This window comes from Pontibacter sp. SGAir0037, from assembly GCF_005491705.1.
Lineage (GTDB): Bacteria > Bacteroidota > Bacteroidia > Cytophagales > Hymenobacteraceae > Pontibacter.
In genome coordinates this window covers 4,207,177-4,437,862 of the sequence record NZ_CP028092.1, presented here as the reverse complement: position 1 = coordinate 4,437,862, position 230,686 = coordinate 4,207,177, and the positions used below count along the sequence as shown (strand labels likewise).

The 230,686-nt window shown below is 44.9% G+C and carries 199 protein-coding genes, 2 tRNA genes and 1 pseudogene (2 of these 202 running past the window's edge); 77 read left to right on the top strand and 125 right to left on the bottom strand.

The genetic code is table 11. The features are described from left to right. Both C1N53_RS18375 and C1N53_RS18370 read left to right on the top strand, forming a co-directional pair. Positions 1-1,782, top strand: partial view of a TonB-dependent receptor gene (locus C1N53_RS18375; protein WP_137760705.1) — the 3' portion only. 576 nt of this gene lie to the left of the window's left edge; only the last 1,782 of its 2,358 coding nucleotides appear in the window; its start codon lies beyond the left edge, outside the window; it ends in the stop codon at positions 1,780-1,782. A gap of 66 nt (positions 1,783-1,848) precedes the next feature. Then, entirely contained in the window at positions 1,849-2,427 is a 579-nt protein-coding gene (locus C1N53_RS18370; RefSeq protein ID WP_137760704.1) for a hypothetical protein, read from the top strand. Positions 2,428-2,482: 55 nt separating this feature from the next. On the opposite strand, the gene C1N53_RS18365 is transcribed toward C1N53_RS18370, so the two are convergent. Beyond that, positions 2,483-3,124, bottom strand: a complete 642-nt coding sequence (locus C1N53_RS18365; protein ID WP_137760703.1) for a YdeI/OmpD-associated family protein — start codon at positions 3,122-3,124, stop codon at positions 2,483-2,485. A gap of 62 nt (positions 3,125-3,186) precedes the next feature. Between C1N53_RS18365 and C1N53_RS18360 the strand changes: the two genes are divergently transcribed. From C1N53_RS18360 to C1N53_RS18350, 3 genes are all read left to right on the top strand, one after another. Further along, a complete protein-coding gene (locus tag C1N53_RS18360; RefSeq protein WP_137760702.1) occupies positions 3,187-4,428 on the top strand; it encodes an MFS transporter in 1,242 nt (413 codons plus the stop codon). 179 nt (positions 4,429-4,607) lie between these two features. Continuing rightward, the gene (locus C1N53_RS18355; RefSeq protein WP_137760701.1) at positions 4,608-5,174 is read left to right on the top strand and encodes a hypothetical protein; all 567 of its coding nucleotides are present in this window, start codon (positions 4,608-4,610) and stop codon (positions 5,172-5,174) included. A gap of 142 nt (positions 5,175-5,316) precedes the next feature. Beyond that, positions 5,317-5,640 carry a DUF4286 family protein gene (locus tag C1N53_RS18350; RefSeq protein WP_137760700.1) on the top strand — a complete coding sequence of 108 codons (324 nt, stop codon included), beginning with the start codon at positions 5,317-5,319 and terminating at the stop codon, positions 5,638-5,640. 75 nt (positions 5,641-5,715) lie between these two features. Here C1N53_RS18350 and C1N53_RS18345 read toward each other — a convergent pair whose 3' ends face one another. The 4 genes from C1N53_RS18345 to C1N53_RS18330 all read right to left on the bottom strand — a co-directional run bounded on the left by C1N53_RS18345 (position 5,716) and on the right by C1N53_RS18330 (position 9,963). Beyond that, the gene (locus C1N53_RS18345) at positions 5,716-6,192 is read right to left on the bottom strand and encodes a GNAT family N-acetyltransferase (protein WP_137760699.1); all 477 of its coding nucleotides are present in this window, start codon (positions 6,190-6,192) and stop codon (positions 5,716-5,718) included. An 88-nt stretch (positions 6,193-6,280) separates the two neighbouring features. Continuing rightward, positions 6,281-7,015, bottom strand: coding sequence for an acyl-[acyl-carrier-protein] thioesterase (locus C1N53_RS18340; protein WP_137760698.1), 735 nt, complete (start codon positions 7,013-7,015; stop codon positions 6,281-6,283). 120 nt (positions 7,016-7,135) lie between these two features. Then, positions 7,136-7,594 (bottom strand): hypothetical protein, encoded by a 459-nt coding sequence (locus tag C1N53_RS18335; protein WP_137760697.1) that lies wholly within the window; start codon positions 7,592-7,594, stop codon positions 7,136-7,138. Positions 7,595-7,770: 176 nt separating this feature from the next. Next, the gene (locus tag C1N53_RS18330; RefSeq protein WP_137760696.1) at positions 7,771-9,963 is read right to left on the bottom strand and encodes a prolyl oligopeptidase family protein; all 2,193 of its coding nucleotides are present in this window, start codon (positions 9,961-9,963) and stop codon (positions 7,771-7,773) included. 310 nt (positions 9,964-10,273) lie between these two features. Between C1N53_RS18330 and C1N53_RS18325 the strand changes: the two genes are divergently transcribed. After that, a complete protein-coding gene (locus tag C1N53_RS18325) occupies positions 10,274-10,921 on the top strand; it encodes a 2OG-Fe(II) oxygenase (RefSeq protein ID WP_137760695.1) in 648 nt (215 codons plus the stop codon). A gap of 186 nt (positions 10,922-11,107) precedes the next feature. Here C1N53_RS18325 and C1N53_RS18320 read toward each other — a convergent pair whose 3' ends face one another. Further along, a complete protein-coding gene (locus C1N53_RS18320; RefSeq protein WP_137760694.1) occupies positions 11,108-12,109 on the bottom strand; it encodes a sugar phosphate nucleotidyltransferase in 1,002 nt (333 codons plus the stop codon). A gap of 283 nt (positions 12,110-12,392) precedes the next feature. Here C1N53_RS18320 and C1N53_RS18315 point away from each other — a divergent pair, with 283 nt between their 5' ends. The 4 genes from C1N53_RS18315 to C1N53_RS18300 all read left to right on the top strand — a co-directional run bounded on the left by C1N53_RS18315 (position 12,393) and on the right by C1N53_RS18300 (position 17,150). After that, positions 12,393-12,971 (top strand): LemA family protein, encoded by a 579-nt coding sequence (locus C1N53_RS18315; protein WP_137760693.1) that lies wholly within the window; start codon positions 12,393-12,395, stop codon positions 12,969-12,971. Positions 12,972-13,059: 88 nt separating this feature from the next. Continuing rightward, entirely contained in the window at positions 13,060-13,497 is a 438-nt protein-coding gene (locus tag C1N53_RS18310; protein ID WP_137760692.1) for a TPM domain-containing protein, read from the top strand. A gap of 6 nt (positions 13,498-13,503) precedes the next feature. After that, the gene (locus C1N53_RS18305; RefSeq protein ID WP_137760691.1) at positions 13,504-14,283 is read left to right on the top strand and encodes a YgcG family protein; all 780 of its coding nucleotides are present in this window, start codon (positions 13,504-13,506) and stop codon (positions 14,281-14,283) included. A 257-nt stretch (positions 14,284-14,540) separates the two neighbouring features. Beyond that, positions 14,541-17,150: an ATP-binding protein gene (locus C1N53_RS18300; RefSeq protein WP_137760690.1), complete on the top strand. Its 2,610-nt coding sequence runs from the start codon at positions 14,541-14,543 to the stop codon at positions 17,148-17,150. A 16-nt stretch (positions 17,151-17,166) separates the two neighbouring features. Here C1N53_RS18300 and C1N53_RS18295 read toward each other — a convergent pair whose 3' ends face one another. The 3 genes from C1N53_RS18295 to C1N53_RS22705 form a co-directional block, all read right to left on the bottom strand. After that, positions 17,167-18,561: a sigma-54 dependent transcriptional regulator gene (locus tag C1N53_RS18295; RefSeq protein ID WP_137761556.1), complete on the bottom strand. Its 1,395-nt coding sequence runs from the start codon at positions 18,559-18,561 to the stop codon at positions 17,167-17,169. 194 nt (positions 18,562-18,755) lie between these two features. Then, entirely contained in the window at positions 18,756-19,103 is a 348-nt protein-coding gene (locus tag C1N53_RS18290) for a hypothetical protein (RefSeq protein ID WP_137760689.1), read from the bottom strand. 333 nt (positions 19,104-19,436) lie between these two features. Continuing rightward, positions 19,437-20,378, bottom strand: coding sequence for a hypothetical protein (locus C1N53_RS22705; RefSeq protein ID WP_206077584.1), 942 nt, complete (start codon positions 20,376-20,378; stop codon positions 19,437-19,439). A 364-nt stretch (positions 20,379-20,742) separates the two neighbouring features. Between C1N53_RS22705 and polA the strand changes: the two genes are divergently transcribed. Continuing rightward, positions 20,743-23,598: a DNA polymerase I gene (gene polA, locus C1N53_RS18280; protein ID WP_137760688.1), complete on the top strand. Its 2,856-nt coding sequence runs from the start codon at positions 20,743-20,745 to the stop codon at positions 23,596-23,598. 81 nt (positions 23,599-23,679) lie between these two features. Here polA and C1N53_RS18275 read toward each other — a convergent pair whose 3' ends face one another. Both C1N53_RS18275 and C1N53_RS18270 read right to left on the bottom strand, forming a co-directional pair. Then, positions 23,680-24,951 carry an SGNH/GDSL hydrolase family protein gene (locus C1N53_RS18275; RefSeq protein ID WP_137760687.1) on the bottom strand — a complete coding sequence of 424 codons (1,272 nt, stop codon included), beginning with the start codon at positions 24,949-24,951 and terminating at the stop codon, positions 23,680-23,682. A gap of 13 nt (positions 24,952-24,964) precedes the next feature. Continuing rightward, positions 24,965-26,194, bottom strand: coding sequence for an OmpP1/FadL family transporter (locus tag C1N53_RS18270; RefSeq protein WP_137760686.1), 1,230 nt, complete (start codon positions 26,192-26,194; stop codon positions 24,965-24,967). A 401-nt stretch (positions 26,195-26,595) separates the two neighbouring features. On the opposite strand from C1N53_RS18270, the gene C1N53_RS18265 reads away from it, so the two are divergent. Next, on the top strand, positions 26,596-27,489 hold the full coding sequence (locus tag C1N53_RS18265) for an NAD(P)/FAD-dependent oxidoreductase (RefSeq protein ID WP_137760685.1): 894 nt from the start codon (positions 26,596-26,598) through the stop codon (positions 27,487-27,489). Positions 27,490-27,510: 21 nt separating this feature from the next. Here the strand turns inward: C1N53_RS18265 and C1N53_RS18260 are convergent, their stop codons facing one another. The 3 genes from C1N53_RS18260 to C1N53_RS18250 all read right to left on the bottom strand — a co-directional run bounded on the left by C1N53_RS18260 (position 27,511) and on the right by C1N53_RS18250 (position 30,058). Continuing rightward, positions 27,511-28,359 (bottom strand): cyanophycinase, encoded by an 849-nt coding sequence (locus C1N53_RS18260; RefSeq protein WP_137760684.1) that lies wholly within the window; start codon positions 28,357-28,359, stop codon positions 27,511-27,513. Positions 28,360-28,421: 62 nt separating this feature from the next. After that, positions 28,422-29,291, bottom strand: coding sequence for a sterol desaturase family protein (locus C1N53_RS18255; protein WP_137760683.1), 870 nt, complete (start codon positions 29,289-29,291; stop codon positions 28,422-28,424). 392 nt (positions 29,292-29,683) lie between these two features. Continuing rightward, a complete protein-coding gene (locus C1N53_RS18250; RefSeq protein ID WP_137760682.1) occupies positions 29,684-30,058 on the bottom strand; it encodes a hypothetical protein in 375 nt (124 codons plus the stop codon). Between the two features lie 38 nt (positions 30,059-30,096). On the opposite strand from C1N53_RS18250, the gene C1N53_RS18245 reads away from it, so the two are divergent. Continuing rightward, complete coding sequence (locus tag C1N53_RS18245) at positions 30,097-31,125, top strand: zinc dependent phospholipase C family protein (protein WP_137761555.1); 1,029 nt, start codon at positions 30,097-30,099, stop codon at positions 31,123-31,125. A gap of 5 nt (positions 31,126-31,130) precedes the next feature. Here C1N53_RS18245 and C1N53_RS18240 read toward each other — a convergent pair whose 3' ends face one another. After that, positions 31,131-32,117, bottom strand: coding sequence for a GNAT family N-acetyltransferase (locus C1N53_RS18240; protein ID WP_137760681.1), 987 nt, complete (start codon positions 32,115-32,117; stop codon positions 31,131-31,133). Between the two features lie 178 nt (positions 32,118-32,295). Here C1N53_RS18240 and C1N53_RS18235 point away from each other — a divergent pair, with 178 nt between their 5' ends. Next, positions 32,296-33,864 (top strand): serine hydrolase, encoded by a 1,569-nt coding sequence (locus C1N53_RS18235; protein ID WP_240773268.1) that lies wholly within the window; start codon positions 32,296-32,298, stop codon positions 33,862-33,864. 172 nt (positions 33,865-34,036) lie between these two features. Here the strand turns inward: C1N53_RS18235 and ettA are convergent, their stop codons facing one another. Continuing rightward, the gene (gene ettA / locus C1N53_RS18230) at positions 34,037-35,707 is read right to left on the bottom strand and encodes an energy-dependent translational throttle protein EttA (RefSeq protein WP_137760680.1); all 1,671 of its coding nucleotides are present in this window, start codon (positions 35,705-35,707) and stop codon (positions 34,037-34,039) included. A 352-nt stretch (positions 35,708-36,059) separates the two neighbouring features. Between ettA and C1N53_RS18225 the strand changes: the two genes are divergently transcribed. The 3 genes from C1N53_RS18225 to C1N53_RS18215 all read left to right on the top strand — a co-directional run bounded on the left by C1N53_RS18225 (position 36,060) and on the right by C1N53_RS18215 (position 38,684). Continuing rightward, entirely contained in the window at positions 36,060-37,370 is a 1,311-nt protein-coding gene (locus C1N53_RS18225) for a DUF349 domain-containing protein (protein WP_137760679.1), read from the top strand. Positions 37,371-37,657: 287 nt separating this feature from the next. Continuing rightward, on the top strand, positions 37,658-37,879 hold the full coding sequence (locus C1N53_RS18220; RefSeq protein ID WP_007652164.1) for a DUF2795 domain-containing protein: 222 nt from the start codon (positions 37,658-37,660) through the stop codon (positions 37,877-37,879). A gap of 82 nt (positions 37,880-37,961) precedes the next feature. After that, positions 37,962-38,684 carry an ABC transporter ATP-binding protein gene (locus C1N53_RS18215; RefSeq protein ID WP_137760678.1) on the top strand — a complete coding sequence of 241 codons (723 nt, stop codon included), beginning with the start codon at positions 37,962-37,964 and terminating at the stop codon, positions 38,682-38,684. On the opposite strand, the gene C1N53_RS18210 is transcribed toward C1N53_RS18215, so the two are convergent. Next, a complete protein-coding gene (locus tag C1N53_RS18210) occupies positions 38,679-39,371 on the bottom strand; it encodes a 2-C-methyl-D-erythritol 4-phosphate cytidylyltransferase (protein ID WP_137760677.1) in 693 nt (230 codons plus the stop codon). The two genes, C1N53_RS18215 and C1N53_RS18210, sit on opposite strands and share 6 nt — an antisense overlap. 140 nt (positions 39,372-39,511) lie before the next feature. After that, the gene (queA, locus tag C1N53_RS18205; RefSeq protein WP_137760676.1) at positions 39,512-40,558 is read right to left on the bottom strand and encodes a tRNA preQ1(34) S-adenosylmethionine ribosyltransferase-isomerase QueA; all 1,047 of its coding nucleotides are present in this window, start codon (positions 40,556-40,558) and stop codon (positions 39,512-39,514) included. A gap of 169 nt (positions 40,559-40,727) precedes the next feature. On the opposite strand from queA, the gene C1N53_RS18200 reads away from it, so the two are divergent. The 4 genes from C1N53_RS18200 (at position 40,728) to uvrA (ending at position 46,613) form a co-directional block, all read left to right on the top strand. Continuing rightward, complete coding sequence (locus C1N53_RS18200) at positions 40,728-41,975, top strand: ABC transporter permease (RefSeq protein WP_137760675.1); 1,248 nt, start codon at positions 40,728-40,730, stop codon at positions 41,973-41,975. Positions 41,976-42,118: 143 nt separating this feature from the next. Continuing rightward, on the top strand, positions 42,119-42,982 hold the full coding sequence (locus C1N53_RS18195) for a TIGR00730 family Rossman fold protein (RefSeq protein WP_137760674.1): 864 nt from the start codon (positions 42,119-42,121) through the stop codon (positions 42,980-42,982). Positions 42,983-43,203: 221 nt separating this feature from the next. Further along, entirely contained in the window at positions 43,204-43,590 is a 387-nt protein-coding gene (locus C1N53_RS18190; RefSeq protein ID WP_137760673.1) for a DUF202 domain-containing protein, read from the top strand. Between the two features lie 116 nt (positions 43,591-43,706). Beyond that, the gene (uvrA, locus tag C1N53_RS18185) at positions 43,707-46,613 is read left to right on the top strand and encodes an excinuclease ABC subunit UvrA (protein ID WP_137760672.1); all 2,907 of its coding nucleotides are present in this window, start codon (positions 43,707-43,709) and stop codon (positions 46,611-46,613) included. 77 nt (positions 46,614-46,690) lie between these two features. Here uvrA and C1N53_RS18180 read toward each other — a convergent pair whose 3' ends face one another. From C1N53_RS18180 to rpoN, 6 genes are all read right to left on the bottom strand, one after another. Further along, the gene (locus C1N53_RS18180) at positions 46,691-47,260 is read right to left on the bottom strand and encodes a DUF4142 domain-containing protein (protein ID WP_137760671.1); all 570 of its coding nucleotides are present in this window, start codon (positions 47,258-47,260) and stop codon (positions 46,691-46,693) included. A gap of 110 nt (positions 47,261-47,370) precedes the next feature. Beyond that, positions 47,371-47,973, bottom strand: a complete 603-nt coding sequence (locus C1N53_RS18175; protein ID WP_137760670.1) for a DUF4142 domain-containing protein — start codon at positions 47,971-47,973, stop codon at positions 47,371-47,373. Positions 47,974-48,137: 164 nt separating this feature from the next. Beyond that, entirely contained in the window at positions 48,138-48,920 is a 783-nt protein-coding gene (locus C1N53_RS18170; protein ID WP_137760669.1) for an enoyl-CoA hydratase-related protein, read from the bottom strand. An 83-nt stretch (positions 48,921-49,003) separates the two neighbouring features. Next, positions 49,004-49,624: a hypothetical protein gene (locus tag C1N53_RS18165; protein WP_240773267.1), complete on the bottom strand. Its 621-nt coding sequence runs from the start codon at positions 49,622-49,624 to the stop codon at positions 49,004-49,006. A gap of 241 nt (positions 49,625-49,865) precedes the next feature. After that, entirely contained in the window at positions 49,866-50,849 is a 984-nt protein-coding gene (gene yiaK, locus C1N53_RS18160) for a 3-dehydro-L-gulonate 2-dehydrogenase (protein WP_137760668.1), read from the bottom strand. A 270-nt stretch (positions 50,850-51,119) separates the two neighbouring features. Next, positions 51,120-52,568: an RNA polymerase factor sigma-54 gene (rpoN, locus tag C1N53_RS18155; RefSeq protein ID WP_137760667.1), complete on the bottom strand. Its 1,449-nt coding sequence runs from the start codon at positions 52,566-52,568 to the stop codon at positions 51,120-51,122. 303 nt (positions 52,569-52,871) lie between these two features. Between rpoN and asnS the strand changes: the two genes are divergently transcribed. Both asnS and C1N53_RS18145 read left to right on the top strand, forming a co-directional pair. After that, on the top strand, positions 52,872-54,311 hold the full coding sequence (asnS, locus tag C1N53_RS18150) for an asparagine--tRNA ligase (protein ID WP_137760666.1): 1,440 nt from the start codon (positions 52,872-52,874) through the stop codon (positions 54,309-54,311). A gap of 249 nt (positions 54,312-54,560) precedes the next feature. After that, complete coding sequence (locus C1N53_RS18145) at positions 54,561-56,087, top strand: hypothetical protein (protein WP_137760665.1); 1,527 nt, start codon at positions 54,561-54,563, stop codon at positions 56,085-56,087. A gap of 76 nt (positions 56,088-56,163) precedes the next feature. Here the strand turns inward: C1N53_RS18145 and C1N53_RS18140 are convergent, their stop codons facing one another. Beyond that, positions 56,164-56,670: a DUF4168 domain-containing protein gene (locus C1N53_RS18140; RefSeq protein WP_137760664.1), complete on the bottom strand. Its 507-nt coding sequence runs from the start codon at positions 56,668-56,670 to the stop codon at positions 56,164-56,166. 291 nt (positions 56,671-56,961) lie between these two features. Here C1N53_RS18140 and C1N53_RS18135 point away from each other — a divergent pair, with 291 nt between their 5' ends. From C1N53_RS18135 to C1N53_RS18115, 5 genes are all read left to right on the top strand, one after another. Beyond that, entirely contained in the window at positions 56,962-59,124 is a 2,163-nt protein-coding gene (locus C1N53_RS18135; protein ID WP_137760663.1) for a TonB-dependent receptor, read from the top strand. Between the two features lie 90 nt (positions 59,125-59,214). Then, positions 59,215-59,856, top strand: a complete 642-nt coding sequence (locus C1N53_RS18130; protein WP_137760662.1) for a hypothetical protein — start codon at positions 59,215-59,217, stop codon at positions 59,854-59,856. 115 nt (positions 59,857-59,971) lie between these two features. Then, positions 59,972-60,673 carry a hypothetical protein gene (locus tag C1N53_RS18125; RefSeq protein ID WP_137760661.1) on the top strand — a complete coding sequence of 234 codons (702 nt, stop codon included), beginning with the start codon at positions 59,972-59,974 and terminating at the stop codon, positions 60,671-60,673. Positions 60,674-60,831: 158 nt separating this feature from the next. After that, a complete protein-coding gene (locus tag C1N53_RS18120; RefSeq protein WP_137760660.1) occupies positions 60,832-61,935 on the top strand; it encodes a sensor histidine kinase in 1,104 nt (367 codons plus the stop codon). Continuing rightward, positions 61,935-62,702, top strand: coding sequence for a LytTR family DNA-binding domain-containing protein (locus C1N53_RS18115; RefSeq protein ID WP_137760659.1), 768 nt, complete (start codon positions 61,935-61,937; stop codon positions 62,700-62,702). Before C1N53_RS18120 ends, C1N53_RS18115 begins: the two co-directional genes overlap by 1 nt. Positions 62,703-62,707: 5 nt before the next feature. On the opposite strand, the gene C1N53_RS18110 is transcribed toward C1N53_RS18115, so the two are convergent. The 4 genes from C1N53_RS18110 to C1N53_RS18095 all read right to left on the bottom strand — a co-directional run bounded on the left by C1N53_RS18110 (position 62,708) and on the right by C1N53_RS18095 (position 67,791). Continuing rightward, positions 62,708-64,084: an NAD(P)/FAD-dependent oxidoreductase gene (locus tag C1N53_RS18110; RefSeq protein ID WP_137760658.1), complete on the bottom strand. Its 1,377-nt coding sequence runs from the start codon at positions 64,082-64,084 to the stop codon at positions 62,708-62,710. 87 nt (positions 64,085-64,171) lie between these two features. After that, complete coding sequence (locus C1N53_RS18105; RefSeq protein ID WP_137760657.1) at positions 64,172-64,762, bottom strand: alpha-ketoglutarate-dependent dioxygenase AlkB; 591 nt, start codon at positions 64,760-64,762, stop codon at positions 64,172-64,174. A gap of 4 nt (positions 64,763-64,766) precedes the next feature. Then, a complete protein-coding gene (locus C1N53_RS18100) occupies positions 64,767-66,473 on the bottom strand; it encodes a cation:proton antiporter (RefSeq protein ID WP_137760656.1) in 1,707 nt (568 codons plus the stop codon). 43 nt (positions 66,474-66,516) lie between these two features. Next, the gene (locus C1N53_RS18095) at positions 66,517-67,791 is read right to left on the bottom strand and encodes a sodium:proton antiporter (RefSeq protein WP_137760655.1); all 1,275 of its coding nucleotides are present in this window, start codon (positions 67,789-67,791) and stop codon (positions 66,517-66,519) included. A gap of 207 nt (positions 67,792-67,998) precedes the next feature. Here C1N53_RS18095 and C1N53_RS18090 point away from each other — a divergent pair, with 207 nt between their 5' ends. Beyond that, complete coding sequence (locus C1N53_RS18090; protein WP_137760654.1) at positions 67,999-69,375, top strand: sodium:alanine symporter family protein; 1,377 nt, start codon at positions 67,999-68,001, stop codon at positions 69,373-69,375. A gap of 68 nt (positions 69,376-69,443) precedes the next feature. Next, positions 69,444-70,244 (top strand): polysaccharide deacetylase family protein, encoded by an 801-nt coding sequence (locus C1N53_RS18085; protein ID WP_137760653.1) that lies wholly within the window; start codon positions 69,444-69,446, stop codon positions 70,242-70,244. 31 nt (positions 70,245-70,275) lie between these two features. Here C1N53_RS18085 and C1N53_RS18080 read toward each other — a convergent pair whose 3' ends face one another. From C1N53_RS18080 to C1N53_RS18055, 6 genes are all read right to left on the bottom strand, one after another. Further along, positions 70,276-71,214 carry a mechanosensitive ion channel family protein gene (locus tag C1N53_RS18080; protein ID WP_137760652.1) on the bottom strand — a complete coding sequence of 313 codons (939 nt, stop codon included), beginning with the start codon at positions 71,212-71,214 and terminating at the stop codon, positions 70,276-70,278. 27 nt (positions 71,215-71,241) lie between these two features. Next, the gene (locus C1N53_RS18075; protein WP_137760651.1) at positions 71,242-73,482 is read right to left on the bottom strand and encodes a cation:proton antiporter; all 2,241 of its coding nucleotides are present in this window, start codon (positions 73,480-73,482) and stop codon (positions 71,242-71,244) included. A 454-nt stretch (positions 73,483-73,936) separates the two neighbouring features. Then, positions 73,937-74,323, bottom strand: a complete 387-nt coding sequence (locus tag C1N53_RS18070) for a hypothetical protein (RefSeq protein ID WP_137760650.1) — start codon at positions 74,321-74,323, stop codon at positions 73,937-73,939. A 51-nt stretch (positions 74,324-74,374) separates the two neighbouring features. Beyond that, positions 74,375-75,649: a kynureninase gene (gene kynU / locus C1N53_RS18065; protein ID WP_137760649.1), complete on the bottom strand. Its 1,275-nt coding sequence runs from the start codon at positions 75,647-75,649 to the stop codon at positions 74,375-74,377. Between the two features lie 43 nt (positions 75,650-75,692). Then, complete coding sequence (locus C1N53_RS18060; RefSeq protein WP_137760648.1) at positions 75,693-76,217, bottom strand: 3-hydroxyanthranilate 3,4-dioxygenase; 525 nt, start codon at positions 76,215-76,217, stop codon at positions 75,693-75,695. 229 nt (positions 76,218-76,446) lie between these two features. Further along, positions 76,447-76,833: a hypothetical protein gene (locus tag C1N53_RS18055; protein WP_137760647.1), complete on the bottom strand. Its 387-nt coding sequence runs from the start codon at positions 76,831-76,833 to the stop codon at positions 76,447-76,449. 349 nt (positions 76,834-77,182) lie between these two features. Here C1N53_RS18055 and C1N53_RS18050 point away from each other — a divergent pair, with 349 nt between their 5' ends. Further along, the gene (locus C1N53_RS18050) at positions 77,183-77,971 is read left to right on the top strand and encodes an SDR family oxidoreductase (RefSeq protein ID WP_137760646.1); all 789 of its coding nucleotides are present in this window, start codon (positions 77,183-77,185) and stop codon (positions 77,969-77,971) included. Positions 77,972-78,090: 119 nt separating this feature from the next. Here C1N53_RS18050 and C1N53_RS18045 read toward each other — a convergent pair whose 3' ends face one another. From C1N53_RS18045 to C1N53_RS18035, 3 genes are all read right to left on the bottom strand, one after another. Continuing rightward, positions 78,091-78,795 carry a ClpP family protease gene (locus C1N53_RS18045; RefSeq protein WP_137760645.1) on the bottom strand — a complete coding sequence of 235 codons (705 nt, stop codon included), beginning with the start codon at positions 78,793-78,795 and terminating at the stop codon, positions 78,091-78,093. 114 nt (positions 78,796-78,909) lie between these two features. Beyond that, complete coding sequence (locus tag C1N53_RS18040) at positions 78,910-79,128, bottom strand: hypothetical protein (RefSeq protein WP_137760644.1); 219 nt, start codon at positions 79,126-79,128, stop codon at positions 78,910-78,912. Positions 79,129-79,134: 6 nt separating this feature from the next. Beyond that, the gene (locus tag C1N53_RS18035) at positions 79,135-79,698 is read right to left on the bottom strand and encodes an RNA polymerase sigma factor (RefSeq protein WP_240773266.1); all 564 of its coding nucleotides are present in this window, start codon (positions 79,696-79,698) and stop codon (positions 79,135-79,137) included. 290 nt (positions 79,699-79,988) lie between these two features. On the opposite strand from C1N53_RS18035, the gene C1N53_RS18030 reads away from it, so the two are divergent. Together C1N53_RS18030 and C1N53_RS18025 are read left to right on the top strand one after the other, a co-directional pair. Then, positions 79,989-81,110, top strand: a complete 1,122-nt coding sequence (locus tag C1N53_RS18030; RefSeq protein ID WP_137760643.1) for an acyltransferase family protein — start codon at positions 79,989-79,991, stop codon at positions 81,108-81,110. 235 nt (positions 81,111-81,345) lie between these two features. Continuing rightward, positions 81,346-82,449: an acyloxyacyl hydrolase gene (locus tag C1N53_RS18025; RefSeq protein ID WP_137760642.1), complete on the top strand. Its 1,104-nt coding sequence runs from the start codon at positions 81,346-81,348 to the stop codon at positions 82,447-82,449. Between the two features lie 68 nt (positions 82,450-82,517). On the opposite strand, the gene C1N53_RS18020 is transcribed toward C1N53_RS18025, so the two are convergent. From C1N53_RS18020 to C1N53_RS18010, 3 genes are all read right to left on the bottom strand, one after another. After that, positions 82,518-84,755: a S9 family peptidase gene (locus tag C1N53_RS18020; protein ID WP_137760641.1), complete on the bottom strand. Its 2,238-nt coding sequence runs from the start codon at positions 84,753-84,755 to the stop codon at positions 82,518-82,520. Positions 84,756-84,929: 174 nt separating this feature from the next. Then, a complete protein-coding gene (locus tag C1N53_RS18015; RefSeq protein WP_137760640.1) occupies positions 84,930-86,498 on the bottom strand; it encodes an OmpP1/FadL family transporter in 1,569 nt (522 codons plus the stop codon). Between the two features lie 18 nt (positions 86,499-86,516). Beyond that, positions 86,517-87,749: a hypothetical protein gene (locus C1N53_RS18010; protein ID WP_137760639.1), complete on the bottom strand. Its 1,233-nt coding sequence runs from the start codon at positions 87,747-87,749 to the stop codon at positions 86,517-86,519. A gap of 184 nt (positions 87,750-87,933) precedes the next feature. Between C1N53_RS18010 and proS the strand changes: the two genes are divergently transcribed. From proS to floA, 3 genes are all read left to right on the top strand, one after another. Beyond that, positions 87,934-89,412, top strand: a complete 1,479-nt coding sequence (proS, locus tag C1N53_RS18005) for a proline--tRNA ligase (RefSeq protein WP_137760638.1) — start codon at positions 87,934-87,936, stop codon at positions 89,410-89,412. Between the two features lie 170 nt (positions 89,413-89,582). After that, complete coding sequence (locus tag C1N53_RS18000) at positions 89,583-90,056, top strand: NfeD family protein (RefSeq protein ID WP_137760637.1); 474 nt, start codon at positions 89,583-89,585, stop codon at positions 90,054-90,056. Positions 90,057-90,071: 15 nt separating this feature from the next. After that, the gene (gene floA, locus C1N53_RS17995) at positions 90,072-91,064 is read left to right on the top strand and encodes a flotillin-like protein FloA (RefSeq protein ID WP_137760636.1); all 993 of its coding nucleotides are present in this window, start codon (positions 90,072-90,074) and stop codon (positions 91,062-91,064) included. A gap of 97 nt (positions 91,065-91,161) precedes the next feature. Here floA and C1N53_RS17990 read toward each other — a convergent pair whose 3' ends face one another. After that, a complete protein-coding gene (locus C1N53_RS17990) occupies positions 91,162-91,992 on the bottom strand; it encodes a hypothetical protein (protein ID WP_137760635.1) in 831 nt (276 codons plus the stop codon). A gap of 102 nt (positions 91,993-92,094) precedes the next feature. Here C1N53_RS17990 and C1N53_RS17985 point away from each other — a divergent pair, with 102 nt between their 5' ends. Then, a complete protein-coding gene (locus C1N53_RS17985) occupies positions 92,095-93,078 on the top strand; it encodes an isopenicillin N synthase family oxygenase (protein WP_137760634.1) in 984 nt (327 codons plus the stop codon). A gap of 69 nt (positions 93,079-93,147) precedes the next feature. Next, positions 93,148-94,317 (top strand): chromate efflux transporter, encoded by a 1,170-nt coding sequence (gene chrA / locus C1N53_RS17980; RefSeq protein WP_137760633.1) that lies wholly within the window; start codon positions 93,148-93,150, stop codon positions 94,315-94,317. Between the two features lie 67 nt (positions 94,318-94,384). Here the strand turns inward: chrA and rfbA are convergent, their stop codons facing one another. The 4 genes from rfbA to prmC all read right to left on the bottom strand — a co-directional run bounded on the left by rfbA (position 94,385) and on the right by prmC (position 98,513). Next, the gene (gene rfbA, locus C1N53_RS17975; protein ID WP_137760632.1) at positions 94,385-95,245 is read right to left on the bottom strand and encodes a glucose-1-phosphate thymidylyltransferase RfbA; all 861 of its coding nucleotides are present in this window, start codon (positions 95,243-95,245) and stop codon (positions 94,385-94,387) included. Positions 95,246-95,343: 98 nt separating this feature from the next. Next, positions 95,344-96,393, bottom strand: coding sequence for a dTDP-glucose 4,6-dehydratase (gene rfbB, locus C1N53_RS17970; RefSeq protein WP_137760631.1), 1,050 nt, complete (start codon positions 96,391-96,393; stop codon positions 95,344-95,346). Position 96,394: 1 nt separating this feature from the next. Continuing rightward, positions 96,395-97,426, bottom strand: a complete 1,032-nt coding sequence (gene galE / locus C1N53_RS17965; RefSeq protein ID WP_137760630.1) for a UDP-glucose 4-epimerase GalE — start codon at positions 97,424-97,426, stop codon at positions 96,395-96,397. 229 nt (positions 97,427-97,655) lie between these two features. Continuing rightward, entirely contained in the window at positions 97,656-98,513 is an 858-nt protein-coding gene (prmC, locus tag C1N53_RS17960) for a peptide chain release factor N(5)-glutamine methyltransferase (protein WP_137760629.1), read from the bottom strand. A gap of 218 nt (positions 98,514-98,731) precedes the next feature. Here prmC and ribD point away from each other — a divergent pair, with 218 nt between their 5' ends. The 3 genes from ribD to C1N53_RS17945 all read left to right on the top strand — a co-directional run bounded on the left by ribD (position 98,732) and on the right by C1N53_RS17945 (position 100,992). Next, the gene (ribD, locus tag C1N53_RS17955; protein WP_137760628.1) at positions 98,732-99,781 is read left to right on the top strand and encodes a bifunctional diaminohydroxyphosphoribosylaminopyrimidine deaminase/5-amino-6-(5-phosphoribosylamino)uracil reductase RibD; all 1,050 of its coding nucleotides are present in this window, start codon (positions 98,732-98,734) and stop codon (positions 99,779-99,781) included. 202 nt (positions 99,782-99,983) lie between these two features. Beyond that, on the top strand, positions 99,984-100,466 hold the full coding sequence (locus C1N53_RS17950; protein WP_137760627.1) for a GAF domain-containing protein: 483 nt from the start codon (positions 99,984-99,986) through the stop codon (positions 100,464-100,466). A 106-nt stretch (positions 100,467-100,572) separates the two neighbouring features. Next, the gene (locus C1N53_RS17945) at positions 100,573-100,992 is read left to right on the top strand and encodes a hypothetical protein (protein WP_137760626.1); all 420 of its coding nucleotides are present in this window, start codon (positions 100,573-100,575) and stop codon (positions 100,990-100,992) included. A gap of 81 nt (positions 100,993-101,073) precedes the next feature. Here the strand turns inward: C1N53_RS17945 and C1N53_RS17940 are convergent, their stop codons facing one another. The 4 genes from C1N53_RS17940 to C1N53_RS17925 form a co-directional block, all read right to left on the bottom strand. Next, complete coding sequence (locus tag C1N53_RS17940) at positions 101,074-101,757, bottom strand: phosphatidylserine decarboxylase family protein (RefSeq protein ID WP_137760625.1); 684 nt, start codon at positions 101,755-101,757, stop codon at positions 101,074-101,076. Positions 101,758-101,877: 120 nt separating this feature from the next. After that, positions 101,878-103,152 carry a Glu/Leu/Phe/Val dehydrogenase gene (locus C1N53_RS17935; RefSeq protein WP_137761551.1) on the bottom strand — a complete coding sequence of 425 codons (1,275 nt, stop codon included), beginning with the start codon at positions 103,150-103,152 and terminating at the stop codon, positions 101,878-101,880. Positions 103,153-103,245: 93 nt separating this feature from the next. Beyond that, a complete protein-coding gene (locus C1N53_RS17930; RefSeq protein ID WP_137760624.1) occupies positions 103,246-104,076 on the bottom strand; it encodes a phosphatidate cytidylyltransferase in 831 nt (276 codons plus the stop codon). Positions 104,077-104,125: 49 nt separating this feature from the next. Beyond that, on the bottom strand, positions 104,126-105,109 hold the full coding sequence (locus C1N53_RS17925) for a CPBP family intramembrane glutamic endopeptidase (protein WP_137760623.1): 984 nt from the start codon (positions 105,107-105,109) through the stop codon (positions 104,126-104,128). A gap of 53 nt (positions 105,110-105,162) precedes the next feature. Here C1N53_RS17925 and dusB point away from each other — a divergent pair, with 53 nt between their 5' ends. The 3 genes from dusB to C1N53_RS17910 all read left to right on the top strand — a co-directional run bounded on the left by dusB (position 105,163) and on the right by C1N53_RS17910 (position 109,376). Further along, positions 105,163-106,146: a tRNA dihydrouridine synthase DusB gene (gene dusB / locus C1N53_RS17920; protein ID WP_137760622.1), complete on the top strand. Its 984-nt coding sequence runs from the start codon at positions 105,163-105,165 to the stop codon at positions 106,144-106,146. 202 nt (positions 106,147-106,348) lie between these two features. After that, complete coding sequence (locus C1N53_RS17915) at positions 106,349-107,203, top strand: DMT family transporter (RefSeq protein ID WP_240773479.1); 855 nt, start codon at positions 106,349-106,351, stop codon at positions 107,201-107,203. A 193-nt stretch (positions 107,204-107,396) separates the two neighbouring features. Beyond that, positions 107,397-109,376: a Na+/H+ antiporter NhaC family protein gene (locus C1N53_RS17910; protein WP_137760620.1), complete on the top strand. Its 1,980-nt coding sequence runs from the start codon at positions 107,397-107,399 to the stop codon at positions 109,374-109,376. A gap of 29 nt (positions 109,377-109,405) precedes the next feature. Here the strand turns inward: C1N53_RS17910 and C1N53_RS17905 are convergent, their stop codons facing one another. Together C1N53_RS17905 and C1N53_RS17900 are read right to left on the bottom strand one after the other, a co-directional pair. Continuing rightward, on the bottom strand, positions 109,406-110,344 hold the full coding sequence (locus tag C1N53_RS17905; RefSeq protein ID WP_137760619.1) for a GNAT family N-acetyltransferase: 939 nt from the start codon (positions 110,342-110,344) through the stop codon (positions 109,406-109,408). Between the two features lie 114 nt (positions 110,345-110,458). Continuing rightward, positions 110,459-111,634, bottom strand: coding sequence for a HAMP domain-containing sensor histidine kinase (locus tag C1N53_RS17900; RefSeq protein WP_137760618.1), 1,176 nt, complete (start codon positions 111,632-111,634; stop codon positions 110,459-110,461). A 115-nt stretch (positions 111,635-111,749) separates the two neighbouring features. Between C1N53_RS17900 and hemA the strand changes: the two genes are divergently transcribed. Then, positions 111,750-113,039 carry a glutamyl-tRNA reductase gene (gene hemA / locus C1N53_RS17895; protein WP_137760617.1) on the top strand — a complete coding sequence of 430 codons (1,290 nt, stop codon included), beginning with the start codon at positions 111,750-111,752 and terminating at the stop codon, positions 113,037-113,039. A gap of 257 nt (positions 113,040-113,296) precedes the next feature. Here the strand turns inward: hemA and C1N53_RS17890 are convergent, their stop codons facing one another. After that, the gene (locus C1N53_RS17890; RefSeq protein ID WP_137760616.1) at positions 113,297-113,605 is read right to left on the bottom strand and encodes a helix-turn-helix transcriptional regulator; all 309 of its coding nucleotides are present in this window, start codon (positions 113,603-113,605) and stop codon (positions 113,297-113,299) included. Positions 113,606-113,730: 125 nt separating this feature from the next. On the opposite strand from C1N53_RS17890, the gene C1N53_RS17885 reads away from it, so the two are divergent. From C1N53_RS17885 to C1N53_RS17875, 3 genes are all read left to right on the top strand, one after another. Next, positions 113,731-114,807 (top strand): anhydro-N-acetylmuramic acid kinase, encoded by a 1,077-nt coding sequence (locus C1N53_RS17885; RefSeq protein WP_137760615.1) that lies wholly within the window; start codon positions 113,731-113,733, stop codon positions 114,805-114,807. Between the two features lie 64 nt (positions 114,808-114,871). Further along, a complete protein-coding gene (locus tag C1N53_RS17880; protein ID WP_137760614.1) occupies positions 114,872-116,098 on the top strand; it encodes a Glu/Leu/Phe/Val dehydrogenase dimerization domain-containing protein in 1,227 nt (408 codons plus the stop codon). 84 nt (positions 116,099-116,182) lie between these two features. After that, on the top strand, positions 116,183-117,349 hold the full coding sequence (locus C1N53_RS17875; protein WP_137760613.1) for a mechanosensitive ion channel family protein: 1,167 nt from the start codon (positions 116,183-116,185) through the stop codon (positions 117,347-117,349). Positions 117,350-117,694: 345 nt separating this feature from the next. On the opposite strand, the gene C1N53_RS17870 is transcribed toward C1N53_RS17875, so the two are convergent. Then, positions 117,695-120,211 (bottom strand): DUF3971 domain-containing protein, encoded by a 2,517-nt coding sequence (locus C1N53_RS17870; RefSeq protein ID WP_240773265.1) that lies wholly within the window; start codon positions 120,209-120,211, stop codon positions 117,695-117,697. Positions 120,212-120,405: 194 nt separating this feature from the next. Here C1N53_RS17870 and C1N53_RS17865 point away from each other — a divergent pair. Further along, positions 120,406-120,480, top strand: a tRNA-Val gene (locus C1N53_RS17865). Between the two features lie 223 nt (positions 120,481-120,703). Here the strand turns inward: C1N53_RS17865 and C1N53_RS17860 are convergent. The 9 genes from C1N53_RS17860 to C1N53_RS17815 form a co-directional block, all read right to left on the bottom strand. Then, a complete protein-coding gene (locus C1N53_RS17860) occupies positions 120,704-122,650 on the bottom strand; it encodes a PAS domain-containing sensor histidine kinase (protein WP_240773264.1) in 1,947 nt (648 codons plus the stop codon). A 309-nt stretch (positions 122,651-122,959) separates the two neighbouring features. Continuing rightward, positions 122,960-123,559, bottom strand: coding sequence for a dephospho-CoA kinase (coaE, locus tag C1N53_RS17855; RefSeq protein WP_137760611.1), 600 nt, complete (start codon positions 123,557-123,559; stop codon positions 122,960-122,962). A 3-nt stretch (positions 123,560-123,562) separates the two neighbouring features. After that, entirely contained in the window at positions 123,563-124,546 is a 984-nt protein-coding gene (locus C1N53_RS17850; RefSeq protein WP_137760610.1) for a hypothetical protein, read from the bottom strand. Between the two features lie 4 nt (positions 124,547-124,550). Beyond that, a complete protein-coding gene (yajC, locus tag C1N53_RS17845; protein WP_137760609.1) occupies positions 124,551-124,862 on the bottom strand; it encodes a preprotein translocase subunit YajC in 312 nt (103 codons plus the stop codon). Between the two features lie 33 nt (positions 124,863-124,895). Further along, positions 124,896-125,450: a DUF1573 domain-containing protein gene (locus C1N53_RS17840; RefSeq protein WP_137760608.1), complete on the bottom strand. Its 555-nt coding sequence runs from the start codon at positions 125,448-125,450 to the stop codon at positions 124,896-124,898. A 25-nt stretch (positions 125,451-125,475) separates the two neighbouring features. Then, positions 125,476-126,474, bottom strand: a complete 999-nt coding sequence (locus tag C1N53_RS17835) for an isocitrate/isopropylmalate dehydrogenase family protein (protein ID WP_137760607.1) — start codon at positions 126,472-126,474, stop codon at positions 125,476-125,478. A 3-nt stretch (positions 126,475-126,477) separates the two neighbouring features. Further along, on the bottom strand, positions 126,478-126,795 hold the full coding sequence (locus tag C1N53_RS17830) for a YtxH domain-containing protein (protein WP_137760606.1): 318 nt from the start codon (positions 126,793-126,795) through the stop codon (positions 126,478-126,480). A 73-nt stretch (positions 126,796-126,868) separates the two neighbouring features. Further along, entirely contained in the window at positions 126,869-128,059 is a 1,191-nt protein-coding gene (gene nusB, locus C1N53_RS17825) for a transcription antitermination factor NusB (RefSeq protein ID WP_137760605.1), read from the bottom strand. A 188-nt stretch (positions 128,060-128,247) separates the two neighbouring features. Continuing rightward, positions 128,248-129,348, bottom strand: a complete 1,101-nt coding sequence (locus C1N53_RS17815; protein ID WP_137760604.1) for a Glu/Leu/Phe/Val dehydrogenase — start codon at positions 129,346-129,348, stop codon at positions 128,248-128,250. A 150-nt stretch (positions 129,349-129,498) separates the two neighbouring features. On the opposite strand from C1N53_RS17815, the gene C1N53_RS17810 reads away from it, so the two are divergent. Both C1N53_RS17810 and C1N53_RS17805 read left to right on the top strand, forming a co-directional pair. Continuing rightward, a complete protein-coding gene (locus C1N53_RS17810) occupies positions 129,499-131,283 on the top strand; it encodes an ABC transporter ATP-binding protein (RefSeq protein ID WP_137760603.1) in 1,785 nt (594 codons plus the stop codon). A 136-nt stretch (positions 131,284-131,419) separates the two neighbouring features. Further along, positions 131,420-131,836, top strand: coding sequence for a hypothetical protein (locus tag C1N53_RS17805; protein WP_137760602.1), 417 nt, complete (start codon positions 131,420-131,422; stop codon positions 131,834-131,836). 6 nt (positions 131,837-131,842) lie between these two features. Here C1N53_RS17805 and C1N53_RS17800 read toward each other — a convergent pair whose 3' ends face one another. The 6 genes from C1N53_RS17800 to C1N53_RS17775 all read right to left on the bottom strand — a co-directional run bounded on the left by C1N53_RS17800 (position 131,843) and on the right by C1N53_RS17775 (position 139,409). Further along, on the bottom strand, positions 131,843-132,457 hold the full coding sequence (locus C1N53_RS17800; RefSeq protein ID WP_137760601.1) for a TetR/AcrR family transcriptional regulator: 615 nt from the start codon (positions 132,455-132,457) through the stop codon (positions 131,843-131,845). 85 nt (positions 132,458-132,542) lie between these two features. Further along, the gene (locus C1N53_RS17795) at positions 132,543-133,067 is read right to left on the bottom strand and encodes a GyrI-like domain-containing protein (protein ID WP_137760600.1); all 525 of its coding nucleotides are present in this window, start codon (positions 133,065-133,067) and stop codon (positions 132,543-132,545) included. Further along, positions 133,064-134,833 (bottom strand): ABC transporter ATP-binding protein, encoded by a 1,770-nt coding sequence (locus C1N53_RS17790; RefSeq protein WP_137760599.1) that lies wholly within the window; start codon positions 134,831-134,833, stop codon positions 133,064-133,066. Before C1N53_RS17790 ends, C1N53_RS17795 begins: the two co-directional genes overlap by 4 nt. Positions 134,834-135,066: 233 nt before the next feature. Continuing rightward, complete coding sequence (locus C1N53_RS17785; protein ID WP_168194060.1) at positions 135,067-137,220, bottom strand: Ig-like domain-containing protein; 2,154 nt, start codon at positions 137,218-137,220, stop codon at positions 135,067-135,069. Positions 137,221-137,391: 171 nt separating this feature from the next. Continuing rightward, positions 137,392-138,147 (bottom strand): tRNA pseudouridine(38-40) synthase TruA, encoded by a 756-nt coding sequence (gene truA, locus C1N53_RS17780; RefSeq protein WP_137760597.1) that lies wholly within the window; start codon positions 138,145-138,147, stop codon positions 137,392-137,394. Between the two features lie 62 nt (positions 138,148-138,209). Beyond that, positions 138,210-139,409, bottom strand: a complete 1,200-nt coding sequence (locus C1N53_RS17775) for an acetyl-CoA C-acyltransferase (protein ID WP_137760596.1) — start codon at positions 139,407-139,409, stop codon at positions 138,210-138,212. Between the two features lie 63 nt (positions 139,410-139,472). On the opposite strand from C1N53_RS17775, the gene C1N53_RS17770 reads away from it, so the two are divergent. After that, the gene (locus tag C1N53_RS17770; RefSeq protein WP_137760595.1) at positions 139,473-139,973 is read left to right on the top strand and encodes a DUF4293 domain-containing protein; all 501 of its coding nucleotides are present in this window, start codon (positions 139,473-139,475) and stop codon (positions 139,971-139,973) included. A gap of 151 nt (positions 139,974-140,124) precedes the next feature. On the opposite strand, the gene C1N53_RS17765 is transcribed toward C1N53_RS17770, so the two are convergent. From C1N53_RS17765 to C1N53_RS17740, 6 genes are all read right to left on the bottom strand, one after another. Beyond that, positions 140,125-140,865 (bottom strand): DUF4476 domain-containing protein, encoded by a 741-nt coding sequence (locus tag C1N53_RS17765; RefSeq protein WP_137760594.1) that lies wholly within the window; start codon positions 140,863-140,865, stop codon positions 140,125-140,127. A 189-nt stretch (positions 140,866-141,054) separates the two neighbouring features. Further along, positions 141,055-142,224 carry an AIR synthase related protein gene (locus tag C1N53_RS17760; protein WP_137760593.1) on the bottom strand — a complete coding sequence of 390 codons (1,170 nt, stop codon included), beginning with the start codon at positions 142,222-142,224 and terminating at the stop codon, positions 141,055-141,057. A gap of 225 nt (positions 142,225-142,449) precedes the next feature. Further along, complete coding sequence (locus C1N53_RS17755) at positions 142,450-144,339, bottom strand: OmpA family protein (RefSeq protein ID WP_240773263.1); 1,890 nt, start codon at positions 144,337-144,339, stop codon at positions 142,450-142,452. A gap of 61 nt (positions 144,340-144,400) precedes the next feature. Next, positions 144,401-144,883, bottom strand: coding sequence for a hypothetical protein (locus C1N53_RS17750; RefSeq protein ID WP_137760591.1), 483 nt, complete (start codon positions 144,881-144,883; stop codon positions 144,401-144,403). 104 nt (positions 144,884-144,987) lie between these two features. Continuing rightward, positions 144,988-145,806: a (Fe-S)-binding protein gene (locus tag C1N53_RS17745; protein WP_240773262.1), complete on the bottom strand. Its 819-nt coding sequence runs from the start codon at positions 145,804-145,806 to the stop codon at positions 144,988-144,990. A gap of 83 nt (positions 145,807-145,889) precedes the next feature. Then, complete coding sequence (locus tag C1N53_RS17740) at positions 145,890-147,266, bottom strand: (Fe-S)-binding protein (protein ID WP_137760590.1); 1,377 nt, start codon at positions 147,264-147,266, stop codon at positions 145,890-145,892. Between the two features lie 167 nt (positions 147,267-147,433). On the opposite strand from C1N53_RS17740, the gene C1N53_RS17735 reads away from it, so the two are divergent. Next, a tRNA-Phe gene (locus C1N53_RS17735) sits at positions 147,434-147,506 on the top strand. A 245-nt stretch (positions 147,507-147,751) separates the two neighbouring features. Here C1N53_RS17735 and C1N53_RS17730 read toward each other — a convergent pair. Continuing rightward, the gene (locus C1N53_RS17730; protein ID WP_137760589.1) at positions 147,752-148,849 is read right to left on the bottom strand and encodes a DnaJ domain-containing protein; all 1,098 of its coding nucleotides are present in this window, start codon (positions 148,847-148,849) and stop codon (positions 147,752-147,754) included. A 152-nt stretch (positions 148,850-149,001) separates the two neighbouring features. Between C1N53_RS17730 and C1N53_RS17725 the strand changes: the two genes are divergently transcribed. From C1N53_RS17725 to C1N53_RS17715, 3 genes are read left to right on the top strand one after another with little or no spacing between them, the layout of a single operon-like run. Then, entirely contained in the window at positions 149,002-149,382 is a 381-nt protein-coding gene (locus tag C1N53_RS17725; RefSeq protein ID WP_137760588.1) for a phage holin family protein, read from the top strand. Next, entirely contained in the window at positions 149,379-149,963 is a 585-nt protein-coding gene (locus C1N53_RS17720; RefSeq protein WP_137760587.1) for a hypothetical protein, read from the top strand. The genes C1N53_RS17725 and C1N53_RS17720 overlap by 4 nt, the downstream gene beginning before the upstream one ends. Next, complete coding sequence (locus tag C1N53_RS17715; protein WP_137760586.1) at positions 149,953-150,717, top strand: geranylgeranylglyceryl/heptaprenylglyceryl phosphate synthase; 765 nt, start codon at positions 149,953-149,955, stop codon at positions 150,715-150,717. Before C1N53_RS17720 ends, C1N53_RS17715 begins: the two co-directional genes overlap by 11 nt. Here C1N53_RS17715 and C1N53_RS17710 read toward each other — a convergent pair. From C1N53_RS17710 to panC, 7 genes are all read right to left on the bottom strand, one after another. Beyond that, positions 150,700-151,623, bottom strand: a complete 924-nt coding sequence (locus tag C1N53_RS17710; protein ID WP_137760585.1) for a helix-turn-helix domain-containing protein — start codon at positions 151,621-151,623, stop codon at positions 150,700-150,702. The genes C1N53_RS17715 and C1N53_RS17710 overlap by 18 nt on opposite strands. 160 nt (positions 151,624-151,783) lie before the next feature. Then, positions 151,784-152,923 (bottom strand): acyl-CoA dehydrogenase, encoded by a 1,140-nt coding sequence (locus C1N53_RS17705; protein WP_137760584.1) that lies wholly within the window; start codon positions 152,921-152,923, stop codon positions 151,784-151,786. 232 nt (positions 152,924-153,155) lie between these two features. After that, positions 153,156-153,836, bottom strand: a complete 681-nt coding sequence (locus tag C1N53_RS17700) for a zinc metallopeptidase (RefSeq protein WP_137760583.1) — start codon at positions 153,834-153,836, stop codon at positions 153,156-153,158. A gap of 12 nt (positions 153,837-153,848) precedes the next feature. Beyond that, positions 153,849-154,340: a D-glycero-beta-D-manno-heptose 1-phosphate adenylyltransferase gene (gene rfaE2, locus C1N53_RS17695; RefSeq protein ID WP_137760582.1), complete on the bottom strand. Its 492-nt coding sequence runs from the start codon at positions 154,338-154,340 to the stop codon at positions 153,849-153,851. Next, complete coding sequence (locus tag C1N53_RS17690) at positions 154,324-155,370, bottom strand: lysylphosphatidylglycerol synthase transmembrane domain-containing protein (RefSeq protein ID WP_137760581.1); 1,047 nt, start codon at positions 155,368-155,370, stop codon at positions 154,324-154,326. The genes rfaE2 and C1N53_RS17690 overlap by 17 nt, the downstream gene beginning before the upstream one ends. An 8-nt stretch (positions 155,371-155,378) precedes the next feature. Then, positions 155,379-155,726 carry an aspartate 1-decarboxylase gene (gene panD / locus C1N53_RS17685; RefSeq protein ID WP_137760580.1) on the bottom strand — a complete coding sequence of 116 codons (348 nt, stop codon included), beginning with the start codon at positions 155,724-155,726 and terminating at the stop codon, positions 155,379-155,381. A gap of 121 nt (positions 155,727-155,847) precedes the next feature. Further along, a complete protein-coding gene (gene panC, locus C1N53_RS17680) occupies positions 155,848-156,699 on the bottom strand; it encodes a pantoate--beta-alanine ligase (RefSeq protein WP_137760579.1) in 852 nt (283 codons plus the stop codon). A 130-nt stretch (positions 156,700-156,829) separates the two neighbouring features. Between panC and C1N53_RS17675 the strand changes: the two genes are divergently transcribed. The 3 genes from C1N53_RS17675 to glmS all read left to right on the top strand — a co-directional run bounded on the left by C1N53_RS17675 (position 156,830) and on the right by glmS (position 160,937). Further along, complete coding sequence (locus tag C1N53_RS17675) at positions 156,830-157,639, top strand: glycogen/starch synthase (protein ID WP_137760578.1); 810 nt, start codon at positions 156,830-156,832, stop codon at positions 157,637-157,639. Continuing rightward, complete coding sequence (locus C1N53_RS17670; protein ID WP_137760577.1) at positions 157,623-159,008, top strand: DUF4270 family protein; 1,386 nt, start codon at positions 157,623-157,625, stop codon at positions 159,006-159,008. Before C1N53_RS17675 ends, C1N53_RS17670 begins: the two co-directional genes overlap by 17 nt. A gap of 93 nt (positions 159,009-159,101) precedes the next feature. After that, positions 159,102-160,937: a glutamine--fructose-6-phosphate transaminase (isomerizing) gene (glmS, locus tag C1N53_RS17665; protein ID WP_137760576.1), complete on the top strand. Its 1,836-nt coding sequence runs from the start codon at positions 159,102-159,104 to the stop codon at positions 160,935-160,937. Positions 160,938-160,993: 56 nt separating this feature from the next. On the opposite strand, the gene C1N53_RS17660 is transcribed toward glmS, so the two are convergent. Next, on the bottom strand, positions 160,994-161,680 hold the full coding sequence (locus C1N53_RS17660) for a 3-hydroxyacyl-CoA dehydrogenase family protein (RefSeq protein WP_137760575.1): 687 nt from the start codon (positions 161,678-161,680) through the stop codon (positions 160,994-160,996). A 165-nt stretch (positions 161,681-161,845) separates the two neighbouring features. Between C1N53_RS17660 and C1N53_RS17655 the strand changes: the two genes are divergently transcribed. Continuing rightward, positions 161,846-162,226 carry a RidA family protein gene (locus tag C1N53_RS17655; protein WP_137760574.1) on the top strand — a complete coding sequence of 127 codons (381 nt, stop codon included), beginning with the start codon at positions 161,846-161,848 and terminating at the stop codon, positions 162,224-162,226. Between the two features lie 52 nt (positions 162,227-162,278). Here the strand turns inward: C1N53_RS17655 and C1N53_RS17650 are convergent, their stop codons facing one another. Further along, on the bottom strand, positions 162,279-163,268 hold the full coding sequence (locus C1N53_RS17650) for a YihY/virulence factor BrkB family protein (protein ID WP_240773261.1): 990 nt from the start codon (positions 163,266-163,268) through the stop codon (positions 162,279-162,281). A 249-nt stretch (positions 163,269-163,517) separates the two neighbouring features. Between C1N53_RS17650 and gltX the strand changes: the two genes are divergently transcribed. The 3 genes from gltX to C1N53_RS17635 all read left to right on the top strand — a co-directional run bounded on the left by gltX (position 163,518) and on the right by C1N53_RS17635 (position 166,370). Next, on the top strand, positions 163,518-165,059 hold the full coding sequence (gltX, locus tag C1N53_RS17645; RefSeq protein ID WP_137760572.1) for a glutamate--tRNA ligase: 1,542 nt from the start codon (positions 163,518-163,520) through the stop codon (positions 165,057-165,059). 146 nt (positions 165,060-165,205) lie between these two features. Further along, positions 165,206-165,556, top strand: coding sequence for a hypothetical protein (locus C1N53_RS17640; protein WP_137760571.1), 351 nt, complete (start codon positions 165,206-165,208; stop codon positions 165,554-165,556). 46 nt (positions 165,557-165,602) lie between these two features. Then, positions 165,603-166,370 carry a TIGR00266 family protein gene (locus tag C1N53_RS17635; protein ID WP_137760570.1) on the top strand — a complete coding sequence of 256 codons (768 nt, stop codon included), beginning with the start codon at positions 165,603-165,605 and terminating at the stop codon, positions 166,368-166,370. Positions 166,371-166,746: 376 nt separating this feature from the next. On the opposite strand, the gene C1N53_RS17625 is transcribed toward C1N53_RS17635, so the two are convergent. Beyond that, a complete protein-coding gene (locus C1N53_RS17625; protein ID WP_206077670.1) occupies positions 166,747-168,231 on the bottom strand; it encodes a GH3 auxin-responsive promoter family protein in 1,485 nt (494 codons plus the stop codon). Between the two features lie 57 nt (positions 168,232-168,288). Further along, entirely contained in the window at positions 168,289-169,020 is a 732-nt protein-coding gene (gene lptB, locus C1N53_RS17620; RefSeq protein WP_137760567.1) for an LPS export ABC transporter ATP-binding protein, read from the bottom strand. 179 nt (positions 169,021-169,199) lie between these two features. Between lptB and C1N53_RS17615 the strand changes: the two genes are divergently transcribed. After that, positions 169,200-170,039, top strand: coding sequence for a glycoside hydrolase family 25 protein (locus C1N53_RS17615; RefSeq protein ID WP_240773260.1), 840 nt, complete (start codon positions 169,200-169,202; stop codon positions 170,037-170,039). A gap of 70 nt (positions 170,040-170,109) precedes the next feature. Here C1N53_RS17615 and recJ read toward each other — a convergent pair whose 3' ends face one another. The 11 genes from recJ to C1N53_RS17565 all read right to left on the bottom strand — a co-directional run bounded on the left by recJ (position 170,110) and on the right by C1N53_RS17565 (position 183,277). Then, positions 170,110-171,819 (bottom strand): single-stranded-DNA-specific exonuclease RecJ, encoded by a 1,710-nt coding sequence (gene recJ / locus C1N53_RS17610; protein WP_137760566.1) that lies wholly within the window; start codon positions 171,817-171,819, stop codon positions 170,110-170,112. A gap of 253 nt (positions 171,820-172,072) precedes the next feature. Then, complete coding sequence (locus tag C1N53_RS17605) at positions 172,073-173,881, bottom strand: tetratricopeptide repeat protein (protein WP_240773259.1); 1,809 nt, start codon at positions 173,879-173,881, stop codon at positions 172,073-172,075. A gap of 167 nt (positions 173,882-174,048) precedes the next feature. Continuing rightward, the gene (locus tag C1N53_RS17600; RefSeq protein ID WP_137760564.1) at positions 174,049-176,157 is read right to left on the bottom strand and encodes a peptidylprolyl isomerase; all 2,109 of its coding nucleotides are present in this window, start codon (positions 176,155-176,157) and stop codon (positions 174,049-174,051) included. A 74-nt stretch (positions 176,158-176,231) separates the two neighbouring features. Beyond that, complete coding sequence (locus C1N53_RS17595; RefSeq protein ID WP_137760563.1) at positions 176,232-177,527, bottom strand: hemolysin family protein; 1,296 nt, start codon at positions 177,525-177,527, stop codon at positions 176,232-176,234. A 139-nt stretch (positions 177,528-177,666) separates the two neighbouring features. Next, the gene (locus tag C1N53_RS22615) at positions 177,667-177,840 is read right to left on the bottom strand and encodes a hypothetical protein (RefSeq protein ID WP_168194059.1); all 174 of its coding nucleotides are present in this window, start codon (positions 177,838-177,840) and stop codon (positions 177,667-177,669) included. Further along, a complete protein-coding gene (gene lptC, locus C1N53_RS17590) occupies positions 177,837-178,376 on the bottom strand; it encodes an LPS export ABC transporter periplasmic protein LptC (protein ID WP_137760562.1) in 540 nt (179 codons plus the stop codon). Before lptC ends, C1N53_RS22615 begins: the two co-directional genes overlap by 4 nt. 177 nt (positions 178,377-178,553) lie before the next feature. Continuing rightward, positions 178,554-179,786: a hypothetical protein gene (locus C1N53_RS17585; protein ID WP_240773258.1), complete on the bottom strand. Its 1,233-nt coding sequence runs from the start codon at positions 179,784-179,786 to the stop codon at positions 178,554-178,556. Positions 179,787-179,838: 52 nt separating this feature from the next. Then, positions 179,839-180,555: a type III pantothenate kinase gene (locus C1N53_RS17580; RefSeq protein WP_137760560.1), complete on the bottom strand. Its 717-nt coding sequence runs from the start codon at positions 180,553-180,555 to the stop codon at positions 179,839-179,841. Positions 180,556-180,560: 5 nt separating this feature from the next. Next, positions 180,561-182,231 carry a pseudouridine synthase gene (locus C1N53_RS22935; RefSeq protein ID WP_137760559.1) on the bottom strand — a complete coding sequence of 557 codons (1,671 nt, stop codon included), beginning with the start codon at positions 182,229-182,231 and terminating at the stop codon, positions 180,561-180,563. An 82-nt stretch (positions 182,232-182,313) separates the two neighbouring features. Further along, positions 182,314-182,874 (bottom strand): SMC-Scp complex subunit ScpB, encoded by a 561-nt coding sequence (gene scpB / locus C1N53_RS17570; RefSeq protein ID WP_137760558.1) that lies wholly within the window; start codon positions 182,872-182,874, stop codon positions 182,314-182,316. 13 nt (positions 182,875-182,887) lie between these two features. Continuing rightward, entirely contained in the window at positions 182,888-183,277 is a 390-nt protein-coding gene (locus C1N53_RS17565) for a TraR/DksA C4-type zinc finger protein (protein WP_137760557.1), read from the bottom strand. A gap of 375 nt (positions 183,278-183,652) precedes the next feature. Here C1N53_RS17565 and C1N53_RS17560 point away from each other — a divergent pair, with 375 nt between their 5' ends. Then, positions 183,653-184,216 (top strand): DUF3575 domain-containing protein, encoded by a 564-nt coding sequence (locus C1N53_RS17560; protein WP_137760556.1) that lies wholly within the window; start codon positions 183,653-183,655, stop codon positions 184,214-184,216. 88 nt (positions 184,217-184,304) lie between these two features. Here C1N53_RS17560 and ribH read toward each other — a convergent pair whose 3' ends face one another. The 3 genes from ribH to pdhA form a co-directional block, all read right to left on the bottom strand. Continuing rightward, positions 184,305-184,781: a 6,7-dimethyl-8-ribityllumazine synthase gene (ribH, locus tag C1N53_RS17555; RefSeq protein WP_137760555.1), complete on the bottom strand. Its 477-nt coding sequence runs from the start codon at positions 184,779-184,781 to the stop codon at positions 184,305-184,307. 161 nt (positions 184,782-184,942) lie between these two features. Then, complete coding sequence (locus C1N53_RS17550; protein WP_137760554.1) at positions 184,943-185,656, bottom strand: tol-pal system YbgF family protein; 714 nt, start codon at positions 185,654-185,656, stop codon at positions 184,943-184,945. A 119-nt stretch (positions 185,657-185,775) separates the two neighbouring features. Next, positions 185,776-186,822: a pyruvate dehydrogenase (acetyl-transferring) E1 component subunit alpha gene (pdhA, locus tag C1N53_RS17545; protein ID WP_137760553.1), complete on the bottom strand. Its 1,047-nt coding sequence runs from the start codon at positions 186,820-186,822 to the stop codon at positions 185,776-185,778. 132 nt (positions 186,823-186,954) lie between these two features. On the opposite strand from pdhA, the gene recF reads away from it, so the two are divergent. The 5 genes from recF (at position 186,955) to bla (ending at position 191,481) form a co-directional block, all read left to right on the top strand. Next, on the top strand, positions 186,955-188,067 hold the full coding sequence (gene recF / locus C1N53_RS17540; protein WP_137760552.1) for a DNA replication/repair protein RecF: 1,113 nt from the start codon (positions 186,955-186,957) through the stop codon (positions 188,065-188,067). Between the two features lie 55 nt (positions 188,068-188,122). Beyond that, positions 188,123-188,446 (top strand): DUF721 domain-containing protein, encoded by a 324-nt coding sequence (locus C1N53_RS17535; RefSeq protein ID WP_137760551.1) that lies wholly within the window; start codon positions 188,123-188,125, stop codon positions 188,444-188,446. 71 nt (positions 188,447-188,517) lie between these two features. Next, positions 188,518-189,084: an acyl-CoA thioesterase gene (locus tag C1N53_RS17530; RefSeq protein WP_137760550.1), complete on the top strand. Its 567-nt coding sequence runs from the start codon at positions 188,518-188,520 to the stop codon at positions 189,082-189,084. Positions 189,085-189,367: 283 nt separating this feature from the next. Continuing rightward, the gene (locus tag C1N53_RS17525; RefSeq protein ID WP_137760549.1) at positions 189,368-190,747 is read left to right on the top strand and encodes a M20/M25/M40 family metallo-hydrolase; all 1,380 of its coding nucleotides are present in this window, start codon (positions 189,368-189,370) and stop codon (positions 190,745-190,747) included. A 14-nt stretch (positions 190,748-190,761) separates the two neighbouring features. Then, positions 190,762-191,481 carry a subclass B1 metallo-beta-lactamase gene (gene bla / locus C1N53_RS17520; RefSeq protein WP_137760548.1) on the top strand — a complete coding sequence of 240 codons (720 nt, stop codon included), beginning with the start codon at positions 190,762-190,764 and terminating at the stop codon, positions 191,479-191,481. A 43-nt stretch (positions 191,482-191,524) separates the two neighbouring features. On the opposite strand, the gene C1N53_RS17515 is transcribed toward bla, so the two are convergent. The 3 genes from C1N53_RS17515 to C1N53_RS17505 form a co-directional block, all read right to left on the bottom strand. Continuing rightward, the gene (locus C1N53_RS17515; RefSeq protein WP_137760547.1) at positions 191,525-191,791 is read right to left on the bottom strand and encodes a hypothetical protein; all 267 of its coding nucleotides are present in this window, start codon (positions 191,789-191,791) and stop codon (positions 191,525-191,527) included. Between the two features lie 156 nt (positions 191,792-191,947). After that, complete coding sequence (locus tag C1N53_RS17510) at positions 191,948-192,670, bottom strand: head GIN domain-containing protein (protein ID WP_137760546.1); 723 nt, start codon at positions 192,668-192,670, stop codon at positions 191,948-191,950. A 122-nt stretch (positions 192,671-192,792) separates the two neighbouring features. Next, positions 192,793-193,146, bottom strand: a complete 354-nt coding sequence (locus tag C1N53_RS17505) for a magnesium citrate secondary transporter (protein ID WP_137760545.1) — start codon at positions 193,144-193,146, stop codon at positions 192,793-192,795. A 440-nt stretch (positions 193,147-193,586) separates the two neighbouring features. Here C1N53_RS17505 and C1N53_RS17500 point away from each other — a divergent pair, with 440 nt between their 5' ends. The 4 genes and pseudogenes from C1N53_RS17500 to C1N53_RS17485 form a co-directional block, all read left to right on the top strand. After that, the gene (locus C1N53_RS17500) at positions 193,587-194,387 is read left to right on the top strand and encodes an N-formylglutamate amidohydrolase (protein ID WP_137760544.1); all 801 of its coding nucleotides are present in this window, start codon (positions 193,587-193,589) and stop codon (positions 194,385-194,387) included. Positions 194,388-194,391: 4 nt separating this feature from the next. Then, the gene (locus C1N53_RS17495; protein ID WP_137760543.1) at positions 194,392-196,236 is read left to right on the top strand and encodes a flavohemoglobin expression-modulating QEGLA motif protein; all 1,845 of its coding nucleotides are present in this window, start codon (positions 194,392-194,394) and stop codon (positions 196,234-196,236) included. Positions 196,237-196,275: 39 nt separating this feature from the next. Further along, positions 196,276-197,325, top strand: a complete 1,050-nt coding sequence (locus C1N53_RS17490; RefSeq protein ID WP_137760542.1) for a glutathione synthetase — start codon at positions 196,276-196,278, stop codon at positions 197,323-197,325. A 42-nt stretch (positions 197,326-197,367) separates the two neighbouring features. Further along, a pseudogene (locus tag C1N53_RS17485) lies at positions 197,368-197,601 on the top strand (histidine kinase); the annotation flags it as partial. Between the two features lie 579 nt (positions 197,602-198,180). On the opposite strand, the gene C1N53_RS17480 reads toward C1N53_RS17485, so the two are convergent. The 5 genes from C1N53_RS17480 to C1N53_RS17460 form a co-directional block, all read right to left on the bottom strand. After that, complete coding sequence (locus C1N53_RS17480) at positions 198,181-198,696, bottom strand: hypothetical protein (RefSeq protein ID WP_137760540.1); 516 nt, start codon at positions 198,694-198,696, stop codon at positions 198,181-198,183. Between the two features lie 23 nt (positions 198,697-198,719). After that, a complete protein-coding gene (locus C1N53_RS17475; protein WP_137760539.1) occupies positions 198,720-199,538 on the bottom strand; it encodes an energy transducer TonB in 819 nt (272 codons plus the stop codon). A gap of 164 nt (positions 199,539-199,702) precedes the next feature. After that, on the bottom strand, positions 199,703-200,686 hold the full coding sequence (locus tag C1N53_RS17470) for a hypothetical protein (RefSeq protein ID WP_137760538.1): 984 nt from the start codon (positions 200,684-200,686) through the stop codon (positions 199,703-199,705). A gap of 27 nt (positions 200,687-200,713) precedes the next feature. Further along, positions 200,714-202,198, bottom strand: a complete 1,485-nt coding sequence (locus tag C1N53_RS17465) for a DUF2569 family protein (protein ID WP_137760537.1) — start codon at positions 202,196-202,198, stop codon at positions 200,714-200,716. After that, the gene (locus tag C1N53_RS17460) at positions 202,125-203,300 is read right to left on the bottom strand and encodes a DUF3857 domain-containing transglutaminase family protein (protein ID WP_168194058.1); all 1,176 of its coding nucleotides are present in this window, start codon (positions 203,298-203,300) and stop codon (positions 202,125-202,127) included. Before C1N53_RS17460 ends, C1N53_RS17465 begins: the two co-directional genes overlap by 74 nt. Positions 203,301-203,558: 258 nt before the next feature. Between C1N53_RS17460 and C1N53_RS17455 the strand changes: the two genes are divergently transcribed. Continuing rightward, positions 203,559-205,415 carry an ABC transporter ATP-binding protein gene (locus C1N53_RS17455; protein ID WP_137760535.1) on the top strand — a complete coding sequence of 619 codons (1,857 nt, stop codon included), beginning with the start codon at positions 203,559-203,561 and terminating at the stop codon, positions 205,413-205,415. Between the two features lie 157 nt (positions 205,416-205,572). Here C1N53_RS17455 and C1N53_RS17450 read toward each other — a convergent pair whose 3' ends face one another. The 7 genes from C1N53_RS17450 to C1N53_RS17420 all read right to left on the bottom strand — a co-directional run bounded on the left by C1N53_RS17450 (position 205,573) and on the right by C1N53_RS17420 (position 215,280). Beyond that, positions 205,573-207,357 carry an SLC13 family permease gene (locus C1N53_RS17450; protein WP_137760534.1) on the bottom strand — a complete coding sequence of 595 codons (1,785 nt, stop codon included), beginning with the start codon at positions 207,355-207,357 and terminating at the stop codon, positions 205,573-205,575. A gap of 186 nt (positions 207,358-207,543) precedes the next feature. Continuing rightward, entirely contained in the window at positions 207,544-207,987 is a 444-nt protein-coding gene (locus C1N53_RS17445; RefSeq protein ID WP_137760533.1) for a hypothetical protein, read from the bottom strand. Between the two features lie 189 nt (positions 207,988-208,176). Then, complete coding sequence (locus tag C1N53_RS17440; RefSeq protein ID WP_168194057.1) at positions 208,177-208,506, bottom strand: fasciclin domain-containing protein; 330 nt, start codon at positions 208,504-208,506, stop codon at positions 208,177-208,179. A gap of 252 nt (positions 208,507-208,758) precedes the next feature. After that, positions 208,759-209,391: a rhomboid family intramembrane serine protease gene (locus tag C1N53_RS17435; protein WP_137760531.1), complete on the bottom strand. Its 633-nt coding sequence runs from the start codon at positions 209,389-209,391 to the stop codon at positions 208,759-208,761. Between the two features lie 91 nt (positions 209,392-209,482). Beyond that, positions 209,483-210,457: a polyprenyl synthetase family protein gene (locus C1N53_RS17430; protein WP_137760530.1), complete on the bottom strand. Its 975-nt coding sequence runs from the start codon at positions 210,455-210,457 to the stop codon at positions 209,483-209,485. 7 nt (positions 210,458-210,464) lie between these two features. Further along, positions 210,465-212,750, bottom strand: a complete 2,286-nt coding sequence (rnr, locus tag C1N53_RS17425) for a ribonuclease R (protein ID WP_137760529.1) — start codon at positions 212,748-212,750, stop codon at positions 210,465-210,467. A 715-nt stretch (positions 212,751-213,465) separates the two neighbouring features. Next, positions 213,466-215,280: an ABC transporter ATP-binding protein gene (locus C1N53_RS17420; RefSeq protein ID WP_137760528.1), complete on the bottom strand. Its 1,815-nt coding sequence runs from the start codon at positions 215,278-215,280 to the stop codon at positions 213,466-213,468. Between the two features lie 175 nt (positions 215,281-215,455). Between C1N53_RS17420 and C1N53_RS17415 the strand changes: the two genes are divergently transcribed. Beyond that, complete coding sequence (locus C1N53_RS17415) at positions 215,456-216,061, top strand: HAD family phosphatase (RefSeq protein WP_137760527.1); 606 nt, start codon at positions 215,456-215,458, stop codon at positions 216,059-216,061. A 134-nt stretch (positions 216,062-216,195) separates the two neighbouring features. Here the strand turns inward: C1N53_RS17415 and C1N53_RS17410 are convergent, their stop codons facing one another. The 6 genes from C1N53_RS17410 to C1N53_RS17390 form a co-directional block, all read right to left on the bottom strand. After that, a complete protein-coding gene (locus C1N53_RS17410; RefSeq protein ID WP_137760526.1) occupies positions 216,196-216,888 on the bottom strand; it encodes a lipoprotein signal peptidase in 693 nt (230 codons plus the stop codon). 71 nt (positions 216,889-216,959) lie between these two features. After that, on the bottom strand, positions 216,960-220,304 hold the full coding sequence (ileS, locus tag C1N53_RS17405) for an isoleucine--tRNA ligase (RefSeq protein ID WP_137760525.1): 3,345 nt from the start codon (positions 220,302-220,304) through the stop codon (positions 216,960-216,962). Further along, the gene (locus tag C1N53_RS17400; RefSeq protein WP_137760524.1) at positions 220,282-222,801 is read right to left on the bottom strand and encodes an RND family transporter; all 2,520 of its coding nucleotides are present in this window, start codon (positions 222,799-222,801) and stop codon (positions 220,282-220,284) included. Before C1N53_RS17400 ends, ileS begins: the two co-directional genes overlap by 23 nt. Before the next feature lie 281 nt (positions 222,802-223,082). After that, on the bottom strand, positions 223,083-223,244 hold the full coding sequence (locus C1N53_RS22610; protein WP_168194056.1) for a hypothetical protein: 162 nt from the start codon (positions 223,242-223,244) through the stop codon (positions 223,083-223,085). A gap of 451 nt (positions 223,245-223,695) precedes the next feature. Beyond that, positions 223,696-225,759, bottom strand: coding sequence for a cation:proton antiporter (locus C1N53_RS17395; protein WP_137760523.1), 2,064 nt, complete (start codon positions 225,757-225,759; stop codon positions 223,696-223,698). A gap of 168 nt (positions 225,760-225,927) precedes the next feature. Further along, complete coding sequence (locus tag C1N53_RS17390; protein WP_137760522.1) at positions 225,928-227,430, bottom strand: glycine--tRNA ligase; 1,503 nt, start codon at positions 227,428-227,430, stop codon at positions 225,928-225,930. Between the two features lie 225 nt (positions 227,431-227,655). Between C1N53_RS17390 and C1N53_RS17385 the strand changes: the two genes are divergently transcribed. Continuing rightward, positions 227,656-228,792, top strand: coding sequence for a hypothetical protein (locus tag C1N53_RS17385; protein WP_137760521.1), 1,137 nt, complete (start codon positions 227,656-227,658; stop codon positions 228,790-228,792). Positions 228,793-228,922: 130 nt separating this feature from the next. On the opposite strand, the gene C1N53_RS17380 is transcribed toward C1N53_RS17385, so the two are convergent. The 3 genes from C1N53_RS17380 to C1N53_RS17370 all read right to left on the bottom strand — a co-directional run. Continuing rightward, positions 228,923-229,381 carry a hypothetical protein gene (locus C1N53_RS17380; protein ID WP_137760520.1) on the bottom strand — a complete coding sequence of 153 codons (459 nt, stop codon included), beginning with the start codon at positions 229,379-229,381 and terminating at the stop codon, positions 228,923-228,925. A 65-nt stretch (positions 229,382-229,446) separates the two neighbouring features. Further along, entirely contained in the window at positions 229,447-229,983 is a 537-nt protein-coding gene (locus tag C1N53_RS17375) for a DUF4385 domain-containing protein (protein WP_137760519.1), read from the bottom strand. Continuing rightward, positions 229,955-230,686: the end of a cation:proton antiporter gene (locus C1N53_RS17370; RefSeq protein ID WP_137760518.1), read on the bottom strand. It continues 1,347 nt past the right edge of the window; 732 of the gene's 2,079 nt are visible here — the last part of the coding sequence; its start codon lies off the right edge, out of view; the stop codon is at positions 229,955-229,957. Before C1N53_RS17370 ends, C1N53_RS17375 begins: the two co-directional genes overlap by 29 nt.

The window sequence follows — 230,686 nt, the reverse complement described above, 5'->3', positions numbered from 1 at the left end:
GTGAGGCACGAGTCGCAGCAATGGGGCAACGAACATGCCCCGGAAATAGATCCGCTTAACGCACAGGAGATGACAGTAATAAAAGGAGCATCAGGCGTACGGTATGGCTCTGATGCTATAGGCGGCATTGTTCTGGTAAACCCTAAACCACTTCCCGACTCTGCCGGCACTCGTGCCGAACTGGGGCTTATTGGCAGTACCAATACCCGCATGGGAACCGTATCGGGCATGGCAGAAGGCCGGTTGCCGCAGGTACCGCTAAGCTGGCGGTTACACGCGTCGTTAAAGAAAGGTGGTAGTGCGCAGGCACCTCACTATAACCTGAACAACACAGCCTTTGAAGAACAGAACCTGGCAGCTACACTTGCTTATACTAAAGACAGGTACGGTGCAGAGGTTTATTACAGCTTCTTTCACTCTAAACTCGGCTTTCTTTCGTCGGCACATATTGGTAACCTAACCGATCTGGCTAATGCTATTGCAAGAAGCCAGCCTGAACAAACCGGCGATTTTACTTATGCCATTAACCGGCCTTACCAGGATGTGACGCACCACCTGTTCAAAGCGAAAGGCTTCTACAAAACAGGAGAGGCAGGCCAACTGCAGTTTACGTACGGTTTGCAGCAGAACATACGCCAGGAGTATGATAACCACCGCAACGCCAGCGGCAGGGCTCAACTGGACCTGGACCTGCAGACGCATACGACAGAACTGGTGTGGGAGCATCGGGCTGTTGCAAATATGACCGGCAGCATCGGGGCAAGCACGGTTTGGCAAAACAACTCTTTTGCCAGCGGCACCAGAGATCTTCTTCCTTTCTTTACAAACTTCACAGCAGGACTTTTCATAACAGAAAAGTGGCAGAAAGATAATCTGCAACTGGAAGCAGGACTACGCTACGACCATAAAGACCTGACCGTAAAGCGGCAAGAAAACAGGCTGCTCTTTAAACCTAGCTATGAGTTTCATAACTTATCTGGTAGCTTAGGAGCTATGTATGATCTTGGCTACCACCTTACCTTAAGCAGCCATATAGGATATGCCTCCAGGGCTCCGCATACCTATGAGCTTTTTGCAAAGGGCCTGCATAACAGCGCTGCCACTTATGAAGAAGGCGACCCGAACCTCTCCTCTGAGAATGCACTGAACACATCTGCCACAGTTTCGTATCACTCTAACCTGCGATTGAACGGGGAGGTGAGCTTTTACCTTAACACCATCAATAATTATATTTACCTGCAGCTACAGCCTGACTATGTATTAGGTGTGGGCGGTGCATATTTAAGCGGTAAGTATATGCAAGCCAACGCTTTATTTTGGGGAAGCGACATCAACTTACAGTATAACATCTCCAAAAATCTTATGCTGGAAAGTAAAACTTCGTTAGTTTATGCTAAAAACAGAGATACAAACCAGTACTTACCATTTATAACTCCTGGGCGCACCGACAATAATTTACGCTATTCTTTTAGAAATAGTGAAAACAGTATGTTTGCAGAATCGTATGTGGCTGTGGGCGGCACAAGTGTTAGTAAACAATATCGCTCAGATTGGCAGTCAGACCCGGTAGCTCCGGCGCCTGATGGTTATTTTCTATGGCATGCCGAGGCTGGTACTACTTTAAAAATAGGCCATCAGCACCTGGCAATTGGTATAACAGGTAACAATTTGTTAAACACAGCTTATAGAGATTATCAGAACAGGCTACGGTATTTTGCAGACGAAATAGGCCGCATCATCATGTTTAATATCAGAATTCCGCTGGAGTTTACAAAGGGATAATACATGCCCCGCGAACCAACCAGCATTTAGAATATTTTTGTTTAACTATATTACTTTCAACAAACCATGAAAAGATTACTTAAACCTTACCTGGCATTCTTACTTTTAGGGAGCTTAATATTAACTACTTCGTGTAAAGACGATGATCCGGATCCGGAAGCAGAGAGCGAGCAGGAGCTAATTACCACTGTAGAACTACGCCTGGAACCAGTAAACGATAAAAGTGCTCAAACTGTAACAGCTATCTGGAAAGATACAGATGGAGTTGGAGGAAATGCACCTGTCATACAGGGGCTGGTATTAAAAGCCGGAACCGTGTATAATGCAACTGTTTCGTTCATGGATGAAGCCAGTACTCCCGGCCAAACCAAAAACATTACAGAGGAAATCATAGAAGAAGGGCACGATCATGAAGTATTCTATACTGTAACCGGAGCCAACGTAACTTTCGCCAAAGATGTAGCGGAAGACTTGGATAAAAACAACCGCCCTATCGGTATTGAGACTACAGCCACAACAACAACAGCCAGCACAGGAACAGTGCGTGTGGTGTTAAAGCACCAGCCAGGCCTTAAAAACGCTAACAGCAATATGAATACTGGTGAAACGGACGTAGATGTAACGTTCCCTACTACTATTCAATAAGTAACTCAGACGTAACAAAACAGCCTCCCGTGCAAAAGTACGGGAGGCTGTTTTGTTACGTCTGGTCCTGTTTTAGCCCGGTTAATTTTTCTATCGTTTTCTGTATGCGGCTGGCTCTTGTTTCCGGTTTTCTGGCTTGCAGCACTGCCACCACATATTCTTTTTTGTGCGTAAAAGCTAACCCATCAAAAACTCCTGTTAGCCCTGCCTCTGCTAACGCCTCCTGTAAATCAGCTGGTGGAGTTACTGTGCGGGTTGTAGTGTCTATGCCCGGGTAGGTTGCTCCCATTTTAGAAGGTGCCGGCCTTTCGGAAGTATGCCTGAACCGTAACGACGACCAGGTATCGTCTATAGCAATCTGTCTTACTCCCTCATACCCTAATGCTGCTATTGCCTGCCAGCCGCTATCACGTGTTATATCTGATGCTATAGCAGAAGACTTCTTAGGATAAGCAATCCATAACAACCCTCCTGGCCGGATAGCTTTAGCTGCCACAGGAGCCAGGGCATCTACATCTGATGTATGCTGCACAAAAAGCTGCACCGCATCATAAATCTCACGAATATCTGTTCCTGCAACCGCCGTAGCATAAGAGTATCCCTCTTTCACCAGCCTCGCTTCAAATTCTTTTGGAGCATTTATAAGTAAGAGGCGCTGGTTAGGTTTAAGCTGTAGTTTTTGTATAATGTCTTGCATGGCTATTCCGCTTTTGTGATATAAAGCACAAATACTATATTGAGGCATATATAGCTAAAAATATGATAAGACCACAAAAAGCATCAGAAAAACATTACCTTCTGAATGTAGCCGTGATTGTAGCAGCACTAGGTTACTTTGTTGATATTTACGACCTGGTTCTTTTTAGTATCGTGCGTATTCCCAGTTTAATATCGCTGGGTATAACAGCACCTGAAGCACTACTGGAAGATGGCGTTCTTTTGCTCAACATGCAGATGGCCGGCATGTTGCTAGGCGGTATAGCCTGGGGCATTTTAGGAGATAAGCGGGGCAGAATATCAGTACTTTTCGGTTCTATTTTTCTGTATTCTGTGGCCAACATACTAAATGGCTTTGTTCAGGATATACCAACGTATGCCTTACTCCGCTTTATAGCAGGTGTTGGCCTGGCAGGAGAACTAGGGGCTGGCATAACACTGGTATCAGAAGTGTTGCCCAAAGAAAAACGCGGCTACGGCACCATGATTGTGGCTACCATTGGTATAACAGGAGCTTTGCTGGCCGGTATAGTAGGCGAATATTTTGGCTGGAGAACCGCTTATTTTATAGGTGGCGGTTTAGGCTTGCTGCTTTTACTCCTTCGAATTGGTGTGTATGAGTCGGGAATGTTTAATTCTCTGAAAGAAAGAAGTATAACACGTGGCAATTTTCTTACGCTTTTTACCAGCGCCCAACGTTTCTGGAAATACCTGAAATGTATTTTAACCGGTGTACCTATCTGGTTTGTGGTTGGGGTACTGATAACCTTTTCGCCGGAGTTTGGAATTGCTTTAGGTGTACCTGAGCCTGTTTCAGCAGCCAAAGCCGTTTCGTTCTGTTACCTGGGTTTGGTTTTTGGAGATTTTGCCAGTGGTGTATTAAGCCAAAGATTTAAAAGCAGAAAAAACATTGTTATAGCTTTTATACTGCTCACGGGCCTGGTAATGACGATCTATTTATTTGGCAGTAACTATAGCCTTACGCAATTTTATACCATATGCGTAGCACTTGGCTTTGCCAGTGGCTACTGGGCAGTGTTTGTTACTATTGCAGCAGAGCAATTCGGCACAAATATCAGGGCCACTGTAACCACCACTGTACCTAATTTTGTAAGAGGGGCCGTTGTACCTTTAACCATTGCTTTTAGCTCTTTAAAAGACAGTGTTGGCATTGTTCCGGGAGCCGCTATTCTGGCCGCTATTTCTTTATGCATTGCCCTGATCTCAATTGTAAGGCTACCCGAATCCTTTGGCAAAGATCTAAATTTCCTGGAGCCGGTTTAGGGTTCTGCCGAAGCATAACCTGGTAGCTATATTCTACAATATCCATGTTTGCTAACTATTTTACTATCAGCATACTTACACATCAGGCAAATTCAAAATAATTATATAAAATCACAACATATTCTTAAACAGGCAGTATAGTATAGTAAGCCATTCGTTACACTATAATTTTACTGCTTATGAATAGAACTTCTACTTCTGCAAAGTCCGATTTAACTTTAATTGCGCTGCTTTCTATGTTGCTGGCAGTTTTTATTTTAGCCTCCTGCTCCACAAGGGTAGAGCGGGAAACAAATAAAGAAGCAGACGTTAAAGATGTAATCGCTACAACCGAACAACCTGCCGTTACTGTTGCTTCTTTGGGAGAAGCTGCGGAGGAAACATACTTCGATTTAATTGCCAACACCTCCAACTGCCTCGGTGAAGACCTGTGGATAGGCGGTAAGATAGAAAGTGCCAAAAAGCTGGTGATGACGCAAACAGGCAGTACCAGTCTGCAAAAGGTGTACGAGGTAAAAGAACTCACTGCTACCGGGCTTCATTCCAACAACAGCTATACCTTGCTCAATGATGCCGGTACACTAAAAGCTGTATGCGATGAGAGTGGTGTACTTTACATAAAGCTGGCGGAAGGGCCGCTACAGCTTGTATCTGAAGAAAGCACAAAACCGTTAACGGTTGCTTATGAACCTGTACTAGCTGTTAACTCAGAAGACGGCAAAACAGGAATATGGAGCTGCAAATAGGCTCCTTTGCCAAAGCAGAAAAGGCTTTCTTAGCAATAAGGAAGCCTTTTTTATTGCTCTCCCTCAACTCTATAAAGCTAGTGCTAAAATAAAACTTTCCCTTTGGCTCTCTATTGGAAAGCTATTATTCGTAATTTTAAGCATGATTTTATATAATTTAACAATAAATATAGATAATAGTGTAGCTGAGGACTGGCTGGCATGGATGAAAGAAGTGCACATACCTGAGGTGATGGCTACAGGTTACTTTCTGAAGAACCAGATTGCCCGACTGCTAGACGAGGTAGATAATGGAGGTACCACTTATGCGGTGCAGTATACTTGCCGCAATCTGGAAGACCTGGAAGAATACCAGCGGGATCATGCCACAGCACTGCATAACAAGCATACAGAGCGCTACAAAGATAAATTTGTGCTGTTTATGTCTTTGCTCGAAATTGTTGGAACCGATGTAGAACGGCAGTAGCCTGATGTTAAAGTAAAAAGGCCGTGGCTACTTTCTTTTGTAGCCACGGCCTTTGCTTTTCTGCTGTGTTGCATTTTAAGCTGAATAAGCTTTTATCTGCTCTTCCGTCATGCGGCAGTTATACCATTCGCCATCCAGGCTGGCTCCAATCTTCTTATAGAATGCAATAGCAGGTTCGTTCCATTCCAGCACCTGCCAGGCAAAGCGCTTTGCGCCTACCTCTTTTGCCTCCTGGGCTACAGCATTAAACAATTGGCGCCCAATTCCGCTACGGCGCAGATGCTCTGTCACCACCAGATCCTCTAAATAAATGGTTTTGCCCTTCCAGGTGGAGTAGGCCGTGTAATAAAGCGATAACCCTACAATACCCTCTTCCTCCGATTCAGCTACAAAAAATTTAAAGATAGGCTCCTGTCCAAAGCCATCGCGGCGCATATCTTCCAACGTATTGGTTACCTCCTGTGGTGCGCGCTCAAAATCGGCTAGCTCCTGTACCAGCTTTAGCACCTGTGGCAAATCGTCTATTGTTCCTTTTCTTACTGTAATATTCATTAACTTTTTACTTATTGTTTCTTCACTAGTAGCTAATACCTACCGGAGGCGCTGCAGCTTATTTGCTTATAGTAACAGCACCAGTTCTTTATTTCCACTTTGTTTGGGCCTGCACCAGTTCTTTACCGGTTGCCTCATCTGCCAGCTTATGTAAGTATAGGCCAGGTTCGGTTGGCGCGGCCAAAGACACTATGGTATCACCTAAAGTGCTTTCGGAACGAAAAATGATGTCTGCCTCCCGGAGCTGCTGCTGCTCTAATACCTCTATTGGTAATGCTTCTAAAGCCCAGCGCAAATAGTGCGTATTATTCACATGCCTATTCAGGTCTATATCGTGCCATTTTACCTGCACATGCTGTTCAAACGCAGCTTCTGCCAGGGCAGGCAACTTGCCTTTAGCAAATGGCAGGGGCTCATAACCAGTGGCTATTTCTACAGCCGTTATAAAATCCGGAACTGAAGTCAGCTGCCGCTTTACGACATCCATTACCAGCCACACACTGGTAGCCTGCCCCAGTAGCTCCCGCTCTGCATTGTAAATTCTGAAATCGCGGTGCAGAAAAACTTTTTCTCTTCCTGATGCCCATGTCTCTACCATTACCTGATCGCGGTGTTTCGGATACCGGAACATTTCTATGCGCAACCGCGACAGCACCCAGGTAAGCCCTTTCTCCAGCAAATCATACATTGATATTCCCAAAGTAGTCGTATTATCCCAGGCTGCTTCCTGCAGGTAGCTTACCAAAACCGGCAAGGTTACCTGTCCCCGGAAATCAATCTCGCTCGACCTCACGATGAAAGTACTTTCTCCTCCTTTAGACATAGGCAATCGTTTTCAATTGTGCTGTAAACTTATAAAAGTTTGGGAGCTCTTGCTACCTGAAAAACAAAAGCATATTCCTTTAGCAGGAATATGCTCTGTTTAACTTTCATCTGTTGAAGTTTATCTCAGGCTATTATAAGCTGAAGCCGAGCCAAGAGCTGCAATTGCAACCACATAAAACAACAAAGTAACGAGTAGCAGAATGCCCATAAACTTGAAAAGCCGCCTAAGGTTTCGGAAAGAGGCATTGATTAATTCCTGGTCTTTTGCCTTTAAGCCCTGCATCATCTTATTTGAAAAATTAAGCAGGTAGAGCGAGGGAAAGAAATGAACAAAGGCCAGTAAGGCATAAAACCCTGTTGTGAAAGAAGATACGCGCACACTATTGATACTGGCATTGGCATAAAGCACCTGTATGTATTGCTGCATAAAAAAAGCCAGCAACAAGGTAAGGCCTATAAAAGTAAACCCTACTACAGCTAATACTCTGCCCCATCTTGCTGTGGCATACAAGCCGTCTATCAACCTGAAATCAAGCCTGATCTCTTTATCTGATACCTCCTGGTAAAGCTCTGCCATGGCTACTCCTTATTCTGAATTTAGTAATAAATATAGGTAATTAAAGCTGTTACAACACTATTGATATTTAACAATATCTTCAGCGCCAACAAACTACATTGGTTAACAACATAAAAAAAGCCTGCGCCACTACACAAAAGCTTGGCGCAGGCAAAATTATACTAAAAAAACTGGTTTTACTGGTTCAGATAAGGGTTAACACCCATGTTATGGTAAATGAAAGACCAGGTATCTGCCCATTCCTGTATTACCAGCGAAGTTGGCTTTCCGGCACCGTGTCCTGCCCGTACATCTATCCTGATCAGGTATGGGTTCCCGGGCGCTCCTTTATCCTGCAGTTCTGCTATGAATTTAAAAGAGTGTGCAGGTACTACCCGGTCGTCGTGATCGGCAGTTTTAACCAGGGTTGCCGGATATTTTACGCCTTCTTTAATATTATGCAGCGGCGAGAAAGCGTACAGGTTTTTAAACTGTGCTTCATTGTCTGATGAACCATATTCAGGCACCCAAGCCCAGCCAATTGTAAACTTATGGAAGCGCAGCATATCCATTACACCAACTGCAGGGATGGCCACTTTTGCCAGTTTGGGGCGTTGTGTCATAAAGGCTCCAACCAGTAATCCTCCGTTAGAACCACCTGAAACTGCTAACTTTTCGCTTGAGGTATATCCTTCTTTTATCAGGTACTCGGCAGCTGCTATAAAGTCGTCGAATACGTTCTGCTTGTTCGGTGTCATGCCTGCTTTGTGCCACTCTTCACCGTACTCACCACCGCCACGCAGGTTCGGCATAGCGTATACACCACCATTCTCCAGCCAAAGCATATTGGCAATGCTAAAGCCTGGCGTCATAGACACATTAAAGCCGCCGTAGGCATATAGGTAGGTCGGGTTATTGCCATTCAGTTGCAGCCCTTTTTTGTGCACAATAAACATAGGCACTTGGGTGCCATCTTTAGAGGTATAAAAAATCTGTTTGGTTTCGCATGCATCGGTATCCACATTTACTTCTGCTTTGCGGAACAGTGTTACTTTGTTATTCGGCACATCGTAACGGTAAATAGTGGCAGGATAGGTAAAGGAGGTAAAGGTGAAAAACACTTCCTTATCCTCTTTCTCCCCACTAAAGCCACCTACTGTACCTATAGCAGGCAGCTCTACCTTGCTTAGCTGCTTGCCTTTGGTATCAAACACCAACACTTCGCTGGCCGCATCTTTCATATAGGTGGTTATAATTCTGCCACTAACCAACGAGGCTCCCGTCATTACGTTTTCAGATTCAGGAATTACAACCTGCCAGTGCTGTTCCTGCGGCTTTTTAGGGTCTATGAGCACCAGGCGGTAACGTGGCGCATTTTTATTGGTATGCACCAGCAGCTTGTCGCCCACATTGTCTACCACACTATACTCCGACTCAAAATTGGTAACTATAGGTTTGATAGTTGATTTGGCATCTGCCAGATCTTTGTAGTATAAAGCATTGGCACCGCTGGCTCCTTCCGAAGCATATAACACCAGAAAACGCTCATCGTCTGTAGTGCCACCGTAAAAATTGCGTAGCGCATGCTCTTTATCCTCGTATACCAGCTGGTCCTGGCTTTGCGGTGTCCCTATTTTGTGGTAGTATACCTTATGAAATTCATTTTTATTTGCCAGCTTGTTTCCTTCGGTGGGCGCATCGTAACGGCTGTAGAAGAAGCCGTTCTTATACCAGGAAGCACCTGAAAACTTTACCCAGTCCACCTGGTCGTCGAGTTTCTTTCCTGTGGCTACATCCAGAACATAAAATGTGTTCCAGTCGGAGCCCCCGCTGGAGGTACCATATACTGCATAAGTTGCGTCTTTCGAGAAAGCCAGCGACGTAAGTGCTACAGTGCCGTCTTCGGAAAACTTATTCGGGTCCAGAAAAACCTTTGGCTCTGCCTCCAGCGATTCCTGCACATAAAGTACGCTTTGGTTTTGCAGTCCGTCATTTTTATAGAAGTAATACTTTCCGCCCTTCTTAAAAGGAGCACCATATTTAGGGTAATTCCAGATTTGGGTCAGGCGATCTTTAATTTTATCGCGGAAAGGAATACTGCTGAAGTATGTCTGCGTTACTTTATTTTCTTCTGCTATCCACTGGTCCAGTTCGTCGTCGTGGGTTTCCTGCCAGCGATACGGGTCGGCTACCTTCGTACCGAAATAATCATCTGTGTGATTTACTTTTTTTGTATCAGGATAAGTTAGTGCTGGTGTGCCTGGTGTCGATGCCTGTGTTTGTAATGTTTCTGTATTCATGCCTGTGGCGGTAGAGTCTGTTTGTGTTGATTTACATGCCGATGCAACTAGCAGGCTGCCGGCAAGCAAAATTGTAGTTGTCTTTTTCATAAGGCTACGCCTCCTCTAGGGTTTACGTTTTAGAATAGAACTTTCCAAGATAGCAAAATTTTAAACGTAGTGGTTGCCACGCCGCCAGGAGATAGTTGTAACACCATTTTAAAGATGCAGTTATAGATTCTTCACGTGTGTTTTCCGGAGAAAGAACAGGCTTGCTTTGAGGGGCTGCTTCTAAACATTTAAATCAGCAAAATATTTTTATCCGGCCGCCTCGTATACCACTTGCAGGTTAAGGTATAGTTTGTACATTTAGCGGCTTTTTTGGAAGGTGAAAGAGAAGCGTTTTTAGAGGAAAACTACGATGGAGGAGTTAGAAGAACATCTGCAACAATTTGAGCTATTAGCCGACAAGTTGTCGGAAGACGGATATGCTATAATAGACAATTTTATAAGTAAACAGCAGATCAGGGACCTTCTGGCGGTTCTGAACCACCACCAGGAGCAGGGTACATTCAAGAAAGCCGGCATAGGTGCTTCTGATCAGTACCAGGTAGACAAGCAGGTGCGTGGCGATTATATCCGCTGGATTGAGCCGTCGCAGGCATTACCACCCACGCGTGTGTTCCTGAATCGTATGGATGAGTTGATGCGCTACATTAACCGCACCTGCTACCTGGGCTTAAAAGATTACGAATTCCATTTCACGGTTTACCCGCCAGGCACTGTATACAAGCGCCACATAGATCAGTTTCAGACAAATGATCACCGCCAGTTGTCGTGCATCCTGTACCTGAACGAGGACTGGCTGCCTGAGCATGGCGGCAACCTGCGCCTGTACCTTCCGAAGGTAGACGGCTCGGAGGAGGAAATTGATGTACTGCCTGTAGCAGGTCGCCTGGCCTGCTTCAGAAGCAATCTACTACCACACGAGGTACTGCCAGCTACCCGCCACCGCTATAGCCTTACAGGTTGGCTGAAAGACCAGCTGAATGAACTGCCGTTTTTGTAAGGGACACAAGATGTCAGACACAGGACATAAGACTTTCTCTTCTCCCCCAATTTTAAGTGGCGCGGGAATTATCATGTGCCACAGAGAGTGTTCGTAAATTTCCTGATTCACGTGAAACTGTGCAGGCAGAAGGTCTGCTGCTACCTTATCCTGCGTCCTGTGTCTTGAATCCTGTGTCCTAAACTGCTACTGCCCGAAGTTTATCTCGGTGCTGTCGCCGATGTTTAGGCTATGGCTAAGGCCTTTAAAAGAAGCATCGCTGCCTATAATGGAGTCGTGCATCAGGGCATAGCGCAGTTCGGAGTAGGTGCCTATAATGGAATTGCTTAAGGTAGAGCGATAAATAGAAGTATTATCTCCTATAGCTACATTAGGTCCTATAATGGAATTCGTGATGGTGCAGTTATCGCCTATACTTACCGGAGGTATAATAATATTGCCGGGATACTGTTGGCTGTAGTCGCGCTCCCTGAACTGCGGCCTGCTTAACAGTGTGGCATTGGCCTCCAGCAAGGTTTCCTTTTTCCCACAGTCAAACCAATGGTCCACAGCCCAGGTTGTCATTTTTTCACCGTTCCGGATCATGTGCATCAGCGCGTCAGTCAGGTGGTACTCCTGCTGCGTTCGGATATCTTCTTTGATAATATAATCCAGAGACTCCACCAGTTTGCGGGGCTGTATGATCTTATAAAGTCCCACAAGGGCAAAGTTGGATTTGGGAATAATCGGCTTTTCCACCAGCCTGACAATAAACTCGTCTGTGCCTACTTCTGAAACACCAAACAGCGAAGGCTTGGATACTTTCTTTACACCCAGAACAGAATGCGGAGCCTCAATAATTGCCTGCAGGTCTACGTCTACAATAGCATCGCCCAGCATAATCAGGATGCTGTCTTCGTCTTTATATGTATCGCGTGCCACCCACAAAGCATGGCCTAAGCCCTCACGCGGTTCCTGCACGACAAACTCTACTTTCAGCTGCGGATATTTGGTGCGGATGTAGCGCTCTATCTTCTCCCCCATATACCCGATTATAAAAACAAAATCTTCTATACCAGCTTGTATCAGCTTCTCTACTATATGCCCCAGTATAGTATTATCAGCCACAGGCACCAGCGACTTCGGCTGCGTGTGCGTGTGCGGGCGAAGCTTTGAGCCTACTCCTGCAACGGGTATAACTGCTTTCATATACTATACTTTTGTTACAATAAATTGAATATGGATTCTAAATTACTTAAAAAATAATATCACGAAGCAAATTTACTTATAGTAATTCTAATAGCTTGCCTCTGCAGTTACCGAAACCCAGGCCTAAAGATTTCACCTTTCACAGCAGAACGCTATACGCAGCCAGGGCAAAGCACTGATGTTTATATGCTATTTTTTTCATGTATTCGTTAGCATTAAAACGAAGGACCAGTAATTTCGTACTCAAATCACTTTATATTATCTACTTAATAGCGTCAAGAAAATGAAAAAAGCACTTTTATATCTCATCGGTTTTGTAATTCTGGCTTCCCAATCTTCCTGCGGGTATAATACCATGGTTCAGAAAGACGAAACAGTGGAGGCGGCATGGGCAAACGTGCAGAATGCTTACCAGCGCCGAGCCGACCTGGTTCCAAACTTGGTAAATACAGTAAAAGGTGCTGCTAATTTTGAGCAGGAAACCTTAACACGTGTAATTGAAGCAAGATCGAAAGCTACCAGTGTACAGTTAAGCGGAGATGATCTTACGCCTGAAAATATACAGCGTTTCCAGCAGGCTCAGAACGAGCTTGGCAGCTCCCTCAGCAGGTTGCTGGTAAGTGTAGAGCAGTACCCGGAGCTGAAGGCAAACCAGAACTTCCTGGAGCTACAGGCTCAGCTGGAAGGTACCGAAAACCGCATTGCCGTAGAGCGGCGAAACTTCAATAATGCCGTGCAGGATTATAATACCACGGTGCGCTCTTTCCCCAACAATATTATGGCCGGTATCTACGGCTTCGAGCGTAAAGGGCACTTTCAGGCAGACGCAGACGCACAGAGAGCTCCTACGGTACAGTTTTAATTGCTGATTGTTTACGTTTGAGGCAGCATCTGTGCCTGCCTTAACTTTGTTTTAGGGCAATCATCAAAAAATTAAAAACACAACATTTATGCCTAAAGACACCATTTCGGAAGCCGATGAACGGCTCATCATAAAGGCCATACAAGAGGCAGAGACAAAAACATCGGGAGAAATACGTGTGCACATCGAAAGCAACTGCAAAGGTGATGTACTTGACAGGGCTACCGAAGTCTTTGCAGAACTACACATGCACCTGACCAGTCAGCGAAACGGAGTGCTGTTTTATGTTGCTATAGAAGATCACCAGTTTGCTGTTTTAGGCGATGCGGGCATTAATGCCATTGTTCCCGATCACTTCTGGGAAGACATCACCGAAGTGGTTATCAACCATTTTAAGCGACGGCATTATGGAGAAGGGCTCTCAAAAGGCATCCTGATGGCAGGCGAACAACTTAAGTCGCATTTCCCTTACGATGATAAAGGAGACCAGAACGAATTAAGTGACGAAATCTCTTTTGGAGACTAAATAAATATGAAGCAGCATATCCTATTCCTATACTTTATACTAGCCGGCATAGTAGCATATGCTCAGAATAACAATGATTTTCCGCCCAGGCCCAACCCTCCGAAGCTGGTTAACGACTTTGCCGGCATCTTAAGCGCCAACGAAAGAAGTGCACTGGAGCAAAAGCTGGTTAACTACAACGACACCACCTCTACGCAAATAACAGTGGTTACCATGAAATCAATCGGCGGCTATGACGTGAATCAGTATGCGGCAGAGCTGGGGCAGCGTTGGGGAGTAGGTGGCAAGGCAAACAACAACGGCATTGTTATACTTGTTGCCATGGCTGAACGCAAAGTATCTATCCAGACAGGCTATGGGATGGAGCATATCGTGCCCGATGCCATAGCAAAACGCATTACGGAGCGTACCTTAAAGCCAAATTTTCAGCAGGAGGCATACTATAAAGGCTTAGACGAGGCGACCAGTTTTATAATTAGTGTAGCCAGCGGAGAATACCAGGCAGATCCGAATCAGCAGCAAGGAGAGGGCGAAGGCGAAGGCCCTTCTATCTTCTTTATCATTATTATCATCATGCTGATTGTGTTTATCATATCGCGCAGGGGCGGTGGCGGCGGTCGTGGCGGCAGGCGCTATGCCCGTACTTTTGGCGGCCCTGTTATTGTACCCGGCGGCTTTGGCACCTTCAGAAGTGGCGGGGGCATGTTTGGGGGCGGCGGAGGCGGCGGCTTCGGCGGCTTTGGAGGAGGCTCCTTTGGTGGAGGTGGTGCCAGCAGCAGCTGGTAAAAAACTACTTAACCTGCTTTAACTATAGAAGTAAGGTGTGCTGTATTACAACCGATATAGCCTGCCTTACTTCTTCGCTTTTAAGAAGCCTATGGCCAAATTGCAATCATTTAGCAAGGCACAACGTTATGTACCAAAAGCTTTTATATGTTAACAGGAAGCATAAAGCTTATACGAATATGAATTAATGAGACAACATTGATTGTATACGCTCATTTGTGACCCGGTACCTGGTGCCTTAAAACCCACTACTCCGCATGCCTGCTTTAAAAGTAACAACAAAAACAAAGGTAATTACCGGCTTCAGCTTAGCCCTGTCTGTAATTGTTGTTGCCCTTCACCTTACTTACAGCAGCTTTACGCAGCTGCTTCACTCAGTTAGCATACTTTCACAGCCTAATGTAAAGCTGGTAAAGCTGCAGCATACCCTTGCCGATATGGCAACTGCAGAAAGTTCGATCAGGGCCTATACGCTCACCACCAATAATAAGCACCTCGATGCTTACCTGAGCAACATGGAGACTGTAGACTGCCAGATTGATTCGCTGCGCCTGTTTTTTGCGCGCACCCAGGCAGAGCGCCTGCAAGTAGACTCTGTTTCAGCATTGTTACAAGCAAAGAAACAGCGCCTTGAGCAATACATTGCTTTAAAAAAGCAACACCGAGACTACAACTACTCAGGTGAAGTAATGCAGCAAATTGCCTCCTCTGCTGTTAACCCGCCTAAGGCTACTACTATTAAACGGAGTACTACCACTACAATATCTGAAAGAGCAGCCACAGAAGACACGAAGCCACAGGCAGAAGAAAAAAACAGGCGCAGCCTGCTAAGCAGGATATTTTCTAAAAAACCGGAAGAACCCAAGCCGGAAGAAGCTCCAGCTTTAAAAAGCATTCCCCAGGTTACTGTACGGCAGAATACTTCTGTCGATTCCAGCAAAGCCAGCACAACAGAAGTAGCCGAGTTAGGCCAGGTAAGGCGCATCTTAAACGATGTACAGCGCAAAGCTAACAGAAATGAAAGTATGCTGCTTAAACAGGAACTGGCCTTGCTGCAACAGGATAAGCAGATCATGGACAAGATCAGGGCCATGATTTATAAGCTGGAGCAACACGAGCTCAAACAAGCAGCAGTTAATTCTGCCCACGCTAAAAAGGTTGCTCATAATACCTCACTAACACTTCTCCTCATTGGTGTGTTTGGGCTGGTGATCGGAATAGCTTTTATCCTGCTTATCCTGCGCGACATCACGCGAAGTAATTTATATAAGAAACAACTTATCAGAGCACGCAAAGAAGCTGTACAGCTTGCCCGTACAAAAGAGGCTTTTCTGGCAAACATGAGCCACGAAATCAGAACACCGCTTCATACAGTGCTGGGTTATGCAGAGCAGCTAAAAAATTCTCCTTTGCAACTACAGCAGCAGGAACAGCTGCAAGCCATTCATAACGCTGGTGAGCACCTGCTCCATATAGCCAACGATGTGCTGGATCTTTCCAAGCTTGAGGCAGGTAAGGTTCAGGTTCAGATAACAGAATTCAGCCTGCCCACACTTTTACAGGAAGTGGAGCAAGCTTTTGTGCTTAAAGCAAAGGGTAAAGGCATAGGCTTTCGTATAGAGCTGAGCGAGCAGCTACAGCAGCCACTTCAGGGCGATCCGGTATGCCTGAAGCAGGTACTTTTTAATCTCGCTGATAATGCCATTAAGTTTACCCACCAAGGGGAAGTATGCATACAGGCGCACCTGAAATCTGAGCGCCGAGGCATTATGGTCGTAGAAATAGTGGTTTCAGATACAGGTATAGGTATTCCGCCGGAGAAAGTTGAGCATATATTCGGAGAGTTTAACCAGGCAGACAGCTCCATCATCCGGCAATATGGTGGCACAGGCTTAGGCCTTGCCATTAGTAAGCGCTTGGCTGAAATGCAAAACGGTGGTTTATACCTGCAAAGTACTCCGGGCAAAGGCTCTGCTTTTTCCTTGATCCTCTCAATGAGAAAAGGAAACAGGATAGCTGCTTCAGCCTCTAAGGCACCTGTACGCCAAGCCCAGGAGACGCTAAAAAGCAAACAGGTCTTAGTGATAGACGACGACGCCTATAGCCGTAACCTCTGCGAAATGGTACTGCAACGCTGGGGAGCAATTGTTACCTTGGCAGAAGATGGCTATGCGGCACTGGAAGCTGTGAGCAGACAAGCCTTCGACCTGGTGCTTACCGACATTCAGTTGCCGGGCATGAGCGGCAAAGCGTTGGCAAGGGCAATTCGCAAAAAGAACCCGCATATACCTATTGTTGCTCTTACGGCCAATATCATGAGCAATAGCAGCAATTTCTTTGCTAAAACCGGCATATCTGATTATCTCCTGAAACCTTTTTCTGAGCAGGCGCTGCTGCATACACTCACAAAGGCAATCAGCCAGGCAAGCACTGAACCGATGAAACAGCATGCACAAAAGCCGCAGCATAATAAGCAGACGGAAACTCCTGCAGCCCCTCCTTTATATGACCTGACAGAAATGCGGCTTTTCGCGGGAAACGATCAGGAGGCCTTACTCGCTATATTAGAAGTACTGGTCACAGATCATCACCAGAACCTGAAGAAGCTTGCACAGGCGTTTGATGAGGGTAACTGGCAAGGCCTTGGCATAGTGGCTCATAAAATGCTGACTGCCTTTAAGCACCTGAAAGCACACCATATTGCCGATCCGCTCCTTAAACTGGAACAGTTGCTGCACCAGGAAAATACTCCTGATAAAGCACAGCTGGAAAAATTGGTGAAGCACTTGCAGCTAAGTATAACCCTTGTGCTGGATAACCTGAGGCAGGAGATAAAGCAGCTAAGTGCCCGGGAGTTGGAAGTATAGACCAGGTTTTTAGCACTCACACTTCAATATTATAAAGCTTTAGCTTGTTGTAAAGCGTTTTCCTGTCTATGTTCAGAAGCCGGGCGGCCTTTGCTTTATTATACTTTACTTTTTCGAGCATCTGAAGGATTAGCTCTTTCTCGCTACGTTCAGCGGCACTTTTTAAATCTGTTCCGGCAATTGGTTCCGGCTTATCTTCTATACTTGCACCTGGTGCAGTTACAGCCAAAGGCTGTGGCTGCTCTGGTATAAAGCAGGCTATTTCAGACGGCAAGCCATCTAACGTTACCACGTCTGACTTAGCTAGTAGCACCGCCCTTCTGACCACATTGCGCAACTCGCGTAAATTACCAGGCCAGTTGTATTGTTCCAGCGCCTTCATCACGGCTGCATCGAACCCGATGATGGTACGCTCCAGCTCATGGTTAGCCTGCTGCAAAAAATGATCAGCAAACAAGAGAATATCGAACTGCCGATCCCGCAATGGCGAAATGTTGATCTTGAATTCGTTTAAGCGGTGATAAAGATCCTCCCGAAAATCACCACGGCTTACAGCCTGCACCAGGTCTTCGTTGGTAGCGGCAATTATCCGCACATCTACCTCTATATCGGTTGTACCTCCTATTTTCCTGATTACCCGCTCCTGCAGGGCACGTAGCAGCTTTACCTGAATCTCATAGGGCAGATTACCTATTTCATCCAGAAACAGAGTTCCGCCGTTTGCTACCTCAAACTGTCCCTGCTTATCGGCCAGGGCTCCTGTAAAGGCACCCTTCACATACCCAAACAATTCACTTCCTGCCAGTTCCTTCGACAGAGCACCACAGTCTATGGCTACAAAAGGCTTATCTTTCCGTTTGCTGTGCTGGTGTATACTCTGGGATACATACTCCTTACCTGTACCACTCTCTCCTTCTACAATAACCGACATATTGGTAGGAGCAATCAAAGAAATATACTCATCCAGTTGAGCAGCCTGTGTACTCCTGCCATGCACAAACCCGAAACTTTCAGCAGTTGCACTACCTGCTGCTTCATGCACATTAGCAGTTCTATGCTTTAAAGCTTTATGGATAGTGAGTAATGTTTCGTCCGGATTGATAGGTTTGGTGATATACTCAAACGCACCCATCTTAATAGCTTTTACAGCCGTCCGGATATCAGCGTAGTGTGTCATCAGGATAACAGGCATTTCTGCTGAAACAATTTTAAGCTGGCTCAGGAGCTCCAGCCCGTTTTTATCCGGTAATCTGAAATCTGTTAAAACAAGGTCGAAAGAGGTTGATTTTGCTAATTTTAACCCTTCGCCCGCCGATTGTGCCGTCTGCACCACAAACTGCTGCCTTTTCAGAAATGTGCTCAACATCAGGCAAAAGGTTGGATCATCGTCAATTACAAGAATCTGGGGCATCATAAGGGTAATATTTCATATCCGGAATATAAACTACTGTATAAAGCAATAGTTTAATCTCCCGACTTAAACGCCCAAATTTACAAACAGGGTATCGCTTTTCACATATTTTTCTGAGAGCCCTTTCTACAAGCTGAAAACAAAAAAGGCTCTCCTTATGAGGAGAGCCTTCCATTCAGATAGGTTATATCTTATTATTCACCTGTTATAACAGTTCCATCTTCGTTAAAACGGGCAAATGCCTGCTGATCTTCAGAATTGGTAAACTGTATTTCGTAAGTTGCCTTGGCGGTTTCAGCGCTTCCTTCCGCAGGTTTTACTTTGTATACATCTTTTACTTCCCAGGCCTGATAAGCTTCTGCTTTTAGAGTTTCCTGTACAGCAGCCGGCAATTGGTCTTTAGAGATTTTTTCTCTGTTGCTATCCTGCGACTGAGCAGTTTGAGTTTGTTGGGTGTTAGCTTGTGTACTTTGTGCATTGGCGCTGAAAGATGTTACACCAAAGAATGCGATAGCGGCGGCAAGAACAGTTACTTTTTTCATAATTATCATTTTTTACAAGTTTCGTTTATAAATTTAATTACCAGCTTATATGAGATAACTGTGCCATAAACACAAAGTCCTTAAAATTATCTGGCTATCAATAACTTATAAAATAAACAAATTCAAGAGGGTGTAGAACTATGCGCTTAAGGTGTAGCGATTTTTCTACACATTGTAGAAAATATACCCGCATTCACACTTTAAGAGTAAGGCAGCTTTGGGCAAGTAAGCTTTTATGCTGATCAGTTCCTGTAGCCATACTACCAGGTATATAAAAAAAGAGGGCACCACATCGGCGCCCTCTTTTCCAGGTATGTCGGATAATACCTTTTATTAGTTAGAAGCGTCTGGCCTTACCATTGTACCGTCTTCGTTAAAACGGGCAACAGCACGCTTACCTTCTGCATTGCTGAAGAACACTTCATAAACAGTACCTTCCATATCTGCATCTCCTACAGTAGAGCTGCTGGTTTGGCCTCCTGTTGTTGTTCCGGAAGTACTTGTTCCTCCTGTGGTAGTACCAGAGGTAGTTCCTGCTGTAGTGCCACTCGTAGTGCCTGTTGTAGTTGTACCACTTGTGGTGCCGGAGGTAGTTCCTGTTGTGGTACCAGAAGTCGTACCACTTGTAGTTCCGGTAGTGGTGCCAGTTGTGGTACCGCTTGTAGTTCTACCCGTCGTAGTTCCGGAGGTAGTGCCGCTCGTAGTTCTGCCAGTAGTTGTTCCGGCTGTAGTGCCACTTGTTGTTCTACCCGTAGTTGTTCCAGCTGTGGTGCCACTTGTTGTTCTTCCCGTAGTTGTTCCGGCTGTGGTCGTACCTGTTGTTGTTCCGGCAGTAGTACCAGAAGTGGTACCGGCTGTAGTTCCGGAAGTGGTACCTGTTGTTGTTGTACCTGAGGTTGTGCCGCTTGTAGTGCCTGAGGTCGTGCCAGTAGTAGCACCTCCAGTTGTAGTTCCGCTTGTTGTAGTTCCGGTAGTAGTTCCACCTGTTGTTGATGCACCGCCAGTAGTTGTTCCGGCATGTGCCATTGGGCTTACCTTATAAACTTCACTTACTTCCCAATCCTGAAAAGCATCAGCCTGCAATGTTTGCTTTACTGCCTGAGGAAGCTCATCTTCAGAAATCTTTTCTCTGTTACCATCCTGCTCCTGACCTGACTGGCTTTGTTGTGTAGCCTGGCTTCTCTGTGTAGTTTGTTTTGTACCTTGCGCGCTTGCGTCGAAAGATGCTGCACCTAAAATTGCAAATGCTGCTGCTAAAACAGTTACTTTTTTCATAAGTATCGCTTTTTAAGTTTGTTTCTATTATCTAAAATATTTAATGTCTATCTAAGCCATTCCTTTGCTTAGTCTGAGCTACCTATTACGCACCATCTTTGTAGAAACGGTTTAATTCAATTAACTATTTGTAAATCAATAATATAAAAATTTAAATAGTGTAATTATATAATATTGATCTCTTTTTAACCGAAAGCTACCATATGCCGCTCCTTAACTTTTACATCTGCAATGGCTTAGCTTAAAAAATAATCATTCGGAAAGGTTGCTGCTGTAACTATTTCGTCTGTATCTGCTATAGTTACTATACATTCCACTGCCTTTATTAAAAACAAGAGTTCTGATTATTGATTAAATTAGCCGCATGAGCGAACCACGTAAGAAACTTTTTTTGCTAGATGCCCTAGCACTTATATACCGCGCCCATTTTGCATTCAGCAAAAATCCGCGTGTCAACTCCAAAGGCATGAACACAGGTGCGGCACTTGGCTTTACCAACACCTTGGTGGAGGTGCTACAGAAGGAGAAACCTACCCATATTGGTGTAGCCTTCGATTCTGCTGCCAAAACTTTCCGCCACGATAGTTTTGCAGATTATAAAGCTAACCGGCAAGCGCAACCGGAAGACATTTCCATTGCCATCCCATATTGTAAGAAGATAGTAGAGGCTTTTAATATACCTGTGCTGATTATGGATGGCTACGAAGCAGACGACATTATTGGAACATTGGCCTGTAAAGCAGAAAAAGAAGGCTTTGATGTATACATGATGACGCCTGATAAAGACTACTGCCAAATGGTAACGGAGCACATATTCCTATATAAACCTGCTTTTTTAGGCAATGCCGTAGAAGTACTGGATGTGCAGAAAGTACTGGAGAAATGGGAAATCGAGCGTGTGGAGCAGGTAATAGATATTCTTGGTTTACAAGGTGATGCCGTCGATAATATTCCGGGTATACCAGGTATAGGCGAAAAAACGGCAAAATCGCTTATACAACGGTTCGGTTCTGTAGAGAATCTTATTGCCAATGCCGATCAGCTGAAAGGAAAACAAAAAGAAAACGTACTTAATTTTGCTGAACAAGGTTTGTTGTCCAAAGAACTGGCCACTATCCATCGTGATGTTCCGATTGCCTTTAACGAGAACGAGCTTCATTACGATGGACCGAATGAAGAGCAACTTGCCGAGTTATTTGCTGAGCTTGAATTCAGGCAACTGATGCAGCGCGTACTCGGAATAAATATGGCCGATGCGACTCCTGCCGCCAAACCTGCTGCCCGTAGAGCAAAAGGAAGCGATGCCGGCCAGACCTCCTTGTTCGGCGCAACAGAAGACCCTGCTGAAAGTTTAACGGGCGAAACTGCTGCTGCTGCTGCTGCTGCTGCAAAGCCACTGCTTACTATTGCCAATACACTGCACAACTACCACCTGGTTGATACACCTGAACTACGCCAGAGCCTGGTTAAGTACCTGCTAAAGCAGGACGAAATATCCTTTGATACCGAAACCACCAGCATCGATCCGATCACAGCTAAGCTTGTTGGCATGTCTTTCTGTTACAGGCCGGGCGAAGCTTACTATATACCTGTTCCACACGATAACGAAGAGGAGGCTTTTCGAATAACAGCTGAGTTTAAGGAGGTGCTGGAAAACGCTACCATAGCCAAAATCGGTCAGAATATTAAGTATGACATCCTGGTGCTGAAGAACTATAACATCGAAGTACAAGGACCGATTTTCGATACCATGCTGGCACACTACCTGCTGGAGCCTGAAATGCGCCACAACATGGATGTGCTCGCAGAAACGTACCTGAACTATAGTCCGGTACCTATTACAGACCTGATCGGCCCAAAAGGCAAAAGCCAGAAAACAATGGCCGACCTGAAGCCGGAGGAAGTAAAGGATTATGCCTGTGAAGATGCCGATGTTACTCTTCGCCTGAAACTGTACTTTGAGCCGCTGCTGAAAGAACAGGGGCTTCTGAAACTGTTCAACGAAGTAGAAAACCCGCTGGTACAGGTATTAGCTGACATTGAAAAAGAAGGGATTAGCATAGATGCTGATGCCCTAGCCGATATTTCCACGCAACTCGAAAGCGAGATTAATAACATTGAGAGGCGCATATTCGAACTAGCTGGCGAACAGTTTAATATAGGCTCTCCCAAACAGCTGGGTGAGATCCTGTTTGATAAACTACAGCTACACGGCAAAGCGAAGATCAAGAAAACCAAAACCGGGCAATATGCTACCGGGGAAGAAATTTTGTCTAAACTGGCAGGCGAGCACGAAATCGTGAACCTGATACTGGACCACCGAGAGCTCACTAAACTTAAATCTACGTATGTAGACGCGCTTCCCCAGTTGGTTTGTGCTACAGATAACCGGGTGCATACTTCCTTTAACCAGGCTGTGGCTGCAACCGGCCGTTTGAGTTCTACTAACCCGAACCTGCAGAACATTCCGATACGCACTGAGCGTGGCCGTGAGATCCGCAAGGCTTTTGTGGCACGAAACAATAAGCACCTGCTTATTTCTGCCGATTATTCTCAGATTGAGCTGCGCATTATGGCTGACTTTAGCGGTGATCCAACCATGAAAGAAGCTTTTAAAAATGGCATCGATATACATGCTTCTACAGCCAGCAAGGTATTTCATGTACCGCTGGAACAGGTAGACAGTGATATGCGCCGCAAAGCTAAAACCGTAAACTTTGGTATTATCTATGGCATTTCTGCCTTTGGCCTGGCTGAGCGTTTAAACATTCCAAGACGTGAGGCCGCCGACATTATAGAGGCTTACTTTGCTGAATTTCCGGCTGTAAAAGAGTATATGGACACTACCATCCAAAAAGCCCGGGAGCAGGAGTATGCGGAAACGCTGCTGGGCCGCCGCCGCTACCTGCGCGACATTAACTCGCGCAATGCTACGCTCAGAGGATTTACAGAACGCAACGCTATTAATGCACCTATACAGGGCACGGCAGCAGATATCATTAAAATTGCCATGATCAATATAAGAGACTACCTGAAACAGGAGAAACTGCAAACTCGCATGATTCTGCAGGTGCACGACGAACTTTTATTTGATGCCCCGAAAGAAGAGGTGGAAATTGTTACTCCTAAAATTGTAGAGCTGATGACGAACGCACTGCAGTTAAGCGTGCCGATGGAAGTAGGTTTAGGTGTAGGAGAAAACTGGCTCGAAGCGCATTGATAATTGTGATAATTAAGTTGTAAAAACGAAAAGCCCCTCTTGCGAGGGGCTTTTCGTTTTTACAACTTAATTATAGATAGGTTACGGGAAAAGCACAGCACGGTAATTTGTTTCGTCAACTGTTGGTATAGTTGAATTATATTGTCTATTTATATTCTTTATAATTTCATTGGCGACAATAGCATACCCACGAGGCGTTAAGTGAACTCCATCTAGAGAAAAAAGATTACCAGATATAAAAGCAGGACTATAGGCTATTCCATTTAATGAAAACCCACCTTTAATGGAAGTAAAGAACGTATTCATATCAACTAATGCAAGCCCTTTGGCCTGTGCAGCTGCAGCAAGTTTAGCATTAAAATCGGTAGTGGCTGTTCTAACTGCAGCGACTTCTGCATTATCCAGCACTTCATTATTTCGCAGAGGATTGAACTGAGAAAAGCCATGGGGCACTGGGTTTCCTCCTACATTTTCTGGTGTACCTACTGTAGAGGTTAGAAGAACATAATCAGATGCGGTTGCTTCTCTTACTTGGCCAGTACCTGTTGTTACATATAGTTTAGCACCTGCAGCTGCAGCTAGCTGCATAAGCTGTGCTGTTGGTTTAGCCGTAAAGAAAGGCACAGCAGTTACATCAGGAATATTAATGATAGCTCCTTTGGTGTTATTATCGCTGGTAAGAGCTGAAATCATCGCATCCAAACTTGTTTGAAACGTAGCAGATTGTGTAATTTGAGCACCCGCACCACCAGAGGTAGCATAACCAAGCACATCGTTGTTACCAAGCCACATCGTAAAGAAAGTAGGATCGCTGGCAGCTACTCTGTCTCTATAAGTCTGCAGTGGCGTGGCATCGGGTGTTATGCGTTCGAAATATTGGTTTCCTACAAGACTACCATACCCTGGTGTGGTTACATCAGACATGCGTATACCAGGAACTCCCAGGTTTTGAACTGGCTCTAGGTACTTGGTTAGATGATTGTTATTATCACGATACGCCAGGTTTGTAGTAACAGGCGTTATAATAGGAGTACCATCCGGATTAAACCCGGTTAACCTTACATAGCCAGAGCCGTTTGCCTGCGCTTCTGTAAAAAGAGGTTGTGTAAAATCTCCACCACCCACTACTTTAAATTGCTGCGCTAAAATATTCGGATACGAGTTTATCTGCCCTTCTCGGTATAAACCATTATCGGCAAAACCAGCAGTAAGTGAATTTCCGACAGCTACATATTTAGAAAAATCTGCCTGTCCTGCAGAAGAGGCTGGCGTATCTATCTCAGGATCACAACTAGATAAAAAGGCACCTAGTACAAGTGCCAGTAAACTTGATTTATAGAAATACTTTTTCATATTATCCGTAAAATTAGAAATTGTAGGTAACCCCGATACCAGGTATGTAAGCAACTGATTTGTAAGTACCAGCTATACCTCCAGACAGGTTTGCCTCGTCTGTTCTTTCTTTTTTATTAATGTAAAGGAATGATGCATCTATAGATAGATTACCTGTAACCTTATAACCTAAACCTGCAGAAAGCCCGCGTGCATCAGCGTCTGGAGTTTCAGGTGTTAAATAACCTGCTTCAACCGGTGTTTTATCCAAGTAAGCACCCGCACGTAAAGCAAGAACGTCTGTAACATTGTATTCAGCACCTATGCGATAAATATAGGCATCTTTATAGTTCCGCGCATTTTCTGAAAAGCTTGCACCATTTACGTCAGCGTCATAATCGAAGCGCAGGCTTTTATAAGCACTCCAGCCAACACGGCTTATATCAACAGCAAGTGTTAATTTTTCTGTAGGCATTATGCCAATACCCAATGTTAAAGTAGATGGCAAAGGTAGTGTTGCTGAAAATTTAGTATCCTGAAAACGGGACTGAACGCCAGTTGCAACAGTAAAATCAGCATCTCCGTCTTTCACTTCCATGTCTACCTTCGAGCGATAGTTTAGACCTAAAGAGAACTTTTCGGATGGTTTAAAGTAAATACCTGCATTGAAACCTATACCGCTGGCACTCCCGTCTAACTCAGCCATTCCATAATTCCCCTGCTGATCTTGCACCGGAATAGCACGCTGCAGGTTTACTCCACCAAAGGAATACACAAAACCAACACCTATACCTAACTGCTCTGTAATCTGATAACTAACTGTAGGCTGCACAAAAATAGCCTGTAACGATAGTTCTGTTAAACCAAAGCGACCGTTCCAGTCGTTGCCCCAGTTCACAGTGCTGCCAAAAGGAGTGTAAACGCCAAGTCCTGCACTAAATTTATCGTTTATTGCATAGGTTCCATAAACTTGAAAAGGAGTACCTAGAGGATTATCGGTCATAGCGGTATAGCCACTTGGCTCTACCCCACGATACGCAATTTTAGAAATAATGCCGCTTGCTCCAATCGTTACGCCATTCTCCCGCAGATGGCTCATAGCTCCCGGGTTGAAAAATATACTGGCATTATCTAGTGCTAAACCTGTACCAGTATGGCCCATACCTATCTGCCGTTGGCCTGCCAAATTAACTTGGTAACCTCCGGCCATAGCCATGCCCGAGAGAAGAGTGCCACCTAATAAGGCTAATATCTTGCGCTTCATAAAATGAGACATTTAATTTTAAGAGTGTATTATAACGACAAATATAAAGATTATTTAATACGACTTCGTGGGGGAGTACTCACTTTTTCAAATAATTTTTCAAATGAGTCGAAAAAATTAATCATCAGGACATAATCCATTTTGTATCAATGAATTACCAAATAATTAAAACCCCTATTCATAACCAGATCTCTTTGAAAGGCCAGCTTATGCTCCCGAAAAGAAATCCTTATACGCCAAAGCACAAATTTGTTTCCGCTATAGAACTCTACACCTTACTTAGCCTGCTTTTGTTATCGCTATTGCTGCAGCAAGTAACCTCTACATAAAAATTCACTATTTAGCTCTACCCTATTTAGCGCCCATACGTTAAGTACTTCGAAATTAATGAAGACACAGTCATGTACGATGTAATAATAATTGGTGGAGGCCCCGCAGGTTTAAATGCTGCTATGGTACTGGGGAGATGCAGAAGAAATATAGTTGTTTTTGATACAGCCAAGCCTCGTAACCGCTGGTCTAAAAATATGAACGGCTTCCTGACGAGCGATGGCATGAACCCCAAGGACTTTATAGAGAAAGGCAGAGCAGAATTAGCTAAATACAAGGTAGAAATCAAGTTTAAGAAGATAGAAACAGCCACGTACAGCAAAGGCCAGTTTGTGGTGAACGATGAAGATGGAACTGTTTACCATTCTAAAAAACTATTGCTGGCTACAGGCCTCAAAGACATATTGCCTGAAATAGAGGGTGTGGAAAGCCTCTATGGAACCAGTGTACACCACTGCCCCTATTGCGATGGCTGGGAGTCGCAGGATAAAGCCATTGCCGTTTACGGAAAAGAGCGCAAGGGAGTAGGACAAGCTTTGGGCATGAAAACCTGGAGCGAAAGTGTAACCCTCTATACCGACGGAACGGACGGCCTTACCCGATCAGACCGGGAACTGCTAAAAAGAAATGAGGTGCATGTTATTACAGAGCCGATTGCCCGCCTGGAAGGCGAAGATGGCAAGCTACAGTATATTGTGCTTGAGAATGGGGAGCGGCACGAACAACAGGCCATGTTCTTTTCGACAGGCTCTACACAACAATCTGACTTAGGTAACCAGTTAGGCTGTGAGTTTACCAGCAAAGGCGTTATAAAAACCCGCAGGTTACAGCAGTCAAATATACCAGGCCTTTTTGTAGCTGGCGATGCGGCCCGCGATGTGCAGATGGTTATTGTGGCCGCTGCCGAAGGAGCCAAAGCAGGTGTAGCCATCAACAAAGACTTACAACTGGAAAGCAGGAAGTAAGTTTCCTGCTTTTAAGCTAGCCTAAACCGCTTCTGATAAATTATTCTCCTCGCTCTGCTCATCCAGAACAGGCTGAAATAGATGTTCTTTCAGGCAATAGCGGTAGCCTTGCACCAGCAAATGCATAACCAGGTGCTCTACCGCTATTGGCTCATTCTCCTCTACTTTCCTGGTATTGGAAAACTTGATGTTACTGGCATCTATAATGGTTACCACGCCAGGGCCGAATACCTCTACCTGGTCCCCCTCTTTTATGATAATTCCGGTTTCCTCGCTCAGTCCAATGCCAATATAGTTACAGTCGTGCGCAACAGCGTGTGCTAATCTTCCGAAACGCCCACGTTCTGCAAAATGGGTATCTATATATACATTGCTGATAAAGCCAAAGCCATAGGTAGTTTTCATTTCGCCTTTGATAAGAGAGTAGTGCCCATAGCCATCATAGATCATTTTATCAGACATAACCGCGGCTCCGGCACTTGTACCTGAAATAATGATGTCTTCTTCTATAAAACGTCTTTTCATGATCTCCAGCAACCTGCTGTCTTCCAGAAATTCAGCTAAACGCACCTGGTCACCACCTGTGAAGAAAATTACATTGGCTTTACTGATACGCATTATGTTATCGGGTGTGTCGGCCTCATGTTCTTCGTCAATGCGCATAAACCGAACATTGCTACAGCCCAGCTCTTCGAATGCATCTTTATAGGCATTGCCCGAATCTACAGCATCAGAGGCAGATGGGGTTGCCGTGGCTATAACTTCTATGTGAGATTCCAGACTACATAGCTGCGACTTGATCAGCTTGATAAGTCCGTCGTCGTCGCCCCCTCCCAGAGCTATCAGTTTACCTTTGATTGTAATATTCATTGTGCAGCTTTTAAAAGACGTACTGTATACTCATGCTACTCCTATAGGGTTAGCTTACTGAGCTACCTGCTTAGTTTGCCTTCGTCCCCTGCTGAGGTTTCCCGTTCAGGTACAGAGCCATCCGGCAGTTGCCAGCCATGCTGCTTCCCGAATGGCAAAGCAAGTAACTTTAGCAACGTTTGCTCCTGCGGATTACGGTAAGCTGGCACACCAATGGTAACAGCATCCTGAGGCACATTCAGGCGCAGTGTGTTGTGCAGCTTGTCCCAGCAAGAAAGCACAACGGAAAAATTACTGTTTGTTTCCTGCGCTACAATGGAGTGATGTATACCATGCATACGTGGTGTTACTAGTAGCCGGCACAAGTAGCGCTCGAACCCGAAAGGCAGGCGCATATTGCTATGGTGAAAAGCTGTACATGCTTCGAACAACACCTCATACCCTACCACCAGTTTTGCCGGCACTCCCAATAAAGCCACCATACCGCCGCGAATAGGAACAGAGGCTATATTTTCACCTACATGAAATCGCCAGGCGGTAGATAAATCCAGGTCCAGATCAATATGATGTACGTTGTGGAAACGCCACAGCAGGTCAGACTTATGCAGGAGCACATGCCAGAGGTAACTACTATAATCTATCAGGAAGAATCCGAAGCTATACCTTAACCAATCCGGAAGCCGAAACCAGTGTAGCAGGCCTGCTTTATGCCTGCCCGACCAATGCGCTGCTGCATACATACCTGGCAAGAGCAAAAGCCTGAGAGCTGGCAATGCCGTAGCTGCAATGCCTCCATTACGCAGCAGTCGCTCTCCCTCCGGGCGAACCCGCTTCCGAAGCTGCCACTTTCTTTCCAGCACAAACAAGGCTACTGCACTTGCAAACAGTAGCGGCGCCCCCAGCTTATCAAATTTAGAAAATGTAAACCTCATCAGGAGTACCTACACCTGCTTTTTTATTTTAGTTACAGCACCTGTACCTGCTTATTAAATTCAGTTGGTGGTAGCTAAAGGATCAGGTATGTCCGCTAGCGAACAGATAGGTGTACGGTGCCGGACAGCTTCTCATATCACCAGACCTTAAAATTTGAGTCAATTTACTAATTATCAATAACTTACAACATTGGCATACAAAATGTAATAAGCTAATCAGAAGTAAAAATAATTATAGTGGCCTAAGCAACCTTTCGCTTTTTGAGTCCATCTATAAGATATAGAAACAAAAATTTATAACACCTAAACCCCTAAAACTATGAAAGTTATTGTTTTATTGCTCGCATTTGTAATCTGCCTTGGCGCTGCCTTCAAAAACACAGCAGACTCTGTTAAAGCAGTAAGCCATCGGTTTGAACTAGCTTCTTACCAGGATTACCCGAATCTGCTTCCCGTGGTAGAAATTTCTGCATCCAGGTTTTAGTAACCTTAAACCACCTTATCTCTACAACACCATTAGTCCAAAATAAAACCATGAAAATCCTTGTTCTTTTATTTGCCATGTTATGCTGCTTCGGCTTTGCTTTCACAAACACAGTTAGCTCCCCGAACACAGGCAACGCTTCTATGAGCGTACACCCTACTACTGCTCCTTCACCAGTACATGCAAACCCTCCCCAGACTATAGCATCTTTATAGTCTGGGGCTACTCCCGGATCAATGCTATACCAGAGCCTGTTTAAGCTCAGGTTGTATAGGAACAGCAAGGCAGCCAATTACTCCCAGATACGTATGCCCTACTATGATGCATACGGCCCGCTTTACAGTATACCTGATGCTCTTGCTGCTACTTTACCCTCAACAGGGCTTTAGCTGGGGTTTCTTCGCACACCAGCGCATTAATCGCCTGGCAGTTTTCAGCCTGCCACCCGAAATGGTAGGACTTTACAAGAAACACATCCGCTACATTACAGAAAATGCCGTGAACCCTGACCGCAGGCGTTATGCCGTGGCCGGTGAGGCTCCCAGGCACTACATCGACATAGACCGGTACGGCGACAGTGCTATATACAAAATGCCCCGGTTCTGGCAACAGGCAGTAGCGCGTTATTCTGAAGACACCCTTCAGGCTTTTGGGATTGTTCCCTGGCACATAAACACTATGAAATACCAGCTTACGCAGGCCTTTAAAGAAAAAAACCTGGATCGTATACTGCGTTTATCGGCCGACATGGGGCATTATGTAGCCGATGCCTGTGTGCCACTCCATACTACCCATAACTATAACGGACAGCTAACAGGGCAACGGGGCATTCATGCATTCTGGGAAACAAGGTTGCCGGAGATGCTTTCTGATAACTACGACTTTTTTGTCGGGCAGGCATACTATATCGAACACCCGCAGCTCAAAGCATGGGAGCTGGTAACGTCTGCACACCTTGCCCTGGATTCTGTGCTTACTTTCGAGCGGGAGCTAACGGCACAGTTCCCTGAAGATCAGAAATACAGCTTTGAGGTCCGCAACAATATTACCACCAGAGTCTACTCACGCGCCTTTACACTTGCTTATCATAATAGGTTAAACGGGCAGGTAGAGCGGCAAATGCGATTAGCTATACATACCATTGCCAGCTTCTGGTACACGGCCTGGGTAGATGCCGGCCAGCCTGATTTACGCGCTCTTGCAAAAGGTGATATTTCAGAGGCAGAAAGACAACGATTAAAAATGGAAGAAAAAGAGTATGAAACAGGTCCACATGTTCCACGTGAAGAAGGAGAAACCTCTGCTGCTCCACTATTTCCGGCTTGGCTGAGAGCCATTCGTTCTGAATAAAGCCGCTATAAAAGAAACCGTCTGACCAGCCGCATCCGCAGCTCCCTCACGAGCTTTATAACAGGAGGCAGGCGATTATAATGCACAACGGCAAACCCTGCCTTGGTTGCTCCAAACCCGGCATACACCCGCACAATAGCCCTTTCTTCCTCTGCAGGGCTTTCAAAATCCAGAAGGTAGTCTTGCCCGGCATATTGCTGAATGATATAATCCAACATGAAGGTGCGGCCATTATACTTTCTCCCGTCTTTTGAAGCAGCATTGAAAATATAAATAATCCGCTTCTGGAAGATTACAAAAAGACAGCCTGCATTGGTGTTTCCAGCGGCATCAACTGTGTAAAGCAGCCTTGCCAGTCCCCGCTGCTTTAACTCCCGGTATAAGTTCCGCAGCGTAGTATACGCCCATTCTCCTACACCTCCGTATATTCTGCCAGCCACTTCCTCTTTAAAAAAGGAGATCAAAGGCTCTATGTCTTCACTTTCGGCAATGGAAAGCTTCACTCGTTGTGCCCGCTTCAGATTCAGCTTACGATCGCGGCTATAATTGGCATAAAGTTTCGGGTATCTTTCTGACAGCGACAAGTAAAGTGTTGCCATATTTTGCAGAGACACCTGTTGGTGCAGCAGCTTCTCCGGAAAAGAATTTGCTGTATTTAAAGGCAAGGAAACTACATAGCTATATCTCTGATACAGCACCTCCAGCATTTGTGCTACTATAGCCTGGTTGCCAATCCCGCTACGACTGTAAAACCCCAGCTGCTGGCAATACAAAGGTTGCTGCACATAGCGCATACGTAGCTTTTGCCGCACCGGCACCGGCAGCACTACTTCATACCGGCCTGCTGTATCTACAGCCACAATGGCCTCCCACCCCGGCGACACCACATCCAGGTACCACGAGAGCGCATACACCTGCTGCTCCGGGGCTACCGTTATCAGGTCATCCCACTGCTGTTTATCGATCAGGTTATGTGGCAGGTAATAAATCAAGTGCTATAACTGTGGTTTCAGGTAATTTCTCAAATGTAGCCAATAGTACCGATAGGAAGATAAACCAGGACAAGAATTGAGCTGAAGCCTCACAAGCTTATCCAGGCAATTGCTGCTGCACCCTACCTTACTTTAACTTCAGTGTAAAAATAATTAACTTGCTACACTTAATAGACTGATGATGATACAAAAACACCCTCTTCTACGATTATGGTTGTTCCTGTTTCTGCTTGTTACCGCATTGCAGGTTCAGGCACAAGCACAAAAAACCAAAACTGATTTAGCAAAACTGGATGCCTATTACCAGAAAGCACTGAAAGACTGGAACGTGCCCGGCATGGCCATTGCCATTGTAAAAGATGACTCGGTTATATTTGCCAAAGGCTACGGCGTACGCGATTTGAAAAAAGGCGGACAAGTAGATGCGAATACTGTTTTTGGCATTGCTTCTAATACGAAAGCCTATACAGCAGCTGCCTTGGGTATTTTAGTAGATGAAGGAAAAATAAGCTGGAACGATCCGGTGACCAAATATCTCCCTTACCTGCAACTTTACGACCCGTATGTAACGCAGCAGTTAAACATTAAAGACCTGTTGAGCCACCGCGTCGGCTATCAGACCTATAGCGGCGACTTGTTGTGGTATAACACGACCTACAGCCGCCGTGAAATTCTGGAGCGTGCGCATTACCTGAAGCCAGTTTACGGGTTCAGAGACGGCTATGGCTACTCTAACCTCATGTTTATAGCAGCAGGCGAAGTAATTGAGGCTGTTACCGGGAAAACCTGGGAGGCCTTTATAAAAGAACGCTTCTTTACTCCACTGGGTATGACCCGCTCTTATACATCTGTAAACGAGCTGGCAGGCAAAGACAACATTACTACGCCACATGGTTTTGATAAAAACGGCACCCCCTACCCTACTATGCTCACCGCCTGGGATAACTGGAATCCGGCTGCTGGTATTTTTACCAGCGTGGCGCAGGATGCACAATGGTTACGCCTGCAGTTAAGCCGTGGCACCTACAAAGGCAAAAAGGTCTTTAGCGAAGAGGCCAGCCGCATGATGTGGACAGCACACAATCCTTTTCCGATTTCCAAACAGGCAGAAGCTATTACACCATCCACTCATTTTTCAGCCGCAGGTTTAGGCTGGATGCTGTCCGATTATGAAGGCCGTAAAGTAGTGGTGCATGGTGGCGGGCACGAAGGCATGAACAGCCGCACCGTGCTGGTACCAGAAGAGAACCTGGGCATTGTTATTCTGACCAACAGCATGAGCAGCATTATGGCTCCTATTGCCAACTATACTTTAGATCAGCTTTTTGGCGTGCAAAATGGCCGCGACTGGAGTCAGTTTAGCTTAGATAACATTGCCGCAGCTAAAAAGGCACAGCAAGAGGCGCAGGCAAGCGTTCCACATGAAAAGAAGCGTAAGAGCAAGCCAAACCTGGATATACAAGCATACGCAGGAACTTACACCAGCACGTTATATGGCGACGCCACCATTACTGTTCAAAACGGTGCACTTGTACTGCAACTGGTACCTGCACCAAATCTAGGCGGAAAGCTAACCCACTGGCAGCATGATATTTTTGACTTGGAGTGGAAAAACAAGTATGCTCTGCTTACACCTACCCGTGTCCGCTTCCTAATAGGAGAAGACGGCAAAGTAGCCGAAATGCGCCTGGATGCCAACAACCCTGATTTTCATTTTGATGAGCTGGAGTTTAGCAAGGTGAAATAACTATAGTAAGCCTAACAATCCCCTCAATAATATGCCAAACAAAAAGTTCCCTGGAGCTGCTGCTTCGGGGAACTTTTTGTTTTCTATCAAAAGCTTTACACAAGTGAACTACAGGAACTGAAGTAAATGACCTAAAAAATCTTGTGTCCTGAGTCTAATATCTTGCCTCTATTTATACCAGTTTCTTATAACGGATACGTTTTGGTTCGGCATCACCCATACGTTTCTTCTTATTCTCTTCGTATTCTGAGTAATTCCCCTCGAACCAGTACACCTGCGAATCGCCCTCAAAAGCGAGGATGTGCGTACAGATACGATCCAGGAACCAGCGATCGTGAGAGATAATTACGGCACAGCCCGCAAAATTCTCCAATGCATCCTCCAGGGCCCGGATGGCGTTAACGTCCAGGTCGTTGGTAGGTTCATCGAGCAGCAACAGGTTACCGCCTTCTTTCAGCGTCATGGCCAGGTGCACACGGTTACGCTCACCTCCCGATAGCTTCTCTACTTTCTTTTCCTGGTCTCCGCCCGAGAAGTTGAATTTGCTTACGTAGGCACGGGAAACAATCTGGCGGCCAGCCATGATCATGTGTTCTGTACCGCCGGAAATAACCTCGAATACAGATTTATTGCCATCCAATTGTGCGTGCTCCTGGTCTACATAAGAAATCTGCACTGTAGAACCCACTGTAAAATCGCCGGCATCTGGTTTCTCCTGGCCAGTTATCAGCTTAAACAGCGTAGTTTTACCGGCACCGTTCGGCCCGATAATACCTACAATACCACCTTGTGGCAAAGCAAAGCTCAGGTTCTCGAACAACAGTTTATCGCCATAGGCTTTGCTTACGCTGTTTACTTCTATTACCTGCGCACCTAAACGAGGTCCGTCAGGAATAAACAGCTCCAGCTTCTCTTCTTTGTTCTTAGCCTCTTCGCCAGCCAGCTTATCGTATTGGCTGATACGGGCTTTTGACTTTGCCTGACGGGCTTTGGGAGCCATGCGCACCCACTCCAGCTCACGCTGCAACGTTTTCTGGCGCTTGCTTTCACTTTTCTCCTCCTGGGCAAGGCGGCTTGCTTTCTGCTCCAGCCAGCTGCTATAGTTCCCTTTCCACGGAATACCTTCGCCACGATCCAGCTCCAGAATCCAGCCAGCTACATTGTCGAGGAAGTAACGGTCGTGGGTAACGGCAATTACGGTACCCTTATACTGCTGCAAGTGCTGCTCCAGCCAGTCTACCGACTCTGCATCCAGGTGGTTGGTAGGTTCGTCGAGCAGCAATACATCCGGCTCCTGCAACAGCAGGCGGCAAAGGGCTACCCGGCGCTTCTCTCCACCCGATAGGTTACCGATAAGGGCATCTTCTGGCGGTGTACGCAGCGCATCCATGGCACGCTCCAGGCGGTTGTCCAGTTCCCAGGCATTCAGCTGGTCCAGGCGTTCCTGTACCTCGCCCTGGCGCTCGATAAGCTTATTCATCTCATCATCAGTCATTTCCTCGCCGAACTTCATGTTAATTTCGTCGAACTCACGCAGCAGGCCCACTACCTCCGCTACACCTTCTTCCACCACCTCGCGCACTGTTTTGGAGGGGTCAAGCTGCGGCTCCTGCTCCAGGTAGCCAACCGAGTAACCTGGCGACCATACCACTTCACCCTGAATTTCTTTGTCTACACCAGCAATAATTTTTAACAAGCTGGACTTACCGGAACCGTTAAGACCCAGCACGCCTATTTTGGCACCGTAGAAAAAGGAGAGGTAAATGTTTTTAAGTACTTGTTTCTTTGGCGGGTAAATCTTGCTTACCCCAGCCATGGAGAAAATAATTGTTTCGTTGCTCATATTGTATTTATCTGTTACAGCAATTACTCTTAAACCCGATTTGCCAATTTAGTATGCCCCCGCTGTTTAAGTTTTAGCTTTTATTTCAACTTCGGAAAAGAATTACAAATATCGGAAAAATTCATGCATTTAACCTTTATAATATTGCGATGAAATACTTAAACTTGTAAAATCTATTTAAGTAAGGCAAACGGCCACTTACCTCTGCACCAACTTATATTAGCTGTTTTACCACCTTTGTTTTTCTGAAAGCAGGAGAGGCGGCAAACGCAGCCACATATATTGCGTATGTTTAGGTTAGTATATTTCGCTGCCTTATTTATATATTTTCCAAGTATAACCCTATCCTTAAATGGAAAACAACGACCTATTGAAAGAAGCTAAACAATACGGCTTTATTCAGGACCAGCAGGTGTGGCTAAAAGCGTTCATGAACTACCCGGCCCGCAAGGTTGGCGAAGTGAAAGAATCAGAAGATGACTCACTGCTGTATTTTGCCAAGCGATACGAAATGTTTCAGGAGAAAGTAAATGGCCTTCTGGAACGCATTTCAAGCTCCGAAAACAAAGGCTCTTTTCTGATGAAGGTGCTTCACATGAAAGAACAGGTGGGCAACTATGATGCATTGGGCAATTTTGAAGAAATATACCACACCCTAAGTAAGGCTGAAGAAGACATAAACGATACTATTAAGCAGAACAGGGAAAAAAATCTTTCTATTAAGATAGGTCTTATACAAGAAGCTGAGGCGCTGCAGGAAAGCATTGAGTGGAAAGAAACATCAGATAAGATGAAAGAACTCCGCGCCACCTGGATCAAAACAGGTCCTGTAGAAAAAGAGCTGACCGATGAGATTGAGGAGCGCTTTAAAAATGCGCTGGAAGGGTTCTTCGAACGCAAGAAAAACTTCTTCGAAGACAAAAAACAGATGCAGAACCGTACCTATGAAAGGTACAGAGACCTCATCAACAAATCTATCGGCTTACAAAACTCTGAGGATTGGGAAAATACAACTGCTAAGCTAAAAGAGCTGCAGAACCAATGGAAAGATATAGGAGGCACTCTTCCGCGTGCCACAACCAACAAGCTCTGGACAGAATTCCGCAAAGCACATAACCACTTTTTTGAACGCCTGAAGCAAAAAATTAACAGGGAGAAAACGCAGTCGCGGGAATCCTTCTACGAAGTTAACCTTCAGAAAAAGACGCAGCTGGTGGATGAAGCAGAAAAGCTGCTGCAGCAAAAAGGACTGGGAGAGGCCGTAAAACGCGCCAAAGAGCTACAGGCTGAGTGGAAGAAAGTAGGGCCGGTACATCCTTCCGTTTCTGATACGGTTTGGGAACGCTTTATAAAAGCATGCGATAAAGTATTTGAAATGAGCAGCCTGGAGCACTACATCCGTAAGCGCCAGATGAACAGCGCTGAAAAGCCAAGTGCCACAGACAACCTGAATGCCCGCATCAATGCCCTGAAAGAATTTATTAAATCAGACAGGCAGGAACTGGAAGTACTGGAAACCAACCTGGGTAAGTTGAGCGACTCTCCGGGCAACGATTCGTTCCGTAACATGTTGCAGGGGAAAATCAGGAACTATAACAGGAAGATTAACACCAAGAACCAGTTAATTGAAATGTTCCAAAGCCAGTTAAGCACTGTAAAATAACTAAAACCGAAACCATAATTTACAAAAAAGAGGCTCCAGCTAATGCTGGAGCCTCTTTTTTGTGTTTTCCCGTTGCCTGATTTCCTTTGCAGCTATAGCCGATTCTGCCTTTAAAACTTTGCCAAAAAACTTGTTTCCTTTTTGAACATTTGTGCTTTATTTGCGTTGTGTGGTAAAAACGGATAAAAAAAGCAATTCTTTTTAGATAAAAATTTTTGTTCTTGTTTTTATTTATACTTTTGCAAACTATTTTTTAAAAGCATTAAATTTTTAAGGAGAAACATACTATGTATTGGACATTGGAATTAGCTTCGTACCTGGAGGATGCACCCTGGCCAGCTACTAAAGATGAACTTATTGATTACTCCATCCGCTCTGGAGCGCCAATGGAAGTAGTAGAGAACCTGCAAGCACTTGAAGACGATGGTCAGCCGTACGAAAACATCGAAGAGATTTGGCCTGATTATCCTACTAAGGAAGATTTCATGTTTAACGAAGACGAGTACTAATGCTAATTATGAATAATGAATTATGAATGGTCTTTGGTAACCACTTATAATTCATAATTTGTAATTCATAATTAATTAGAACTTGATTGTTGAAGTAAATAATTTGGTTGCGGGTTATGAGCAGCGCGTTCTTATCCGCAACCTTTCATTTTCTATAGCAGCTCCTGCCTTTGTAGCTATTATAGGGCATAATGGGGCAGGCAAAACCACTTTTTTTAAGGCATTTCAGCAGCAGGTGCCTTACCAGGGGAATATCTGTGCGCAGCAACAGGATTTAAAAACCATTCCCAATCCTGCTATACAAGGCCTCCTCTCCTACCTGCCTCAAAAGAATTCAGTCTCATTCCCGATCAAAGTTCATGACCTGGTGGTAATGGGGCTTTTCAGGAAAAAGCGTTTTTTTGAAAATTATACTTCAGAAGATTATGCTGTAGCGGCCCAGGTGCTGGAAAAGCTGGAGCTCCTGCATCTGATTGAGCACGATTTTACCACCTTATCCGGTGGCGAGCAGCAACTCATCTGGCTGGCTCAGCTTACACTACAGGATGCATCGATTTGTTTATTGGATGAGCCAACGCAACAACTGGATGTGTATTATAAGAAGCGGGTGTTTAACCTTTTACAGGATTGGGTGCAGCAAAACGGTAAGACTATTCTCTGCATAACACATGACCTCCTGAACCTGCTGCCGCTGAAAGGATACCTGCTAAATCTATCGGCACCCGCTCCGGCCCTGGAGCCTATTACACCTGAAAACGTCATGAAACACCAGGTATTCCTGGAGTCTCACCGGCAACCTCTATAATATTGCCTTCGCAAATACTTCTGCCAATAAAAGATCTTCGGGCGTTGTAATCTTAATATTCTGATAGCTCCCTTCAACTAAAACAATCTTCTCACCTATACTCTCTACCACAGAGGCATCATCGGTAAAAGCAGCCTGATAATCCTGCTCATAGGCTTTACGGAGTATACTTGCTTTGAAGCATTGCGGCGTTTGCACCAGTTTATAGTTCACACGTGGAACAGCTTTGCTTGCCTGCTCCTCATCAGCGAGCAGCTCCCGGATGGAATCTTTGGGCGATACCGCCACAATCGCATTTCCATACACTGCAGCTGTAGAAAAGGCTTCTGCAATAACAGTTTTGCTCACAAATGGTCTTACACCATCGTGCACCGCCACAATAGCCTCTCCGCTTACCAGGTCGAGGCCGTTCTTTACGGAATCAAACCGGGTAGCACCTCCCTTTACTACTATATGGAACAGCTTAAACCGATGCTTCTGGCATAGGCCCCGCCAAACCTCCTGCTGGTCTTCCGGCAGCACCAGAATTAACCGAATGTCGGGGTTATAGCTATAAAATCGTTCCAGCGTGTGCATCAGAATGGGTTTACCGGCAACCTCGATAAACTGCTTTGGTATATCGCGCTGCATACGCGTGCCTGTCCCCCCGGCAACTATAATGGCATATTGCTGTAGATTTTCTTTCATGCAAAAGCTTTATTAAGCGGCACAGTATAGTTAATTATCCTGTACCGTAATTCCAGATTCTGGTGTCTTTAAACAGGCATTACATAAAAATGCCCCAACCGGAAAAGAAGGGGCATTTTTAATTTATAGTAATTGAACTGTTAGATGATCAACATGACATCGCCGTAGCTAAAGAAACGATACTTTTCTTTTAAAGCCAGTTCATACGCTTCCATAATCAGCTCATATCCTCCAAAAGCAGCTGTCATCATCAGCAGCGTAGACTCAGGCATGTGAAAATTCGTGATCAGACTGTTTGCGATTTTGAAGTCGTAAGGAGGAAAGATAAAACGGTCGGTCCATCCTTCGTTTGGCTTCAGGCGGCTGTTCGCTGAAACAGACGATTCCAGTGCACGCATGGTAGTAGTACCTACAGAGCAAACACGCTTCTTGTTATCAAGTGCTTTGTTTACCATATCAGCTGTGGCAGAAGGTACCATAAAGTTTTCTGAATCCATTTTGTGTTTGGTCAGATCTTCTACGTCTACCGGGCGGAAAGTACCTAAGCCCACGTGCAGTGTAAGAGGTGCAACCTCAACGCCCTGTAACTCCAGGCGCTTTAAAACCTCTTTTGTGAAGTGCAAACCAGCAGTCGGAGCAGCTACAGCACCAATATTTTTGGCATATACTGTCTGATAACGCTCTCTGTCTTCTGGTTCTGCTTCGCGCTTGATGTATTTTGGAAGCGGTGTTTCGCCCAGGTCATTAATTGTTTTATAGAACTCTTCATCCGGGCCGTCAAATAAAAACTTAATGGTACGGCCACGGGAGGTTGTGTTGTCTATTACTTCGGCTACCAGGTCGCTCTCACCAAAATAAAGCTTGTTACCAACACGAATCTTACGGGCAGGATCTACTAAAACATCCCACAGGTGAATATCCTTGTTCAGCTCACGCAGCAGGAACACTTCTATCTTGGCACCAGTCTTTTCTTTATTACCGTAAAGGCGGGCTGGAAATACTTTAGTATCATTCACTACCATAATGTCACCATCATCGAAGTACTCCAGAATATCTTTAAAAATCCTGTGCTCAATTTTACCAGTTGCACGGTTTACCACCATCATACGTGACTCGTCACGATTTTCTGTGGGGTGCGTGGCTAGTAAATCGGCCGGAAGATCGAATTTAAATTCAGATAATTTCATATATTTAATATTACGGTATTAAACGTTTTGCTACTCCGTTTGATAAGAACAGGCTTTTTTGTAATTTAAACCGGTGCTATATTTTCAAAATAAAAAATAGAACCGCAAATTTACTTAGTTTGCCCGAAAAATCTTACTTTTAAACAAATTACTTTATAAAATCTGTATCATGATCTACTTCCGCCTGATAATAGAAAGTTTCCGTTTTGCATGGCAGGCCCTCCGGGCTAACCTGCTCCGTACGATTCTGTCTTTGTTAGGAGTTACCATTGGTATTTTTGCCATTATCTCTGTTTTTACTCTAGTAGATTCGTTGGAACGTAATGTGCGCGACAGCATGAGTTTTATAGGTGAAAACGTACTCTATGTGCAGAAGTGGCCCTGGGGATTTGGTGGCGAGTATGCCTGGTGGAAATATTTTCAGCGGCCCGAACCTACCATGCATGAATTCAGAATGCTGGACCGCAACCTGACCATGGATGCGGGTGTAGCCATTTTTGCAGATCGCGGAAACAACACCTTTAAAAACGGGAACAGCAGTTTTACCGGAGCAGATCTGATGGGTGTTTCGTATGACTTTAACAAGGCCATGGAAGTACCTGTAGACCGCGGCAGGTATTTTGTAACGCAGGAGGTAGATGCAGGGCGAAACGTGATCATCATTGGTAACGACGTGGCCGAAACACTGTTCCCTCGCCAGGACCCCATAGGTCAGAACCTGAAAATAGCAGGCCAACGCTTTACTGTAATCGGTTTAATGGAAAAGCAGGGAGAAAGTATGTTTGGCGGACCTGACTTTGACAAAATGGGTATTGTGCCTTATATCGCCTTTAGTAAAATGTTTGCTACAGGCCCCAGAGGTGTTTCTTCGGCCATTGTAGTAAAGGGCCGCGAAAACGACCCTGGGTTGCTGGAACTGGAATATGAAATTAAGGGCCTGATGCGCACGACCCGCGGGCTTAAACCCCGTGATGATGATAGCTTTGCCATAAACCGGCCTGAAATGGCAGCAGAGGCGGTATCGGGTTTCTTTGCCGTAGTTGGCCTGGCAGGCTGGGTAATAGGTGGATTTGCTATTCTGGTTGGTGGTTTCGGAATTGCCAACATTATGTTCGTATCGGTAAAAGAACGAACCAACATTATCGGTATACAAAAATCTTTGGGTGCTAAAAATTATTTTATCCTGTTCCAGTTCCTGTTCGAGTCGGTGTTTCTCAGCCTGATAGGTGGCGGTATAGGCATTTTCCTGGTGTTTCTACTCACACTCATTCCGCAGGATATGATGAAGGTAGGGCTCTCCCTAGGCAACATTACCTTAGGTCTTGGCGTATCGGCGGTGATAGGTATGCTATCCGGTATTATTCCGGCCTTTATTGCTTCTAACTTAGACCCGGTAATAGCCATCCGTTCGAAATAGGAAACCATACAACGTGGCGCTTGCGGCAACACCCTCACTCTACCGCAAGCTATTTACCACACATTTAATATTTTAATGATGTAAGGTGCTGCAACTGCAGTGCCTAAAGGGAGTATCTCCCTAAAGATGATGACGAAATAATTATGACGAAGCTTAGAAAGACAAGCAAAACCAAGTTAAACGATGAGTCGCTTAACTCTGGTAGCGGGAAAACCATTGTTCAGCCCGATGTAAACGAAAATAAAGCAAAATCTATAACTGATCTGCGCGAAAGCGGCGAAACAACAGCTCCCCCAGCTTCTGAAGAAGACAAACGCATTCGCGAAGCGTTTGTAGACAAGAACTGGAATGAAATTAAAATAGCAGACTCCTGGCAGATATTTAAAGTAATGTCGGAGTTTGTGGAAGGATTTGAAAAACTGGGTAAAATTGGCCCCTGCGTTTCTATATTTGGCTCTGCCCGTACTAAAAACACCCACAAATATTATGTAATGGCCGAAGAGATTGCGGCTAAGTTAGTACGCCATGGTTATGGTGTTATTACAGGCGGCGGGCCTGGTATTATGGAGGCTGGTAATAAAGGGGCGCACTCCGAAGGCGGTAAATCTGTTGGTTTGAACATCCAGCTGCCTTTTGAGCAATTCAACAACATTTACATTGACTCTGATAAGCTCATTAACTTCGATTATTTCTTTGTGCGCAAAGTAATGTTTGTAAAGTATGCACAGGGTTTTATTGTAATGCCTGGCGGCTTTGGCACACTGGATGAGCTGTTCGAAGCGATTACACTTATTCAGACGAAGAAAATCGGTGCCTTCCCAATTGTGCTGGTTGGCCGTTCTTACTGGGAAGGCTTGTTTAAATGGGTAGAAGATGTGATGCTGAAAATGGAAAGCAACATCAGCCCGGAAGACCTGGACCTGGTACACATTGTAGACGATGCCACAGAAGCCGTTAAAATAATTGACGACTTCTACAGCAAGTATCTGCTGTCTCCGAACTTCTAATCCTCATGGTTATCCCATTATACAAAGCAGGCCTCAAAAGCCTGCTTTTTCTTTTCAGAGTACGATTTTAGGCACAAGTCTTACCAGGAGCTGCTCAAGTGAATGCCTGATGAACATCCTCTCTGATTTAGTACTATCATGCTATACTTAGCGCTATACGCTTATGCCAGCTATATCTTATTTAACCTATACCATTAGCTGCCACTACCGTATAAAATGCCATGGGCATTAGAGAGATATTAAGAAAAAGAGCAAGACGAAAAATAAGAAAAAATTTAAAGGTACAGGATAAGCTTAACCTCGAAATCCGGGATACCCTGGCTATGGAGCGTACTAAACTTTCAAACGAACGCACGTTCCTTTCTTATACCAGAACCGCTATTGCTGTAGTACTGGGCGGACTCACATTCATAAAGTTGTTTAACGACCCCATTTACATCGGATTAGGTATTCTTGCTATTCCATCAGGTATAGCCTTTGGCTTTTACGGCTACTACCGCTTCACTAAAAAGAGACACGAGATCTCTTTTCATACCCGCTCTTACCAACCAACCAGCCCTATACTTGCCGAGGTAGAGGCAGAGGAAAAAGAAGACATGAAAGCCTAAGTAAATCCGGCTTACTTAAACCAATTACCCCTAATTTATGTTAAGATTGGTTAGGCTTCTGCTGCTGCAGAAAGCTGGTAATTTTTTACCTTTGCTATTTAAACGACACAGCATTAATGGCTTTTAACCAAGAGCAAAACATACAAACAGGCACTGCGCCTGCTACAACAGCCTCCTTAGCCCATGAAAATGGAGAGGCACAGCAAATAGAGGTGTATGGTGCCCGCGAGCATAACCTTAAAAATATTTCTATAAAACTACCCCGCTACAAGCTGGTGGTGTTTACAGGCATAAGCGGCAGCGGCAAGTCTTCTCTGGCTTTTGACACCATCTATGCCGAAGGGCAGCGCCGCTACATGGAAACCTTCTCGGCCTATGCTCGCAGCTTTATGGGCGGTCTTGAGCGACCTGATGTGGATAAGATAGAAGGCCTTTCGCCTGTAATTTCTATTGAGCAGAAAACCACCAGCCGCAACCCTCGTTCCACTGTAGGCACTATAACCGAAATCTACGACTTCATGCGACTGCTCTGGGCTCGTACGGCCGATGCCTACAGCTATGAGACCGGCGAAAAAATGGTGCGCCAGAGCGATGAGCAGATTGTTAACCATATACTTGAGCACTTCGGGAATAAACGCATAGTGGTGCTGGCCCCTGTGGTAAAAGGCCGTAAAGGACATTACCGGGAGCTCTTCCAGCAGATCCGTAAAATGGGCTTTATACGTGCCCGTGTAGATGGTGAGTTGGTAGAGGTTGCTCCTAAAATGCAGGTAGACCGCTATAAAATTCACGATATCGAAATTGTAATCGATAAAATTGTGGTGAAGGAGGAGGATCGCTTTAGGCTTTCCAGCTCTATTCAGAATGCATTAATGCATGGCAAAGGCACCACGCTTATTCTGGATGCGGACACGAATGAGACGCACTTCTTCTCTCGTCACCTCATGGATCCTGCCACAGGTATTGCCTACGACGATCCTGCTCCAAATTCATTTTCTTTTAATTCCCCTTATGGCGCCTGCCCTGTTTGCAACGGCTTGGGTGAGATACAGGAAATCTCTGAGGAAAACATTATACCCGACAAAAGCCTGAGTATCCGCCGGGGGGGCATAGCTCCTTTAGGTGAATACCGTGATATCTGGATCTTTAAACAGATTGAGGCACTGTTTAAGCACTTTAAAGCTTCTGTTGCCACACCCATAAAAGATTTGCCCGAAGACCTGATGAAGGTGCTGCTGTACGGCCTGGAGGAAGACCTGGAAGTAAACACCAAGAAAGGCAACTATATTATTGAATTTGAAGGTATTGTTAACTTCCTGAAAGGGCAGATGGAATCGGAGTCGGATAATATCCGGGCCTGGATAGAAGATTATACCCAGATTACAACCTGCCCGGAATGTAACGGCTACCGCTTAAAGAAAGAATCGCTGCACTTTAAGATTGATGGCAAAAACATTGGTGAGCTATCTGTTCTGGATATTAATAAACTGGCTGGCTGGTTCGACAACCTGGAAGAACGCCTGTCAGAGCGTCAAAATGTGATTGCACGGGAATTGCTGAAGGAGATTCGAAAGCGTATTGGTTTTCTGCTGGATGTTGGCCTGGATTACCTGAGCCTGCACCGCCCGGTGCGTACCCTATCCGGTGGCGAAAGCCAACGTATCCGCCTGGCAACGCAGATAGGTACACAGCTGGTTGGGGTTCTTTATATTATGGATGAGCCTAGCATTGGCCTGCACCAGCGCGACAACGAACGCCTGATTAATGCGCTGAAAGACCTTCGCGATCTGGGTAACTCTATTATTGTGGTGGAGCACGATAAAGATATGATCCTGCAGGCCGACTATGTAGTAGACATTGGTCCTGGGGCAGGTATACACGGAGGACAGGTGGTTACAGCAGGAACTCCGGAAGAAATGATCAAGGAAAGCACCACCACAGCTAACTTCCTGAGCAACCGGCGCGGCATTCTGGTGCCTCGTGTAAAACGGGCTGGCACAGGCGAGACATTACGCTTGATCGGCGCAACAGGGCACAACCTGAAAAATGTAACGCTGGAGCTGCCTTTAGGTAAAATGGTATGTGTAACGGGTGTTTCCGGAAGTGGCAAATCTTCGCTGATACATGATACACTGTACCCAATCCTGAACACCCACTTCTTCAGAGCCAAGCGTGAGCCACTGCCTTACAAAACTATAGAAGGACTAGCGCATATTGATAAAGTAATTGAGGTGGATCAGTCACCGATTGGCCGCACGCCGCGCTCTAACCCTGCTACTTATACCGGTGTGTTTACCGATATCCGTACTTTGTTTGCACAGCTTCCGGAAGCGAAAATACGAGGCTACTCCCCTGGCCGTTTCTCCTTTAACGTAAAGGGCGGCCGCTGTGAGGCTTGCGAAGGTGCCGGTATGCGTACCATCGAAATGAATTTCCTGCCCGATGTTTACGTGCCGTGCGAAGTGTGCAAAGGCAAACGCTACAACCGCGAAACACTGGAGGTGCGCTACAAAGGCAAGAGTGTAACCGATGTGCTGGACATGACGGTAGAAAAGGCGGTAGAGTTTTTTGAAAACCAGCCACGCATTCTACGCAAAATTCAGACGCTGCATGAGGTTGGCTTAGGTTATATTACACTGGGGCAACAGGCAACCACTCTCTCTGGTGGCGAGGCACAACGTGTAAAGCTGGCAGCAGAGTTATCGAAAAAAGATACAGGCAAAACGCTTTACATTCTGGATGAGCCTACCACAGGTCTGCACTTCCAGGACATTGAGCACCTGACGGATGTGCTGCATAAGCTAACGGATAAAGGTAACTCTGTACTTATTATTGAACACAACCTCGACCTGATTAAAGTAGCTGACCACATTATTGACATCGGCCCCGAAGGTGGCGAAGGTGGTGGTACCATTGTAGCTGCCGGCACTCCAGAAGAAGTAGCCGCTTCGGGCAAAGGTTATACTGCCCGCTTCCTGAAAGAGGAGTTAAAAACAAGCCTCTATCGCGAAAACGGCGAGTAAGCTTTTGTACCTGAAACAAGAAGGCCTGTGCTATAACAGCACAGGCCTTCTTGTTTCAGGTGTGATTGTTCTGGAGGTTAAACGCTATCAATGGCATCCTCAATCAGTTCTGCCATCATCAGGTGGTTGCGCAATAGCGGCAATTGCCGGGATGCATACATCTTCAGCTCCATGTTCACACCGTTTTTGGCAATATCTTCGTAGCGTTTTATCAGATTTTTCTGCTGGCTCACTACTTCCTTTACATAGGCAATGTCAAAAGCTATACCTGAATGAGAAGTTACGCTCTCCTGGCTTTTACCATGAGCGGCGCCTAACTGCGTAGGTAAAACAAAATTAGCCTGCGTGGCTACTGTTTCCAGTTCGCCTTGTATCTGTTCATGGTTCTGCACCATCTGCTGGGCCAATCCCTTTACCTCGGCACTTGCCCCTTTCTCTAGTGCTACTTCTCCTAAGCGCAGCTGTAGCATATTGGCACTGGCAGCCTCTGCCGCAAATAAAGCGTCGTTGCGCATATTCTGTATACCGGCTTCTTCAAACTGCTCTACACTTTGATCGGCAGCCTGATCTATGCTATCACTGCCACAACTCATCATGCCAAACGACAGGAGGCCAAAAAGCAAGGCAAAAGTAAACTTGTGTTTCATATAGTATCTTCTAAATTAGAAGCAACTGCAAGTAAATTACCTGCAGTTGCTAAATATGTTTTCATCAGATGATGATATATCAAAATATATCCTGGTAAAGAACTTAGGGCTTATCGTTGCGCTGTACCTGAGTTATTACCCAGGGCATCTTTTATCTGCTGCGCCTGCTCACGGTGCTGACGTAAAGTAGGCAGTTTAGCAGAAGCCATACTTTTTACATCCGGGTCTTCCAGGTTTTCCGCAGCATCTTCAAACAAGCTGATGGTTTCATCATGAGAAGACACCATCATGTCCATATAATCTCTGTCGAATTCAGCACCAGTTTTATCACGTAACGATTGCAGTTTATCCTGATGCTCACTGCTCATGCTATCCGGTAACATAATGTTTTTGCTGGTGGCGGCAGAGCGCATTTCTTCGCTTGCTTTTGTATGGTCGCTCACCATCATTTGCGCATATTGCTTTACTTGCGCATTCTGTGCTTTTTGCTGTGCCAGCTTACCTGCCTCAACTTCCAGCATATTGCTGCTGGCCGCCTTCGTCATAAAATCAGACTGATTGGTTTTCTGATCTTCCATTTCAGAGCCGGAAAACTGCTCTTCGTTTCGTTCCTGTGCCTGATCTACACTATCGTTGGTTTGGTTACCCCCACAAGAGGCTAATCCAAATACAAATGCACATGCTATTATTCCTGTTGATGCAATCTTTTTCATAGTTTTCATAGTTGGTTTATAAACACTTATAACTTTTCCACTATACGCCACCAATCTACTTCAAGTTATATAGAATGCTGTAAATGGCTTTTACAGCCGTTTACAGCCACTTATAGCTACACTGCATAACTACCTGTTACTAACAGCAACTATGATATTTTCTATTAAAGTCCTTTAAAAGCAGGCTTTCTCTTTTCATTAAAAGCTGTTACACCTTCTTTATAGTCTTCTGAGTTACCGGCTATTTTCTGGCAGTATGCCTCATAATCCAGCATTTCATCCAAGGTAGCGCTAAAAGATTTGTTCAGCATTTTCTTTATAAGGCCAATGGCTTTGGTAGGTGCAGCAGCATAACGAGCGGCCAGCTCAGCAACGGCTGCATCCAAAGCTTCGGGAGCTACCACCTTGTTCACCATACCTAATTGCAAAGCCTCTTCGGCACTTACCTTAGAGCCAAGCGTACTTAGCTCAAAAGCCTTTAAAGAGCCAACTATACGTGGTAAAAAGAAAGAAGAACCGGAATCGAGCACAAGGCCAATATTTACAAAAACCTCTATTAAACTGGCAGCTGAAGAGGCAATAATCAGATCACAGGCCAGCGCAAGAGAACAGCCCGCCCCGGCAGCAACTCCGTTTAATTTACAGATAATTGGTTTAGGCAGGTTGCGCATCGCCCTGATGATGGGGTTATACCTTTTCTCCAGCGAGTCAGACAGATCGCGCTTATCGGCGTTGGCAATGGCTTTCAGATCCTGGCCCGAACAAAAGGCTTTTCCGGCACCTGTCAGCACCACTGCGCGCACCTGTTCATCCCGTGCAACCTGCTTCAGGGCATCCTGTAAGTCATAGCTTTGCCGATCGTTAAAGGCATTGAAAACATCGGGCCGGTTCAGAGTGATGGTTGCCACCCCCTCCTTTACTTCATATAGCAGGCATTCGTAAGTCATACATAGCTGTTTTAGGTGATATTCAAAGATAGGAAAAGCTGGCACTAAACAAAGCAGCAGAAAGGCTATAGCCTGCAGAAGTTTTAGAGGCTGATTAATCCTCCTATAAAGGCCAGCAACAGGCCGCTACTGAAGCCTGCATATACCTGTGCAGGAGTATGCGCATTTAAGGCTAACCGAGCCGACATAACGGCTCCGGCCAGTAAAATAAAAAACATGATCGGCCCCAGCAGCATGGCTTCGGGGGCCATTCTGTTGAGCAGCAGTAATAAGCCTAAACTGCCTCCCATACCCACACTATGAGCACTAATTTTCCAGTAAAGCGATATAATGTATGTCAGAAAAACCGACGCTGCTATTAAGCCTATAGCTACATAAAAAACACGATCGAATACAGGCTCTCTGTAAAAAAGGTAAGACGTAACAGCATAGCAGGTTCCTGTAAAAAGCAAAGGCAGGCTGCGTTGCTCCCGCTTCTCCATCTCCAGCGAATCGATGTACCCGGTTCGCTGCATAAAGTATGCACCTATGCCTGGAATCAGAAATGTGGTAAAGAAAGCAAGCCCTAGTATGTACCAGCGGTGCTGCACCGGGAAAGAAACAAAGGGGGCTGGTAAATAATAAAGAATAAAAGCAAACAGGTAAGTCGGCATCAGCAATGGGTGAAACAAAACTGACAATGCTTTGGCTAACGAACGATTCACTTGAGGGAGATAAGTGTTATGAATTGAAAATTCTGAATTAAAATTGCCTTAAAGGTAAAAGTTCTTCTGCTCTTTTTAAACGCCCGGAACAAAATTGCTCCAAATGATGGCCTCTTCAAAATTGTCCGGCTAATTTTTGCAGGTGCCACTATTTCATCGCTTATGATTCGTTCTTCTTAGCACAGTCGCTTGTTTTGCTGTTTAATGAGGTCTAATACTTTCTAATTCTAACAAATAAAAATTAAAGTTCCTGCACCTGCTGCCATATCTCCTCGTTTACAGGTATACCTTCCTGTTCGTGCTGGTGCCGCTTGGCTAAACTACTTTCTCCGGGATACCGGATTTCGCCATCTTTATCTGTCAGAGCGCTGCTCTTTGTATATGCAATAATAGCATCAGCAACAGCGTCATCTAACTTAGAAGCATCTATACATAAAAAGAACTGCGATACTCCGGCCTCTGCCCCTGCCTGTGTTATCTGTTCCACTGAGCGCCCTCCGCTAAGCGAAGCCACCAGCACATCCAGCACCAGCGACAGCCCTGAACCTTTCCAGTAGCCAATGGGCAGCGGCCTTTCAGAAGCCCTGATCTGAGCCGGATCTTTTGTTAGATTTCCGTGTTCGTCGTAGCCGCCTTCGAAAGGCAGTTCTTTACCCTGCAGGTCATACTCCTGCAATTTGCCATAGGAAAATTGTGAGATGGCCATATCCAGCACAACAGAGCCTTTTTGGCGGGGAATTGCGATCACCAGAGGGTTATTACCCAGGCGTGCTTCTGTTCCACCCCAGGGAGGCATGTTGGCAATAGAATTAGTTGCACAAATACCTATACAACCTGCAGCGGCTGCTTGCCAGCCATAGGTTCCTCCCCGCATCCAATGGTTGGTATTTTTTACCGCCACGCACCCCATGCCATTTTCCTTTGCCAGTGCTATAGCTCTCTCCATAGCGCGGGTTGCTGTATACATGCCCGGTGCTAAATGGCCATCCCAGGTTTCTACTACGCCATTCCTGCTCACTGCTGCAGGCTCGGCATCTATGGCAATAAGGCCATCTTTAACAGCCTGCACAAACACCGGAAAGCGATTTAACCCATGCGAATACACTCCGTCTCTGCTGTTTTCTGCAAATATGCGGGCACAAAGTGCTGCTCTTTCTTCGCTGAAGTTAAGCTTTAAAAGGACTCTTTTAAATTCGGATGTCAGCTGTTCGAAAGATATTTTCATAGGGCACAAGGTTATACTGCTACTCTTACAGCCGTATAAACAGCATAAGCTCTTTTTATGTTACGCAGCCTGAGCCTCCTCTTAAAAAGAGCATATAATAAAGAATTAGTAAACAGGCACAAGCATCTCGATTTTAGATACGTGGCTTAATGTTCAGAATTGTTTTGAAATTTGATGGCTTAACCCTTAACAGATACTAATAGAGAATCCTAGCTTCACGCCGCTACTGAATTTACAATTCAGCATTTATGATTCATAATTGCGAATCAGCTACAGCTCCTTTCTTAGCCTAGCGACAGGTATATTGAGTTGTTCGCGATATTTGGCAACGGTGCGACGTGCAATATTATAGCCCTTCTCGTTGAGCATTTTTTCAATTTTATCATCGGATAGCGGCTTGCGCTTGTTCTCTTTGTCGATGATCTCTTTTAAAATATGCTTTACTTCACGGCTGCTGGCATCTTCACCGGAATCGGTGGCAATACCTTCGGAGAAGAAGTATTTGAGCGGGTAAATGCCGAACTCGGTTTGTACGGCTTTGCTGTTGGCCACACGGCTAACCGTAGAGATATCCATACCAATCTCCTCTGCAATATCTTTCAGGATCATAGGCCGCAGCTTGCTCTCATCTCCTTCCAGAAAGAACTCATGCTGGTATTTTATAATGGCCTCCATGGTACGCAGCAGCGTGTTCTGGCGCTGGCGGATGGCATCTATAAACCATTTGGCGGCATCCAGCTTCTGCTTTACAAACGTTACTGTTTCTTTTAGCTTCTTATCCTTTTTGTCTGACTTTTCATAGGCATCAAACATATCGGAATAAGAGCGGCTGATGCGCAGATCAGGTGCATTACGGGAATTAAGCGACAGCTGCAACTGCCCGTTTTCGTTGGTAAGAATAAAATCAGGTATAATATACTGCACCCGCGTCATACCGGCACCTGAGCCGCCTGGTTTTGGGTTCAGCTTTACAATCAGGTCAACAGCTCTTTTCAGGGTATCTTCCGATACATTAAACTTCGACTGGATTTTCTGGTAGTGCTTTTTGGTAAACTCATCAAAAGCAGAAGTAATAATGCGCTCCGCCAAAACCGTTATTTCGTCCTGTTCCCGTCGCTGCAATTGCAGCAACAAACATTCAGGCAAATCGCGGGCTGCTATACCCGCTGGATCGAATGTCTGGATCATGTGCAGGACCTGCTCTATCTCCTCTTCCGTGGTTTCTATATTTTGGGAAAAGGCAAGATCGTTGGCAATGGCACTCAGATCGCGGCGAATGTACCCGTCGTTATCAATGCTGCCAATAAGCTGCATGCCTATATTGTACTGCTTGTCGTCCAGGGCCAGAAAGCCCAGCTGGTCGAACAGCGAATCAATCAGAGAAGTTGAAACGGCAATAGGCATCTCACGGTCTTCATCGTCGTCGCCACCTTTATCGCCCTGCATTTTATAGCCGCTTATTTCATCGTCATGCAGATAGTCGTTCAGATCTATTTCGTCGTTGCCATAGTCGTCATCGCTATCATACTCATCGGTGTTATCCGACTCGTACTCTGTGTCGGCATCTTCCCGTCCTTCTTCCAAGGCCGGATTTATTTCCATTTCTTCTTTTATGCGCGCTTCCAGCTCAACAGTAGGTATCTGCAGCAGCTTGATAAATTGTATCTGCTGCGGCGATAACTTCTGGGATAAGAGTTGCCTTAAATCGAGTCGCTGCATAATCTGAAAAAAAATTTAAATGCCTGTTTCAGCACCTCCAAATTTAGGATATTTTTACTCGCAATATCAAAAAAAGGTTAAAATATCGTTTCTTTGAAGGATTGTTTCGAAACGAATAATTAGTCTATCTTATAAAACAGCAAGGGTAAAGCCTACACCAGGAAAAGCCTCAGTACATAGCTGTATAAAAGGCGATAAGATACTTCTTCTTAAAAGTTTATGTTTAAGGTAAGTTTATAGTTTATAAATTTACATTTTCAATTCGGAGACTAATCTAATTAAGATTTTTACAATATACTATACATGCAACGTACGAAAGTTAAAGATTTGCTAACAGGTGCCGAGGCAGGAAAAGAGATTCTGCTGAAAGGCTGGGTGCGCACAAAACGCGGGAACAAATATGTAACCTTTATTGCCGTGAACGACGGCTCTACCATCCATAGTTTACAGGTAGTGGCCGATGCTGAAAAGTTTAGCGAAGAAGCTTTAAAAGATGTAACTACCGGAGCCAGTGTAGCAGTTACAGGTGAGCTTGTGGCCTCGCAGGGCAAAGGACAGGCTTATGAGGTTTTAGCCAATACGATTGAGGTTCTGGGTAAAGCAGATCCGGAAACATATCCGCTGCAAAAAAAAGCACACTCGCTGGAGTTCCTGCGTGAGATCGCTCACCTGCGCTTCCGTACCAACACTTTTGGTGCTGTGTTCAGGCTGCGCAACTCGCTGGCTTTTGCCGTGCATAAATTTTTTAACGAGCGTGGCTTCGTGTATATGCATACGCCTATCGTAACGGCTTCCGATGCCGAGGGTGCCGGAGAAATGTTCCGGGTAACTACTCTAGACCTGGACAACCTGCCACGTAACGAAGAAGGCAAAATCAATTTTGAAGAAGACTTCTTTGGCCGCTCTACAAACCTGACTGTATCTGGTCAGTTGGAAGGAGAGCTGGCAGCTATGGCTTTTAGCGATATTTACACATTCGGCCCTACTTTCCGTGCCGAAAACTCTAACACTGCCCGCCACCTGGCCGAGTTCTGGATGATTGAGCCGGAAATGGCTTTCTACGACCTGCAGGACAATGCTAACCTGGCAGAAGAGTTTATCAAGTATGTCATTCGCTATGCCATCGAAAATAACAGCGCCGACATTGAGTTCCTGGGCCAGCGCCTGGCAGAAGAGGAAAAACAGAAGCCACAAAACGAGCGCAACGAAATGAGCCTGCTGGAGAAACTGGAGTTTGTGGCAAACAATAGCTTTGAGCGCATCACCTATACAGAGGCCATCGATATTCTGCTAAACTCTCCTGCTTACAAGAAGAAGAAATTCCAGTATGAGGTATCGTGGGGTGTAGACCTGCAGAGTGAGCATGAGCGCTACCTGGTAGAGAAGCACTTTAAGAAGCCGGTAATTGTTACCAACTACCCGAAAGATATTAAATCGTTCTACATGCGCCTGAACGACGATGGCAAAACAGTAGCTGCCATGGATATTCTGGCTCCGGGTATAGGCGAAATAGTGGGTGGTTCGCAACGCGAGGAACGCCTCGACAAATTAACAGAGCGTATGGAAGAAATGGGCGTACCTACAGAAGAGCTTTGGTGGTATTTAGACACCCGCCGCTTCGGCAGCTGCCCACACGCTGGTTTCGGCCTGGGCTTTGAGCGACTGGTGCAGTTTGTTACAGGTATGGGCAATATACGTGATGTGATCCCATTCCCGCGCACACCTAAAAATGCTGAATTCTAAACTAAAATAGCTGATTACAAAAGCTCAACTATGCCTCCTAGTTGAGCTTTTATTTTTTATATTAGATGTAAAATAAAGCTCAAGCTATGGCTTTTAAATTTTTGCACTATATATAGTACAATGCTATATACTAGTGATGGATCCCAACAAGATAAAAAAGCTTATAAATTAGCATTTAAAGTGATTTTATTGTATACTTTGGCTAGAAATTTGCTCGTTAAAATAGTATAATTTATAATCTTTTCCTTTATGATAAGATCATTTTTGACCATACTTTTCCTGGGTATATTTTCTGTAGCGGCCACTGCTCAGCATGAGTTTGCTTCTATAGAAATGCCCACAACACGTGTGCAGGATCTGGTAACGGTGGCTGATGAAGAGGGAAACGTTTGTGTGTACTACTACCAGGGAGGTAAAATATACTTTAATTTACTTTCACCTTCAGGAGAACAGTTAGCCTCACAAATTATTCCTTTCCGCATGAACCAGGACCCACAGATTCTGGGTACCCGCGTTGTGGATGATACTTTTATATTTTACAGCCGCCATGTAAACGGCCGCCGCCACTACCTGCGCCCGTTTGGTATAGATAAAAGGCAGGGCACTTTCAGAAGCTTTCAGGATATTGAGCTGAAAGTAGGCAGAGGTGAACAGTACATTGGTTCTTTTGCAGATCAGCAGCACTTTTATATGGTATATACTGATAAGCATAACAACATTCACCTTTACCGCGATGCAGAGGATGCCGTGCAGATGGAGAAAAAAATATTTGCTTCTAAAATGCCTCGCACCAATATCCGTCAGCAGCGCGAAAACGAGCTGATTTATGTAAACCAGGATCTGGAGCGTACTGTATTTACCGGGCACCATCGCAGCAAAATCTATTCACGCGGAGATAGGGTACACATGGTATTCGATGGATACCAGACCAAAGGCAACGGCAGAAAAGTGACAACCGAAATCCTGACCCTGGACTGGAACAGCGGGCAAGCCAATTATCGTACGCTGCCTTACATTGAACAGAAGAACGAGCCAAAATTTAATTCGTTTCTGCATGAGAATACGCTCTTCCGGCTGCAGCTTGATAAAGACAGCCTGAAACTGGTTGCTTACGATTTCAATACTTTAGCGGCCTTAAAAGAGTATAGCTTTGGCAGCAACGAGGAAATCACACTAAAAGCCACTCCTGTATTTCAGCGTGGCAGACAGGCGCTGTTTTCTTCTAAAGTAAAAGAAATTGAAGGCGGTAAAGAGCTTCGGAACCTGGCAGACGGTGTGCCGGCCATCACAGTAGATGCGTTTAACGACAGCACCATACAGTTGACAATCGGCTCTTATGCACCACCAGCCTCTAACCGTAACAATAACTTTAACGACTCCCGCATGGTTCGTACGCCTGATCAGTATGTCAGAACTGCACGAGGAGTGGTGATGGTACCAGGCCGTTGGACGCCGGCTTATACCATACCGAGTTATTACCTGAATTCGCCATTTTACAGCCGGTACTTTTACGACCCGTACAGAAACATTGATGCCAATGGTTCTGATCCTGGTGTGAGCACCTATTTCAGGGCTGTGTTGGATAAAAACTCTTTAGCAGCCAGAGACACTTCGGCAGCTCCCTCCATACCACAGTATAAACTGGAGAAATTTGAGCAGGAGCTTAAGCCATCGCCAGACTTTGCAACCTTATACCGCTATGGCAATAAGCTGCACTATGGCTACTTCGACAGAAAGTCCAGAACATTTAAAATTGTAGAATTTGCCCAGCAGTAACAGGCTGGCACGCCAACAAAAAAGGCTTTGCTGAACAGCAAAGCCTTTTTTGTTGGGAAACATACTTTCTCAGTTTCTATTCCATCATTTTATGCACCTTCGCCTGCAGAACCGGGCTTTGCTGATAAGCCAGCATAATCTGCTCATATTTTTCTAAAGACATACCGTCTTTTACAATAGCCTGCTCCACATCGCGCTGAATGGTAGGCTGCATTTCCATAATTCTTTGAGCGGCCTTGTTAAAAGCAGCCATTTCTTCTGGTGTTGCGCTTACCTCTTCCAGTTTTTGCTCCTGGTAAGCTTTGGCAAGCTCATTAAACTTTTCCACTTCTACTTTTTCTTCCTGCAGGATGTTCAGCATTACTTTTTCGCCTTCCTGCTGTACTGCCATTAGGCGGTTGTTGGCATCAGCAAACTGTTTGATTTCAGCATCAGAAAAATCGGTTTTGGCAGCGGCACCTTGTTGTGCAGGGGGTGCCTGCGAAGTAGACGATTGAGCATAAACATTGTTTGCAAATACAGCTGCTCCAAGCATAAGAGTTGCTGCTACCACTCCTCTTACTTTTTTATATAGCAAATTCATAATAGTCTAATTTAGATTAAGGAATAAATAAAATTTAAGTTTGCGAGGTAAATAAAATCCAATTTATGATTTTATCTTATACCTCTTTTAAGGCTAAATAGTTGTTGATGATTTCTACCTGACAGGATTAAAATCAGTGGTTACAGCAGCTACAGCTTTCTTAAACGGTGTCATTTCGGCATATCATTAAGGTTCTACACTCCATCCTGCTTATTCTACGGTTCGTCTTGTTTAAGTTTTAAACAGTACTTTGCCTGTCCATCTTTGATCCGAAGTTTAACGACAACTACTATGATACAAAGATTTACAAGCCTCCTGATCTTACTTTGCCTGGCCCCGCTGATGGTGCTGGCACAACAAGCTACAACGGTAAGCGGTATAGTGCTGGACTCCAAAGGAGAAGCTGTACCAGGAGCCAATGTGTTTATAAAGGGCAGCTACGATGGCACCTCCTCCCGCACCGACGGCAGCTTTGCCTTTGAGACAGACGAATCGGGTACAAAAACAGTAGTAGCCTCTTTTCTAGGGTATGAGCAGCAGGAACTACCTGTTACACTTAGCGGGAAAGAAGTAATTGTCAGCTTTAAATTAAAAGAAAAGCTTAGCCAGCTGAATACAGTTGTTATTACAGCCGGTGCTTTCGAAGCAGGCGACGAAAAGCGCAGCACCATTCTCAGTTCGCTGGATGTAGCTACTACCGCCGGTGCCACTGCCGATATCTATGCTGCCCTGCAGTCTCTGCCAGGTACGCAACGTGTAGGCGATGAGGGCAAGTTATTTGTGCGCGGCGGCGACAGCTATGAAGCTAAAAGCTTCATAGACGGCCTGCTGGTACAGAAGCCCTACAATTCTTCTGTGCCCGATTTGCCTGCACGTGGTCGTTTTTCGCCTTTTATGTTTAGCGGCATCAGCTTTAGCTCAGGCGGCTACTCCGCAGAATACGGGCAGGCGCTGTCATCAGCTTTAATTCTGAAAAGCAACGGACTGGCCGAGACAACTGAGAGTGGCATTTCCATTATGTCGATTGGTTTAGGCGCTTCTCACACGCAACGCTGGGATAACACCTCCCTCTCCCTCACCGCCGACTATACCAACATGCAACCTTATGTAGGGCTGGTAAAGCAGAACATTGCCTGGCAGCAGGCACCTGAAAGTAAAGGCGGCTCTTTTGTGCTGCGACACAAAACCGACAAAGGTATGCTGAAAGCGTACAGCAGCTACTCCAACTCATATTTAGAGCTGGACCAGCTCACCGCTGACGGGCAACGCCATGTAGCTATACAGAACAGCAACTTCTTTAACAACCTTACTTATCAGGGGCTACTGAACGATAAATGGACACTTTATGCAGGGGCAGGTTACACTTCTAATCAGGATGTGCTACAGGTAGAGCAAGAGCATATGACAGAACAGGACCAGGCGATACAGGGAAAAGTAATGCTGGAGCACCAACTGGCAACGCCGCTTTGGCTGAAGTTCGGCAGCGAACTGGTAGTACGCGGCTACGAGCAGCAGTATACCCAAAGCCCTGCCCACTCAACCTTAACTCCCGGCTTCACCGATTACCTGGCTGCCGCCTTTACCGAAGCAGACTGGTATATCAGCAAGCGCTTAGTAACCCGCATAGGCATCCGGACAGAGAATTCTACGGTATTAGAAAAGGGCAATGTAGCACCCCGGATATCTATTGCCTATAAAACAGACGAACATAGTCAACTATCGGCTGCTTACGGGCAGTTTTACCAGCTCCCCGAAGCTGAATTCCTGAAAATTAACCGCCACCTTAGCTACGAGAGCGCCACACATTATATCCTGAACTACCAACACCAGCAAGATAACCGCACCTTTCGGGTAGAGGGATACTACAAGCAGTACAACGACCTGGTAAAGTATAATGAGAGCCTCCGCTACACGCCCAGCAGCTACAACAATAACGGCACCGGCTATGCCAGAGGAATAGACTTCTTCTGGCGTGATAAAAAGAGCATCAGGAACGGCGATTACTGGATCTCTTACTCCCTGCTGGACACCAAACGCGACTACCGCAACTATACCCGGGAAGCCGTACCCACTTTCGCCTCTACACATAACCTGTCGGTGGTTTACAAACACTTTCTGCCGAAGCTCAGCACTCAACTTAGCGCCACATACGCTTTTGGCAGCGGCCGCCCTTACCACAACCCGACGCTGGATGGTTACAACCAAAGTCGCACTCCCAACTACAACGACCTGAGCCTGAACGCCAGCTACCTGACCAGTTTGTGGGGCAACTTTACCGTGATTTACCTTTCTGCCACCAATGTACTTGGTAACAGCCAGGTATTCGGCTACCGCTACGCCAGCACTCCAGACGAGTCGGGCGCTATTAACCGCTCAGCAGTTACCCCTGCAGCCAAACGATTCCTGTTTGCAGGTGTCTTTATCAACTTCGGTGGCAAAAGCATCCACCACTAATATTTCATCAAATCAGAAGTTAAAAACTTATGAGTTAAGAATAACCAACCGGCATAAAATCAAACAGAAACTATAAAACCATTAGAAATCATGAAAAAGCAATTATTACTTATCGCAACCGCTGTGTTATTCGCACTTAACGCCATAGCTCAAAACACTGGCTACGAAGCCGCTATCGGTAAAAACTTAGGAGCTATGGGCAGAGCCGCTACTGTAGAAGACATGCAGCAGGTGGCCAACAACTTTGAGCGTATTGCCAATGCCGAGCAGCAGGCATGGCTGCCGCTTTACTACGCTACCATGAGCTATATCAGCATGAGCAACAAAGAAAAGAACGAAGCTAAAAAAGACCAGTACCTGGACAAGGGGCAGCAGCACCTGGATAAGGCTCTTAAGCTCGCTCCAAAAGAATCGGAATTGTATGTGCTCCAGGGATGGCTGCACCAGACGCGCCTGCAGGTTTCGCCCACTACACGCGGCATGAAATATAGCAGCCTCACTATAGCAGCCTTAGAAAAAGCAAAGCAACTTAATCCGGATAACCCACGCGCATACTACCTGTTAGGAGCCACCCTCTTCTATACGCCTAAAATGTTTGGAGGCGGTGCTACCGCTGCAAAGCCACTGCTGGAGGAGGCCATGGCGAAGTTTGCAGCCGAAACCACTACATCGGCCATAGCTCCTACATGGGGGAAACCTCAGGCAGAAGCACTGTTGGCGCAGTGTGAATAGCAGCCATAAACTACAATTCATCTTCCTGATTCTACAGTTCGTCCACTTATAGTTTAGAACAAGAGGCTCCTTTTGCACCTTTGGTCTGGATCAGAAACGGAAACAACAATCAAGTATGGAAACTTTATTTACAACGCTACTTATCTTTCATATTGCAGCAGGTACAGCAGGTTTAATCTCAGGCCCTGTTTCGATGTTAAACAGGAAAGGAGGCAAGCAGCATCGCCTAACAGGAAAAGTATTTTTTTATGCGATGATGCTGGTGGCGGCTACTGCTATTATAATGTCGATTCTGCCTCACCACCACAGCCCGTTTCTGCTGATTATTGGTGTATTCAGTGCCTACCTTGTTAGCACTGGCTACCGGGTACTTTACCTGAAAGGCCTGGCAACAGGTCAGAAACCGAAACGCTTGGATTGGGCTATTTCCATCACAATGGCCGTGTTTGCCGCCTATTTTATTTTCTCTGGTTTAGCAGGCACCATGAGCAGTAGCTTTGGCAACAGCAGCAATATAGTATCTATCGTTTTTGGAAGCATTGCCTTGCTTTTAGTAGCAAAAGATGTGCGTAAGTACACCAAGGCGCCAGCTGATAAAAGCTTTTGGCTTTACGACCATATCACACGCATGATAGCAGGCAATATAGCAGCCTATACCGCTTTTCTGGTTGTAAATAACACCGTACTCCCACCTGTTGTCGCATGGTTAGGGCCAACCGTTATCGGTTCTGCTGTTATTAGCTTCTTTATTACCAAATACAAGCTAAAAGCCAGGAAAGGAAAAGCTGCCGCAGAGATTTTAACGGCAACAATTTAAACTTTAAATGCTGAAAAATAGCAGCTACAGGTACGCAATTCAACTCCTAGCTAAATTTTGTGAAGAGCATGTGATAATCTTTTAAAATCCAGAACCTAAAGTCTGTTATCTACTATTTAGCATCTATTTTTTTACTTACATTCGCTTTCGCACTTTAGATGATTTTACTAGAACAACAACCTGTAGCAACGCAACCAATGCCAATTTCTGCATCAGTGGCTCCGCCTGCTAAAAGCCCCAGCAAACTAAAGGCAGTAGTACGAGAAATATTGGGCTGGATTCTTTCAGCGTTCGGGGCCTTTGCTTTAGGCTGCCAGCATTGTTTCCAGCTACCGCTAAGCGAGGCCATCTTTAATTTCCTTTTCTCTTATACCATATTTGTTCTGCTCTGGAAGGGTAACGGCCTGCTTACAAATACATTAAGTTTATTTTATCCGTGGGTAAGAAACCCATCGAAGCGGTTTATTATCAGCCTGATAGCTACACTACTACTCACTGTTGTAGTTGTTATATTAGTAAATATCGTTTTCCTGACCTATAAAGGGTACACGCTACAAGACCTGTCGCAGCGCAACTGGGCAAGTTCTGTTGGAGTGCCTGTTATCATTACCTTTATTATATCGCTGTTTTTTCATAGCTGGCATTTCTTGCAGGGCTGGCGGCAAACGGCCATCAATGCGGAAAGACTGGAGAAGGAAAATATTGCCTCACAGTACGAGTCGCTGAAGGCACAGGTAAATCCGCATTTCTTGTTCAACAGCCTGAACGTGCTAACCAGCTTGGTTGAAACAGACCAAAAACAGGCGGTACGGTTTATCCGGAAATTATCGGAAGTATACCGCTATGTGCTCGATAGCCGGCAGAAAGAAATTGTGCCGTTACTGGAAGAGCTGCATTTTCTGGAGTCGTACATTTACCTGCAAAAGATCAGGCACGGTGAAGCGCTGCAGGTGCAAAACGATATTCCTTTAGATGCAAGCCTGATGGTGGTACCACTGGCATTACAGATGCTAATAGAGAATGCCATTAAGCACAACATGGCGCTGGAAGAGGAACCGCTGCAAGTTCATTTATATATAGAAAACGACTACCTGGTGGTGCAGAATAACCTGCAGGAGCGGCGTATCCGGGAAGAGTCTACGGGCATGGGGCTTCCGAATATAGAATCCCGCTATAGTTACCTCACCAACAATAAAGTACAGATCATAGCTACCTCACAGGAGTTCACAGTTAAACTGCCTCTATTATACTTTAAAGGATAATGCGGATATTTATTGTAGAAGACGAAAAGCTGGCGGCAGACCGCCTGGCAAAAATGCTGCTTAAGCTCGATGCATCAGTAGATATAATAGCCACAGCGCCTTCGGTGCGCAAAGCGGTGGAGGTACTGAAGTTTAAACCCCAGCTAGACCTTATTTTTATGGATATACAGCTGGCCGACGGGCTAAGTTTTGAGATCTTTGAGCAGGTACCTGTGGAAGTGCCCGTTATCTTTACAACTGCCTACGATGCGTATGCTATTAAAGCTTTTAAAGTAAACAGTATAGATTATCTGCTCAAACCCATTGATGAGGAAGAGCTGGAGGGCGCCCTGGAGAAGTTCAGAAAGCTGAGCAGGCACCAGATTCCGGTTGCGCCGCAGCTGGGTACCCTGGAGCAGGCCATACAACTGCTAAATGGCAACAAAAGCTATAAAAACCGCTTTGTAGTAAAAGTAGGAGAACACCTGCACATGGTAGCTGTAGAAGATATAGCATACTTTTACAGCTTCGAGAAGGCTACTTTTCTGCAATGCACCTCCGGCAAACGCTACGCCATCGACTATACCATGGAACAGGTAGAGCAACTCATAGACCCAAACCGCTTCTTCCGCGTAAACAGAGGCTATTTTATCAGTTTAAAAGCTGTAAAAGACATTGTAGCCTGGTCGAACAGCCGCCTGAAGCTGGAGCTGCATCATCCTGCCCCCAGCGAGGTAGTAGTTAGCCGGGAAAAGGTACAGCAGTTTAAGAACTGGTTAGACAGCTAGCACTTTTAGCCTTTGTACGGCTTCAGCTTTTCCTTCTTTACCAGTTGCTTTTGCAGCAGCTTCTGCACTTCAGGCTTCTCGTAATCTTCTGCAGATTCTATGTGCTTCATCACCTTTTTCATGATCTTCTCCTGCATCATGCCTGCCTCCATTGCATATGAATAAGGCAGATCGGTAAAGGTAACCATGGTATAAAGCGGAATCCATTTATCAGGATACTGCTCACTTATTTTGCTTTCTATCTTTTTACGGAGCAGGAAACGCGGATCGGCTACTTTATCGCGCATTTCTTCGAAGTTGAGAACTGCTAAGTCGGCTATCGCATCGGCATCGGGCTTACGCTTTCTTTCAAAAGTTTTAAACAGGCTGTGCCAATCTCCATCAAAGGTTTCCAGCATCTGATCCAGTACAGTTATGTCTTCGAAGCCTGCATTCATGCCCTGCCCGTAGAAAGGCACCACGGCGTGGCAGGCATCGCCAATCAGCATCAGGCGGCCATCGTAGCTCCACGGAAAGCACTTTATCGTTACCAGCGAGCCAATTGGATTAGCGAAATACTCCTGCGCCAGATCAGGCATCAAGGGTACAGCATCAGGAAAAACCTCTACAAAAAAGTTAAGCAGATCGTTGTCATTTTTGATGGTCGCAAAAGAGCGTGTACCCTCGTAAGGGAAAAACAGAGTGCAGGTAAAGCTGCCATCGATGTTCGGCAGGGCAATCATCATGTAATTACCCCGAGGCCAGATGTGCAGGGCATTTTTCTCTAACAGCCAGCCTCCGTCTTCAGCCGGAGGAATAGTTAATTCTTTATATCCATACTCCAGGTACTTCTGCTCATAGTCGAACAGCTCCGTCTTTTGCATGGCACCCCGCACCATCGAGTAGGCTCCGTCGGCACCGAAAATCAGGTCAGGCTTAATTCTTTCCTGCTCATGGGTTGTATGGTTCTGTAACAGCACCTCGCTCGTCCGCACATTTACATCCATTACCTGCCTGTTAAAGTGGTAACTGATGTTTGGGTTCGGCTCCGATATATTCATTAAGGCTACATTCAGGCCGCCTCTGGATACCGAATAGATAGCTTGCCCTTCTTTGCCATAAGGCTGGTAAGTGAGGTTGCCCTTCTCATCGTGCATCACACGCCTGTACATCGGAACGGCTACTTTACGCACTTCCTCTTCTATACCTATTCCACGGAGGGCACGCCAGCCTCGGTCGCTGAGGGCAAGGTTAATAGACCGGCCACCATCAATGGAATTGATGCGCATATCAGGTCTACGCTCATACAGGTTTATGGTATAGCCACGCTTTGCCAGGTACAGCGACAGTAAGGAACCTACCAATCCGGCTCCCATGATGGCTATGTTTTTCTTTTGGGTCATGTTAGTTTATGGGCGATGCCTCATAATTTCTGTAAAATAACATCTTCAAACTGGCTTTCACAATGACTTTTCTTCCCTACATGCTGCTTAGCTTTTTATGTTCCTAAAGGTAAGGTTGATACGTATTCCGACGGCTTTACCTGTCTTAGGAAGTGCGTGCTGCCAGTAATGCTGTGTAGCTCCTTTCATTAAAAGCAGGCTGCCGTGCTCCAACACCAGGTATACGTTCTTCAGCTCTTTTCTAAACCTGTGCCGAAAGCCAAATTTTCGAGGTATACCAAAACTTACCGACGCTATATCAGGCTCCTGCCCCAGTTCCTTCTCATCGTCGGCATGCCAGCCCATGCTGTCTTGGCCTGTGCGGTAAAGGTTCAGCAAAACACTGTTATACTGCGCCCCGCTTACCTGTTCTACCCGCTCTTTCAGTTGCAGCAACACAGGTAACCAGGGCTGCGGTGCGTTTTGCAGGCCCGAATAAGTATACCCCTTGTCGCCGTACCAGGCCGTGAGGCGCGGCATAGGCTGCTCCTTCCCAAACAATTTTATGTTTTCCTGCTTCCAGTTCACCTGCTGCTGCAACTCCTGCAGGTAATTGTCGCTCTCTTCCCGGCTAAAGAAATGAGGGCTATAGTATACTTCTGCATCAGGCAAGGGCTGTAACGCTAACTCAGGCATCATCTTTTTAATGCTCAGCGGCCTCTTGGTTTTCCGGTTTCTGTTCTCCACCCTCTCTGCCACGGGCATCTTTTCTGGCTTTTCCTTTAAACATATCGGCCACACCATCTGCTGAGTCTTTGTATGGCTCCAACAGGTATTTTACACCTGCTTCACGAAGCAATGCAGCACTGGTATCGTCTTTTGCCGTCAGTGCTATCCGCCCTTTAAAATCATTGTGCTTTAGTAAATTGTACAGCCTGATATTTACAGTCACATCTGCCAGCGTGCTTACTACATTATCTGCTTTGTGCAGTGGCAATACTTCGTCCAGGTCAGGATCTTCGGCATCACAGTAAATGGCTTCAAACCCTCTGCCCTGCCAGTCATTTACGATGGCAGGGTCTACGTCTGCACCCAAATAGGTCAGATTGTTCTTCTTTAAAGCAGCTGCCACACGTTCCCCATACCTGCCTAACCCGAAAATAAGTACATCCAGTTTTTTATTGTCATCTTCCAGTTCCTCCGGTTTGGAAGGCTTTTCCCGTTCGAATACGCTCAGCATAGGAGACAGCATGTCAAAAAGCTGATCGGAGAACATAATCATGTAGGTAGATAAAGTTATGGTAATCAGCCCTACCAGTGTCACCAAACCCAGCGTATCATCATCTATGTGCCCTACGTCCAGGCCCATGTTAATCAGGATCAGGGAGAATTCACTGATCTGGGCTACAGTAAGTCCTGCTTTAAAAGAGGTGCGCTTATGATAACCCATCACCCCCATAATGATAAGCACGATAACAGGATTTCCTACAAGCACGAATACAGAAAAGATAAGAGCTGGCAATATCTGCTCGCCCATCAGGCCTAGGTCGAGCTGGGAACCTAGGTCCAGGAAAAAGAACAACAGCAGGAAATCGCGCACGCTGGTGAGGCGGCCACTGATTACCTCCCTGTACTGTGTAGAAGCCAGCGATATACCCGCCAGAAAGGCTCCTACCTCTTTACTGAACCCCAGATAATCGCCGAGTGCAGCCAGTAAAATGGCCCAACCTATAGAAAATAAAATAAGTAACTCCTGAGAAGAGGCCAGCATGTGTGTGAACTTCGGGACAACATACTTCATCAGTACCGCCACCACTGCAAACATGGCCAACCCTTTCCCAAACACCAGCAATAAATCCATGCCCACCGAGCGCTCCGACTCCACTCCCAGAGCCGACAGCACGATCATGACGATTACCACCACAATATCCTGCACAATCAGGAAGCCCAGGGCAATTTGCCCATGCAGCATATCTACCTCCTTTTTATCGGAAAGTAGTTTCACAATAATAATGGTGCTGGAAAAAGTAAGTGCCACCGCAATATAAATGGCTTCCATCCACTCAAAGCCCAGTAGCAAACCTATGCCAAAGCCGAAGAGAGAAGTGAAAGCTACCTGCCCCAGCCCCGTTAACAAGGCAATTTTACCCGTTGATTTTATCAGGTTGATATCGAGCTTAAGACCCACTACAAATAATAGAATGGCTATCCCCATTTCGGCCAGCAGCCCTATCTCCCGCTCCGAATTCAGGAGGTTAAGCACAGAGGGTCCGACAATGATGCCAACCGCTATAAAAGAAACGATGAGAGGCTGGCGCAGCATCCTGCCAATGGCTCCGACAGCTGTGGCCAAAAAGATGATAAGGGCAAATTCGTAAAACTGATTATCTATAAGTTCAGAAAGGTTCATGTTATCATGTTGGTTAACAGTTTAATTAAGCACTTGCTACTTTTTATACTTCATCCGGTACCTGATCTGGTGCTAAGGGCTGAATAATACCTTTTTCCCGATCCACATCCAGGCGTCTCATGGCCCGGGCAGCAGTAATACCATGCAGAATAATGGATATCATAACAATAAATCCTACAACAGACCAAAGCTCATCCGCCTCTTCAAAATCGTGTTCACTTAAAGCAAAGGACAGGTAGTAGAACGAACCAATCCCCCTGATACCGAAAAAGCTTATAGCTACCTTTTCCCTTAAAGTCGATTTTACGCCAATCAGGCTGGGTAATGTGCTTAGAGGGCGGATGATAAACAGAAATCCCAGTCCGATCAAAGCTCCTTTCCAGGTCAGGTGGTCCAACAAACCAGATACAATACTGCCTCCGAACAGCATAAGCAGGATCACCATCAGAATACGCTCTATCTGGTTAACAAAATCATGCATCTCGAGATGATACTCATCGTCTTTTTCGAAGCTGCTCATAGTAAGGGCTGTTACAAACACTGCAATAAAGCCATACCCGTGCAGGAATTCTGTAAAGCCGTACGATACCAGTGTGGCAGAAAGAGCTAAAAAGCCATCGGATGCTTTCGGGAAGTTTGATTTTTGGGGTAAGGTAAAGATGAGGTAAGCCAAAGCTCTGCCAATAACATAACCCATTGTTGCACCTACAGCAATACGATATACCAAGTCCCGTATTACCCACTCGGCAAACCAGTCGCTGTTGCTGCCAGCCGAAACAGCCAGCACCACTGCCAGCCATGTAAACGGGAAAGCGGAACCATCGTTTAAACCGGCCTCGGCTGTTAAAGAGAACCGTACCACATCTTCCTCTTCCTCGTTAGGCGGCCCTACCTGCACCTGTTCAGCCAGCACAGGGTCGGTAGGAGCCAGTACAGCGCCCAGCAATATGGCTGCTGCCACCGAAAAGCCCAGCACACCCCAGCCCAGCAAAGCAAGAGCAGCTATACTCAGCAACATGGTGATGCTTACCAGGCGGAACGGGATGCGCCAATGCGTTAAACTGAATTTCCGCCTTATCTTCAGGCCTGTGCCCATCAGCGATACAATAACGCTTAACTCAGTCAGGTGCACGGCATACTTTTCTCCCCTGATCGGGTTAGGCGAAGGCAGGTCGAAGGGCACCCAGTAAACGAACATGCCAATCAACAGGAACAGGATGGGGTAAGAGAGAAAGGTGCGCGCTGTAAGGCGTGGAATCCAGGCCATAGAGAGAGCAGCTACCCCTACCACCGTAGTGGCTATGATATATTTATCCATGTTGTTAAGCTATTATTCAAAGGCTTGTTAGGCTTTCTCGTCACTTTTATGTAACCTAGCTGTTTAGATCTTGTTTAAAAGATACCTTTTTGTGCTGCAAAACAGAACATAAAAGGCTCTTGTTGCACCTCCAGGTGCAATAGCATACACCTTCACGGAGTCCTTTGTTGCGAAAGCACCGAATGGCCGGAAATTAATAGACCAATATTGGAAGCAATAGAACAATTCTTAGTTGATTTCAGCAACCTGGCCTGGGGTATGCCTTTGCTGGTGCTGCTGATGGGCGGCGGCTTTTACTTTATGATTTACTCAGGTTTCCTGCCATTCAGGCACCTGAAACATGCCATTGATGTACTACGCGGCAAGTACGACGACCCTGATGATCCGGGAGACATTAACCACTTTGAAGCTTTATCGAGTGCGCTGGCCGCTACTGTAGGCATGGGCAACATAAGTGGTGTAGCCGTAGCAATTGCCATGGGCGGACCCGGCGTATTGTTCTGGATGTGGGTAAGTGCCTTTGTGGGTATGGCAACTAAATTCTTTACCTGCTCCCTGTCGGTTATGTACCGTGGCAGAGACAGCAACGGGCATTTAGAGGGAGGCCCGATGTATGTGGTGGTAGAAGGCTTAGGCAGCAAGTGGAAGCCTCTGGCTGTTTTCTTTGCCGTAGCAGGTTTGTTTGGTACGCTTCCTATTTTTCAGGCAAACCAGCTCACGCAGGTAATCCGGGAAGTAGTGCTTGTTCCGAACGGCTTTTCTTCAGGAGATGCTTTTTACTCGAACCTTGGGATTGGCCTTACGCTGGTGCTGATCGTTTCTATGGTAATTTTTGGAGGAATACAGCGCATTGGCAATGTTGCCTCTAAAATGGTACCCGGCATGGTGGTTTTGTACATGCTGGCAGTATTTTATATTATGGCTGTAAACTATACGGCTATACCCGATGCTTTCGCCTTGATACTGACAGATGCGTTTACAGCAGAATCTGTGTTGGGAGGAGCTGTAGGAGCCATTATTATAGCAGGAGCCCGCAGAGCTGCATTTTCGAACGAAGCCGGCATTGGTACTGCCTCTATGATGCATGGTGCGGCCAAAACCGACGAGCCGATACGGGAGGGTTTGGTAGCCATGCTGGGGCCATTAATCGATACCATTATTGTTTGTACCCTTACGGGGCTGGCCATTATTATGACGGGGGTGTGGCAAAGCTCCGACGGCAATGGCGTTACCATGACGGCCGCTGCTTTTAATGAAGCCATGCCTGGCTTTGGCAGCTATGTGCTGGTGCTGTGCGTGCTCATTTTTGCATTCACTTCGCTTTTCTCTTACTCCTACTATGGCACCAAATGTTTCGGTTTTCTTTTCGGGGCCAGATACAAACACTACTACAATTACTTTTACGTAGCTACAATTGTATTTGGGGCTACAGCCACCATGTCGGCTATTATTAGCCTGATTGATGGCATGTATGCCATGATGGCTATTCCAACCATGGTTTCGGCTCTTCTGCTATCGCCCAAAGTAATGGCAGCAGCACGTAACTATTTCAGGAGGATGAAGAATGTTAAAAGGCCGATTTAACTCCAGCGGTGTTATCAAGGATTTTTTATCTTCGCCTATACTGAGCAAGCTATTTAGATAATTGTAATATGAGGCTGAAAAGAATTTTTACGCTGCTGCTGTGCATCTGTAGCTTATCTGCTTTCGCACAAAACTGGAATAAAAAACAGGCTGCTGTCGTACTTACTTACGACGATGCCCTGCATGTGCACCTGGACAATGCTATTCCTGCTTTAGATGCCCTGGGCCTGAGAGGAACCTTCTTTCTGATTGCTTCTTCTACAGCTTTTACCCAACGGATGGAAGAGTGGAGAAAAGCATCTCAAAAACACGAGCTGGCTAACCATACCCTCTTTCACCCATGCGATGGAAGCCTGCCGGGCAGAGGCTTCGTTACTGCCGACTACAACCTTGCCACCTATTCTGTTCGCCGCATGCAGGACGATATTAAAATGACCAATGCTGTACTACAGGCTGTTGACGGCAAGAAGCAGCACACTTTTGCCTACCCATGCGGCGATACCATGATTGGCGGCATTCCATACCTGGAAGGCATAAAAGGTGATATAGCTGCCGCACGAGGAGTACACCATGAAATGATACAGCCTAACACAACTGATCTGTATAATATGGGCTCTTATGTCGTTAATGGCCAGTCTGGCGAAGAACTGATAGCACTTGTTAAAAAAGCAATGGAAACAAACAGCCTGATTGTATTTCTTTTCCATGGCGTAGGCGGAGAGCATGGATTGAATGTATCGCTGGACGCACACAGCAAGCTTCTAAAGTTCATCAAAGAGAATGAAAAAAAGATCTGGAACCCTACTTTTATAGAGGCAGCAGACTATATAAAAGCAGGTGGCGCTGCGAAGAAGGCAAGTGCTAAGTAACTGTTAAAAATCAAGACCAGGAATACAGGACCTAAGGCAGCAGAAGCCCGGAGGAACCTTCTCGCTGCTCTTGCTCCTGGTCTCCCGGAGACTGGTAAAAGCGTGTGGTCGGGTAGGCAAAACGTATGTCTGGCGAGGCCATAAACTGCGTTAAAACATCTTGCCAGATTTTATTTTCACTTTCCCGACGGCCACTTACATTGGAAAGGTAACGAATAGTGAGCTGTATTCCGTTTTCTCGCACCTTGGTATATACCCTGGCATTGTAATTATTGTAAAAGATTAAATGCCGTTGCGCCTCCACCCTTATCCGTTGCTGCGCCGCCTCACTCAGCTCAACAGAATATTTCGCACCAATTTCCTCTAATATAGATTTCGCTTTTTGCCAGTTACTTTCGAAGGTAATACGCACCTGCACTTCATGCCAGAGAAACGGAAACCCATAGTTGTAGTTGATTAACGCTCTTGTAAACACGTGGCTGTTCGGGATATGCACAATCCGGCCTGTTGCCTGCTCCGAATCCACCCACACCCCCAGCTCATTCAGGGTAAACTGGAAAAGCTTAATATCAATGACATCGCCTGTGTGTTCGTTCACCTTAATTCTGTCGCCTACTTTAAAAGGCCGCTTCCAGATCAGAAACACCCAGCCGAACATGTTCATAATCGGGTCCCGCAGCGCCACCACCAGGCCCGCTGACAGCAGCCCCAGGAAAGTGGCAATAGGTTGAAAGCCGTTGAACCAGATGTTGATCAGGAGCAGGATACCCAGCCCGGTTACCACATAGTTAGTGGTTTTCTTCCACTGATAAAGCTTACGCGAATCCTGCTCCCGCCGCGACACCACCCGCAGCAGGATTCTGCTGAGCAGCCAAAGCCCCAGAAGCACCAGTAGAGAAGACAATATGTTCTCCTGCGTGATGGCCGTCAGACCTACTGCTTCTTCAATCCAATGTTCTATTTCCCGCATGTAGCTAGCTTATTTCTTATAATTGGTTCATGAATGGCTGCTGGTAGCTTCCAGCTGTCTGATTCGCCAGGGGCTTCCCACGATCCAGACGACATCTCCCTCTTCAAAAACCAGTTCAGAATCCGGGTTCAGGATTCGTTCGCCTTTTTTTTCAATACCTACAATCAAACCTTTTGTTGTCTCTCTTACCCCTGCTTCACGAATTGTTTTATGTAATAGCATAGAGTTGGCCGATACCACCAGCTTCTGTAGTTTCACGTCTTCTTTTACAGCGTTAGCTTTTGCGGTAACCTCTGTCTCAGACTCTACAAACTGCCTGAAATGCTCCATTTGCTCATCCGATCCGAATACGTAAATTTTGTCTCCGGGGAAAATCCGCTCATTGCGGGTAGGCGCCATAATCGTATAGTCGCCACGTTCTATTACCGCCACATTTACACCGTACTTTTCTCTTACCTGCAGCTCTACTAAAGACTTACCAACCACAGCCGACGTAGCTTCAATATCAAAGCTAATCAGGTGGGCATCCCAAGGAGCAATTGTATAGTGCATTTTTTTTGCGGCACTTTTCTCCCGCTCGTTCAGGTTTGCCATAAAACGGTTCTCTATACGAATATAAAAGTTCTGAATTTTACGTGAAAAGACTGCCAGTAGCGCAACAATGATCAACCCTATGATAAGAGAGGTTTCTATGGCAAAAAACTGGTGCAGCAGGAAACCGATAAACAGAATGGCAATACCTATCCTGGCAAATTCCAGCACAATAATCATGCTCCGGAAGTTCCTGTTGGCCCAGATGCGCCCCTGTGCCTCCTGTTGCGGATGGTGCACCGCCAGCGCCCAGAGAAACGGGGCCATAAACACAAGTGTAATAGCTGTGGTAACAATATCGCCCCAGAGCCCGCGAATAAAATTCTCTATAATAAAAGGGTTCAGGTACTGGGCCGACAGCAGCACAATAGAAATGATCAGCACAGAATAAACCACCAGGTTAATGGCATAAGAGCGCAACAGTTTATTCCAGTCGCTGGTTGTGCTTATAACCTGTGTGCCCGAACTATACTCGTTTAAAGATGTTTTCCAGGTAGCAGGCAGTATCGCCTCCACCGACCGATAGAGTGGCTCTGACAGCCGGATCATGTAAGGTGTAGTAAAAGTGGTTATTGCCGAAACTGCCACTGCTACAGGATACAGAAAGTCGCTGGTTACATTTAGCGTAAGGCCCAGCGTAGCAATAATAAAAGAAAACTCTCCTATCTGCGATACACTCATTCCGGATTGTATAGAGGTCTTCAGCCCCTGCCCCGCCATCAGGCCACCACTTGTAATGCTGAATACTTTTCCCAGCAGCGTGACCACCGTAATAATGGCTATAGGGCCTGCATATTCTACGATTACCTGCGGGTTGATCAGGATGCCCACCGATACGAAGAAAATGGCACCAAACAAATCCCTAACCGAGGCTACCAGGTGCTCAATTTTCTCTGCCTTGGTGGTTTCTGCCAGTATAGAACCCATAATAAAGGCACCTAAAGCAGGCGAAAAGCCAACTTGGGCTGCCAGAATAACCATGAGCAGGCAAAGCGCAATGGAAACGATCAGTAAGGTTTCGTCGTTCATGAGCTTACTTGCTTTTTTCAGGAAAGTCGGGATCAGGAAGATACCTGCCAGAAACCACAGCACCAGGAAAAAGGCCAGCTTTAGTACGGCTGCCAGCATTTCGGCACCTGCAAACTGCTGGCTCACCGCTACTGTAGAAAGCAGCACCAGCAAGAGGATAGCCACCAGGTCTTCTACAATCAGTACACCAAATACCAACCCGGCGAAGCGCTGCGACTTTACCCCCAGCTCATCAAAGGCCCTGATGATAATAGTGGTGGATGAAATGGATAAAATACCTCCCAGAAAGATACTATCCATTGTAGACCAGCCCAAAAGCTTACCTGTCAGGTAGCCGAGCAGCAGCATGACCACTACTTCTACCAGCGCCATAACAGACGAAGAGCCTCCTACTTTTACTAATTTTTTAAAGCTGAACTCAAGTCCCAGGCTGAAAAGCAGGAAAATAACGCCAATCTCAGCCCAGATGTTGATATTTTCTATTTCGATGATAGTAGGAAATAACGCAATGTTAGGCCCTACCAGTAGGCCTGCAATAATGTACCCGAGCACCAGTGGCTGCTTTAGCTTCTTAAAAAGCAGTGTTGTGATACCGGCTGCGCCCAGTATTAACCCTAGGTCTGTAACTAAATGCGGTAAATGTGTCATTTAAGGTTATAATTCAGTTAAATGAATGGCTATAAAATATTGAACAGGATCAGGCACCGCGCTCTGTCAATACGAACAATAAAAATGAAAGAATGAGCAAAAAGCTATAGATAAGTATAGCATGCAGCCTGCTTCTCTTGCCTGTATACCAGAAGAGGCTTTTTTTAGGTGAAAATATACCAGTTATTATTCCTGCCATTGAAAGCAGCGACAGGATTACTGAAAAATCTGCCATAGCGCGACTTTTTCTTAATGATGAAGTAAGCAAAGCGGGGCTACAGGGCTGGCGTTTAGTGCGTACAAAGCAGCAAGCCTTCAGCACCTGCTTCACTTCTGAATGAAATGCGATAAAATGGAGAAGATGGCCAGCTTAGCCTGAACACGCCTATCTTACAGAAGAGGTTCAGCCATCTGTTTTCTGGCACCTTGTAGTATAAGAAGTGAGAACCGGTAGCTAAGGCGCGTTCGGTAAAATAGAGATAGGGAATATTTGCGCCAGTTGCACCACCCAGGCATAGTTAGCCGCATAAGTACTTAAACTATCGTCGGAAGGGGGAGCAAAGGTAAAAACTTGCAGGAGGCAGTTAATAACCTGCTGCGGAGCAAGATGTAAAGAGGAAGAGGTGTTTGCATCCAGAAAAGCCTGCACTCCTTCTGCCTTTACAGAAGAAGTGCTTTTATGCATTTGCGCTGTATCTGCAACAGATGTAGCAACAGGCCCTTTCATTAAAAAACGATAGACTTCAACCTCCTGCCCCGGCAAAGTAAGCGCCCAGAGCAACATGACCCACATAAGCGGGTACTTCAGGTAGCTATCTATTATTTTTCTGAATTCTGGCATCTCTCACACCAAATATAAGCAATTTTGAACTAAAAAGGCAGCACGAGTGGCCTATTTAACCGGCAGGCACTCGTGCAGAATTTCGGAGAACTTATACACTTCTTCAAAAGTATTGTAAAGAGGCGTGGGAGCTACACGAATCACATTAGGCTCGCGGAAATCTACAATAATATTTGCCTCCATCAGCTTATTAAAAAGTGCGCGTGCCTCCTGCTTCACTAATAAAGACAATTGGCAACCCCTGGCTTTAGGATCGCGTGGTGTAATCATTTCCAGCACACTTTTGTCTGCTTTCAGATCATCTATGAGATATTCCAGGTAACCTGTCAGTTTCTCGCTTTTCTGGCGAAGGTTTTCCATACCTGCCTCATCAAAAATTTCGAGTGAGGCACGATGCACGGCCAATGGTAAAATCTGACCATTACTCAGCTGCCATCCTTCTGCACCCTCCATAGGTATGAAGCCCTTTTTCATCTGGAAACGCTCCTGGGCGTTATGCCCCCACCAGCCTGCAAAACGCGGAATATCCGAGTTGTTGCTATGGCGCTCGTGCACAAATACACCCGATGTACCTCCAGGACCGGAATTCATATACTTATACGTGCACCACACGGCAAAATCCACGTCCCATTCGTGCAGTTGAAGCACTACATTACCAGCGGCATGCGCCAGATCAAAGCCAACTACCGCACCTGCTTCGTGGCCTGCTCTGGTAATAGCCTCCATATCGAACACCTGCCCGGTATAGTAATTAATGCCACCCATCATCACCAGCGCTAGCTCGTCGGCATTATCCCGGATGGTTTGCAGGATGTCTTCGGTTCGCAGGGTATGCTCGCCTTCGCGTGGAAAGACCTCGATGATCGCGTCATCCGGTTGGTAGCCATGGAACTTTGTCTGCGTTTCCAAAGCATACTGATCTGAAGGGAACGCGCCACCCTCCACCAGAATTTTAAAGCGCTTCCCCTGAGGCCTGTAAAACGAAACCAGCATCAGGTGCAGGTTTACAGTAAGCTGGTTCATGACCACCACCTCTACAGGCTTGGCGCCCACTACTCGGGCCTCTGCAGCTGTTAGCAGCTCATGGTAGTTAAACCAGGGCTCATCACCTGTAAAATGTCCTTCAACAGCGTAATTGGCCCATTTATACATTTCATCATCAATAAACCGCTGCACTGATTTTGGCTGCAGGCCAAGAGAATTGCCACAGAAGTAAATGGCATCCTGCTTATTTACCTGCGGGATGTAAAAGCGGTTCCTAAAGTGGTTTAACGGGTCTTGTTGGTCCTGCTCCTGTGCGAAAGAAAGGTTATTCTGATAATTCATTCGTTTGTATATAACTGCCGCAGCAGTAATTTTTAAATCCCGCTTAAAGTTTAGCCGGTGGCTCCATTATTTCGCCACAGTTGTTACAAGTGCGGTGTTCTTCATTTTCCCAGAAGTTATTCATGATAACAGGTAGCTGGCCCACGATGTCGGTAACATCGGCATACTCCTCGTATAGTTTATGCCCGCAGTTTTCGCAGAACCATAAAAAGCCGTCTTTCTCCCCTGGCTTGCGGTAGCGCTCCACCACCAGCCCTACTGTATTAGCGGGTCTGCGGGGTGAGTGGGGCACCCTTGGCGGTAACAGGAATATTTCGCCTTCTTTAATAGGAATATCCACAGGTTTACCGTCTTCAATTATTTTCAGAACAATATCTCCTTCCAGTTGAAAGAAAAACTCTTCGCCCTCATCGTAATGGTAATCTTTGCGGGCATTGGGCCCGCCTACCACCATCACTATAAAGTCGTCGTTTGCTTTAAATACCTGCTGGTTTCCTACAGGTGGCTTCAGCAGGTGACGGTGCTCCTCTATCCACTGCTTAAAGTTGAAAGGTCGTTGTATCGCCATAAATCTGGTTCTTGCTTTAACTTGAACGAAGATAGAAAGAATCCTGCTGTTTTGCCAGCAGGACATGCAGCCTCAGGCATATCAGGCTCACACAGGTTTAGATACGCTGCATGGTATCTGTTTTGCCTACAACTGATTACGGCTTTATAATTACCAACTAAACCAGAAGGGCCCGCCATAAAACTATGGCAGGCCCTTCCGGCAATGTATGTAGAGAGGTTATTAATTTTTACTTGGTCACCTGGGTGAGCTGCACGGTCTGGTTGGTGATGAAGGCGTTCAGCTGCTTTTCGGTGAGGATGTCGGTAACGGCCTGGGCGTAGGTGTTCACCAGTTCCTGGGCCTTGGCGTCCAGTTCAGCCGACGCCAGCAGGAGCTGGGAAGACTGGGTGTCGCGCTTGAACTTGCGGTTGAGCTCCTTGAGCTTGATGTACTGCATCTCGTTGAGCTCCAGCTCCAGGATCAGGTCGCGGTTGATCTCTTTCTGCAGCAGCGTCGTCACAACCCTCTTCTCGGTAGAGGAGAGCGTAGACACCGAACCGCTGGCAAAAGCAGAGGACACGTTCACGAATGCTGCCAGGGCTACTATTGCTAGAAAGGTCAGGTACTTCTTCATGGGATCGGTTGTTAAAAACTTGTACTACTTTAGGCTTGCCTCCCTATATTCAACTCTGATGCCAGAAAACAAAAAATCTACTACTCGTTATAAATCAAATGCTTACAATAAAGCATTATCAGACTTTTTTCCTAATCTGGGAAACACGGAATCATTCAGAAACAAAAAAAGGAAAGGCCAGGCAATTTGCTTTAGAGCATTAGTTCTCCGAATATCCTGTTTAAAAGCTTGTTTTGAAGCTTGTGCTTTAAAACAATAAATAATCAGAACTATGCATTAAACTTTAGGCGAGATCAGATGTCCATAAAAAACAGCACCCTTCATTAATTAACTTGTATATCTTTAGAATATGGATTTAAGCCTGACAGGAAAAAGAGCCATTGTATGCGGCAGCACCCAGGGCATTGGTAAAGCCGTTGCCATTGAACTCGCTTTGTTAGGGGCCAGCGTAACATTGGTAGCCCGCAACGAAGCCAAACTAATAGAGATTGCGCAGGAGCTTGATGCAAGCCAGGGACAGCAGCACGATTACCTGATAGCTGATTTTGCACAGCCAAGTGATCTGGAACTCGTTATGAAGGCGTATTTACAGCAGCAGCACCAAATACATATTCTGGTAAATAATACAGGAGGCCCTCCGGGTGGTGCTATTGCCGATGCCAAACCAGAAGAGTTTCTAACTGCCTTTAACATGCACCTGATCAATAACCATCAGTTGGTGCAGGCGGTGGTTCCTTTTATGAAAGAAGCCCGCTATGGCAGGATCATCAACATTATCAGCACATCGGTGAAACAGCCGTTGCCTGGTTTGGGTGTATCGAATACTATTCGGGGAGCTGTGGCAAGCTGGGCCAAAACAATGGCTAATGAGCTGGGGGAATTCGGTATTACTGTAAACAATGTACTGCCCGGGTCGACGAAAACAGGGCGTATTTATTCCCTGATTGAAAGCAGGGCCGGCAAAACAGGAAAAAGCAAAGAAGAGATACAGGCAGAGATGGAGGCAGAAATACCTGCCAAACGTTTTGCTGAACCAGAGGAAGTTGCTGCAGCTGCTGCCTTTCTGGCCTCTCCTGCAGCAGCATACATCAACGGTGTAAGTATAGCTGTGGATGGCGGCAGAACAGGGTGCCTCTAATCAAGATCTGACCGCACTTCAGGCGGCAACGCCATCAGAGAAAACCCTTCGCCTGCACTGCCGGGCTGTGTTTATACCTGTATCTGATGGCGTTGCTCTGCCTGCTTTAGCGGTATCGGTTATCTTACCAGCACCTCATCAATAATACCATATGCTTTTGCCTCCTCTGCGCGCATCCAGTAATCACGGTCAGCGTTGTCATGAATCTCTTCGTAGCTTTTGCCGCTGTGTAAGGCAATAATTTCGTATAGTTCTTTCTTCAGCTTTAGCACTTCACGGGCAGTAATTTCTATATCGGAGGCCTGCCCCTGCACGCCTCCCAGCGGCTGGTGAATCATAATGCGGGCATGAGGCAGGGCAGAGCGTTTACCAGCTGCACCACCAGCCAGCAGTACAGCGCCAAAGGAGGCAGCCAAGCCTGTACAGATTGTAGCTACATCGGGACTTACATACTGCATGGTATCATAAATACCTAAGCCGGCATATACAGAACCACCAGGGCTGTTGATGTAAAGCAGGATATCTTTCTTAGCATCAGCCGATTCCAGGAAAAGAAGCTGTGCTGTAATGATGTTGGCAATGTTCTCCTCTACCTGTGTTCCCAGGAAGATGATCCGGTCCATCATGAGCCGCGAGAACACATCGATTTCACGAAAGTTAGTGGGGCGTTCTTCAATAACAGAGCGGGTCATGTTCTGTACCTGGTGTTGCCTTGCTATACTTTCTACGTGGTTCATATACCTGTCTACGGTTAAGCCATTCAAGCCCTGGCCATACACGGCAAACTTGCGGAATTCATTTTTATAGTTTGCTGAAATACTCATAGTTGTTTTGCTTTAATAGATGAAAATTATGGGCACACGTGTGCCTACACTCCCTTTTGGTGTGTGTTCACTTTGGTAACATAAGTAATTTGAATTTACAGGAAGGGTAAGCCTTTACCTAAACAACCTCTTGTGAATTGCCTGTAGTTCCTGCCGGAGATGTTTTCTGCCTGCCTCTCGTATGGCACTATAGGAAAGCTGCTGCTGCGCCACCTGCTGTTTCCACTCCTGGTCCCACAGCAGGCGTATCTCTATCTCCAGCTCCTCCTCCGCAGAGAGGTGGCCCTGCAGGTAATTCTCCAGGTCCTTTATTTCTTCCAGCTCAGGACGCATACTTCATTATCTGAAATGGTTGATAGTATAAGCTGCCAAAGATTTGCGCAAACGCTCCAGGCACTTGAACTTCTGAACAGTGGCAGAACGCACCGAACTATACTGCAGCTGCGCTGCGATCTCCTCCAGGCGCTGCCCCAGGTAGTAAAAAGAAACCAGCATTTTGCTGCACTTCTCCCCCAGTTGCTCGACAAACATGTGGAGCTGGTGTTCAGGGTGCTCTTCCTGTCCGGTAACATCTTTCAGCAGTTCATAATGCTCCGGCGAAAGCTCCTGCCGGCGGTTCCGCTTTTCCAGCTCACGCCTCCACATATTCTTACAGATAGCCATTATGTAAGTGGTAGCCGAGGCTGTAAGCTGCAGCTTCTCATGCACTACCTTTTCATAAAAAATGATAATAGCCTCCTGCACCAGGTCCTGTGCATCATCAGCTGTGCCAGCATGTTGCCTTACATAATGAAGCACCATCGGGTATACCTTGCCATATATTTTCTCCAGCGTCTTCTCCCGATCCTGGACCAGGGCCTCACGCATATCTACAGCCATTACAGGGCTTGCCATTGTCTGCATAAGATTTTTTACTGTTAATCTGATTGTATAACGAATTATCACCCTGTTGCCGGAAAAAATCTTTTATAATTTTTTCCTAGCTACCTTCTGCTGCTTTTCTTACCTGTTTTTAGAAGCGCTTTTACTACTGAACAGCTATATTTTATAGCTTCACAAATCACGCTACTAAATTTTAAATACTGTTCACCCTTCATTAGATGCTTTTCACTTACAAATTATACCTGCTGGTGCAGCATATTTTTCTAAAATAGTATAAAAGGACAGCATCCAACTTTTCCTTTGAAAATTTCATGAACCAAGCTTCAAGCATCTGCCAAACAAGCAAGCCTATTTCAGCATCCGACAAAAACCAACGCTTACATTACCTTGATGTATGCAGAGCTGTGGTAATTGCACTTGTGGTTATTTTTCATGCTCACCCCACAAGTGCAGGTATAATCGGATGGTTTGCCTGGTTTCGTATGCCATCGTTCTTTATTCTCAGCGGCTTGCTTTACAAGCAGCCACAGCAACAAGACCTCTGGAGGTTTGTAAAGAAAAGAACGTCTAACCTGCTTGTTCCTTACTTTGCTTATGGCTTCCTGTTTATCATAGTCTTGTCTAATTTTAACCTGCTGGACAAAATATTTATTACATATCCGCAGTTAAAAGCCACATTCTTGCTTTTCTATGGCGGCAGAGCCATGAAGGGAGATCCCTTTTTAGTGTTCTGGTTTATCAACTGCCTGTACCTGTCGCTTATGCTTTTTACCCTGATCAGAATGAGAGCTAAAAACGAGCTGCAGGTAATTGGTACTATAGCTGCCTTTTACGTTGCCGGCATGGCTATGAATCACTTCATCAGGTTTTCGCTGCCCTGGAACATAAATGTAGCCTTTATTGCCTTAACTTATTTTGCCATCGGGTTTTATAGCCAGAGATTCATCAACAGCATTAATCAGGATTTCCGGAAGTACCTGCCTTTGCTGGGTATACTGCTGGCTTTTTGCTGTACGCTGTTCTATTTGAGCGACATAGGCCTGTTCCAGCTTCAGGTTGACATGCGGGCTTCTAAAATTTCAGATCCGTTGCTGAATATTCTGGTACCGCCCATCTTTACATTAACCATACTCATGCTGGCCATGTTGCTAAGTAGAACAGCCCTGCAGCCATTCCTCTCTTACGTCGGGCAAAACACGTTGCCAATCCTGTACCTGCACATCATGATCAACACCCTGGTGTACCTGGTTACAGGGCAGCGGGTTCCTTTTCTGCCTTATATTGCGCTGGGGATTATCGGGCCGCTGCTATGTGCTTATCTGCTGAATAAAACAGAACTTACCCGGCAACTTTTCCTGGGCCGAAACAGCAGCAGACTTTTAGGCCATGCGCGCCGGGCCTATAACAGTATTGCCCGGCCCGGAGCACTATAGCACCTTTACTCCGCCTATATACTTCTGCACTACAGCCTACTGGCTGTGTGCTTCCACGCAGTTATTGACTGTCAGCAATTTATGTATTACCTATCAGCTCTTATAAAAGGTGCTATGTTTTAGCAAGTTCTATACTCTGAAACTTTTAATCCTGACTGGTTGGTTCTATTTTTGTGCAAAACAAGCTGTAAACACAGCAAAATCCATTTAATTCTTACCAAGGAGTTATACAGGCATGTTTTCCAGATCAATAGCCATCCTTTTTACCTTACTTTGCTTTACCCCTTTCGCCAGCCTTGGGCAAAGCTCTAAGCCTTTTGTAATTGGCGCCAGCTCCCAGCACGCCGCTCTTCTGATTCATTCTCCGCGTATGGAGAATTTAAGAGGTACGCAGCCGCAGGGAGTAGAAATTAACATCCAGCTACAGACTACCGGCTCCAGTGAGTGGCACCAGGACTATAATTACCCCCGGCTTGGCGTTTCGCTGCTTTGGTTTGACTACAATAACCCTTCGCTGGGGCATTCTTTTGCCATTAGCCCCTATGTCAGCAAACCTTTTCACAGGTCCGAGCATCACGAGCTTCATCTTAGAGTAGGCACGGGCTTAGCCTACTTCACGAACAGGTATGATGCTGAACGCAACCCGGAAAATGAAACCATTAGCAACAGGCTAAATGCTACGATGCAGGCAAGGCTGGATTATGACTATAAGATCAGGCATAACCTTTCTTTAAATGCCGGGCTTGGTTTCCATCATTATTCAAACGGAGCACGACGAAAGCCTAACCTGGGGCTAAACCTTCCTACTTTGTCGGTTGGCGTAAATTATTACACGCTGCCTCTTTTCACAACCACGCAGGTAGAGCGGGAGCCTTTCCGAGCACATACTTTTATAGATATAAGCGGAAGTATAGGTGTTAAACGCCTGTCTCCGGAACACCTCGAAAAGTATTCAGCACGCTCTTTTTCTATTGCCTTTGGCAAACAACTGAACCGTAAAAGCAATCTGATTACAGGTATAGAAGGATTTCACGATCAATCTCTTTATACCGTACGCAACCAGGACCCTACGCTTGATCCGGAGAGTAGCCTGCCCGATGTCCGTCGTGTAGGAGGTATGATCGGGCATGAGCTTGTGATGGGCAAGCTGATACTGGAAACCCATTTAGGGCTTTACCTGTACCGCCCGTACAAGGTGGAAACCTTTTATTATGAGCGCCTGGGAGTAAAATACCTTATTACAAACAATATTTTTACCGCCATAGATTTAAAAGCACATGGCGGCTCTGCAAACGTAGTAGAGTTTCGCTTAGGCTCCAGGCTTCCGTTTACAAAATAACTTTTCACAAATCAAAAGGCCCGCCAGGTAAGTGGCGGGCCTTTTGATTTGTGAAAGCACATTCCCTCTTATAACTGGCTTTGCCCGGCAGTTGGGTTAATCAGCTTACGCTCTAAAAAGTCTGTCATCATTTTAAAGCGGTGCAAGCTGGTGATACCACCACCAACACCGTGGTTACGGTTTGGATAATAAAAGCTTTCGAACTGTTTGTTGGCACTGATCAAGGCATCCTGCATTGCTACGGCATTTTGGAAATGCACATTATCGTCGCCTGTGCCATGAATCAACAGCAGATCGCCTTGCAGCTTGTCAGCAAACATCAGCGGAGAGTTATCATCATACCCTGAAGCGTTTTCCTGAGGTGTTTTCAGATAGCGCTCGGTGTAGATGCTATCGTAGAAGCGCCAGTTTGTTACCGGAGCTACCGATATACCGGCTCTGAACACACCGTTACCCTTGGTAAGGCCCAGCAGTGTCATGTACCCCCCGAAGCTGTGCCCCCAGATGCCAATGCGGCTCTTGTCTACATAAGCCTGGTTGCCCAGCCACTTAGCCGCTTCAACCTGATCTTCTATTTCATATTTACCCAGATCGGCATAAGTCACTTTTTTAAAGTCTGCGCCTCTTGCACCAGTACCACGGTTATCTACGCTTACCACAATGGCTCCCTTGCTTGCCAATACCTGGTACCACAGGTAGTTAGCGCCACCCCAGCTGTTGGTAACAGTTTGCGAACCAGGCCCGCCATACACGAACATCAGCACAGGGTATTTTTTGTTAGGATCGAAATCTGTAGGTTTAATCATCCAGCCGTTCAGCTTTGTTCCATCAGAAGTATTCATGGTAAAGAACTCCTGCCTGGCAATATTATACTGCGCCAGTGTACTCTTTAGCTTCTGGTTATCTTCCAGCACCTTTACAAGTTTGCCATCTTTTGCAGTATGTAAACTAACAGTGGAAGGCACATTGGCAGCAGAATAGTAGTTGAGGTAGTACTTATAGTCGTGGCTCATATTAATGCTATGTGTACCAGCCTCGGTAGTCAGGCGCTTTTTGTTTTTGCCTTTGCTGCTGATACTGTACAGGTGCCGTTCCAGCGGCGATACCTCCGTAGACATGTAGTAGAGCACATCACTTTTTTCATCAAACCCGATGAAGTTGCTTACCTCCCAGTTACCTTTCGTAATCTGGCGCACCAGCTTACCGTTTATATTGTACAGGTACAGGTGGTTAAAGCCGTCTTTTTCAGAAGAATGAATAAAGTTCTTCCCGTCTTTCAGGTAAATCAGATCGTCGGTGATATCGATGTAGGCTTTATCTGTTTCTTTGAGCACTACGTTTGCCTTACCTGTTGTGGCATTGGCGTGCAGAATTTCCAATGTGTTCTGCAAACGGTTCATCCGCTGGACAGACAGCAGGTTGCTATCGTTTGTCCACTTGATGCGCGGTATATACATGTCTGTTTCGCTGCCGGTTTCCATTTTCACGGTTTGCCCGTTGCCCAGGTTATAAACCGAAACAGTTACGACAGAATTGGCCTCACCTGCTTTAGGATACTTAAATTTATAGTCCTGCGGATAGAGTTCCCCCCACATCTGCATGTTAAATTCCGGCACACGGCTTTCGTTGAAGGTATAAAAAGCGATTTTGGAGCCGTCTGGCGACCAGTGGAAGCCTTGGGCAAAGCTGAACTCTTCTTCATATACCCAATCCGCATAACCGTTAATAATCTCGTTAAACTTGCCATTGGTTGTAATTTGCGTTTCCTGCATACTGGCAAGATCTACAAAGAACATGTTATTTTCGCGGGCAAAAGCAACGCGCCTGGCATCCGGCGAAAAAGTAGCATACATTTGCTTGCCACCGTTGCTCAGCTTGGTTAGCTTTTTAGAGGCGATATCGTACACGTAATATTCGGCTTTAGAAGAGCGGCGATAGATCTGCTCCTGCTCTGTGGCAAAAAGCACCTTCTGCTCATCAGAGCTAAAGGTATAGCTATTAAACCGGATAGGTGTATTGCTTCCGGCCGGTTTCAGGTCTTCGCCTTCTATGATTGTATTAACAGGCTGGCCCGTTGTTACATCGTAGCGCACAATGTCTGTTACACGGTTTTGCTCGTCGGCTACCTGTGAGCTGTAGTAGCGTCCGTCGTTCATCCAGTTTACACCATAAACCGACTTCGCCGAAAAAGTACCTTTGCGGTAAATATCTTCCAGCGTTACTTCTTTTTTCTGCTGTGCCTTTCCCACAAAGGCAAAACATACAAGCGCAGCCACCAAAAGACTAGCTTTAAGTTTAATATGCATTAGATTGGTTTTTTAGTTTAGTATCCTAAAGATATCAGTTTCTTGCGGTTTCGCCATAAGCTATTGCTAAAACTATAGCTATGGCGCTTTGTGTCAGGTAAAAATTTAAACAAAAGCAAAGGCGGCAACCCTGGTGAGACTGCCGCCTTTACTTTTGAAAACAGAATGTAAAATTTAGAAATTGTACCCTACTGTAAAGACTACATTATTCATTCTTTCCTGGTTTTCTACTACAGGTCCTGTTCCATCGCTAAACACGTAAGGAGAGTAGAAGTTTGTAGTACTGCTGTTGAGGTAAGCCGCATCAATATAGAAATTCTGCAGCCTTATACCTGTGCCCAAAGTATAGGTGCTAATTCTTGACTCGTTAGACGTATTAGCAGTATAAGGATCAGCAGAAGAATTATAACCTGCTCTGAATCGGAACACTTGATATCTGGCTTCAGCTCCAAGCTTATAATTTACACCTGATTTGAAGTTGCGCTGTATATTACTGTTAGTTGCCGCAAAAACAGAGGCAGATTCTCCACTTGTTGAATTAAAACGTGCGTTCGCATAGTTTACATACTCAATATCAGCGGTAACGAAGCCAACCTTATTAAAAAAGAAAGCAATACCACCTGTAGCCCTGAATGGAGTTGTCAGAGCATAATTATACTCTCCAGGGGTTGTTGCTTCTTCCTCTACACCGCCATCATAATGCGTTGCTGATAAAGAAGACCAATAACTATCAATAAAGGTATAGGCTGTTGGAGTTTGAATGGTAGCCCCTAACCGAACTGCATCCACAGGTCTGAAAATTGCCCCTACCTTCAGGTTTATACCTGTCCCCTGCGTTGTAAATTCGTCGTTAAGCGTTAAACTATAATTACCTTGCCCAAGCGGTTGCCCGTTCTCATCATAACTCTCAACGTAATATCCGGTTTCATAAAACCTTCGGTTCTGAGAAAAATTAACAGTTACAATGCCGATAGAGGCTCCTAAATATAATTTGTCTTTATAACTTGTACCAACTCCTATATCAAACTGGCTCTGAGAACCTCTGCTGATAATTTCTTCCCGCTGCTTCACATCCACATCTTTAGAGATCATAAGAGGGGCAGCATATTCACCCAGTTCATCCTCGAAAACATCAATCAGATATGTTCTATATGCCAGACCTTCGTACGACTGGTTTGAGTTTTCATACAGGCTTTCATCCAAGGTTTCACCACCAAATAAGGTCCTGTTATTGGCCAGTTCCGCAAAATAATCTACAATAGTGTTATGATAATTTGCATTCGGATCTGCAGGCGGCCGAACAGTATTTCTGTAATTGATCTGATTGTTGTAATTGTTCAGCCTGGATATACTCAACCCAAAGCTTGCACCTCGCCAGTCTCCTTCTTCGTTATCACCTTTCCGACTTGAAAAGACAATACCCGCATGAGGGATGCTTACTGTATTTTTCTCATCCGATGTTGTAAAGCGATTTGCGATAGAAGTGGTGCCAATAGATCCAAAACCTGGTGTTATACTTACTTCGGAGCGGCGGAACATACCCAAACCGGCAGGGTTCGCAGATAGTGTTGAAATATCGGCCCCTAATGCTGTTTGAGCTCCTCCGATACCCTGAATACGTGCAGAACCTGTTATACCTAAGCGGGAGTAACGCAAAGCATCCATCTCGGTTTGGGCAAAAGCGGTTCCGCTCCAGCCTAGCACAAGGGCTAAGCTGGCAGAAACAATATGTCTTACTTTCATGAAATTTTAACTTAACTATTAATTTCCTCTTCCTCCTCTTGCTGGTCGGCCACCGCCGCCGCTGTTACTTGGTGGAGGAGTACTTCTTTGTGGTGTACTTGGTACACTTCTCTGCTCATAGCTTCTGCTAGGAGTAGGAGTGCTGCGTTGTTCGTAGGTTCTGGTTGGAGTACTGCGCTCGTATGTCCTGGTAGGGGTACTTTGCTGCTGTACGCCAGAAGAACGTTGTGGCCGGGCTTGTCTTTGTGGCTGTGGTGCAGCCTGCTGGCGCTGCTCTATCTGTTGTGGCTGTGCCTGGTTTACAGATGTTTCAGTACCGCCTCTTATCACCCTGTTAGGCCTGTTGGAAATAGACTCTTTCGGAGCAGCCTGTGGCTGTGTTTCAACAGTTCCCTGGTTTCCTAAGGCATTACGTTGCGAACGGCTTGGCCTTATAGTATTTCCATCAGGACCAATTACAACACGCTGCTCACGCTCTGTAGTAGCCTGGGTACGTTGAGGCCTTACATTGCCTTGGTTTCTTGAAGCAGGTGCTGCCATTCCTCCTCTGGCAGTACGAGGGCCGTACTGCACTCTTCTCGGACTTTCGAAAAGGCCTCCATTAGCATAATAGCCTTGGTAGAAGCCTTGGTAATAACCATTATAGAAGTTGTTGTATCCCCAGCGGCCTGCGCCATAGTAAGGTCTGTAAGGGTTGTAGCCGTAGCCTCCCCAGCCACCTCCCCAGCCCCAGCCCATGCCAATGCTGATGGAAATGCCAGATCTGTAAGGCCCATAGAACGGTCTGTAAAACGGATCATAGAAAAATGGATCGTAGAACGGGTCGTAGAACGGATCGTAAAAGCCCATTCTGCTATAGTATGGATTAAAGGCACTAAAAGACGTACCCCAGTAGGAATCTATAAAAGAGTAATTAGGCCTGTAAAAACTGTTGCTGCGGGACGCATAATAAGATCGTCCGTCATAATAGTCTTCGTCTCCATAGTAGTTTTCGGTTCCTAGGTTATAGTTATCAGAATATTCCGGGTTCAGTACCTCCGAATCAGACAATGCCTGCGAATCATTATCTGAAGCATACGTGTCATAGCTTTGGTTAGACGCCTGTGCCTCCGGCTGTACAAATTCAGTTCTGTCGGAAGAACTATAGTACATATCGTCGTACTCACTTGTCTGCATGTTAATAGGACTTGAACATCCTACGGCCAGCAGTGCAAGTACAGGCGCTATAGTGAGTTTAGTTATATTTTTCATGATAATCGGGAAGTTAAATTCATATCTATAAAGATAAAGACACAATCGCGCAAAACCTTATAGATAGTATAATTTAATAACGTATTTTTGGCGCAGATTGATATGCTTTTTCTAAAATTAGAGCAGCAAAATTCATTCCAATAATATCATTGATTGACAATATAATATAAAATTTCTCAAAATCATGAGCAAAGGCTTACCAAAAAGAAGTGAAGACTATTCCTTATGGTATAACGAACTGGTTAAGAAAGCAGGTTTAGCTGAGAATTCTGCAGTTCGGGGCTGTATGGTAATTAAACCATACGGGTATGCCATCTGGGAAAAAATGCAGCGTGTGTTAGACGACATGTTTAAGGCAACCGGACATGAAAATGCGTACTTCCCTTTGTTCGTGCCCAAGAGCTTGTTCGAAGCCGAAGAGCAGAATGCGGAAGGCTTTGCAAAAGAATGTGCTGTTGTAACACACTATCGTTTACAGACCGACCCGGATAATAAGGGCAAACTACGTGTGGATCCGGCAGCCCGGCTAGAGGAAGAGCTTATTGTACGCCCTACTTCTGAAGCCATTATCTGGAACACTTATAAAAACTGGATCCAGAGCTACCGCGACCTGCCCTTGCTGGTAAACCAGTGGGCAAACGTAGTGCGCTGGGAAATGCGTACCCGCCTGTTTTTGCGCACAGCTGAATTCCTGTGGCAGGAAGGCCATACAGCGCATGCCACTGCAGATGAAGCTATTGCCGAAACAAGGCAGATGCTGGAGGTATACGCCACTTTTGCCGAGCAATACATTGCTTTGCCAGTGGTAAGAGGTGTAAAAACGCCTAACGAACGCTTTGCAGGCGCATTAGACACGTATTGTATCGAAGGCCTGATGCAGGACGGCAAAGCCTTACAAGCCGGTACTTCTCACTTCCTGGGCCAGAACTTTGCCAAAGCATTCGATGTGAAGTTTGCCACCAAAGAAGGAGGCCTGGAGCATGTTTGGGGAACATCATGGGGAGTAAGCACCCGTTTGATGGGAGCTCTGATTATGGCGCACTCCGACGACGAGGGGTTGGTGCTGCCTCCAAAGCTGGCTCCTATCCAGGTAGTAATTGTGCCCATTTACAAAGGGGAAGAACAATTAGGCCAGATCAGCGAAAAGGTGCTGCAGCTGAAGAAAGAACTGGAAGCAAAAGGTATCAGCGTGAAATACGACAACCGCGATACCGAGCGCCCCGGCTTTAAGTTTGCCGAGTGGGAGCTGAAAGGGGTGCCTGTGCGCATTGCCATAGGAGCCCGCGATCTTGAAAACGGTACTGCCGAAGTGGCCCGCCGCGATACAAAAGAAAAGAGCTCTCAGCAGTTCGATTCGCTAACAGCGTACATACCTGAGCTACTGGAGGAGATTCAGCAAAATATTTACAGCAAAGCCCTGGCTTACAGAGAAGCACATACAACTAAAGTAGACAGCTACGAAGAGTTTAAGCAGGTGCTGGAAGGCAAAGGCGGTTTTGTACTGGCTCATTGGGATGGCACTCCGGAAACAGAAGAGCGCATTAAAGAAGAAACCAAAGCCACTATTCGCTGTATCGCCCTGGATACGCCCGAAGAAGAAGGTACAGATATGCTGACAGGCAAACCTTCCAACAAGCGTGTTTATTTTGCCAAGGCTTATTAATAACACAGCACTTTAACTGCTCACCAAGAGCTAAAAACCATTTAAACAGTGAGCGCCACTTCCTTAAACCGGAAGTGGCGCTTTTATTTGCAGTGAGTATAAAAATATGATGAATATGGTTTATTTAAGACTAAATTCATTATATTTACTCTTACTAGCATTTCCAAGCCATGCTTATAGATTGGGTTACAGTAATATTGTTGATTTGCATCGGTCTGCTTCTGATTATAGTAGAGCTGATATTTGTGCCTGGTACTACCGTAGTGGGTATCCTGGGTTTTGCCCTTACAGGTATAGGCATCTGGATTGGATATGCTGCACTTGGCACCACCACCGGACATATCATACTGGGAGCCTCATCGCTTGTGGCTGTTGTTACCTTCTTCTATAGTTTCAGATCTGATGCCTGGACCCGCTTTGCCTTAAACGAAAGCAACAGAAGCCGTGTGAACGAAGACAATATGCACGTGTTAGAAGTTGGCGAAGAAGGCAAAACTGTGTCTGCTTTACGCCCTCAGGGCACTGCCACTTTTAATGAGAAGCTTCATGAGGTACAGACAAGAGGTGAATTTATATCCCCTAATACCACCATTCGCATTATTAATTTATCTCAGAATAAGATCATTGTCGAAGAAGTAAGCTAATTCTTAACCAACCAGATGGAAAATTTCTCATTACTGTTTCTGATTGCAGGTGCTATCATCCTGCTCATGATATTTTTATACTTCGTTCCGATCAGCCTTTGGATCACGGCCTTGTTCTCGGGGGTGCGGGTAGGCCTGCTGGAACTGGTATTTATGCGTATCCGTAAGGTGCCGCCAAGCCTTATTGTAAACTCTATGATCAACGCGACGAAAGCAGGCATAGATGTTACTACCACAGAGCTGGAGACACACTACCTGGCTGGTGGCAATGTGCCGAATGTGATAAAAGCTCTGATCTCAGCCGACAAAGCCAATATTCCACTCTCGTTTAAACAAGCCACAGCCATCGATCTTGCTGGCCGCAACGTGTTCGAAGCGGTAACAACATCTGTAAACCCTAAAGTAATCAACACTCCTAATGTGGCTGCCGTTGCTCAGGATGGTATACAATTAATTGCCAAAGCCCGTGTAACCGTGCGCGCCAACATTATGCAGCTGGTAGGCGGTGCAGGCGAAGAGACTATCCTGGCCCGTGTTGGCGAAGGCATTGTTACCTCTATCGGCTCATCTGCTTCACACAAGAGCGTGCTGGAGAATCCGGATATTATTTCTAAACTGGTACTACAAAAAGGACTGGATGCCGGTACAGCTTACGAAATACTCTCCATTGATATTGCCGATATTGATGTGGGTGAAAACATTGGCGCAAAGCTACAGATAGACCAGGCTGGAGCCGATTTAAAAGTAGCAGAGGCAAAAGCAGAAGAACGTCGTGCCATGGCTGTTGCCGTAGAACAGGAAATGAAAGCGAAAGCCCAGGAGGCACGCGCCTCTGTAATTGCGGCTGAAGTAGAAATTCCGCAGGCTATCTCAGCTGCTTTCAGAAGCGGTAACCTGGGCATTATGGATTACTATAAAATGCAGAATATCCAGTCCGATACCGATATGCGCAATTCGATTGCGAGCCCTTCAAACCAAAACGCAAACAGATCCAAAGACGACAAGTAGTTGCCTTTTAGCCCCTGAAATTGGCAAGTCCCGCTACTCTTTATTGAATAGCGGGACTTGCCAATTTCAGGGACTTTGCATGCCATAAAGAGCAGTACTATTCTGCGCGTAACGTTATAGTGCGCTCAACGCTGTTATAAGGCCCTGGCATAACTTTTCCATTCTTGTCAAGCAGTTCCAGTTTAATGGTATTCTCACCCATAGGAAGACCTTCTATAATGTGGGGCATCCATTTATCCAGCATAAATTCCGTTCCGTTGATAGTAGCCCTTACTTTGTTTCCGTTTGATGCAAGCGTTGTATTTACCAGGTAAAAATCGAGCATAATATGCTCTGCATCTGCCCCTATATATTCTCCTTTGGGCCTGCTATAGAACATGTGCGGTGCGTTAACGTCAAAATTGATCCTCTGCTTCGGGTTGCCTACGGTAACCACACGCAGGTCATAGGCATTCTGGTGCTTCAGACTTTCGTGGTAAGACCTGGAGAGGAAAGAGAGTATCACATGGTCTCCTTCCGAAATCTCTTTTGTAAAAGTAGTTTCGTAATGAGCGGTATAAGGCTCGTTGTCTACAATGTTATGAATATGCTGCCCTTCCTGTGAATTTGCCAGGTGCTCTGCATTGGAGTGGGGCGTCATGCGGGAGAGCTGGAAATTAGAAACATCGTAGACAAACTCTACGGCACCTGCCTCTGCCCTGCCTCCTGCAGCCGGCACAATCAGGCGTAGCTGCGACTCCGGGTAAGGCTGCGAATCGTTAAATGCGTATACCCGCAGTCCATTGCTATTCATTACATCCCCGGCTGGCGAAGGCGCTGTTCTTACTACTGTTGCCCTAGTATCAGCTTCTTGTGCCGGTCTTGTAGTATCGCAGGCTGACATCCCCACTAAAAAAGCAGCAGCAACTAAAAAATATGTTTTTTTCATGAGCTAGATATCTGGTTTAGCTATAGCTATGGAATAGCGATTTGAATTTTATGTATATTGCGGCTACGTTTATAATACATAAAAGTATACAGCTATTTTAATATGAGCGAAATATTATTTGATGAGGTTCCTTCTCTGGACCTTGCCGATTTTACATCAGGCGATGCCGAACAAAGAGCGCAATTTGTGAAGAAGCTGGGCGACGCCTACCAGAACATCGGTTTTATTGCTTTGCGCAACCATGGCCTAAGCGATGACCTTACCGAAAGACTGTATGCTACTGTTAAGAAATTCTTTGCCCTGCCAGACGAGATTAAGCAAAAGTATGAAGTACTGGAGCTTGCCGGCCAGCGTGGCTACGTAGGCAAGGGAAGAGAAAAAGCAAAAGGTTTTAACACCGGCGATTTAAAGGAGTTCTACCATGTAGGCCAGGATTTGGAAGGTATTCCAGACTCAGATCCTATCAAAGAAGAATATCCTGCCAATATCTGGCCTGAAGAAGTTCCGGAGCTGAAAGAAGTTACATTAGAAGCTTACAGTAAACTAGAGGCTGCGGGCAAGCAGGTACTGCGCGCAATTGCTTTGCACCTGGAGCTGCCGGAAAATTATTTCGATGAGAAAGTGAAGTATGGCAACAGCATTCTGCGCCCTATCCACTACTTCCCGATAGAAGACCCGGATAGCGTGCCTGCCGATGCAGTACGCGCTGCAGAGCATGGCGATATTAACCTGATTACCCTGCTGATGGGTGCCAGTGCAGATGGCCTGCAAGTACTGCGCCGCGATGGCAAATGGATTCCGATTACAGCGCTGCCAGAGCAGGTAGTGGTAAACGTTGGCGATATGCTGGCCCGCCACACCAATAACAAGCTGAAGTCTACTATTCACCGGGTGGTAAACCCGCCACGTGAGCTGATGCATACTTCGCGCTATTCTATTCCGTTCTTTATGCACCCACGCTCCGAAATGGACCTTACCTGCCTTGAGAGCTGCATAAACGAGCAGAACCCTAAGGCTTACCCGGATGCTACGGCAGGCGAGTTCCTGAACGAACGCCTGATTGAGCTTGGGCTGAAAAAGGCTTAATTTCGGTATTTGCATAAAACAATTAAGAGAGATGGCAGCAAGGTCGTCTCTCTTTTTTATATTTAAGGTATGAGTTTGCGCTACTATATTTTCCTGAAAGATGTTCTGGTTCTGGCCTTAACGGCTTTCGGAGGTCCGCAGGCTCACATTGCCATGATGTTTAAGCTACTGGTAGATAAGCGCCGCTACCTTACAGAGCAGGAGCTGATAGAGCTTAATGCCCTCTGCCAGATTCTTCCCGGCCCTACTTCTACCCAGACTGTTACGGCTATAGGCTTTAAAATAGGTGGCCCAAACCTGGCTTATCTGACCCTGATCGTTTGGTTACTGCCAGCCACTATTGTAATGACGGCCGCAGCCGTTACCATCAATTACCTGCAGGAGCAAAACATATCGCTTCACTTTTTACGGATCATACAACCCATGGCCGTTGGCTTTGTCTGCTATGCCGCCTACATGATCGGTTTAAAAGTTATTCATACCAAAACAGCTACTGTTATCATGGTAATATCAGCCATTATAGCCTATTTCTTTAACTCTCCCTGGATTTTCCCGGTGCTGCTGCTTGCCGGTGGGGCAGTCACGGCTTTCCGGTTTAAAAGGCATCCGCTGGAACCTAAAAACAAGATACATATACAGTGGGCAAATTTTATCTTGTTTGGCGCCGTACTGATAACTGCCGCCGTGGTAGGCAAGGCTACAAACAGTTTGCCTGTTCGTTTGTTCGAGAACTTTTACCGGAATGGCAGCCTGATCTTTGGTGGCGGGCAAGTGCTTATCCCGCTGATGTATACCGAGTTCGTTGATTTTAAGCATTACCTCAGCGGCCAGGAATTTCTTTCAGGTTATGCTATTATGCAGGCGCTCCCCGGTCCAGTGTTCTCTTTCTGCTCTTATATTGGTGCACTGTCTATGCGCAGCCACGGTATTGGAGGGCAACTGCTAGGTTCTATTGTTGCAACGGTGGGCATCTTCCTGCCAGGCACTTTCCTTATCTTCTTTGTAATTCGTTTTTGGGATGAGCTAAAAAAATACCGTGTTATACGGGCTTCGCTGGAAGGCATCAGTGCTGTAAGCACGGGGATGGTAATGGCTGCAGCAATTCTGCTGTTTCGCCCCCTCGACCCCAGCTACTTGAACATATTTGTTGTAGCCGCCACCTTTGCCCTGCTCATGTTTACAAAGGTACCAGCCCCACTTCTGATTCTCGGCGGGCTGGTGCTGGGGTTTGTGGTATAAGGGAGCGCGGTGCTATAAAAAAGGCTGCTCAAACCTGAACAGCCTCTTCTTTGCCTATTACTGGCCTTTATTTTAAAATACTCAGCAGATATTCGCCATAACCGCTTTTGCGCAAAGGTTCTGCTATACGCTGCAGCTGCTCGGCATCAATAAAACCCATGCGATAGGCTACTTCTTCGATACTACCGATCTTAAGCCCCTGCCGCTCCTCTACTACCTGCACAAAAGTAGCAGCCTGCATCAGCGACTGAATCGTACCTGTATCGAGCCAGGCTGTACCACGATCCAGTATACCTACCTTCAGCTTTCCCCGGCGCAGATACTCTTTATTTACATCCGTAATCTCGTACTCTCCACGAGGGCTTGGTTCCAGGTTCTTTGCAATATCAATTACATCGTTGTCGTAGAAATACAAGCCGGGAACAGCATAATGAGACTTCGGCTGCTTTGGCTTCTCCTCTATAGAAATGGCCACATTACTTGCATCAAATTCTACCACCCCGTAACGCTCCGGATCGTGCACATGGTAGGCATACACCACACCGCCGTCCGGGTTGTTGTTGCTCTGCAGCAGTTTACTCATACCGGAACCATAGAAAATATTATCGCCCAATATTAATGCTGCTTTATCGCTGCCTACAAACTCTTCACCGATTACAAATGCCTGCGCCAGGCCGTTTGGCTCCTCCTGCACCGCATAGCTAAAGCTGCAGCCTAAGTGGCTACCATCGCCTAACAAGCGCTCAAACAAAGGCAGATCGTGCGGTGTCGAAATAATCAGGATATCTTTTATACCGGCCAGCATCAGCGTAGACAGCGGATAATAGATCATAGGTTTGTCGTAAACAGGCATTAGTTGTTTACTAACAGCCAAGGTAAGCGGGTGAAGCCTGGTACCAGAGCCTCCGGCAAGTATGATTCCCTTCATGGTTTTGATTGGTTCTTATTTAATTGCTGCTCTACCTCTCCGCTTGCCAACCTCTACAACAATTTCTGATTCAGGATTTTTGAGTTTAAATTACCGCCTTAGCGATTTACATACTGCTGCTCGTAGTAAGACTGGTAATTGCCCGAAGTAACATTATCCAGCCACTCCGAATTTTGCAGGTACCAGTCTACGGTTTTGGCAAGGCCTTCTTCAAACGTTACAGAAGGCTTCCAGCCCAGCTCGTTTACCAGTTTCGAAGAATCAATGGCATAGCGCAAATCATGTCCGGCACGGTCTTTTACAAAAGTGATCAGCTGGCGGGACTGTCCTTTCTCTCTGCCCAGCTTTTCGTCCATTACATCACACAGCAGCTCTATCAGGTCGATATTACGCCATTCATTTATACCCCCAATATTGTAGGTGTCGCCCACTTTACCTTCGTGGAAGATAACATCGATGGCACGGGCATGATCGAGCACATACAACCAGTCGCGGATATTTTCGCCTTTGCCGTACACCGGCACAGGCTTTTCATTTTTAATGTTATGGATAGCCAATGGGATCAGCTTCTCGGGAAAGTGATTTGGGCCATAGTTGTTAGAGCAGTTCGATACCTTTACATGCAGGCCGTAGGTATGGTAGTAGGCTCTTACAAAATGATCAGAACTGGCTTTAGAAGCAGAATAAGGTGAGCGTGGATCATAAGCGGTTTCCTCTGTAAAGAGGCCATCCTCTCCTAGCGAACCATATACCTCATCGGTAGAAATATGGTAAAATAGGTGGTCCTGCAGATTTTCTTTCCAGTGCTTACGGGCCGTATTGAGCAGGTTCACCGTACCAATAACGTTTGTCTGCACAAAGGCAAGCGGGTCTGTAATAGAACGATCTACATGCGACTCAGCAGCCAGGTGTACAACAGCATCAAATTTATAGGTTGTAAATATCTCGTCCAGCCAGTCAGCATCTACAATATCGCCCTTCAGAAACTGGTAGTTTTCTTTTTCCTCAATATCCGCCAGGTTTGCCAGATTACCGGCATAGGTAAGTTTATCCAGATTAAATATTTGGTAGTCAGGGTACTTATTTACAAATAGCCTTACTACATGAGAGCCGATAAAGCCCGCTCCACCTGTGATTAAAATTTTCATATTAAGCTTCTGTTGTAGATTCTTTAAGTGATACCTGCCATTTCCAGGCGCTTGCCATGGCCTCTTCGAGCGTACTGGTTGTTTTAAAGCCAAGCACTTCTGTTGCTTTGGTTACATCGGCATATATTTTAGGCACGTCACCTGCGCGGCGCGGTCCTATTTTATAATTCAGCTTCACGCCTGTTGCCAGCTCAAATGCCTGGATGGCTTCCAGCACAGTATTACCGTTACCGGTACCTACATTATAGAATTCCAGCTTATCTACCTTTCCCTCCAGCAGTCTGTCTATTGCTACCACATGCGCCTTTGCCAGGTCTACCACGTGCACATAATCCCGGATACAGGTGCCGTCGGGGGTATCGTAGTCGCTACCGAAAACGGTTACTTGCTCCCGTATGCCAATGGCTGTTTGTGTAATAAAAGGCACCAGGTTGCTTGGAACGCCTAGTGGCAATTCCCCTATACGGGCAGAAGGATGTGCGCCAATCGGGTTAAAGTAACGCAGCGCGATAGAATTCATTTCCGCTCCACTGGCAGCAAGGTCTGAGAGAATTTCCTCACAAATCTTTTTCGTGTTGCCGTACGGAGAGTTCGCTTTCTGTACCGGCGTTTGTTCCGTAACAGGAAGTTTATCAGGTATACCATACACCGTACAGGAAGAAGAGAACACGAGGTTATATACGTTAAACTCACTCATTACCTGCAACAGGGCAACCAGCGAGCCCACATTGTTGTGGTAGTACTTCAGCGGTTCTGCTACCGACTCTCCTACAGCTTTGTAAGCCGCAAAATGAATAACTCCCTGTATATCCTGCTCCTGCTCAAACACTTGTCTCATAGCCACAGCGTCGGTGCAATCTACTCTGTAGCAAGGTATCTCTTTCCCCAGAATAGCTGCAATACCTTCCAAAGCACTTTCCTCTGAATTAGAAAAGTTATCTATAATAATAGGCGCATAACCCGCCTCCTGCAGTTCTACCACTGTATGAGAACCTATATAACCAGCTCCACCTGTTACTAAAATTTTCTTCATTATGTGTCTGTTAAACCTGTGCCTTTATAGTTATTGAATGAGCTTTGTTTTTAGATCAGTTGCTCTGCTTTTACCGCTTCAAAATCATAGCAATATACTATTAAAACTTCTTGTAGTAAAAAAAGCCTGCCACATCTTTGAATTAAAGATAGGAATTTAAATATATTTATTACTATAATTTGCTAAAAAAACTAAGCTAATGATGACATTAAAAGTCTAAAGATGAATGCTATAGGGTAGCCACTACTATTCTGTCTTTCTGAAACAGGTCCTGCTTCACTTCAGCCTGTGTATATCCTTCCTGCAGCAGAAAGGCACAGGTTTCCGCACCATAGCGTTCATTAATTTCAAAGTACAAATGTCCGCCTTTATGTAGTAGTTCTTTGGCTACTTGTGTTATTCTTTTGTAAAACTTAAGCGGATCCGTATCGGGTACGAAAAGCGCCAGATGTGGTTCAAAATCCAGCACATTTGTTCGCATCAACTGCTTTTCCTCCTCCAGCACATAGGGCGGATTACTCGTAATAATATCCAAAGACCCTGGCGCTATAATAGCTGGCAAAGGCTCGAAGATATCCTGGTGCAACCATTCTACCTGCAGGTTATACTTAGCAGCATTTGCCTTTGCCACTTCCAGTGCTCCCCCAGATACTTCCAGACCATAGATAGTGGAGCCTTCTATATTGGCAGCCAGCGCTAAGGGGATACAGCCACTGCCCGTGCAGATATCCATTATTTTTAGATTTTCCTGCCCCTGATGGTCTTTTATCACCAGATGCACCAGCTCTTCTGTTTCCGGCCTTGGTATCAGTACACGCTCGTCTACCTGCAGTTCCATATCATAGAAATGCGCTACGCCTAATATATACTGCACCGGCTCGTGCTGCTGCAGGCGGTGTATGATACTATCAACTTCTGAAGCATTGGCACTGCTTACCTCCTCCTGCTGGCCCAGGCTGAGCTGCAACCGCGATTTTTGCAACACATGCTCCAGCACCAGCTGTGCAATGGCACCGTTTTCGGGCGATGCATATACCTCTTCTATACTTTCCTTTATATGCTGCTGGATTTGCTGGACGGTTGGCACGGCTTGTACTTTATATGCTAATTTGGGTACCTTTACAAAAGTAAGACTTTTGCTTAGAAAGTTAGATAGTTAAAAAGTTAGAATGTTGTTGTACCGGAGGGTTAGAAATTGAATTTGGACAAGGCTAAAGTGAAAACTTCATCTCTCTTAACAATTATCACTCTCCCACTTAGGCAACTTTTTAACCTCATAACTTTTTAAAGTTCTAACTAAAAAATATGTCAGACAAACTATACATGCAGCGCGCCCTGGACTTGGCCAGGATTGGTAGTGGCTACACCAGTCCGAACCCTATGGTAGGCTGTGTAATTGTGCATGAAGGGCAGATAATTGGCGAAGGCTGGCACAGACAGTATGGTGCGCCACATGCAGAAGTAAATGCTGTTGCTTCTGTGGAAGATAAAAGCCTTTTACCAAAGAGCCGGGTATATGTAACACTGGAACCCTGCTCCCACTATGGCAAAACGCCGCCTTGTGCCGATCTGCTCATCAGCCACGGTATAAAGGATGTCGTGATTTGCAATACGGATCCTAACCCGGTGGTAGCGGGCAGAGGTATAAAGAAACTGTTCGAGGCAGGTGCACAGGTAAAAGTAGGTATACTGGAAGAAGAGGGGCTGGAATTAAATAAGCGCTTCTTTACCTTTCATGCCCAAAAGCGACCTTACATTATACTAAAATGGGCTGAAACGGCCGATGGATTTGTAGCAGGCCCTAATTGCGAGCAAGTACAGATAAGCGGAAAGCTGGCGCAGCGGCTTGTGCATAAGTGGCGGTCGGAAGAGCAGGCTATTATGGTAGGCACACGCACTGCTATTTTTGATAACCCGCGCCTGAACACCCGGCTCTGGAGTGGCAAAAATCCCTTACGGATTGTTATAGACAGACAGCTGCAACTGCCGGAGCAGGCGCACTTATTCGATAAAAGCCAGCCTACAGTAGTTTACAACTATAAAAAGCAGGACCAGGAGCACGAGAACCTTCGTTATGTATTAATGAACGAACAGGAGCCACTGCTCCGGCAAATGATGCAGGACCTGTACCAGCACCAAATTCTGTCTGTTATGGTAGAGGGCGGCACTTACCTGCTTAACAGCTTGTTGGAAGAGAGCCTGTGGGATGAGGCCAATGTATTTAAGAGTGCCGAGAAAATGCTTGGAGAAGGAATTAAAGCGCCAATAATGGCCCACCAGTTCCTGCACACCTCTCAAACTTTAGGCTCGGATGTATTGTTTCATTATAAAAAGATAGTAAGTAGTAGTATATAAGCAAATTATGAATGAATATCGATGGATTGTCTTTAGAGTATGCTTAAGATGGTTCGTTATTTAAAAATGAGATTAACTGGCTATTATGTATTAAAAATATTATTAGTTAGTGAGAGGGCAGCCGCCTTCATGCGTTACAGACAACATTTTTTAACTTCGTTTTCTAATTTCCCAATCTTCAAATTCTCAAATTAAAATTCCTGTGGCAGAATCACTTATAGTAGACCAAACCCTCACAAAAGAGGAAAAATACAAAGCTCTTTTACCTCAGATAGAAGCATTGGTAACAGGCGAAACAGATTTAATTGCCAATATTTCCAATCTTGTAGCTGCTTTAAAACAAGGTTTCGACTTCTTCTGGGTTGGAGTGTATTTTAATAAAGAAGACCAGCTGGTTCTGGGGCCGTTTCAGGGGCCTATTGCCTGCACCCGGATTCCTTATCATAAAGGAGTGTGCGGAGCCTGCTATACCCGCCGGCAGACTATAGTTGTACCCGATGTGGAAGCTTTTCCGGGCCATATTGCCTGTAGCAGCGATTCTAAATCGGAGATTGTAGTACCTGTTATAAAAGACGGCGAGGTAAAACTGGTACTGGATGTCGACAGCGATAAATTAAACGATTTTGACGAGGTAGATCAGCAATACCTGGAGCAACTTATGCAACTGGTTGCAAGCTGGTACTAATCCGCTTGCTGCATTACAGTAATTTGTACATTAATAGAATTTCAGATTTGTAAACAGCAATGGCTTCGGTTTTTATAGTTGTAGCCATTGCTTAGCTAGCTCTCAAATGAAAAAAGCTCTTTTGCCTTTTATAGTTCTTACAGCTCTTCTGACCACCGCATCCTGCTCCAGAAACAGACTGGAAGTAGTGTCGGTTGAAGTGCCCGCTGGTAGTGACTTCAGCTTTTGCCTGAACCAGCCTGTGCAGCCGGATGCCCGTAACCAGTTCTATTACTCTATTTACCTTGTTACGAAAGATAACTTCCGCTATACCCGGGATGGCATTCTGGCTGATTCCAGCAGTTGCTATAGCCAAAGCAAGTTTCAGTACAGCGATGCAGCCTATACAGAAGGCAGTATGGGGGCTATCCGAAATATCAGCACCAGCAACCTCGACACCTGCCTGATTCAGATTTATAAAGACAGTGGCTTAGCAGAAGAGGATGTAATTACCAGAAAACTGTTTACAGCGGAAGATTTTAAATAAAAAATTAAGCTATAAATCAGAAAGAGCCTTTGTAGTACTACAAAGGCTCTTTCTGATTTAGCTGATGGCTATACCTTTTGTTTATCCGAACAATGTTGGTGTTTCTGTTTTTAACTGGGCGATTACAGTCTGTCCGCCTTTTGTTTTCTGGCCCAGCTGCACTTTTACTTCGGTATCCAGCGGCAGAAAGATGTCTACACGCGATCCGAACTTGATAAAGCCGAATTCCTCGCCCTGGCTTACCTCATCCTGCTCTTTTACATACCACACAATACGGCGCGCCATAGCTCCGGCAATCTGGCGGAAAAGAACCTCCGGACCGGCAGTAGATTCTACCACAACTGTTGTACGCTCGTTTTGAGTACTTGATTTTGGATGCCACGCCACAAAGTAATTACCAGGATGATACTTAAAATATTTCACAATACCTGAAACAGGATTCCGGGTAACGTGTACGTTTATAGGCGACATAAAAATGGATATTTGCTTACGCTTATCCTTGAAGTATTCGGTTTCCTCTGTTTCTTCTATAACTACTACTTTACCGTCTGCAGGCGCTACAATCAGGTCTTCGTGCAGCAACAGGTTACGGTAAGGGCTTCTGAAAAATTGCAGAATCAGCAGGAATACTACAACAGAGATACCGGTGAAAATTTTGTTAAAGGTGCTGTTACCTGCATTAAAATTGTAAAGCAAGAGGTTCAGGACGATCAGGATGAGTAAAGTAAACAGTAGTATCCTTCTTCCTTCTTTATGAATTTTCATTATTGTAATAAATTAACTGCAGGTTCTTGTATTTTTTAATAATAGCTCATCCATATACATGAATGAGCTATTATCAGAGCTTAAAATTATGCAATCTTTAAATTAAACCAATAAAAAATTTTAGAATCCGCCACGATACTTGTAAGTCATAGCCACTTTATCGATGGCAACAATGTAGGCAGCAATGCGCATTGGCACATTATATTTCTGAGAAGCAGCATATACCCGCTCAAAAGATTCGTTCATGATACGTGCCGCACGTTCGTTTACGCGGTCTAACGTCCACTTAAAGCCCATGCGGTTTTGCACCCACTCAAAGTAAGATACTGTTACCCCACCTGAGTTAGCCAGAATATCCGGCACCACCATAATACCTTTTTCGTTGATGATGTTATCTGCTTTGTACGAGGTTGGCCCGTTAGCTCCCTCCACTATCAGCTTGGCTTGTATCTTGTCTACATTCCGGATAGTGATAACATCTTCTACCGCAGCAGGCACCAATACATCTACTTTAGAAGTCAGCAGCTCGTCCGGGTCCATCTTTTCGGCACCTTTAAATCCTTCGAGGCGGCCACCGTGAGCGTTTTTGAAGTCGATTGCCTCTTCTATATTAATACCTTTATCGTTCCAATAGGCACCGCTTACATCGCTTATACCTAAAATTTTCACCCCTCGCTCTGCCATTAGTTTAGCCGCCCAGGTGCCTACGTTTCCGAAGCCCTGCACTACAGCCGTAGATTTTTCAGGATTCATTCCCAGTTTACCCATAGCAGCCATCGCCGATACCATTACGCCACGTCCTGTGGCCTCTACTCTGCCTAAAGAACCACCCAATACCAGCGGTTTACCTGTGACTACTCCTTGCACGGTAGACCCTTTGGTTTTAGAGTATTCGTCCATCAGCCAGGCCATTTCACGTGGTCCTGTACCCATATCCGGAGCAGGAATATCCTGGTCTGGTCCGAAAATATCGATCAGAGAAGCTGTATACCCTCTTGTTAAGCGCTCGATTTCACCAGCCGACATGGCATAGGGATCGCAAACGATGCCTCCTTTTGCACCACCATACGGAATATCCACCACGGCACATTTCCAGGTCATCCAGGCGGCCAGGGCTTTCACCTCATCCAGAAACACATCCGGCGCATAACGGATACCTCCTTTAGAGGGGCCCAGAATATTAGAGTGCATCACCCGGAAGCCTTCAAACACGCGCACCTTCCCATCATCCATGGTAACAGGTATATTTACAATCACCTGACGAGTAGGCGATTTCAAGACATTGTATGTCTCATCATCCAGTCCTAGAATTTCTGCCGCAATATTAAAACGCGACATCATCGATTCGAAAGGGTTTTCCCTATCTTTTATGGGTGCAGGTTCTTTGTATAACATCATATAACCTTACAATTAATCTGTGATTAAGAAATTAGGCGGCAAAGTTATGGAAATAAAATGGACTTAAGCCTAACAAACGTTAGTAAGCACTCACAAAATTTTCAGAAAGGCTACAATAAAAGGGATGGCCATAATCAGGCTATCGAAGCGGTCGAGAATACCGCCGTGGCCGGGCAGCAGTGTGCCTGAGTCTTTTACGCCTAAACTACGCTTCAGCAACGACTCCACCAAATCGCCTAAAACGCCAAAAACAGCTACCAGCACCGCTATGATCAGCCACTGATATAAAACCAGATCGTTAAAATAAAGGGAAAGTATATATCCTACCACTACGGCCAATACAGTACCACCTGCCCATCCTTCCCAGGTTTTACCAGGCGATACCCGCTCCAACAGCTTATGTTTTCCAAAACTCTTACCTGCTATGTAGGCTCCTGTGTCTGCAGTCCAGATAAGCAGCATCAGGCCCAGGATAGGCTGCCAGCTATATTCTCCTACCAGGAAGCCGAGCAAATGCAGCAACCCAAAAGGGACAGCTACATATACAACTCCTAATAAGGTGAATGCGATGTTGGTAAAGGGCTGTGGGTGCTTGCGGTAAAGCTCCCATATAAACAGCAGCATCAACAGCGGTAACGCCAGGTACAGATAATTTGCGGGAAACAGCTCGGTTTCCACACCAAAAACGGCAATGTAGATAAAGCCTCCGGCTATAAGACCGGCTGTTTTGTTAGGCTGAATTTGTTTCGCATAACCTACCAGCCTGTAAAACTCCAGCATCCCCAGCAGGGTAAGTCCCAGAAAAAGCAGAAAGTATGTCCACTGGTTATATAAAATGCCTCCTATAAAAAGGGCTGCGCCTAATATGCCTACGATAACGCGTTGCTGAAAATTACTTAAGGAGGATATATTTTTGCTCATGAAATGGTGTGGGTGTCAATTTAACAGGGAGGTTTAGAGATGTTACGGTTCAGTATACATCCGGGTCCTCCGGATCTGGCTCTTTTGCATTTACAGGAGCCAATGCCTCCTGCCGGGGCGGTACTGCCGAAAACTGCTTGTACAGGTAATAGATAACGCCAGCGCTCAGCACCACAGATATCAAGACACTATACCAGGGCATTGACTCGGTAGACTCCAGATCCATATCTACCTGCCCAGCCTGGTACAGGTACAGCATCAGCACCTGAAAACCATTATTCACAAAGTGAGCTATAATGGGTACGCTTATTCTGCCCGACCACATATACAAGTAGCCAAACAAAGCTCCTAAAATCATTCTGGGAAAGAAGCCAAAAAACTGGTTGTGTATGGCGCTAAAGGCAAAAGCTGCAATCCAGATAGCGATATGCCCGTTGCCTGTCCAGCGGTGAAACTGCCGTTGTGCCACGCCTCTGAACACCAGCTCTTCGCCTATAGCCGGAATAACAGCAATCACCAGCAGCCCTACCAACAGTTCCGGCACCGAAGAGAGCTTCGCCAGCAGTTTGGTTAATTCGGCAGCAAAACTTTCTTTTTCCCTTGCCCATTCTTCAAATCCCTTCATCGACTCCGGAAAGTTTACATTGGCATTCCAGTCTATGATAAGCGAATTGGCTGGCATAATCAGGATAATCAGCAGGCCGCTTAGCAGCACCAGTCCTATCGTAGGTGCCGTTTTCCAGTTCAGATACCTGTCTACATTATATTTTAAAGAGCTAATCAGTAAAAGCGGCGCTACTATAAACATAAAGAAAGACACAATGCCTTGGTAAAACATAAGGGCATTCCGGGTATTAGGATAGGCAGCAGGTTCATCAAGTGCCTTCGCCAGGTCAAATATACCAATACCGAACAGGGCATCTCCGAGTATAGAATAAAAGAAAGTAGCCACAAAAGCTCCTCCAAACACAAAGGCAATGAGCAGCAATAACACAAAAAATGGATGCACTTCTTTGGAGATGAAACCTTTCATAGAGAAATTTAGGTTTAATTGACGTAAATTTACGCGAAAAATTAGACTTTGCTTTGGTAAAAATAGCGAACATAGAACTAGGTGAGTTTCCTCTGCTGCTGGCCCCCATGGAAGACGTGAGCGATCCGCCTTTCCGGAAGGTTTGTAAAGCCAACGGAGCTGACCTGATGTACACCGAGTTTATATCTTCTGAGGGTTTGATACGTGATGCAGCCAAAAGTGTGCAGAAACTGGATATTTTCGATTACGAACGTCCGATTGGCATCCAGATTTTTGGTTCCGAGATAGACTCGATGCGTGAGGCAGCTATTGTCTCGTCGCAGGCTGGCCCCGACCTGATTGATATTAACTATGGCTGCCCTGTAAAAAATGTGGCCTGTAAAGGTGCCGGTGCTGCTTTGCTGCGCGATATTCCGAAAATGGTGCAGATGACTTCTGAAATAGTGAAGGCCACTAACCTGCCGGTGACGGTTAAAACCCGACTTGGCTGGGACGAGAACACCAAAAACATAGTAGAAACAGCCGAACGCCTACAAGATATCGGCATACAGGCGCTGAGCATACATGGCCGCACCCGCGTACAGATGTATAAGGGCGAGGCCGACTGGAGCCTGATTGCAGAGGTAAAGAACAACCCACGCATGAAGATCCCTATCTTCGGCAACGGCGATATCGATTCGCCCGAGAAAGCGCTGGAGTACCGCAACAGGTATGGAGTAGACGGCATTATGATTGGTCGTGCTTCTATCGGACATCCGTGGATATTTAATGAGATAAAGCACTACATGAAAACAGGCGAAGTGCTACCTGGCCCTACGCTGGAAGAGCGTGTAGCTGTTTGCCGCCAGCACTTTACCCATTCGCTGGAATGGAAAGGCGAGAAGCTGGGCATTTTTGAGATGCGCCGCCACTATACCAACTACTTCCGTGGTTTATCTCATTTTAAGCCGCTGCGTATGCGCCTGGTGCAGTCTGAAGATATCCAGGAAATCTATGATATCTTGGACGAGATTGCCCAGACCATGAGCTACGTCTGAAAATTTTAAGATTTGAAAATTGAGAGATTTGAAGATGTTAGTAATCTGCAATTGCAAAAATGGTTATGGCTAAAGGTAATGTAAGGTTCTTCTGTTTTTACTTCTCCTAATCTTCATTTCCAGATTTTCAAATCTTATAATCTACTAGCTCATCAAAACTATTACGCCTTCCGCGCAAGAAAAAACAGCTACCTCTCCCTTGGTGTGGCTGCTGGTAGTGGTGCTTACCTTTATCTGGGGCACCTCCTTTATCCTGATCAAGAAAGGGCTTGTTGTTTTTAGTTCGGACGAGCTTGGCGCCTTGCGCATTGTGATTGCCTGCCTTGCTTTGCTGCCTTTTGCGCTCAGAAACCTGCGCAAGGTAGAGCCAGCTCGTTGGAAATTTATTTTTGCCAGTGGCTTGCTAGGCAATCTATTCCCGGCCTTTTTGTTCGCCTATGCCGAGACACGCCTGGCCAGCGGACTGGCAGGTGTGTTAAACTCGCTTACAGCTCTCTTTACATTACTGATAGGAGCTTTTTTCTTTCAGCAGTCTATCACCTGGATGCGCCTGCTCGGCATTATGGTGGGTATGGCAGGCACAGCTATGCTCATTTTGTCCGGAAACGGCAGTGCCGATCTCGACAATAAGTTCTATGGCCTGTATATTGTAGTTGCAACGATCTGCTACGGTGGCAGTGCCAATATTATTAAATTCCGCCTGAAAGGCATTAGCCCAATGGTTATGTCGAGCCTGGCTCTGCTGACAGTAGGACCACTTGCTGCTGCTTATCTTTTTACCACCGATGCGGTAAATAAGCTGCAGTATACTTCAGGCGCATGGGAGGCACTATTCTATATTGCTACGCTGGCCGTATTCAGCACGGCCATTGGCCTCATCCTGCTTAACAAGCTGATACATTTCTCTACTCCCCTGTTTGCCAGCTCCACTAATTACCTGATCCCAATCGTGGCGCTTATGTGGGGCGTGCTGGACGGAGAAACTATCCACTTCTGGCACTACATCGGCATGTTGGTTATTCTGGCGGGTGTGTTTATTGTGAACAGGGCAAAATGACCATTGCTTTAACAGCACCGGCGCTGCTTGCTTCTCTGCGTACGGGATGATGGCAGCTTCAGCATTACCGGTTACCTGTACTATAATATTATCTTGCAAGCGGGTATTCAAAGCCTCTTCTACAGCCTGTATTTCCTAATTTCACATTTATTTAGTTATTTTAAGGGATTCACAATTTTTGAAACCGGATTAAATGACGCTATACAGAACCCTGTTGGGCTTTGTTTTTCTGTTGCTGCTATCGGTGCAGTCGATGGCTCAGGGAGATAACAGCAAGCAAGCTATTGAAGAACTTAAACTACAAGCCATAAACGACACGGCTTTTACCCTACGCACAACAACCGAAACCGGTAACCTTGTAAAGTACAGCGGCGCGCTGCCTCTCCGCATCAACGGTGAAGTACAGGAATTGAGTCTGACCGACGGAGAAACGCGTTTTTCGCTGCGAGCACCGGCTAATCTTGTACAAGTAAGCGCTAACCTCGGCACACATACCATTGCCCGCTTATACCGCCTCGATGCAGAAGCCGAACGCGGTGTGCGCGAATTTCCCATGTGGCTTTCTATTCTGCCTCCGCTGCTGGCTATAGTTCTTGCTCTCATATTCAGAGAAGTTCTGCTCGCGCTTTTTGCCGGCATCTGGATAGGAGGATTTGTCATCTATGGTTTGTCGTTTAAATCTCTTTTTACTGGTTTACTAGCTGTTGCGGATACCTATCTGGTGGGAGCCCTGACCGATGCCGACCACGTATCGGTTATACTTTTCTCTATGCTGATTGGAGGCATGGTGGCCATTATTTCGAAAAACGGAGGAATGGCAGGCATTGTGAATGTTTTATCGAGATATGCCCGGTCTGCCAAAAGCTCACAGGTAGTAACCTGGTTTTTAGGTATCGCTATATTTTTCGACGACTATGCCAATACCCTTATAGTGGGCAACACCATGCGCCCAGTTACAGACAAGCACCTTATTTCCAGGGAAAAACTTGCTTACTTAGTTGATAGTACCGCTGCGCCTGTAGCGGCCATTGCTTTTGTTACCACCTGGGTAGGTGCAGAACTTGGGTATATCAAAGATGCAGCCAGCACGCTGGGTATAGAAGAAGGGGCTTACTCGCTGTTCTTTCATTCTCTGGAATATGCCTATTACCCAGTACTGACCCTGGTATTCATGCTCATGCTGATCCTGATGAACCGCGATTTCAGCTCTATGCATAAGGCAGAAACAAGAGCCCGTTCTACCGGCGCTGTAAGTGCTGTACGCATTAGCCGAAGTGGTGAAGAAAAGCAGCAACAGGAAATGGCAGAGTTCGAAGCCATAGATCCTACCCGTACCCGCGCCATTAATGCCTTGTTGCCTGTGCTGGTAGTTATATTTGGAACCGTAGCAGGCTTATTGTATACCGGTTATAACGAGGCAACCTGGAGCGATGCCAGTCTGGGCTTTTTCCGGAAGCTTTCAATTACCATTGGTGATTCCAATTCTTACATTTCACTGATCTGGGCCTCTTTATGTGGTGTGCTGGTGGCAGTTGCTTTAACCACGAGTCAGCGGATCATGAGCTTGTATGAAACAATGGAGTCTTTGGTAACAGGCTTTAAAACAATGCTTCCGGCAGTGCTGATACTGGTGCTGGCATGGTCGCTGGCATCTGTTACGAAAGAACTGTACACGGCAGAGTACCTTACCTCGCTTTTTTCTGGAAATGTTTCGCCACACTTCCTGCCTGAAATCACTTTTTTCTTAGCAGCCATTATTGCCTTCTCTACTGGTTCCAGCTGGGGCACTATGGCTATCCTATACCCGCTCATGCTGCCGGCAGCCTGGTATGTCTGCCAGACGCAGGGCATGTCGTTAGAAGAAACCATGCCGGTTGTCTACAACGTGATTTCAGTGGTACTGGCTGGTTCTGTTTTCGGGGATCACTGCTCTCCGATATCTGACACCACCATCTTAAGCTCTCTTGCTTCGGGTTGTAGCCACATAGACCATGTAAAAACACAGCTGCCTTATGCCATTACCGTAGCTTTGGTGGCAAACCTTGTCTGCACCAACCTCTCGAGCTGGGGAGTGCATTGGCTCCTGGTATACCTGATCGGAGCTGGTGTGTTGTGGGGCGTTATCAGGTTAATCGGCAAAAAAGTAGCTGTTGACAACCTGGCCACTGCGTAAACTATAACGGCTGCCGAAGGAGGCAGCCGTTATAGTTTAAGCTCATAAAAATCGTGTACCAGCGCACGTGCTCCGTAACTTTCTTTGTTCTGTATCAGCCCCTTGTTGAGGTAATGCCCCTGCTGCTCTGTTGAAATGCCGAAGCTAAAATATTTTTTGTGAGGGTATACCTGCTTCAGCAGATAGTCTACCAGAGCATCCATTGCCGAAACTACTCTTCCTCTTGTAGTAGCGGCCATATACTGGCAATGCGCTACGGTTGCGGTTTCGTATATAACAATACCTGCCAGCATCTCCTCCTGCTCATAAGCCGCAAACAGCTTGATATTCTCCGGAAACATGGAAGCCAGATAAACCATTTCATCAGCAGTATGCACAGGTTTTATCTGGTACTTCGCCTCCAAAACCTTCTGCTCTATGCCCATAAACCTTCTAAAGTTGTCAGACTGTACCAGCAACAGGTTTTTTCTGTTTGCTTTCAAGATGTGCCATTTCCTTTTCCGGCCATAAGCTGTTTTAGCAGCACCAGGCTCTATAACGGAAGTGATATCCCGCCGGTAAAGCAGCGCCTTATTCCGAAATAAGGCATACAGATCTTCTTCGGCAGGCAGCTGATGATACAGGTGCGGTATTGCTTTGTAGAAAATGCTGTAGAAGCCTAAAGCTTTGTAATAGGCAATGAGTTCGGTAAAAAGAGCCAGCATAACATCGGCTTTCATACGGCTATCGCTGATCACGCCCCCATAGCTAAGACCACTATGCGAATGCACCTCCTGCTCCTGTTCATTGGCAGGAAATAAGGCTACCAGCTTGCCTTTCCGGTAAAACAGCAGCGAGTGGTCTGCAAAGCGATCTGCATGATACTCCATATAATCACGCAGCAGCAGAAAAGTGCCGTTCTTGGATTCCCGTACAAAGCCATCCCAAGCCAGTTTATGCTCCGCGCTATACCGTACGATTTCTACCATGCTTTCTCTGGACAAAAGATCTTCAGACAAAAGACAAAGGACTTTTAACGAGCTCTTGCGCCTGCTGTCGCTTTCTACTCATAACTCTTAACTCTAAACTTTTACCTAAAGGAATTACCTGTTCAACAAGATTCTGAAAGTGGTTCCTTTGCCCAGTTCCGATGATTTTACATACAGCCTGCCTCTGTGGTAGTTATCTATAATACGCTTGGCCAGTGCCAGCCCAAGTCCCCAGCCCCGCTTTTTAGTGGTATAGCCAGGCAGGAAAACAGAATCGATTTTACGCTTCGGTATACCTTTACCTGTATCAGTTATATCTATCGCTACACTGCTCTTCCCAACCAGGCTTAACTGAAGCGTAATGCTTCCTTTGCCCTCCATGGCATCAACTGCATTTTTGCAGATGTTCTCTATTACCCAATCGAAAAGTGGCACATTTACTTTAGCCGTAATATCAGGAGAGAAATCAGCCTGCACACTAAAGACTACCTTCTTTGAAATGCGGTTCTGCAGGTAGTTGATCGCATTTTTTGTAACCTGCAGAATATCTTCGTCGCGCAGTAGTGGCACAGAACCGATATTAGAGAAGCGTTCTGTAATTATCTCCAGCCTCCGGATGTCTTTTGCCAGCTCTTCTGTGATTGGCTCATGCTCGAACTTCGGACTGGCTTTCATGTATTCGTACCAGGCCATCAGCGACGAAAGCGGTGTGCCGAGCTGGTGCGCTGTTTCTTTAGCCAAACCAACCCATACCCTGTTCTGCTCTGCTTTGCGAGAGTAGCTAAAGGCAAAATAAGCCATCAGGGCAAAGCAGGCTATTACCATCAGCTGCACATAAGGGTAGTAGCGCAGCTGCGAGAGCAGAGCCGAATCTTTATAGAACACATAGTTTTCAGAGCCCTCTGCCCAAGGCACTACAATGGGGTCGTGCTGGGCCTTCATCCGTTGGATTTCACGCTGCAAAAGCTGATTTCTTCGCTCTTCTGAAATGTTTTTGGGCAGATCTATGTTCTTAGAATCAAGTATGTTCTCATATTCGTCGGTAAGAATAACAGGTACAGTTGTGTTGGAAGAAAGTATCTCTTCTTCTATAAAAACAATGTTGTCGTCGCTTGGGGCACTAATCATGTAGCGAAGGCCTTTGGCGTAAAGTTGCACCAGCTCCTGTTCCCGCTCCGATAACTTGCTTACTAAAATGTTAGTATAGGTAATGGTAGCTGCGCCTATTATAAGGGCCACAATAACAACAATAAACTTAATTCTGTTCTTCTGAGAGTAGATAAGGATCATGAAACGTACACGAAAATTATCTGAAATTAGTATAAATTAATTAATAAGGGCAAGGGAAGTTTCATTTTAAATAATCTAACTGTAAATTTGCACTTTAGTATTCCGAACGAAAATTATGCTTCAGAACTTTAAAGCAATCAGCCTGTCTTATAAGAAAGCGCCGCTGGATATCAGGGAACTGATTGCCTTAGATGAGAATTCGTGCAGGCAATTTCTTCAGACGCTGAAAGGGTTCATACAGGCATCTGACATTCTGGTGCTCTCTACCTGTAACCGCACCGAGGTATACTACAATGCCGATGCCGATGCCGATTACAGCACTGAAATTGTAAAACTGCTTGGCATCACCAAAGGCATCGATAATATCTCCCAGTACCTCGATTATTTTACTATCCTGAACCAGCACAGCAATGCGGTGCAGCACCTGTTTGAGGTGGCTATGGGATTAGAGTCGCAGGTGGTAGGCGATATGCAGATCACAAACCAGGTAAAACAATCTTACCAATGGGCAGCAGATAACGATACGGCAGGTCCTTTCCTGCATCGCCTGCTTCACACCATTTTCTTCACCAATAAAAGAGTAGTACAGGAAACGGCTTTTCGCGATGGAGCCGCCTCTACTTCTTATGCAGCCATAGAGCTGATAGAAGAGCTTACTGCCGATGTAGTAGCCGATCCGAAGATTCTGGTGGTTGGGCTGGGTGAGATTGGAGCAGATGTGTGCCGTAACCTAGCCGATAAAGGCTTCCGGAACGTGAAGATAACCAATCGTACGCTTGCCAAAGCCAAACTGCTGGCAGAGGAGTGTAACCTGGAGGTGCTTCCATTTGAAGATATCGTACAAGGCTTAAAAGAAGCGGATGTGGTTATTTCTTCCGTAGCACGTGAAACACCGTTCTTTACCAAAGAAATGATCAAGCGCCTGAACGTGCTTTCCTACAAGTTCTTTATAGACCTTTCGGTACCTCGCAGTATCGAAGCTGATGTAGAAAGTATACCAGGCGTGTTAGTATACAACATTGATACTATTCAGAATAAAGCGTCTGAAGCATTACAGCAGCGCATTAACTCTATTCCGAAGGTAAAGCAGATTGTAGAAGAGTCTATTGAGCAGTTCAACGACTGGTCTAAAGAGATGGTGGTTTCTCCTACCATAAACAAGCTGAAGAATGCCCTGGAAACTATTCGGCAGGAAGAAATGGCGCGTTATATGAAAAAGCTTGGTCCGAATGAAACAAAGCTTATCGATAACATTACCAAATCGATGATGCAGAAAGTAATAAAGCTGCCGGTGCTGCAGCTGAAAGCAGCCTGCAAACGAGGCGAAGCCGAAACATTGATTGATGTGCTGAATGACCTCTTTGACTTGGAAAAGCAATCATCAGAAGCAGATATACAGCATTAGGATTTTTTCTGACAACAGATAGCAGTAAAGCAGAAGGTCCGCTGGTGGTTGCACCAGCGGACCTTCTGCTTTTAGCTGTTCCCGCAGAGTATTTTTAATCAGCTATGTTTAGCTATAAGAATAAGTGAATGTACCTTTTTTTTTAGTGAAAATCAAAAGCCAAAGGTCCCTGTTAGTGCTTTTTACAACTAATCAGAGACCTTTGGCTTTTGATTTTCAAACTCGAAAAGATAAAGATTATCCTTCAAGTAGCAGGCTTAAATATCAATGCAACATTCTTCCAGGCAATCGATCACATCGATCAGCTTTGGAATGGCAAGGGAATAATAGATTTTAGTACCAACTTTAAAAGAGGATAAAACACCCTTGTCTTTTAAAGTAATCAGATGCTGAGATGCTATAGCCTGGGGCAGATCCAGGTACTTATATATCTCAGTAACAGTCATTTTCTCCTCTTTACCTAAGAGATCCACAATAGCTAGCCTTTTCGGATGGGCCAGCACTTTAAGCATTGCGGCTGCTTTATCTATTTTCTTAGATTCGATTCTAGATAACAAACTTTTCATAATTTAAATTAATAACCTATCAGTTTCTACATTCATTTACAATCTCGTTCACAATAAGGATTATACGACTCTCACAATATTTGGCTATCTTACTATTAGAAGCATTTTGCTTATTTTCGTCTCATATGAATACTTATCATGTTATCGGACTAATGTCTGGCACATCATTAGATGGCTTGGACATAGCTTATTGTAGATTTACGTATGAAAATGAAAATTGGATATATAATATACTAAATGCTAATACATTGATATATGAGGATAAGTGGATTGACTCGCTCCGGGAAGCTGAAAATATGGGCGCAAGAGAGCTTATTGCACTCGATCATGCATTTGGTAAATTTATTGGAGAGCAAGTACAATTATTTGTTCAGAACAACCAGCTGCAGCCCGATTTCATAGCCTCCCACGGGCATACGGTCTTTCATCAGCCAGAGCAGCATATTTCGTTGCAAGTCGGAAATGGAGCGTATATAGCTGCTCATGCCCAATTACCTGTCGTATGCGATTTCAGAACTTTAGACATCGCGCTAGGCGGGCAGGGAGCACCCTTAGTACCTGTTGGAGACGCTTTGCTTTTCAGCGAGTATGATTTCTGCGTTAACCTGGGGGGCATTGCCAATATTTCTTTTCCCGCTCCTGAACAGAAGCGGCTTGCCTACGATGTGTGCGCCTGCAATATGCTGCTAAACCAACTGGCCTCTGCAGCTGGCATGCCTTACGATGCAGGTGGCAGCCTTGCCCGCAGCGGCAGCCTGCTCCCCGATTTACTGGAACAACTAAATGCTCCTGCCTTTTTTAAAGCTCCATACCCCAAGTCGCTGGGCAAGGAATGGGTGCTGGTGCATAGCTTAGCCACCCTGGCCGCCTGCAAGGCCTCTCCTGCTGATAAATTGCATACCACCTGCCACCACATAGCACAGCAGCTTAAAAGCGCTTTAAAACCCTTGCATAAGGGTATACACAAGGTGCTGTTAACGGGTGGCGGTGCTTTTAACACTTTCCTGGCAGAGCTGATACAGAAATACCTGGGACCAGATTATAAAGTAGAAGTACCTGCACCCGAAGTTGTTTCCTTTAAAGAGGCCTTAATATTTGCTTTTCTGGGTGTATTGCGCTGGCGCAACCAAGCAAACAGCCTCAGCAGTGTTACAGGCGCTTCAACAGACAATGTAGGTGGTGCCATATACTGGGCCAAATAGCTGCCGCTTTACCAGGCAACAGGTAATTTCGTACCTTTGCTCAATTCTAAATAAAAACCGCTGCATGAAAGCTTTACTTGAGAAATTCGAGAAAAAACGTCCTGAAATAGTTTTTGAATGGAAAGATGCCGAAACTGAAGCCGAGGGCTGGGTGGTAATTAACTCGCTCCGTGGCGGCGCAGCAGGCGGTGGAACACGTATGCGAAAAGGTCTTGACCGACATGAGGTGGAATCTCTGGCGAAGACTATGGAGGTAAAATTTACGGTATCCGGCCCTGCCATTGGTGGTGCGAAATCAGGTATAAATTTCGATCCCGCTGATCCGCGCAAGCTGGGTGTGCTGGAGCGTTGGTATAAAGCTGTTATTCCGCTTCTGAAAAGCTATTACGGCACGGGAGGCGACCTGAATGTAGACGAAATACACGAAGTAATTCCGATTACAGAGGATTACGGGCTGTGGCATCCGCAGGAAGGTATTGTAAACGGACATTTTAATGCGACTGAGCCACAAAAAATAAATAAGATCGGCCAGCTGCGCCAGGGTGTAAGCAAAGTAATAGAAGACCCTCATTTTACGCCTTCTGCTCAACGCAAATACATGGTAGCAGATATGATAACCGGTTATGGTGTAGCCGAAGCCGTTCGCCACTTCTACGATATTTGGGGAGGCGCATTTGAAGGCAAGCGGGCTATTGTACAGGGCTGGGGTAACGTAGGTGCCGCCGCTGCTTATTATCTGGCGGCAAAGGGAGTTAAAATAGTGGGCATCATAGACAGGGCAGGCGGATTGATAAACTCCGAAGGCTTTACGTTTGAAGAGATAAGCGAGCAGTTTTTCAAGCGGCAGGGCAATGCGCTGTATCCCGAAGGACTACTCTCGTTTGAAGAAGTTAACAGCCGCATCTGGTCTTTAGGAGCAGAGATTTTTATACCTGCAGCAGCTTCCAGGCTGGTTTCGAAACCTCAGCTGGAGCAAATGATTCAGAACGGGCTCGAAGTTATTTCCTGCGGGGCCAACGTTCCGTTCCAGGACCCGGAGATATTCTTTGGCGCAACAGGTGAGTTTGCAGATCGGAATGTAGCTGTTATACCTGATTTCATTGCCAACTGCGGTATGGCCCGTGTATTTGCTTATTTAATGGAAAGCGAGGTAGAAATTACAGATGAGGCGATCTTCTCAGATGTTTCCAACACCATACGACAGGCATTAGAAAAGACACACACACAGCATGGCCAGAAAACAGAAATCGCTAAAACTTCTTTTGAAATTGCACTGAGCCAACTGCTGTAACAGGCAAGGTTTTCGTAGTAGCCAATCTTACCGGTTACCCGTACCAGGCAAGAAATGTACAGTTGAATAACATTTACCACAACTATGGATTTCTCCATTTATAAGGATTTTTTAAACTACTACTTCTTAGGCAACACAGTAAGCAATTATCTGTGGTTTGCCGGTATCCTGTTGGTAGGATACATCTTTAAAACGCTGCTCTCCAGGTTCATCACCAGTGTGATGTTTAAGCTTGTAAAGCGTTTTTCAGAAGAAGATAACCAGGCCGCTTTCCGCCGCATGCTTATACAGCCACTGGAAATGCTGCTATTCCTGGTGTTTTTATACTTTGCTTTCAAAGTTCTTAACTACCCGCTCGATCCAACTGAAGCGGCCAGGGCAAACGAGCCTTTTCTGAAGAGGCTTGCTTTCCGGGTTTACCAGATATTCGTTATTGTTGCCATCACCTGGATTATCGCACGTTTCATTGATTTTATAGGGCTGATCTTCAGAAACCGCACAGCTAAAACAGCTTCGAAACTCGATGATCAGCTGGTGCCCTTCTTTGTAGACTTCACCAAAGTGCTGGTGTACATTTTCTCCTTTATGGTGATATTAGGATCTGTGTTTGGCGTGAACGTGGCAGGCCTGGTAGCTGGTCTGGGGGTAGGTGGTTTGGCTATTGCCTTTGCGGCCAAAGAAAGCCTGGAGAACCTCCTTGCTTCTTTCACCATCTTTCTGGATCATCCTTTTGTAGTAGGCGATTTGGTAGAGGTAAACGGCATTACAGGTGTTATAGAGAAGATAGGCTTTAGAAGTACCCGCATCCGAACCTTGGAGAAAACGTTTGTGACTGTGCCAAACAAGAACATGATTGATAAGCCACTGAACAACTTATCGCTGCGCACATTCAGAAGAGTAAGCTTCGACATTAACCTTACCTACAGCACTACATCCGCTCAGATAAAAGCTATTACAGCAGAATTGCAACAGTTTATAGATGAACACCCTCGTACCAACCAGGACGGCCGCATCAGGTTCCATAGCTTAGGCAACAGTTCCAAAGACGTAATGGTGCTTTACTTTGTAGACACTATGGACTGGAATGAGTTTGTGGACATACGAGAAGAGATCGCTTATAAAATCGTGGATATTGTAGAGAAGCATGGAGCAGATTTTGCTTTCCCCAGCACAACAGTTTACCTGCATCAGCCAGGTGATCAGGAAGTGCAGGCAAAGCTTATAAATCCTGCTGCTTCGGATCAGGTGTAAAGCTTCAGTTTATACAAATAAAAAAGCTGGAGAAGCTCCAGCTTTTTTTCACCCTTATATCTTATTACTTTCTTTCTCTCTTAATCCTTATTTTTTAAAACCACATTACAATATAAGATAACCAAGAATTACACTTTATATCTTATCTCTTTCTATTCTAGCTTATGATGTTAAAACTTTGTTGTTTTGATATCTTTAACGGGCTGCCTTCAATTGAGTTATAGCAAAAGGCTAAATTTCCTATTATTTGTTATATTTTTTATGGTAAACAAGGCTTAACAACAGGTGAAGCAAAAATATAATTTTTATTATGCTTTCTATTTAAACATTATCAATCTGCAAAGCTTAGTCAAAATCAAAGTATTCTCCTTGCTGCAGCTCCACCTCCTTCTCTTTTTTTGTAGCAGGCTTTTTCCCTTTCAGCAAGTCCTTTAGTTCTCTGCCTTCCTTTTTCAGGTCTGTTTTTATTTTCTCCCGCACACGCTCCTGGTCATAAGCAATTTTAAAATTTTTCTCGTTGCCTTTTAATGTCAGGAACAGCATGCTATCTCCAGCATCAAGGTCATCGGCCACAACACCGTATTTTGAGTCTTTATCCGGCTTGCGCCTGGCTGGCAGAGGCATTTTTATCTTATAATCCATTAACTGGTCGAAGGTGTGCATGCCTGACACAGAAACAACCGGTATAGAAGACAAATTAGAACGTATATCCATTTCAGGAATATAGATGGTGCGTTTCTGAATCCAGAAGCTGTTTTGCAGCTCAGAGAACTGCATGTTAGCCAACTCCGCTCTTTTTACAAAAGCCGACATCTTTTGCATAGGTGCAAAGTTAAGCAGCTGGCCGTCTCTTACTGAGGCCACTATTTCTGCCTGCAGCAGATCTGTTTTAGGGTTTAGCAGGTTATCAAAATAAACATCAGAAACTATGTTGGCAGTGAGCTTTCCTTTTAAGTGGCGGTCTATGATAAAGTCCTGGTTAAAATTTTCGAACACGTAGAAAAGGCTGTCAACATTCATGTTGCTCAGTTTAGCAGCCGTGCTTACTTTAATATGGTTCCGCTGGCGGGCATCTAGGCTGCCTCTTACGGCAAAGCTACCTCCGATAGCGTTAAAGGAGATATTAGAAGACGTTATTACCTGGTTCCGGAGTCTTATAGCTCCTCTTAACTTTTTTCCCTTAAATCGCCTGAAATTAGCTCTATCGATAGCGGCAGTTAAATCGAAGGCAATATAGGGCGATACCTCCAGCCGATAGTCAGAAGTTCCTTTTCCCTGTCTGGAGCCCGCAGAAGTATTCAGTTCCTCGCTAAGCAGCTGATCAAAGTTAAGGTGGTGACTTTTGAAATCTGCTTCCACCAACAGCCGCTGCTTATCCAGCAGCAGCCAGGCCATCACATTCCGAAACATACCGTTAATGGTAAAGTCAGAGTCGCCAAGCCTGCCTTTGAACTCTGAAACCGCCACATCGTTTCGCTTGAACATAAAGTTGCCATTCAGGTTGCGGAGCGGCAACGGCAACTTCTGCAGCGATAAGCCTACATTATGCAGTGTAATATCACCTGATGTATTTACAGTGCTGTTCCCCGGCTGGTTCTTAAACTTGTTCAGATTACCCGAGAAAGAAATCCGTACATCGGCCAGGCCACTGCCACTTTTTATTTCGTCCAGCTTTACCAGGCCCAGCACATACCCAACGTCTATCATGCCTTTCGCATCGAAGGCAATAGTGGGGTTATCGAAGCTCTTATAACTTAAATTGCCTGAGAACGGCCGCTTGTTCAGCACACCGGCTACATTCTTCAGCTCCAGCACAGAAGTGCTTGCATTATGTTTGCTACCGTTGGTGAAACTGCCTTCAAAACTCAGTTTTTCGATGCGCTGCTTTACATCGGGCTGGTAAAAAGAAGCATCGCGGCAACCAAACCGGACACTAATTTCAGGATTAAGCTTACCTGATACTTTTCCTTTTACTGTACCCGAAAAATAGATATCGCCCTCGCTACGGTACTGGCTGTACCCTTTAGATATATCCTGAGGGAGCAAAGACAGGAGCGACTGTATGTTGGTGTTGCGGCCCTTTAGCTCCAGATTGAGCTCGGTTGTGGCAGTATAATCTATAGTACCAGCCACCTCATAGGCTGCCTGTTCTACTTTTACGACCGAGGGCTGTAGTTGTACGGTTTGCTCGGCTCTGTTAACTGTAAGCGCTGCATGTATGTCTACAGCCTTGCCCTTAAAATATTCTCCGGTGCCTATGGAAATTGTATCAACAGTGGCCTGGCCTTCCACGCCTATGTCTACCAACTCAGCAGAAATCCCCAGCGTTGCCGTCAGCCGATGTGCATCCACCACATATCGCTGCTTCAGCCGCTGGTCTTCGTACTGCACGGCAACATTGCTTAGCACGATTCTTTCCAGGTTAAAGGAAAACTCCTCGTTAGCGGCAGCTGTAGTGTCTGTGGCTATTATATCGTAGTTTACCTTACCATTTGGCAACACCTTTACATGAGCATTCCCATTCTCAAGGTAAAGCTCTTTTACATTGTACCTGCCAAGCACTATATCAAACAAACTAAAGGTAAAATAAAGCTTCTCCGCACGTCCTAACGATTCCTCACTCTCAGGCAGCGTTTCGATGATGTTTACTTTATCCAGCGAAACCGCCACCTGCGGGAACTTATCGAAGAGCGACACCGAAATTTTCTCTACCTCTACCTTCGTAACAATATATTTATTGGCTTCTGTAACAAAGATGTTTATTATTTTATCCTGATACAGGTACACTACCCCCGCTGCTATTCCTAAAATTATTACCACGCCGGCAACTAAATAAAATAGCACTTTTTTAACAACACGCATGTACTTCAATGGAAAGCTCAGATTTTAAGCATCTTATAAAACCTAAAGGTACTACTACAAACACAGGCTACCAATAGGATGAACAAAGCTGAAATTTTTTTATCAATTTTTTTTAGAAATGTTTTGCAGTCTCAAAAAAAGCCCCCATATTTGCATCATCAAACGGGGACAAAAGGTCACTAAAACAAAAAAACGGGGTGTTAGCTCAGCTGGTTCAGAGCACCTGCCTTACAAGCAGGGGGTCACTGGTTCGAATCCAGTACGCCCCACAAAGGACAACTTAAAAGTTGTCCTTTTTTTATGTCTATACTTTTTTGAACTCACTGTTAACTACCCTTTTACCTTACAGATAGAATTGTTTTTTGCAGTACCACCTCCCCTATTCCAACGCACACATGTGCAGGCTAGTATAATCCGGCTTCTGCAAAGTTCTAACGTTTAAGGAGGTGTGGGTTTTATTGAGCAATAAGCAAACGTAAGAGGAGAAGCGATTCAGAGCAGCGGTCTTAGCTGCCTGAAATAAACGTTGAAAACCGATCCTTTTCCCTCCTCGCTTTCAACCACTATCCTGTCGCCGGAATTATCAAGAATTTTTTTCACCAGGTATAGCCCAATGCCCGAACCCTCCACATGATCGTGCGCCCGTTTAAACATCGAAAATATTTTTCCTATCTGAGAATGAGCAATACCCAAGCCGTTGTCGGAAACAGACAGCGTATGCTCTCCTGTCTCTGATAGAGCAGTCTTTATAATTACCTGGGGCGTTCGTTGCGGAGCTGCATATTTTATAGCATTGGCAACCAGGTTAAACAGGATGCTACGCAGGTTCTTGCGGGAGTAGATGAGCGTTTCAAACTCCAGGCTCTCAACATGTATTTCTGCTTTATTTGAGTTTATTAAAGGCCGTAAGCTTTCCTTTACCTCCTCCAGCAGTTCCGGGATGCTTACATTTTCAGGCCTTTCCTTCTCCTGTAAGAGTTTGGTCACATCTGCCAGATCTGCAATAACGCTTTTCAGTGTAGAAATAGAGCCACTCATTCTTTTTAATAGCTCTTCATGCTTCTCTTTTTCAGAGCCCAGGTCTTCTTCTAAAGCCATCAACAATCCCTCCAGGTTTGTGATAGGCGACTTGAGATCGTGGGAGGCCGTGTAAACAAAGTTATCCAGGTCGTTGTTGATACGAACCAGCTCCTTGTTCTTCCGCATTAACTCCTCGTTGCGAAGGTGCTCTGTTAAATCGCGGGTAATTTTAGCAAAGCCCAGTAATCTGTTCTCAGTATTGTAGATAGGTGAGATCACAATGTTAGCCCAGAAAGCGGTACCGTCTTTTCGTAACCGCCACCCTTCATCTTCAAAATGGCCATGCTCCAGGGCTTTATTCAACTCAAACTGAGGAAAACCGGTTTCAATGGATTCACGGGAGTAAAAGGTGGAAAAATGCTTCCCGACTATCTCGGCTGCCTTGTATCCTTTGATGCGCTCAGCACCTCCATTCCAGCTTACAATAAGCCCTTCAGGGTTCAGCATGATAATGGCATAGTCTTTTACACTATTTACAAGCAAGCGGCTTTTCTCTTCGCTTTCTTTTAGCTCTTCGTTTGTGCGGTAAAGCTGTTCTTCTAGCTTTTTGCGTTCTGTAAGGTCACGGGTTATTTTCGAGAAGCCGATAAGCTCGCGTTTACTGTTATAAATAGTAGTGATAACTACATTGGCCCAGAAGGCAGATCCATCTTTCCGATATCGCCAGCCTTCGTCCTCGAAGCGCCCTACTTGCTTTGCCATCTTGAGTTCATAGGCCGGAAAGCCGGTTTCATTCGCCTCACGGCTATAGAACTTGCCGAAATATTTTCCTATGATTTCTTGGGCCTCATACCCTTTTATTCTTTTCGCGCCTTCGTTCCAGGTGGCTACATGGCCAGCCGGATCAAGCATAAAAATAGCGTAATCTGTTACTTCTTCTACCAGCAGCCTGTATCGCTCCTCATTGCCCTTCAGCTCTTCATACGCCTTATAAAGGTCATCCTCCCCTTTTTTTCTTTCGGACAGATCGCGTGTTACTTTAGAAAAGCCTATGAGCTTTTTCTCATCGTCATATACCGGAGTAATAATAACATTGGCCCAGAAAGCTGAACCGTCTTTCCGAATGCGCCATCCTTCATCTTCGAAACGCCCACGGGCTTTGGCCTCTTTCAGCTCATAAGCCGGGTAATCGCTGGCTTTAGCTTCGGACGTATAAAATATAGAAAAATGTTTCCCTATGATATCATCAGCAGTATACTGTTTTATGCGCTGCGCACCAGGGCTCCAGCTTACTACATAACCGGCAGGATCTAACAAAAAAACAGCATAGTCTTTTAAGCTCTCAATGATTAACCGATAACGCATATCCGTTAGCCCCTGAGTATAAAAATTTGAAACAGTTTTAGATTCTGACTTCATAGTAAGGATCAAACCCCGTTAAGTTCTGGTAAAATATACGCTTTAATATCCTGAAGGTGAAAAATAGGCCCCGATTTTAATAGATGCTTGCACCGCTTCTTTATATCCCCCCAATAACTGCCAAGCCTTTTCAGTACGGCACTATACAAAATTAGTTTGTACGTATTTTTTCAGCCTTCTGAAAGGTTACATTATGCCTGTTACAGCCATGCTAAAACCTTAAATTTATTAAAGAAATGAGTAAGAAGCTTATTAATTAAGCCCTTGAAGTTAAAATAAAAGCAAAGGAAAAAAACTTGTTGGTATTGCTTAAGATAGGCTTTGTTCGAGCAGTTGCTCATGGAGCTTTAATACCTGCGGAATCAGGAGCTGGTGATCATCGTTGTAAATAATGTAATCTGCACGAGCCATCTTCTCTTCTTCTCTCAGTTGCTTATCCATTATGGCCTGTATATCGGCTTCTGTACGGTGTGTATCACGTATCAAAAGACGCTTGATGCGCACATCTTTAGGAGCAAAAACAGCAATCATTTTATCGATTTGCCGCCAGGCCTCCGACTCATACATAAGCGCCGCTTCTTTTATAATATAAGGAGCATTTTGGTTTGCAGCTACCCACATGCTAAAGTCATTCCGTACACGTGGATGCACTAAACTGTTAAGCTGCGCCAGGCGTTCCGGATTCTTAAAAACAATTCCGGAGATATAAGAACGATTCAGCTCACCTGCTTCATTATAAGCCTCTGCTCCAAAAGCCTGCACTAATTCATGCTTTAGCGGTTCATCGTGCAGCATTACCCATTTTGCTCGTGTATCGGCATCATAAACAGGTATACCTAAATGCTCAAACATACGGCAAACAATAGATTTACCTACGCCTATTCCTCCTGTTATACCAACTTTTAGCATGCCTTATCTTTCTCTTTCTAAGACAGCTTTTAAACGATTGGGCCATAGCGTTACATTACGCACGCCAGCAGGCTGCTGTATCAGCTCCGGTGCGATAGTTGAGTCCTGCCTGTTGAATTTGGCATAGTCTATCACTGCTTTAAAAGAGTCTCTGTTCAACAGTACAACCGAATCTTCCAGGAGCTGGTACCGCACCAGTAAATAAGACGGACTTAAGTTAAGCGTTGCACCTTCGGGCACATTCACGAGCTCTGGCTGTATCTGCCTTTCCTCCTGCAATAAGCCGCGCACATTTATAATAACAGAAACGGTATTTACACTGGCTTTTACCAGCGATTTGTTATCGTAGGCAACCGGAAGCTCTAATCTGGCAGGAGCCGATAAGCGCAGGTCTGGCAAAGAAATTAAAAATGGACTGGCGATACTATCAACCATAGAAGAAGGCCCGGCAAAGGTAATACTGTCTGGCTCAGTTCGGATAGGGCCCACCACAGCAAAGCGGGCCTCTGTAATTGGCTGCCTCCGCTCTACCTGCAGAGGAACGGTGCGCCTTATTCTTTCATCAAAATTAAAAAATAAGGTATCCGTTACCACAAAGTTCAGCTGCAGGCCATCCAGCACATTTACCAGGCTCGGTCGTAAAGCCGCCCCCAGCAGATAATTGTTTCTCGGAAGGCTGCGGATATGGATTTCGGCAGGCTGCACCTCAAAGCGAAGCGACTTTCGCAGCAGCTTCCAGCCTTTACCTGTTACGTTTATAGAAATTTCTTCGGGCAAAGGTGTAACCGGCACCATGTTACGGCTATTGTAAACAAACCTGATAGGATAAGTAGTTTGCGTGGAATAGCTTTTATTAAGTGCATTTAAAAGCCAGAAAGTAGCGGCCGCCACAAAACAAAGCAATACTATTCTCCAGTATTGCTTTGTCTGCGGCCTGAATGGCCTCACAAACCATGTGATTATATTTCTGGCTTTCTCAAAAGGCAATGCTTCAGCTGTTGGTTGGTTGCACTTTAGAAGTAGCCTCTAAAGAGATAGCAGATTTATCAAATGTAAGGCGCACTCCTTTGTCTACTTCCACTACTACAGTATCAGCCTCAATAGCTACCAGCCTGCCATGCAAACCGCCTATTGTAACTACCTGCATGCCTTTAGTAAGTTCCTCACGAAACTTCTTCTGATCCCGCACCTTTTTCTGCTGCGGCCTGATCATGAAGAAATAGAAAATAATGCCTATAGCACCAATAAGAATCAGGTTCTGAATACCTGGACCGCCTGATGCTTGTAAGAGTATGGTTTGCATGGGTTAGGGTTATGCTCTTTTTAAAGAGTAGGTTTAGTTTCTTCTAACAGGACCATCTGCACCAGCAGTTGGAATATTGTTGGCTTCTACAGTACCACGCATGTATACCTGTGTAATGTTTGGCTCTGTATTAGCGCGCACTGTTACAATAGGAGATTGCTGGCCCATTTTGCCTGAGCTGTTGAAACGAACTTTTACTTTGCCTGTTTGACCTGGCGCAATAGGCTCTTCGGTATGTTCTGGCACAGTACAGCCACATGGCGCAGAAGTACTCTCTATAATAAGAGGGCTCTTGCCAGTGTTTGTAAACTCAAACGTGTGCTCTACTACTTCACCTTGTTTAATAGTACCAAAATCATACTCGGTCTCTTTAAACTCGATTACCGGTGCGTTAGCCGATGCTACTGCGTTAGCAGGGGCAGCGTTAGAGGCAGAAACTACGTTAGGGTTTTCAATCTGCTGCGGCTGGCTCTGAGTTGATGCAGTTTCCTCTGTTTCAACTGTGTCGCTTGCCGTATTAGACTGGTCGCAACTGATTACTGTAAACACAGCACCCAATGCTAATGCAAATAACAGGTTCTTTTTCATGAATCAAGAACAGATAAAATGTGAATTAAAGTTTCGCAATAATGTTTTGTGCGAACTCCATTGTGCTGGCACGACCTCCCAGGTCGCCTGTACATTCTTCTTTATTTAATAAAGTTGCTTCCAGAGCTGCCTCTATACGGTTAGCATCTTCTTTCAAATCTACATGGTGCAGCATCATGATGGCAGAGCGCAGTAAAGCAGTTGGGTTTGCCAGACCTTTTCCGGCAATATCCGGAGCTGTGCCATGCACGGCTTCAAATATTGCCATATCGTCGCCTATATTAGCACCTGCTACCACTCCCAGGCCGCCAACTAACCCTGCACATAAATCTGAGAGAATATCGCCAAACAGGTTGGTCGTCACTACTACATCAAACTGCTCCGGCTTAGCCACCAGCTGCATACACATGTTGTCGATAATTTTATCGTCCAGCTGCACCTGCGGATATTCCTTGGCAATCTGATTGGCTACTTCCAGGAATAGCGCACCAGCGTTTTTAAGGATATTGGCTTTATGTACCGCCGTTACTTTTTTGCAGCCATGCTTGGCAGCATATTCAAAGGCAGCACGTACAATTTTCTCGCAACCCACACGCGTTACACGGCTGATCGAGTCAACTATTTGCAGACGCTCATCATAAATTTCCAGCCCGGAGTATAAGCCTTCAGTGTTCTCTCGGAACAACACCATGTTTACATTTTCAAACCTGGTGTTTACGCCCGGAGTAGTTTTAGCCGGTCTAACATTTGAGTACAGGTCAAACATTTGTCTGAGCTGCACATTTATGCTTTTAAAGCCTTTGCCTACCGGTGTGGTAATAGGCCCTTTAAGGGCTACTTTATTTTTCTTAAGAGATTCTATCAGCGTTGCCGGAATCAGCTCACCAATGGCATCAAATGTTGTTTGTCCGGCATTTTCTTCTTCCCAGCTTACAGGTACATTTGCTGCACTGAAAATAGCTTTAACAGCTTCCGTAATTTCAGGACCTATCCCGTCGCCAGGTATAAGTGTGATTTGTCTCATGTCTTATATTTCTTTCCTGCTATTAATTTCGTTTATAAGAGAATCTACATCTCCCAGCAGTTTTTCTGCTTTGTCTTTAGCATCCTGAATAACGCGTTGCCCTTCTGACTTAGCTGTAGAAGGAACCAGATTGCGGTCTTCTACCAGTTGCTCCAGTAGATCAGAAATAGTATCACGGTATTTCTCTAAACGATAGCTCAGCCAGTTACGCGTTTCTCTGCCTTTTTCAGGAGCAAACAGAATACCAGCGGCGGCACCAACAGCAGCGCCAACAGCGGCTCCGGATGCAAAAGCGAGTACTGTTTTTGTTTTCTTACCCATAGTTCTAAATAAATAGTAAGTTCGGTTTATATCTAGTACGATGAATTTTCGCTCATCGTATAGTTATGTCAGCCTATTTGTTGTCGATCAAGCCTCGGCCGGATTTACGGATTTCACCTTTGTTGGTCAGATCCTGTGCCATTTTATCCAGCACACCGTTTATAAACTGCTTGCTTTTTGGGGTGCTGTATAGCTTTGATATCTCGATGTATTCGTTAATGGTTACCTTAACAGGTATGCTGCGGAAGATATGCATTTCGCAAAGCGCCATTTTGAGTATGATCTTATCCAGCAAGGCTACACGCTCTACATCCCAGTTTTTTACACTTGTAGCCACCATAGTTTCATACTTCTCGTCATCCTGCAAGGTCTGGTAATAAAGCTCTTCAAAGAATGCTCTGTCATCTTCCCAGTTAGCCGAAAGATCAAGTAAAGCTATGTCGTTGCTGCCTGCTTCGGAATCCTGTGGTTCCTCTCCAAACATCTTGATCGTTTTGTTTACAAGGCTTTTTACAATGGCTTTGTTTTCTACCCAATTCAGGTCTTGCTCTTCAAACAAAGATTGTAAGTTTTTTTCTTTAAAGATAATGTTTTTGAAAATATGTTTCACTACTTCAAAGTCCTGTTCCAGGGTAGGAACAGGTATGGACAGGTAACTTAAAAACTCCGGGTCCTGCTTCAGAATGTTTTTATACGCCTGCCTGATAGCGCTGATATCGGAACCCCAGCTTATATTCCTGCGGATAATGTTTTCCTGGTACGATTTGTTACCCAACAGCTTTTGAACAACTCTGTTATTCAGGAACTGCTTCACATCCGGTCCTGAAGCAGCTGTAAAACGCTTCTCTTTTTTTACCTCCTCGTCTTCTATCAGGCTTACCAATACTTCCAGAATCTGCAGTGAAGCCAGGTAATGATCGTAGATACGGTCTACAGCCCCCAGCATCTGGTTACCATAGTATTTGTAATCTTTTTTAACCTGGTTCTGGTAAGTAACAATGGCTCTGTTTACAGCATTCAGAATCTCTTTATCTGCTTCTTCTGTTTCAAATTGCTTTGTCTCATACCACTCTTTAAAGAGTAACTGAGAAATTTGTTTTTTCCCTTCAAGCAATTTTCTGTCCTGCACCTCCATCGACATTAAGTCTGGTGCAAAATCTTCCCCGATCTGGTCTAGTGCCAGCAGATAATCTGAACCTTCGGCCTGCTTATAGGCATAAATAGCTTGCATTGCCTTGATTCGTAGTGTTCTGCGGTTGAGCATAAAATATTATTATAAAGAACGTTTTTGTTTCATTTCGTTAAAAAGCGATAGAGCATCCTCAGGCTGCTTTCCCACCTATGCTGCACCATTTAAGGCTGATGCAAATCCTACCTTGTTTAAGCCCGCTCCAAGCACCTTTATTTCCCGTTGTGTGTATCTTAAACAAGATGCTTTCTGAGTGCTCAAGATTAGTAAGTCGATCTTACTTTACTGATGCTTTGAATACGCTTTTCTGCCATTCGGGTAGCTGCCGCCTGTGTATTTATACTTTCCTGCTCTGCTAAATCGAATATGTCCAGCGTATAGCTGTATATTTTTTCTGTTTGCGCATAAGCTCTTTCCCGGTTATAGCCTATTAGCTCTGAGTAAACATTTATCAGGCCTCCGGCATTAATCAGGAAATCGGGGGCATATAAAATATTTCGTTCAGCAAGAGCAGCGCCGTGCTCATGATCGTTTCGGAGCTGATTATTGGCACTTCCCGCCACTATATCGCACTTTAGCCTGCCCACCGTATGGTCGTTGATAGTGCCTCCAAGGCCACATGGTGCATAAATGTTTACATCCAGGTCGTACACCTCCTCCATGCCCACCACCTTGGCTTTGTATTTTGAAGCCACCTCACGTAAGCGGTCTTCATATATATCGGTAACGTATACCTGTGCGTTTTCCTTTGCCAGGAGCTCTACTAAAAAGCCTCCGGCCTGGCCAACGCCCTGCACAGCTACCTTCTTTCCCTGCAACGAATCTGATCCATAGGCTTTTTTGGCAGCGGCTTTCATACCCATATAGGTACCGTATGCCGCCACTGGAGAAGGATCGCCTCCGCCCCCCATGGCTTCGGGCAAACCAACCACATGTTCTGTTTCCATACGGATATATTCCATGTCTTTGGTTGTCATGCCCACATCTTCTGCCGTAATGTAGGCCCCGTTCAGGTTTTTAACAAAACGGCCGAATTTGCGGAGCAGGGCTTCGTTTTTGTCTTTCTGGGCATCACCTATAATGACAGCCTTGCCACCGCCCAGGTTCAGACCCGAGATTGCTGCTTTATATGTCATGCCTCTCGAAAGGCGTAAAACGTCTTCAAGTGCTTCGGCCTCAGAAGCATAAGACCACATACGTGCCCCACCTATGGCCGGCCCAAGCACCGTATTGTGTATGGCTATAATAGCCTTTAAACCTGTATCCTGATCATGGCAAAAGACCAGCTTTTCATGATTGTATTCCGCTATCTGCCCGAAAACTGATTTGTCTTGCTCCGCTTCCATTTCATTTAATCCGGCCATATATGAAATTGATTACAGGTTATCTTATATTTGTAGAAATGAAGGTGAGACACCCTTCATTTCAGGCTGCAAAATTAATTCTTTTTTCGGTTATTTCAATTTGTACTTTGTATCTCCACGTAAAAGCCACAGAGCTTTATAATTTTTACTGTGAAATCGTTACAATATCTAAATAAATACCTCCTTAAGTATAAGGCGCGCCTTATATGGGGTCTTATATTTGTTATCATATCAAACTACTTCCAGATTCTGCCTGCCCAGATAGTGCGCTATGCCTTTAACCTGATAAAAGAAGGTATAGACCTGCACAACCTATATACCGGGCTGGAGCAACAGGAACTCGTGTATGGCATATTTGCCCAAAGTATACTTGTGTACGGGGTAGTTATCCTGGTGATGGCTCTGCTGCGGGGTTTGTTCCTGTTTTTTGTGCGGCAAACTATTATTGTTATGAGCCGTCTCATTGAAAACGACCTCAAGAATGAGATTTATGAACACTACCAGAGCCTGCCGCTGAGTTTCTACAGAAGGAACAACACCGGAGATTTGATGGCACGCATCTCTGAAGATGTAAGCCGGGTGCGGATGTACCTGGGCCCTGCCATTATGTATGGTCTTAACCTGGTGGTGCTGTTTGTGATGGTGATACCGTACATGCTCTCTGTAAACGTAAAGCTTACCCTATATACTCTCATCCCGCTTCCTATACTGGCTGTGAGCATTTTTTATGTGAACAATATTATCCAGCGGAAATCAGATGAAATACAGCGAAGCCTCTCCGGCATTACCACTTTTGTGCAGGAGGCTTTTTCGGGCATTCGTGTACTGAAATCTTTTGTGCGCGAAGACGACTCTCACAATAATTTTACAACTGCCAGCAACAAGTACAAAGACAAGTCGCTGGAACTGAATTTTGTAAACTCTCTTTTCTTTCCGCTGGTGCTGTTTCTGGTAGGCCTGAGCACTATTATTACAGTATACATTGGCGGACAGGAAGTAATGAACGGCACCATTACCACAGGTAACATTGCCGAATTTATTATTTACGTGAACATGCTTACCTGGCCTGTTACCTCCCTCGGCTGGACAGCCAGCCTGGTGCAAAGGGCAGCTGCCTCACAGGAACGCATCAACGAGTTCCTCCGAACCAAAACCGACATTATCTCCCGCAAGAACATCAGCAGAAAGATTGAGGGTGACATTGTTTTTGAGGATGTCAACTTTATTTACCCTGACACCAATATCCATGCCCTGAAGAGTATTTCTTTCCGCATCCAGCATGGCGAAACCCTGGCTGTAATAGGCAACACAGGTTCCGGGAAAAGCTCTATTGCCACGTTGCTTCCTCGCATGTACGACACCAGCAGTGGCCGCATTCTGATCGATGGCATCGACATACGTGACTATAACCTGGAAAGCCTGAGAAGCCAGATTGGTTATGTACCGCAGGATGTTTTCCTGTTTTCCGATACTATCCGCAACAACATTGGCTTTGGGCTACCAAGCATTACAGAGGAACAAATGGTGCAGGCAGCCAAAGATGCCGATGTATACGAAAACATCATGAATTTTCCGGAGCAGTTTGATACTAAACTAGGTGAGCGGGGCATTACCTTATCTGGCGGGCAAAAGCAGCGGGTATCTATTGCGCGTGCCCTGGTACGGGAGCCCAGCATCCTGATATTGGACGACTCTCTTTCGGCTGTCGATACCAAAACCGAAAATGCCATCCTGAACAGCATGCGCCGCATCATGCAGAACAGAACATCCATTATTATCTCGCACCGTGTATCTTCCGTTAAACTGGCTGATCGCATACTGGTTATGGATGATGGCATAATTGTACAACACGGTACGCATGAGGAACTAATCAGGGATGAAGGCTTGTACAAAGTGCTTTATAACCGACAGCTGCAGGCCGAGGATTCTGAATAGTTTACCCTTACCTTGAGGTATTTTACCCCGGAAAATATTAGCCTTTGCCTGCTAATAGCATTTTACTGGAATTTTTTAGTACAGATTCTGTTATACCTACGTATAGGTTATCAATTCACCAAAAAAATTCTTGTGTATGGCTATTGACTTACAGCAAATTGGAAAAAGGTTTAGGTTTTATACTAACCTGAAAGAATTAGAGATGCCTGCTTTGCAGGAAATGACGGGTAGCAGCTCTGAGCTACTTACAAATATTATCTGCGGCAAAAACTATTTGCTTGATGATCTGGTAGCCATTTTAAAAAACTTTCATGATCTTAACCCACAGTGGATCATCTATGGCGAAGGCAGCATGTTTAAACCGCTCAACGAAGACGGCACCTGCCAGGATGGCCAGAAAGGCTGCCTGAAAAAAGACAAGGCAGCCTACCTGCAACAGATGAAAAACATGCTCATAGAGCTGGATGCTGCCGAAGTAGCCAAAGGCCATCAGGCTGATGTAGAAGCCTTGAAAGCAAAGCTGGAGCAATACAAAGCCACACATCAGGAATAAAACCAGCTATTCCACCTGCTTCCGAATGCCTTGCAGAATAAGGTTTACGGTAAACAACACCTCCTGCTCTATCTTCTGAAAATCAATAGCAGGTAAATGATGAAAACTGGTTCGCTGAAATTCGTCAAACTGAATCAGGTCTTTTACAACCATAATGGAATAGCCAACACGCTCTGCCTCACAGAAAGCAAAGGTGCTGTTGGCTATTCCTTCTTTTATAATGGCTGCATAGTAGTTTGCCTCTTTGGCCCGCGATTCTTTAAAAAGCTCCTGAAAAAAGCTGCGGGTTTCTATCAGTACCTGGATCGAGATCGTGTGCTGTGTTACAATCTCCTGGTAATACTGTAGCGAAGAACGGATATACCGCAGCAGGCGCTTATGCGGGTCACGTTCTTCTTCGGCAACCAAGCGGAGCCGGTGCAGGCTTTCCCGCCATTCCTGCGAAAAGGCTTCTACAAATAAGACTTCTTTGCTCTTGTAGTAATAGTATAAGGTAGGCTTTTTTAAGCCAATGGCCTGGGCAATATCATCCAAGGTGGCCTTGCTATAGCCCAACTTACCAAACACAGATTTGGCTGCCTCGAGTATGAGTTCTTTTTTAGCCTCTGCTTTTTTTCCCACTATACTTTTTCTGTTAAAACGGCAGTTAGATTTACTACCGCTTCTCCCAAAGATAGAGGTTATTTCTGTACTGGCAACAAGCCGGCTACTGCTTTATAGGCACCTCCAGTATCGCTTTATGGCTTTCGGGGAACCACTCCAGAAAAAAATTCTGCAGCTGTATATTCTTCTCTTTGGCATGCTCGAATATGCCATCGTAAAGTTTGCCAGGCGCTACCATATAATGTGCGTTTATTTCGCCGCGTAACACCTGCCTGCCACCAGGCACCATGCGCAACTCATAGTCGGCAGGTAGTTGTATGGTAGTATCTGCTACTACTACACCAATAAAGGCATTTATGCTATCGCTGGTTTCATCGGGATTGTTGTAGTAGATGCTTCCCAACACACCGTCCAGCTCCTGCTTATCCAGCACTTCGGCAGCTCTGCGGAACACGTTGCCCATCTGCTCATCTTTTATAGTGCCTTTGTAAGCTTTGCCGGCTACATATACAGGTTCAGAAGTGGTAACGGTATACGCAGGAGAACTAAACCCTCCCAGGTAGGCATAGAAAGAAATAATAGTGATAGCCAGTACTGCTATCACTATCATTACAATTCTTTTGTTCATAAATCGATCATGTTTTTATACTGCATCTGGTGTAACTGGGCGTAATAGCCGTTTTGCTGCAGCAGTTCTTCGTGGTTTCCTGTTTCTTTTATCTCGCCTCTGTCTAATACTATTATCTTGTCAGCTTTTTGAATGGTAGACAAACGGTGTGCAATTACAATGGAAGTACGGCCATGCATTAGCTGGTCTATGGCATACTGAATAAGCTCTTCTGTCTCAGAATCGACACTGGATGTTGCTTCGTCCAGGATGATAACTTCAGGGTTATACACCATTGCACGGACAAAGGAGATTAGCTGCCGCTGCCCTACTGATAAAGTAGCTCCCCGCTCCATTACCTGGTAATTAAGCTTGCCCGGCAAGCGCTCAATGAATTTTTTTGCTCCTACCAGTTCAGCTGCACGCCACATCTGCTCCTCTGTAATGGCTTTATTTCCGAGCGTAATATTGTCGGCTATAGTACCCGAAAATAAAAACACATCCTGCAGCACCACCCCGATATGATGCCTTAGCACACTCAGGTCATACTCTTTCAGGTCGTGTCCGTCTATCATAATGCGGCCCCCGTTAATTTCGTAAAAGCGGTTTAACAGGTTGATAACAGAAGTTTTTCCGGCTCCCGTTGCCCCCACAAAAGCTACTGTCTCGCCGGCCTTCACCTCAAAAGAAATATCGCGCAGCACCCACTCTTCGTCTTTATAGGCAAACCACACGTTCTGGAAGCTCACGCTGCCCTTTATCTTTTCAGGTGCATAAGTACCGTTATCGTCAATCATTTCGTTGCTATCCAGCAAGCGCATCAGACGCTCCGTACTTACCACCCCCAGCTGCAACGTGTTAAACCGGTCAGCTATCATGCGAATGGGCCTGAAAAACATCTGTATGTACAGGATAAAGGCCATAAGCGTACCCAGCGAAGTAGTATCCCGGATAACTCCATGCGCCCCATACCATACCAGCAAACCTAAACCTGCTGCACCAATAATCTCAGCTACAGGAAAATATACCGAATAATACAGCACCGAACGAATATTGGCCCGGGTATGCTCTTTATTAATTTCGACAAACTTATCCATCTCGCGCTTCTCGTTATTAAAGATCTGCACGATGCTCATGCCTGAAATATGCTCCTGCACAAAGGAATTAAGCTGAGCCACAGCTGTACGCACTTCCTGAAATGTGTCTTTTATTTTTTCTTTAAATACATACGTACTAAAGATCATGATAGGGAAAGTAGAAAGGCTTATCAGCGTAAGCTCCCAATCAATATAGAACATGAACCCCAGTATAAAGACTAACTGCAGAATATCTCCGATCATGGCTGCCAAACCCTCGCTGAAAACATCGGAAAGCGTCTCTACATCAGACACATTTCGGGTAACAAGGGTGCCTATAGGCGTTCGGTCGAAGAATTTGAGGCGGAGGTTAAGGATGTGCCGGTAAAGCTTCACACGAATATCCCGCACGACATGCTGCCCCAGCCAACCAGCAAAATAGGTATGCAGGTATTGCACAATGGCATGTCCGACTAACAGCACACTTAAAATTACGAACATCTGGTTTAAGCCGTTCCAGTCGTTCTGCAGAATGTGATGGTCTACGGTGTACTGTATCAGAAAAGGGCGCACTGCCGCTAGTATGGCAGAGGCAAAGGTTAAGAAAACGATGAAGTAGAAAGTCTTAATATACGGCTTTACAAAAGTGAACAGCCGCCTCAACACATCCGAATCAAATACTTTTCCTGTTGTTTTAGGTTTATTTTCCAAGCTTAGTAATCGTCAAGTTCAATTCAGCTAAAAAAGCTTTTGGCCTTCAGGCTTCTTTTTCAACTAAGTTTTTTACTGCAAATTGCTCTCAAAGTTAATATTTTAACTGTTATAGTTACGCAAATGCACCGGCACAATACATAGATTTACGGCTAACTTACTCAAAGCAGACTTGCAGCAAAGATTATCTACAGTACGATGATAGCTTGATGTACTCCTTGATTTTTACTGTCTTATTTCTTTAAAGCAATTTTTAAGTTTCTGGTGCCTTTCGATGTCACAAGTCGTGCTATATACAAGCCTTCTGCAAGGCCATACTTCTCACCATCGAGCATATGCGTTATGTAAGCAGCTCTTTCATTTGTTCCTTCTGCAATTATGCCTATCACAATTCCTCTCATATCTAACAGTTCCAGACGATAAGTGCCGGCTTCTGCCAATGTAAAATCGATGCTTGTGTTAGGGTTAAAAGGATTAGGGTAAGCCACCAGCATATCGCCAGCCACTGTTACTGTAGTTGTAGCCTGCGATACGTTTCCATGTACGTCTGTTGCGGTAACGGTTATATAGTTTGTTCCTAAGTCTGAACAGCTAAATTCTGTTTTACTAAGCTGTATACGTTCTATACCACAGTTATCAGCCGTACCGTAATCAATACCTTCAAAAGAAAGGGAGCCTGTACAGTTAAAGTTCAAATTTAAGGTAAAAGGTTTTACCAATATGACAGGCTTAACATGATCTGTAACTGTTACATAAAAGCTTTCTGTGGAAGACTTCCCCGCCGCATCTGTTGCTCTTATCTTAACCTCCGTTGTGCCTACCGGAAATATAGCTCCGCTTTCAAAACCACTTAAAAGCTCTGTTTTTACGACGGAGCAACGGGTAACGACATCATAACTGATAAATGCGCCGCATATATTATCGCCTGCGACAGTCGAAATAACAGGTGGCAAGGCAAGCATGGGTCCGTCTGCTTCCTCTACAACTACTTTTTGAGTAGCTGTGGCTTTATTACCAGCCCGGTCTGTGGCTGTCCAGGTTACAACAGTAGTTCCAGGGGCAAAAGAGGAAGGAGCATCGTTCGTAACAGTGGGTTCAGAGCAGTTGTCAGATTTAACTGGTACGCCCAAGTTAAGATTTGTAACGGTGCATTTACCTGGATAAACCTTTTCTTTTATATCTTTTGGAGCAGCAATAACAGGGGCCTCTGTATCGGGGCTGGTTCTGACTGTTACCCGTAGCGTAGATTCGCAGCCATTACTGGCTGCCCTGGCACTAATGGTATAGGTTCCTGCTGCGAGTCCTGAAAAAGTTAAGCCTGATGTAGCGTAGCTTCCGCCATTAAAAGAATAGGAAGTGGAAGGGGCTGCAATAATTTCTATACTCCCGTCCTGCTGCCCTGCACACGATACGTCTGTTACCCTTTGCTGTATGACAGGCGCAGGTAGTACCTCAACAGAAACAGTTGCAGTAGCTGTCAGAACAGGCGGGTAAAGCTCAAGCCCGCCATACTCCACCATATATCCCTCTATATTTGGGTTATCGTTTGCATAGTCGTTCCAAGTACCGGCATTTTCGCCGTAAGGGTAAAAGTGCCCGTAGTGCTCTCCGCCTTGCCAGTTATTAGGCTCATTCGGAGCCCAGTTACTATACATTCCGTTAACAGCCTGTCCCTGCCTTGAGAACTGTGTTCCTGCCTCTGGTCCTGTCATCCATTTCCAGACACCCTCCTGTTCTTCATCACTGGCTCCGATCCATCCTTCACCACGAAGTTTTGCCTTTACAAAATCATTTTCATCTTTTGAAGACATGGTGGCCAGATACCCTTGCAGCCCCTTATAAGTTCTTTTTTCTGCTTCCACCCTTGCCTGCTTCCAGGTTATCCCGCGGACCATTACATACTCAAAATAGTGTCCGTTTCCACTAAAGGCAACTGTGTTATCTTCTTCTTTGATGATATAGGTAAAGGTGTCATTTCCGCTAAACCCAGGGTTTGGGGTATAGGAGTATGTACCATTTCCATTATCTGTAAGTTTTCCATTACGAGGCTGTGTAAATTCCTGTATCTTCAGTGGTTTGCCATTAGGCTCGCTATCGTTTTGTAAAAGGATAGCTGCGCTAATTGTTTTAGTGGCCCCATTACACACACTACCAGCTATGTCGTTACCTGCAGTTGGGGTAACATTGTTATTCTGGAGTAACACAGGCAGACTATTCTGCTGCTCTGGACTCTTTTTAAGAAAATGAAGCGCAATGCCAGGTTGTTTAAAGTGCGATGGACTTTCTAAAGCACTTGCTCCATAAAAGACAAAAAGAAGCCCGACTACACATCTGCTCCAATATGGTTGCCCGGCTACATACTTCAGGAAATTAACTTTAGTGGTCATATGCATTAAGTAAAGCCTTTAACTGATTACTCACTTCCGCACCACATAAAAGCAGGCTCTTCCCGATATCAGGATATTCTATGCTTAAGATGCAGCCCCTCCCTTTGTTATTAAAAGGTTTAAGTTAAGTTTTTCTTACCGCAAGAACTAAATAAAATAACTTTATCCCTGTTAAACAGAAGCATTTACAAATATTTGTTCCTCGTACTCTACCTTTGCCAGGTAAAGCCCTTCGGCTGGTGCGGCACCACTGGCTCTGCTTCTGTTCTTGCTGGTTATAATTTCTTCGAACTGATTAACTGAAAGTTTGCCTCTTCCTACGTCCAGCAAAGTGCCCACTACCAAGCGTACCATGCCTCTTAAAAAACGATTGGCCCTAATAGTAAACTGCAGGTTTTCTCCCTCCTGCTCCCAAAAGGCTTCATAAACAGAGCACCTGTAATGTTTGGTGTCTCCTTTCACCTTGCTAAAAGTGGTAAAGTCGTCGTACCGGAGCAGCAAGGCTGCTGCCTCATTCATTTTAGTCACATCAGGCTTGCGACTCAGGTAGTATGCGTAGTAGCGCTTAAAAGGATTTTTTGCTAATGTGACGTGATAGTGATAAGTACGGGCAAAGGCATCGAAACGTGCATGGGCCTCATCTGTAACAGGCCATAGGTGTATAGCCGCTACATCCTGTGGCAGCAAACGATTGACGCGGTACAACACCTGTTCTTTATCCAGCGGCGCTGCCACATCAAAATGCACAAACTGCTGGCTGGCATGCACGCCTGTATCGGTGCGGCCACTTCCGGTGGAACTGATCGGCTGCCTTAGTACTTTTGTTAAGCAATCGTCGAGCACTTCCTGTACCGAAAGAGCATTGGGTTGTATTTGCCAGCCATGGAAGCGGGTACCATCGTAAGCTATTTCTAAAAAATAACGCATGCAGCAAAGATAAAACAAAAAACCCGCTGCATGTGTTTTGCAGGTTTATTTGGCTGTAGGGCTTATAGTTTCTCATAAATAATGGCTGCTCCCTGCCCTACGCCTACGCACATAGTTGCTAAACCATACTGCACGTTGCTGCGCCGTTTCATTTCATGCAGTAATGTGGCCGATATACGGGTGCCACTGGCGCCCAGGGGATGCCCAATGGCAATGGAGCCTCCATTTACATTTACCAGTGCAGGATCTATATCTAACTGCTGCATACACGGAATAGCCTGTGCTGCAAAAGCTTCATTAATTTCAGCTAAGCCTATATCATTTATAGTTAAACCAGCTCGTTTTAAAGCTTTCATAGTGGCCGGAACAGGCCCCATGCCCATATGCGCCGGATCTACTCCAGCTACAGCTGTGGCAACTACACGAGCCATGGGCTGCAGGTTAAGCCGCTTCACCATCTCTTCGCTTACCACTAAACACGCAGCCGCTCCATCGTTTATGCCTGAAGCATTGCCTGCGGTTACTGTACCTCCTTTTTTAAAGGCAGGCGATAAGGCATTTAATTTCTCTATCGAAGAAAGCCTCGGATGCTCATCTGTATCGAAAATAACGGGTTCTGCTTTGCGCTGCGGAACAGGCACAGGCACTATTTCATCTTTAAATTTACCGGCATCGGCAGCTGCCTGGTACTTCGTTTGCGAACTATGGGCAAACTCATCCTGCAGAGCGCGCGAGATATTATAGCGCTCTGCTACATTCTCAGCTGTTTCGCCCATGGCAAACGGGTAATGCAAGGCAGAGAGTTTTTCATTTACAAACCGCCAGCCTATAGTGGTATCGTATATTTCAGCTGTTCGGGCAAAGGCTGTTTCAGCTTTCGCCATCACAAATGGTGCACGGGTCATGCTTTCTACACCGCCTGCTATATATACCTCCCCATCACCGGAAGTAATGGCACGGGAGGCATCCATAATAGCCTGTAAGCCTGAGGCGCAGAGGCGATTTACGGTAACACCCCCTATTTCCTGCGGTAGCCCCGCCAGCAGTAAAGCCATGCGTGCTACATTCCTGTTATCTTCCCCTGCCTGGTTTGCCGCACCCAACACCACATCCTCCACCAGCTCCGGGCTTATACCTGGATTACGCTTCATCAGCTCGTTAAGTACATGCGCCGCCAGGTCGTCCGGGCGCACAGAACTTAAAGCTCCGGTATACTTCCCGATGGGTGTTCTGATAATATCTACAATATAAGCTGTGTGCATCTTTTTAGTTTTACAGGTCTTTGGCTACTTTTGCATTGCTTTGCAAGTTAAATTAACCCTTATATGATACAAAGGATTCAAACCGTATTTCTATTTCTGGTGGTTGTAGCGATGGTTTCTATGCTGTTTCTGCCTTTATGGTCTAAAACAGATGCTACTACAAACGAAACAGTCGTATTAACTGCCTGGAATTTAAAATCTCACTTTTTAAACGCACAAGGTGAAAGTGCCAGCGCAGGCGACATCCCCTCCAGAGGTACTATAGCAATTGGTCTGCTAGCCATTGCAGCAGCTGTCATTGCGCTTTATGAGATTTTTCAGTTCAAGAGCCGTCTTAACCAGATGAAGCTTGGTCTTCTTAATTCGCTACTTCTGGCTGCTACTTTAGGTACAACTTTTTACTATGCTACCTATGTAGGTAATGATATGGTACAGGCTAACAACAGCGGTGACTATCATGCAGGGTTCTTTATGCCTGTGCTTGGCTTACTGCTGAATGCCTTAGCTAACCGCTTTATCAAGCGCGACGAAGATCTGGTGAGGTCGGTAGACAGACTACGATAAGTTAATATGCTAATGTGTTAATTTTCGAATGCGCTACTAATATTCCCATAAAGAGCGAGGGCTACTGTTCATCACAGTAGCCCTCGCTCTTTATGGGAATATACTCATATGCCGCAGCATATTACATCATTAAAAAATTAGCAAAATAAGATTACCTTCTGCTGGTATACTCTTCCAGCTCTCTTACATAACTATCGAACTTAAACGCGTCATACACATAATAGAAGCGTTCCTGGTCGCAAACGTAATCGTAAGCGAATTTGGCAAACTCTGCACGGGTGCTTTCGTGGTCGAATTGCAGCAATACCAGCTTCAGGTCTTCAGACAAGATGCTTCCGCTGCGTATAGCTTCTCGTGCTATCGTTTGTTTGGTGCTCTCAAAGCTTCTGCCTCGCATAGACTCCAGGAGCCTGTCAATGTCGTATCGGCTCAGCAGGTTACGGCACTGGTCGTTCCGTCCGTAGTCTGGTAAAGGCCGGGTAGGCTCGTATGGTTCGTATTCGGGGTAGCGAGGCACTGGGGCAGGCTGTGGCACAGGAACTACTATTCTCGGACGCTCCAGCGGCACCATGCTTACTCTGCGCAGCTGCACATTACCGCTTCTGCCTGTCGTGCGCAACGCATAGTTCGTTTCATAACCTTCTTCTGCTGCTACTTTGGCGCCCATACGGTACATTCCAAAACGGCCCATTATTTTAAAATCAACTGTATGTATTCCCGGGCGCAGATTAGCCACCCGCACAAAGGTAGCCGCTTTGTGGTTAACCACTCTGCCGTTAACCATTACCTGAAATGGCTCTCCTTTCTGTGTAGTAAATGTTAAAACGGAAGCTTGTGCAAGTACCGGCAATACCAGCAGCATAAGCAGGATCGGAAGTAAAGACTTTTTCATGTTTGTATAGATTATTGCCTATACTTCTTCTAATCCAAGTTTTGTGCCAAATTAGAATGTTAAATATAGATGGTCCAGCCTATATTTATTTCTACACTACTTGCTGTCGCTTTTCTTTCCGCATCTCCGCTAATTTAAAAACACAGAAGCCACAGGAACATGCCTGTGGCTTCTGTAAGCTGTGAGAAGCTACCCCTGGTAATAAAACTCTCCGTGGTTGCTTCTGATGGTAAGCTCATTTCCTTTACTAGCCTTTACCTTTCCTATGATCTGCGCCTCTACCCCGAATGAATTTGAAATGGCGATAAGGTTGTTGGCATACTGCTCCGGCAGATAAATCTCCAGGCGATGCCCCATATTAAACACCTTGTACATTTCTTTCCAGTCAGTGCCACTTTCCTGCTGAATAATGCGGAACAGCGATGGTGTCGGGAACAGGTTATCTTTGATAATATGCACCTGATCTGTAAAGTGCAGCACTTTGGTTTGAGCCCCGCCACTGCAATGCACCATGCCATGTATATGCTGCCGGTGCTCTTTCAGTATTTCTTTTACAATTGGCGCATAGGTGCGCGTTGGCGACAGCACTAACTTGCCAATCTCTAAGCCAGTCTCAGAATCAACATCTGTTAATCTTTTACTACCGGAATACACCAGGTCTGTCGGCACCTCCGGATCGTAACTTTCCGGATAAGAGTTAGACAGGTACTTATGAAATACATCGTGGCGTGCAGAGGTAAGTCCATTGCTACCCATGCCGCCATTGTATTCTTCTTCGTATGTTGCCTGACCAAAAGAAGCAAAACCTACAATTACATCGCCTGGCTGTATATTATGGTTTGAGATCACATCTTCGCGGCGCATACGAGCCGTTACTGTACTGTCTACAATAATGGTACGCACCAGGTCACCCACATCGGCTGTTTCCCCGCCTGTACTATAAATACCGATACCGCTATCGCGGAGCATCTGCAGCACTTCCTCTGTGCCATTTATAATGGCTGCTATTACCTCACCAGGAATATGGTGTTTGTTGCGACCAATGGTGGATGACAGCAGTATGTTATCGGTAGCCCCCACACACAACAGGTCGTCTGTGTTCATGACTACTGCATCCTGGGCGATGCCTTTCCAGACACTTAAGTCGCCTGTTTCTTTCCAGTACATGTACGCCAGAGAAGATTTTGTGCCTGCTCCGTCGGCATGCATTATGGCACAGTAATCAGGATCGCCAGTAAGTATATCCGGTATAATTTTGCAAAACGCTTTCGGGAAGAGGCCTTTGTCAATGTTTTTGATGGCATTATGTACATCTTCTTTCGAAGCAGATACACCGCGTTGTAAATATCTATTTTCCATAGCTCAAGTTGCTGTCCCTACAAATTTAAGAAAAGCAGGTGGAGTTAGAGACTTAAAAATTTAGAAAGTTAAAAGTTAGAGAGGGAAATTCAGAGCTTAGTATACTTAAAACACGCTGGGGCTATAGTTGCACTTGCTCCTATAGCCCCAGCGTGTTTCAAAAATTTTTTATTTTCCCGACTACAAAAATAAAATGTCCTTTGTCATGGAGTCCTTCATTAAGAACTACTCCTGTATGCGAACTACTTTAAATTCTGTACGTCGGTTTCGTTGGTGCTGCTCCTCCGTTGTGGCATTTTTTACAACAAGCCGTGTTTCGCCGTATCCTCTGGCTGTTAATCGTGCTGGATCTATACCCTGCGAAATAATATACTGCACAGCCGACTCAGCCCGGCGCTGCGATAAATCCAGGTTATACGCATCGGAGCCTCTAACGTCGGTATGTGAGCTGAGCTCAATAGAAATGCGCGGATTATCCACTAAGATCTGTACCAGTTTATCCAGTTCAGCGGCAGCATCAGGTCGGATGTCGGCTTTATCTAAATCGTAATAGATATTTTCCAGCACTATTGGTTTTTCTTTTACGATTTGGTTCAGTACAAGAGTAGCCGTTAAACGAATTTCTGTTAAAGGTTCAGTTAGTTCTTCCTGTGCAGGCATTTTGCCTACCGTGGTAATACGCTGACGTGCTGTAAAGAACCCTTCTTTTTCAGCTACTAAAAAGTAGGTAGAAGCCGAATCAAGCGCAAAGGTAAATTTGCCTGCCGCATCAGAAGTTGTGTCGCTGATTACCTGGTTCCGCTCACTCTGTAATACTACTCTTGTATTAGGGACTACTGATTGTTGCTGTGAGCCGTCTCTACGCTGAAAAATGGTACCATCCACAAAGAAAATGACTTGTTTGCGATCTGTTTTATTGAAGGCATAGATATCGTCGCCTCCTTTACCGCCCTCCCGGTTAGAAGAGAAGTAACCAGAAACACCATCTTTAAAAAAGATACCAAAGTCGTCGCCGCTGGAGTTCATGGTTGAGCCCAGGTTAACAGGCTTGCCTTCTTCGATACGGAAGAGATCTAAACCTCCGAGGCCGGGCAATCCATCTGAAGCAATGTAGAGGGTGCCATCAGGTGAAACATAAACAAAACTTTCGTTTCCTGGAGTGTTGATGCCTGGCCCTAAGTTCACAGGTGTTGAGAACCGCCCGCTGGCATCTATAGCTGCGCTATAAATATCGTGGCCGCCCAGGCTCCCTCTGCGGTTAGAGGCAAAATAGAGTGTTTTACCGTCAGGCGAGAAGGCAGGAGAAGAGTCCCAGGCACGGGGATCGCTTATACTTAGAATTCTTGGCTCGGACCACCCGTTCGAACCAAACGTAGAAATAAACAGATCAACCTGTTCACGTCCTTTTTTTGTTCCTTCATTGCCTCTGGCGAAAACCATGGTGCGCCCGTCGGGAGTAAAAGTAGCCATGGCATCGTGCAAATCGTCTGAGTTTACTCCTGCCAGCTTACTTATATTCATACCCAGACTGTCGTTTGAGTTCGTAAACCTGGTCGAGAAGATATTCAGGAAGCCTTCGCCGTTACCCATGTATACCTTGCCGGAGCCACGGGTTGATGAAAAGAAGAACTGATCATTTAAAACGTAAGGAGAGAACTCAGATGCAGCTGTGTTTAGTGTGTCCAGGTGCTGCACTTCAAAGCCGTTGTTCGTGGCTAAAATTCTGCTAATCTCTTTCAGGTTATCCAGCTCTTTCTGAGCAAGCGTTTTTAGCTGTCCATTGGAAGCGACTCCCACAAAACTCTGCAGCTGCCTCTGGGCCTCCTGGTATTTGCCGTTTGCTTTTAAAGCCAGGCCATAGTAATAGTAGATACTTTCTCTTTTTACGTTAGCATCCAGTGCCGCCCTATAGTACTGCTCTGCCTCTCCCAGCCGGTTAGACATGCGGTACGACTCTGCTATTCTATAGTTGATTTCGCCAGGATTACCTGCATTCTTGAGAGCCTGCTGGTAAAACTGAATGGCACGCTCGTATTGCTCCTGCTCAAATCGTTTATCACCTTTACCCAGATTACCAGCACAGGAACCCAGCATTAGCAGGATAAACAAAAACAAACAGGTATGCTTTAGTTGTAGCGGTTGATGCATGAACAAAGTATAATAAGAGTTAGCAGGTTCAGAAGTACCTGGAGAGCCAGCTAGCACGGGCAGGCTTAGGCCATTGCGCTTGCAACTCACCATAATTATTTACTAATGTATCAAAGTATAATGAATTTTCATCTATTTCACCTGCCGCAACTTTATTTTTCAGCTCGTTCAGGCCTACTAGTTGCACCTCTTCTCCATTTAAAAAGGCAAGTTGTGTTCTGTCGAAAAATGACACCTGAAACTTTTGCTCCATTTCCCGCACAAAATTTACCGACTTATCAATGGAGCAGCCGCTGGCAGCAGTAGTGCTTTCATTATTAGCCAGCACCAGGAATTGGTTGTGGAGCAGTTCTGCCGATGCTTCCAAACCTTTACCGTGGCTGCTCCAATCAGTAGCAAAACGTTCTAAAAGAGGTTTTATTTCGTTCTGTTCTTCTGCAGTTAAAGGCCTGCTGGCCTGATATATCCACAACCTGGCTTGCGCAGGCAATTGGTCAAACGGAATATACATGGTTTTGTTTACTCGTAATAATGGATTATTCTTTACTAACTATACCGGGTATTCAGTATTCCTGAGTATCCCGGACATAAAATAACGAATAATATACTATAAAATTATCGGCTTAATCCTTCAGCCTGTGCGACAAGTTCGGCAATATCGAACACTTTAACGTTTTCTTCCTGCTCCTTGTTCTTCACCCCGTCATTCATCATCACCATGCAGAAGGGACAGGCTGTAGCAATAACTCCATTGCCTGCCCCCAGCGTTGCCAAAGCTTCTTCGGTGCGTTCAATGTTTACGTCTTTACTGCCCGGCTCCGGCTCTTTAAACATTTGCGCACCGCCAGCACCACAGCAAAGCCCGTTTGCTCTAACGCGTCTCATTTCCACCAGGTCGGCATCCAATGCCGCCAGCACCTCACGCGGTGCTTCATAAATATCGTTGGCCCGGCCCAAGTAGCAGGAGTCGTGAAAGGTAATGCGCTTGCCTTTAAATGCCTCGCCGCCCTGCACCCTTACCTTGCCATCGTTGATCAACTGCTGCAGGAAAGTAGAGTGATGGATCACCTCATAGTTACCGCCAAGATCAGGATACTCGTTTTTCAGGGTGTTAAAGCAGTGCGGACAAGCCGTAACTATTTTTTTTACATTGTAAGCATTCAGTACCTCTATGTTTGTGATGGCCTGCATCTGAAACAGGAACTCATTTCCGGCACGCTTGGCAGGATCGCCGGTGCAGCTCTCTTCAGTGCCTAAAACGGCATACTTAACCCCCACATGCTCCAGTATCTGCACAAAGGCACGGGTTACACGCTTGTAGCGGTCATCAAAAGAGCCCGCACAACCAACCCAAAACAGTATTTCCGGTTCTTCGCCATTTGCAGCCATTTCGGCCATAGTAGGCACTTTTACTAATCGTTTATTTTCTTCCATCTGATTTATTTGAAAGGACACAAGACGCAGGACATAAGACTTTTCTCCTAATATTATGTTGTCTTGTATCTTATATCTTGTATCTAATTTTTTGAAGGCACATAAATATCTTCTGCCCAGTTAAAGCGGTCGGCAGCCGGGAAAGCCCAAGGTGCACCATTGTTTTCTATGTTGGTGAACATGGCGTTAAGCGAGGCCGGAGCAGCTGATTCTTCCAGCACCAGGTAACGGCGCAGGTCCATGATGGTAGAAACCTGATCTATATTGACCGGGCAGGACTCGGTGCAGGCATTACAAGTAGTGCAGGCCCAAAGTTCTTCCGGTGTAATATAGCCACGCAACAAAGTATTTTCTTCTGTTACCTTTACACGCTCAGTCCCCTCATCCTTTCCATATCGGGCAGGATCATAGATAACAGGCGATTCACCCTTTTCTTCCATTCTGTCGCGGGTATCCATTACAATCTTACGAGGCGAAAGAAGTTTGCCTGTAATATTGGCCGGGCATACAGAGGTACAGCGGCCGCATTCCGTACAGGTATAAGCATCCATGAGCTGCTTCCAGGTGAGATCTTCCACGTCCTTAGCTCCGAAGCGCTGGATTACAGGGTTACCTTCTGCATCGGTTTCCGGAGCAGGTGGCTGGTAACTCGGGTCCAGCATAGCCTTTATTTCATGTGTAATAGCCGGGTTTGTAGTAAACTTGCCTCGGGGCAGCAGCTTAGAGTAGTATACATTCGGGAAGGCCATAATAATATGGAAGTGCTTGGAGCTTGGCAAGTAATTCATAAATGCCAAGATACCTATAATGTGTAGCCACCAGCCCACACGTTCGATCAGGTGCAGTGTTTGCGGGTTATCGCCAAACAGGTTAATCAAGGATTGGCTAATCGGGTATACTCCTGCGGCTTCTCCACCCTGCAACTCTACCAGCTTTAAGCCTGCAATATTAAAGGTAAAGAGTGCCAGCATCAGCACGATTTCTATTACCAGAATAGTATTAGCATCCATTTTCGGCCAGGCACGCATTTCAACCCCTTTCGCCAGGCGCGGCACTTTGGTTACATTGCGCCTCCACAGAAACATGGCACACGCCACAATTACCAGCGCTGCTAAGATTTCGTTGATAAACATCAGGGCACTGTAAACCGGCCCCAGAAAACCCAGCACACGATGCGTTCCAAAAACGCCATCTATCAGGATTTCGATTACCTCTACATTGATAACAATAAAGCCAATGTATACCACCAGGTGAAGCAAAGCCGGCAGCATGCGCTTAAACATTTTCTGCTGCCCGAATGCCACCAATAAAGTTTTATTAATGCGCTCCGATGGATTATCTGTCAGATCAAGATCGCGCCCCAGCAGGATGTTTTTTCTGATTTTCTGTATCTGCCACACAAACAGGCCGATACCTAAACCAGCCACAATCAGGAAGATAATATTCTCAAGTTGAATCACGGCAAAAGTATTCGTTATACATACTATTTTAAGTTAAAGATAGCAGAATAATAGGAATAAAGGCCCTCAGGCAATTTTTTTAAATATTTTTTGCAAGAATGTTTGCAACTTCAAAGTTAGTTACTACTTTTGCATACCCTTACGGAAGAGGGACACACAACAGAGCTGGTGATGTAGCTCAGTTGGTAGAGCAAAGGACTGAAAATCCTTGTGTCGGTGGTTCGATTCCACTCATCACCACTGGAAACCCTTGTCAGAAATGGCAAGGGTTTTTTGTTTTAGAAGCTGCAAGCGTAAACCTTATACCTATTTAACATACGCTATCCTTCTAGCATTACTTTTTCAGTTCTAAAAAGTTTTATTTTCAGATTCACATTCAACTTTTGTGCCTTCGCGAACCATAGAACATCACACTGGCTCTTAGTTGGCTAACTCTCCTTTTAATAATAAGGAGATCGCAGAAACGCTTCACCGGCTTTAGCTGACTACTTACAACTTGCCTTCAGCTCCAGAATTGCAGCACTATAGCCTAACCTATACGCTTCTCTGAGATGATGACAAGCCGCCTCCGTCTGATGCTGAGCTTGCTCAGTACGGGCTAACAGGTAGTAGACACGGCCATTGGTGGCATCTGCTTCCAGAACCTGTTTATAATCTGCCGCTGATTGCCTGTAATTACCTTTTTTATAAAAGCCAAAACCTCTGAAGGTGAGCGCTGTTGCCCACCTCTCACCACCTGCACTATGCCGTAAGAAAGCGTTAAAATCGGCAATCGCTTTATTGTACTGTTGCAGGTGAAACAAACGGGTCTCTCCACGTTCCAGATAAGCCGCAAACAAAGTGCTATCCAAAGAGAGTGCCTGCGTCAGGTCCTGCTCAGCCAGCCTGAACTGCGAAAGCTTCAGATAACATTTGCCGCGCATATAATACGTTTCAGCCTGTGCTGTTTCTTCCAGGCTTACAACCTGATTCAGGTCTTTTACAGCTGCCACATAATTTTCGTAAACATCCATCTCAATGCCAGCCCTGACTCTGTAAGCCTCAGCATGCTTGGGTTTAAAGTGAATGGTTTCCGTTAGCATGCTGTGCGCACTGCTGTATTTGCCATCTGCAATATAACTCAGAGCGGTTTTGTACTTATCTTCTCCGGTTATATGGTCCATGGTGGCTTTCAGCAGAAGGCTAAAGATGAGCATAAATGCCATGAAGCCAAGCGTGATGTACAGGTCCTTTCGCACAAAACGTCTCTCTTCGCGCTTTGGCATAGTACGGTAATAACGTTCCGAAACAGGCGCAGGCGGCCTGGTCTGGCGATAGCGCGGATTGTAATAAGGCTGTTGCTGCTGCATTACCTGCTGCTGTTCGCTCAGGTATAAAAGCCTTAAATCGTACCGGGCTCTTTTTGTTGGATCCGAAAGCGTTTGATAGGCGGCATTTACTAATTTAAATTGCTCTTCGGCATACAGGTTTCCAGGGTTCTTATCAGGGTGATATTGTACTGCGAGCTTCTTATAGGCTTGCTTAATATCCTGCTGCGAAGCTTGCTGGCTTACGCCTAAAATTGTATAGAAATTCTTTTCCAAAAAGATAAATTACTAAAACAGTTAGCTTTAAATTTAGTTAAGTTCGTACAAAAAACTCTTAATTCCCGTACTACATTTTTAGCATACTTTACTTTACGTAAATTTTTAGAGCTACAATCGTATATACTAAAAGCAAAATAAAGCTAAGAACTATGGTAAACCAAGACAACGGAACCCGGGAGAAAAACCCCAATCTTATCGAAAACCTGATGGGGTACATTGATACCCGTATTGATATTATCCGATTAGAGATCCAGGAAAAACTTAAAGCTGCTTTTGTAAGTACCATTCATGGTGTTTTACTGGGTTTTGCAGCCTTCATGAGCCTTATATTTGTGAACATCTTTATAGGGCTGCTGCTAAACCACCTGCTTGACAGCTCTTTCTGGGGCTTTGGCATTGTAGCTTTATTCTATATTATACTGTTAGTGATACTGGTGGTGGGGCTTGATAAAAAAGCATTTAACAGTCTGGCAGATAAAACGTTTGATAACACGATATATAAAAAAGATAAACGAGATAATTCTATATGAGCGAGGCAAACAACCCACTTTTCGACAATCAAAGAGATTTCCTGGAGCGCCAGAAAGAAGAATACAAGAAAGCTCTCATGGGAGATGTGGAGCAGATAAAAACACAGTCGCAGGAAATTGGCAAAAAGGTAGCGATAGCCGGTGGTATTCTGGTAGCAGGCCTTTTACTTCGTCGCATGTTTGGCGGGAGTAAAAAAAAAAGCAAAAAGCTAAAAAAAGCCGCCAGTCCTCTGCAAATCAGTCACAGCAATAGCTCCGAGGTCTCTTCAAGCGTTGTTAACTATAACTCTCTTTTGCATGAGCAGGAAGATGGCTATACCGTGTCGTCGGAGCGCATGCATCACCATGTGCAGGCACGGCAGCCAGAGTCTACCGCTATAGCAAAAGGGTTTCTCAGTTCCGAATTGGCACAGATGATCACTCACCAATTGGCGGCTCTTTTAATGGTGTACATTACAAAAAAGGTAGAAGAATATTTAAAAAGTATCCCAAATAATAACGATATTGCTACTCAACAACCCATAGAGGTCACAGAAATAGAAACAACTGAGTACATTTATCCAGAAAAGGATGCCCTTTAAAGAATTTTGCCAACCAGAGCAGCTACACCCAGGCAGGAAGTTTTTTGCCGTATTATTAGACCCTGATAACCTTGATGAGGCGGCCTGCTTGAACCTGCTCTCTCTTAGTGAAATAAATCCAATTGACTTTTTCTTTATCGGGGGCAGCCTTGTTACCTCCAGTTACCAGGCTGCTCTTATACAGCTTATCAAAGCAAACAGCAACACTCCGATCATCCTTTTCCCAAGCAGCAGTTTGCATATTGATAAAGACGCTGACGGAATTTTGCTTCTATCTCTGATATCGGGCCGCAACCCCGACCTGCTGATTGGCCAGCACGTTATTTCTGCACCGATTCTTAAAACCAGTAAGCTTAAAATATTCCCGACGGGCTACATGCTTGTTGACTCCGGCCGCCAGACAACCGCCTCCTACATGAGCGGAACCACACCCATTCCTTACGATAAGCCTACCATTGCTGCCTGTACCGCCATGGCCGGGGAACAACTGGGCCTCCGCTACATCTACATGGACGGTGGCAGTGGTGCTCAGAAACCGATCAGCGCTGAAATGATTTCCGCTGTGAAGGAAGCGGTTGATATACCTGTTATTATTGGTGGAGGCATTAACACCACAGAGAAGGCAAAGGTTGTTTTAGATGCAGGAGCCGATGTAATTGTAGTTGGCAACCACATAGAAAAAAACCCCAGCTTTTTAGCTGAGGTTTCTCATCTTGTTGCTTCTTACAATGTAGCCTTAGATGTTCATCGCTGATTCGCGGCGACGCATCTTACCAGCTGGTATACCAAACATCATCTTAAAGCGACGACAGAAGTAAGCGGTATCTTTGTAGCCTACGTCTTTGCCAATCTCACGGATGCTCTTCTTGGTAGTGCGCAGCAGGAACACAGCACGCTCCATTCGCTGGTATTCAATATAATCCTGAGGATTGATACCTGTCAGCATTTTGAAATACTGCCCTACATAGTCTTCTGAAACGTTGGCAACATTTGAAAGCACTTTATTAGACAGATCGCCACCCAGGTTCTCCTTAATATAATTGAACAGGTCGATAAGGCGCGGATCTTTAAAGTAAGTGCTGTTGGTAGCCAGCTGCTCCACAAACATTCTGTTACGCAGGATATGGCGAACAATCTCCACCACAATATTTTCTGTGTAAATGTTGATGAGGCGCTCTTTACCTGGCAAATCCTGCATGCTTTCCTCTACAACCTTAATAACCAGGTTCGCTAATTTGTTGTTACCAGAAATCAGGAACGCAGGCACATCAAGAGAAGCGAAGAAGTTTACTGAATCAAATACTTTTGCCTCAAAGCTCACATAACTGTGGCTCTCTTCAGCATCGCCTATCAGATCCAGGTCGTTATTGCTTCTGAAAAACTTCTCTCTGTTGGTGATTAAATCATCGTTAGAGATCGTTTTCCCATCGTTGGCGCCATACCTTACCTTTGCACTACGGCCACCAGGTATAAAAAGCAGTTCTCCTTCTTCTACCATCTGCTCTTCATCACCAAAGAAAATGCTGCCTTTATGCAAAAGGATTAAATTGTTGCCGACGTCATAGTAGTTGCGAACCGTAAAGGGCTGCTGCAACACCAGATTCTTAGCCTTAATGAACCTAACCCCTAGCGATTCAATAATCTTATTGTAATCTTCCATGTATGTTACCCACTAACTTTTATACTACAAAGCGTTTAATTTTGGCCTAAAGCTAAGATTAATCTTTATAAAATTCAAATTATTTTTAAAAATTAAATTTTAATTCAGAAATCTATATACAAGACTTAACACACACAGAAACAAAGATTTATAGCATTTTTTACTTAAGTAATTCTCTCGAAATTACTATTTTTTGTATCTCTGATGTACCCTCGTAAATTTGTGTAATTTTAGCATCGCGCATTAAACGCTCAACATGGTACTCTTTTACGAATCCGTAACCACCATGAATCTGCACGGCTTCTACCGTTGTATCCATTGCCACTTTTGAGGCAAACAACTTCGCCATAGCACCCGATTTTGTATAATCCTGATGCGTATCTTTATGGAAAGCCGCCTGCAGGCATAGTAAACGTGCTGATTCTATGTTAGTGGCCATCTCAGCCAGTTTAAACTGTATTGCCTGGTGCTTGGAAATTTCCACGCCAAATGCTTTACGTTCCTTTGAATACTTCAGCGCCAGTTCGTAAGCCCCTGAGGCAATGCCCAAAGCCTGTGACGCAATACCAATGCGCCCACCGCTTAACGTAGACATTGCAAACTTAAACCCGAAGCCATCTTCCCCGATGCGGTTTTCTTTAGGCACCTTCACATCTGTAAACATTAACGAATGTGTATCAGAACCTCGTATACCTAATTTGTTTTCTTTTGGCCCTACCACGAAGCCCTCCATATCCCGCTCTACAATAAGGGCATTAATACCTCTGTGTCCTTTCTCAGGGTTTGTCTGTGCAATTACTATATATACCGAAGCTGTACTGCCGTTGGTAATCCAGTTTTTTGTACCGTTCAGCAGGTAGTAATCTCCTTTATCCTCGGCTGTGGTTCTCTGTGAAGTAGCATCTGAGCCAGCCTCAGGCTCAGACAAGCAGAAAGCACCTATTATTTCTCCTGTTGCCAGGCGTGGCAAGTATTTTTGTTTCTGCTCTTCGTTACCATACTTCTCCAGGCCCCAGCAAACTAAAGAGTTGTTAACAGACATAACTACAGAAGCAGAAGCATCTACTTTGGAGATTTCTTCCATCGCAAGCACATAGGCTACGGTATCCATACCTCCTCCATTATACTTAGGGTCAACCATCATTCCCATAAAACCCAACTCTCCCATTTTCCTGATTTGCTCAGCAGGGAATTTCTGATGTTCGTCGCGCTCAATTACGCCAGGCAACAACTCTGTCTGTGCAAACTCACGGGCGGCAGCCTGTACTGCCAGGTGTTCTTCTGTTAACTGAAAGTTCATGCTTTAATTTAGTTTTAGTTTAGTAGTCCTTTTAGATCGATGCTTTACCTCACCAGGGAGATAAATAATTGGCTATTCCAAATTTATAAAAATTTGTTATGCATGCCTACATTATTGGCTGCTTATTTACAATACGGCTATATTACTATATGGCTACAGGCATTGCATAAAAAAAGCCACTTGCTTTTACAAGCAAGTGGCTTTCTGCAAATGAATATCCAACTACAGGTTGTTAATCACGGCGGCCCATCAGCAGCGACACATAGTACAGCAGTGTTGCTAAAGAACCCAACGCGGCTACTACATATGTTAAGGCAGCCCATTTAAGTGCATCCTTCGACATAGCATATTCCTGCTTGTTTACAATATTATTGCTGCCAATCCAGGCCAGGGCTCGCTTACTGGCATCGAACTCTACAGGCAGTGTAATAAAGCTGAACAGGGTGGTTAAGGCAAATAAGGCAACACCAATGGCCAGCGGAATAGGGGTTGTCTGTATCATCAGAATACCGATCAGAATGATCCACTGCATGTAACGCGAGGCAATGCTAAGCGCAGGCACCATGGCCGAACGGAACTTCAAGAAACCGTAAGCTCTTGCGTGTTGCACTGCGTGCCCACACTCGTGCGCCGCAACAGCTGCAGCGGCTGCACTTCGTGCCTCATACACATATTCGCTTAGGTTTACCGTTTTATCGGCAGGATTGTAATGGTCTGTTAAACGGCCGGCTACAGATATAACCCGTACATCATGGATGCCGTTATCGGCCAACATCATTTCGGCAACCTCACGGCCGGTCAGGCCGGATTGCAACGGAATCTGAGAGTACTTCTGAAACTTGCTTTTTAAGCGCCAGCTGATCCACATGCTTAACAGCATGAAGACAATTGCAATTAAATATATTCCAGGCATCTTTATACTTGTTTAATTAGGTTTAACTTGGTTTTCTATCTTACGCACAATGTTCGTGGTGGAGTACCCTTTTACGAGAGGCACTGTTTTCACTTCGCCTCCCCTGGCCATAACGACCTCGTGCCCCACAATATTTTCTACTGAATAATCATCGCCTTTTACAAGTATATCAGGCTGCACTGCCTTAATTAACTCCAGCGGCGTGTCTTCGTCGAAAAGCACTACTGCATCAATAAACAATAAGGATGCCATAACACGTGCGCGTGACATTTCGTCCTGCAACGGACGATCAGAACCTTTTATACGGCTGATAGAGGCATCTGTGTTAAGCCCAAGCACTAATTTATCGCCAAGTTGTCTGGCTTTTTCAAGATAGTCCACGTGCCCCAGGTGCAGCAGATCAAAGCAGCCATTGGTGAAGACTATCTTCTCGCCCTGGCTCCGCCAGCTGCCCAGCAGGTTTTGTAATTGTGGTAAAGAAAGGATTTTATCGCTCGACTTCATGTTGCACTTCTGATCTGGTTAGCGTGGCCTCGGCCCCGGCTTCCGGAGGCTTTACCATACTTGCTATAAAGCTAAGCACTCCCATCAGAACAACCAAAAGTGTTTGCGAAGTATGGGCAACCAGCGCATAAGCCATGCCGGCTTCTTTGCTAACACCATACAGCAAAAGCGTGGTTTGCACCAGCAGATGGTAAACACCTACGCCTCCCTGTACAGGCGCCGCCATTCCCAGGCTACCGATAACCAGGATTGACAAGCCTGCCGTCCAGGAAAGATGTGCTGTGCCAGGCAAAGCATAAAAAACGACCCAGCTCATGGTAAAATACATAAACCATACAAAAACAGTATGAGCCCAGAATCTGCTCTGGCTTTCGAGTTTGGCAATACTGAAAATTCCCTGCAGCATACCTTTTACAAAAGCAACTACTTTCAGAAAGAAAGCATTTTTTTTCAGCTTGTTGAAATATAGCACGCCTGTTGCCAAAAACAGGAACACCAAAATAAGAAGGATAGCCCCCAACAGGTAGAAAGAGGAGAAATTCTGCTCCAGGCTGTTGTACTTATCCTGAAAAAGGCCAATGAAAAAGTCTCGTAAACGGCCAAACTCCAGCAGGAAAGTAAGCCCCAGCGCCACCAGTAACATGACAGTATCGATAAAGCGCTCTGCTATAACCGTACCGAAAGCAGTATTAACAGGTATGCCGTTTGTGCGTTTAAGTACGCTGCACCGCACCACCTCCCCCATTCGCGGCAGCACCAGGTTCGCCACATAGCCTACCATCATGGCATTGTACGTGTTAATTAAAGAAGGCCTGTAATCAGCGGTCTTTAATTGCATTTGCCAGCGGTAGGCACGGCTAAAGTAGGCAGCCACCCCCATCAGCAACGATAGTATAATCCAGAAGTAATTTACGTTCTGAAGCTCTGCCCACAGTTTTTCAAAATCCAGCTCCTTTAAGGCGTACCACATCAGAAATGCAGATACAGCCAGAAGTAAACTATACTTTAAAACAGAAAGCAGCTTTTTCATGTGCGGGCTTATACCAGGCGGTTGTGCTGATCAGGGAATACCAATGTTGGGGTATGGTTTTTGGCGTCTTCGAACTTAATGCTGCAGTAAGAGATAACGATTACAATATCGCCTACCTGTACTTTCCGTGCAGCCGGGCCGTTCAGGCAAACGGTACCTGTGCCACGTTCACCCTTAATAACATATGTTTCGAAGCGCTCACCGTTGTTTATGTTTACAATCTGCACTTTTTCATTCTCCACTATATTAGCTGCATCCATCAAATCTTCGTCAATGGTGATGCTACCTACATAATGTAACTCCGCCTGCGTAACCTTACAACGGTGAATTTTAGATTTTAAAACCTCAATATACATGGTTTGTTTTTGAAATAAAGGCGCAATTTATAGAATAAGCAGGAAATTAACTATCAAGCCTAAAACTGCTTTATAGCGGCTTGCCTCCTGTTTACGCTATAGCATAAACAACCTGCATCCATTATAAATTCACCAACAGATTATCTATTAAGCGCACCTCGCCTACATGAGCAGCCATACATAAGGCCACCTCTTTGCCGGAGCCAGGCTCCAAATGCTCTACAGGCTGCAGTGTAAGCGCATCTGCTATTTCAAAATATTCCAGGTTTATCCCTTCTACCTGGTGAAGATAAGCTTTTACCTCGTCTTTTATAACAAAAACAGGTTGCTTTCTTAACAACTCTTGCGCCAGCTGCAGCGACTTATATAAGTGTGCTGCCTGTTCGCGCTGCTGCGCTGTAAGCCTTTTGTTGCGCGACGACATGGCCAGGCCACTCTCCTCTCGCACGGTTGGGTAACAGACCAGCTGCAGATCGAAGCTCAGCCCATACACCAGCTGCCGGATAATGGCTACCTGCTGCAGGTCCTTCTGCCCGAAATAGGCTTTATGCGGCTGTACAATATGAAAGAGTTTGCTAACCACAGTGGCTACTCCGTTAAAATGCCCGGGGCGATGCTCTCCCTCCATAACTGCTTCTAATTTTCCGAAACTAAACTGCAGCAGAGACTGTTGAGGATATACCTCCTCTGCATTTGGGGCAAACAGAAGATCACAGCCAACACGCTCAAGCAGTGCTGTATCCTGCTCTAAAGTGCGCGGATAAAGTTTATAATCGTCAGGATTATTGAATTGTGTGGGGTTAACAAAGATACTACAGATGGTAATATCATTTTCTTTTTTTGAGGCACGCAATAGTTGCAGATGCCCCTCATGCAGTGCGCCCATTGTAGGTACAAACCCGATCTGCTGTCCATTGCAGCGAAAGGTCTGCACCTGTTCTTTCAGGATGCTGGTCTGCGTTATAACTTCCATGAATGGTTTCTTTTAAGAAATAGTAAAAGTCGGCAAATGTAAGTTATAGCAGATAAAATTGAAAATTAGAAAAAAAAATACTAATTTTGCACGTCCCATAGTCTTGCTTATTAATTTTTAATATCATACCATGTCAAAATTGCGAATATTATACGCCGCCACTGAAATTAATCCTTTCTTACAAACCACGAAAGTAGCAGAATTTCTGAACACTCTTCCGCAGGGGATGCAAGAGCGAGGCATGGAAATCCGTATCTTCGTTCCTAGGTTTGGGCTTATTAACGAACGAAAGAACCGTTTACACGAAGTTGTACGCCTTTCAGGCATCAATATTGCTGTTGGAGATGATGAAAAACCATTAGTTATCAAGGTTGCATCCATTCCAAATGCCAAACTCCAGGTTTATTTTATCGATAACGAAGACTATTTTCACAGAAAATCCGTTTTCGTTGATAAAAATAATAAGTTTCACCAGGACAATGACGAAAGGGCTATTTTCTTCTGCAAAGGCGTATTGGAAACAGTAAAAAAATTAGGCTGGTCTCCTGACATTGTACACTGCAACGACTGGATGACAGGCCTGATTCCTATGTACCTGAAAACAACTTACAAGAAAGACCCTATCTTTAAGGATGCAAAGTCTATGTTTACGGTTTATAACCATAACTATAAGCATTCTTTCGGTGACCTGGTAGAAAAAGTTAAGATGTTGGATATAGATGACAGTATGCTTACAAACTTACAATCTGCCGACATAGACAGCTTTATTAAGGTAGGTATGGAATATGCCGACTCAGTTATAAAAACAAACGAAGATTTCAGCGAAAACATAAACGCTCTCTTTAGTGACTTTATGCTCACCAAAAGCATAAACACTGTTAGCGCAGACGACAACTTACTTGATTCTTACTATAACCTTTATAATGAACTCAGCCGTTAGAAGACTCCTCTTTTTCTTCTTTTCCATTGCCGCTTTTTCAGCCTGTCAGGATCCGACAGATATTGGTCTTAATTTACAAAAGGATGAAGACCTGATAGGGACAACCTTTATAGAACTTCCTGTAAATACAGGTACAGTTCTTTTAAATGACTCTATTCTTTCTTATCGGCAAATACCACTAATCGGCCAATATACTGATCCCGCACTTGGTGCAGTAAAGTCTACTGCTTTTACTGAATTTGGTATAGCCGGTTCAGACCTTACTTTTGGTGTAAATGCCCAGGCGGTATCTATGGAATTAACGCTTGATTATTCAGGGGTTTATGGCAATGCTGGTAGCAACAATTTAACACTTAGCGTACACAGACTCACAGAAGGATTTAACGACAGAACTTCTTATTTTACAAACTCTGCCCTGCCTTACGAAAGTACACCGCTAGGAACAGCTACTATCACACCTAAAATGCTAAAAAAGGCAAATAGCAGCACAGATTCTACATCGGCTGAGAATAAAATCAAAATTGCGCTTAACCTGGATTTTGCCAACAGTATTCTGGCTCAGAGAACTTTTGCAAGCCAGGAAAGCTTTGCCAATTTTGTACGAGGTTTGGCTATAGTGCCGAGCAATGGCACTTCTTCTAACCTGCTCTTTCTCAACTACGCAGCCGACACAAGTAAAATTACATTAACCTACAAATTGAACGGCTCAGAAGAGCTTCTTAAATATACCTTCCGGTTTAACTATAGCGACGTCAGGTATTTTAACCGTGTGGTAGCAGACAGAGCAGGTACAGCAGTTGAAACACTTCAAAACAAAGGAGACTTTGTTGCTGCATCTGAAACAGGAGGAGAAAGCTATATTCAGGCAAATACTGCCCTGTTAACAAAAGTTGTTATTCCTGAGCTGGCAAGACTAAAAGAACAGATAGGAAACGTTATCATTAACCGTGCTGAACTTGTGCTGCCTATAAAAGATGCCTCCCGCACAGGCTATTTAACAGCTCCGCCTCAGCTGGTGCTTTACCGTACCAACAATAACAACCGTATTGCAAGAAATACAAATGGAGAGCAGCTTACAGTACAGGGAGACAGGTACAGCCTGCAAACCTCTACAAATTACCCGGCTGTGCTTTCTATACCGGCTAAAAAAGAGCTTTACACCGTTAATATTACTTCTTATGTGCAGGCTCTTATGCTGGGCGATGTTCCTAATAATGAATTGTTAGTAGGTGCGGCTTCTGTAACCAGTTCGTCTACAACGCAGGGAGCATTAACTGTTTCTTTACAGCCTCTGCCATATAGAACCATTATTACCAACACGCCTACACAGCCTGCCAAGCTGCTTATCTACTATTCTAAGCTAAATTAGAAAATATTATTTTAGTGCAATTATTATTATATTAATACAATTAGGTACCTTTGCACAGGGGTACCTAATTGTATTAAAAAAAATTCTATTATTATGTGTGGAATTGTAGCATATGTCGGGCACAGAGAAGCCAGCCCAATCATTATCAAAGGCCTTAAACGCTTAGAATACAGAGGGTATGATAGTGCCGGAATAGCACTATTAAACGGAGACCTGAATGTATACAAGAAAAAAGGCAAAGTAAGCAAACTTGAAAACTTCCTGGCAGAGCAGGATGTACACAGTAACATTGGCATGGGCCATACACGTTGGGCCACACATGGTGAACCGAACGATGTAAATGCACACCCACACTATTCTACTTCAGGTAATCTGGCCATCATTCACAATGGTATTATTGAGAATTATGCCAGCTTAAAAAAGCTGCTCATTGAAAAAGGCCATACCTTTAAAAGTGAGACTGATTCTGAAGTATTCATCAACTTGATTGAAGAAATTCGAATTCAGAATAAATGTAACCTGGTGGAAGCTGTACGCCTGGCCTTACATGAGGTGGTAGGAGCATACGCGATTGTAGTTCTTGCCAAAGATTCTCCAAATCAATTGGTAGCCGCACGCAAAGGCAGTCCGCTGGTAGTTGGTATCGGAGAAGGTGAATACTTCTTAGCTTCTGATGCAACTCCTATTATTGAGTATACCAACGATGTTGTATACCTGAACGACCTGGAGATAGCTGTTATCAGAGATGGAGAACTGGATATCCGCTCTATAGAGGATGTGAAGCAGACACCTTACATTCACAAGCTGGAGCTGGCACTGGAGCAGATAGAAAAAGGCGGCTATGAGCACTTCATGTTGAAGGAGATCTATGAGCAGCCCCGCTCTATCATGGATAGTATGCGTGGCAGGTTAATAGCAGAAAAATACCAGCTTATGCTGGGCGGCCTTCGTGAGTTCGAAAACAAATTTGTGAATGCCGACAGAATATTAATTGTAGCCTGCGGTACCTCGTGGCATGCAGGTCTTGTAGCAGAATATTTGATAGAAGACTTAGCTCGCATTCCGGTTGAAGTAGAATACGCTTCAGAATTCCGTTACAGAAATCCTGTTATTAAAGAGTCGGATATAGTAATAGCTATTTCCCAGTCTGGCGAAACAGCTGATACACTGGCAGCACTGGAGCTGGCTAAATCTAAAGGCGCTACTATTTTCGGGATTTGCAACGTAGTAGGTTCATCTATAGCCCGTGCTACAGATGCAGGCGCTTATACGCATGCTGGTCCGGAAATTGGTGTAGCCAGTACCAAAGCGTTTACAGCACAAGTTACCGTACTTTCGCTGATTGCCATGTTCATCGGCAGCAAACGAGGCACTATCGAAACCAGCAAGCTACACCAGCTGATGGTTGAGCTGGAAAACATACCAGCAAAAGTAGAGCAATGCCTGCAACAAGATAAAAAGATTCAGGAAATTGCTGAGCTCTTCAAAGATGCCACAAACTTCATCTACCTGGGCCGTGGTTATAATTTCCCGGTGGCGCTGGAGGGTGCGCTTAAGCTGAAAGAGATCTCTTACATTCACGCAGAAGGATACCCTGCCGCAGAAATGAAACACGGCCCGATCGCGCTGATAGACGAGAACATGCCGGTTGTATTTATTGCTACAAAAGACAGCTCTTACGAGAAGGTTGTATCGAATATACAGGAAGTTAGAGCACGTAAAGGACGTGTGATAGCTATTGTAACAGAAGGAGACACGGTTATTCCTGCAATGGCAGAGTTCGTAATTGAAGTACCGGATACAAGCGAACATCTTGTGCCACTGCTTTCTGTTATTCCATTACAATTGCTTTCTTACTACATTGCTGTGCTAAGAGGCTGTAACGTTGACCAGCCACGCAACCTGGCAAAATCTGTTACAGTTGAGTAATAGCACAACATCAGTATTGTATAAAAGAAAAGGGAGCCGTTCGGCTCCCTTTTCTTTTATACAATACTGAATTGCTCACCCTTTAGGTACATTGTCTTCAAGAGTGGGCATATCTTGTAACGCTCGTCTTTGGTATCTTCATATACTGCCTGCAATACTTCGTACACATTTTTTACTCCTATCTGGTTTGCCCATTCAAACGGACCTTTCGGGTAGTTGGTCCCTAACTTCATTCCTGAATCTATGGCAGAAACGGACGCAGTTCCTTCTTGCAACGTATAACAGGCCTCATTTATAATCATGCACAAGATCCTTGGTGTAACCATACCAACACGATCATCTACAAGCAAATAAGCTGTTCCTAACGCTTTACAGATATGGCTTAGAATGGCTTCATCTGCTGGTTTCAGTAAGCTTACCTCCAGCACGTCGCGGTTAAGCAGCGTAGGCAAACCATTAAAGCCAATAAGGGTACACGAGTGCTCCAGGTTTACCATCCTTGCCAAAGCTGCCAACTGTGTAGTAACCACATTACAAAAAACAACCTGCTCTTTTCTGTACTTCATTAATCTGCCAGGCTGTTCGTGCAGCAGAAAATCAAAAACAACATCCGGCTTTTGCAGCAGCGCGTCAGAAGCATCGTCAGGCAGAAGAAAAGTATAGCTGTTGCCGCTATTCTCTTCCGGAAACTTGAGTTTAAATGCTGCGGCCATATCCGGACCAGATAGAATGATTACTTGCATAACGTTATTTAAACAACCCTTTACTGAAAATTAGCGACAGACGCCGTTGATGGTAAAACATCAGAAAGGCTTGTAATACCGGACACGCTGCACGCTTTGCCTTTTGTCTCATTACTTATTTCTGTAGCTTTGAAGTAAAGATAAACATTAAATTTAATCTGGATTATGGCACATACTATTATCAACTCTCCTCATGCCCCGGCACCAATAGGCCCCTACAGCCAGGCAACCATGATAAACGGAACACTTTACGTATCCGGGCAAATTGCTTTGGATGCACAAAGCGGCGAATTAGTAGGCGGAACTATAGAGGAGGAAACACACCAAGTTATGAAGAACCTGAAAGCTATCTTATCAGAAGCGGGAATGGAATTCGAGAACGTGCTGAAGTGCTCTATTTTTGTAAAGGACCTGAACAACTTTGGCAAAATAAACGAAACCTACGGCAGCTACTTTACCAGCAATCCACCAGCTCGAGAAACAGTAGAAGTAAGCCGTTTGCCTAAAGATGTGAATGTTGAGATTTCCTGTATAGCCGCCTTGTAAACAGCTAGCTACTCTTTGGCAGGGCACTTAAAGCCGCCCAACAGAAGAGTAGCTAGATATTTTCTCCTGCCGAAAGCCTGCCTTTTTCCTCTTTCTGCTCATCTACCTTAACCTCATCCGCATATACTTCCTGGGCATGCTTGCCAGGCTCTTTATTTACAGCTGTTTTACCTACTTCAATTTCCTGCCTTACAATGCGCACAGCATAATCAGCTGGGTATATGTTAAACCCATACTTTCTGGAATACACAAAAGTGAACACGGCTCCAAAAAATATAAACTGCGACACCAGAAAAACCCAGGTAAGAATAACAATAACAGAGCCTGCCGCGCCATACATAGATCCCACATCGGCTGTACCCAGGTAAAACCCTATAATACTTCTGGCAATTGAAAACAGCAGTGCTGTTACCAGCCCCCCAACCCATACATCGCGCCATTTTATTTTGGCATCGGGCAGGTATTTGTAGACACAGGAAAACAGAAAAGTGAGGATAACCAATACCGTAAAGAAGTTAAAGACATGCAGCACATACACAACCCAACCAGAGAAACGGGCTGTCAGAAAATTACCCACCACTACCAACACAGCATTTGCAAGCAGAAAAACTATTACCAGCGCTGCAATGCCCAGTATCATGCCAAAAGACAAAAACCTGTCCAGCACCAGTTTCAGCAGTCCCCGCTTCGGAACAGGTTTTACGCACCATATCTCGTTAAGGGAATCTTGCATAGAAATAAAAGCACCGGTAGCTGCTATAAAGAGAGTAACAGTACTTACAATAGTGGCAAAGTTAATATCGGTAAAAGCATTTACATTCTCCACCATCTTTTGTACCTCATAAGCACTCTCCGTTCCTATAAGCTCTTTTAGCTGGTAATAGATCTCACCTGAAACGGCCTGCTCACTAAAAAAATAACCGGTCAGGTTAATAATGATGATCAGTACCGGAGGTAAAGCAAAAATGGTATAGTAAGAAAGTGCTGCTCCCTTCTGAAAAGAATTATTATCAATAAACTCAAGCGTAGTTTCCTTGAGCAAGCCCCATAACTTTTTTAACCGCCGCAGCAACATGATTTTCAGGTTTTTAATACTATAACCCCATAAGCAGGATTTTGGTTATAGCTATATTCGGTTATTGCTACTTATACAGGTACTCCCATAATTTTGCCTGAAGCAGCTAGCAGCTAAAAGCAGAAGCATCTATTACAGCAGGTCCTTATTTATTCATGCTACATAATTTTGTACCTTTGTGGCTCATTTAGAAATTACTCCCTAGAGATAACATACATGGAAAGAGAAGTTAGAGTCCGCTTTGCCCCAAGCCCTACCGGGCCTCTCCATATAGGAGGTGTTCGCACTGCCTTATATAATTATTTGTTTGCCCGCAAATCTGGCGGCAAAATGATTTTACGTATCGAGGATACAGACCAGAATCGTTTTGTGCCTGGCGCAGAAGATTATATAAGAGAAGCACTGGAATGGAGTGGTGTAGAGTTGGATGAAAGCCCATGGAAAGGTGGTCCTTACGGCCCATACCGCCAGTCGGAGCGTAAGCCAATGTACATGCAATATGCACTGCAACTGGTGGAGCAGGGATACGCCTATTACGCTTTTGATACGGCAGAAGAACTGGATGCTATGCGGGAACGCTTAAAGGCTGCAAAAGTAGCAACACCCCAGTACAATGCCATTACACGTGCTACGATGAAGAATTCCCTTACATTACCAGAAGACGAAGTAAAGCGTCGCCTGGAGTCGGGGGAGCCGTATGTTATCCGGCTGAAGGTGCCCCGCAAAGAGGAAATACGCCTGAAGGATATGATTCGTGGTTGGGTAATGGTACACTCTTCGGCCATAGATGATAAAGTACTGATGAAGTCGGATGGCATGCCTACTTACCACCTGGCTAACATTGTAGATGACCACCTGATGGAGATCACACACGTGATTCGTGGAGAGGAATGGTTGCCTTCTGCCCCCCTGCACGTGTTACTTTACCGCTACTTAGGTTGGGAAGACACGATGCCGCAATTTGCCCACCTCCCACTTCTGCTCAAACCAGACGGCAACGGTAAGCTGAGCAAGCGCGACGGCGATAAATTTGGTTTCCCGGTTTTTCCGTTAGAGTGGCAGGATCCGTTTACAGGCGAAAAGTCTATTGGGTATCGTGAAAATGGCTTCCTTCCTGAAGCTTTTATCAACTTCCTGGCCTTCTTGGGCTGGAACCCGGGCACACAACAGGAGCTGTTCTCTATACCTGAACTCATTGAAGCTTTCAGCATTGAGCGTATAGGAAAATCCGGCACAAAATTCGACTGGCAGAAGGCCCGCTGGTTTAATGAGCAGTACCTGAGGGCGAAGCCAAATGAAGAATTGGCTCAATATCTTCTAAAAGAGCTGGAAGAGCGCCACATTACCTGTTCTTTTGATCAAGCTGTGAAAATTAGCGGCATCATGAAAGAACGTGTCACTTTCCCAAGCGATTTCTGGCAGGAATCTTCCTACTTCTTTGAGGCTCCTGCTACTTATAATGAGAAAGTAGCTGCAAAGAAATGGAACAGCCAAGTGGTTGCGGTTTTTGAGGAATTCAAAAACGAACTAGAGGCATTACCCAACTATAATGCCGATACTATAAAAGATCTTCTAAATGCTGTTTTAGAGCGCCAAAGCATGAAAATTGGCCAGGTAATGCAGGCTTTACGCCTGGCAATTACAGGCTTGGAAGCAGGCCCGGATCTGATGCAAATTATTGAAGTAATTGGTGCCGCTGAAGCAAAATCAAGAATAGAAACTGCTATTGTTAAGCTGGAACAGTATGCTTCGGCTTAAGTAGTGTTTATAGAATTTTTTTGAAAGGCCAGCTTTAAAGCTGGCCTTTCTGTTTTACAATTTGCTATACCCTGCCTTGCTTCTACTACATTATGTAACTAAATCACTTCTTTCTCCTTATAACAGTTACACTTAATACTACAAGTATGGCGAAGAAAAAAGAATCTAAGAGCAAAAAGAAGGCTCGCGTACATAAAGACCTGGAAGGTTTTGAAATACAGGTAAACCAGCAGGGAGAGATTACCTCTAACTATAGCATCGATCAGATAAATGAGTTTCTTAACCGGAATGTAGAAGATAAAAAACTTGTAAAGCGTGATGCGGCTGAAAAAGCAAAGCGTGAAGAGGAAGAAGAGTACCATATAGAAGAAGGGGAAGAAGTAGAAGAAACAGATGAAGACTTCGTACGGAACACCAATGCTGTATCAGACGATGAAGATGAGGTAGACCTGCCTAAAGCCCGCAAAAAAGGCAATGGAGAAGAGGAAGAGGATTAACAATTTTGGTATCTTGTACCAGGATAAACCTCTTTTAATCTGAACTATGAGAAATTCACACGAAATTGATTACAAGATTTTTGGTAACGATATTCAGGTACTGGAGATCGAGCTAGACCCAAATGAAACTGTAATTGCAGAAGCTGGCGCCATGGTATACATGGAAGACGGCATTGATTTTCAAACGAAGATGGGTGACGGCTCTAATCCCAGCCAAGGTTTTTTAGGAAAGCTGGTATCGGCAGGGGCACGTATGATTACAGGTGAGTCGCTTTTTATGACGCACTTTACGCACCGTGGCTATGGCAAGAGCCGTGTTGCTTTTTCTGCCCCATATCCTGGCACAATTCTGCCTATCGACTTGCGTGATATCCCCACCAGGAGCTTAATAGCTCAGAAAGATGCTTTCCTGGCCGCAGCTCTGGGCACAAAGGTTAGCATTCATTTTAACCAGCGCTTTGGCTCCGGCCTGTTTGGTGGTGAGGGCTTTATCCTGCAACGTTTAGAAGGCGACGGACTTGCTTTTCTGCATGCGGGCGGTACCATTGTAGAGAAACACCTGAATAACGAAACGCTGAGAGTAGACACTGGCTGCGTAGTGGCTTTTGAAGAAGGAATTGATTTTAGCATTCAGCAGGCAGGCGGTTTAAAATCAATGATATTTGGTGGTGAAGGGCTTTTCTTAGCTACATTGCGTGGCACTGGCCGTGTATGGTTGCAGTCGATGCCTGTGAAAAAACTGATTGAGGCACTTATGCCTCGTGGGCAAAATGCCAATAAAGAAGGCGGCTTCTTCAGCAGCTTTATGGAGTAACGGCTAAGATGACTGCACTTTTAAGTAAAATCATACACAATGGCTCCAGAAGTTAAACACACATGGCGTGCCGTTAACAGGATGTTGACCATCATCAACCTTTCCTTGTGTATGGTGCTGACCGGACAAGGTTTTATCTATGAAAGAGTAAGAGGTAACACAGTACCTGTATACCTGAACATGCTTCTTCTATTTATTTTAAGCTTTGTTGTATTCATAGCTTTTTACCGGTTGCTCAGTTAATAGCTATACCTAAGGTACAGCATTATAAAAAAGCGCCCGACAACTTATATTTGCCGGGCGCTTTTTGTTTATCAGTTCAGATGTTAAAGAGCAATATGAGTTATTAGATGCTACCACTCAAGAACTGTCAGTATTAACTCTCAACCAGCGATATGATTTCCTCCAGGTACTCTCTTGAATTAGACAAGCGTGGAATCTTATTCTGGCCGCCTAATTTGCCTTTCTTGCTAAGCCAGCTCAGGAAAGTTCCTTGTGGAACAGCATGCACAATAGGAGCCTGCAAAGCAATATCCTTGTGCCGTTTGGCATCGTAGTCGGAGTTGATCTCACGCAGTGTCTGGTCGAGCACTTCTGTAAAACGCTCCAGGTTATCAGGCGATTTCTCAAATTCTATCAGCCATTCATGCCCACCCCGCTTGCCACTCTCCATGTATACGGGTGCTGCTGTAAAATTAGTAATAATGGCTCCTGTTGCCTTACAGGCTTTTGTAATGGCTACCTCTGCATTTTCTACAATCACTTCTTCGCCAAAAGCATTAATAAAATGTTTGGTGCGGCCTGAGATTTTAATGCGATATGGTTTAATGCTTGTAAAGCGAATGGTATCGCCTATCTTGTAGCGCCACAAGCCGGCGTTAGTTGAGATAATTAGGGCGTAATTTTTACCTAACTCCACCTGATCCAACGTTAATGCTTTAGGGTTTTCCTCTTCGATCTGGTCCATGGGAATAAACTCATAGAAAACACCATAGTCCAGCATCAGGAGCATTTCATCTTCCGTATTGCACTGATCCTGTATACCAAAGAAGCCCTCGGAGGCATTGTAAACCTCCATGTAGTTCATTTTATCTGTCGGAATAATTTCCTTGAACAGCTGACGGTAAGGTCCAAATGCCACAGCACCGTGCGTAAACAATTCTATGCTGGGCCATACTTCTGTAATATCTTTTTTACCTGTCACCTCCAGAATACGCTTGAGCAATACATAGGTCCAGGTAGGTACGCCACTCAGGCTGGTTACATTTTCATCCACAGTTGTCTCCACCATCTTCGCAATCTTCTCCTCCCAGTTGTCCATTAGAGCAACTTTAAGAGGAGGTGTACGCATGGCTTCGGCCCAGATGGGCAGGTTCTGCATGATAACCGCCGACACATCACCGCAGGAAATCTTTGCATTATACTCGCTTGGCCGATGGCTACCTCCAATAGAAAGGGCCTTACCCGTAAAAAGCTTTGTTTCCGGGTAATTATTCACATAAATGGAGAGCATGTCTTTGCCACCTTTATAATGACAGTCTTCCAGCGATTCGGGGCTAACCGGTATATACTTGCTTCGGGCATTTGTTGTGCCCGAAGATTTAGCAAACCACTCAATTCTACTTGGCCACAGCACATTCTGCTCTCCCTTCAGCACCCTTTCAATTTCAGGAAACAGGTCTTCGTAAGTGCTTACAGGAACCCGCTCCTGAAACTCCCTTACAGATTTGATATCTCTGTAACCATACTTTTTACCCCAGTCTGTATTTTTAGCCGTTTCTATCAGGTTAAAAAAGAGCTCTTCCTGTACCTCATGTGGGTTTTCACGGAAATGATCTATCTGATCAATCCGCTTCTTCATGACCCACGTCACAATTGAGTTAATGATTTCCAAAGTCTTATTCCTGGTAGTGGTTAGTTATATCTTTCGCTTCAGCTCGAAGTGTTTACCTAAGTATACACGCCGTACCTGCTCATCGGCAGCCAGATCTTCTGCTGTTCCGGATTTTAATATTTTTCCTTCAAACAGCAAATAGGCTCTGTCTGTAATAGAAAGGGTTTCGTTTACGTTATGGTCGGTAATAAGGATGCCAATGTTCTTGCTTTTCAGTTTGGCTACTATACTCTGGATTTCTTCTACTGCAATTGGGTCTACACCGGCAAAAGGCTCATCCAGCAAAACAAACTTAGGATCTACTGCCAGTGCACGGGCAATCTCTGTCCGGCGGCGCTCCCCTCCCGATAGCACAATGCCCTTGTTTTTGCGCACATGCGTGAGAGAAAACTCCTCCAGCAGTTCCTCTACTTTGTCACGCTGCTCCTGCTTTGGCCTATCGGTCATTTCCAATACAGCCATGATATTCTCTTCTACCGTTAGCTGCCTGAAAACCGAGGCTTCCTGGGCCAGGTAGCCTACTCCGCGTTTGGCACGCTTGTACATCGGCAGATCGGTAATGTCTTCTTTATCCAGGTAAATTTTCCCCTTGTTTGGCTTTACCAGGCCCACAATCATGTAAAAGGATGTTGTTTTACCAGCTCCGTTAGGGCCCAGCAATCCAACAATCTCCCCCTGGTTTACTTCCACGCTCACGTCGTTTACGACCATGCGCGATTTATATTTTTTAAATAAGTTGTCTGCTCGCAGTATCATCGGGCTAATTTAAGCATTAAAGGTACACCCTGCAACGAGCGTACCACGGCATAAGCCGCTATAACCATGCCATCTGGTTAGTGAAGGCAATAAATGATTTATTTTTGAAATATTAATCTATTATCTGGCTTTATGTACTTGCTTTTATGCCGATCGGCTTGTAGCTTGTAAGGCCTTTTATGATACTGAACATGTTTGTTGCTTTATTTACTTCCGTTCCGCAGAAACTGATTTTTTCTGGCTTGTTACTTTACGCCAGCATAACCGGTGCTTCTTTAGAAGGCACCGAAAAAACTAATACTACTACTTCTAACAACACTGCCGCTATAAGCAGCACCAATAATTTTATTACGTCTTCAAGTCTAAAAGGGATAGATGTTTCGAGGTGGCAAAAAGAAGTAGACTGGCCCTTGGTAAAAGAGGCCGAAGTAAGTTTCGCCTTTGTAAAAGCCACACAGAGCGATTTCAGGCAGGACCCTTACTTTTACAGGAACTGGGAAGAAACAAAGCGGGTAGGCATTAAACGAGGTGCTTATCATTTTTTTATTCCTACAGCTCCTATTCAAGGCCAGATTGATAATTTTAAAGCCACTGTACGATTAGAACCAGGTGATCTGCCGCCTGTACTGGATATTGAGGTAGCTGCTGCCAATATGAGCGGTGAAGAACTGCGCCAAAATATCCGCACCTGGTTAGAAGGTATTACAGAACACTACGGCATCAAACCTATTATTTATACTAACCAGACTTATTACCGCCGCTGGCTGCAGGGGCACTTTCAGGAGTACCATTTCTGGATAGCCCGCTATAATACAGCAGAACCCGATGTACACCACACCGACAGGTGGTTATTCTGGCAATACTCCGACAGAGGCAACATACCAGGCATCAGCGCTGCTGTAGACATGAATTTCTTTGTTGGCGACTGGGACACGCTCCACCTGATGTGCCTGCCGGAATTTGTGCAGGCTAATGAAAATCCTCTGATGCAGTTTAAGCACATACAGCCTTTGCCGTAGCTGGCTAAAGGGTCAATCTCCTAAAGTAGGCCAGGGCCTTAACATAAAAGACATCAGGATAAAGCTCTTTTTACTTTATCCTGATGTCTTTTATGTTAAGTTGTAAGGTGGCGATGCCACGAAATATATTTTCTTCTATGGTATAGCATACATCAAAAGGAATTCCTTTTGAAATAGGTTTATAATAGTCGCTAAAGCCGAAGCCTATCGCATCCAGGCTGCCTGGAAAGCCATCCTGGGTAAGGCGCAGCTTCAGGTGGGAATCTCCTACTACCCGCAAAGAACCTGTATCGAACACGCACTCCGACACAAATACAGGACGCATGTTACCAGGACCAAACGGCTCCATCTGCCGCACAATGTTGTAAAAGTTACGGGTAATCTGGTTCAGGCTAAGAGGGGCATCCACTTCGATCTGAGGAATCTTCTGCTCTGCTGTGATGGTATCGGCTACGACCTGCTCGAAACGTTCTCTGAAGGCCTCTATGTTCTCTATAGGCAATGTAAGGCCAGCAGCATACATGTGTCCTCCAAACTGATCTAAAAGATCAGAGCAGCTTTCTATGGCACGATGCACATTAAAGCCATGTACCGACCTGGCAGAACCTGCCGCTTTCCCATTGGAATGTGTCAGGATGATTGTTGGCCTGTAGTACTTTTCTATACAACGCGAGGCGACGATACCAATTACACCTTTATGCCAGGATTCCTTATACAAGACCGTAGAGTTCGCATTTCTCAGAAAATCGTCTTCTTCGATCATCTGCAAAGCCTCCTTGGTGATATTTGTATCCTTGCTTCGGCGTTCCTTATTAGATTCGTTAATGATGTCTGCCATCTGAATAGCCTGCTCCTTGGTCTGGGCCAGCAGCATACTAACAGAACGCTTGGCATCGCCCATACGACCAGCTGCATTTATGCGTGGCGCAAACCCAAACACAATGTTGGTTATATCCATCTCACCAGTAATGCCAGCCAGCTCTTTTAAAGCCTCTAAACCAGGTCTCATAGGTTGCTGGCTGTTCAGATACTGAAGGCCGTAGTAAGCCAGAATGCGGTTTTCACCGGTTATAGGAACAATATCAGAAGCAATACTGATTACAAGCAGATCGAGCAACTGATGCAGTGACTGTACATCTATATTATTCTGAAGGCAGAACGCCTGCGCCAGCTTAAACCCCACACCACAGCCTGACAGTTCTTTATAAGGGTAAGGGCAATCTACCTGCTTTGGGTCGAGCACGGCAATTGCCTGCGGCACATCCTCATCGGGCAAGTGGTGGTCGCAAATAATAAAATCTATGCCTAAGCTGGCCGCTAAAGCTACTTTATCCGCAGACTTTATACCACAATCGAGGCTGATGATCAGTCCGAAATTATTCTCCGCAGCCCATTCTATGCCTTGTTGCGAGACACCATAGCCTTCTTTATACCGATCCGGAATATAAAAATCTACCTGGTGGGTGTACTGGCGCAAAAAGCTGTACATAAGAGCCACAGAAGTAGTACCGTCTACATCATAGTCGCCATACACCAGTATTTTCTCTGAATGATGTACAGCCTCTGTCAGGCGCCTTACCGCATGGTCCATTCCTTTCATCAGGAAAGGGTCATGTAAGGCATCAAAAGAAGGCCGGAAGAAAGCTTTTGCCTCCTGAAAGGTGCAGATATCGCGCTGGCAAAGTATACCGGTCAGGGTGGGGCTTATTTTAAGTTCATCGGCTAGGTGCTTTACGACATGCTCTGGCGCTTCCTGCTTGTATACCCACCGTTTCTCCATAAAATCTCTATACTTCACTTAAATAATTATACAAAGGTAACCAATTCTGAAAGACTTTCGGGCAGTAAAAACAGGCCGGAACATACTTCCAGCTAATTTTTGTACTTTTGCTTTCGCTAAGCCTATCACAATGAAAAGATTAAAAGAGTTTTATGAGAAGTATAAAGATTATTCGCTGGACCTGCTGATGTATGGCTTCTTTCTTATATTTCTGCTGATTCTGTTTATTTTCTTCTCGTAAGCAACGCTTGTTCTAATTAGGGGCATCGCCACGAAGCTTACGGAACCGTTTACGTGCCTCTGCTACGAATATGCTTCCCTGGTGCTTTACCAGCAGGTCATTGTATAGTTGCATCGCCTTTTCAGCATCTTTCAGGTTCTCTTCGTAAATAAAGGCCATTTTAAAAAGGGCATCGTCGCTCAGAATATCTACAGGGGCGCTTACAACTTTCTCCAGGTTGGCCACCGCCTTATTAAAAGCGCCTATACGTTCATAAATAACTGCCTTCTGGTAATAAATTTCATCTGTGAGGCTATGCCCGGGATATTTTTGAAGCATGCCGTCTAAGCTGTTGATTGCCTCCTGAAGCTTGTTCTGGAAAACCAGGAGCTCAATAGCCGCATACTCTTCCATCGCTGTTGAAGAAGTGTCTAGTCCGGTGTTATCTGTGATCAGCAGGCTTAGCTCCATCGCATCATTTGCAATTTCACGGCTTGTGGCCAGCTTTAGGATATCCAGATGAGCTTGTGCCAGTTCAAAATCGCCTTTAAAATAATTCAGCCGTGCGTTTCTTAATTTGGCATCGTGCCCAATAGGTGTTTCTTTGTGGGATTTTTCTACCTGTGAGTATAGCAGTGTAGACTCCCAAGGTTCATTCTTAAGCAGGTAAATATCGCCTAAGGTAAGTTTGCTCTCTGCCACCAGGTTTGCATTGGCGCGAGGCATGGCAATGGCTTCCTGCAGCAGGTTTACAGCTTTGTCTTTCTCATCGAGATAAAAAGCATAAAGATTCGCCATGTGCTGCAGTGCCTCAGCTGTTTGTGCTGTACGGCCTACCTCGTTCAGCAGAACTTCATAATCAGCAATAAGAGCGCGTATTTTATCCAGATCTACCGGAAACGTGTGCTGCACCTGTTCCTCACGCGCATTAATCAGGCGCTGGCGGGCAACCAGGTAAAAAGGGCCGCTCGGATACTCGTTCACGATGTATTCATAAGCCTCTATAGCCCCCTGGTAATCGCCGTTTTTAGCACTTATGGCACCCAGCTCCATCACACGGCTACCGCCGCTCCGGGTACGTTTATCTACAGAACGAGCCTGTATCAGAGCTCCGTAAAAGTCTTTGCGCTGAATAAAAAGCCAGATCAGCAGCTCGTTAAAAGCAAGTTTGTCTGGCTGTTGCTGTACTCTTACAATTAGTTCTTTCTCCAGGGCATCCATCGCCTTTTCTTCGCGCAAGGCATTTTGCAGCATATTCTGCACATAAGGCAGTTCTTCTTCGCGCTCCTCCAAAAGCTTTAAGGCCTCTCCTATCAGTTTATCAGGCTTCTGCTGATACGTATAAAGGGCAATCAGCTGCCGGTTATACTCCAGCGGCTGCTTACTTAATTCACGGCCTTTCAGATACGATTTTTCAGCATACTCATACAGCTCGTTCTGAATAAATACACTTGCCAGATGAAGCACAGTACCAGCAGAGGCCTGTGAAATCAATTTATCAAAATACTTTTCGGCTCCGGCCTTGTCTCCTGCCGCCTGATACACCCTACCCAGATCAACCTGGTAATTTGTAGCGTCCGGATAATCCTTTATACTTCGCTTTACAAGCTTCTCAGCCTCCTTGTAATTCCGTTGTGCCAGAAGAGTTTTTAAATAATCAGGGTATACTGCACTAAAGTACCGGCGATCGTTTATAAGCTTACTGTAAATAGCTTCTGCTTTCTGATAGTCGTTTTGGTGCAGGTATTCTCTCGCCAGCTCCAGGTCCTGTGTTTGGGCGCTGGCAGTAGTAAGAGCCGTTAGTGCAACGAATACTATTAAGAAGATGATTCTGATAGGCATATGTACCATATACAACGTTAAGCCGCCCAAAGTTGATATAAATAATTTTGCTGCAAAGGCTCAGGAATACAGGCAGAAGTTTACAATTATATAAATTAACAAAAGAAGCTTTAAATAAAAAGGGCCACTCCCGGAGAAGTGGCCCTTTTACAAATATTCTTAATGGTTTAGAAGAACCTTACACGGTTATCTTTGATATCCGCTTTCTCTTTCAGGGCTTCATACGCATTGTTCTCTACTCTGGAGCTGCGCACACTGTTTAGCTGAGTTCTGATACCAGAATAATCAGTTGCTTCAGGAGCTTTGTTGAGTGAAGTCAGCTCTACCATCAGCACACCGGACTGGCCTTCGAAAGGCGCAGTATGAGCACCAGGCTTAAGACCAAATGCTTTGCCTATAGCTACAGGCTCCACACCCACACCAGGTATAGATCCGGCAGCCAGTGTAATATTATCAGCTGTTCTGATCATGGCATCCGGGCCAAACTTAGCAGCAACTTCATCTAAAGAACCATTTACGCCTTTAAGCTTTTCTATAATCTGCTGGGCTTTCAGCTCGTTACGCACAGCAGCAGTAAGCTCGTCTCTTACATCTTCTACTTTAGCATAGCCTTTCTCGCGCTTACCAGTTAGAGTTGCTACTACATACTGATCGTTGATTTCAAATACAGGAGATACATCACCTACTGATCTGTCTTTGGCATAAGCCCAACGTACCAGCTCACGTGCATTAGAAAGGTTACCCACCAGAATATTGTTTTTACCGATATTGGCAGCCTCTTCTTTTACAAGAGATTCGTTTTTTGCAACATTCTCTCTGAACTCCTTCGTGCTTTTGCTGGTGCCGGACAACTCATCTGCTAAAGTATAAGCAGCATCACGAGTCGACTCACTTGCCTCTGCAGAACGCTGTACAGCAGCTAACTTATATGTTTTGTTTGTTTTAGGAGCTGTAATCTTGATGATGTGATAACCATACTCCGTTTCTACCGGATCAGGCAGTAAACCTGTGGATGAAGCACCGAAAACTGCTTTTTCAAATGCTGGCACCATACGTCCTTCTGCGAACCAGCCCAGATCCCCACCTACTGAAGCAGTGCCATCTGTACCATGCTGCGCAGCCATCTGGCCGAAATCAGCGCCACCTTTTATCTGGGTTAATACGTCTCTTGCCTTTGTTAGGGCCGCAGCTTTAGCCTCAGGAGTTTCATTTTCTGGTTTAATCAGGATATGGCTTGCTCTTACAGAGCTGGTATTGCCTTCTCTGATATCAATTACCTTAAACAGTCCGTGCATGTTATCGCGGGTAGTGAACGGGCCATATACTTTACCTTCTTCCAATGGCATGCTGCTAAGCATTGCCTCTGGTAGCTCTCCGGGAGTTAAGTAAGTTCCGTTATAAGGAACATCTGAGTTTGAATTTACAAAAGCAGAGTCGTTTGTTGTGGTCGCAAACTGCTCCCGCAACGTAGCAAGCTCTTCGTTAAAGTAGTTTACGTCTTCTACAGAGGCTGTAACCGGAATAGATACAAACTCTAAAGAACGACCTTCTTCTACTTTATACAGATCTTTGTGGCGCTCTAAATAATCTTTTAGCTGTGAATCAGTAACCTTTACCGCCGAATCAGCCACTGAAAAGTACGGCACATACAATACCTTTACATTTGCTGTTGCATTCTGGGCATCGTAATACATCTTCGCCTCAGCTCCTGTTATATACACAGACTTGCTGAGCATATTTGTAAACTTAGATTGAATACGATCTGTTTTAATGCTCTGCTCAAAGTTAACCCACATAGGGCGGGCACCCATCTGATCAAGGTTCTGCAAATACTGCACTACCTGGTTCTGATCGAACTCTCCCGTCTGAGGATTAGTGAAGGCCTGGCGCACAGAAGGGTGGATATTGTTTCCCTGTACCATATCTGCCAGCTCTTCGTCTGTTACTGCTATACCAAGGCGATCATACTCTTTCTGAAGAGCAATCTTAAAGATAAGCTGGTTCCAGGCTTGCTCACGGATCATTGCCATTTCGCTTTCAGTAGCTGCACGGCCAGTCTGGTTTTCGTAGTTTGCTCTGATCTGATTAAACTCCTGCTCAAACTGCTGATAACTGATCTCTTCGCCGGCAATCTCTCCAACATTGTTAGCGTTGTTGCCCAGAATTCTTGAGTTCGGACCGAGTAAATCGCCGCCTACTACAAATATACCAAGCCCTATGGCGATGGCTCCAACAGCCCAACCCGACTTCTCTCTAATCTTGTTAATTAATGCCATTTGTTATACAAATAAATAAGGATGTGCAAAATAAGGGGAATCGCGCTAAAATTCAAAATTTTGTCAACTTCTGTTTAAAATTCAGCATCTGCTTGAGAATCTGAGTTTTTTACCAGCTTTACTGCATTTATCCTGTTCTCGTCCATTGACAGGATGGTGATAGTAAAAGGCGGCACTTCCACCACGTCCCCTGGTAGTGGAATTTCACCCAAAGCAGAAAAAATAAAGCCTCCTAAAGTTTCATAATCGCCTTCCGGAAGCTCCAGATCGTATTTATCATTCAAATAATCTATCTCATGGCGGCCACTTAACAGGTACATGCCTGTATGCGGGAACACCTGTTCCAGTAGCTTATCATAATCATATTCATCCTCAATCTCACCAAAAATCTCTTCGATTACGTCTTCTACTGTTACAATACCCGAAGTACCCCCAAACTCATCTACCACCACCGCTACAGTGCGATGCTCGGTAACAAAACGCACAAATAATTCGCTTGCCAGCATGCTCTCCGGCACCATACTTACCGGAGACAGAATTTCTGCAATGCTATTTGGCCTTTCGAACATTGCCAGTTGATGGCAATATCCTACTATGTTATCAATGGTGTCTTTGTAGATTAGAATTTTGGAATGACCGGTTTCTATAAAAGCCTGCTGCAGCGCTTCGATAGCATCTGTTACCTCCACTGCCTCTATCTCTGTTCTGTGCACCATACACTCCCGCACACGCACTTTCTTAAACTCCATGGCATTATGAAATATGCGTGCATCTACTTCGGGGGCCTTACTGCCGGGCTGGTAAAGCCTGTTTTTTATAAAAGCATTTAAATCTGTATAACCAAAAACAGGATGCTCTTCAGAAAACTCTATTTTAAATATTTTCTCAGCCATCCACTTGCTCATTTTTACAATCAGGTACACCACCGGGTACAGCAGGTAGTAAAAAAGCAGGAAAGGAATAGCCATCACCTGCAGCATGCGGTTCGGGTTTATTATAAACAGGCTACGAGGCAAATATTCTGCTGTAAGCAATACCACAACTGATGCAAAAAAAATCTGAAGCAACAAGATAAATGGGCTGAACTGCAGCGATGCAGGCAGGTAATATCCTAAGATGCCATGCAGTACTCCTGCTATAATTATGCCGTAAAGCACCAGTGCTAAAACATTTCCGATCAGGGTAGTACCCATAAGGCGGGAAGGCCGTTGCAGCAAGTAATTCAGAATTCTTCCCGATAGGATGCCGTTTTTTTCATCCAGCTCAATCTGTAACTTATTTGCCGACATGAAAGCCATTTCCACTCCCGAAAAGAAAGCAGAAAAGAGTAATGCCACTACAAGTAATATGATCTGGTTAGACTCTATCATTTATAATTGAAATCAGAAAAGGAATTTGTTCTTCCTTATAGAACACTGTAAAAGGGAACCTGCCACCTCTTAAAGGTAATAACTATACAAAAGAATAAGCTCTGTTTTCTCCACCGATTTTAAGTTTGCTATATGATCTTTAGGCTTTTTGCTTCTTTTTACGGTAGCGATAAACCATAAAAAAGACCAGGCCTATCATAAAAATCCAGTAGTTACTGGCAATGTCCGACTCATAAATGCTTCGGTGTACCCCTATTACCATTGCCACAAATGCTAGTGATAATAAAATGGTATTCAGCAGGTTTTGGTTCATTCTTCTTTTAAATCGAATCTACCCGTTACTTTAAGAACGGTATATGGAAAGAAATTTTGATTTGTCTCCAGTCCTGTACCTGTTAACAGGCGTTCGGGAGTGGTTACTTTTACAAACTTATCTGTAAAGATTCTGTCTTTGTTTTTATCCCAGAAAAGCTCTTCTGTTTCCAATTTTTCTTTTTTTACAATATTCTCGAGTATCACATTTCCTCTCACTGTAAAAAAGTCTTTGTTCCGCTCTTGTTTGGCGTAATTGGATCGTAATGTTGAGCTAAGGCTGCCATCTTTTTCATAGAATTCCACGTAAATGCCGTCTGGAAAAACGGCATCCCCGCTTTCGAAATCCTGCTGCACCGGCGCCTCTAATTTAATTAATACTCTGGCAGAATCGCTGTACAAGGTGAGTACATTTTCTGTTTCTCTTAAAGGTCCATCAAACTTAAACTCTTTATCAGGATCTTTTAAATCATCTTTACAGCCTGCACCAAGCAGCAAGATGAACACCATAAAAGAGAAGAACCATTTGTTTCGCATAAAGGAACGTATTGGCTTTAGTTCGTGAAAATAGTAAAATATTCTTTCTAACAGCCTTACCATACAAATCTGCATAGGCAAAGGTCGCGCATACATGAAATTCTGGGGCTGTATTATAAAAAAAAAGCCGCTCCAGGAACGGCTTTTTATAACAAATGCTTTTTAAGGCAGAAAGGTTTATTCAAGACGGCGTTTTATAAACCACCTGCTGTTTATAGTTACTCCCATACTAAAACGAAAGTAATTTTCAGCTATAAGTCCGTTGTCGGTTGTACCTCTTTTGCCATAGCCAAAAGCGCCGTTCAGCTGAAACATTTCATAAACAGAGGCCAGGCCTATAGGCATTGTAAAGCCAACTGTTACTCCTTTGTCTGTTAAGTGCTCGTTATTTAAAGCATAAGGGGTTTTACCATAGTACACCCCACCTCTATAGGTTATTCTTTTTAAGTAGCTGTTAATGGCATTTACATCTGGTGTATATTCGCCACCTATCGAGGCACGATAGCTGTTGGCTAACTCACGTTCCCCCTCCAGGTTCTGAAACTCACTCCACTGCTGCATGTATAGTTCTGTAGCAAGTGTTAGGTTGGATCCATTATCGATGCTAATACCTGCCTGTAAACTTCCAGGTACCGTTACTTTACCCTCCATTCTACCAGGTAAAATATTATCGTCCACTATAGCATCTGTGTTCGTGATGCGGGAGTAAGAGGTATCTCGTCTCGCATTTATATTAGCGTCGTGCGAATAAACAGCTCCCAGGTTTAAAAACAGGTTGTCTTTCAGCTTTTGGCGATAGCTTGCACCAGCTCTGAATAAGAAGCCTCTGTACATAGTGCTTTCATTAAATACCACTCGCTCATTGTTAAATCCAACCAATGAGGTATCCTCTACCTGTGCAGAAGAGGTATTAATATTGGTGCCAAATAAATAAGAGGCACTTACGCCAACTGTAAGCCCTTTCGTAATTCGAACACCATGCCCCCAGAAAACTTCAGACAAACCGCCTTCACCTGTATAGCGGCGTGCTACCAATGCCTCCGGGTTAGACTCTAATGTGCCTATTTCGTTAATCTGGTAAGAAACAGAAGTAAAAGGCCTTAGGTTTACCGCAGAACTCCAGCGTTTTGTAACAGGCACTGATAAGGCAAGTGTATACAGATTTGCATTTCCATCCCGCTGAGAGCGACTGCTGTTGCTTAGTGTTTTGTACTCCCCTGCAATACCAAAATCAAAGACAGTGCTACCATTATAAGCCAACAGAGCCGGGTTTGTTGTGTTTGCCAGCAAGCCATTGGCTGCACTTACACCAATGCCAGCCATACCAGCGGCACGAATACTTCCTAAGTTTAAATTTTGCTCGCCAAGGCCGTAGCGGGAATAAGGTGTGTTGCCTATGTTTTGCGCCATTACAGCATTGCCTAAACAGAGCAATGCAGCACAAACTAGTACACGTAGTGTCTTATACATTATATATCAATATTCTATAAAGTCCAATTAAGACTAATTCAGGAATTACAAAGATGCGTCCTTTTAAGTTACTTTCAAAAAATCCTGCGTCTCCACCACAAAGTATCACTACTAAATCGGGATTTTTTTGAGTATAGGCTTGTATGATTCCGTTTACTTCGGCAATTGTACCATTTAAAACTCCACTTTCTATGGCCTCTCGTGTTGTTTGCCCTATCAGCGGAAAGTTTTGAGAAGATTGTTCTATTAACGGCAGGCGTTCCGTAAAAGTATGTAAGGCCTTAAATTTCATGCGAAGGCCGGGCGAAATGCTTCCTCCATGATACTGCCCCTGCTGATCTATAAAGTCATAGGTAATACAGGTGCCCGCATCAATTACCAGGCAGTTTCTGTCTTGAAAGAAATAATTAGCCGCTACTGCTCCTGCTATTCTATCTACACCAAGCGTTTCGGGTGTTTTGTAGTTGTTTGTAACAGGCAAGGCTGTCTGCCCAGAAAGTTCTATGAAACTTTCTGTAACAGACAGCCTTGTCTTTATTTCTTGCGCCTTACCGGCTACCGAAGCAATAATAGCATTTTTATAAGTAGCAGAAACCAGTTCCTGAGGTAGTTCAGTGCCTTTAAAGCTTCCCTGACTTATCAGAGCATCGTTCTCAAAAACACCAAATTTGGTTCCTGTGTTACCAATATCAATGGCTATACTCTGCATTGTGCTTATACAAAATATTTTAAACGGATAAGCTCTTTTTCAGATAAGAAACGCCAGTTACCGCGCGGCAGGTCTTTTTTAGTAAGGCCAGCATATTGTACCCGGTCAAGTGATACTACATCGTACCCCAGGTGTTCAAAAATACGACGCACAATGCGATTGCGCCCGATATGAATCTCAATTCCCAGGAACTTGCCAGTATCTCCCAGCATTGCCAGATCATCTACTTCGGCTTTGCCATCTTCTAACTCAAGCCCTTCTACAATCTTCTGGTAATCATCTTTTGTGATAGGCTTATCCAGCTCTACCTGGTAAATCTTACGAATATCGTTGGAAGGATGAGTAAGCTTCTGAGCCAGCTCGCCATCATTTGTAAACAACAATAAACCTGTTGTATTACGGTCCAGGCGGCCTACAGGAAAAATACGTTCTTTAGAAGCCTTGGCCACTAAGTCCATTACTGTTTTTCTGCCTTCCGGATCTTCTGTAGTTGTGATAAAGTCTTTAGGCTTGTTAAGCAGCACATACACCAGCTTTTCACGGTTCAGGATTTTTTTGCCGTACTGTACAGTATCGCTTGGGTTAACTTTATAGCCCATTTCTGTTACTACCTGGCCGTTAACCTTTATTTCACCGGCTTCGATTAAACTATCGGCTTCGCGGCGAGAGCAAACACCGGCATTGGCAATATAGCGGTTCAGGCGAATAGTCCCATCATCCTCTGCCTCTCTGCGATTCGATTTCTTGATACGAGGGTTGCTCTCATAACGCTTGATATTATAGGTTGGTGCTTCCGCCTGTTCACCTTCAGCATGATCTATCAAACGTCGGTTACGGCCAGCCTGCTTACCCAACCGATCCACCTTAAAAGCTCTTTTATCATCTCTGTCAGCTCCAGCACGATCCTTGTTAAAGCCACGGTCTTCACGGTAGCCTCTACTATCTTCTCTATCAGAATTAAAAGATCGCTCTCCGCCAAAAGAACGTCGCTCACCACCTTCGCGGCGCTCGCCGTAAGGTTTGCGGTCTTCTCTTCTGTCGGAACCAAACGAACGGCGATCCTCGCCTTCTCTTCTACCAGCACCAAAAGATCTTCTTTCACTTCCTTCGCGGCGGTCTGCACCAAAGTTGCGCCTCTCGCCACCTTCTCTACGATCTGATCCGAAAGTTCTTCTCTCGCCACCTTCACGTTTTGGAGAAAAAGAACGTCTTTCATTATCTTCTCTGCGGTCTCCCCCGAAAGAGCGTCTGTCTCCGCCTTCTCTACGGTCTGCCCCAAAAGAACGGCGTTCTCCGCCCTCACGGTTTGGCCTGTCGCCTCCAAAAGATCTTCTTTCTGAGCCACCTTCACGGCGATCTCCACCAAAGCTTCTGCGGCCTTCTCCTCCTTCTCTGCGGTCGCTTCCGAAAGAGCGGCGCTCGCCTTCTCTTCTGTCACCACCAAAGGAACGACGCTCACCACCTTCGCGACGATCGCCGTAAGGTTTGCGGTCTTCTCTTCTGTCGGAACCAAATGAGCGGCGTTCTCCCCCTTCGCCTCCTTCGTATTTATCTCTCCTGTTAAAGATTTTCTTTTCTCCTCGGTCGTTATAAGGTCTGTCAGAATTATTTCTGTCATTGCCTCTTCTGCCTGCTCCGGCTCCATCGCCAGCAGGTCTTTCATTATATCTTGCCATTTCTATTTATTTATGGATGCAGTATCGCTACTGTACCTTTGTGCAGTATGTATTAATATACTCTGTAAAACTATGCGGGTCTTTAATCGGCCACTTCGCCTATAGCATTTTCTTCTGTGGCGAAATCTTTTAGCTGTGGGAGGTCTTTGATATGGTTAATACCGAAATAATCCATAAATTTTTGAGACGTGCCGTACAATACGGGTCTTCCTATGGTTTCAGCTTTACCTTTAATCTCAATAAGTTCTTTCTCTAGTAGTTTATGAATGGCATAGTCGCAGCCAACTCCTCTTATTTGCTCTACAGCGCTTCTGGTAATAGGCTGCTTGTAAGCAATAATTGCCAGCGTCTCCAAAGAAGACGCTGACAATTTTCTTTTAGACTTTTGCTTCAGGTATACGCTCACCGTATCCTGGTATTCTGGTTTGGTAAGAAACTGATAGCCTCCACCAATGGCATAAATCTGGAAAGCGAAGCCAGTGTTCACCAGCTGCTCATTTATACCTTCAATACTTTCGAGCACATCACTAACCAGTACCTCCATCTCCAGCGACTCTGTTAAACAAGCCTGGATTTCCTCTATACTGATAGGCGATTGGGCACAAAAGACAAGTGCCTGAATATGGTTCTGAAGAATATTCAAGTACTACTAAGTATTAATCGTTACGCTGTAATTTAGCTTCAATAGTATGTTGTGTATGCGGCACTGCACGCAGCCTTTCCTTCGGTATAAGCTTTCCTGTTACAATGCAAACACCATATGTGCCGTTCTTAATGCGAATCAGGGCGTTCTCTAACTGCTGAATAAATTTCATCTGTCTGGAAGCCAACTGGTTCAGGCTTTCTTTTTCAGCAGTATCTGCCCCATCTTCTAAAACTTTAGTCGGAGAGGCCGTGTTATCGGTACCTGAATCGTTTCTGCGGCTCAACGTTTCTTTAATGAAAGCCACCTCTTTGCGAGCATTAGTCAGTTTTTCAAGGATAATGTTTTCAAACTCATTAAGTTCCTCTCTGGAATAACGCTGTTTTTCTTCGTTTGTACTCATTCTATTTCTTTAGAACTATATTTCAGTTAATTAAGCTTAACGGTTTGTAAACTTGTTTTGTCCTTTACATTGCTTTCATGCGCCTTAACAACATGCAATGTAATTTAGTTTATTAGCTGCAGAATACTTTTAGTTTCTCCTCTTTCTGCTTGTAGCTAATAATTTAAAATTTGTGCAAAAATAGCATACTTATTTTTAATAAGCCACCAAACCCCATATAATCTTATTGTAACTTTTTTGATTTATAAGTCTGCCTTCTCTAAAGCTACAAAAAATATTCTTATTACGACCTTCCTATATACCATTTTTGGCATGATTGGTGCTTAACAAATTTTCAGAAAAAATAATTCACAACCTTTTTAACAAAATACTACTATGAAAAAAGTTATTATCATCTTATTAGCCGTTATTGGCTTTGCTGCAAACTCTGCTCAAGCTCAGGACAATCTCATTAAAGTAAACATCTTTAGCCCTGTAGTTCGTACTGCCTCTGTATTTTATGAAAAACCAATTGCCGAAGATAAAAGCGTTCAGCTTGGCTTCTTCTATACAGGGTTTTCTATCGAAGATGTAAAACTTAGAGGGTATGGCATTACCCCTGAGTTCAGGAAGTATTTATCTGCAAGCAAGCAGGCTCCGGAAGGTTTTTATGTGGCTCCCTTTCTTCGTTACCAATCATTAAACATGACTTTAGATGAAGACTCTGAAATGGAAGACATGAATGGAAAAGCTACGCTTAATGCATTTGGAGGGGGTTTGCTGATTGGCCACCAGTGGATCGTTGGCAGTCGTTTTGTAGTTGACTCTTTTCTTGGCCCGAGCTACAGCGCTTCTAATGTAAAAGTAACGGCAGGAGACCAGGAAGAATTTGATGATTCTATTGGCACTTTCTCTGGCTTTGGCTTAAGAGCCGGCCTTACAATAGGCCTCAGATTCTAAAAATCTTAAACTATCATCAATCAAAAAAGAGACTGCCTGCTTACAGACTAAGCAGGCAGTCTCTTTTTTGATTGATATTAAAAGTGGTTTAAAAGCTAAGCATTCCTATTACAGCCGCTGCCGCTTCTACCCCTTTGTTGCCATGTTTGCCTCCTGCCCTATCCAGCGCCTGCTCCAGGTTATTTGTTGTTACCAGGCCAAATGCAACTGGCTTATTAAACTTAAGAGCTACATTTGTTAACCCATTCGCTACAGCGTGATTAATATAATCGTCGTGTTTAGTGTCGCCTTTAATCACTACTCCTATACAGATAACCGCATCAATTTCGGGCTGAAGCGCCAGAAACTGAGCCCCTAATGTAAGCTCAAAACTACCTGGCACTGTATTCCGAAAGATGTTCTCTTTTTTGATGCCATGCTTTAATAAAGTATCGATAGCACCTGTACAAAGCACATCAGTTATTTCGTTATGCCATTCAGCTACTACTATACCTACCTTTTTATCTGAAACATCAGCAAAGTTAGCTTTATTATAGTCGTTTAAGTTTTTTAATGCTGTAGCCATATGAGTTTGCTATTTCTTTGTAAATATGGTTTTAAATAATTGAACATAAAACATGTCCGATAATGGCCATCCTTGTTCGATAGTGGACACCGATTTAATAAAAAAAAAGCGCTTCTATCTTTCAAGACAGAAGCGCTTTAGCTGGCTAAGCCAGTATATAATTAGTTGGTACCTCCTGCCAGTGATTCGGCACGGGCCTTAAATTTCTTAGCTTCAGCTACTTCAGCCGATGCTGCAAAATCAGTTATAATCTTATTATAGGCATTAACAGCAGCCTGGTAATCGTTTCCAGTTTCGTAAGCGATACCTGCTTTCATCAGGTACTGTGGCGAGAAGAACTGATTTGGGTTATGATTAGCGGCTTTCATGTACTGGTCGCCAGCTTCCTTGGCCTTGCCTTGCTCTAATATAGCATCGCCAACCAAGCTATAGGCACGCGCCTGCATCAGGTAATCATCCGAGCTAAAACTCTCCAGATGATTTTGAGCTTCGGCAAATTTACCTTGCTTTAATAAAGCTACTCCAGCATAAAAGTTGGCTAAGTTGCCTGCATCTGTTCCGCTATAGTCATCCGCAATTTTAAGCAGTCCATCATACTGTCCATCACCATTCAAAGCTTTACCTAAAGAATCGGCTTCGAAGTAGTAAACAGCCTGGAACATAGCCTCCTGCGCCTCCTGGTTGCGTGAGCTACGGTAGTTATAGTATAAGAAAGCACCCACTACGATAGCGGCAATTGCTACAAATATACCAAGCAAGGTAGATTTGTTTCTCTTTACAAAATCTTCAGACTGTGCCAGACGATCTGCCAATACATCTGGATTTTCAACCAGCTCCTCAAACTCGTTGTGCTTCTTCACTGTTTCTTTTACCATTAGTTAATTGAAATAAGAATGCAAAATTAGAAATTAAAAATGATTTGCCCTAATGCTCACAGCAGCAGAACAATAAATTCCTACTTTTTAATTCCTGATTTCTGATTTTCCGAAAAAAATTAGTCCATTATATATGGATAATCTTTCTCTACATAAATATCGGTGTACAGTTCAGAAGCCTCTGGGTACGGAGATTCCTCGGCAAATTGCACCGATTCAGCCACAGCCTCTTTCACTTTATCATCAATTGCATCCAATTCTTCTTCTGTTGCCCAGCCATTGTTTAAGATAGTAGCTCTTACAGATTCAATTACATCGCGGCCTTTGTAATCTTCCAGTTCTTCTTTGGTTCTGTATTTAGCAGGATCAGACATAGAGTGGCCTTTGTAGCGGTATGTTCTGAATTCTAGCAAAGTTGGGCCTTCGCCGGCGCGGGCACGCTCAGCAGCCTCGGCAACGGCATTGTGTACCGCCTCAACACTCATTCCGTCTACAGGGAAAGAAGGCATGCTAAAGGCAGATCCCAGTTGGTATAGTTCTGTTACGTTAGAAGTACGGGATACCGAAGTACCCATCGCGTAACCGTTGTTTTCAATTACAAATATTACTGGCAGTTTCCAGGTCATGGCCATGTTCAGTGCCTCATGAAAAGCTCCCTGGCGCACAGCACCATCGCCCATATAGCAGATGCACAGCTTGCCCGTTTTGTTATACTTTTCAGCAAAAGCAAGACCTGCACCAAGTGGCACCTGTCCGCCTACAATACCGTGCCCGCCTACAAAGCCTACTTCTTTATCAAAGATATGCATCGAACCACCTTTACCTTTAGAACAGCCTGTTGCTTTTGCAAACAACTCCGCCATTACTGCATTCGGGCTGGTACCCAATGCCAGCGGGTGAGCGTGGTCGCGGTAAGCTGTAATCCACTTGTCGCCTTTTTCAAGCGCTGATACGGCTCCTGCCACACAAGCTTCTTGTCCTATGTATAAGTGGCAAAAACCCTTTATTTTTTGCTGACCATATAGCTGGCCTGCTTTTTCCTCAAAACGGCGCATGAGCTTCATTTGCTCAAACCACGTCATGTAAGTCTCTTTTGAAAATGTTGCTTCAGCCTGTACCTTTGCTTTCGCCGACTTCGCTTTTGCCTTTTCTTTCGTATCAGCCATGGGTATATAAATATCGTTTTTTAGATAACCGTTTTAAAATTCCAGCGAAAATATGCCAGAAATGGTAGTAAAACAAACTACGAACGGTTTAGCTTGCGAATTTAAGGAAAAAGATATCAAAGTAGAAACTAAATGCTCCTCGAAAATATAAGTCTCCTGTATTTCAAGAACTACGACGAAGCTAGTATTAGTTTCTCGCCTCATATCAATTGTTTTATAGGCGACAACGGAAGCGGCAAGACCAATCTGCTCGATGCCATCCACTATCTATCCATGACCAAGAGCGCCTTTAACAGTTCTGATGCCCAGAATATAAAACAGGGAGAAGACTATTTTATGGTGCGCGGGCTTTTTAAAATTGAGGAGGAGAAACATAATGTACTTTGTAGCCTGAAGCAGGGGCAGAAGAAAACGGTTACACACAACAAGGTGGTGTATGAGAAGATGAGCGACCACATCGGCCGTTTTCCGGTTGTACTGGTTTCACCTTACGATACCGACCTGATCCGGGAAGGCAGCGAAGAACGCCGCAAATACTTTGACAGCCTGATTTCGCAGCTGCACCACACTTACCTGGAGCAACTTATTCAATATAATTACCTGCTCAAGCAGCGCAACTCTTTGCTCAAGCAGTTTGCCGAACGCCATTATTTTGACCGTGATTACCTGCATATTTTAAACGAGCAACTGGTGCCATTCGGGGAGCAGCTGGCACAGGCGCGGCAATCTTTCCTGGAAAATTTTGTATCCATATTCCAGAAGCATTACCGCCACATTTCCGACAGCAACGAGCATGTTTCGCTTACCTATAAAAGCCAGCTGCCAGGCGCCAATTTTGCCCAGCAGCTCCTGCAAAACGAGCGCAAAGACCTGGCCCTGCAGCGCACTACTGTTGGCCCGCACAAAGATGACTTTGTTTTCCTGATGGACGACCTGCCTGTAAAGAACTTCGGTTCGCAGGGGCAGCAAAAAAGCTTTGTTATTGCGCTTAAACTGGCTCATTTCGAGGTCATAGCAACCCAACAGCAGCACAAGCCCCTGCTCCTGCTCGACGATATTTTTGACCGCCTGGATGAAAAACGGATTACAAAGCTCATGCAGATGGTAGCCGACCATACCTTCGGCCAGATTTTCCTGACCGATACCCACCTGGACAGAACAGATAAAATACTACAAAATCTGTCCGACCAAATCCGTAGATTTGAAGTAAAGCAGGGGGAAGTGAGGGAGATTGGGAAAGGGTAATAAACTCCATTTCTAATTTCTAATTTCTAATTTCTAATTTCTAATTTATTTCACGGTGCGCTACTACAAGAAAAAAGAGGAGATTGACAGGCGTAAAGCTGATATACAGCCTGTGGGAGAAAGCATAAAGGCGCTGCTAAAGGCTTATCGCATACAAGGCAAGCTGAACGAGGTGGACCTGGTACAACGCTGGGAGTCTATTATGGGCAAACCCATTGCCATGAAAACGAAGGAACTTTACTTTAAAGATCATAAATTGTTTGTGCGCCTCACTTCGGCCCCACTTAAACACGAGCTGAACATGTCGAAAACGAAGGTTGCCGACCTACTGAACAAAGCCATGGGTGAAGAAGTGGTAAAAGAAGTCGTATTCTTGTAGGCAGGTCCTTTCTGCGCTGGTGATTTAGCTATTTTTTTGTATACTGCGATAAACTGACTGTACCAGACGCTATGTATACACCAGCCTTTCGCCCTGTTTCCTATTCCCGCACCACCCTAACCGAACTCATGATTCCGAGTTACGCCAACTTTGGAGGCAAGATTCATGGAGGCATTCTGCTTTCGCTCATGGATAAGGCAGCCTATGCCTGTTCTGCCAAACATGCGGGTAATTACTGTGTAACTGTAACCGTAGAGGGTGTACATTTTCTGCAGCCTGTGGAGGTGGGGGAACTCGTTTCCCTTATGGCTTCTGTAAATTATGTAGGCAACACCTCCTTAATGGTAGGTATAAAAGTGATTGCTGAAAACGTAAAAACAGGTTTAGTAAAGCACACCAACACCTCCTACTTTACCATGGTAGCCAAAGGCGAAGACGATAAACCTACCAAGGTGCCAGGGCTTATACTCGAAAGCCGCGATGATGCCCGTCGGTTTCTGGAAGCCATCAGGAGAAGAGACCTTTCACAGCGCTATCAGTCTGAGCTAAAAGCAGCTAAAAGCGACATTAGTGTAGAAGAAGAACTACATAAACTGGAAGGCCAACGCTGCCAACTTTCTTTCCAATCAGAACTATAAACAAAATACGGGATGTATCACCAATGATCAAAGCATGCTAAGTAAAGGGACACAAGTATCACGACACAAGACACACGACTTTTTACAGGATACGGCACTCACGTTATATTGCACAGCACGACATGCTCCTTTTGTATTAAATTATTTTGTCTCCTTACTTATCCAAAATTAAGTCCTGAAATGCATCAGCTAACGCAGCAGAAAATTCTTCAGAACGCTAATTAAACCGAATAACTTTCTAACTATCTAACTTTTCACTTTCTAACTCTACTACACCTGACATATGACTAAGAACAGCTACTTATTTCGCCTGCTGGCAGTACTACTGCTCATAGGCCTGTACTTTACAAACAATACTACTACAGCTCAAACCATCTCCCGCCAGGATAATGAAACAAAGAAAATGGTGGATGAGATATCGGCGCAAAACCTGAAGGCGCTGGTAGAGAAAATGGTAACATTTGAAACCCGCCATACCCTGAGCACCACTACCGATAAAAAACGTGGTATAGGAGCCGCACGTGAATGGGTAAAATCTGAGTTTGAGAAATATGCACAGGCTTCCGGCGGACGTATGACCGTGGAGATGGATCGCTTTGTAGTAAAAGCCGATGGCCGGCGCGTGCCACAGGATACTGAAATGGCCAATGTAATTGCCACTCTGAAAGGCTCTGACCCAAACGATGACCGTGTGATTATTGTAGGCGGCCACCTCGACTCACGCGCCACCGATGTGATGGATGCAAAAAGCAAAGCTCCTGGTGCCAACGATGATGCCTCCGGTGTGGCTATTGTCATGGAGATGGCCCGCATTATGGCTTCCCGCAACTTTCCGGCTACACTTAAGTTTGTTGCTTTCCAGGGCGAAGAACAAGGCTTATACGGTTCCTCTCATTTAGCTGAAAGAGCAAAAGCAGAAGGCTGGAACCTGATAGCCATGCTGAATAACGATATTGTAGGCAACTCTTATTCTTCCGAGATGGGCATACACGACAATTCCCGCGTTCGGGTTTTTAGCGAAGCAACTCCCTCTGCCGAAACAGAACAACAAGCCCGCCTGCGCAGAACCTTAGGCGCTGAAAACGACGGTGACAGCCGCCAACTTGCCCGCTACATGAAAATGGCTGGCGAAAAGTATGTAGACCAGATTGAGGTAATATTAGGTTACCGTGCCGACCGCTTCCTGCGTGGTGGCGACCATACTCCTTTTAATAACCAGGGCTATGCGGCAGTACGCATGAGCGAGATGAACGAAGACTTCGACCACCAGCACCAGAACGTGCGCAAAGAGAATGGTGTACAGTATGGCGACCTGGTAGAATTTATGGACTTTGAGTACCTGCGCAAAAATACTGGTGTTAACCTGGCCACTATGGCATCGCTGGCACTGGCTCCTTACGCCCCGGAAAAAGTAGCCGTAGTTACCTCCGGCTTAACCAATAAAACAGAACTGAAGTGGGAAGCTCCGGCTAAAGGCAAAAAGCCTGCGGGCTATGTCGTACTGATGCGTGAAACATCCAGCCCTACCTGGGAGCGCAGTTTCTTTGTGACAGGCACTACCACCACACTTACTTACTCGAAAGACAACTATTATTTTGCCGTACAGGCTGCCGATGCCAATGGTAATGCCAGCTTACCTGTATTGCCTGTTCCGGCCCGATAGAAAAACCTGATACGATGCTTCAATTACTGGTTGCTTTTTTGGCAATAGGCTTTTTACCGATACAGCTTGTTTTAGCGCAAGAGGCGGAGGTTCAAAAAATAGCGCCTCAGGTATACAGGCATACCTCCTATGGGATGTACGGCAACAGCAAGGTACCTGCCAACGGTTTGCTCATAGATACTTCGGACGGAGTTGTGATAATAGATACTGCCTGGGATAATGAACAGACGCTGCAGTTATTAAGCTGGGTTAAGAATAACCTGAAAAAGCCTGTCAAGATGTGCATTGTGACACATGCGCATGAAGATCGTTTAGGCGGTGTAGAGGTACTACATCAAAATAACGTTATTGTTTTTAGCACCGCACAAACAGCACAGATTGCACTGGAGCAACATAACCTTAAAATAGACTCTACCTTGCCTTTAACTTTGGTAAACATTGGGCAGCAACAGCTGGAGGTTTTTTATCCTGGAGCAGGCCATGCTCCCGATAATATTGTGGTGTACCTGCCAGAACAAAAGCTCCTGTTTGGCGGCTGCTTTGTAAAAGATGCCACAGCCCCCAATCTGGGTAATTTAGCCGATGCCGATGTAAACAATTGGGCAGGCGCCATTGAAAAGGTGCAGCAAAAGTTTCCGAAGGCAAAAACAGTTATTCCGGGACACGGGGCCATAGGAAATTCTAAATTGCTGCAACACACTAAAAAGCTCGTGCTGGAACAGCAACAAAAATAGAACAAGGGCCGGTAATAACTTACCGGCCCTTGTTTATATAGCTTTAGTCACGATTAACCAGCTTGTTAAAGTTGCCGTTTGGGTCGTGCAGCAGGGCCAGTTTACTGTTATCGAATTCTTTAAAGAATTCTTCCCAACTCACTTCCTCAAAGCTATCGTTGCTGTCGCTTTTCTTTGGGAAATGAATGCGCAACACCCCTTCTCCGTTACCGTCGTTTTCTGTTCCTTTTATGATGCTGGGTACGCCACCATGCTTCTCGGCCCACTCCTGAATCTCTTTATGGTTGGTTGTTTTCTTGCTTTCGCTCATAGTTTTACGTTCGCTTTAGGTTAATAACTCTATAGGCTATACGACCTGCAGCAGCAAAAGATAAATGCCATCCACCTATAAAAAGAGCAACCCAGCAGGTTGCTCTTTTCTATATTCATTTAAAGGTTGTGCTTTGTAATTCGAATGCTATGGTAATTATAAGCTTGAAATCTTTGTTCCACCTGAAACATCAGAAGTAATGCTTGGTTTGCCTTTGTAGGCGATATTAGAGGCACCGGAAGCATTGATGTCGAGCTTTTCAGTAGCGTTTACTCTTATTTTGCTGGCTCCGCTGGCTGTTACCTTCACCACTTTAGATTCTAGTTCTTCAGCACTTACATTAGAGGCACCAGACATACTCCAGCTTACTTCGCTTGCTCTTCCTGAAAGCTCTACTTTGCTGGCGCCACTCATATCAGCATTCAGCCTGTCTGCATCCAGAGCCAACTTTACCTTAGAAGCTCCACTCATATCAAATTTCATTGCCTTTGTTTTGAAGGTAGAGTTACCTGTTACTTTTACTCCTCCACTAATATCAATACTGTTCAGCTCTCTTATGGTAATGTAGGCTTTCATACCTTTATTGGTGCTGATGCTGCCTTCATTATAGATGTGCAGTACGCCTCCTTTTACTTCTGTAACAATATTTCCTAACAAGTTTTCTTCGGCCTCTATACGCAAAGATTCGCTGTTGCCCTGGGTTATCTCAACGGCAAAACCGCCGCTCACATTTATACCTTTAAAGCCAGAAACATTTCGATTCTGCGCCTGGATGTTGCCATTCCCTCTTAAGCTCTGCGCGAAAGCAGGTACGTTTAACAGCAAAAAAGCGAATGCTAAAACAAAAGCAGTGGCAGGGTAAGATTTCATGATTTTCATAGAGATTATTTTTAAAGTTTAGATTCGGGTTGTAAAGCAGTAGTACCAGCGCTATGTTCTTATCTGCTTTTGATTAATAGATGCAACAAAAATGGAATGGTTGCTTGAGGCCGCAAAAATATTTATGGCAAAGGCTTATTAATACTAAAATGAAAAAGGACAGCCCCGATAGCGTAGGCAGCCATATCCCAGGCATCAGCCGTGTGGCGTTGTGAAAAAAGCGGGAAAAGCCATTCAAAAAAGATACTGAAAAGCACAACAGCTGCCAGTGTATAGTGCCAGGGTAGCACAAATCGGTTATCGCTAAAGTATAGCCGCTCTGCCGTTAAAATAATTGTTAGCACAATGGGCATGCTTAGCAGATCGTCGAGGTAACTGAACAGGTATTCTATATAAATATGAGCTAGCTCCAGCACTTGGTTTATACAGAAAAGAATAAGGCAGATAAGAAAGACGGGATGCCGTAGCGTGCGCATTTATACAGCTACTAAACCTATTGCCAGAACTATAAGTCCCAGTATAGCCAAAAAAATCTCTGCTGCATTCATTTTCGGTATTTTCCACTTCTTACTCTGAGGCTTCGGCAGAAAGTTGCCACAGGCAGGGCAACGCCTTTGCGGTGTAGTTTCTGTACCACAATGCGGGCAAATTACTGTTTCTCTGGTGGAGGCGTCTTCGTAAGGCACTTCTATCGGTTTCGTTTAAGTTCTTTTCTTTTAGCTTTTACCCCTAATGCAGCCTGTATGTTACTTAAAGGTATACAGTAACCTCCCCCGCCTCCTGCCCTTCAGCAGCGTTAAAGGTAAAGGTATTAAAGAATCTCAAATTTCTACTTTAAATATAGCCTTGTTAGCTTATATAAAACCTTCACTTGCCGCCAAAGGTAAAATCATGTACCAATCATCACACATAAAACATGAAAGAAGAGCACCCCTTTTACAAAATTACTTATGGCAGCAGCCCGCTTATTGCCACTGCCATTCACGACGGACACGCAGTACGGGATAATATAAGCCATCTTTTTGCCTTAGATGCGGCAGAACGTTTGCGCGAAGAAGATCCATTTACCGCTTTTTGGGTTTCAGTAGCCGATAACCAGATTATAGGTTTAAACTCGCGCTTCGAGCTGGACCTGAACCGTTCCCGCGACAAGGCCATATACCGAAAACCAGAGGATGCCTGGGGGCTAACCGTCTGGCAAAGCGGCTTGCCCGATGAACTGGCAGCAGAGTCTTTGGCCCGGTACGATCAGTTTTACACTGCTGTAAAAGAGCGGCTAGACCAGGTAGTAGCGCAGCATGGCAGTTTTATAGTATACGACCTGCATACCTATAACCACAAACGTGATGGAGCAAACGGCCCTACGGCAGATCCGGAGCAAAACCCGGAGGTTAACATCGGCACAGGCAACATGAACCGTGCGCTATGGGCGCCTGTAGTTGATGCGTTTATTACCTCACTGCAAACCTACAACTATATGGGTCGGCAACTGGATGTGCGGGAGAATGTAAAATTTAAAGGTGGGCATTTTATGCGCTGGATTCACGATACGTACCCCGACAAAGCCTGTGTGCTATCTATTGAGTTCAAAAAATTTTTTATGGACGAATGGTCAGGCGAAGCAGATCAGCACCAGTTAAAGGAAGTTAAGCAGGCGCTTCAGCATACTGTACAGCCTGTGCTACAGGCACGCGAACAGGTACGCCAAAGCATCTAGTACTATGATAGAAACCATATCCGATAAGCTCATTAAAAGTATAGTCCAGACGCTGCATAACGGCAAGAAAGTGCGCCGAAGGCTCCCGGAAGGTGGCTTGGTTTACATAGACAGGCCACTTCCATTCCTGCTTATATTCCGACACCCGGCAGGTCAGCCCGACTTTGCCACCGCCGATTTTGTAAAAGCAGAGGCCTCTTATATTATTGCCAGAGAAGAGCAGTCGCCGGAACTTGCGGTATTAGTGCGGGAAATAGCCAGGGTTATGTCGGCTGCTTTCGGAGCCTTTATGATCATAGAAGTGTTGGCCGCCACTGCCTCTTCGGCAGAAACGCCTCTTTTTAAGGTACTGGGGCCTGAACTGGCTTTACCAGCCACTACACGGGTGCTGGTAAAAGAACTGGAGGCCATTACGTTAAAAGATATACCGGTTTCTGTAGCAACCGCCTCTAACCAGGCTTTGCTGGAAACTCCTACGCGGCTTCTGACAGAAGAAGAGTTAAAACAGCTTAGTTGCCTGATGCTGGGGCTGGAGCTAAAACCGATTTATCAGCAGAAATCAGGTAAGATTTACCCACTTCTGCTTCGGAAGATGCGTGCCAGTATAGCAAACGCTATAAAAAAAGCTGTGTTTGATTTTGTGAAGGTACAGACAACGCATCGGCCGGTACATTTTCAGGCACTGGGCAGGCATAGTGTGGTACCAGCTGTGTGGCGAATCGATAAACAGCTAACTTCTATCTCAGATCAGTTTCAGTTTCTGCTACTGGTTACACCCGTTAATGCGCAGGAAGCATGGGAGGAGTTCTGCGAAAACAAGTTTTCCAAAGCACCTGTCTTTCATTACCGTCTCACGCCTGTAGATGCAGATTTGCTTAAACGCAAGCTCTACAACATTAAAATAGAAAAAGTAGAAGACCCAACGCTGGCATACCTGTTCCGCGACAAACGCCACGAGCTCGATAAAATGCTTTCGATGCTGGCCGATCGAAACACGCCCAATTTTATGTACAGCAGCCTGCAGTTGTTTGGTGGTGTAGATGAGCAACTGCTGAAAATTGCAGAAGGTATACTGGCAGCTATACCCGAACCTATGCGCGAAGAAGATGCTCCGCTTATGCCTGTGCCTGAGTTTGCAGCAATGGCTGAGCGTGAAATAGCTTTTCTTAAAAGTCAGTTTGCAGGCGTGAATTCCGGTGTAGACGTTAGAAAGGATGTGGTCGGCCTGCTGGTTTCAAAAGGCAGGCTGAACATTGGCACAGATGCTAAAATTCCACGATCCAGAGCAGAGGCTTTGATACAGCACGAAGTTGGCACCCATATTCTTACCTATTACAACGGCAAGGCGCAGCCCCTGAAGCAGCTATACGTGGGGGTGCCGGGCTACGAAGAGTTGCAGGAAGGCCTGGCCGTGCTAAGTGAATACCTGGTTGGCGGCCTCGACCAGGACCGTATGCGCCTGCTGGCTGCACGTGTGGTTGCTGTCTATCATCTTATTAACGGCTGCAGCTTTACCGATAATTTTTCCAGGCTTAAAGAACAGTATCGTTTCGATGATGAAACTGCTTTTGATATTACTATGCGCGTGCACCGCGGAGGGGGCCTTACCAAAGATGCTGTATACCTGCGGGGATTGGTGCGCCTGCTGGAATACCTGAAAAAAGGTAATGAACTGGAGTCGCTGCTGATCGGCAAAATACGGCAGGATTATATTCCTATCGTGCAGGAATTAATCTATAGAAAAGTACTGCGCCCTATTCCCATAAAACCCCGCTATCTGTCAGATCCCGCTACTCAGCCTAAACTGGAACAACTTAAAAGCGGAATATCAGTATTTAACCTACTGTAAGAATAAATACTGAACATCTCAAGTAAAGATACTATTCCCATGACTATCGGATTTGTCGTGAACGACGTTAAAACAGAAGGACCAGGTTATGCAACTATTTTTCTGGCGCAGCGCATGCACAACCAGGGGCACTCGGTGTTCCTGATGGGTGTGGGCGACCTGGCTTATTATCCGGATGGTTTTATGGGAGCTACTGCAGTACAGGCAGATCCTAACCATAAGTACAAATCCTGCACTACTTACCTTGAGGCCATCCAAAGCGACAAAGCGCATAAAGTGCGTATTACGGCTCCTGATCTGGATGTGCTGATGCTTCGTAACGACCCTTCTGCTGAAGGCGAAGGCCGTGGCTGGGCACAGAACGCTGGCATTATCTTCGGGCAGCTGGCTTTACGGCATGGCGTTATTGTATTAAATGACCCTACCTCCCTCTCCGACGCTGTTAATAAAATGTACTTCCAGCACTTCCCGGAGGCTGTTCGTCCGCGCACTCTTATTACCCGCGACAAGAATGAGATTAAAGAGTTTTTCCGGGAGCAAAACAGCAATATAATTCTTAAACCACTGCAGGGTTCAGGAGGATCAGGCGTGTTTATCGTAAAAAAAGATGATGCCACCAACCTGAATCAGATAGTAGAGGCAATCAGCCGCGATGGTTATGTGATAGCGCAGGAATATTTGCCGCAGGCATCCGAAGGCGATGTGCGCCTGTTTGTAGTAAACGGAGAAGCGCTGCAGTACAAAGGTAAATACTGTGCGATGCGCCGTGTAAACAGCAAAGACGACATTCGGAGCAACATGCATGCAGGAGGCAGTGCTCAGGCAGTAAAAGTAGACCAAACTATGCTGGACCTGGTAGAACTGGTGCGCCCGAAGCTTATACAGGACGGTATGTTTATGGTAGGCCTCGATATAGTTGGCAATAAACTGATGGAAATTAATGTATTCAGCCCGGGCGGGCTTCCTGATATCAGTGAAATGGAAGGTGTAGACTTCTCTGCACCCATTATTGAAGCCCTGGAACGTAAAGTACACTATAAAAAAACGTATGGAGTACAGGTTGATAATAAAACCGTTGCCATGATTTAGACTCTATTGCCATTCATCCTGCTGTAAAACCGCTTATCCTTTTTCGCTCGGCAACAGGATCAGCGAAAAGTGCCCTACATGATTACACACCTTTCTGAACTGCTACGCTACTGCCTGCAGTGCGCCAACCAGGAGCGGATGCCATTGCATAGAGAATTAGAGGTAGTGCAAACCTACCTTACCCTGGAATCAGTGCAACTAGAAGAGCGGCTACATTATGAGCTGCACATAAGCTTCAAAGCCCTGAATGTAGAAATCCCTCCGATGGTGCTGTAGTTGCTGGTAGAAAACGCCATTTAAACATGGTAATTCCAGATTAGCACGTCAGAGCTTCGTCGCCTATTGCAGAACTACACCAAAGTATATGTAACAAGCGAAGCACTGAATGCCGATGCAATCTTTTAATAAAGAGCTTATTTACAGGATTTTATATTGGGAAAAGAAAAAACGTACACATCCACGAAAATATTTTTTCGATTTTCCTTTACAATAGGAAATTAAACGTGTACTTTTGCACCCGGTTACAGAGAGACGTACTATTGGAAAGCTAAATATAAGTAGGCTTTTCGTAATAGCAAAAAACTTAAGGCTATTTTGTTAAAAAAGTTTAAAATACCCTATCCTCTCTTACAAAATTTATAATAGACATTATGCCGCTTCTGCGGCTTTGAAGATAAGGTTAGTTAAAGTTTAGATTAGTTTGTTTTAAGGTGAGAGAAGGCTCCAATCATTTTGATGGGGCCTTTCTCATTTCTATACTTTCGCTTTTCCTTTCTGAAAAGATGTGGTAGCCTTGTCTGGTAGCTCCAGTATATTTATAAATACCAGTTACAACTATAACTGGTGCAGTGTCAGTTAATTTTTCAGATATTTCGCAGGGAGCTTCTGCTGCTCTGTTTCAGGAGTAAAGAGTAAGCTGGCAATCCACCATCGGCCTTTGTCGTAAACAAGCTGGTAAGTATTTACACCCCTGGCTTCTACTTTCCCGTCTTTGGTGTAACGAGTATCATAAGTTTGAAAAGCCGTCGCCAGGTTACCAAACCGTTCGATGCGCAATGCCAGCTGGAGCTCAAAAAAACCATTCTGCTCATAAAAAGGTCCGTTGCGATCGGCAAACTGCTCTACAGTTGTAATACGCACAAAACTGCTGTCACCGCGATAGAAAACGCCACCTAATTGTGCATCAGGCAGAAAAAGTGCTTTGAACTGTTCCATATCCCGCTTCTGCCCTTTCGGACCGGAAATAATACGTAAGCCAGCCGCTGTAATGGCTTCAATGGAAGCTACATCCTGCGCCGAAACTTTTGCCTGGGCAAAAGAGGTAAAGTCAAAGAAAAAGGCAATAAGGCAGGTAAGCAAGTATTTTTTCATGAGATTAGGTTTAGGGAGAGCTTTTATCTAATTGTAAATCTTATGGGTAAAGTATACACGGTAGGTACAATTTCTCCTTCCTCTGTTCCTGGCTTCCAGTTTGGCATAGCTTGAACCACTCTAAGCGCCTCTGCGTCCAAATCTGGATGGACTTTCTTTTCAAATTTAATTCCTTCTATTGTACCGTCCTTTCCAACCGTGAAAGATAAAATTACTATTCCAGAAACTTTTGCCGGTCTGGCACTTTTTGGATACTTGACATTAGTTGATAAAAATTTCAGAAGTTTTGTTTCACCTCCGGGAAATTCAGGTAGCTCACTGGCAGGAACATAAGGAATAATACCGCCTTCCCTGGAGTAAACCTCCCCTTTTACCATTTTACCAGCCTTGTACACCTCCAGCCGTCGTACCTTTCCGTCATTATAATAGCCTTTCAGCGCATCTTGCAAGTTACCTTTTACATAGAACTCTTCGTACTGCACCTGTCCATTTTCATGCCAGGTAGTTCGCTTCCCTTCCAGTTCGTTGCCAATATAAATTGCTTCGCTTGCCAACTGGCCATTAAGATGCCAATACCTGTACACGCCATTCCTTAGATACTTTCCTTCTTTGGCCCCGGCAAAATTTTGGTAATGCTTTTCACTGGTTAATGTATCTCCCATTGTATAGCTCCTTTCAATGGTAGAGCCATCACGCTGCAGGGTTGTTATGGTATAAGAATTTGCATCAGCTTTATTGTTGGTTTTCTTATGAGACTTATCATAATACTGTACTGCCTGTTCTTGAGCCATGGAGAGTAATGCAATCATAAAAAATAACACCACCATTATAAAACCTTTCATACTACCTGCTATTTGTTTGCAATTGTTCGCATACAAAATTACATCTAAACGTGTTCAGAAAGAACCAGTACCTACAAAGAAAATGCTCCTTAACTCTTGTTGTAGCAATAAACTACAGCCAATGTCAAGGAGCATCATATAAAAGCTAGTTCAGTAGTTAAGAGCTACTTTACCTCTTCCGGATCATAATAAGCAAAGGCGGTTTTTATAAAAGGAGTATCCTTTTCCTGATTAACAATATAAGTTTCCATCACATCTAAACGGCTTGAAGACTGATCGTAGTGATAGACTTCGCGCAGATAAGGATTATCGCTTCTGAAAATGGTTCTTTCTTTTACCTTTCCCTCTTCGTTATAACTTATAAGGATTTTTTCAGCATAAGAATCAGTATTATATCCTTCATGATAGTGCTGAAGTTGTATTTCTGCTACACTCCCATCAGGATTGTATATAAACTGAACTTGCTTTACAGGCAAACCCTGCTTCGTTAGCTGCCGATGTGTAATTTTACCATCAACTTCTCTGCTCTTCCAGTTCTTGTTGTCTTCATACATCAAGTGCTGCAGCGAATAATTTTTAATGAAATTGGTATAATGCTGCATGCCAAGCGGGTTGAGCTCCTCTTTCTCCTCAACTCCTCCACCATAAGTTAGCTTTAAGTGCAGTGCCGGCTCAAAGCTACTCGTCTCCTGGTTGTAGAAATGTATTTCCTGTTCTTTAGGAATCTGAGTCAGATCTATGTTTTTCCGATATTTAATGGCAATGCCATGCAGCTCCGGGTAATTATCAGTAGAAATATTTCGGCTGTTATACGTCCAATTCGAGGTGTTAGACTTGTAGTTTTTGTCCATCACCAGAATAGCATCGGCTCCAAATTTCTGTGCGCTTAGCTGCAGGTGCTTAATCAGGCTTCCATAGCTAGTGTCTTCAGGCCCTCTTGCCTCTATGGCGGCAATTTTAATGTATTCCTCTTCAGGCGTTTCCCCTTTAAAAAACAGCTCAACATCCTTCTTATGAGGCGGCAACATCAGACTTGTTAGGCGTGCATTCGGTGTTCTATAAGGATCTGTAGTATAAATCTGATCGGTACAGGACTGCAGGCTCAGCAGCAAAGCCATAGCTGCCAGCATTTTTGTAGTAATGTTCATAGCTCAAAAGGGATTAAGGTGAATTATCTAAATACCTGTTCCTGTTAGAGCCCGCTCTTCTAGTAAAACCTCATCCGGTTCGGCAGGGTTAAGTTGTACTACAAAAGTTTCCTTAACACGTGTCGACACATTAAAATATGGTACCCAGATGGCTGCTACAATAAAAGCACTTGCAATAGAAGCCAAACTGTTTTCTGCACCGGATGAAAGCTCCAGGACCTCTAACGCCACATAATCAGCTATCAAAAACAAAAGATTACTGATATACAAGACAACCATCAGCCTTGGAACACTGCTGCGCTTTTGCAGGAACAGTATTGCAACAAGCAAAGAGTATACCAAAAACCCGATATTGATGATAAGTTCTCCTAACATGGCGCCTGCCAATGCCGGATTAAACGTAGATAAAGCAGGCGAAAGCAGGTTCACCCATACCGTCTGGTTAAAGTATCCATTGGAACCAATAAGAATCAACGTTCTGAATGGCGTTGAAATGATACCAAGCAAAGGTAATATTAGCCAGCCACCTACGGCTATTCCGTCTCCTGCTATGTAACCGGGAGCAGGAAGCGGATCATAATGATATAGTTTATATGCACCTAGTGCCGCTGCCCCTGCTACCAGTAAACCGAAGAGTAATATCCACCAGCTAAACTCAAAGTCTGCTCCACCGGCACCTGCCATAGCTTTATCGTAGGTAAGGCTATAGCCCAGGTCATCCAGCATCAGTTTCTGGTTCTTTTTAAAAGAAGCCATATCTTCCGGCATAACATGATCATGCAGTGTGGTGTAGGTATAGTTAAGAGTAGCGAGGTTGGATCTGCTGTCGTAAGCAATATGGCTTGCGTACATAAAATTTTTATCTGATACTTCTTTTGTGACCTCTTTCAATGGCCAGTATTCAGGCAGGTACAGTAGCACCTCATGCTCTACGTCTAACGGATAGCCCAGATCCATGGGGGTAGTCCGCTTACTGGTTCTGGGTTGCTTTATATAATCGCGTAGAATCTGTGGGTAAAAAGAGGCCTGCAGTATATTTTCGTTATCTTCCTGTGCTTCCCAAAGGTTTTCTATCGTATATTCTTCCAGTGTTGTAAACTTGTTTTCGGATTCAAAATCCAGAAATTCAAAATCGCGCGCCACTTCTATTTCCGGAAATGTTGCCGCATAAAAGTTCAGGTAAGATTTTTCTATATCTTTTAAACTGCTGGTTGAGAAATAGCTTCTTTGGTTGTCGGCCTCAGAACCATAGTATTCGGTTTTAACTTCCAGCTTAACCGGGCCGCCTACATTATCGAATAAAAACGTTTCCTGAACTTTAATTTTGGCAGTGAGTGGTGACGGAGAAACTATTTTGGTTAATCCTTTACTGGCAGGATCTATCACCAAGGCCTGCTGGTAATCAGGTAAAAATATTTTATCATAAGCTCCTCGCTGTTTAACTGATCGTAGGGTCGTACCAATATTTCTTCCCCCAAAAATCAACCTGCACAATGCAGTGATTAAAAGCATACGGAGAAGGCAACACCTCTGCCACCTGCCCTCGCGAGGTAGTGTTTACAAGAGCCGGAGAAGCTTTTATGCCCATTTGCCGCAGCATTGTAACCAACAGCAGCGATTTATCTTTGCAATCGCCGAAGCGCTCTTTAAATACCACGGAAGGAGAACGTGGTTTAAAACCTCCTATGCCTGCTTCCATGCCTAAATAGCGCACATCGTCCTGCACAAAACGCAAGGTTGCCTTTAGTCTGTCTTCGTCGGTTTTATAGTCGGTTAAAATACTGTCTACCTGTGCCTGCAAACCTTTCGCTAATTTTTCATTAAGCTCATAAAGTGGTAGTGCCCATTCAACCACTTCCTGCCATGAGTTAAATTCTGACAGATAAACTCCCGGATAGGGGTCGTACCAGGCAGGAATATCATTATCAGTAGCATTAGCGGTAACATTTTTTACATGCCAGGTATAAGAAGTTTTTCCGTTGATGGTAGCAATAGCCTGCTTCTGCTTTGTTTTGTATAGCTTATAATTGATCTTACGCTCCTGCGGCGACACCACATAATAATGCAGTTCATCTACCGGATCGTAAAACTGCAGGTTAAAACCACGAAAGAACTTACCTTCGAAAACCGGATTGCCTCCTTTTACAGAACAGGCATATTCAATTACATCTCCTACTCTTATATCATCCAGAATAAGCACTGAGGTTAGGCTTTCATCATAAATACGCTGCTCCATTCCCTGCTCCCGCTGTATAGTTTTCACCTTTTTTAGGTCCAGCTTGTTAATGGCGGCACCATTACGCCATACCACCACTTTATGCAGCGCGAGCCTTTCGTAGGCCGGGTCAAAAGATATCTTTAGTTCCGAGTTGTTTTGTACGCCTTCTTCTGATACTATTTTATATACGTTATGGTAATATACTTCCTGCTGTGCTACCTCCCATTGCGTAGAGCGCAGCAAAAAATGATACCCATCGTTTACCTCCTTGGGATTAACATTGCTCTGCGTGCTCACAGGTAGTTGCTTCACCCAACCGGGTGCAGGTGTTACTGATACATTTTTTGGTGCTGCTACTGTTGCCTGCCACACCAAGGCCATTAACAGAAGGCTCAAACAAATAAAATTTCTTTTGTAAAGAGGAACCATACTACCCTATGTTATAAGTCTTTTAAAGATAGTATTTGTTCTTTAAATCTTATTATAGATATATCGTATTTTAAAGATTATTTTATATACAGTAAAAAGATAGGCACTGGTGCTACCTTTTAGAGGAATTAGCTGTTAGTTTAGTAGGAGCAGTAATGCTCTTTTAACGGCACCAGTTACTCCTGCCGATTGTAGCAGGCGCTGGTTTAGGAAAACAAGACATAAATGAGTAATTCTAATAAAGGGCAAAGAGCCGCCTCACAACAGGCTGAGGAAGGCAAAAAAAGTCTGAAAGAACAGATGGGAGCTTTAAAGAACCTTCCAAAGTTCTTTGGGCTTATCTGGGAAACCAGCAAATCTATGACTGTAGCAAATCTTTTGCTACGGCTTATAAAAGCAGCACTACCACTGGCGATGCTATATGTGGGCAAACTTATTATAGATGAGGTAATCCGGTTAATTGATGTTACAGGCGAACGTAGCCTGAGCTACCTGTGGTTGTTAGTGGCAACCGAATTAGGCTTGGCTATAGTGTCTGATCTGATAAACAGGGGAATTACGCTGCTCGACAGTTTGCTGGGCGACCTTTTCTCTAACAGAACTTCTGTTACTCTAATTGAACACGCTGCCACGCTGGATCTGGCGCAGTTCGAAGATGCCACCTTCTACGACAAGCTGGAGCGGGCCAGGAGGCAGACGGTTACCCGGGTCGTGCTGATGTCGCAAGTGCTATCGCAGTTGCAGGATATGGTAACCATTGGGTTTCTGGCTGTAGGTCTGATCGCTTTCAATCCCTGGCTTATACTTATACTGCTCATAGCTGTTATTCCCTCGTTTTTGGGCGAGTCGCATTTCAATGAACGTACCTACTCCCTCTCCCGCAGCTGGACGCCAGAACGTCGCGAACTGGACTACCTGCGCTATATTGGAGCCAGCGACGAAACAGCAAAAGAAATAAAGACTTTTAACCTATCAGGCTTTCTTGCGGGCAGGTTTAAGCAGCTTTCAGACAGGTACTACGAGTTAAATAAAGGCTTAATTGTGAAGCGGGCTGTCTGGGGAAGCTTACTTTCTGCTCTTGGCACACTTGCTTACTACGGAGCTTATATTTTTATCCTTTTTCAGACGGTAGCAGGTCTTATTACAGTCGGTACATTAACCTTCCTGGCCGGCTCCTTCAACAACATGCGCGGCTTGCTGCAAGGCATTATGACACGCTTCTCGCAAATTGCTGAAAGCGCTCTTTACCTGCAGGATTTGTTTGATTTCCTGGAGCTAAAGCCTCAGATAACACCTCCGGCCAATCCACGACCCATACCCCGCCCTATACAAGAAGGCTTTACCTTCGAAAACGTGGGCTTTAAATATCACAACAGCGAAAGATGGGCTGTCCGGCACCTCTCCTTTCACCTGAATGCCGGAGAAAAACTAGCGTTGGTAGGCGAAAACGGTGCAGGAAAAACAACGTTGGTAAAGCTGCTGGCACGGCTGTACGAACCAACAGAAGGAAGAATTTTACTTGATGGCGTAGACCTGCGGGACTACGACCTGAACGACCTGCGCCACCAGGTTGGCATTATATTCCAGGATTATGTGCGTTTCCAGATGTCGGCTTCTGATAACATTGCCATTGGCCAGATCAGCAACATAAGCGACAAAGAGCGTATTCAAACTTCAGCTGTAAAGAGCCTGGCTGACACAGTTATACAAAAACTCCCTGACAGGTATGAGCAGGTACTGGGAAAACGCTTTGCCAAAGGTGTGGAACTATCAGGGGGTGAATGGCAGAAAGTAGCTCTTGCCCGTGCTTATATGCGCGAGGCCCAACTGCTTATTTTAGATGAACCAACCTCTGCTTTGGATGCCCGTGCCGAGCATGAAGTGTTTCTGCGCTTCTCTGAGCTGATAACTGGTAAAACAGCAGTACTTATCTCCCACCGCTTCTCTACGGTGCGTATGGCCGACCGTATCCTGTTTCTGGAGCAAGGACAGTTAAAAGAACTTGGCTCGCACGAAGAACTACTGGCACAAAACGGTAAATACGCCGAACTCTTTCAGCTGCAGGCAAGGGGATATTTGTGAGTTAGAGAGGTAAAACGTTAGAAACAAGTGACATTTTTAAGGTAAAGCTCAAAAAAGTAACAGCTTACAGATATCAGGCAGAACCTGATATCTGTATTACCCTCTTTAAATTTTCTTCCCGCTTTCACTCAACAGCTTTCCCCGTGGAACATCAGGTTTATTCGAATGGGAAGAACCATGGCAGGATAATAGATGCCAGGAGCCAGAGCAACAGGTTAAGCGGCGTGCCTACTTTCAGATAATCTGAGAATCTATAGTTGCCGGGGCCATAGATCATGGTATTGGTTTGGTAGCCCATTGGCGTCATAAAACTAAGCGATGCAGCATAGGTTACGGCCATTAGAAAAGGCTTTGGGCTAAGCCCCAGATCTTTTGCAGCCACAATTGCAATGGGAGCCAGTAAAGCAGCTGTAGCGTTGTTCGACATAAAGTTAGTGAACACAAAGGTGATGAAGAAAAAAACAGACAGCAGCACGCGCGGCCCATATTCGCCTATAACATCAATTAACAAACCCGAAAGCAAACTGGCTGCACCTGTTTTTTCTAAAGCGGCTCCCATCGAAAGCACACCTGCCAGCATAAAAATCACTTTCCAGTCTATAAACTTGTACACCTCCGTTACCTCTATACAGCGAAACAGCACCAGTAACAGCACCCCCACCAACGAACTGATCACAATAGGTGCCAACCCAATTGCAGCAGACATTACTATACCTGCACTGATAATCATGACAGGTATAATTTTCGTGTAGTCATACGCACTACGCTCCCTTTCTGATATTAACAGAATATCTTCGTTGTACCTTAGCTTCTCTGCCTGCTCCTTGTCTGCAGATATCAGTAAAACATCCCCAGAAGATAACTTAACATGGGTGAGCTTTTCGTGCAAAATCTCGTCGCGATGCCTGATGGCCAATACAGTAGCGCCATGATTGTAAGTTCTGAAGTCCAGCTCTTTCAGCGATTTACCCTGCATGTAAGAAGAAGGCGTTACAATGGCTTCGTATAGTTTTGTATTGTTTCCTCTTAAGTCCTTATCCTGAAACTTTCTCTCCGACTTCAGTTCAATACCTTTTTCCTCTTTTAACTTTTTAAGCTTCTCCACATCGCAGCGCACTTTAAGTATATCGTTTGCACGTAGCATAGTATATGGTGTAGCTTTTAGCTTAAACTTTTTGTCACGTGTTATCTGCAAAACATCAATGTCAAGGTTCTGTATCAGACCGGAGCTTTGCAATGGCATACCAACAGATGGGGAGTCAGGCAAGAGAATGATTTCGGTAAGATAATCTCCCATCCCGAAATCTTCTGTCAGGTCTTGAGTATGCTTCCGGTTAGGCAGTAAATGCCTTCCGATGAAAAACATATATAAAATACCAGCTGCTAAAAAGAAAATGCCGGCTGGGGTAAAATCGAACATCCTTAGCGGCTCCACTCCCTGGGCCTCTGCAATACCACTTACAAGTATATTGGTAGAAGTACCGATAAGCGTACATACTCCTCCCATCAAAGATCCAAAAGAAAGAGGCATCAGCAGTTTGGCAGGGCTAATTTTGGTATCGCGGCACACCTGTATGAGCACAGGCATTAACAGCGCAACCACAGCCGTATCGTTTATAAAGGCTGACAAACCTCCTGAGACAAGCATAACTGCCAATAAGCAAAGAAGATAGTTTTTACGACCAATCCTGGTTAACAGCGTACCAACGCTACTTAAAGCCCCTGATTTAAAAATTGAGGCGCTTACTATAAACATAGCTCCAACAGTAATTGTAGCGGGATTACTGAAGCCCGCCAGGCCTTCTGCTGGTGTAAGTATACCAGTTACCAGAAACAAAGCCATAACAATAATAGCGACAGTGTCTATAGGCAAGCGCTCACTAATAAACAGCACTATAGCAACAGCTATAATTATCAATACTAAACCAATCTCAAAGGTCATAGACTTAGAAGCTACAAATTGTATAGTTTAAATAAATATAATTAAATTCTATATTTATATCCTGCTGAAGGGGCCTGAGCAGAGTAAACGATAGCTATAACTTCTTTTTAGCTCTTACGGTTACGAGTACTTATTGAGAAGTGAGTAATGAATGCTGTAAAATACCAGATAGTATAGATAAGCAGGCTAATTAGTTGAAGCAGCTATCTGATTAAGCCATTTATCTGCCTCCTGAGTACTGGTGAAATTTTTCACTTTTAATCCAGAAGCGTCCAGAATAGAGTTTGTTTGGAGATTGGCAATTTTATCTTCTGGCACTACATGCGCCACATGAAGCGCACCTGCCTCAGATACCAACCGATGTGCTTTTTCATGCAGCGAATTCAGCTCTTGCGGATGAGTGATCATCTTTTGTAAATCAGTGAGCACAGTAAAATTGGGTTTTACAAGTGCCAGCGCCTTGCCTAAGTCTTCCAAGTATTCTGGAACAGCTTCTAAATTCTTCCAGAAACCTATTATCTTCAGGTAAATTCTATTGGTAATACCGTCATACCTCAACTCATAGCAGGAGTTGCCAGCTACTTTAACAGTAGATTTTTCTGAAGTGGTATTTTGATCGATATTATCCATAGGCTGCACTAGTTTACGTATAAATACTCGTTTTGCCTTATATTATAATAAGTTTTTGTTTAAGATTTTAAGTATTATTACACGTATTAAACAGGCTGAAATAGAATCGTTTATTCAATTATAAAACAATAATTTACTGATGCCTAAGCGTTACGCTCAAGCAGACACATTCGCAGAAATGTTAAATTACTATAGAGCAATTCTGTTTCCCAGACTTACTACACTGCCGTTTCCTAAGCTTACGCCACTGTTTTGCAGTTTTACGCCATTCATTAGCGTATAATCTTTCTTCCTGCAAATCCGGATATTACTTCCTGCCAATGTCTCAACAGTAGCACCGTCTTTAAAGTCTTTTTCCAGATATTTCCCTTTCAGTATATGGTTTGCCAGTATAAGGCGCAGCCGTTCAGGAGACTCCGACTTTATCTCCTGAAGTTTATCTTCGGGAGGAGCCAGTAAAGTATAATCAGTATTGTTGGAAAGAACAGGTATCAACCCGGCCGTAGTAAGCAGATCCATTAACAGTGGCCTTTCCTGCATTAGATGCTCTACAATTGTTTCACCAGTATTTGCGGGTCTTGCAGAAATTGCCTGCGATTGCACTTGTTCCGCTATACATATCCAAAATGCAATTATAAAGAAAGCTTGTATAAATTTCCCATTTCCATTAACCATACGCTTAAATCGTTACACAGTATATTTATACGTGTATAACTAAAAAACAGCTGTAAGGTAAGGTTTCAGGAAGATTAAAAAAGTACAATAAGAGCTTTAGTCAAATAACCTCCAGGTACTAATTTGATCGAAAAAGCTGAAGATTGCCTCAGGTACCAGCACCATACTTAATACAAAGCCGTATACTGCTCCATAAAAATGGGCATCGTGGTTTATATTATCGCCCATGCGTTTGCCTTGGAAATAAGAGTACATGAGGTATAAAACACCGAATATAAAGCCGGGAATACATAACATGGCAAACAGACAGATATCTGAGGTTGGGTAAAATAGAATACTAGAAAATACAATAGAAGCTACTCCACCGGAAGCTCCCAAAGCACGATACCCCGGATCGTTACGATGTTTAAAATAAGTAGGTATATCAGAAACTATAATACCACCCAGGTACACAAGCAGATACAACAGAATTCCTGTTACCAATCCATAATTTCCTACCAGCGTCCACTCAACTACATCTCCAAAAAAATAGAGCGTAAACATGTTAAAGAACAGGTGCATCAGGTCAGCGTGCAGAAAACCTGATGTTATAAAACGGTACCAGGAATTATCGCGCTGCACGGCATAAGGATAAAAAATCCATTTCTGCATCACATCCACATTTTGCCAGGTATACCAGGTAAGGGCGACAGTAATAATAATCAGAATAAGGGTAACGTTTAGATCCATCGAATTAGGGATGATGAATTAGAAATATAGTAATAATAACAGGAATACCAGGTACCTGAGCCTTATACAGCAGATTAAATTCTCGGGCACCTTAACTGTCGCGCTCCATCAGTTGCATAGCAATAGTACGGATAGCAGCTTTTCTACTTTCAGGTACCTGTACGGCATCCAAATGTTGCAAAGCCTCCTGAAAATAAGACTCTATTACCTGCTCTGTCTGCTGGCGTATATTCAATTTATTATATATAGCTGTTACTACAGCTACTTTTTCATCGGCCAGCGAAGCGTCTGTTTTATCACGCCAACTGATTATCCTTTGCTTCTGCTCTTCACTAGCCTGCTCAAGCGCCGTCAGCATCAGGAACGTTTTTTTATCTGACAGGATATCTCCTCCTACCTGCTTGCCAAACTTTTGTTGATCACCATATACATCCAGCAGATCGTCGCGCAACTGGAAAGCAATTCCTACACTGTCGCCAAACGCTTTCAAATGTGCTGCATCTGCATCTGGAGCATTTTGCAGCACAGCCCCAAGTTCTAAGCTAAACCCTAAAAGAACGGCTGTCTTTAAGGTGATCATAGAAATGTACTCGTCTATACTTACCTGCTCCCGCTGCTCAAAGTTCATATCCAGCTGCTGCCCTTCGCATACCTTAGCCGCCGTATCGCTGAACAGTTCCAACACTTTAGCCAGTTTGTCCGGTTCAACTCCTAAAAACAATTGGTAAGCCCGCACCAACATCACATCTCCGCTTAAAATGGCAATATTGGCATTCCATTTTTCATGCACCGTTTGCTTACCCCGACGCAGTGGCGCTTTGTCCATAATGTCGTCGTGCATGAGCGTGAAGTTGTGGAAAACCTCTATACCTGCAGCAGGCAACAAAACGCTTTCCACATCATCATGATATAGTTTTGCAGCCAAAAGAGCCATTAAAGGCCTTATCCGTTTACCACCTAACGACATAATATAGCGTATCGGCTCGTATAGTTCCACTGGGTTTTCACCATAGCGGAGGGTGGATAAAGTATAATTTATCTTTTCAGAAAGGGTGCTGATATCCACAGGTTGCTTAGTGTTGTTTCAGGGTTTTTACTAGTTCCAGATCGATGGTTCGTTCTGCAAGGTTAGCGCTTTTTACTTCTACCAGCACTTCGTCGCCAAACGAAATGATACGTTTTGTCTGCCGGCCGATGATACGGTAGTTGTTGGCGTCGAGCTCGTAATAATCATCGTTCAGATCAGACAAGCGCACCATACCTTCGCATTTATTTTCTTCGATCTCCACAAAGATACCCCATTCTGTTACACCAGACACTATTCCTTTATATTCATTTCCGATAGTGTCTTTCATAAACTCAACCTGCTTATACTTAATAGAAGCACGCTCGGCATCAGCTGCACGCTTTTCCATTTCGGAGGAGTGGCGGCAACGCTCTTCAAAGGCTTCTTTGTCTTCTGATTTACCACCATCGAGGTAGTGCTGTAACAGGCGATGTGCCATCATATCCGGGTAACGGCGTATTGGCGAGGTAAAGTGCGAGTAGTGGTCGAATGCCAGTCCGAAGTGGCCTTCCGGCTCCGTACTATACTTTGCTTTAGCCATTGTGCGTATAGCCAGGTTCTGCAACACACTCTGTTCCGGCTTCCCTTCTGTTTCCTCAGCCAAAGAGTTCAGTTCTTCAGATATATCGCCATCAGGATCTACTTTATAGCCAAACTTGCGTGCGAAAAGCGAAAAAGTGCTCAGCTTATCAGGATCAGGGGCACCGTGTGTACGGTACACCATAGTAGGGCGACGCTTGCCTTTGCCCAGGTTATAGACAAATTCTGCCACCTTTTTATTAGCCAGCAGCATAAACTCCTCTATCAGCTTATGCGCATCTTTCCGCTCTTTTACATAAATGTAGAGAGGCTTACCGTTTTCGTCCAGTTTAAATTTAACTTCTGTTGTTTCAAAACTGATGGCTCCGTTTTTAAAGCGCTTGTCTTTTAGCTTCTTGGCAATATTGTTAAGCGTATTGATTTCTTCTGCAAAATCGCCCTCTCCTGTTTCTATGCGCTCCTGTGCCTCCTCGTAAGCAAACCTTCTGTCAGAATAGATAACGGTTCGGCCATACCAGGTATCGTATAATTTGCCGTTGTCGTCCATTTCAAACACCACCGAAAAAGTAAGCTTTTCTTCGTTTGGTCGGAGCGAACAAAGCCCGTTCGAGAGGCGCTCAGGCAACATCGGAATTGTTCTGTCTACAAGGTATACCGAAGTGGCTCTGTGGAAGCCTTCTTTCTCTAGCAGGCTACCCGGCTGTACATAATGGGTAACATCCGCTATATGTACCCCAATTTCCCAATGCCCGTTCTCCAGTTTCTGAATAGAAAGAGCATCGTCGAAGTCTTTGGCATCGGCCGGATCTATGGTAAAGGTGATTACATCTCTGAAATCGCGCCGCTTTGCTATTTCAGCAGCAGTTATTTTGTCGGAAATACTTTCGGCTTCTTCTTCTACCTCCTGCGGGAACTGGAACGGAAGACCAAATTCAGCCATGATAGAGTGTATTTCTGCCTCGTGCTCACCGGCTGGCCCGAATACACGAACTACTTCACCTGTAGGGTTCTTGCCCGCTTGCTTGGGCCATTCTACAATCTTTACAAGTACCTTATCGCCTGCCTGGGCATCGGCCAGACCACGTTCACCTATAAAAATGTCGAAATAAAGCTTTTTGAAATCAGGAATAACAAAACCAAAGTTCTTTGAGAGCTCCATAATACCTACCAGCTCTGTGCGGGAACGTTCCAGCACTTCTATCACCATGCCTTCGGTACGGCCGCCATGTACGGTAGGCAGTACTTCTACTTTTACCAGGTCGCCATCCATCGCATATCTAAGGTGTTCTGTAAATACACGCACGTCTTCCTCTGTCTCTTCGGAAACAATATAGGCATACTTGCTATTAGCTAAATCTACGCGGCCGGTAATAATGTTTACCCGCAGGTTCAGCATAAACTTTTCTTCGTCTACAAGCAAGATGCGGTTGTCTCTAATTAAATCACGCAGGGTATTAGCGACCAACTCACGTCCTTTCTTATCGACCACACCTAAACGGCGGTATATCTGGCGGAGCGTATAAACAGTGTCGGGGCTGTTAGAGAAGGCTTCTAATACAAAAGCTTTAGCTTGCCTGTCTCTGCCTTCGCGCCGTCCTCCACCAGCATCTTTGCGGGAAGATGCTCCCCTGTAATCTGATGAATTACTTCTTGGTGATGCATCTTTTTTAGAAGATGCACCTCCCCTGCGGGAGCTACTTCTTTCGTTGCGGCTACCTTTGCTTCCACCGCTTTTACTGTTCTTACTTCTCATGTATTGTCTTTTGTCTCCTTATGGCTAAAGATGTTTTTCGGGTCTTAACCAAAACTTTAAGCCTACTATTGTTTATCAGTACTATACGCCTGTAACAGGTGCTTAGGTTAAAGCAAGAGCTAATTTGAGGTGAATCTATAGAAAAACTTCTATATAAGAGCAATTGAACTAACCAGATGTAGGAAATTGATACCTGAAAAAGCAGAAAAGAAAACTTTTTGTACTGTCGAGTTGTTAGCAGCAAGGTTGTGTAACACCTTATGTAGTAAACTCGAGCAATAAACTTTGCTTTATTTAAATACTTAAATAACTATATTTAAATGGGTTAATATTAAAGTAAGACTGTATCTTCTGATATTTATTATTTTAGATTGCCAAATTTTAAATTTACTTGTATTTTTGCTTGATGATTTTCTTTGAATAAGACTGAAGCCAAATTCCAAATCTATCATTCTATAACCAAGCTATGCTTACTATTGCAATTGTTGTTGTCCCCTTATTCTTTTATTGCCTTTACTTAATGTTTCGGGATTTTAAATCTAGTTTTGCATTATATAGATTTAAAAGGAACCGCTTAAGAAATAAAAGAATAGAGTAACCCTGACAAACTCTAAGGCAACTACTATACTTACTTACTCGTAAGTTAGTAAAAATAAAACCCCGTATAAAGCTATCATATAGCTTTATACGGGGTTTTATTTTTAACGAGAGAGGCTTAAACTACTCCGGCACGCATTGCCTCTCGTTTCTTTTGTGCAGCAACAATGTCCTCCGGATCTCCTTTTGGAATAGCACTGATCAGGGTGCGCGTATACTCCTGCTGTGGGTTCAGGTATAGCTGATCCGGCACTCCACTTTCCACTATCCGGCCTTTACTCATTACCAAAATACGGTCCGACATGTATTTAGCTACCGAAAGATCGTGTGTAATAAAGATATAGGTTATCTGAAACTCTTGCTTCAGCTTATTCAAAAGGTTTAGTACCTGCGCCTGTACCGATACATCTAAAGCGGATACTGATTCATCACAGATAATACATTTTGGCTGCAGGGCCAAAGCCCGGGCAATGCTGATGCGCTGCCTTTGCCCTCCTGAGAACTCATGTGGATAACGCTGAAAATGCTCAGGCATAAGCCCTACCTTATCAAGCAGTTCCATTACTTTTCCACGGCGTTCGTGATCATTTTTATATAGCTTATGCACACGCATTGGCTCCATTATAGCATCGCCTATAGTATGCATGGGGTTTAGCGAAGCATAAGGGTCCTGGAAAATCATCTGGAAGTCACGACGCCCTTTCCGAAGCTCTTCAGCACTTAGCGTTGCAATGTTTCGGCCTTCAAATAAGATACTTCCTGCTGTTGGTTCTACCAATCGTAACAAGGTACGTCCTAAGGTAGTTTTACCGCATCCTGACTCTCCAACCAAACCAATGGTTTCACCTGCCTGCACATCAAAACTTACTCCATCAACAGCTTTTACATAATCAGTTGTGCGGGCAAATAAACCTTTCTTTATAGGGAAGTATACTTTCAGATCCCTTACCTGCAACAGAGCTGCTTTCTGCCTGTTCTCCGACCTGCGAAGAGCACGCACATCCGTATGCTCCTCTATTAAAGGCTCTTCAGGTAACATAGGCTTTTTTTCCAATATGTTTCCCTGTTCATCCTCATACATAAAATCAGAAACAGTGGGCAACAGCGATTGTGCTTTGGCGGATAGCTTTGGCCTGCAGGCCAGCAAGCCTTTTGTATAAGGATGTTGCGGATTGGTAAAGATGTCCAGCACCTTGCCCTGCTCTACCAGCTTGCCTTTATACATTACCAGAATCCGGTCAGCTATCTCGGCCACTACTCCCAGATCGTGTGTGATAAAGAGGACTGCTGTATTTTCTTTTACACGCAATTCATCAATCAGCTCCAGCATACGCGCCTGCACAGTTACATCCAGTGCTGTGGTAGGCTCGTCTGCAATAAGTATACTGGGTTCGCAAGCCATAGCCATTGCTATCATTACCCGCTGCTTTTGCCCACCTGAAATCTCATGTGGATAAGCATCGTAAATTTTCTCCGGCCTTGGAAGCTTTGCCTTCTCAAATAAGGCAACCGTACGTTCTTTGGCTTCTTTTTTAGATATATCGGTATGCAGCAGCAGTACTTCCGCTACCTGTTTTCCACAAGTATAAACTGGATTTAGCGAAGACATCGGTTCCTGAAAAATCATGGAGATCTCGTTGCCGCGTATTTCCTGCATTTTCTTTTCGGGCAACGAGAACAGGTCTACTTCTCCAAATTTCTCCGATTGAAAAACGGCTGTTCCACCTGCAATTTTACCTGGTGGGGTGTTAATGAGCCGCATTACCGAAAGCGATGTGACAGACTTACCCGAACCCGATTCTCCTACTATGGCCACAGTCTCGCCCGGATAAATCTCAAACGATACTTTATCCACGGCTGTGGTAGTACCTCTGTGTGTTGAAAAAACAGTTTTGAGATTGTTTACCTTAAGTATGGGAGTTGGAGTTGCCAAGGGTATTTTAGTTTAAGCTTTTGGTAAAAATAAGCTTTTTTGGCAGATTGTTTATGGTTTGGCACCCGAATGTTTCATAGCCTTGCCTCTTATTGACAAACCTCTAGAATGATTTTATTTGTTTTACGTACAGGAGCGGGTAAATTAGCAAGTACAACATTTACAAAAGCAAACTATGACAAAAGCCATTATATTCGATTTAGGCGCGGTCCTGATCGATTGGAACCCGCATTACCTCTATCGCAAAATTTTTCAGGAAGAAGCTGAAATGCTGCATTTCCTGGAAAACATCTGCACTCCAGCCTGGAACGAAGAACAAGATGCAGGTCGTTCCCTTCAGGAGGCCACAGCTATGCTGGTGGAACAGTTTCCGGATCATGCAGCGTATATACAAGCTTTTTATGGACGCTGGGAAGAAATGTTGGGCGGTGCTATAGAAGGCACAGTAGCTATTTTCAGAGAGCTCAAGGAAAGCAACAAGTACAAAATTTACGCTCTTACAAACTGGTCAGCCGAAACCTTTCCTATTGCCAAAGAGCGATTTGACTTCTTAAACTGGTTTGATGGCGTGGTGGTATCTGGAGATGAGAAAGACCGAAAACCATTCCCAAGCTTTTACCAGACGCTGTTAGACAGGTACCAGGTAAAGCCTGAGGAGGCGGTGTTTATCGATGATAACCTGCGCAACGTAAAAGCGGCAGAAGAGCTAGGTATACCGAGCATTCATTTTACGTCTCCTGAGGCACTTCGGGAAAAGCTGGAAGAGAAAGGAGTTTTGTAGTGGTACTTGAATACAGCAGTACAGGTGCTCACAGGTTTAGTAAACATCATGTAGCTTTTGGAACTGCTGCCTGAACAAAAAAAGGGAACTGCTCCATGTGGAACAGCTCCCCCTTCTTTCTGATTTATTCTAGGTTAAATTTCTCTTCTGTGCTCTGCCTCAACGTCTGTTGATTCCGGAAAATCGGGTGCGTTTCGTGTGGTAGCAGCCGAGCTTATATTTGTACTACCTGTAGTAGCTTTTTGCTCCGGCTCCTGTGCAAAAAAACGCTTCTGGTTTAACAGAATAAGCAGCACACCAACAAATATGGCCGAATCAGCAACATTGAATATAGGCCATAAAGCAGTCATAGAGCCTCCGATAAGTGGCACCCAGTGTGGAATAGTACCTTTCCAGATATCCACGTAGAACATATCTATTACCTCCCCATGAAACCATGGAGTTGTAGAGCCATCAGTTTGTAATCCTAAGAAAACACCGTAGAAAGTACTATCTACTAAGTTACCGATAGCTCCACCCAAAATGAGGGCAATACACCATATCAGCCCAATCGCGGCTTTGTGTCTGGCCAGGTAATACAGGTAATAGCCAATGCCAAAAGTCGCAACCAATCTGAACAAGGTTAAAACCAATTTACCATAGTCGGAACCTAATTCCACGCCAAATGCCATACCTGGGTTTGTAGTGTAATGCAGCTTTAACCAATCGCCAAGCAGAACAATCTCTCCAGGCTCGCCCGGATACATGTTATAATGCACCGCAAGCTTTACTGCCTGGTCAATTAGTATGACAAGGACGCTTATTAAATAATATTTCCAGTATTTCATATTTTTAAATTAGGCACCAACTTTTCTGGCTTAGAGCTGGGCATTAAACTACATTTTTAAATGTCGCACAACTATCCCTCTACCTGTATCTGCACTTGTACCTGGTAGTCGTCGATGTCTAAGAGTGTGCCATCTGTTATTACATCTACCAGGTTCAGGCTCAATGCTTGCGTTTCGGTGCAAATATAGCCCTGGAAGCTCTCAACAGCCGCATTTACCTCTGGTGCAGATAGCTGCATGGCGATATGGATCTTATCCTGTACCTCCAGGTTGCTGTCTTTGCGCAGGTTCTGGATACGGTTTACCAGATCGCGGGCAATACCTTCCTGCTTCAGCTCTTCAGTAATGGTTACATCCAGGGCTACAGTCAGCTTGCCTTCGCTGGCCACTAACCAGCCCGGGATATCTTCTGAAGAAATTTCTACATCTTCTGGTGTAAGAACGGCTGTTTCATCTTCGCTGATATATACTTCGAAGCCGCCTTCTCGCTCGAGTTGCGCAATATTCTCCTGGTTCATCTGCTGAACAGCAGCGGCTACCAGTTTCATCTTTGGTCCGAATACCTGACCCAGCTTCTTAAAATTCGGCTTGATCTTCTTTACCAGGATGCCGGATGTATCGTCGATATACTCCACGTGCTTCACGTTCACCTCACTCATGATCAGATCTTCCACCGCCTGTATCTGCACCTTTGTATGTTCGTTCAGCACCGGTATGAGGATGCGCTGCAGTGGCTGGCGCACTTTGATCATGTGCTTCTTACGCAGCGAGTGTACCAACGACGATACTGTTTGTGCCAGTTGCATGCGCTCTTCCAGGTCTTTGTCTATAGCGCCTTCTGCTACCTCCGGGTAAAGCGTCAGGTGCACCGACTCCTCCTGGTTTTTACCGCTCACCTGGTTTAGGTCGCTGTACAGTTGCTCCATATAGAACGGTGCAATCGGAGAAGCAACCTTGGCTATGGTTTCCAGACAGGTGTACAGCGTCTGGTAAGCCGCCATTTTATCTTCGTTGTATTCACCTTTCCAGAAGCGTTTGCGGTTCAGGCGTACATACCAGTTACTCAGGTCGTCGATTACAAAATCCTGTATCGCGCGCGCGGCACGGGTTGGGTCGTAGTCGGCTAGGTTGGCGTCCACTTCCTGTACCAGCGTGTTTAATTTGGAGATGATCCAGCGGTCGCTTTCAGTTCTTCTTTCCAGGGGCACATCAGCCTCGGCATAATTAAAGTTATCGAGGTTGGCATACAGCGCGAAAAATGAATACGTGTTCTGAAGGGTGCCGAAGAAACGGCGCTGAGTTTCTACCACACCGTCTTCGTTAAACTTCAGGTTATCCCAAGGTGGTGCGTTAGAGATCATGTACCAGCGAACCGCATCAGGGCCATACTTTCCGATCATTTCAAATGGATCCACCGCATTGCCCAAGCGCTTGCTCATCTTGTTGCCGTTTTTATCCAGCACCAATCCGTTGGCAATTACATTTTTGTAGGCCACGCTATCTTCCAGCATAACCGCCAGCGCATGCAGGGTAAAGAACCAGCCACGTGTCTGATCCACACCTTCTGCTATGTAGTCGGCCGGGAAATTTTGTTCAAAGATATCGCTGTTCTCAAGCGGGTAGTGCCACTGTGCATAAGGCATGGCACCAGAGTCGAACCATACATCGATAAGGTCTGTCTCTCTGTACATTGCTTTTCCGGAGCCGCTTACCAACACGATGTTATCCACATACGGCCGATGCAGGTCGTTCAGTTCTACCACGCTCTCCATTACCCCTGCTGCTACGGCTTTTTCGATTTCGGCACGCAGTTGCTCTAATGAGCCGATGCATAGTTCCTCGTCGCCGTCTTCTGTTCTCCAGATAGGAAGCGGGGTGCCCCAGTAGCGTGATCGGGAAAGGTTCCAGTCTACCAGGTTCTCGAGCCAGTTACCAAAACGGCCTGTACCTGTAGATTCCGGTTTCCAATTGATGGTCTTGTTCAGCTCGATCAGCCTGTCTTTTACCGCTGTGGTTTTAATAAACCAGCTATCCAGCGGGTAGTACAGCACGGGCTTATCCGTACGCCAGCAGTGTGGGTAAGTGTGCTCGTATTTCTCTACCTTAAAGGCTTTATTTTCTTCTTTTAGCTTAATGGCGATCTTAACATCCGTTGGTTTGTAGTCAACCGCATTTTCGTCTTCGCCAGTATAGTTTTTTACATACATACCAGCAAAGTCGGTTACCTGAGGTACAAACCGGCCTTGCTTATCCACCAGCGGCATTGGCTTTCCGTTCTCATCCAGCACCAGCAGAGCCGGTATATCATTCTGGGCAGCTACTCTAAAGTCGTCTGCACCAAAAGTAGGTGCGATGTGCACGATACCTGTACCGTCTTCTGTGGTTACGAAGTCGCCTACCACTACTCTAAAGGCTGGTTTACCCGGCTGCACATACGGCATCAGCTGGTGATACTCTACTCCTGCCAGATCAGCTCCCACAAACTCTTCTACTACTTTAAAAGGGATCAGCTTATCGCCTGCTTTAAAATCTTCCAGCGCCAGGTCAGCAGCTTTCGGATTGAAGTAGCGGCTAACAAGGTCTTTTGCCAGTACAACCGAAACAGGGGCAAAAGTATAAGGGTTATAAGTTTTCACCTTCACATACTTAATGCCTTTTCCTACTGCCAGCGCTGTGTTAGATGGAAGCGTCCAGGGGGTCGTCGTCCATGCCAGCATGTATACATTCTCCTCCTCATTTTCGAACAGGAACATGTTGCGGGTAATCTTCTTCAGCTCGAACTGGGCAACTATGGTGGTGTCTTTTACCATTCTGTAGCAGCCCGGCTGGTTCAGCTCATGCGAACTTAAGCCTGTACCGGCTCCCGGTGAGTATGGCTGAATAGTATAGCCTTTGTATAGATAACCTTTATCGTACAGCTTCTTCAGCAGCGCCCAGCAGGATTCAATATAATCGTTTTCGAACGTGATGTACGGGTTGTCGAGGTCTACCCAGTACCCCATCTTCTCTGTCAGATCGTCCCACTGGTTTTTAAAACGCATAACCGTTTCGCGGCAGCGCTGGTTATACTCTTCTACTGATATCTTCTTGCCGATATCTTCTTTGGTAATACCTAGCTCTTTCTCTACCTGTAGCTCTACCGGCAGGCCGTGGGTATCCCAGCCGCCTTTACGGTTTACCTGGAAACCTTTTAATGTCTTGTAGCGGCAGAAAATATCTTTTACCGCACGGGCCATCACGTGGTGAATACCAGGAGTACCGTTTGCAGAAGGTGGTCCTTCATAAAAAACGAAAGGCTTGTGCCCTTCTCTTGTACTTACTGACTTCTGGAAGATGTTTTGCTCTTTCCAGAATGCCAGTACATCTTCGCCCAGTTTGGCGTAATTCAGATTTTTATACTCGTTGTACTTTCCCATTTGCAGGATTTTCTTCTTCCGTACTTACTTCTTCTTCTAATCTTAACTTCAGCTGATTCAGGTCCAGCTGTTCATCTTCGTGCTCCAGGTAAAACTCGTCGTACTGTTCTATCAAGGCATTCGGATCACGCTCGTACCTGCCGTTGTCGAAACTCATCAGCAAAGTTGGCAATATAATCAGGTTTGTGAACAATGCAATCAATAAACTTACCGACATCAGCAAGCCCAATGCCTTTGTACCGCCAAACTCTGAGAATGCAAATATAACAAAGCCAAAGAACAGTATAACAGAAGTATATACCATACTGGTACCTGCCTCTGTTAAACTGGTAGTAATGGCCCTGCTCACGTTAAACCCATTCGTAAACAATTCATTTCTGTACTTTGCCAGAAAGTGTATCGAATCGTCGATGGCTATTCCCAGCGCGATACTGAAAATAAGTGCCGTACTCGGCTTGAGCGGTATGTTGAAAAACCCCATCAGGCCACCGGCAATTAAAAGCGGTATCATGTTCGGAATGAGCGATATAATAACCACCCTTGCCGATTTAAACAACAAAGCAATGGTAATAGTTACCAACACAAACGCCAATATTAAACTGGACCGCAGGTTGTTGATAAGGTACTCGTTTCCTTTGATGAATAAGAGCGTTGTACCTGTCAGGCTAACAGAGGTTTGGCTGCCTGTATCGTCGCGGGTAAAGGTAGTGGTGTTGCCTTCTTCCGTTACAGTTACGCCTTCTCCTCCGTAAATCTCAAGCAGTTCAGGCTTTATCTTTTTCAGGATAAGCGTATCTAATTCCCTGGATCCTTTGTCGGCAACTTTAAGCGAGATACGTGCTTTCTGACCTGTGCTGTCTACAAAAGAGCGAAGCAACCGCTGGTTTACTCCTCCATTTTGCTTGGCTAGGTAACTGAACACGAAATTACGCTCTGTATTATCCGGCAGCCGGTACGACTCTTTATCTCCTTCATAGAAAGCCTGTGTAGCTGTTTTTACCAAACCTACTACTGAAATGGGAGCCGAAAGGATGGGTTGTGTATGCAGGAAATTCTCCAGCTTATTTAATTTGTTCAGGTTAGGCAAGCGCATTACTCCCTGCTTTACTCCTGTATCCACGATAATTTCAAGTGGCATTACTCCTCCGAAATGATGTTCAAAGAAGGCAAGATCGGCATTTACACTGCTTTCTTTCGGCAGATCATCTACCATATAAGAAACAGTCTTTACTTTGTAGATACCCCAGCAGGAAAAACCTAAAGCTACCGCAGTAAAGAAATAAACCAGGTGGCGCTTGCGGTGCACAATGTAATCGAAAAACTCTAATAGTTTGTTCAGCGGCTTTGCATCCAGGTGCCTTAGCTGCCTCGGGCTTGGTGGCGGCAGGTACGAAAACACAATAGGTATAAGCACCATGCTTATGATAAACGTCACAAAAATGTTGATGCCAGCCACTACACCAAACTCATAAAGTATAGCCACATGCGTAAATGTGAATACAATAAAACCAATGGCCGTGGTAGTGTTTGTTACCAGATTTACTACTCCGATTTTGCTGATGACCCTCGAAAGCGCCAGAATCTTGTTGCCGTGGCTGCGATAGTCGTAGTGGTAGCGCGTGAGCAGGTATGTGGAGTTCGGGATGCCAATTACAACGAGAATGGCCGGAATCAACCCTGTAAGTAAAGAGATTTTATACCCTAACAGAGAAATGGTGCCCATTACCCACACTACCACCAGGCTGATTACCAGCAGCGGAAAGATAACGGCGTAAAAAGACCGGAAGAAAATAAAAAGTGTAACGCCCGTTACAACCAGAGCCAGGACCAGAAACAGCTTCATTTCGGCTGCTACTTTGGTAGTCATAACAGCACGTACAAAAGGCAGACCTGCATAGTGCAGCTTAATATGCGTTTTTTTAACAAAGGCATTGGCGTGCACCATGATGTTATCCATCACCTCCACCCGCCTGGCCGAATTGAGATAAGCAGGATCTACTGTAACTGCTAAAAGCGTAGCTCCGGTTTTTTCGTTAATAATCTGCCCGCTGTAGAAATTCTGGTTTCGCACTACCTGCAGCAGACTATCCAACTCCTGCTGGTTGTCGGGAAAGGTTTTAAAGATAGGTGCAGTTGTGAACTTACGTGCTGCTGTATCTTTTACCACCTGCACCAGGTTGGGTAAAGAGATAACTGCTTTTACACCCTCTACTTTTGCTAAAGCATCCGAAAGTGTTTTCAGCTCCCTAAAATGCTCCAGCTGGTATACATGGTTATCGTGCACGCCTACTACCAGAATATTGCCGTCTTCGCCAAAGGTTTCTTTGAAACGCTGGAAGTATACCATGTCCGGATCCTCAGGAGAAACAACATTGGCAAAGTCGTAGGACATTTCTACATCTTTGGCATGGTAGCCCATAAATGCAGTAAGAAGTGATAACAGAATGAGTAGCCTCAGCCTGTTTTTGATGATAAAGATGGCAATTTTATTCCACATGGCTTGCTACAAGCAAAGGGGCACGCGTATCGATGGGTTAGCTAAAGGAGGCATAGTGTTCAATTACAAATGAATTTAACAGCATACCAGGCTTCTGACCAATGGTGATAAGGCAACCCTGTAAAAAAGTTTAGTAGGATTATTAATTCGGCAAAGGTACGGAATTTTAATTTTTTACAGGTTTTAAATGCATCGTTCAGATGTGTTGAGTCAGGCTTTCAGTTATAAATAAAAAAAGCTCCAACCGAAGCTGGAGCTTGTAAACCTTTCACATGAAATTTCTAATTCTTTTTACCTGAAGAGGAAGATTTCGAAGAATTATTCTGTGGCACACAATTAGGCACCTGCTTACCGTTTTTATCCTTCATACCTACCTGTTCATACCCTTTCCAGCACGGATCGTCCTGCTTAGAGCTATTTTTTGATTTTGATGTGTTTGCCATAGCTTTATTATGTTGATTAACAGTTTATACGAAGCTGAGCAATTATGGCTCGCACAGATTTACTCTTCTACTTATCATATCACCAGCCTCCTATGTTCATAACAGGTTCCCAGTATTTTTGTTAATTATTTCACAGCTAATACCTTACAAATTTATATACATACTCAAATCACCTGTTGTAAGCAGACTTGTTAACCGAATTGGCCTAAGGCCTGTGCTCTTAAACAGTTTTACGTGCTATAGCTCAGCTTGCCTGTGAATAATTCACAAATAGTAATGTGGATGAAGCAGTAAGTAAATTCCAGTTCTAACTATTAGTAGAACTTTTGTCTCTGCTTTTGCACCGCTTTCAAGAGCTTCAATTAACAAAACAAATAAGCATTTTAACTTAACATAATAAAGGCACTATTAGTAAAATCAGAAAAGACTATTAAACCTTTCAGTAAATTAATTAATAAGCTGGTGCTGCTGAAGTTCTGGGATCTACCAGGTGCTGGCTATGCTGCTCCGGATAAATAACCACAAAATTATGTTGCTGAAAGTACCTCGACAACTGCCTGTGAATGTTTGATAATTGCGAATGATGAGAGACACTGCCCGGCCGTGCGCTAATGATTATAAACAGATCATCGTCTAGCACATCACGACTCAGAATCAGAAAGTCTTCCCAATCTTCAAACAGGTTATACTTCACTGTCAGGTTCACCTTCATTTCTTTAAAAGTGCTTAAAATACGCTGGTTGGTAGCTTCCGTGGCGTAAAAAGTAACAGGCGCACTGGTTTGTTTCGCAATAGTTCTAACTGTGTTCAGCCAGTGTATAAACCCAGGTTCTGCCTCTGCCCTGGGAGGAACAGCAATTTTTACCTGTTTAATAGTGCTAACTGGCTGCACCAGCTTTGCAACCAATATCATTTCACCCGCTTTGCGCAGGATATTATCTAATACACTCCCGAATATCCTGTCTTTGGTGGATATCTTCTCACTCCACCCCATCACAATTTCAGTGATCATCAGGTCTTTAACAGCTCTGACAATACCATTAGGAATGTTGCTGTCCACACGTGTAAGTACAGCTACATCGGTATCGGTGGCGGCAGCATAGTGTTTTGCTTTTTCTAACAGCTTGGTGCTCTGAAGCAGATTCTCTTTGGTCTGCTGATCGTCTTTGATAATAGCCAATGGATATATAGGCTCTATCGATTTTGGATTTTTGACCAGTACGGCTAAATCGATGAGTTGCTCCATAGTATCGGCATTGGCTATAGGTACCAGAATACGTTCAGGTATTTCAGATAGATCAGGGGCTGTTTCGCTTTCTACCATCGCCTGCCTTACAGCTGCCTTCTCTGTTGCAAAAGAGCTGATAATACAAGTTACCAGAATCATCATGATGGTACCATTCAGCACGTTTTCGTTCAGGAGTTCTAACCTATAGCCCACCAAAACAGCGGCCAGTGTGGCAGCGGCCTGGGCATTACTCAAACCAAACATCAGCTGCCCCTCTGTTTTTGAAAAACGGAATACTTTTCTGCTGATGAAGGCAGCCAGCCACTTTGCAGAAGTAGCTACTGCAATCATAGCACTTGCCACAACCAGGGCTTCAGGACCCCGGAACAACACCCTCAGGTCTACCAGCATACCTACTCCAATCAGGAAAAAAGGAATGAAAAGGGCATTCCCTACAAACTCGATGCGGTTCATCAGCGGTGACGAATGTGGGATCAGCCTGTTCAGAGCCAAACCAGCCATAAAGGCACCAATAATGGGTTCTATACCTGCTAGCTCTGCCAGGAAAGCTGCCAGGAAAACCATAGCCAATACAAAGATATACTGTGATATGGCTTCGCTTTCATAGTTCTTAAAGAACCAGCGTGTAAACCTCGGAAAGCCCCACAACACAATAAAAGAGAAGATGGCCAATGAAATACACAACCTGATCCAGAACTCACTGCCTAATTCTCCCCGGGTAGCAGCTGTGATAATAGCGAGTACTAATAAAGCTGCCGTATCTGTTATAATGGTGCCTCCTACTGTAATGTTTACAGCCCTGTTTTTTGTAACACCTAACCTGCTGACAATCGGGTAAGCCAGCAAGGTATGTGAAGCGAACATACTGGCTAACAAAACCGAAGACAGCAGGCTAAACTGAAGCAGGAAAAAAGAAACGACTGTTCCCAACACCATAGGAATTGCGAACGTGAACCCTCCAAAGATCAGGCTCTTGGTTCTGTTCTTCTTAAAATCGTTCATATCGATCTCGAGTCCGGCCAGAAACATGATGTAGAGCAAGCCTACTGTTCCGAAAAGAACAATGCCCTGGTCACGCAGGAGTATGTTAAATCCATTAGGCCCGATAGCCACACCAGCCAGAATCAACCCTATGATGCTTGGAATTTTCAGCCTGTTCAGGATAACTGGAGCGAGTAGAATAATGAAGAGTACCAGCGAAAATATCAGTACTGGATCAGTTATCGGAAAGTATTCAGGAAAATAATAATCGAGGTTCAGGTACATAAACTTTAGAAAAGGATTCAGTAATATACGTAAAATTCAGGCATTCACACGCTGCTGATTTCTTACTCTTTTTATCTTTATGTTAAGAGGTTTTTCTGTGGAAAAAATCAAAAAAAAAGCCTCTGGTGTTGTTCCAGAGGCTTTTTTACTTTTTTTGAAGATCAGTTACTAACTTAACTTTTCAAAAATATTCTTAAAGCTTACTGCATTTTCAATATAGCTCTTCAGTTCTGATATTGGCATCCGTACCTGCTCACGGCTGTCACGGTCACGAACTGTAACTGTATTATCTTCCAGTGTATCATAATCTACAGCAATACAGAAAGGCGTACCGATCAGATCTTGGCGGGTATAGCGTTTACCGATGCTGTCACGCTCTTCGTAGATCAGGTTAAAATCGTACTTCAACGAATCGAAAATTTCGGTAGCTTTTTCCGGTAAACCGCCTTTCTTCACCAGCGGAAGTATAGCAGCCTTAACAGGGGCTATAGCAGGGTGCAGCTTCAGGAATGTGCGTGTTTTAGTGGCATCTCCTTCTGTGATTTCTTCTTCCTGGTAAGCATTGCACAGCGTCATCAGGAAGAGGCGGTCTGCTCCAACCGAAGTCTCAATTACATAAGGTATATAGTTACCGTATGGTTTGCCTTCTTCGTTCAGGTCGTTGTCGAAGTACTGCATTTTTTTCTTGCTCAGCTCCTGGTGCTGGCTCAGGTCGAAGTCGCTGCGAGAGTGTATACCTTCTACTTCTTTAAAGCCAAACGGGAATCTGTACTCAATATCTACAGCCGCCTTAGCATAATGCGCCAGCTTGTCGTGGTCGTGGAAGCGCAGATCTTCGGTTGGTATACCTAATGCCTCATGCCACTTCCTGCGTGTAGCTTTCCACTTCTCATACCACTCTTCTTCTGTGCCGGGGCGAACAAAGAACTGCATCTCCATCTGCTCGAATTCGCGCATCCGGAAAATAAACTGACGGGCTACAATCTCATTTCTGAAAGCTTTTCCAATTTGTGCAATTCCAAAAGGCACTTTCATACGGCCGGTTTTCTGCACATTCAGGAAGTTTACAAATATGCCCTGTGCAGTTTCCGGGCGCAGGTAAATAGTGCTCGATTCTTCTGCCACAGATCCTACCTGTGTAGAAAACATCAGGTTAAACTGGCGTACTTCTGTCCAGTTGGCTGTACCTGAAACAGGGCATTTTATATCTTCCCGGATAATTAATTCGCGTACTCCTTCCAGGTTTTCCTCCTCCAGCAAACGGCCCATTTCGGCTGTCAGTGCCTTTGCCTTTTCTACATCTCCTTCGTTCTCGTACTGGGCAGCTTTCTCCTCTATCAACACATCGGCACGATAACGTTTTTTAGAATCTTTGTTATCGATCATAGGGTCGTTAAAGCTATCAACGTGGCCTGATGCCTTCCAGGTAAGCGGGTGCATAAAGATAGCTGCATCTATACCCACTACATTCTGGTTCAGTTGCGTCATGCTTCTCCACCACAGGTTCTTGATGTTGTTCTTTAACTCCACTCCCATCTGACCATAGTCGTACACAGCAGCTAAGCCGTCGTACACTTCACTCGAAGGGAATACAAAACCATATTCCTTGGCATGCGAGATAATATCTTTTAGTTGTGCGTTTTCTGCAGGTGTTTTTTCTTGTGTTGCCATGTCGCAAAGATAGAATATTCGGTTTGGATTATGCCAAACGTCTTTTAAGAGTTTTTAGCAGCCTTTTAAGGTAATAATTTTCTAAAATTATATTTTTTCTCTAACGGAACAGCACTTATTTAAGTACTTTCATGTGTTAACAATTTCTTAACATTGGCTTTTTCGAATAGCAACCTAAAAAAACTCTAACTTGCAGACTTTTAAAGTATCACCCATAATTTTATAATGGCTAAGAAGAAAAAAGGAAAAAAACCAGTTGTTCCTACCCAACCTTTTAAGTTCAGAAAACGCTTTAGTCTTCTGGATGTTACCTTACAAAGAGAAAAGAAATTTTTATACTTCATAGCCTTCTCCTTTATACTGGCTGGTATAGTGTACCCTTATGCCTCGGTTGCGATGTGGATAGGATTTGCGTTTGCAGGTTATTCGGCTATTGCAAACGATAGTATACAGACTATTGGTACTTTTATAGTATCCAACGAAGATAAGAAATGGTACTGGCAGTGGTTGTTTATGGGCTCTATTTTTGTAGGAACCGTTTTCTACAGCTGGTACATGTTCGATGGCGACGTTACCTATCAGCGTCTGGCTTCTAAAGGCTTCGAACAGAACCCTGATAACTTTGTATTCCTGCAACTGGCTGCTCCTATTGTACTCCTGCTTTTAACCCGCTTCAGGATTCCTGTTTCTACTACTTTCATGCTCCTGAGTGTTTTTACAGTAAGCTCAAGTGCTATTGTAAGTATGGTAAACAAAAGTTTAATGGGCTATGCAGCGGCTTTTATTATTGCTTTAATAATTTACCTGCTGCTCTCCAAGGTCATTAAACGCTTTATCAAAGGCGAAGCACACAGTGCCTGGATTGTTGCACAATGGATTATCAGTGGTTTCTTATGGCATACCTGGCTTGCCCAGGATCTGGCCAACGTAGCTGTATACCTGCCACGCCAGCTGGGTACGTTTGAGTTCGTCGCCTTCGCCGGTTTTATTTTCCTTGGCCTTGGTGCTCTTTTCTATATGAAAGGCGAGAAAATTCAGAACATCATCAATGAGAAATCAGAGGTACGTGACGTACGTAGTGCTACTATCATAGACTTAGTATACTCTATTATTCTATACTATTTTAAAGAGATTAACAACATTCCAATGAGTACGACATGGGTATTTGTAGGTTTGCTGGCAGGCCGTGAGTTGGGTATGCGTTTACGAGCTCATGAAGACGGTACCAAGATTGCCAAAACTTTCAGACTTATAGGTAAGGATATCGTGTCAGTTACTATCGGTCTGATTATTTCAGTTATACTGGCTGTAGCTATCAACCCAGCCATGCAGGAAGAGCTTATTAATTTCTTGTTCAAGTAAACCTCCTGCCCCAGTATAAAAAAGCCTGGCAAATGCCAAGCTTTTTTATGGCCTTTTGGCATCCTGTTAAACAACAAAAAGCCCTGACCAGTAGCTGCTGATCAGGGCTTCTTTTATAGTATTCTGCTATTTATTTCTCAGGCCAAACCACTTCCAGGTTATCGTTTATGAAAACACCAAAATTCACAGCTATCAGCTGGTCTTCATCGAAATACATATCTATCATTTCTTTCTCATAAGAGATACGTGTCTCGCCTGTTTCCATTTCCTCTTCTTCCGGATTGGTGATATCATTATCTGCGAAGAGTTGTTTAATCTGCTCCTGGCTCATTTCGAAGATACGCTCTCCCCATAGTTGCACTTCGCGGTTGGCTGTTTCTATGCAGCTCAGCTTGTAATCATCCTCTTTATCGAAGTACAGCGAATAGCCATCTTCCCAGTAGTTCCAGGCCTGGTGTTCAAACTCATCTTCTTCGTCTGATTCTTCCACTTCTTCTGGTTCGCCCAACAGTTCTTCTACTTCTTCCATTGTTAAGCCGAACTTGATCTTACCAAGTCCTTTTCCTAACCTGATGTCTTTGTTGATCATTTCTTTGTGTAGGTTTACTTGAATGCAAAGATATGTGAATTACTGCATACGTGTGAAAGGTAGCATTATGTTTTCTTTGATTTTGGCGTGTCTGTACCGTACTTTTTCTTAAAATCTGCCATCATCTGGCGGTACTCTTTGTTTTCCTTTGCCTGCTGCCACTTTTCTTTAAAAATTTCGGCTGATCTGGCTTTAACTGGGTCGGGCTCATTGGGTAACAGATACTTTTGCCGCGCCTCCTTCTCCTCCTGCCAGGTTTCTTCCTGCTGAGGGTTCTGCTTATACTTCCGCCCTGATTTGTGATTGGCGTACCGCCTCGATCTGGTGTAGCCCATCTGCAGGAATTTACGGGCCATGTCGGCTCCTACAAAATCCTGCTGCTCCAGGTACTGCAGGAACAGTTGGTATATCTTCTCCGATGATTCCGTTGCGATCTCAGGCGTTTTAAAGCGCCAGTACGGCAGTATCTCCGATTTATAAGGCTCTACCAGCAACACCCCCTGTTCGCCCTTTCCTACGCGGTATAAACCCGGTTCTTTCCGAAAGTCTACTTCTGCAAAGTTAAGCTCATAGTTAAAGGTTTTCCCTTGTTCCGCTTTCATGGGTGTAGTCTGCTGTACTTAACTGGTTGTCCTGGTATTGTACGGGGTGCTGCTCCGGATAGATAATGATGAAACTGTTTTCCTTGTAATTTTTAGACAGCAGCCTGGGTATTATATCCAGGTCGTGGTCGTAGGAAACTGTGCCTTTTCTGGCTGATACAACTACAACCATATCATCTTTTCTTACCTCCGATTTCATGTTTTCAAATTCTTCTAAATTCATGAGTGGTATAAACTCTGCCGACACAGCTGGCTTTGTACCCTTAAGGGTTGATTTGATTTTGTTCAGCGTTCTTCTTCTTCCCCTGAAAACAATTTTGGCCCCTAACTGAACAGAAAGTAAGCGAACAGCTCGGAGCCACCTGAGATAACCTCTCTCCAGGTCCGCATTCAGAGGTACAATGACTACAATTCTTTCTGTTGTATTCAGTGGCTGAGCAATTTTACAAACCAGAATCATTTGTTCTGTACTTTCCAGCAAACTGTCCAGTACTGTTCCAAATATTCTGTCCCTTGTTGTAATCTTTGCATTCCAGCCAATTACAACTTCAGTAATCATCAGCTCTTTTATAGCTCTTAAAATACCGCTTGCTATGTTTACATCAATTTTCGATACTAACTGTACATCGCTATCTGTTGCTGAGGCATGTTTGATTGCTTCCTGCAGCATTTTGTTTTTCCTATATATTTCTTCATTGGCATG

Bases quoted from the DNA above. Each gene is read 5' to 3' on its own strand.
- C1N53_RS18370 (WP_137760704.1), top strand. From the start codon at position 1,849: ATGAAAAGATTACTTAAACCTTACCTGGCATTCTTACTTTTAGGGAGC.
- C1N53_RS18365 (WP_137760703.1), bottom strand. From the start codon at position 3,124: ATGCAAGACATTATACAAAAACTACAGCTTAAACCTAACCAGCGCCTC.
- C1N53_RS18360 (WP_137760702.1), top strand. From the start codon at position 3,187: ATGATAAGACCACAAAAAGCATCAGAAAAACATTACCTTCTGAATGTA.
- C1N53_RS18355 (WP_137760701.1), top strand. From the start codon at position 4,608: ATGAATAGAACTTCTACTTCTGCAAAGTCCGATTTAACTTTAATTGCG.
- C1N53_RS18350 (WP_137760700.1), top strand. From the start codon at position 5,317: ATGATTTTATATAATTTAACAATAAATATAGATAATAGTGTAGCTGAG.
- C1N53_RS18345 (WP_137760699.1), bottom strand. From the start codon at position 6,192: ATGAATATTACAGTAAGAAAAGGAACAATAGACGATTTGCCACAGGTG.
- C1N53_RS18340 (WP_137760698.1), bottom strand. From the start codon at position 7,015: ATGTCTAAAGGAGGAGAAAGTACTTTCATCGTGAGGTCGAGCGAGATT.
- C1N53_RS18335 (WP_137760697.1), bottom strand. From the start codon at position 7,594: ATGGCAGAGCTTTACCAGGAGGTATCAGATAAAGAGATCAGGCTTGAT.
- C1N53_RS18330 (WP_137760696.1), bottom strand. From the start codon at position 9,963: ATGAAAAAGACAACTACAATTTTGCTTGCCGGCAGCCTGCTAGTTGCA.
- C1N53_RS18325 (WP_137760695.1), top strand. From the start codon at position 10,274: ATGGAGGAGTTAGAAGAACATCTGCAACAATTTGAGCTATTAGCCGAC.
- C1N53_RS18320 (WP_137760694.1), bottom strand. From the start codon at position 12,109: ATGAAAGCAGTTATACCCGTTGCAGGAGTAGGCTCAAAGCTTCGCCCG.
- C1N53_RS18315 (WP_137760693.1), top strand. From the start codon at position 12,393: ATGAAAAAAGCACTTTTATATCTCATCGGTTTTGTAATTCTGGCTTCC.
- C1N53_RS18310 (WP_137760692.1), top strand. From the start codon at position 13,060: ATGCCTAAAGACACCATTTCGGAAGCCGATGAACGGCTCATCATAAAG.
- C1N53_RS18305 (WP_137760691.1), top strand. From the start codon at position 13,504: ATGAAGCAGCATATCCTATTCCTATACTTTATACTAGCCGGCATAGTA.
- C1N53_RS18300 (WP_137760690.1), top strand. From the start codon at position 14,541: ATGCCTGCTTTAAAAGTAACAACAAAAACAAAGGTAATTACCGGCTTC.
- C1N53_RS18295 (WP_137761556.1), bottom strand. From the start codon at position 18,561: ATGCCCCAGATTCTTGTAATTGACGATGATCCAACCTTTTGCCTGATG.
- C1N53_RS18290 (WP_137760689.1), bottom strand. From the start codon at position 19,103: ATGAAAAAAGTAACTGTTCTTGCCGCCGCTATCGCATTCTTTGGTGTA.
- C1N53_RS22705 (WP_206077584.1), bottom strand. From the start codon at position 20,378: ATGAAAAAAGTAACTGTTTTAGCAGCAGCATTTGCAATTTTAGGTGCA.
- polA (WP_137760688.1), top strand. From the start codon at position 20,743: ATGAGCGAACCACGTAAGAAACTTTTTTTGCTAGATGCCCTAGCACTT.
- C1N53_RS18275 (WP_137760687.1), bottom strand. From the start codon at position 24,951: ATGAAAAAGTATTTCTATAAATCAAGTTTACTGGCACTTGTACTAGGT.
- C1N53_RS18270 (WP_137760686.1), bottom strand. From the start codon at position 26,194: ATGAAGCGCAAGATATTAGCCTTATTAGGTGGCACTCTTCTCTCGGGC.
- C1N53_RS18265 (WP_137760685.1), top strand. From the start codon at position 26,596: ATGTACGATGTAATAATAATTGGTGGAGGCCCCGCAGGTTTAAATGCT.
- C1N53_RS18260 (WP_137760684.1), bottom strand. From the start codon at position 28,359: ATGAATATTACAATCAAAGGTAAACTGATAGCTCTGGGAGGGGGCGAC.
- C1N53_RS18255 (WP_137760683.1), bottom strand. From the start codon at position 29,291: ATGAGGTTTACATTTTCTAAATTTGATAAGCTGGGGGCGCCGCTACTG.
- C1N53_RS18245 (WP_137761555.1), top strand. From the start codon at position 30,097: ATGCATACGGCCCGCTTTACAGTATACCTGATGCTCTTGCTGCTACTT.
- C1N53_RS18235 (WP_240773268.1), top strand. From the start codon at position 32,296: ATGATGATACAAAAACACCCTCTTCTACGATTATGGTTGTTCCTGTTT.
- ettA (WP_137760680.1), bottom strand. From the start codon at position 35,707: ATGAGCAACGAAACAATTATTTTCTCCATGGCTGGGGTAAGCAAGATT.
- C1N53_RS18225 (WP_137760679.1), top strand. From the start codon at position 36,060: ATGGAAAACAACGACCTATTGAAAGAAGCTAAACAATACGGCTTTATT.
- C1N53_RS18220 (WP_007652164.1), top strand. From the start codon at position 37,658: ATGTATTGGACATTGGAATTAGCTTCGTACCTGGAGGATGCACCCTGG.
- C1N53_RS18210 (WP_137760677.1), bottom strand. From the start codon at position 39,371: ATGAAAGAAAATCTACAGCAATATGCCATTATAGTTGCCGGGGGGACA.
- queA (WP_137760676.1), bottom strand. From the start codon at position 40,558: ATGAAATTATCTGAATTTAAATTCGATCTTCCGGCCGATTTACTAGCC.
- C1N53_RS18200 (WP_137760675.1), top strand. From the start codon at position 40,728: ATGATCTACTTCCGCCTGATAATAGAAAGTTTCCGTTTTGCATGGCAG.
- C1N53_RS18195 (WP_137760674.1), top strand. From the start codon at position 42,119: ATGACGAAGCTTAGAAAGACAAGCAAAACCAAGTTAAACGATGAGTCG.
- C1N53_RS18190 (WP_137760673.1), top strand. From the start codon at position 43,204: ATGGGCATTAGAGAGATATTAAGAAAAAGAGCAAGACGAAAAATAAGA.
- uvrA (WP_137760672.1), top strand. From the start codon at position 43,707: ATGGCTTTTAACCAAGAGCAAAACATACAAACAGGCACTGCGCCTGCT.
- C1N53_RS18180 (WP_137760671.1), bottom strand. From the start codon at position 47,260: ATGAAACACAAGTTTACTTTTGCCTTGCTTTTTGGCCTCCTGTCGTTT.
- C1N53_RS18175 (WP_137760670.1), bottom strand. From the start codon at position 47,973: ATGAAAAAGATTGCATCAACAGGAATAATAGCATGTGCATTTGTATTT.
- C1N53_RS18170 (WP_137760669.1), bottom strand. From the start codon at position 48,920: ATGACTTACGAATGCCTGCTATATGAAGTAAAGGAGGGGGTGGCAACC.
- yiaK (WP_137760668.1), bottom strand. From the start codon at position 50,849: ATGAAAATATCTTTCGAACAGCTGACATCCGAATTTAAAAGAGTCCTT.
- rpoN (WP_137760667.1), bottom strand. From the start codon at position 52,568: ATGCAGCGACTCGATTTAAGGCAACTCTTATCCCAGAAGTTATCGCCG.
- asnS (WP_137760666.1), top strand. From the start codon at position 52,872: ATGCAACGTACGAAAGTTAAAGATTTGCTAACAGGTGCCGAGGCAGGA.
- C1N53_RS18145 (WP_137760665.1), top strand. From the start codon at position 54,561: ATGATAAGATCATTTTTGACCATACTTTTCCTGGGTATATTTTCTGTA.
- C1N53_RS18140 (WP_137760664.1), bottom strand. From the start codon at position 56,670: ATGAATTTGCTATATAAAAAAGTAAGAGGAGTGGTAGCAGCAACTCTT.
- C1N53_RS18135 (WP_137760663.1), top strand. From the start codon at position 56,962: ATGATACAAAGATTTACAAGCCTCCTGATCTTACTTTGCCTGGCCCCG.
- C1N53_RS18130 (WP_137760662.1), top strand. From the start codon at position 59,215: ATGAAAAAGCAATTATTACTTATCGCAACCGCTGTGTTATTCGCACTT.
- C1N53_RS18125 (WP_137760661.1), top strand. From the start codon at position 59,972: ATGGAAACTTTATTTACAACGCTACTTATCTTTCATATTGCAGCAGGT.
- C1N53_RS18120 (WP_137760660.1), top strand. From the start codon at position 60,832: ATGATTTTACTAGAACAACAACCTGTAGCAACGCAACCAATGCCAATT.
- C1N53_RS18115 (WP_137760659.1), top strand. From the start codon at position 61,935: ATGCGGATATTTATTGTAGAAGACGAAAAGCTGGCGGCAGACCGCCTG.
- C1N53_RS18110 (WP_137760658.1), bottom strand. From the start codon at position 64,084: ATGACCCAAAAGAAAAACATAGCCATCATGGGAGCCGGATTGGTAGGT.
- C1N53_RS18105 (WP_137760657.1), bottom strand. From the start codon at position 64,762: ATGATGCCTGAGTTAGCGTTACAGCCCTTGCCTGATGCAGAAGTATAC.
- C1N53_RS18100 (WP_137760656.1), bottom strand. From the start codon at position 66,473: ATGAACCTTTCTGAACTTATAGATAATCAGTTTTACGAATTTGCCCTT.
- C1N53_RS18095 (WP_137760655.1), bottom strand. From the start codon at position 67,791: ATGGATAAATATATCATAGCCACTACGGTGGTAGGGGTAGCTGCTCTC.
- C1N53_RS18085 (WP_137760653.1), top strand. From the start codon at position 69,444: ATGAGGCTGAAAAGAATTTTTACGCTGCTGCTGTGCATCTGTAGCTTA.
- C1N53_RS18080 (WP_137760652.1), bottom strand. From the start codon at position 71,214: ATGCGGGAAATAGAACATTGGATTGAAGAAGCAGTAGGTCTGACGGCC.
- C1N53_RS18075 (WP_137760651.1), bottom strand. From the start codon at position 73,482: ATGACACATTTACCGCATTTAGTTACAGACCTAGGGTTAATACTGGGC.
- C1N53_RS18070 (WP_137760650.1), bottom strand. From the start codon at position 74,323: ATGCCAGAATTCAGAAAAATAATAGATAGCTACCTGAAGTACCCGCTT.
- kynU (WP_137760649.1), bottom strand. From the start codon at position 75,649: ATGAATTATCAGAATAACCTTTCTTTCGCACAGGAGCAGGACCAACAA.
- C1N53_RS18060 (WP_137760648.1), bottom strand. From the start codon at position 76,217: ATGGCGATACAACGACCTTTCAACTTTAAGCAGTGGATAGAGGAGCAC.
- C1N53_RS18055 (WP_137760647.1), bottom strand. From the start codon at position 76,833: ATGAAGAAGTACCTGACCTTTCTAGCAATAGTAGCCCTGGCAGCATTC.
- C1N53_RS18050 (WP_137760646.1), top strand. From the start codon at position 77,183: ATGGATTTAAGCCTGACAGGAAAAAGAGCCATTGTATGCGGCAGCACC.
- C1N53_RS18045 (WP_137760645.1), bottom strand. From the start codon at position 78,795: ATGAGTATTTCAGCAAACTATAAAAATGAATTCCGCAAGTTTGCCGTG.
- C1N53_RS18040 (WP_137760644.1), bottom strand. From the start codon at position 79,128: ATGCGTCCTGAGCTGGAAGAAATAAAGGACCTGGAGAATTACCTGCAG.
- C1N53_RS18035 (WP_240773266.1), bottom strand. From the start codon at position 79,698: ATGCAGACAATGGCAAGCCCTGTAATGGCTGTAGATATGCGTGAGGCC.
- C1N53_RS18030 (WP_137760643.1), top strand. From the start codon at position 79,989: ATGAACCAAGCTTCAAGCATCTGCCAAACAAGCAAGCCTATTTCAGCA.
- C1N53_RS18025 (WP_137760642.1), top strand. From the start codon at position 81,346: ATGTTTTCCAGATCAATAGCCATCCTTTTTACCTTACTTTGCTTTACC.
- C1N53_RS18020 (WP_137760641.1), bottom strand. From the start codon at position 84,755: ATGCATATTAAACTTAAAGCTAGTCTTTTGGTGGCTGCGCTTGTATGT.
- C1N53_RS18015 (WP_137760640.1), bottom strand. From the start codon at position 86,498: ATGAAAGTAAGACATATTGTTTCTGCCAGCTTAGCCCTTGTGCTAGGC.
- C1N53_RS18010 (WP_137760639.1), bottom strand. From the start codon at position 87,749: ATGAAAAATATAACTAAACTCACTATAGCGCCTGTACTTGCACTGCTG.
- proS (WP_137760638.1), top strand. From the start codon at position 87,934: ATGAGCAAAGGCTTACCAAAAAGAAGTGAAGACTATTCCTTATGGTAT.
- C1N53_RS18000 (WP_137760637.1), top strand. From the start codon at position 89,583: ATGCTTATAGATTGGGTTACAGTAATATTGTTGATTTGCATCGGTCTG.
- floA (WP_137760636.1), top strand. From the start codon at position 90,072: ATGGAAAATTTCTCATTACTGTTTCTGATTGCAGGTGCTATCATCCTG.
- C1N53_RS17990 (WP_137760635.1), bottom strand. From the start codon at position 91,992: ATGAAAAAAACATATTTTTTAGTTGCTGCTGCTTTTTTAGTGGGGATG.
- C1N53_RS17985 (WP_137760634.1), top strand. From the start codon at position 92,095: ATGAGCGAAATATTATTTGATGAGGTTCCTTCTCTGGACCTTGCCGAT.
- chrA (WP_137760633.1), top strand. From the start codon at position 93,148: ATGAGTTTGCGCTACTATATTTTCCTGAAAGATGTTCTGGTTCTGGCC.
- rfbA (WP_137760632.1), bottom strand. From the start codon at position 95,245: ATGAAGGGAATCATACTTGCCGGAGGCTCTGGTACCAGGCTTCACCCG.
- rfbB (WP_137760631.1), bottom strand. From the start codon at position 96,393: ATGAAAATTTTAATCACAGGTGGAGCGGGCTTTATCGGCTCTCATGTA.
- galE (WP_137760630.1), bottom strand. From the start codon at position 97,426: ATGAAGAAAATTTTAGTAACAGGTGGAGCTGGTTATATAGGTTCTCAT.
- ribD (WP_137760628.1), top strand. From the start codon at position 98,732: ATGTCAGACAAACTATACATGCAGCGCGCCCTGGACTTGGCCAGGATT.
- C1N53_RS17945 (WP_137760626.1), top strand. From the start codon at position 100,573: ATGAAAAAAGCTCTTTTGCCTTTTATAGTTCTTACAGCTCTTCTGACC.
- C1N53_RS17940 (WP_137760625.1), bottom strand. From the start codon at position 101,757: ATGAAAATTCATAAAGAAGGAAGAAGGATACTACTGTTTACTTTACTC.
- C1N53_RS17935 (WP_137761551.1), bottom strand. From the start codon at position 103,152: ATGTTATACAAAGAACCTGCACCCATAAAAGATAGGGAAAACCCTTTC.
- C1N53_RS17930 (WP_137760624.1), bottom strand. From the start codon at position 104,076: ATGAGCAAAAATATATCCTCCTTAAGTAATTTTCAGCAACGCGTTATC.
- C1N53_RS17925 (WP_137760623.1), bottom strand. From the start codon at position 105,109: ATGAAAGGTTTCATCTCCAAAGAAGTGCATCCATTTTTTGTGTTATTG.
- C1N53_RS17910 (WP_137760620.1), top strand. From the start codon at position 107,397: ATGACGCTATACAGAACCCTGTTGGGCTTTGTTTTTCTGTTGCTGCTA.
- C1N53_RS17905 (WP_137760619.1), bottom strand. From the start codon at position 110,344: ATGGTAGAAATCGTACGGTATAGCGCGGAGCATAAACTGGCTTGGGAT.
- C1N53_RS17900 (WP_137760618.1), bottom strand. From the start codon at position 111,634: ATGATCCTTATCTACTCTCAGAAGAACAGAATTAAGTTTATTGTTGTT.
- hemA (WP_137760617.1), top strand. From the start codon at position 111,750: ATGCTTCAGAACTTTAAAGCAATCAGCCTGTCTTATAAGAAAGCGCCG.
- C1N53_RS17890 (WP_137760616.1), bottom strand. From the start codon at position 113,605: ATGAAAAGTTTGTTATCTAGAATCGAATCTAAGAAAATAGATAAAGCA.
- C1N53_RS17885 (WP_137760615.1), top strand. From the start codon at position 113,731: ATGAATACTTATCATGTTATCGGACTAATGTCTGGCACATCATTAGAT.
- C1N53_RS17880 (WP_137760614.1), top strand. From the start codon at position 114,872: ATGAAAGCTTTACTTGAGAAATTCGAGAAAAAACGTCCTGAAATAGTT.
- C1N53_RS17875 (WP_137760613.1), top strand. From the start codon at position 116,183: ATGGATTTCTCCATTTATAAGGATTTTTTAAACTACTACTTCTTAGGC.
- C1N53_RS17870 (WP_240773265.1), bottom strand. From the start codon at position 120,211: ATGCGTGTTGTTAAAAAAGTGCTATTTTATTTAGTTGCCGGCGTGGTA.
- C1N53_RS17860 (WP_240773264.1), bottom strand. From the start codon at position 122,650: ATGAAGTCAGAATCTAAAACTGTTTCAAATTTTTATACTCAGGGGCTA.
- coaE (WP_137760611.1), bottom strand. From the start codon at position 123,559: ATGCTAAAAGTTGGTATAACAGGAGGAATAGGCGTAGGTAAATCTATT.
- yajC (WP_137760609.1), bottom strand. From the start codon at position 124,862: ATGCAAACCATACTCTTACAAGCATCAGGCGGTCCAGGTATTCAGAAC.
- C1N53_RS17840 (WP_137760608.1), bottom strand. From the start codon at position 125,450: ATGAAAAAGAACCTGTTATTTGCATTAGCATTGGGTGCTGTGTTTACA.
- C1N53_RS17835 (WP_137760607.1), bottom strand. From the start codon at position 126,474: ATGAGACAAATCACACTTATACCTGGCGACGGGATAGGTCCTGAAATT.
- C1N53_RS17830 (WP_137760606.1), bottom strand. From the start codon at position 126,795: ATGGGTAAGAAAACAAAAACAGTACTCGCTTTTGCATCCGGAGCCGCT.
- nusB (WP_137760605.1), bottom strand. From the start codon at position 128,059: ATGCTCAACCGCAGAACACTACGAATCAAGGCAATGCAAGCTATTTAT.
- C1N53_RS17815 (WP_137760604.1), bottom strand. From the start codon at position 129,348: ATGGCCGGATTAAATGAAATGGAAGCGGAGCAAGACAAATCAGTTTTC.
- C1N53_RS17805 (WP_137760602.1), top strand. From the start codon at position 131,420: ATGGCTATTGACTTACAGCAAATTGGAAAAAGGTTTAGGTTTTATACT.
- C1N53_RS17795 (WP_137760600.1), bottom strand. From the start codon at position 133,067: ATGAACAAAAGAATTGTAATGATAGTGATAGCAGTACTGGCTATCACT.
- C1N53_RS17785 (WP_168194060.1), bottom strand. From the start codon at position 137,220: ATGACCACTAAAGTTAATTTCCTGAAGTATGTAGCCGGGCAACCATAT.
- truA (WP_137760597.1), bottom strand. From the start codon at position 138,147: ATGCGTTATTTTTTAGAAATAGCTTACGATGGTACCCGCTTCCATGGC.
- C1N53_RS17775 (WP_137760596.1), bottom strand. From the start codon at position 139,409: ATGCACACAGCTTATATTGTAGATATTATCAGAACACCCATCGGGAAG.
- C1N53_RS17770 (WP_137760595.1), top strand. From the start codon at position 139,473: ATGATACAAAGGATTCAAACCGTATTTCTATTTCTGGTGGTTGTAGCG.
- C1N53_RS17765 (WP_137760594.1), bottom strand. From the start codon at position 140,865: ATGAAAAAGTCTTTACTTCCGATCCTGCTTATGCTGCTGGTATTGCCG.
- C1N53_RS17760 (WP_137760593.1), bottom strand. From the start codon at position 142,224: ATGGAAAATAGATATTTACAACGCGGTGTATCTGCTTCGAAAGAAGAT.
- C1N53_RS17750 (WP_137760591.1), bottom strand. From the start codon at position 144,883: ATGTATATTCCGTTTGACCAATTGCCTGCGCAAGCCAGGTTGTGGATA.
- C1N53_RS17745 (WP_240773262.1), bottom strand. From the start codon at position 145,806: ATGGAAGAAAATAAACGATTAGTAAAAGTGCCTACTATGGCCGAAATG.
- C1N53_RS17725 (WP_137760588.1), top strand. From the start codon at position 149,002: ATGGTAAACCAAGACAACGGAACCCGGGAGAAAAACCCCAATCTTATC.
- C1N53_RS17720 (WP_137760587.1), top strand. From the start codon at position 149,379: ATGAGCGAGGCAAACAACCCACTTTTCGACAATCAAAGAGATTTCCTG.
- C1N53_RS17715 (WP_137760586.1), top strand. From the start codon at position 149,953: ATGCCCTTTAAAGAATTTTGCCAACCAGAGCAGCTACACCCAGGCAGG.
- C1N53_RS17710 (WP_137760585.1), bottom strand. From the start codon at position 151,623: ATGGAAGATTACAATAAGATTATTGAATCGCTAGGGGTTAGGTTCATT.
- C1N53_RS17705 (WP_137760584.1), bottom strand. From the start codon at position 152,923: ATGAACTTTCAGTTAACAGAAGAACACCTGGCAGTACAGGCTGCCGCC.
- C1N53_RS17700 (WP_137760583.1), bottom strand. From the start codon at position 153,836: ATGCCTGGAATATATTTAATTGCAATTGTCTTCATGCTGTTAAGCATG.
- rfaE2 (WP_137760582.1), bottom strand. From the start codon at position 154,340: ATGAAGTCGAGCGATAAAATCCTTTCTTTACCACAATTACAAAACCTG.
- C1N53_RS17690 (WP_137760581.1), bottom strand. From the start codon at position 155,370: ATGAAAAAGCTGCTTTCTGTTTTAAAGTATAGTTTACTTCTGGCTGTA.
- panD (WP_137760580.1), bottom strand. From the start codon at position 155,726: ATGTATATTGAGGTTTTAAAATCTAAAATTCACCGTTGTAAGGTTACG.
- panC (WP_137760579.1), bottom strand. From the start codon at position 156,699: ATGGAAGTTATAACGCAGACCAGCATCCTGAAAGAACAGGTGCAGACC.
- C1N53_RS17675 (WP_137760578.1), top strand. From the start codon at position 156,830: ATGTCAAAATTGCGAATATTATACGCCGCCACTGAAATTAATCCTTTC.
- C1N53_RS17670 (WP_137760577.1), top strand. From the start codon at position 157,623: ATGAACTCAGCCGTTAGAAGACTCCTCTTTTTCTTCTTTTCCATTGCC.
- glmS (WP_137760576.1), top strand. From the start codon at position 159,102: ATGTGTGGAATTGTAGCATATGTCGGGCACAGAGAAGCCAGCCCAATC.
- C1N53_RS17660 (WP_137760575.1), bottom strand. From the start codon at position 161,680: ATGCAAGTAATCATTCTATCTGGTCCGGATATGGCCGCAGCATTTAAA.
- C1N53_RS17655 (WP_137760574.1), top strand. From the start codon at position 161,846: ATGGCACATACTATTATCAACTCTCCTCATGCCCCGGCACCAATAGGC.
- gltX (WP_137760572.1), top strand. From the start codon at position 163,518: ATGGAAAGAGAAGTTAGAGTCCGCTTTGCCCCAAGCCCTACCGGGCCT.
- C1N53_RS17640 (WP_137760571.1), top strand. From the start codon at position 165,206: ATGGCGAAGAAAAAAGAATCTAAGAGCAAAAAGAAGGCTCGCGTACAT.
- C1N53_RS17635 (WP_137760570.1), top strand. From the start codon at position 165,603: ATGAGAAATTCACACGAAATTGATTACAAGATTTTTGGTAACGATATT.
- C1N53_RS17625 (WP_206077670.1), bottom strand. From the start codon at position 168,231: ATGAAGAAGCGGATTGATCAGATAGATCATTTCCGTGAAAACCCACAT.
- lptB (WP_137760567.1), bottom strand. From the start codon at position 169,020: ATGATACTGCGAGCAGACAACTTATTTAAAAAATATAAATCGCGCATG.
- C1N53_RS17615 (WP_240773260.1), top strand. From the start codon at position 169,200: ATGATACTGAACATGTTTGTTGCTTTATTTACTTCCGTTCCGCAGAAA.
- recJ (WP_137760566.1), bottom strand. From the start codon at position 171,819: ATGGAGAAACGGTGGGTATACAAGCAGGAAGCGCCAGAGCATGTCGTA.
- C1N53_RS17605 (WP_240773259.1), bottom strand. From the start codon at position 173,881: ATGCCTATCAGAATCATCTTCTTAATAGTATTCGTTGCACTAACGGCT.
- C1N53_RS17600 (WP_137760564.1), bottom strand. From the start codon at position 176,157: ATGGCATTAATTAACAAGATTAGAGAGAAGTCGGGTTGGGCTGTTGGA.
- C1N53_RS17595 (WP_137760563.1), bottom strand. From the start codon at position 177,527: ATGATAGAGTCTAACCAGATCATATTACTTGTAGTGGCATTACTCTTT.
- C1N53_RS22615 (WP_168194059.1), bottom strand. From the start codon at position 177,840: ATGAACCAAAACCTGCTGAATACCATTTTATTATCACTAGCATTTGTG.
- lptC (WP_137760562.1), bottom strand. From the start codon at position 178,376: ATGCGAAACAAATGGTTCTTCTCTTTTATGGTGTTCATCTTGCTGCTT.
- C1N53_RS17585 (WP_240773258.1), bottom strand. From the start codon at position 179,786: ATGGCGCAAAACATAGGCAACACACCTTATTCCCGCTACGGCCTTGGC.
- C1N53_RS17580 (WP_137760560.1), bottom strand. From the start codon at position 180,555: ATGCAGAGTATAGCCATTGATATTGGTAACACAGGAACCAAATTTGGT.
- C1N53_RS22935 (WP_137760559.1), bottom strand. From the start codon at position 182,231: ATGGCAAGATATAATGAAAGACCTGCTGGCGATGGAGCCGGAGCAGGC.
- C1N53_RS17565 (WP_137760557.1), bottom strand. From the start codon at position 183,277: ATGAGTACAAACGAAGAAAAACAGCGTTATTCCAGAGAGGAACTTAAT.
- C1N53_RS17560 (WP_137760556.1), top strand. From the start codon at position 183,653: ATGAAAAAAGTTATTATCATCTTATTAGCCGTTATTGGCTTTGCTGCA.
- ribH (WP_137760555.1), bottom strand. From the start codon at position 184,781: ATGGCTACAGCATTAAAAAACTTAAACGACTATAATAAAGCTAACTTT.
- C1N53_RS17550 (WP_137760554.1), bottom strand. From the start codon at position 185,656: ATGGTAAAAGAAACAGTGAAGAAGCACAACGAGTTTGAGGAGCTGGTT.
- pdhA (WP_137760553.1), bottom strand. From the start codon at position 186,822: ATGGCTGATACGAAAGAAAAGGCAAAAGCGAAGTCGGCGAAAGCAAAG.
- recF (WP_137760552.1), top strand. From the start codon at position 186,955: ATGCTCCTCGAAAATATAAGTCTCCTGTATTTCAAGAACTACGACGAA.
- C1N53_RS17530 (WP_137760550.1), top strand. From the start codon at position 188,518: ATGTATACACCAGCCTTTCGCCCTGTTTCCTATTCCCGCACCACCCTA.
- C1N53_RS17525 (WP_137760549.1), top strand. From the start codon at position 189,368: ATGACTAAGAACAGCTACTTATTTCGCCTGCTGGCAGTACTACTGCTC.
- bla (WP_137760548.1), top strand. From the start codon at position 190,762: ATGCTTCAATTACTGGTTGCTTTTTTGGCAATAGGCTTTTTACCGATA.
- C1N53_RS17515 (WP_137760547.1), bottom strand. From the start codon at position 191,791: ATGAGCGAAAGCAAGAAAACAACCAACCATAAAGAGATTCAGGAGTGG.
- C1N53_RS17510 (WP_137760546.1), bottom strand. From the start codon at position 192,670: ATGAAAATCATGAAATCTTACCCTGCCACTGCTTTTGTTTTAGCATTC.
- C1N53_RS17505 (WP_137760545.1), bottom strand. From the start codon at position 193,146: ATGCGCACGCTACGGCATCCCGTCTTTCTTATCTGCCTTATTCTTTTC.
- C1N53_RS17500 (WP_137760544.1), top strand. From the start codon at position 193,587: ATGAAAGAAGAGCACCCCTTTTACAAAATTACTTATGGCAGCAGCCCG.
- C1N53_RS17495 (WP_137760543.1), top strand. From the start codon at position 194,392: ATGATAGAAACCATATCCGATAAGCTCATTAAAAGTATAGTCCAGACG.
- C1N53_RS17490 (WP_137760542.1), top strand. From the start codon at position 196,276: ATGACTATCGGATTTGTCGTGAACGACGTTAAAACAGAAGGACCAGGT.
- C1N53_RS17480 (WP_137760540.1), bottom strand. From the start codon at position 198,696: ATGAAAAAATACTTGCTTACCTGCCTTATTGCCTTTTTCTTTGACTTT.
- C1N53_RS17475 (WP_137760539.1), bottom strand. From the start codon at position 199,538: ATGAAAGGTTTTATAATGGTGGTGTTATTTTTTATGATTGCATTACTC.
- C1N53_RS17470 (WP_137760538.1), bottom strand. From the start codon at position 200,686: ATGAACATTACTACAAAAATGCTGGCAGCTATGGCTTTGCTGCTGAGC.
- C1N53_RS17465 (WP_137760537.1), bottom strand. From the start codon at position 202,198: ATGCTTTTAATCACTGCATTGTGCAGGTTGATTTTTGGGGGAAGAAAT.
- C1N53_RS17455 (WP_137760535.1), top strand. From the start codon at position 203,559: ATGAGTAATTCTAATAAAGGGCAAAGAGCCGCCTCACAACAGGCTGAG.
- C1N53_RS17450 (WP_137760534.1), bottom strand. From the start codon at position 207,357: ATGACCTTTGAGATTGGTTTAGTATTGATAATTATAGCTGTTGCTATA.
- C1N53_RS17445 (WP_137760533.1), bottom strand. From the start codon at position 207,987: ATGGATAATATCGATCAAAATACCACTTCAGAAAAATCTACTGTTAAA.
- C1N53_RS17440 (WP_168194057.1), bottom strand. From the start codon at position 208,506: ATGGATCTGCTTACTACGGCCGGGTTGATACCTGTTCTTTCCAACAAT.
- C1N53_RS17435 (WP_137760531.1), bottom strand. From the start codon at position 209,391: ATGGATCTAAACGTTACCCTTATTCTGATTATTATTACTGTCGCCCTT.
- rnr (WP_137760529.1), bottom strand. From the start codon at position 212,750: ATGAGAAGTAAGAACAGTAAAAGCGGTGGAAGCAAAGGTAGCCGCAAC.
- C1N53_RS17415 (WP_137760527.1), top strand. From the start codon at position 215,456: ATGACAAAAGCCATTATATTCGATTTAGGCGCGGTCCTGATCGATTGG.
- C1N53_RS17410 (WP_137760526.1), bottom strand. From the start codon at position 216,888: ATGAAATACTGGAAATATTATTTAATAAGCGTCCTTGTCATACTAATT.
- ileS (WP_137760525.1), bottom strand. From the start codon at position 220,304: ATGGGAAAGTACAACGAGTATAAAAATCTGAATTACGCCAAACTGGGC.
- C1N53_RS17400 (WP_137760524.1), bottom strand. From the start codon at position 222,801: ATGTGGAATAAAATTGCCATCTTTATCATCAAAAACAGGCTGAGGCTA.
- C1N53_RS22610 (WP_168194056.1), bottom strand. From the start codon at position 223,244: ATGGCAAACACATCAAAATCAAAAAATAGCTCTAAGCAGGACGATCCG.
- C1N53_RS17395 (WP_137760523.1), bottom strand. From the start codon at position 225,759: ATGTACCTGAACCTCGATTATTATTTTCCTGAATACTTTCCGATAACT.
- C1N53_RS17390 (WP_137760522.1), bottom strand. From the start codon at position 227,430: ATGGCAACACAAGAAAAAACACCTGCAGAAAACGCACAACTAAAAGAT.
- C1N53_RS17385 (WP_137760521.1), top strand. From the start codon at position 227,656: ATGGCTAAGAAGAAAAAAGGAAAAAAACCAGTTGTTCCTACCCAACCT.
- C1N53_RS17380 (WP_137760520.1), bottom strand. From the start codon at position 229,381: ATGATCAACAAAGACATCAGGTTAGGAAAAGGACTTGGTAAGATCAAG.
- C1N53_RS17375 (WP_137760519.1), bottom strand. From the start codon at position 229,983: ATGAAAGCGGAACAAGGGAAAACCTTTAACTATGAGCTTAACTTTGCA.